Below are 230,686 nucleotides of genomic sequence, written 5' to 3' on the forward strand. Positions count from 1 at the left end.
GGGCCGCCCATACCGTCGGTGTGCCGACATCACAGGTGAATATTGCGTCATCAGTGGCATGGCGGCTAATCTGTTGTGCCAGATATTGCGGGTGGATGGGTTGATTATCATTGGCGGTTGCCAAACCATCCAGATCTTTACGGGTGGTACGGTAGTGCTCTAACGCTTTTTGCAAAAATGTGCTGTCACTTTTGACTTCTAGTTGTGGCAACAGCGCGCTAAGCGTGGTTTTGATATCGCCGACCAGCGCCATATTGACCGGGCAATGTGCACCAATACTGCCGGGGTTGATATCAATTTGGATGATATTGGCGTTGGTTGGATAGAATGCACGGTAGGGGAATTGTGTTCCCAGCAGAATCAGGGTATCGGCATTGAGCATGGCATGATAGCCGGAGGCAAAACCAATCAGCCCTGTCATGCCAACGCTGTAAGGGTTATCCCACTCAATATGTTCTTTCCCGCGCAGGGCATGTACTACCGGGGCTTGCAGCATTTCAGCTAACTTCACCACTTCATCGTGGGCGTCAGCACAGCCGCTACCACACATTAGCGTGATATTTTTCGCCTGATTAAGCGTTTGCGCCAAAATGTTCAACTCACTCATCAGCGGCTGAACTAGCGGTAATTTGGGGGTTTGCCACACGATGGCGGCATCTTCTGGTGCAGGTTGTAACGCCACGTCACCTGGCAATACGATCACTGAAACGCCGCGATTGAGGATGGCTTGACGCATGGCGATTTCCAGCACCCGTGGCAGCTGTTCCGGGTTAGAAACCAGCTCACAATAGTGGCTGCATTCGCGAAACAGTTCTTGCGGATGGGTTTCCTGGAAATAACCACTGCCAATCTCACTGGAGGGAATATGTGCGGCAATAGCCAATACGGGGACATGATTACGATGACAGTCAAACAGGCCATTAATCAAATGCAAATTACCCGGGCCACAGGAGCCGGCACAGACTGCTAACTGCCCGGTGAGTTGTGCCTCAGCCCCGGCGGCAAAGGCGGCCACCTCTTCATGGCGAGTACCCAGCCATTCGATAGTGCCCATCCGATGCAGACTATCACTCAGGCCATTGAGCGAGTCGCCGGTTACACCCCATATTCGCTTAACACCTGCTTGTTCCAACGTTTTTGCGACCAGTGTTGCCACAGTTTGCTTCATAGTTGTGTTCCCTCAAGGATTAATGGCGAGTCATTATTCTATGAGGTCAAAGTATGGCGCGTTTGGCAATAATTGCGCCATTAATGGGGGCTAATCGGCATTCAGGCCAGTTGGACATCACCTTGTAACTGGCAGCTACAAGCTAACACATAACCTTGAGCAATCTCTTCTGCTGTCAGCGTCATGGTGCTGCTGGTGGTATATTTGCCATGCAGAATACGGGTTTTACAAGAACCACAAACACCCGCGCGGCAGGCGGCCATCACTGGTACTTTGTGTTGTTCCAAGGCGAATAGCAGGGACGTACCCACCGGGACTTTAACACTGCGCAAAGGATGGCTGATGGTCATCGTCAATTCATTACCGCTATCGACAGCGTCATCACGGGTGCGGAACTGCTCTTTCTGGAAATGGTCTGCTGGAACTGATTGTTCGCGGCAATACTGCTCAACCCAATCCATATAGGGCGCGGGTCCACAAGTCATCACCCGGCGGTGGGCAATGTCAGGTGCTACCTGTTGCATTATTTGTGCATTGATTCTGCCTGCAACGAACCCATCGCTGGCCTCTGATTCAGCCATCAATGTGAGCTGTAATTGTTGTGGATAGCGCTGTAACAAGGCTTGCCAGCTAGCGGCAAAAATGACATCTGCTGGTGAGCGCACATTAAATATCACCCGGATATCTGCTTGTGCACGCCGTGCCAGTAAGTCACGACACATCGACATCACGGGAGTGACACCACAGCCAGCAGCTAGCATCAGGTAGTGGTCATCATCAGCGTGAGCACAAGTAAAATCGCCCTGAGCATCGGAAAGCCACAGGTAATCCCCCACCTTGACTTGCTGGGTCAACCAGCGTGATCCTTCCCCATCCGCTAAACAGCGCACGGTGAGCTGGATAAACGGACTTAAACCGGGTGTCGAGGAAAGCGTATATGCCCGCAGAGTTTCATCACTATTGCGAATGCTTACCAAGGCATATTGGCCCGGTAAATAAGGATAAAAATCGTGATTAATTAACCGCAGGCTCCAGACATCGGGTGTTTCTTGCCAGATGGAATGAACTTGCATGCGGTTAGGGCACAGGGCGGTAGGACAGTCGGTTGGGATAAAATCAGCGGTTGGGATAAAATCAGTCATCAAAACCTCACAACGAATCAGGTCATTTTCGGGCAAAAAAGCCATTAATAGTGCCCGACCAGTGGCAATAAACCACTCTGGCCGGGCAACGTGCCATTACTTAATGAGCCAAAATATCGACTTAATTCCCCAAAATCGCACTCATATCTTGCTCTACGGTGGTAATAGGACGCATACCAAATTTCTCGTAGAGGATGGCCATCAGGTTGTCAGTCAGGAAACCTGGCGCGGTCGGGCCGGTATAAATATTTTTGACACCCAATGACAACAGGGTCAGGAGAATGACAATAGCTTTCTGTTCAAACCATGACAGTACCAGACTGAGTGGCAGGTCATTGACGGTACAACCCAGTTTTTCTGATAATTTAACCGCCAGCATGATGGCGGAGTAAGCATCATTACACTGGCCGACATCCAGCAGGCGTGGCAAGCCTTCCAAGGTACCAAAATCCAGTTTGTTGAAGCGATATTTGCCGCAAGCCAGTGTCATGATGATGCAATCTTGTGGCACACTGCGGGCAAAATCAGTGAAATAGCTACGTTCTGTACGGCTACCGTCACATCCCCCGACCAGGAATACATGACGCAGCTTTTTAGTGGCGACCAAATCAATAACGGTATCTGCCGCATTCAGCAAGGTCTGGCGGCCAAAACCGACAGTAATCAGGTGTTCCAGCTCATTATACGGGAAGCCAGCCATCCCCAATGCCTGTTCAATGACGCGGGTGAAATCCTCCCCATCCAGGTGATTAACACCCGGCCAGCCAACAATACTGCGAGTCCAAATACGATCACCGTAATTGCCGACGTTCGGGTCAATGATACAGTTAGATGTCATTAGGATCGGACCGGGGAATTTGGCGAATTCGGTCTGCTGATTCTGCCAGCCACTGCCGTAGTTACCCACCAGATGTGGATAGCGTTTTAACTCAGGGTAGCCGTGAGCAGGCAGCATTTCACCGTGGGTATAAATATTAACGCCGGTTCCCTGAGTTTGCTCCAACAGCATTTGTAAGTCTTTGAGATCATGACCGGAGATCAAGATAGCCTTACCGGCAACCGGGCGCACATTCACCGATGTTGGCTGCGGATCGCCATAGGCTTGGGTTTCGCCGTGGTCCAAAATGGCCATCACATTGAAGTTCATTTTGCCAATACCCATTGCATTATTCAGTAGCGTGTCGACATCACGCGGTTGGGTACCCAACCAGGCCATATAAGCATGATAATCAGCATAAATCTGCTCATCGAACTGCCCCAGGACATGGGCATGTTCCATATAGGCCGCCGCCCCCTTCAGTCCATACAAACACAGCATGCGCAAGCCGTGGATATCGTCACCAACGTCAGCTTTATCGTTGTTCAGCGCAAATTGCAGCGATTGTTGTTGCAGGGTAGGGATATCGTCGGACAGTAGTTGTAGCTCAGCCAGTGGGTGATCAACCGTGATAGTACTATCAAGCAAGCGGCAACGAATGGCCAATGATTGGCGCAATAAGATGGCTTCTTTCGCGTAACCGACGATTCTGTCTGAGTCGAAATTCACATTGGTCAGGGTCGAGAAAAAAGCTCTGGGTGCAAAGCTATCAATCTGATGATCGATAATACCAAGTTCGCGGGCGGTCAATGCCCATGCGGAAAGCCCTTGCAGTACAGCAACTAATAGGTCTTGTAAATCAGAGGTTTCGGCGGTTTTCCCGCACATCCCCTGCGCGTAAGAGCAGCCGTTACCCGCAGGTGTTCGGATAGTTTGTTCACATTGCACACAGAACATAATTATTTTTCCTTTTAAAGTTGCATTTGTAATGCGTGTTTAAAAGCATAGAGGTGCATCCGAGGTTTAAAAAGGCTTTTTTAATGCAACTTTCACTTGTTTTGATTTGGCGCAACTTTTGCTGCGAATGAGAATTTATTCACTATTAGGCAGGAAGAGCGCGCAGTGAATCGGCTGATCCACTGCGCTGGGTAATAAAGTGATTAAGAAAAGAAAGCGATCAATACCGGGGCCAGTAAGCTTAGCAAGAAACCGTGGACGATAGCGGCAGGGACCATCTCCAGCCCACCACTGCGCTGCAATACCGGCAAGGTGAAGTCCATAGAAGTGGCGCCACATAAGCCAAGCGCCGTGGAGCGGCTACTGCGGACTAAGGTTGGAATCAGCATGATGGCCACTAATTCACGCGCCAAATCGTTAAAGAATGCGGCACTACCAATTACTGGGCCGAACGCATCAGTCAGCAAAATACCAGACAGTGAATACCAACCAAAGCCAGAGGCCATCGCCAGCCCGGTTTTAACCGGCAAACCGATCAGTAGTGCAGCAAGCATACCACCGAGTAAGGCACTGATTGCTACCACCAATGCCACCATGGTGCCACGGCGGTTCAACACTATCTGGCGCAGTGTCATACCACTGTTACGCAATTGAATCCCCACTAAGAACAGCAGGAAAATCAGTGCCAACTCGCTGCCTTTGGCGGCAAACTGCAACCACTCCCATTGGCTTAGACCCAACAGGAAGCCAACAATGACCACGCCGCACAGTTTTAATGACTCTAGTGCCATATGCAGCCGTGAGGGTAATGCTTCCTGCCGATGAGTATTCTTCCACGGTATTTTGCGTTCGAGCAAAAACAGTGCGAGCAAATTGGCACAAAAAATACACAGAAAAAAGATGCCGGTGTACTGGAAAATGAGCAGCAGGTTAGCGCTGAGGTTTTCCAAAAAGGCCAGGCTGATCCCCATAAAAAATAAAATAACGTAAACCATCCAGCTTAATAGACGGTTGATTAATTGAATTAATGGTTTGCGACTAAGTGGGATCAGATAACCAATAATTAACGGCAAAAGTATGATCAACAATCCTGAATACACGAGTTATACCGTCCTATACCCTTCTTCATTGACGTTACTGTGGTGTTAGCTGCACTTGCCCACCCGAATCACTTATCGATGTAAGCTCATCGGAATGAATGAACCTCCTTGAGACTCACCCTGTGAACGAGCATGAATGTTGTGCAAATCGGTTCGAGACCGATTAATCATTCGTTTGTGGACTTGTTGTAACGCCAATGACTTTGGTTATCATGAGCAGATGAATAATGAGCTGTGGCGCAATAAGCTATCTAAAATCAGAGACAGAGTAAAGCAGTACGCACGGGCCGCGGCACTTGACCCGTAAGGTTTTTTTGCGTCTGGCGTCAAGACAATCGACTATGATTGCTGAGTTAACAGTGTTATCTGTAGTATCAGTATGAATAAATTCGCACCGGAGGCGTAGCATGTATCTTGAACGTGTTGATATTGTCGGTTTTCGCGGTATTAATCGTATTTCATTGAGCCTTGACGATAATACTGTGCTGATCGGTGAGAACGCCTGGGGTAAATCCAGCTTATTAGATGCGCTCACGCTGCTGTTGTCTCCCGAACCTCAACTCTATCATTTTACCGTGCAGGATTTTTATTATCCGGCAGGGGACGAGACGGCTAAAGAGCGCCATTTACAGGTTATTTTTACCTTTTGTGAGAAAGACATTGGTCATTGGCACTCCCCACGTTACCGCCATTTAGCCCCATTATGGATAAAAAATGATGATGGTCTGCATCGTATTTATTATCGGGTCGAGGGGGAACTGGCTGATGATGGCACGGTGTGTACCTGGCGTACGTTCCTTGATTTAGAAGGCCAGCCACTGTCTTTGCACGATATTGAGAAGTTGGCACGTGGCGTTATTCGTATCCACCCGGTATTGCGATTGCGTGATGCGCGCTTTATGCGCCGGCTCCGTAGCAGCACTGAAAACAGCCATGCACCTGATAAAGTGGCGTTGAACCAGCAATTGGATCAATTAAGCCGTGAGTTGGTCCGTAACCCACAGAAACTGACTAATTCAGAATTACGCCAGGGCTTGGAGGCGATGCGCCAACTGCTGGAACACTACTTTGCCGAGTCTGGATCGCAGTCCGCCGGTTTGCGTAATCACCGTTATCGGCCACAACCGGAACGTGAAGCCTGGCTGGCCCTCGACAATATAAACCGGATGGTGGCTGAGCCGAACAGCCGCAGTATGCGGTTGATACTTTTAGGGATGTTTTCAACGTTATTACAGGCTAAAGGGCCATTGAGTCTCGATCCCCATTCTCGGCCATTGCTACTGGTAGAAGACCCTGAAACCCGCTTGCATCCGATAATGCTGTCCGTCGCCTGGGGGTTGCTCAGCCAGCTCCCTCTGCAACGGATTACCACGACAAATTCCGGTGAGTTAGTGTCATTAGTGCCGATAGAGAGCATTTGCCGATTGGTGCGCGAATCGGCAAAAGTCGCGACTTATCGTATTGGCTCTCGTGGCATGAGCCCTGAAGATAGCCGCCGTATCGCTTTCCATATTCGTTTCAATCGGCCCTCAGCCCTGTTTGCCCGTTGCTGGCTGCTGGTGGAAGGTGAAACAGAGATCTGGTTACTCAATGAGTTTGCTCGCCAGTGTGGTTACCACTTTGAAGCTGAAGGGGTAAAAGTGATTGAGTTCGCTCAGAGTGGTTTGCGCCCGCTGCTTAAGTTTGCCAACCGGATGGGCATTCAATGGCATGTTCTGACTGATGGCGATGATGCCGGTAAAAAGTATGCCGCCACGGTGCGTAATATGGCGGACAACGGGCGCGATCATGAACGGGATCGCCTGACTATATTGCCAGCACCAGATATGGAACACTTTTTATATCGCGCTGGTTTTGATGATGTCTATCATCGGATCTCAGCAATTCCTGCCAATGCCAAAATGCAGCCGCGTAGGGTGATTGAAAAGGCGATTCACCGTACCTCCAAGCCGGATCTGGCTATTGAGGTTGCCAGTCAGGCCAAAGAGAGGGGGGTAGAATCTGTCCCCCTATTACTGAAAAAAATGTTCTCTCGCGTAGTTTGGCTGGCGCGTGGTCGAGCCGATTAGCACCAGATCACTTCAACACGGATCACGCCACGTCGTGAGTAAAATGCGCGGCTAACGCACCCTCCAGTTGTGCAAGTAACTCATAGCGGCGGCGATATTCTGCCCGTTTTTTGCTAGCAATATCTTCAATCGGTTTACGCGCGATTTTGGTTGGTAAATTGAAATGGCCTTCTGTGCACGCTTCTCCGCCAACAGACAACCAAAAACTGTCATAGTCAGCATGCAATTTCTCTTTTTTCTTGGCCCGATAGCGCCAGTTTTGATAAATGTGCGTTTCATTCCCCACGGCTTTAATTTGTGTTATTCCCATTAACTCTGCCAGACAGCATGCGGCTTCCAATACCAAACGTTTAGGGAATAAACCATGACAAGCTTTAGTGCTGGTGTGAATTGCGCTGTGTGGTGTTCCATTATCGGCACCTTGTAACCCACCAATAAACAATGTTTTTTGCTGTTGATAGTAAAACAGGCTGAAAGTCAGCACCGCCAGCGTTTGCTGTTGCTCATTTGCCAGCATCAGCGTAATTTCTCCCTCCTTATTGAGTTTTGGAATAACACCCAAATAAAGAGAATACTTTTCCTCATTCTTGCCAATTAATTCAGCCAGTTTATAGGGCGAAGTATGCAAGTAGTTGCGACGTAATGCCGCAGGCATACATTGGTTTACCAAGAGGAAATGATCCTGTAGCACCCCCAGTTTTTGACGATTATTGAGCGTGTTAGTCAGATAAGGACGATGCAACTTACAAGGCAAATCGGGTTGTGCGCGCAGTATACTGTTTAGTAACGGTTGTTTTACCAGTACACCCAATAAACGAAAGGTCAGTTTTGGGCTGATAAGGGTCCGGGCGATAAATTTAAGCCGAAACTGCAACTTTTGCCATGAGCCGCCCAGAGCCTGACTACCTTTGAATAGCAATGTAATTAACCCCCAACGGTTAATATTGTTGGGGATTGATGCTGTGTTATTGATGTTATGCATGATTAAATCCGTAATATCGCTGTGTTTCTGGCGCTATTCAAACAAACGGGAACTAAACAGAGGCTCAATGCATCTTAGATTTCGCCTATAGCACGGTTGTATTGATATTTGGTTTAGTTAAATGAGAATTTCTGATGCTATTTTCAGCAGATTGAAAAATTGACGAATAAGGAAGGTAATTGATTTGATGCAGTTCAGTCGCAGTCAGCGCCGATGGCTTACCATAATTGCCGTGTTAATTATCGGGGGTTTTTTCCTCATCAGACATCTGACGGCCCCAGCCCCGGTGCAATACCAAACAGTAAAAGTTGCCAATCGTGACTTGCAACAGAATGTTCTGGCAACCGGCAAACTCGATGCGGTGCGTAAAGTTGATGTGGGTGCACAGGTCAGTGGCCAGTTGGAAAAACTGTATGTGGAGATTGGCGATCAAGTTAAGCAAGGGCAATTGCTGGCGATGATCGACCCGCAACAGGCACAGAACCAAATTAAAGAAGTAGAGGCGACATTACAGGATTTGAATGCTCAGTTGGCACAGGCGAAGGCTGAAATGCAACTGGCCGCGGTCACCCTGCGCCGTCAACAGGATCTGGCAAAATTACAGGTGGTATCGCGCCAAGACTTGGATCAGGCCAGTACCACGCTGGCAGTGAAAAAAGCGCAGGTAGAGACGATTAATGCGCAAATTAATAAGACTAAAGCCAGTTTGGATACAGCCAATATTAATCTCGATTACACCAAAATTTCTGCGCCAATGGATGGCGATGTGGTGCAAATCACCACCTTGCAGGGGCAAACAGTGATCGCCGCGCAACAAGCGCCTAATATTCTGACGTTGGCGGATATGAGCACTATGTTGGTGAATGCGCAGGTATCCGAAGCGGATGTCATTCATCTTAAACCGGGGATGAAAGCCTCATTTACCGTGCTGGGTGATCCTGGGAAACACTTTGATGGGGTGTTAAAAGACATTCAACCAACACCAGAAAAAGTAAATGATGCCATTTTCTACTCGGCACGTTTTGAGGTGCCGAATCCAGATCGCTTATTGCGCCTGCAAATGACTGCGCAGGTTTCAATTCAACTTGCCAACGTAAAACAGGCAATGGTTATTCCGTTATCGGCCTTGGGTGATGAGTTAGGGACTAACCGTTATCAGGTCGCGGTGCTGAAAGACGGTAAAGAAGAGAAACGTGAAGTGACGATTGGTATCCGTAATAACGTTGATGCCCAGGTGATTTCTGGTTTGAATATCGGTGATGAGGTCATCGTTAGCCGCGGTGGCACGGAGGAGACGTAATGACGGCATTGCTTGAGTTAAAAGGCATCCGTCGTAGCTATCAGTCCGGTGAAGAGACCGTGGATGTATTGCAGGATGTCTCACTGACAATTAATGCCGGTGAGTTAGTGGCAATTATCGGCGCCTCCGGTTCGGGTAAATCGACGCTGATGAACATTCTGGGCTGTCTGGATAAGCCTAGTGCTGGTGTTTACCGCGTCTCAGGGCAGGATGTGGCGGTATTGGATAATGATGCACTCGCGGCTCTGCGCCGTGAGCACTTTGGCTTTATTTTCCAGCGTTATCATTTGCTGCCGCATCTCAGTGCTGCCCACAATGTGGAAGTCCCGGCGGTCTATGCCGGTTTGGGTAAAAATGAACGCCGCGAGCGGGCCAATATGTTACTCACCCGCCTGGGGCTGGGCGACCGTGTCGGGTACCAACCCAACCAGCTATCTGGTGGGCAGCAGCAGCGTGTCAGTATCGCCCGCGCCCTGATGAATGGTGGGCAGGTGATTTTGGCTGATGAGCCAACCGGTGCACTGGATAGTCATTCCAGCGTTGAAGTTATGGCTATTCTGAAACAGCTACAGCAGCAGGGGCACACGGTTATTATTGTGACTCATGACCCTACTGTTGCGGCTCAAGCTGAGCGGGTTATCGAAATAAAAGATGGCCGCATTATGGCGGATTCAGGCTCGAAAACGGTGCAAGCAGTGGCCGCTTCTGAGGTAATTAGTCTGACGCCACCCGCTCCATCATGGCAGCAACTGGCGGGTCGTTTCCGCGAGGCTTTATTAATGGCCTGGCGTGCGATGTCGGCCAATAAAATGCGCACGGCCTTGACCATGTTGGGCATCATTATCGGTATTGCCTCTGTTGTCTCTATCTTGGTAGTTGGGGATGCGGCCAAACAACTCGTTCTTGCTGATATCCGGGCTATTGGCACTAATACTATTGATGTTTATCCCGGCAAAGATTTCGGCGATGACGACCCCAGTACCCGGCAGGCATTGGTTTATGACGACATGGCAGCACTGAAAGCACAGTCCTACGTCAGTGCTGTATCCCCGACCATCGCAGGCAGTATGCGGCTCCGCTATGGCAATATTGATGTTGCCGCCAGCGTATCGGGGGTCAGTGAACAGTATTTCCGTGTATATGGTATGAAACTCGAACAGGGAACGGCCATTACCCGTGAGCAGGTTGAACGCCAGTCGCAAGTTGCTGTTATTGACCGTAATACCCAGCGCCGCTTGTTCCCGCATATGAAAGACGTCGTAGGGCAGGTCATCTTGGTGGGGAATATGCCTGCCACCGTGGTTGGGGTGGTAGAAGAAAAGCAATCTATGTTTGGTAGCAGTAAAGCGCTGCGAATATGGGTACCTTACAGCACCATGGCGAGCCGTCTGATGGGGCGTGCCTACTTTGATTCGATAACTATCCGCATTAAAGAGGGGTATAGCAGCAAAGAAGCTGAGCAGCAGCTAGTGCGGTTGTTGACGATGCGCCACGGCAAGAAAGACATATTCACCTATAACATGGATAGTTTGTTGCAAACGGCGGAAAAAACTACCCGTACCATGCAATTGTTCCTGACACTGGTGGCAGTAATTTCATTAGTGGTAGGGGGAATTGGGGTGATGAATATTATGCTGGTTTCGGTGACAGAACGCACTCGAGAGATCGGTATTCGCATGGCTGTAGGGGCGAGATCCAGTGATGTTATGCAGCAATTCCTAATTGAAGCGATTCTGGTTTGCCTGGTCGGTGGAGCTCTGGGTATCACGCTATCCTTTGCCATCGGTCTGGTTGTAGAGATGTTTCTGCCTAACTGGCAGATAGCTTTCCCGCCGGTTGCATTGTTCAGCGCATTTTTGTGCTCTACAGTGATAGGTGTGGTGTTTGGTTATCTACCGGCCCGCAGTGCTGCTCGACTAAATCCGATTGATGCATTAGCTCGAGAATAAATTGGCTCGAGAATAAATTAGCTGGTGAATAGATCAGTCAAAGGATTGAACTTGGTTCATATGGCCGCATATTAGAAGTATGAGAAATAAAAATGCCAGTCATCGTTGGCTGGCATTTTGAAACGTAATCGATGTTAGTAGCAACACGCCGCCCGGGAAATACCGTTGGCACCAGACTGTTTCGCTGATGGGCAGGTGCAGGCGAGTGAATGCGTGGTGTCAGGCCATTGCAGCGAGCTCCTGCGGTATGGCTTCTTGCAATAGGACATCTAACCCGAGTGGAACTATTAGGCTGGCATGGTTTCCTTTTGGTCCCTGATGGACATCAAAGTTAACCATCTGACCGGCTTTTAATGTGCGGTAGCCATCCATCTGAATAGTTGAATAGTGAGCGAAGATATCTTCGCCGCCGCCCTCAGGGCAAATAAAGCCAAAACCTTTGGCATTGTTGAACCATTTAACAGTACCCGTCTCCATACTTCTACGTTCCTCGCAAGGCTATTCTAGTTTGAGATGAGGTAATAACTGGTTAAAGTGAGCGCGAATTGGTTAAAACTCCAACAGCTCACGAAAATACACTCTAGTGGAAATGGCCTTAACGTCAAGGGGAGGGCTTTTGTCTGACCAAGGCAGTTATTCAAAGTTTGATGTAGCTAACGCTATTGTGTTTATCTGGTTACAATTTAATCACTTTTAACGCAAAAAAACCGACTTCTTTCTCTGGCGGCGTTATGGCATAAGTGATGTTAAAATAATAATAGATATCTGCATGAAATGGTCTTATAACCGGAGTGAGGTATTGCTCCTGTATGGTTCTGTGAAACGATGGGCAGGCAATGGGTAACAACAACGATTGGCTGAATTTTGAACATTTAGTCAAAGATAAACAGAAAGAGGCGCTCAAACCGCCGTCTATGTATAAAGTTATACTTAACAACGACGATTACACACCGATGGAATTTGTGATTGACGTTCTGCAAAAGTTCTTTTCTTATGATATTGAACGTGCAACACAACTGATGCTCAATGTGCATTATCAAGGAAAGGCGATTTGCGGTGTTTTTACTGCTGAAGTTGCAGAGACGAAAGTCGCACATGTAAATCAATACGCCAGGGAGAACGAGCATCCATTGCTTTGTACGCTGGAAAAAGCCTGATTAAGGCAATTATTGGGAGGTGCCTATGCTCAATCAAGAACTTGAACTCAGTCTCAATATGGCTTTCGCCAGAGCGCGTGAGCACAGACACGAGTTTATGACCGTGGAGCACCTATTGCTGGCATTGCTAAGCAATCCGGCTGCGCGGGAAGCGCTGGAGGCGTGTACGGTTGATCTGGTAGCGTTACGCCAGGAGCTGGAAGCGTTTATCGAACAAACCACACCAACATTACCTGTTAGCGAAGAAGAGCGTGACACCCAGCCTACGCTCAGTTTCCAGCGCGTGTTACAACGTGCAGTTTTCCACGTCCAGTCCTCTGGGCGCAATGAAGTCTCGGGTGCCAACGTGTTGGTCGCCATCTTCAGTGAACAAGAGTCTCAGGCGGCCTACCTGCTGCGTAAGCATGATGTCAGCCGTCTGGATGTAGTGAACTTTATTTCCCACGGCGCTCGTAAGGACGAACCGGGTCAAGCACCGAATGCAGAAAACCCGGTAAATGAAGAGCAGGCAGGAGGGGAAGACCGTATGGAAAACTTCACCACCAATCTGAATCAACTGGCTCGCGTGGGGGGCATTGACCCACTTATCGGTCGCGACAAAGAGCTGGAACGGACTATTCAGGTATTGTGCCGTCGGCGTAAAAACAACCCGCTGTTGGTCGGAGAATCCGGTGTCGGTAAAACGGCTATCGCGGAAGGCCTGGCCTGGCGTATCGTGCAGGGCGATGTTCCTGAAGTGATGTCGGAATGCACTCTGTACTCACTGGATATCGGTTCACTGCTGGCCGGAACCAAATACCGTGGTGACTTTGAAAAGCGTTTCAAAGCGCTGCTGAAACAGTTAGAAAATGATAAAGACAGCATCCTGTTTATCGATGAAATTCATACCATTATCGGCGCAGGTGCTGCCTCCGGTGGGCAAGTGGATGCAGCTAACCTGATTAAACCACTGCTTTCTAGTGGCAAGATCCGGGTCATTGGCTCTACCACTTATCAGGAATTCAGCAATATCTTTGAAAAGGATCGCGCACTGGCACGGCGTTTCCAGAAAATTGATATTACTGAGCCGACACCGGAAGAGACCGTTCAGATTATTAACGGCCTGAAACCGAAATATGAAGCACATCATGATGTGCGTTATACCGCGAAAGCGATACGCGCAGCGGTGGAGTTGTCGGTTAAGTATATTAATGACCGCCATTTACCGGATAAAGCCATTGATGTGATTGACGAGGCTGGTGCTCGTAGCCGCCTGATGCCACTTAACAAACGTAAGAAAACTGTCAATGTGTCGGACATTGAATCCGTGGTGGCTCGTATCGCCCGTATTCCTGAGAAGACCGTCTCTGCCAGTGATCGCGATGTGCTGAGAAATCTGAGTGATCGGCTGAATATGTTGGTATTCGGTCAGGATAAAGCTATTGATGCGCTATCCGAGGCGATCAAAATGAGCCGCGCAGGATTAGGGCATGAGCATAAGCCGGTCGGATCGTTCCTGTTTGCTGGCCCAACAGGGGTAGGTAAGACGGAAGTTACGGTGCAATTGGCCAAAGCACTGGATATCGAACTGCTGCGTTTTGATATGTCTGAATATATGGAGCGCCATACTGTTAGCCGCCTGATTGGTGCGCCTCCGGGTTATGTAGGTTACGATCAAGGTGGTCTGTTGACCGATGCGGTTATCAAACATCCTCATGCAGTTCTGCTGCTGGATGAAATTGAAAAAGCCCATCCAGATGTGTTTAACCTGTTACTACAGGTGATGGATAACGGCACTCTGACGGATAACAATGGGCGTAAAGCTGATTTCCGTAACGTCATTCTGGTGATGACCACCAATGCTGGTGTGCGTGAAACGCAACGGACCTCAATTGGTTTTAAACAGCAAGATAACAGCACTGACGCACTGGAAGAGATCAAAAAAGTGTTTACCCCGGAATTCCGTAACCGGTTGGATAACATTATTTGGTTCAACCACTTATCACCTACCGTTATTCAGCAGGTGGTCGATAAATTTATCGTTGAGTTGCAGGCGCAGTTAGATGCTAAAGGCGTGTCACTGGAAGTCAGTGAAGAAGCCCGTAATTGGTTATCTGATAAAGGCTATGACAAAGCGATGGGTGCACGACCAATGGCGCGGGTGATTCAGGAGAATCTGAAGAAACCACTGGCAAACGAGCTGTTGTTTGGTTCTCTGGTTGATGGTGGCTCGGTCACTGTTGGGCTGGATAAAGAAAAACAACAACTGGCTTATGAGTTTCAGAGTGCGCAGAAACGCAAAACTGAAGGTGCTGTTCATTAAATGTAAGATGTCCGAAATAAGTGGCGTTGCAGTCGATGGCAAATGAAAGATTCCCGATGAGCGAGTATTGAGTGATTCGGGGGATATCGGCGTTACACGGCTACAGCGTCAAGTATACCGGGCAATAAAAAAGGGCGATAAGCTATAAACTTATCGCCCTTTTTGTTTTCCACGATTAGTGACTTTTGCATTTTGCTGTTGATTTCACGATGAATAAACCTACTCAATCGATAAAAAAAAGAAAACGCAAAACGCCCTTGCCATAAATGGGAAGGGCGCCGGAGGGGGACTACATCCTCAGAGCTCGCCAGTCTTAAACTGGCGACAGATTAGCCGATTAACGGCTACGGAAGACAATGCGGCCTTTGCTCAGGTCGTACGGGGTCAGCTCTACAGTGACTTTGTCACCCGTCAGGATGCGGATATAGTTTTTACGCATTTTACCGGAGATATGAGCGGTTACCACGTGCCCGTTTTCCAATTCAACGCGGAACATGGTGTTCGGCAGCGTATCAAGAACGGTGCCCTGCATTTCAATATTGTCTTCTTTGGCCATCGAATCCTCTAGGTGTTACTACCTTAGTTTTTAACCGGCAAGATAATGCCGAAAAACCCACATTATGTAAAGAAGTGTTGGCGGTCATCGCACCATTTCAGCAAAATTAGTCTGCCGGTAAGAGGGGATAAAGCCTAATGTGGGGTACTTTCTCAACGGTTGATCTTTACTGCATCGCGGATGAAAAATTCAACGATTGCGGTAACCAGCATTCAGCCGGTAGTGGACTAAACTGGAGTTGACTCAACTGCTGCATAAAAAAGTTTCGTGGGATCTCAATCGCACCCAGCGACGCAGTGTGAGCGTTGAGGACCTGACAGTCAATCAGTTCTCCACCTTGACGGGTAAAATGATGACAAAAAACCATTAATGCGCTTTTTGAAGCATTGTCAGCTCGGCTAAACATCGATTCTCCGCAAAACAGTTTACCCACTGCAATGCCATATAATCCGCCAACCAGTTCATTTTCCAACCAAACTTCAACTGAGTGCGCGTGCCCTAATGCATGTAATTGGCAATAAGCTTGCTGTACATCCTCGCCAATCCACGTCCCCTCATCACGTTGCGCAGCACAAGCGCTGACCACATCGGCAAAAGCATGGTTAAGTGTGAGGCGATAAGGACAACGGCGCAGAAAGCGGCGCATGCTGCGGCTAATATGCAAATCTTCCGGGAATAACACCGCGCGCGGGTCCGGCGACCACCATAGGATCATCTCTCCGGGGCTAAACCAAGGAAAAATTCCCTTCTGGTAAGCTGCCAGCAGGCGAGGAGCGGCTAAATCGCCCCCAAGAGCCAGCAAACCATTAGGTTCGCGCAGAGCCAGCTCAGGTGAGGGGAATGCAAATGACTGAGAAGATAGCTGTGTAATGCGCATAAATCCCCCTGATGATATCTTCAGGCTCATAGCCTTCGTACTTGAAGCCACAGCGTTGTTAGCTGCTACGCTAAGTTCGCTGGGTATAATAAATAACAATGAATACCACTTTTTCTTCAGTGGTTTTTATTCATATTAGCGCGAATTATGCTAATTACCTGCTCGCATCAGGTGACTCATTCACAATTCACGCAGCCCAGTGTTCAATGGCGTTGATGGAATTGGTAATAGCGCCCTTTGTGTTGCAATAAACTGTGGTGATTGCCTTGCTCGACTATCTTGCCACCATCCATCACGCAGATTCGATCCATATATTCCAGACCGTATAAACGATGAGTGACCATGATCAGGCTCTTGTGCTGACAGTGTTGGCGCAGCAGAGCCAGAATTTGTTGTTCTGTTTCAGCATCTAACCCTTCGGTAGGTTCATCAAGTAGCAAAAGAGGCGCAGGATGTAGCAAGGCACGGGCAATTCCTAAACGACGCTGTTCACCGCCAGAGAGTGGCCGGCCGCCATCCCCCATCCAGGCATTCAGTCCCTCACTGTTATCAAGTAAGTTGGCTAACCCGACGTGTTCCAAAACTGTTTTCAACTGTGCATCAGACGCCGTAGGGCAAGCCAGCAACAGATTTTCACGTAATGTACTGCTGAAGACATGTACCCGCTGGCTGACCACTGTCATCATCTGGCGCAAGGTATTTTCGTCATAATTGGCCAATGGTTCCCCATTAAGCGTGATACTGCCTTGGCTGGCATCCCAGGCCCGGGTTAATAATTGTAACAGTGTGGATTTTCCACAGCCTGTGCGCCCAAGTAGCGCAATATGCTCCCCTGCGGCCAGTGACAGCGATATATTCTGCAAAACGGGTAAGGGCTGCTGTGGGTAGGTAAAACTCAACCCTGTCACTTCTAGCGCCACCTGTGCGGCCACCTCTGGACCATTGGTCGGGAATGTCACTTCAGGCTGTTGTTCCATCAATTGCGCAACGCGGGTCGCAGAAGCGATAACTTGTCCCAAGTGTTGGAATGCACCAGCCACCGGCAGCAAGGCTTCAAATGCGGCTAAAGAGGTAAAAACAAAGAGCGCCAGTAATGCGCCTGGTTGATTATTCCCGCCAATACCTCCAGCGGCGAGCCATAAAATTAGCGTGACCGTTAGGCCAGTAGCCAGAATCATTAGCGCCTGCGCTAAACCAGCCAAGGATGCTTGCTGTTGTTGGCGTCTCATCCAGCGTTGTTCAATATCCTGCAACGAGGCACGGAATTGCTGTAACGCACCGAATACCAATAACTCTGCCTGCCCCTGTAACCAAGAGGTCAGTTGCGAACGATAGAGACCACGCAGGTCCGTCAGGTCACGACCAATGGGCTTACCGGCACGATAGAAGATCAATGGGACGAGTAGTAATAACCCCAGCAGAATTGCACCGAGTGTCAGGGCCAGATTGACATCCAGATAGCTCAAACCAAACGTCACGGCAGCAATAATTGCGATGGCGGCCACCAGCGGTGAGATGACGCGCAGATAGAGATGATCGAGGGTATCAACATCGGCGACCAACCGGTTCAGCAGTTCACTTTGGCGAAAACGGGCAATACCGGCAGGGGAGAGTGGTAGGATCTTCTGGAAAGCGAAGACCCGCAGATGTGCCAGTACACGGAATGTCGCGTCATGGCTGACAACTCGCTCTGCGTAGCGGCCCGCCGTACGGGTAATTGCGGCCCCTCGGACACCGGCAGCCGGTAGCAAGTAGTTAAACGTATATAATCCAGCAGGGCCAGCGATGGCGGTACCCGCAAGGAACCAACCTGATAATGTCAGCAAGCCGATACTGGCCAGCAGCGTGACAATTGCCAGCACGATACCCAGACAAATCAGGAACCAATGGCGGCGATACAACGCCAAAAAAGGAAGAAGTACGCGCATAATTAAAGCTCCTCACTGCGATGGGACAGCAGATTGGCAAATGAACCGTCAGACTGGCTGAGGGTGGAGTAATCACCTTGCTGAATCAGAAGGCCACTATCCATTACCCAGATTTGATCATAACCCAGCGTATCTTCTAACTGATGGGTAACCAGTAGCGTCGTCTGCCTGCGAGAGGCTTCCTCTAGTGCTTTCATCACCAATTGTTCACTGTGAGCATCAAGGCTGGCGGTGGGTTCATCCAGCAGCAATAAGCGGCACGGATTCAGTAAGGCGCGGGCAACGGCAACACGTTGCGCCTGCCCAACGGAGAGACGTGCAGAATGGTCGCCGACTTCAGTATTCAGCCCTTGTGGCAAATCAGCCAGGAATTCATTGATATAAGCACGCTCTACCGCCTGTTGCAATTGGCTGTGTGACGCATCTGGCTGGCCCAGCAAAATGTTGGCCGCCAGCGTCTGTTCCGGCAAATGTGGGTTTTGGCCAACCCAGCTTAATTGCCTACGCCACGCTGGTGCTTCCAGTTCGCGTAATTCAACCCCGTTCACTTTCAGTGAGCCGCGATAGGGTAAAAAGCCCAGCAGCAGGTTGAGTAATGAACTTTTACCTGCGCCACTCAGACCAACAATGGCAACGCGTTTGCCTGCGGGTAATAAGAACGTCAACGGTCCGGCCAACCGGGTGCCATTAGGGGCCAGAATTTCCAGTTGGTCGGCTTCTAGGGTGATAGCTTGGTTACCCGGCAGCACTTGGTCACCTTGGCCAATCGCTTCGCCTTCACTACTCAAAAATGTGACCAGCGATTCTGCTGCGCCAACTGCCTGAGCTTTTGCGTGATAAAACGTGCCTAAATCTCTCAGCGGTTGGAAGAATTCAGGGGCCAGGATCAATACCAAAAAACCCGCAAACAGGGTGACGCCAAAACCATAACTACCAAAATTCAGTTCACCCAAATAGGAAAAACCAAAGTAGACGGCAACCACGGCAATAGAGATGGCGGCGAAAAACTCTAATACGGCTGAAGATAAGAATGCCATACGCAGCACTTCCATGGTGCGGCGGCGGAAATCTTCTGAGGCATCACGAATTTGGTCGGTTTCTGCTTTAGCGCGGTTAAATAACCGTAACGTATCTAATCCGCGTAAGCGATCGAGGAAGTTGCCACTCAACCGTGCCAGTGCGACAAAGTTACGCCGATTGGCGTCGGCGGCACCCATCCCGACCAGTGCCATAAACAGCGGGATCAATGGCGCGGTGACAAACAAGATCAAACTTGCCGCCCAGTTGATAGGGAAGACGGCAATCAGGATAAGCAATGGAATGAATACGGCCAGATACATCTGTGGCAGATAGCGGGAGTAGTAGTCCTGCATATCTTCAATTTGTTCCAGAATGATGGTTGCCCAACTGCCCGCGGGCTTACCTTTCACCCACGCAGGGCCGAGCTGTTCTAATCGATCTAAAACGACATTACGGATCTGCTGGCGAACTTTCATTCCGCAGATAAATCCCACCCGTTCGCGCAACCAACTGATCACGGCGCGCAATGCAAAGGTTCCGGCCAGTAGCCAAAAATCAGCAGTCAATGCCGATCGGGGGAGTTGGTCGATAATCAGAGATTGCAGCAGGGTGGCCAGTAACCATGCCTGAGCGATGATCAATAACCCGCTGAGGAGGCCAAGTAACATGGACAGGCGGAGCCAACGTTGCGCGGGGGCGCTTTGTTTTTTCAGCCAACGAATCAACTCATACTGTCTTGTTTTATTCATCAGGCAATTTATCTGCGCAGGGAGCTAGAAAATATCAAAAAGTGTTTGTCACCGTTGACGGTGGCAAACTCGCGAAAGGCAATATTACCTTGTCATGACGAGAGGTGAAACCATTAGGTTGTGATAGTCGCCGCATTCCACAACAGGAGTAATTTACTGTTTTTAATTGGGATGCGGGCGAGTGAAAATAAAAAACGGGTGGTTCACTTATCGTAAACCACCCGCCACATAGCGCTTGGATCCCCATGCGGAATCGTTACTTATCGTTTACTAGCCCATCCAGATAGCGTTCTGCATCCAGTGCCGCCATACAGCCGGTACCGGCGGAGGTAATTGCCTGGCGGTAAATATGGTCCATAACATCGCCTGCAGCGAACACACCCGGAATGGAGGTTTGTGTGGCATTGCCTTGCAGACCTGACTGAACTTTGATGTAGCCGTTTTCCAGTGCCAGTTGACCATCAAAGATGGCGGTATTTGGGCTGTGACCAATCGCAATGAAGACGCCAGCAACAGCAATCTCTTCTGTCTCACTGTTTTTGGTGGATTTAAGGCGGACACCGGTGACACCCATGTCATCACCCAAAACTTCGTCCAAGGTGCGATCAGTGTGCAATACGATGTTGCCGTTTTTTACTTTTTCCATCAGGCGATCAATCAGGATTTTCTCTGAGCGGAAGCTATCACGACGATGAATTAAATGAACTTCAGCTGCGATATTCGCCAGATACAACGCCTCTTCAACCGCAGTATTACCGCCACCGACTACCGCCACTTTCTGATTCCGATAGAAGAAACCATCACAAGTCGCGCAGGCAGAGACCCCTTTGCCTTTGAAGGCTTCTTCTGACGCCATTCCCAGATAGCGGGCAGAAGCCCCTGTAGCAATAATCAGCGCGTCACAGGTGTACTCAGCACCATCACCAAACAGGCGGAATGGGCGGTTTTGCAAATCCACGCTATTGATATGATCGAATAGAATCTCTGTTTGGAATTTTTCTGCATGCTCATGCATCCGCTCCATCAGAGCAGGGCCAGTCAAGCCTTCAGGATCACCAGGCCAGTTCTCCACGTCGGTGGTGGTGGTTAACTGACCGCCTTTCTCCATTCCGGTAATCAATACAGGTTTCAGGTTGGCGCGTGCAGCATAAACCGCCGCAGTGTAACCCGCAGGGCCAGAACCCAGAATAATCAATTTGCTATGTTTAGCCGTGCTCATGAATACCTCTTTCCCACAATGGCGGACAATGTTAGCGATTGTAGGGAAAATTGGGCATTAAAAAAAGCAGACAAAAATGTTGTTAGCGATTTGTTTGATAGGTGATGCCTATTTAATGAACTAAATGTATTAAGAATCGGCAGTTAGCGGTGAAGCGACGTCAGGCTACGGGCAAATTGGACCCAAATTAATTTTTACGTTACGCGCCAACTCGCGCTGAAAAGCTTTAACCCTATAAAACATGTGGCTTGCAAGCCGATTGAGCAAAAAATAGCCATGACACTAAACCACCTTTTTGCACCATTTTATAGCAAATTTAGGGCGAAAAAATAGCTAAGGGAAACACTCTGGGATTTTAATTCTGGCACGTTCTACTGATTTAACTTCTTTTACTTTGACAATCGGCTGTGCATTTGCGAAAACATCAGTGGAAGAAGAAATTATCTGCGCGCCATAAATTTCAGATTTGGTATCAGTGATGCCAAGCGAAAACCCTGGAACGTTTTCGATTAATGCTGGATGGCGTGTGAAGTAAGTTCTCGAACAACTGTAGGGGGGAGTTTCTACGGCGGTTCGTGATGTGCTATCTCTTCCTCAACGCTAATAATCATCGAGTACCTCGCATACAGTTGGACAGACAGGGTGTGAGATAACAACGTGTTGATATATTTGCATAAAACAGGCTGCGGGTCGTTGTCTGTAGCAGGCTCGAAGTATAAGCACGATGAGAGCATGTCACAGACTCAAGGAAATTAAGAGAGACTATAAGATGATAGATAATAAAAAACGCCCGGGGAAAGAGCTTGATCGTATAGATCGTAACATCCTGAATGAATTACAAAAGGATGGGCGTATCTCTAACGTTGAGCTTTCAAAACGAGTAGGATTATCACCAACACCATGTTTGGAACGGGTTCGCCGCTTAGAGCGTCAGGGCTTCATCCATGGTTATACAGCACTGCTTAATCCACAGTATTTGGATGCGTCGCTGCTGGTTATCGTTGAGATTACTCTGAATCGTGGCGCTCCGGATGTGTTTGAGCAATTTAATGCCGCTGTTAAAAATCTTGAGGAAATTCAAGAGTGTCACCTGGTTTCCGGCGATTTCGACTATTTGTTGAAAACCCGCGTACCTGATATGTCTGCTTACCGTACATTACTCGGTGAGACCTTGCTTCGCCTGCCGGGCGTCAATGACACCCGTACCTATGTGGTCATGGAAGAAGTGAAGCAGAGTAACCGCCTAGTCATTAAAACGCGGTAAACAGGCAGGTGCAAAACCTGAGTAATTTGGTTACACTCCTGTTTATTCATACAGTTTCAACGCCGGGAGGGTTCTCGGCGTTGTCACTCATACCAGTTAACAGGAACCTGGAGAGCCTTTCTTGAGCCAGGAATATACAGAAGATAAAGAAGTTACCCTGAAAAAACTCAGCAGCGGGCGTCGTTTACTTGAGGCGGTTTTGATTGTGGTGACAATTTTGGCAGCCTACCTGATGGCGGCGCTGCTCAGTTTTAATCCTTCGGACCCAAGCTGGTCCCAGACTGCATGGCACGAGCCTATCCACAATCTTGGTGGGGGTATTGGTGCCTGGATGGCCGATACACTGTTCTTCACCTTTGGTGTTTTGGCTTACGCAATCCCTGTGATTATGGTGATGTTGTGCTGGGCGGCTTTCCGTCAGCGCGATGCCAATGAACACGTCGATTACTTTGCTCTTTCTTTACGCCTGATTGGCACATTAGCCCTGATTTTAACGTCATGTGGCCTGGCTGCATTGAATGTTGACGATCTTTATTACTTTGCCTCTGGTGGGGTAATTGGCAGCTTGTTCAGTAATGCCATGTTGCCGTGGTTCAATGGTGTCGGGGCAACACTGACATTGCTCTGTATCTGGGCTGTTGGCCTGACGCTGTTTACCGGCTGGTCATGGTTGGTCATTGCTGAGAAAATTGGCGGGGTGGTCTTAGGCTCACTGACATTTATGACTAATCGCTCACGTCGTGAAGAACGCTATGACGATGAAGATGACGATTATCAGGTTGAAGATTCCGACGTTGCTGAACAAGAGCAGGGGGCGGCTTCAAATAAAGCGCTAGCAGTAGGCGCGGCTAGCGCCGCACTTGCGGCATCTGCGGCTCATGCTGACGACGACGTGCTATTCTCCGCGCCATCAGCAACCGACGCCATCACCAATGTGCCTGAGCCGGCCTTATCCCCAGTGCCTGGGTCCAATGGCGACTATGATCCTCTATTAAGCAGCCTGCGGGCAACAGATGATGACTATCAACCTGCTCCTGGGGCGATAGCCGAGTCTGTTAGCAGCCATAGCACGGCACCGATGACGGCTAACTCGACAGCGACACCGCCGTTATATTCGTTTGAAATTCCGCAAGAGACGCCATCACCGGTTCAGACTCGTGTTGCCACGCCTGTTGAGCGGCCAGAGCCACAAATGGGGGCATGGGATGTACCACCTGCACCTGTCAGCCATTCGCCGTTCGATTTCTCAACAGCACAGCGCCATAGTGATCAGGTCGATAGCGTTCCTAATACGAACACTGGTTTTGGCCGTGCCCTTGATGGTTTGGCCGCAGTAAGTTCGGCCAGTGATCCACTGATTAGTGACCCATTGATCAATAGCAGCTTGTCAAATAACCCATTGTCTCATCACGGTTTGTCGGGAACAGCCATCGCCGCTGCGAGTGCAGCAGCGACGTTTATGCCAGCATTTACTGCTACTAGTGACACCGGTTCTCAGGTAAAACAGGGCATCGGTCCTGAGTTACCACGGCCTAACCCAGTGCGTATTCCAACGCGGCGTGAGTTGGCCTCTTACGGTATCAAGTTGCCTTCACAACGTATGGCGGAGCAGGAACAACGCGAACAAGAAGCGCAAAATCCTCAGGTTAATGCAGCGTCGTTCGACAGCGAGCCGCTATCAGAAGATGATGATGCGTTGCAGCAGGCTATATTGCGTAAAGCGTTTGCCGACCAGCAGTCCGAGCGTTACGAGCAATCATCAGACGCAGGCGGTAATACGTTCACCGCCCCTGAGCCAGAAGATGAGCAAGCTTTAGAAGAAGCCGCATTACGGCAGGCATTCGCAGCACAACAACAGCATCGTTATGGGGCGGTTCAGCACCAAGACGCTATTCATCACCAAGACTCTACTCATCACCAAGACGCTACTCATCACGAAGACGCTACTCATCACAAAAACAGTGCCGCAGAAGGAATGCAGCCTGTTGATATCCGCCGCGCCTATACATTCTCGCCGGTCGCAGATCTTGTTGATGATAGCCCTCGTGAGCCGCTGTTTACGCTTTCTCCCTATGTTGATGAAGGGGAATCCACCGCTTCTCCAGACGCTATTTCGCCTGAGCAACCAGCGCAATATCAGCAGCCATCAGTGCATCAAACGCATTCAGGGCAAGTCACATCGGTGCCAGCACCCTATACGCAGTCTGCGGCAACGCCTACTTATGCACCGACAACAGCACATGCTCCGGTAATAGCCCCGTCTGCTGTTGAGCCAACAATACCGGTACCACCTGTCGCCCCGGTGCAACCAACGCCAGCAATGGACAGCTTGATTCACCCGTTCCTGATGCGTAATGATCAGCCGTTGATTAAACCGACCACACCACTGCCTACGCTTGATTTACTTTCTTCTCCGCCAGCGGAGGAAGAACCCGTTGATATGTTTGCTTTAGAGCAAACGGCTCGTCTGGTTGAAGCACGTTTAGGTGATTATCGGGTAAAAGCGGAAGTTGTGGGTATTTTTCCAGGGCCAGTCATTACTCGCTTTGAGTTGGATTTGGCTCCAGGTGTTAAAGCGTCGCGCATTTCCAATCTTTCCCGCGATTTGGCCCGTTCTCTATCAGCTATCGCCGTGCGTGTAGTGGAAGTTATTCCGGGCAAACCTTATGTCGGACTTGAATTGCCGAATAAGCATCGTCAAACGGTCTACCTGAGGGAAGTGCTCGACTGTGCCAAATTCCGTGATAACCCTTCTCCGCTTGCTATTGTGCTTGGTAAAGATATTGCCGGGCAGCCGGTGGTGGCAGACTTAGCCAAAATGCCACACTTGCTGGTGGCTGGTACTACCGGTTCTGGTAAGTCGGTTGGGGTGAACGCGATGATCCTCAGTATCTTGTATAAAGCTACACCGGATGAGGTGCGCTTTATCATGATTGACCCGAAAATGCTGGAGTTATCGGTGTATGAAGGCATTCCTCATCTGCTAACCGAAGTGGTTACCGATATGAAGGATGCCGCGAATGCATTGCGCTGGTGTGTCGGCGAGATGGAACGGCGCTATAAATTGATGTCGGCACTGGGCGTGCGTAATCTCGCAGGCTATAACGAGCGCGTAGCTCAGGCTGAAGCTATGGGGCGGCCAATCCCTGACCCATTCTGGAAGCCATCCGATAGCATGGACATCTCACCGCCGATGCTGGTGAAACTGCCTTATATCGTGGTGATGGTGGATGAGTTTGCCGATTTAATGATGACAGTGGGCAAAAAAGTTGAAGAACTGATAGCACGTCTGGCACAAAAAGCCCGTGCTGCCGGTATCCATCTGGTGCTGGCTACCCAGCGCCCATCGGTAGATGTTATCACCGGTTTGATAAAAGCTAACATTCCAACCCGTATCGCATTTACGGTTTCCAGTAAAATCGACTCACGGACTATCCTCGATCAGGGCGGCGCGGAATCACTGCTGGGGATGGGGGACATGCTGTATATGGCTCCAAACTCTTCGATTCCGGTACGTGTACACGGTGCCTTTGTCCGTGACCAGGAAGTGCATGCCGTGGTTAATGATTGGAAAGCTCGAGGTCGTCCTCAATACATTGAGAGCATTCTTAGTGGTAGTGAAGAAGGGGAAGGCGGTAGTCTTGGATTGGACAGTGATGAAGAGCTGGACCCACTGTTTGATCAGGCCGTGAACTTTGTGTTAGAGAAGCGCCGGGCGTCAATTTCTGGCGTGCAGCGCCAATTCCGTATTGGGTATAACCGTGCTGCACGTATTATCGAACAGATGGAAGCCCAGCAGATTGTGAGTACGCCGGGCCATAATGGTAATCGTGAAGTGTTGGCCCCGCCGCCACATGAATAGTCATATTTTGCTCTGAGGAAGTTAACATATACCCAATAGATTTCGAGTTGCAGGTAGGCGGCAACGAAATGAACCCAAGGAGTTGAGATAACTCAATGAGTTGGGTGACAAATCTGTCAGGAGCAGATTTGAACGCTGCTTGCCGCGGCCTCGCAGAGGCGAGGTCCATGGACGGGCCGAGTAGTGATGGCAGCCAACACCCCTGCATCTTGAAAGATGACGAGTATAGACAGGGCCGCTTTGCGGCCCTTATGCAAAGAAGCATAACCCCGTATTTATCAGAGAATTTTATAAGGTATTTAGAATAATGAAAAAACTGCTTGTTGCTTGCTGTCTGTTATCGGGTTTAATTTCAGCTTCAGTTCTGGCGGATGTCAGTACCGATTTGCAAGGTCGTCTGAGTAAGGTGAACAGTTTCCATGCTAATTTCTCGCAAAAAGTGACCAGCGCTGATGGCGCGACGGTGCAGGAAGGTGAAGGGGAGCTGTGGGTGAAACGGCCAAATCTGTTTAACTGGCATATGACCTCACCGGATGAAAGCGTACTTATCTCAGACGGGGAAACCTTGTGGTTCTACAACCCTTTTGTTGAGCAGGCCACGGCAACCTGGTTGAAGAATGCAACCGGTAACACCCCGTTTATGCTGATTACCCGCAACAACCCGGATGACTGGAAACAGTACAATGTTAAGCAGAAAGGTGATGATTTTGAACTGACACCTAAAAGTGCCAGCGGTAATCTGAAGCAATTTGCCATTACAGTTACGCCAACGGGGACTATCAAGAGTTTTACTGCGGTTGAGCAAGATGGGCAGCGCAGTGCTTACACCCTGAAAGGCCAGCAAAATAGCTCGGCTGACGCCAGCAAATTTAAATTTACCCTACCAAAAGGGGTGACGCTGGACGACCAGCGGCAGTGAGGTTTGTGTGAGTAATATGTCCCTCGACTTTTCCCAAAATGAGTTTCAGCCACTGGCCGCGCGGATGCGGCCTTTGACGTTGGATCAATATATTGGTCAGCAACATTTGCTGGCACCGGGTAAACCGCTACCACGGGCAATCGTTGCGGGGCAGTTACACTCCATGATCCTCTGGGGGCCACCTGGAACGGGCAAAACCACATTGGCCGAAATTATTGGTCGTTACGGTCAAGCTGATGTGGAACGCATTTCTGCCGTGACCTCTGGTATTAAAGAGATTCGTGAGGCCATCGAACGCGCACGGCAAAACCGTGATGCTGGTCGGCGCACTATCTTGTTTGTTGACGAAGTCCATCGTTTCAATAAAAGCCAGCAGGATGCTTTTTTGCCGCATATTGAGGATGGCACTATTACCTTTATCGGTGCTACGACTGAAAACCCCTCGTTTGAACTGAATTCGGCATTGCTCTCCAGAGCGCGGGTTTATTTGCTTAAGGCATTAACCGCCGCAGATATCGAGAAAGTGATCGATCAAGCGATGTCAGACGGCAGCCGTGGCTACGGTGGGCAGAATATCAAACTGCCGGACGAGACCCGCCGCATGATGTCGGAGCTGGTTGGTGGTGATGCTCGTCGCGCGTTAAACAGCCTTGAGATGATGGCAGATATGGCAGAAATAGATGCCAACGGGGTGCGAGTATTAACCCCTGATTTGCTGAAAGAAGTGTCTGGCGAGCGGAGCGCCCGTTTTGATAACAAAGGTGATCGTTATTATGATCTGATCTCGGCGGTGCATAAATCCATTCGCGGCTCGGCCCCGGATGCGGCGCTATATTGGTATGCGCGTATTATCACCGCAGGGGGGGATCCCCTTTATGTCGCCCGCCGTTTATTGGCTATTGCCTCGGAAGATGTCGGTAATGCGGATCCACGCGCTATGCAAGTGGCTATATCAGCGTGGGACTGTTTTACTCGAGTCGGTCCGGCAGAAGGTGAAAGGGCGATTGCTCAGGCCATTGTTTATCTGGCTTGTGCACCAAAAAGTAATGCGGTTTATTCCGCGTTTAAAGCAGCGATGCAGGACGCGCGTGATAAGCCTGACTTTGATGTGCCAGAACACCTACGTAACGCACCGACCAAACTGATGAAAGAGATGGGGCTTGGGGCGGAATACCGATATGCCCATGATGAACAGCATGCTTATGCTGCGGGTGAGAACTATTTCCCGCCAGAAATGGCCGCGACTCGCTACTATTCACCCTCATCCCGTGGTCTGGAAGGTAAAATCGGTGAAAAGCTGGCATGGTTGGCTGAGCAGGATCAAAATAGCCCGATAAAACGCTACCGCTAGTCTTGCTGTTGCGGTAAGGTTAGCGCTATATGGTAAGTGGCTGTTTATACCGCTTATGTCATGAAATTCTCCTTTAATAACCATTATGCCCAAAATAGTTGAAGTGGCAGGTAGGCAGCAAGTAAGCGAGTCTCGATGAGTTTACTGAGGTAAGTGATTCGGGTGAGAGAACGCTGCTAATACCGCTGCAACTTCAAAGATGAAAGGCATTCTATAACTACAAGCACAGGACTAGCATGCTCGATCCCAATATGCTGCGCAATGAGCTAGACGCAGTCGCCGAAAAACTTGCTCGCAGAGGTTTTAAACTTGATGTTCAGATGTTGCGCCAACAAGAAGAGCGCCGCAAAGTTTTACAGGTTGAAACAGAAAGTCTGCAAGCAGAACGTAACTCCCGATCGAAATTGATTGGTGCGGCCAAGGCGCGTGGCGAAGATATCGAGCCATTACGTCTGGAAGTAAATGCGCTGGGTGAAAAGCTGGATGCGGCTAAGGCCGAGCTGGACAAACTGCAAAACGAAATCCGCTTACTGGCGTTATCTATTCCTAACCTGCCAGATGATTCTGTCCCTGTGGGTAGAGATGAGAAAGACAATCTTGAAGTCAGCCGTTGGGGTGAGCCGCGTAAGTATAATTTTGAAGTGAGAGATCACGTCTCGCTGGGCGAAATGGCCGGTGGCCTTGATTTTGCTGCCGCAGTGAAGCTGACCGGTGCGCGTTTTGTGGTAATGAAAGGGCAAATAGCCCGTATGCACCGTGCGTTATCCCAGTTTATGCTGGACCTGCATACCGAAAAACACGGTTATCAAGAAGCTTATGTTCCTTATCTGGTTAACCATGCCACTTTGTACGGTACTGGCCAGTTACCTAAGTTTGGTGAAGATTTATTCCACACCAAACCGCTGGAAGAAGAGTCAGATAGCAGTAACTATGCACTGATTCCGACCGCTGAAGTGCCGCTGACCAATCTGGTACGCGATGAGATTCTGGAAGAAGACACTCTGCCATTGAAAATGACGGCCCATACCCCATGCTTCCGTTCTGAAGCGGGTTCCTATGGTCGTGATACCCGTGGCTTGATTCGTATGCATCAGTTCGACAAAGTTGAGATGGTGCAGATTACTCGCCCGGAAGATTCGATGGAGGCACTGGAAGAGTTGACCGGTCATGCAGAGAAAGTTCTGCAATTACTGGACCTGCCATACCGCAAAGTGCTGCTGTGTACTGGTGATATGGGCTTTGGTTCCAGCAAGACTTACGATTTGGAAGTATGGCTGCCAGCGCAGGATACTTACCGTGAAATCTCTTCCTGTTCTAACATGTGGGATTTCCAGGCGCGCCGTATGCAAGCTCGTTGCCGCAATAAAACCGATAGAAAAACCCGTTTAGTTCATACCCTGAATGGTTCTGGTTTGGCGGTTGGCCGCACCCTGGTTGCAGTGCTGGAAAACTACCAGCAGGCAGATGGCCGAATTGAGGTTCCAGAAGTATTACGCCCATATATGGGTGGCCTGGACTTTATCGGTTAATAACATACGGATTAATCACTAATCCAATATGCAGAAAGCGCCTTAGGGCGCTTTTTCTTTTTGGCGTATAGCCAGAGTAAAGGCTGAAGATTGTCAGTAGGTGCTTCCAACATATTGTGCTATCCCCTCCCGCGCAGTAATTGACTTTTATATCGCCGGTGGCATGATGCGCTCACTTTTATCGTCCCGACGGCTCCTGTCTTATTATGTCCGCATATTCTCGCCCGGTTCTGCTTCTGCTCTGTGGGCTTTTGCTGTTTACGATTTCTATCGCGGTGTTAAATACATTGGTTCCCTTATGGTTATCTCATCAACAATTGCCAACCTGGCAGGTGGGGATGGTTAGCTCGTCTTATTTTAGTGGGAATCTGGTTGGGACATTGATTGCGGGGCGCTTGATCCAGCAATTTGGATTTAATCGCAGCTACCATTACGCCTGTTTTTTATTTGCGTTGGCGACTTGCGGATTAATGCTATCAGTGGATTTCTGGAGTTGGCTGGGATGGCGCTTTTTGGCGGGCGTCGCCTGCGCTCTGATTTGGGTCATTGTTGAGAGTGCGTTACTGCGTAGTGGCACATTAACCAACCGTGGGCAACTGCTGGCGGCTTATATGATGGTCTATTATCTGGGAACCGTCACCGGGCAATTATTATTAGGTGTCGTGTCAACGCAATTACTCAATGTTATCCCTTGGGTCAGTACATTGGTCATTACGGCCATGCTGCCGCTGTTGTTTGCCCACTTCTCGCATCAGGGTAGCAGTGAGTCCTCACACATTGCCATTTGGCCGATGCTTAAGCGCCGTAGCGCTCGCCTGGGCATTAATGGCTGCATTATCTCAGGGATACTGTTAGGTTCGCTCTATGGCCTGTTGCCGCTCTATCTATCACATCAGGGCATGAGTGATGCCAGCGTTGGATGGTGGATGGCTTTACTGGTTAGCTCAGGCATTATCGGTCAATGGCCGATAGGCAAAATGGCGGACCGTTATGGTCGTTTACTGGTGCTGCGCATTCAGGTGTTTGTCGTCATCCTCGGCAGTGTAGCCATTTTAGGTAATTATGCCCTGGCTCCGGCATTATTTATTCTGGGATGTGCCGGTTTTACCCTTTATCCGGTCGCCATGGCTTGGGCGTGTGAAAAGGCCAGTGCTGATGAGTTAGTGGCGATGAATCAGGCATTACTGATGAGTTATACCCTCGGCAGCCTGACCGGCCCAACCATGACTTCCCTGCTGATGCAGCGCTATTCCGATAATTTACTGTTTATCATGATAGCCGCTGTCGCCTTAGTGTATTTGATGATGTTGCTGCGTAAGCCAGGTAAACAACAGACCCCTTACGCTGCCATATAACAACAAAAAAAATACCGCCAGTGGCATAACCCAATTTGGCGGTATCTATGGGGATGCGTTAATTAACTGACTACGCCCCCCTTCTTGTTTGAAGTTGCCGCACCATTAGCTGCTTGCAACTGTAATGACTTAATATATTACTTTGTGACCATAGCTTTCGAGAATGCCTTTCACCCGATCCATGATCTCTGCGGTAGGGGGCTTCACCCCATCCAGTTTGTATTCTTCACCCATGGCGACCCATTTGTGCTTACCCAACTCATGGTAAGGCAGTAATTCGATTTTCTCGATATTGGTCATGTTCTGGGTAAACTCGCCTAACATGTGCGCCGATTTATCATCATCTGACCAACCCGGCACCACCACATAGCGGATCCAGGTTTTCTGGTTTCGTTTTGCCAAGTAACGGGCAAACTCCAGTGTTCGATGATTCGATACCCCCACCAGATTCTGATGCACACTGTCATCCATCTGTTTTAAATCCAGCATCACTAAATCTGTGGCATCAAGTAACTCATCGATGACCGGATCATAACGGCGTACAAAACCATTGGTATCCAGACACGTATGGATACCAACCTCATGACACGCACGAAACCAATCGCGCACAAACTCGGCCTGCAAAATAGCTTCGCCACCTGATGCAGTCACACCGCCGCCAGATGCATTCATAAAGTGGCGATAGGTGATGGCTTCTTTGACTAATTCTTCAACGGTAACTTCTTTACCGCCGTGGGTATCCCAAGTATCACGGTTATGGCAATACAGGCAACGCATCAAGCAGCCCTGGAAGAATACGATAAATCGGATACCCGGGCCGTCAACAGTGCCACAGGATTCGAATGAGTGAATACGACCAAGTACTGACATAGCAGGATTTCTCCAACGCTGGATGAATAAAGGCCCCACTAAAGTGGAGCCTTTAAGTTTATGCCATTTTACTGCGGCAGGGAATTATATCGACTGTGTAAAGGTACGAGTAATTACATCCTGCTGTTGTTCTTTGGTCAGCGAGTTGAAACGTACTGCGTAACCCGATACACGGATAGTCAACTGCGGATATTTTTCCGGGTTTTCCATCGCGTCTAACAGCATTTCACGGTTCATTACGTTCACGTTCAGGTGTTGACCACCTTCGATGGACGCTTCGTGATGGAAGTAACCATCCATCAGACCGGCCAGGTTAGCTTTACGTACTTCGTCGTCTTTGCCTAATGCGTTTGGCACGATAGAGAAGGTGTAAGAGATACCATCTTTCGCGTAAGCAAACGGCAGTTTAGCAACCGAAGTCAGAGAGGCAACAGCACCTTTCTGGTCACGGCCATGCATTGGGTTAGCACCTGGACCGAATGGCGCACCAGCACGGCGACCATCTGGGGTGTTACCGGTTTTCTTACCATAAACCACGTTAGAGGTGATGGTCAGCACGGACTGAGTTGCCACTGCACCACGGTAAGTACGCAGCTTCTGAATTTTCTTCATAAAGCGCTCAACCAGGTCACAAGCGATATCATCAACGCGTGAATCGTTGTTACCAAACTGTGGATATTCGCCTTCGATGTTGAAGTCGATAGCCAGGCCGTCAGCATCACGGATGGTGCTTACTTTGGCATACTTGATAGCAGACAGGGAGTCAGCAGCAACAGACAGACCTGCAATACCACATGCCATAGTACGGTAAACATCACGGTCATGCAGTGCCATTAGCGCAGCTTCATAGCTGTACTTGTCATGCATGTAATGGATGATGTTCAGCGCGGTAACATATTGTTTAGCCAGCCAATCCATAAAGTGGTCCATGCGTTCCATGACTTTGTCATAGTCCAGCACGTCATCCATCATTGGCGCTTCTTTCGGGCCAACCTGGATCTTCATTTTTTCATCAACGCCGCCGTTGATTGCGTACAACATGGTTTTCGCCAGGTTGGCACGGGCACCAAAGAACTGCATTTGTTTACCGACAATCATCGGGCTAACACAACAAGCGATAGCATAGTCATCGTTGTTGAAGTCAGGGCGCATCAGATCATCGTTTTCATATTGCACAGATGAAGTATCGATGGAGACTTTAGCCGCATACTTTTTAAAATTCAGTGGCAGCTTTTCAGACCACAGAATGGTCATGTTCGGCTCTGGAGACGGCCCCATGGTGTACAGGGTGTTCAGGAAGCGGAAGCTGGTTTTGGTCACCAGAGTACGGCCATCAACGCCCATACCGGCCAGAGACTCAGTTGCCCAGATTGGGTCACCAGAGAACAGTTCATCATACTCAGGGGTACGCAGGAAGCGAACCATACGCAGTTTCATAACCAAATGGTCAATCAATTCCTGCGCTTCAATTTCAGTCAGCTTACCTTCTTTCATGTCACGTTCGATGTACACGTCAAGGAAGGTAGATACACGACCGAAGGACATTGCCGCACCGTTTTGGGATTTAACTGCAGCTAAATAGCCGAAGTAGGTCCACTGTACTGCTTCACGGGCGTTAGTTGCCGGACCTGAGATATCACAGCCATATTTGGCCGCCATTTCTTTGATTTGAGCCAGAGCACGATGCTGTTCAGCAATTTCTTCGCGCAACTGGATAGTCATTTCCAGGTCTTTGCCGTTTTCCAAATCATCTTGCAATGAATTGAACTGAGCCAGTTTGTCTTTCATCAGGAAGTCGATACCGTAAACGGCTACACGACGATAGTCACCGATGATACGGCCACGGCCATAGGCATCTGGCAAACCAGTCAGTACACCAGATTTACGGCAGTTCAAGATGTCTTTGGTATAAACGTCGAACACACCTTGGTTGTGTGTTTTACGGTAATCGGTGAAGACTTTTTTCAGTTGTGGGTCAAGTTCACGACCATAAACTTTGCAAGAGCCTTCTACCATTTTAATGCCACCGAATGGGATCAGTGCACGTTTCAATGGTTTTTCAGTCTGCAAGCCAACGATGGTTTCCAGATCTTTATTAATATAGCCAGCATCATGAGATGTGATGGTTGCAGCTACGTCGGTATCGAAATCAACTGGCGCATGGGTGCGGTTTTCCAGTTTGATGCCTTCCATAACCTGCGCCCACAGTTTGTCGGTCGCATCGGTAGGGCCGGCAAGGAAGGACTCATCGCCTTCATAAGGGGTATAGTTCTTCTGGATGAAGTCACGAACGTTTACACCGTTCTGCCAGTCACCCTTGGTAAAACCTTGCCATGCTTTGGCCAATTTTTCATTAAGTTCGGTCATAATGCATCTACCTTTTAATGTTAATTTCTTCGAAAACCAGACGTAGCGGCCACATATTAATGTTGCTGGTCACCGCGCAGATAAATTACCCAATAAGTCAACCCAACCAATAATCCGCCACCAATGATGTTACCGATGGTGACTGGGATCAGGTTATCAATAATAAAGTTACTTACGGTTAAGTGAGCAAATTGCTCAGGTGTTGATCCTATGGATTGCCAAAACTCAGGCGAAGCGAAATTTTTAATCACAATGCCCATAGGAATCATAAACATATTTGCGATGCTATGCTCAAAGCCGCTGGCAACAAACATCCCCACCGGTAAGATCATCGCGAACATTTTATCCATTATGGTACGGCCGGAGTAACTCATCCATACCGCCAGACAGACCATCAGGTTAGCTAAAATACCCAAACACACTGCTTCAATAAAAGTATGGTGCAATTTATGGTCGGCTGTTTGCAAAACATTCAGACCCCATTGACCATTCGCCACAGTATGTTGGCCTGCGAACCAAATAAGACACACAAAGAACAGTGCACCGAACAGATTCCCAATATAGACATTAACCCAGTTACATGCCAATTGACGCCATGTGATACGGCCGCTGGCTTTAGCGACAGTTGTGAGTACGGTCGATGTGAAGAGATCACCCCCACACACCACCACTAACATTAGCCCCAGGGAGAAACAAATACCACCAACCAATTTGGCAAAGCCGAAAGGCACGCCAGCAGTACCGGTAGTCGCTGTAATATAAAAAACAAACGCAATTGAAATAAACACACCAGCAGTAATCGCTAAATAAAAGGTTTTTAGCGGATGCTTGGTGGCTTTATAGACACCGGCATCTTCGGCTACTTTAGCCATTGCCGCAGGTAATAATGCATCGAAGGGGTTGTCAGCTTTCACACTAACTCTCTCTTAAGGGTTAATAAAGCACAACGAGATACTAGCAAAGCAGTATAGCGTGAAAATTGATATGGATCATATTGCGCGAGTTTAGTTAGCTGTGAAACACCATAAAATATAGGGGTAATGCTATTAACTTATTGATTATTAATTGAAAAAAATATTTTAAGATTTACAAATAATTTTGATTGGACTGTTTTAAAGCCGTTGAGAAGGTTAACTAAAAGGAGTATTTGTAGTTATTTTTATTATTATCAGTCATTAAAAATTAACTATTCATTCACCTATTTATCTATTTTATCTGGTCGCTAAATAATGTTTGTCTAAAGGTGCTATTACGGCGTCAGAAAATAACGTTTTTTTATGACAAAAACAATTGTTGAGCGCGGCGATTTGTATTTATTTTCGTCAGGATTAATTGCAGTACTAAATTAAACGGCGCTGCCAAAAGACAACACCGTGGGTCGTTTTCTGCTGATTAGCATTTAGCTATTTGCTGGCAGAAAATGTTTACTCGCTTTTAGCCCAATAGCGGCGTTTGGCAGTTTGCAACTTCTCATAAGCACCTAGTAGTGCCTGATGAGCGGGTAAGGCTTTTAGATCCTCATCAACACTGAACAGGCCATTGAAGCGCGCCTCACCCACCAAGGCCGCTGAGGCTGCATCTACCGCCTCCTGACCATACATTTTCACAAAGGCAGTGTAATATTGTGCCGCTTCACGATCCGGCTCCTGAGTCAGTAACAATAGGGTTTGCAGGCAACGGTAATAGTTCGCCTGTTTTGCCGTAAAGACTGAAGAGTTAAAATCTTGCGTCCATTCAACCCAAATCAGTGCCTGCTCCAAATCACCCCCAGCCAATGCCAGCATGGATTTCAGTTCACCGACACGCAGGGTATACCAGCCGTTATCTTTACCCGAGGCGATACCCAGCAATTCACGCACGCGGGCGAAATCATCCAACCCTTCATCATCCAACTGCTGAATGAGCGCCAGATATTCCTCAGGCTGCGAGTCACTGCCGGGCAGGGCCAGCAACCTGTCTCGCAGATGAACACCCATGGTGTTGTTCGCCATCAGCAAATCTTCGGCAGGATAGATATCAGACCAGCCTGGTACCAAAATCCGGCAGGCATAGACACTTAAATGCTCATAATCAGCGATATACACTTCGGCGTTTTCTTGCTTGAAGATAGCCATCAGGGTAGCGAATTCTTCTTCTGTGCTGCCTTTAAAGCTCCAGTCCACAAATGGATAGTCGGCCTCGTCTTTGAACATATCCCAGCTGATCAAGCCACTTGAATCGATAAAATGGGTTTCCAGATTGGTGTGCTCTGCCACCTCTTCGTCATCGAAGGTCGGCGCGGTAAAGACGTCCAGGTCTTTCAGGCTACGGCCCTGCAATAGCTCAGTCACGGTACGTTCCAGCGCGACACCAAAATCAGGATGTGCACCGAATGAGGCAAAACAGGTGCCATTCGACGGGTTAAACAGCACTACGCAAATAACCGGATAAGCGCCACCTAGAGAGGCATCGTAAGAGAGAATTGGGAAACCTTCTTCTTCCAGCTTGGCAATGGCTTCTACCACACCTGGATAGCGGTTTAACACCGCCGCAGGGATCTCCGGCAAGCTGATAGATTCTGCGATAATACGGTTTTTAACTTTACGTTCAAAGACTTCGGACAGAGCTTGTACCCGAGCTTCATTGGCAGTATTGCCCGCAGACATGCCATTTGAGACATACAGATTGCCGATAATATTCATTGGAATATAGACGGTTTCTAAATCTGACTGGCGGGTAAATGGCAATGAACAGATCCCGCGTTTGGCGTTACCTGATTGCAAATCCACCAGATCACTGGCGACCAATTCCTGCTCTGGATCGTAAAACGCCAGCAGGCGCTCATCGAGAATGCCTTCTGGCAGCAAGTTATCTGCTGGGATCGGGAACCATTTCTCGTTGGGATAATGAACGAAATCACCTTCGGCAATGGCTTTGCCCAGATAGAAGTCAGCAAAGAAATAGTTGGTGGATAAGCGTTCGAAATATTCACCTAAGGCCGAAGCCAGTGCCGCTTTCTTGCTGGCACCTTTGCCGTTGGTAAAGCACAACGGGCAATCACGGTCGCGGATATGTACCGACCAAACGTGAGGAACCGGGTTAAGCCAAGAGGCTTCTTCAATATTAAAACCGAGGTCGCTCAGTTTTTGCTGAAAGCGAGATATTGAGTCTTCCAGCGCGGCGTCTTTGCCGGGAATAAAGGTTTGGGTCATTGTCGTCACTTTTTGGCGGTACTAAAAACGCGCAATCATACGGGGTTTTAGTTAATAGCTCCATGTATTCCTAAAGCGCAGCAAATGTCACAGTTTCAGTATGGATATTCCGCATAATTCACTAGCTTATAAATAACGGAGTCATAATGTGAAATCTATAAAGCTAACTGTCTTAGCCGGAATCTTAGCAGGGATCAGCGGTTCGGCCTTTGCTCTACCCAATATCACCCTATTGGCAACCGGGGGAACTATCGCCGGTGGCGGAGATTCAGCCACTAAATCTAACTATAAAGCCGGTAAATTGGGGGTTGATGCCCTGGTAAACGCGGTGCCGGAAATGAAAAAAATCGCCAATATTCAGGGCGAGCAAGTGGTTAATATCGGTTCTCAGGATATGAATGACGAGGTCTGGCTGAAGTTGGCGAAAAAAATTAATGCCGATTGTGCCAAAACAGACGGATTCGTGATTACACATGGCACTGACACTCTGGAAGAAACTGCCTATTTTCTTGATTTAACGGTGAATTGCGATAAACCGGTGGTGATGGTTGGGGCGATGCGCCCGGCAACTGCCCTGGGTGCAGATGGTCCGCTGAATCTCTATAATGCAGTGGTCGTCGCCAGTGATGCCAATTCAGCTAAACGTGGTGTGCTGGTAGCGATGAATGACCAAGTGCTAAGTGGCCGTGATGTGATGAAAACCAATACCACCTCGGTGCAGACATTCCAGTCACCGAATACCGGATCCTTGGGGTCTATTTATGACGGTAAAGTGAATTATCTGCACCAACCCGCGCCAAGACAACCCGCTTTCGATATCAGCAAACTGAGTGAATTACCAAAAGTGGGCATTATTTATAACTATGCCAATGCCTCTGATTTACCGGCTAAAGCGCTGATTGCTGATGGCTATAAAGGGATTGTCAGTGCCGGTGTTGGTAACGGTAACCTTTATCATTCTGTTTTTGATACGCTGGCAACGGCAGCACACAGTGGGGTTGCTGTTGTGCGTTCATCCCGTGTGCCTACTGGTTCTACCACGGAAGATGCAGAAGTTGATGACACCAAATATGGATTTGTTGCATCCGGCTCACTCAATCCACAAAAAGCACGTGTGTTGCTGCAATTGGCATTAACCCAAACGCAAAAACCGCAAGAGATCCAAAAGCTATTCCACGCATATTGATTCAATAAGTCTTTGACGGGGGCTTCGGCCTCCGTATCTGCTTTATTACCACTAATCTGAAATAAATCCGCCCATGCCGTCCGGCGACTATCTTTAATGAATCAAAAGTTATTGGGCAACTATAAATGCAAACATTTGATCTCAAACGAATGGCACTGGATAAATTCCCCATCGAATTCTTGGCCGAAGTGGGCATGCGCTGTTTATTCACCTTTGTCTTGGTTTTTTTATTCCTCAAACTGAGTGGTCGCCGTGGCGTGCGGCAGATGTCGCTATTCGAAGTCGTGATCATTTTGACATTGGGATCCGCTGCGGGTGATGTCACTTTTTATGAAGATGTGCCGATGTTGCCAGTAGTAATGGTCTTTATCTGCATTATGATTTTGTACCGCCTCTCTACTTTCTTGATGTCACGCAGCGAAAAAATACAGCAGTGGATGGAAGGGAAGCCGTTGATCATCATCAGTGATGGAATATTTGTTTGGGAAACCATGCAGCAGGAAAATATTACCCATGATGAGTTTTTTATGGAGTTGCGCCAACAAGGTGTCGAGCATCTTGGTCAGGTACGGCTGGCCATCCTGGAAGTCAATGGTGCAATCAGTGTGTTTTTCTTCGCGCAAGAACATGTCAAACCCGGTTTGCCGGTATTACCTAAATGCTGTGTTAACCCCTTGGTCACCATTGAAAAACCTGCGGAGTATGCCTGTAGCCAGTGCAGCCTGATAGTGGCGTTATCCAGCGGTGCAGAGAAAACCTGTCAACGTTGTGGTCACCACCACTGGGTTGAAGCTTTGGGCCATCAACGAGCAAAATGAGTCATCTATCGTGCGCTAACACCTTGGTTCGGTAGCTTTTGGTGAATAATTCCAAATTAATGACATGATAACGCACAGCCTGCTATCGCTGGGGTTGAGAGTTTCTCCCTTGCCAGTGAATAACCGTTGCAGCAGGCGGACTCGGATGATAAAACCGAGTAATGATAACGATGGCAATCTCAGTTGAGTGTGGTGAGGGGAAATGACACAAGTTTATAATTTTAGCGCAGGGCCTGCGATGTTACCGGTTGAAGTTTTACGTCGTGCGGAACAGGAATTACGTAACTGGCATGGCTTGGGGACATCGGTGATGGAGATCAGTCACCGGAGTAAGGAATTTATTCAGGTTGCTGAAGACGCAGAAGAAGATCTGCGTGATCTGTTACGAATTCCGGCCAATTATAAAGTGTTATTTTGCCATGGTGGCGCGCGCGCGCAGTTTGCCGCAGTGCCATTGAATTTACTCGGCGACAACAACAGTGCTGATTATATTGACGGTGGCTATTGGGCACACAGTGCAGTCAAAGAAGCACAAAAATACTGTGTCCCTAACGTTATCGATGTGACAACCCACGATAATGGTCTAACGGGTATTTTGCCGATGAAACAATGGCAGTTGAGTGATAATGCTGCTTATGTACATTATTGCCCAAATGAAACCATTGATGGGCTGGCTATCAAAGAAGATCCGGATTTTGGCGATAAAGTTGTCGTTGCCGATTACTCATCATCTATCCTTTCTCGCCCGATTGATGTCAGTCGCTATGGTGTCATTTATGCAGGAGCCCAGAAAAACATCGGTCCCGCTGGCCTGACAGTGGTTATCGTGCGCGACGACTTATTAGGTAAAGCTCGCACTGAATTGCCATCGATCCTTGATTATAAGGTGCTGGCCGATAACGATTCCATGTTCAACACGCCGCCAACTTTTGCCTGGTATCTCTCTGGCCTGGTGTTTAAATGGTTGAAGGAGCAGGGCGGTTTGGTTGAAATGGAAAAACGTAATCAGGCGAAAGCTGATCTATTGTATGGTGCGATCGATAAGACCGGTTTCTATCGCAACCAGGTGGCTCACGCCAACCGCTCTTTGATGAATGTGCCATTCCAAATGAAGGATGCCTCCTTGGATAAAGTGTTCCTTAGCGAGGCACAAGAGCAGGGTTTGCAAGCCTTAAAAGGCCATCGTGTTGCTGGTGGGATGCGGGCATCGATTTATAATGCGATGCCAATTGAAGGCGTTAAAGTCTTAACAGATTTTATGGCTGACTTTGAACGCCGCCATGGTTGATTCCTCCGGGCGGATGTTTGTCTACTCAGACTGAGTATCACCCTTATTTAAAATATATTTATTTGCACATAGAAGACTGGAGAGTGCTTTTCCCATGCTGGAATCCCTGACTTTACAACCCATTGCTCTGATCAATGGCACCGTTAACTTACCCGGTTCTAAAAGTGTTTCTAACCGTGCACTTCTTCTGGCAGCGCTGGCCGAAGGGACGACCCAGCTGAATAACTTGTTAGACAGTGACGACATTCGCCATATGCTCGATGCCTTGCAGGCATTGGGGGTGAATTTCCGCCTTTCGGCTGATCGCACTCAATGTGAAGTGGATGGTGTAGGTGGCAAATTGGTCGCAGACCAACCCTTGGAACTGTTCTTAGGCAATGCGGGTACGGCAATGCGCCCATTGGCTGCGGCACTTTGCTTGGGTAACAGCGACATCGTACTAACCGGCGAACCGCGGATGAAAGAGCGGCCAATTGGCCACTTGGTTGATGCCTTGCGTCAGGGCGGTGCGCAGATTGATTATCTGGAGCAAGAGAACTACCCGCCGGTGCGCTTACGTGGTGGTTTCCGTGGTGGAAAACTGACCGTCGATGGTAGTGTCTCCAGCCAATTTCTGACAGCATTGCTGATGACTGCCCCCTTGGCTGAGCAAGATACCGACATTCAGATTCAAGGCACTCTGGTCTCTAAGCCATACATCGATATTACCCTGCATCTGATGAAAGCCTTCGGTGTTGATGTGGTGCATGAGAACTATCAACTGTTCCATATAAAAAGCGGCCAGACATATCGCACTCCGGGCACTTATTTGGTTGAGGGCGATGCGTCTTCTGCGTCCTATTTCTTAGCCGCTGCGGCAATTAAAGGTGGCACCGTGCGTGTCACGGGTATCGGTAAAAAAAGCGTGCAAGGTGATACCAAATTTGCTGATGTGCTGGAAAAAATGGGCGCAAAAATTAGCTGGGGTGATGACTATATCGAATGTAGCCGTGGCGAATTACAGGGTATCGATATGGATATGAATCACATTCCTGATGCGGCCATGACCATTGCTACCACCGCACTGTTTGCCAATGGCCCGACGGTTATTCGTAATATCTATAACTGGCGGGTAAAAGAGACTGACCGCTTATCTGCGATGGCCACTGAGCTGAGAAAAGTGGGTGCGGAAGTTGAAGAAGGTGAAGACTATATTCGTGTGGTGCCACCCGTGCAATTAATTGCCGCTGAAATAGGGACTTACAATGACCACCGTATGGCGATGTGCTTCTCACTGGTGGCGTTATCTGATACACCGGTGACGATTCTTGACCCTCAATGCACCGCTAAAACCTTCCCTGACTACTTTGAACAATTGGCCAATCTGAGCCAGACAGCCTGACCTTTTTGCGCCGAATTTATTGACCTCTAATGGGTACCCGTCGGTACCCATTCCCTATTTTATAGACGGATAGCAATTTCTTTGTTGGCAAATAAGAATAAATGTTTTTTCTGGCTATCTTTCACATCTCTTCTACACTCCAGCCACGGCTTATGGTTTTATTTTCAGCAACTGAACCACGCGAGGGTAACAGTTCACATCGATGCGGCGTATAATGCTGCTCCTGTGTTTGCCCTGCTGGGTAGACAAGAGGTTTTGCCTACCGAAAGGAGAGAGAAATGACGGCGATAGCCCCGGTGATAACCGTTGATGGACCAAGTGGTGCAGGTAAAGGTACGCTTTGCAAAGCTTTGGCTGAATCGTTGAACTGGCGCTTGCTGGATTCGGGGGCGATTTACCGGGTTTTGGCGTTAGCGGCCCTGCATCATCAGGTTGATATCAGCACCGAAGAGGCATTGGTTCCACTTGCCGCACATCTCGATGTTCGTTTTGTCTCACAGAATGGGCAGTTAAAAGTGATTTTAGAAGGTGAGGATGTCAGCAATGAAATCCGCACCGAAACTGTAGGGAATACTGCATCTCAGGCCGCGGCTTTCCCGCGAGTCCGTGAGGCATTACTACGCCGCCAGCGAGCATTTCGTGAAGCACCGGGCCTGATTGCCGATGGTCGCGATATGGGGACAGTGGTCTTCCCTGATGCGCCGGTGAAAATATTTCTTGATGCAAGTTCGCAAGAACGCGCACACCGACGTATGCTACAGTTGCAGGAAAAGGGGTTTAATGTTAACTTTGAACGTCTTTTGGCCGAGATACAGGAGCGAGACTCTCGTGATCGTAACCGGTCTATTGCACCTTTAGTCCCTGCGGCGGATGCGTTGGTACTGGATTCAACCAGTATGTCCATCGAGCAGGTGATCGAACAGGCGCTGGCTTATGCCCAACGAATTTTAGCGTTGCCGTTGAAAAAATAACGACAATGCGGTCAGTTCTGAGCTCTCAACGATTTATTTTTTAATTAAAATTATTTTTGATGAGCACTTTAACCTTGCTGCAAGGATCTGTGGCGAGGCATGTGAAACAACCCCATCCGGCGGGATGCTAGATGGACGTTAAACTTAAGAATCCTGAAGATTATTAACATGACAGAATCTTTTGCTCAACTCTTTGAAGAATCCCTGAAAACAATTGAAACACGTCCGGGCTCTATTGTCCGTGGTGTTGTTGTTTCTATCGATAAAGATATCGTACTGGTTGACGCCGGTCTGAAATCTGAGTCAGCAATTCCAGCAGAACAGTTCAAGAACGCGCAAGGCGAACTGGAAATTCAAGTTGGTGACGAAGTTGACGTTGCTCTGGACGCTGTTGAAGACGGCTTCGGTGAAACTCTGCTGTCCCGTGAAAAAGCTAAGCGTCACGAAGCATGGCTGATGCTGGAAAAAGCTTACGAAGAAGCTGCAACCGTTACTGGTGTGATCAACGGCAAAGTGAAGGGCGGCTTTACAGTCGAACTGAACGGTATCCGTGCGTTCCTGCCTGGTTCACTGGTTGATGTGCGCCCAGTTCGCGATACTCTGCATCTGGAAGGCAAAGAGCTTGAGTTCAAAGTCATCAAGCTTGATCAGAAACGCAACAACGTAGTTGTTTCTCGTCGTGCAGTTATCGAATCTGAGAACAGCGCTGAGCGTGATCAATTGCTGGAAAACCTGCAAGAAGGCATGGAAGTTAAGGGTATCGTTAAGAACCTGACTGACTACGGTGCATTCGTTGATCTGGGTGGCGTTGATGGCTTGCTGCACATTACTGACATGGCTTGGAAACGTGTTAAACACCCAAGCGAAATCGTCAATGTGGGCGACGAAATCACTGTTAAAGTTCTGAAATTCGACCGCGAACGTACTCGTGTATCCCTGGGCTTGAAACAGCTTGGCGAAGATCCATGGGTTGCTATCGCTAAACGTTACCCAGAAAGCACCAAGCTGACTGGTCGTGTAACTAACCTGACTGATTACGGCTGCTTCGTAGAAATCGAAGAAGGCGTTGAAGGTTTGGTACACGTTTCAGAAATGGATTGGACCAACAAAAACATTCACCCGTCTAAAGTTGTTAACGTTGGCGACGTAGTGGAAGTTATGGTTCTGGACATCGATGAAGAACGTCGTCGTATTTCTCTGGGCCTGAAACAGTGCAAATCTAACCCATGGCAGCTGTTTGCAGAAACTCACAACAAAAACGACCGCGTTGAAGGTAAAATCAAGTCTATCACTGACTTCGGTATCTTCATCGGCCTGGACGGCGGCATCGACGGCCTGGTTCACCTGTCTGACATCTCCTGGAACGTTGCAGGCGAAGAAGCAGTTCGTGAATATAAGAAAGGCGACGAAATCGCAGCTGTGGTTCTGCAAGTTGACGCAGAACGTGAGCGCATCTCCCTGGGCGTGAAACAACTGGCAGAAGACCCGTTCAATAACTACCTGTCTGTTAACAAGAAAGGTGCTATTGTTACTGGTAAAGTAACTGCAGTTGACGCTAAAGGTGCTACAGTTGAATTGGCAGGCGGCGTAGAAGGTTATCTGCGTGCTTCCGAAGCAACTCGCGACCGCGTTGAAGATGCGACGCTGGTTCTGAACGTCGGTGATGAAGTTGAAGCCAAATATACTGGCGTTGACCGTAAAAATCGCGTAATCAGCCTGTCTGTTCGTGCTAAAGACGAAGCTGATGAGAAAGATGCTATTGCTACAGTTAACAACAAGCCAGAAGAAGGTAACTTCTCTAGCGCAATGGCAGAAGCGTTCAAAGCTGCAAAAGGCGAGTAATAACGGGGGGCGGTTTTTCCGCCCCTATACGGTAGTTTAGCTGCAAAGCTTGGAGGTAATATGACCAAGTCTGAACTTATTGAAAGACTTGCTGGCCAGCAATCTCATGTACCGGCTAAAGCCGTTGAGGATGCAGTGAAAGAAATGCTTGAACATATGGCTGGAACACTAGCTGAAGGTGAGCGCATTGAGATCCGAGGATTTGGCAGTTTTTCTCTTCACTACCGTGCTCCGCGTGTTGGCCGTAATCCAAAGACTGGTGCTAAAGTTGAATTGGAAGGTAAGTACGTTCCACACTTTAAGCCAGGTAAAGAATTGCGTGATCGCGCTAATATCTACGGCTAAGTTGTTTACAACTTACCGCGTTATTATCTATACCTAAAATCATTGGTGTCATAGCTAATACTGCTGTGACACTGATTATAAAAGGTATAAACGCTGATAAGAAACGGTGCCTAATGGCACCGTTTTTCTTTCTTTCTAATGTCCCGCGCTAAAATTAGCTGAATATATATTAAAACCTTATAACGAATAGATTAAATATTGTTTATTCACTTATTCAAATACCCTCATCTATCTCTATCTCTATCTCTATCTCTATCTCCCTTTTACCTGTAATAAGCTCAGCTTTATTTTCGATACATCCCGCATAGGTGTTGTTAGCTATGTAACAAGATAAAACTATTCGCGAAGCCGCTCTGAACTTCCACTTTTTGTACTGGCTGCATCATCCATCAACAGAGAAAATCAGCATATTCACGATAAGGCAAGCGGATGGCAATGAGGCTATCTGGCAGTAATACAAGGGATGGCTTCTTATCACTTTATCAATCGATCATGCTGCGGCCGCTATTGCCACTGGCTTCTTACCCCTTATTTTTCTACCTCAGTTGCCAGGAACTCTCATCACTGTGGGGCTGCTAGGGTTGGGGGGACTGGTATGGTTAAGTGGGCGTATCTACTGGCAATGTGTGGCATTAGTCATCATCAGCTTTGCGTGGGGAAGTTGGCACGGAAATAGGGTATTAATGCAAATTGAGGCGTTAACTCAAGGTGAGCAGCAAGTTATCGCCACTATAAAGAATGCCTATCTGACATGGGGAGAAGGGAATAAGGTCCTGTTGGGCATTCAGCAAGTTAATGGGCAAAGAGTATTTCCACCGATTGCAGTATCAGTAAAGTGGCCGGAGAAGCTTGAGCGCTATTGTGCTGGGCAGCAATGGGCGTTGAAGCTACGAATGCGGGCGGTGCATAGCTTACTCAATGAAGGGGGTTTTGATAGCCAACGCTGGGCTATAGCCAACCAGCGTCCATTGCAAGGGCGAGTGATTAAGGCTGAATTGCGTGATGCCCATTGTAATCTCCGCCAACGGGCCATCAGTGTTATTGAACAACAGCTACAGCAGTATGACCAGCGGCAGATACTGCTAGCTTTAGCTTTTGGTGAAAGAGAACAGTTGAACACACACCAGTGGGCGCTTTTTCGTAATACCGGAACGGCGCACCTGATGGCGATATCGGGTTTGCACATCGGGCTAGCGGCGCTGTTTGGCGGGATACTGGCTCGTGGGATCCAGTTATTTCTACCTGTTAGTTGGGTCGGTCCCGTGTTCCCGCTGCTGATTGGCTGGTTTGTGGCAATGGTTTATGTTTGGTTGGCGGGCGCGAATCCACCCGCGATGAGGGCGGCTATAGCATTAACCCTATGGTTACTGCTGAGGTTGTTCGGTATTTTATGCAGCGCCTGGCAAGTGTGGCTCTGGGTGTTGGCGCTAATATTACTCAGTGAACCACTGGCGGTACTATCAGACAGTTTTTGGCTCTCCTGTCTGGCGGTATTCAGTCTGATATGTTGGTTCTATTGGGTGCCAATTACTCAGCGTTTTAGGGGCGGATGGCTTGGGCTGACTATCCGCTGGTTCCATTTGCAATTTGGTATGATGCTACTATTGATGCCACTACAGATAGGCCTATTTCATGGCGTCAGCTTGTTTTCTATCGCTGCAAATTTGTGGGCAGTGCCTATCATATCCCTGCTTACTGTGCCTTGCGTATTGTTGGCCTTGGCCTGCATACCATTGCCTACCGTAGCTGGCCTGTTTTGGTTCTTGGCCGATATATCGCTTTGCGCGGTACTCTGGCCACTCAATTACCTAAAAACCGGTTGGTTGCATACTGGGTTAGCATCCGTTGCCGTAGCTTATGTGGGGTGGCTGGCAATACTTATTTGGCGTTTTCAGTGGTGGCGAAGCTATCCAATTGGGGTGATAGTCCTGTGTGTCAATTTGGTGTTATTCACTCAGCGGCGTGATGATTATCGCTGGCGCGTTGATATGTTGGATATTGGGCACGGTCTGGCAATAGTGATAGAACGCGCAGGGAAAGCAATTATCTTTGATACGGGCAATCGTTGGCACACCAGTAGCATGGCAGCCGCGGTTATTCTCCCTTATTTACGTTGGCGGGGCATTGTGGTTGAGCAAATTATCCTTAGCCATGATCATCTTGATCACACCGGAGGGCTAGCTGAGTTAAAGGCGGCATTCCCGCAGGCGAAAGTCCGTGCACCTTTCTCCTTAGCTGGCCCGATAGCGGGTTTGCCCTGTCAGAAAGGCGTGAAATGGCAATGGCAAAATTTAAATTTTGACGTTTTATGGCCGAGAACTCAGGTGATTAACGCCCAAAATGATGACTCATGTGTTATTCGCATTGATGATGGCAAACACAGTCTGTTATTGACGGGCGACCTTGAAACACGGGGAGAGCGACAGTTAGTTAAAAATTATCGTGCTAAGCTAGCCTCAACATTGCTGCAAGTTCCCCACCATGGCAGCAATACCTCTTCAACCGGCCCATTTTTGCGGGCAGTGAAGCCAGAATTGGCTTTTGCTTCCGCTGCACGCTATAACCAATGGCACCTGCCAGCTAAAAAAGTGATTAAACGCTATCAAAAAAATAGCATTATTTGGCGTGATACCTCGGTATCCGGGCAGCTAACTGTGTATTTTTACAGCGATAGTTGGCAAATTAGGGGCTATCGGGAACAAATAATGCCACGTTGGTATCACCAGCGGTTTGGCGTTGGAGGCCATAATGAGTAGAATGGGCCGCTATTTCTTCTGGTGCTGGTATTTGCATGATGAATGATAAAGATCTATCCACATGGCAGACGTTCCGTCGCCTCTGGCCAATGATCTCTCCTTATAAGACCGGTCTTGTTGTCGCGGCGATAGCATTAATCCTTAATGCCGCCAGTGACACGTTTATGCTGTCGTTACTAAAACCTTTGCTCGATGATGGTTTTGGTAAAGCGAATAGCTCAATTTTAAAATGGATGCCGTTGGCTGTTATCGGTTTGATGGTGGTTCGTGGAATAACCGGCTTTATTTCTAGCTATTGTATCTCATGGGTCTCTGGTCAAGTCGTGATGTTCATCCGCCGCCGCTTATTTAGCCATATGATGGGGATGCCGGTATCCTTCTTTGACCAGCAATCGACTGGCACGCTGTTGTCCCGTATTACCTATGATTCTGAGCAGGTAGCGGCATCGTCTTCTGGCGCATTGGTTACAGTGGTGCGTGAAGGGGCCTCTATTATCGGTTTGTTTATCATGATGTTTTATTACAGCTGGCAGCTGTCGCTGATTTTAATCGTCATTGCACCGATTGTTTCTGTTTCTATCCGGTTAGTCTCTAAGCGTTTTCGTAATATCAGTAAAAATATGCAAAGCACCATGGGAGAAGTGACCACCAGTGCAGAGCAAATGCTGAAAGGGCACAAAGAAGTGTTGATCTTTGGTGGACAGAAAGTTGAAACCGAGCGTTTTGATACCGTCAGTAATCGCATGCGTCAGCAGGGGATGAAGCTGGTTTCTGCTTCTTCCATTTCTGATCCCATCATTCAGTTGATTGCTTCATTTGCGTTGGCGTTTGTGCTGTATGCGGCAAGTTTCCCAAGTGTGATGGAAACCCTGACAGCGGGTACCATCACTGTGGTGTTCTCGGCAATGATTGCTCTGATGCGCCCGTTGAAGTCCCTTACCAATGTGAATGCACAGTTCCAGCGTGGGATGGCAGCTTGTCAGACGCTATTTGCTATTCTGGATATGGAACAGGAAAAAGACGAGGGGAAACTGGAAGTTGAGCGGGCTAAAGGTGAAATAGAATTCCGCCATGTCACGTTCTACTACCCAGGCAAAGACACTCCAGCACTGAATGATATCAATATGCACATTGAAGCGGGTAAGACCGTGGCATTGGTAGGGCGTTCAGGCTCAGGTAAGTCAACTATCGCCAATTTACTGACCCGGTTCTATGATGTCAGCGAAGGCAGTATCTTGATGGACGGGCACGATTTGCGAGATTATCGGCTTGGTGCCTTGCGAAATCAAGTCGCCTTGGTGTCGCAAAATGTTCATCTGTTCAATGATACGGTTGCCAATAATATCGCTTATGCCCGTGACGAGCACTATAGCCGCGCTGAAATCGAAGAAGCCGCCCGAATGGCATATGCCATGGACTTTATCAATAAAATGGAATTTGGCCTTGATACTGTTATTGGCGAGAACGGTGTGATGCTCTCAGGTGGGCAGCGTCAGCGTATCGCTATCGCTCGTGCGTTATTGCGCGATTGCCCGATACTGATTCTGGATGAAGCTACCTCAGCGCTGGATACTGAATCTGAACGGGCGATTCAGTCCGCATTGGATGAGTTGCAGAAAAACCGTACTTCACTGGTTATTGCCCATCGCTTATCTACGATTGAAAAAGCCGATGAAATTTTGGTCATTGAAGAGGGGCGCATTGTCGAGCGTGGTGTACATGCAGAGTTGTTGGCGCAACATGGTGCCTATGCCCAACTTAATCGTATGCAGTTTGGCCAATGATTGAGCGTATCTGGTCTGGGCGGTCTCGGCTGTATCTGTTACTGCTGCCACTATCTTGGTTATACGGTGCGGTCACAGCACTTATCCGGGCCAGTTACTCACTTGGCTGGCGTTCTGCCTGGCGCTCACCGGTCCCGGTGGTTATTGTCGGCAACCTTACTGCTGGCGGAAATGGTAAGACACCGGTCGTTATCTGGTTGGTGGAACAGCTACAACTACGGGGTTACCGTGTTGGGGTGGTGTCTCGTGGCTACGGGGGCAAATCTACGGTGTATCCGCTACTGCTATCCAATGAGACATCCACGGTGCAGGCAGGTGATGAGCCGGTTCTGATATATCAACGTACTCAGGCACCGGTCGCTGTCTCACCAACGCGCTCAGATGCCATCAAAGCGTTACTAAAAGCTCACACTTTGGACTTCATCATCACCGACGATGGATTGCAACATTATGCGCTACAGCGTGATTTTGAGCTGGTGGTGATCGATGGTGTGCGTCGTTTCGGTAATGGTTGGTGGTTACCGGCAGGCCCGATGCGTGAACGGGCGGGGCGTTTGCACTCAGTGGATGCGGTAATCACCAATGGTGGTATTGCCGCCAGCGGAGAAATACCGATGCAGTTGGTGGCGCGGCAGGCAGTCAATCTGGTTAGCGGTGAGCGGTTGCCCGCACAGCAACTCCAGCATGTCGTTGCAATGGCGGGTATTGGCCATCCTCCTCGGTTCTTTACCACCTTGAATTTACTGGGTATTGAGCCTAAGAGTAAGCATGCTTTTGCTGACCATCAGGATTATTCATTAGCACAACTTAGTCCGCTAACGAGTGGCCCGCAAATATTATTGATGACTGAAAAAGATGCAGTCAAGTGCCGGGCTTTTGCTCAGCCTAATTGGTGGTACCTGCCGGTAGATGCACAGTTACCGCCGGATCAGGCTGAACAATTACTGTTGAACATTCAGGCATTATCACGCCACGCCAGGTAGCCCACTTTATAGACTCAGCAGTGTTAGCTTGAGGGATGCCGCGCACGCCACAATTGAGCGCTGCTGGGTTTCTTCATATAGCTGTAGTTCATCAATTACCGTGGCTCCCAGCGCCCGCTGGAAATCCTGCTTGCTGGAGTGCCCCGCAAACTGGCTGTGACCACTATCCCCTAAATTTGATTGAAAAATACCTGCTGCGCTGACGGGGAGAAAATCCTCATAAACTAAAGGCTCATATTGGATAAATTCCCCGTCAATCAATTGGTCTAATGTCAGGTTTTGCATTGATTCAGTAAGGGTACTTAGCCCTCTCTCGGTAGGGAAATAGCGAAAGAAAGCGAGCTGTTCAGCGCGCATTGTCGGGTAGTCATCTGGGAACTGGCTAAATTTCTCTTTGAGAATCGCCATGTATTGCAGGGCATTTTTTTCATTCACGGGAACCTGTAGTTGATCTTGTGCCGCCTGTAGCAGGCAGTCATAGAGATTACGCCCCTTCGCTGTCAGCGCTGCCCCCCGTTGTTCTATTTCACCAAAACGGGCGGTGTGATGGCCTCGAATGAGTCGACCATCTGTTGCGACAAACGAAACCTGTTCCTCAAGGGCTTTAAAGCTGGTTTGCCGTAATAATATTGGGCAGCGGCGCGGAGGTGGCCCTTCGATCACCGCTTTAGGGGTAATCTGATGTTCTGGCATCGCAATTTGTACGGCATCGATATGCAACGTTCGTGGCGTTAGGTGGTTAATATGGGGTCCTTTGAAAGCCACCACATCGGCAATTAAACGATGCTGATCGTGCAGTTGTTGGTAAACATCAGCACTTACTGTCGCTTGATTATGCCAGCGGAATGTCTCTAATGACTGAGCAATAAAGTCATCGGCTTCATTGCTGGTCAGCCCGCCAGAAATTTCATGCTGAGTAATTAGTTCGATAGCCCGTGGGGTAAATATCACTCTTTTTGCCAGAATATCGGCAGCTTGTTGCCGCAGCTCTGGTTGTTCAATTAATTCAAGGCGCAATAATGAGGTGAAAATTCTAAATGGGCAGGTTTGCAGCGAAGCTTCATGGACAGCGCGGAATGCCGTCGAGTGAACCGGAACCCCAGCCGGGGCCAGGTCATAATAACCAACAGGCAGCATACCCATCACCGCAAACAGGCGGCGCAGGGTCGCAAGTTCAGCGGCGGTTCCCACTCGGATAGCACCGTGTCGCTCCATGTTCAGGCGCTCAATCTCTCCGGTCTGGCGTAAATGGCGGGTAAGTTCCGGTTGCTGACCCATAGTTTGGTTGTTGATATCAGCAACCAGTTGTAACAAGGCTCCGTATAGCGGTACTTCATCCTGATACATATCCGACATGGCACTGGAGAATCTGGCGCGAATCTCATCGGGGTGGACAAACGGTGGGTGAGTCATAATCGGATAGCTCCTTCATGCTTATTCAGTTTTTAGTCTAGATTGATATCGATAAATAATGGGGTAAGCAGTGGAGAATATTGGTTTTTTATGCGTGGCATCCCATTGATGCTACTTACTGACCGACCTTCCCAGATAAAATAGTTGCGCGGCATGGTATTTTATGAGTTAATAGCCGCTGGCCTGTGCTACAGACCTATTTATGTGTAAGAGTGTTCGAGACTAAAGTAAAGCAGTTCCTCCCAGACGTTATCTTGTTGATGCCGCTCCAAAGACGAACCTTCCAGTATCTCTGATAGTAACTCCCATAAGTAATGTTCTGATGCAGGCCCGCTATTACTCATAGCGCGAGTGCCTTATGGCAGATTTAATGTTATTTGAAAGTAGAAGTTGAAGGTGAAGTTTATGTCTAAGAAGACAGGTCAGGTTAAGTGGTTCAACGAAAGCAAAGGTTTTGGTTTTATTGAACAGCATGATGGCGGTAAAGATGTGTTTGTTCATTTCTCCGCGATCGCAACTGATGGTTTCAAAACCTTGGCTGAAGGCCAGCGTGTTGAGTATACCATCCAAGACAGCCCGCGCGGGCCGGCTGCTACAAACGTTGTTGCTCTATAATTTAAGAGAAATAATGTTTAGATTATCTTAGAAAGTGATGATGCCGATGTGCTAATCATCGATCTGGATAGCAAAATTCTAAAGCCCGCACTTATGCGGGTTTTTTCATAAAATCAAGCTCATAGAGGTTTAATCAGAAAACTTTAGGATGGGCAACTGCATCTAAACAATAAATAAAAATGAGTTGTTAGGATGCCCAGTAAAAGGAAATTTATTATGACGTTAAAAATGGGTCGCGTGAAATGGTTCAACCAATCAGAAGGTTACGGTTTCATCTCGCCACACGATGGTAGTTTGGATGTGTATGTCAGCAAGACGGCTATCGCCAACACCAAAAATAAATCACTCAGTGAAGGGCAGGACGTTGAATTCTCTACTTATCGTAGTATTCACGGGCCGTCAGCAGCAGATGTGATCGCTTTCTAAGTATACGACGACGATCAACTCGTTTTCTAAGCAAACGGCTACCTTTTGGTAGCCGTTTGTATTTATACCCTTGGGTATTTTTGGCCTCTATTCGACAGGTTGTTTTGTCGCCGGGCAGCTTTTGCAGGTGCTTCTATTTGTTTTTATGCGGCTTAGTTGCTGAAGTTAGCAAACAGCGCAATAATTTTATGGAATACTTTCATCTCTTACTCGATATGCCTATTTATGTGATGTGAGTCACAAAATTCTACTCCTCGCTATTCAACATATCAATAACAAAACCAGCATTTATCCCACGAGATAGCTATCTATATTTACTTATGTAGTTGCTAATTAACATAACTCCTTGTTATTAATCGCTGATAGCGCAGGCAGCATCGGTACAGTTAACCTGCTTCAGCAGATATGGTATCCTCGAGCACTTTCCTGCTGGCTAAACTCCATTCTGGAGGATGTATGGACCACCGTTTACTCGAAATCGTTGCCTGTCCGGTTTGCAACGGCAAGTTGTATTTCAATAAAGAAAACCTTGAATTGGTATGTAAAGCCGACAATCTGGCTTATCCGGTGCGCGATGGCATTCCGGTATTGTTGGAGAATGAAGCCCGCCCACTGTCAATTGATGAGAAGCACGCATGAGTTTCATCGCTATAATTCCCGCTCGATATGCTTCAACCCGGTTACCCGGCAAGCCATTGGCTGATATTGCGGGCAAACCGATGGTAGTTCATGTGATGGAACGAGCAAAGGCGTCGGGCGCGTCACGGGTGATTGTGGCAACAGATCATCCTGAGGTGGTGAGAGCCGTTGAGGCCGCCGGTGGTGAGGTATGTATGACCCGTGCCGATCATCAATCTGGCACCGAGCGCTTAGCCGAAGTCATTGAACTCTATGGTTTTTCCGATGATGATATTATCGTAAATGTCCAAGGGGATGAACCTCTGATACCCCCGGTAATTATCCGTCAGGTGGCTGATAATCTGGCCGCTTGTCGTGCTGGCATGGCAACATTAGCGGTGCCGATTGAAAGTAGCGAAGAAGCATTTAACCCTAATGCGGTTAAAGTGGTGATGGATGAGCAAGGCTACGCGCTCTATTTCTCCCGCGCGGCGATCCCATGGGAAAGAGAGCGTTTTGCTCAGTCAAAAGAGACTATCGGTGATTGTTTCTTACGCCATATTGGTATTTATGCTTATCGTGCCGGTTTTATCCGCCGTTATGTTAATTGGGCACCGAGCAAACTCGAACAAATCGAGCTATTAGAGCAACTTCGAGTACTGTGGTATGGCGAAAAGATCCACGTCGCGGTAGCAAAAGCGATACCCACGGTTGGGGTTGATACTCAGGCTGATCTGGATCGGGTGCGCGCTATCATGCTTCATCAGTAACCATTACGGGCACCGAACTGTTTGCGCCAGGTCCAATTGGGCCTGGCGTTTTTACTTTGTATCCGATAGTTTGATTTTTATTATCAATAATAGTTGATCTGCATTCTGGAAATCTCCCGCCCGTCATCCCATTATGAACCATCAATTTCGCCAGATAATTGGACTGAGCATAATGGAACAACTGAAAGCTGAATTAAGTGTGGTGCTCGGGGAATCTATCACCCGCCTCGAACGTATCAGCGAGCAGCCCTATGCCCACCTGTACGCGATGTATAACCAGCAGGGGCAGGCAATCCCATTACTGGCGAAGAGCTATGTTTGTCAGGGGATAGCACAGCAAGAGGCGTATAAACTTTCCATGCTGGCTCGGGAAGGCGATATCCGGTTACCCACCGTGTACGGACTGGTGATGACCCACCAATCCCCGTATAAAGAAATTCTGTTGATGGAGCGTTTACGTGGTGTTTCGGTGGAGGCACCGACTCGGACGGGGGAACGCTGGGATGCTTTGATGGATCAGATAGTTGAAGGTGTACTGGCATGGCATCGCATTGATAGCCACGGTTGTGTGGGTAATGTTGATAGCACCCAGGAAAATGATTGGTTCAGTTGGTATCAGCAACGAGTTGAAGTGTTGTGGGCGACCTTGTCTAATATGAATTCACCGGTTATGACATTGGAAGAGCGTGCGATACTTTACCGTGCGAAGGCGTCATTAACGGCACTTTTTGCCGGTTTTGATGACAGCTCAGTGCTGGTGCACGGCAATCTGACTCTCCGCAGTATGTTAAAAGATGCGCGCAGCGATCAGTTGCTAGCGATGCTTAATCCAGGCCCGATGTTGTGGGCTCCACGAGAGTATGACTTGTTCCGTCTCAGCGAAGAGGGCATGCCTAGTCAGCTATTCTATCGTTATCTCAATAAAGCACCGGTCTCTGAATCCTTTGTTGCCCGCCGATGGCTCTATACCCTTTGGGAACTGGTGGCTCGCTTTATCCATACCGGGAATCTGGATCGTGCTGTATTTGATAATGCCGCCCGGCAACTCATCCCTTGGTTAAACTAATTTATTCACCCTTGCTATCCCCGCTTAATTTTTGCCACAACAGCCCCAATGTTTCATACCAGGCACGTTCGGTGTGGCCTAAATAAGCCGCTGCTGGAATAGCACGCTCCCAGCTATGCAACGGTGTAGTGATGGCTAACTGATTTGCAGGCGCGGGGATTGGATGTAACCCAATGGCGGTAAAGAATTTAATCGCTCGGGGCAGATGATTTGCCGAGGTGACCAGTAGAAATGGTTTATCACCTACCAGAGTGGCCACCGCCGCGGCTTCTTCAACGGTATCTTTCGGTTGCTCTAACGCAATAATATTCGCCACCGGAACACCTAAGCTTTCTGCCACCTGAGCTGCTGTTGTTGCACTGCTTTGGTTGTTCGGACCCGCACTGCCAGTAAAAACCATTTTTGCGTTAGGATGTGCACGATACAACCTGACACCCTCAGTGACTCTTGGCAGGCTATTTGCGAATAAATTGGCGCTTGGTGCCCAATTCGGATTAAACGTGTAGCCGCCACCGAGCACAACAATGTAATCTACCGGGTCGTTTCCCTGATAAGTCGCGTATGACTTTTCCAGTGGCAATAGCAGGCGGTCAGCGACAGGTTGCAGGCTAATAAGCAATAATACCAGCCAACTCAACGCAAAAAGTGTTTTGCCACTTTTCTGCCAGCGGGTAAACCACAATAAAATGAGTGCCAGCCCCATGATGATGAGTAACAAGGGCAGGGGCATTAATAAGCCGCCAACAAACTTTTTTAAGGTGAAAAGCATAAAAATAGGGCCCTTTTGGCTGAAAAACCGGCATTTGGCGCTGATTACAGGCCAAGAGGATTTATTCTAAGTCAGGCTGTGCCAAAATAGCAGGTTGGTAGGCATTCTTTTTACTGTGGCTATTGATTTGCGAGGTTCTATCAAGCAAGGGCGGCAAATCAATAGTGATAGCGGAGCAGTTGTTCATGCAGGATCGCAATTTCGATGACATTGCTGAGAAGTTTTCCCGCAATATCTATGGTACGACGAAGGGAATGATTCGTCAGGCGGTGGTTTGGCAAGATATCAGCGGGCTGTTAGCGCAGCTGCCACCACGCCCGTTGCGGATTTTAGATGCGGGCGGTGGCGAAGGGCATATGGCTTGCCAACTGGCGGCATTAGGCCATCAGGTCCTATTATGTGACCTGTCAGCGGAGATGATCCAGCGCGCGAAAGCCGCTGCCTTGGAAAAAGGTGTGAGCCACAACATGCAATTTGTACAAAGTGCGGCTCAGGACATCACCCAACATTTAGAACAGCCGGTTGATCTGATATTGTTCCATGCGGTTTTAGAATGGATTGCAGAGCCTCAACACGTTCTGCAAATACTCTTTAATGCGTTGACTCCCGGCGGCGCGCTCTCATTGATGTTTTTCAATGCCAATGGATTGGTGATGCGTAATGCGGTATTGGGTAACTTTCAGTTGGCGTTACCGGGTGTAAAAAGGCGTAGGCAGCGTTCGCTATCGCCGCAATACCCTTTAGATCCACCAACGGTATATGGTTGGCTTGAGCAAATGGGTTTATCCATTAGCGGTAAGACGGGAGTACGGGTGTTTCACGATTACATGAAAAATAAACAGCAACAAGTTGATGAGTTTGCTGAATTATTGGCGTTGGAACAGCGCTATTGCCGGCAGGAGCCCTTTATCAGCCTGGGGCGCTACGTGCATGTCTCGGCGTTTAAGCCAAATCTGAAGGACCCATTATGAGTGACTTTTCCCAGACAGTACCCGAACTGGTCGCCTGGGCGCGGAAAAATGACTTTTCGATTACTCTGCCCACAGATCGTTTGGCCTTTCTTTTGGCTATTGCCACGTTAAACGGTGAGCGGCTGGATGGCGAAATGAGTGAAGGGGAGTTAGTTGATGCATTTCGCCACGTCTGTAAAGGTTTTGAGCAGACCCATGAAACCGTGGCCGTGCGCGCGAATAATGCTATCAATGACATGGTGCGCCAGCGGTTACTCAACCGTTTTACCAGTGAAATTGCCGATGGTAATGCCATTTACCGCCTGACGCCGTTAGGCATTGGTATCACTGACTACTATATCCGGCAGCGCGAATTCTCCACCCTGCGCCTGTCAATGCAGTTATCGATTGTCGCACAAGAGCTACAACGGGCGGCCGAAGCGGCCGAAGAGGGGGGCGATGAATTCCACTGGCATCGTAATGTTTTTGCCCCGCTAAAATATTCAGTTGCTGAAATTTTCGACAGCATTGATATGACGCAACGCTTGATGGACGAGCAGCAACATAGTGTGAAGGAAGATATCGCCGCGTTGCTGAATCAGGATTGGCGGGCGGCTATTGCCAGTTGTGAAATGCTGTTGTCAGAAACCTCCGGCACACTGCGTGAATTACAAGATACGCTGGAAGCGGCAGGTGATAAACTTCAGGCTAACCTGTTACGTATTCAAGAAGCCACTATCGGCAATGCGGGTCTGGATCTGGTGGATAAGTTGGTCTTTGATTTACAAAGTAAACTTGACCGCATTATCAGTTGGGGCCAACAAGCGATTGATCTGTGGATCGGCTATGACCGCCACGTGCATAAGTTTATCCGTACTGCGATTGATATGGATAAAAACCGTGTCTTTGCCCAACGCTTGCGCCAGTCAGTGCAGAATTATTTTGATAGCCCATGGACTCTCACCTATGCCAACGCTGATCGCTTGCTGGATATGCGCGATGAAGAACTGGCGTTGCGCAGTGAGGAAGTTACCGGGGAGCTGCCACCGGATCTGGAATTTGAAGAATTTAATGAGATCCGTGAGCAATTAGCCGCCCTGATTGAGCAGGCGTTGTTGGTATACCAGCAACAAAAGATGCCACTTAATCTGGGGGAAGTGATGCGCGACTACCTCGCGCAATATCCGCGTGCTCGTCATTTCGACGTGGCTCGTATCCTGGTCGACCAGGCAGTTCGCCTTGGTGTGGCCGAAGCCGATTTCTCAGGGTTACCAGCAGAATGGTTGGCAATCAATGATTACGGAGCCAAGGTGCAGGCACATGTCATCAACAAATATTGAAGTAGTAATGCCCGTTAAACTGGCTCAGGCATTGGCCAACTCACTGTTTCCAGCACTTGACAGCCAGTTACGTGCCGGTCGTCATATCGGGATTGATGAACTGGATAATCATGCTTTCCTGATGGATTTTCAGGAGCAACTGGAAGAGTTTTATACCCGTTATAACGTGGAGTTAATCCGTGCACCGGAAGGTTTCTTCTATCTGCGCCCCCGTTCTACCACGCTGATTCCACGCTCGGTGCTATCTGAGCTGGATATGATGGTTGGCAAGATCCTTTGTTATCTGTATCTCAGCCCTGAACGTTTGGCCCATGAAGGCATTTTCGCGCAGCACGAATTATACGAAGAGCTGCTAAGTCTGGCTGATGAGAGCAAATTGCTGAAGTTTGTTAACCAGCGCTCAACCGGGTCGGATTTGGATAAGCAGAAGTTGCAGGAAAAAGTAAGAACGTCACTTAACCGGCTGCGTCGGTTGGGTATGATCTACTTTATGGGCAATGACAGCAGCAAGTTTCGTATCACTGAAGCGGTATTCCGCTTTGGTGCTGATGTGCGTAGCGGCGATGACCCACGGGAAGCCCAGTTACGCATGATCCGTGATGGCGAGGCCATGGCGGTGGAAAACAGTCTGTCACTCCATGATGAAAGCGATGAAACTGACATCACCATGGGTAATGCAGCGGACAGTGCAGAGGATGAACAGGAATGATTGAACGCGGTAAATTTCGCTCGCTGACCTTGGTTAACTGGAATGGTTTTTTTGCCCGGACATTCGATCTTGATGAGCTGGTAACCACCTTATCTGGCGGCAATGGTGCGGGTAAATCCACCACTATGGCCGCTTTTGTTACAGCACTGATTCCTGACCTGACACTGCTGCACTTTCGTAACACCACCGAAGCCGGTGCTACCAGTGGTTCCCGTGATAAAGGTCTGCACGGCAAATTGCGGGCCGGGGTCTGTTATTCAACGCTGGATGTCGTCAACTCCCGCCACCAACGTGTGGTTGTCGGGGTGCGGTTGCAACAAGTGGCAGGGCGTGACCGCAAGGTTGATATTAAGCCTTTCACCATTCAGGGGCTGCCGACGGCTATCCAACCTACCCAGATTCTTACCGAGGTGGTGGGTGAGCGTCAGGCGCGCGTCCTGTCATTACAAGAGCTGAAAGAGCGCGTCGAAGCGATGGAAGGGGTGCAGTTCAAGCAATTTAACTCCATCACTGACTACCACTCGCTGATGTTTGATTTGGGTGTGATTCCAAAGCGTTTACGCTCTTCTGCCGATCGCAGCAAATTTTACCGTTTGATAGAAGCATCGTTGTACGGTGGTATTTCCAGCGCGATTACCCGCTCACTGCGTGATTACTTATTGCCAGAAAACAGCGGTGTGCGCAAAGCCTTCCAGGATATGGAAGCGGCATTGCGTGAAAACCGTATGACCCTTGAGGCTATTCGTGTCACTCAATCTGATCGTGATTTGTTTAAGCATCTGATTTCAGAGGCAACGTCCTACGTTGCTGCTGACTATATGCGTCATGCCAATGAGCGGCGGATCCATCTTGATGGCGCATTGGTATTGCGCCGTGACTTGCTGACCAGCCGCAAGCAATTGGTGACTGAGCAGTATCGTCATGTGGAAATGTCGCGAGAATTAGCCGAGCAAAGCAGTGCGGAATCGGATCTGGAAACAGATTATCAGGCGGCCAGTGACCACCTGAGTCTGGTGCAGACCGCGATGCGCCAGCAGGAAAAGATCGAGCGCTACCAGAGTGATTTGGAAGAGTTGACTTACCGGCTGGAAGAGCAAAATGAAGTTGTCGCCGAGGCCAGCGAGCAGCAGGCCGATAACGAAGCCCGCGCTGAAGCTGCTGAGTTGGAGGTGGACGAACTGAAAAGTCAGTTGGCCGATTACCAGCAAGCGCTGGACGTTCAACAGACCCGTGCTATCCAATATCAGCAAGCCTTACAGGCTTTGGAACGTGCGCGCGCACTGTGCCAGTTGCCAGAATTAACTGCCGATAATGCCGAAGAGTGGCTAGAAACCTTCCATGCCAAAGAGCAGGAAGCGACTGAATCGTTATTACAACTTGAGCAAAAACTGAGTGTTGCTGATGCTGCGCACAGCCAATTTGAGCAAGCTTATCAGTTAGTGGTGGCTATCGCCGGCGAGGTCAGTCGCAGTGAAGCCTGGCAAACTGCGCGGGAATTGTTGCGTGACTGGCCGTCGCAACAACATTTGGCTGAACGTGTGCAACCATTGCGGATGCGTCTGTCAGAGCTGGAACAGCGTTTACGTGCTCAGCAAGACGCAGAACGCTTGCTGCAAGAGTTCTGTAAACGCCAGGGGCAAGTATACCAGCCCGAGGAGTTGGAAGAGTTGCAGCGTGAACTGGAGTCACAGGTTGAAGAGCTCTCTCTCAACGTCAGTGATGCTGGTGAACGGCGCATGGAAATGCGTCAGGAACTCGAGCAAATTAAGCTCAAAATTCAGGAGCTAACGGCGCGTGCGCCAGTCTGGTTGGCGGCACAAGATGCGCTGAGTCAACTCAGCGAACAGAGCGGTGAGGCGCTGGAGGATAGCCGTCAGGTTACCGAACACATGCAGCAATTGCTGGAGCGTGAACGCGAAACCACGGTGGAGCGCGATGAAGTCGCCGCAAGCAAACGTGCTGTTGATGCGCAGATTGAGCGGTTAAGTCAGCCAAGTGGTGCTGAAGATGCGCGGATGATTGCTTTGGCCGAACGCTTCGGTGGTGTGTTGCTCTCCGAGATTTATGACGATGTCACCATCGATGATGCGCCATACTTCTCCGCGCTGTATGGCCCATCGCGCCACGGTATCGTGGTACCGGACTTGTCACTGGTGCGGGATCAACTACAAGGGTTAGAAGACTGCCCGGAAGACCTCTATCTTATCGAGGGTGACCCGCAATCATTTGATGACAGTGTATTTGCCGTTGAAGAGCATGAAAAAGCGGTAGTGGTTAAAATTGCGGATCGCCAGTGGCGTTACTCCCGTTATCCAGAACTGCCGCTGTTTGGCCGTGCTGCCCGTGAGAACCGGCTGGAAGCTCTGTATCAAGAGCGTGACAGCCTGGCTGAACGTTATGCCACGCTGTCATTTGATGTGCAAAAAACGCAACGCTTGCATCAAGCATTCAGCCGTTTTATCGGTTCTCATCTGGCCGTGGCATTTGATGCAGATCCTGAAGCTGAAATTCGTTTACTCAATACCCGTCGTGGTGAAATAGAGCGTGCGCTGAGTGCACACGAAGAAAGCAACCAGCAGCAGCGCCAGCAATTCGAACAGGCTAAAGAGGGGATTTCAGCCCTTAACCGCTTGATCCCACTGATTTCATTGCTACTTGATGATACGTTGACTGACCGTGTCGAAGAGATAACTGAAGAATCGGCGCAAGCGCAAGAGGCGGCTCGCCATATTCAGAAGCATGGCGCTTCCCTGACTAAACTTGAACCGCTGTTAGCGGTATTACAAAGTGACCCGCAACAACACGAACAGTTGCAGGAAAACTATGTATTGGCGCAAAACAGCCAGCGTCAGGCTAAACAGCAAGCTTTCGCACTGACTGAAGTGGTTCAACGTCGTGCGCACTTTAGCTATACCGATTCTGCGGGCATGTTGACGGAGAACTCTGATCTCAACGACAAACTGCGCCAGCGCTTGGAGCAGGCGGAAGCAGAACGCACTCGCGCTCGTGAGCAGTTACGTCAGTATCAAGCGCAATTTACCCAGTATAATCAGGTGCTAGCGTCGTTAAAAAGTTCTTATGACGCCAAGCGTGACATGCTGAAAGAGTTAAGTCAGGAACTGGTGGATATCGGTGTTCAGGCTGATGCTAATGCAGAAGCCCGTGCTCGTACCCGCCGTGACGAGTTGCATGCGGCATTAAGTACTAACCGTTCACGCCGTAATCAGTTGGAAAAACAGCTAACCTTCTGTGAAGCTGAGATGGATAGCCTCCAGAAGAAACTGCGCAAGCTGGAACGAGATTATCATCAGATCCGTGAACAAGTCGTCAATGCCAAAGCAGGTTGGTGTGCGGTGATGCGGATGGTGAAAGATAATGGCGTTGAGCGTCGTTTGCATCGCCGTGAACTGGCCTATATGGACGGTGACGAGCTGCGTTCTATGTCGGATAAAGCCTTGGGTGCTCTGCGTCTGGCGGTGGCTGATAATGAACATCTGCGCGATGTGCTGCGTTTGTCTGAAGATCCGAAACGGCCTGAGCGTAAGATTCAGTTCTATATCGCGGTCTACCAACATCTGCGTGAACGTATTCGTCAGGATATTATTCGCACTGATGATCCGGTTGAAGCCATTGAACAGATGGAGATTGAACTGGGCCGTTTGACCGAAGAATTAACCGCTCGCGAACAGAAGCTGGCAATCAGTTCCAAAAGTGTATCGAATATTATCCGTAAAACTATTCAGCGCGAACAGAACCGCATCCGTATGCTGAATCAGGGCTTGCAAGCGGTGTCATTTGGTCAGGTCAAGAGCGTGCGACTGAATGTGAATGTACGTGAAGCTCACGCGACGTTACTCGATGTGCTATCCGAGCAACAAGAGCAGCATCAGGATCTGTTTAATAGTAATCGTCTGACCTTCTCCGAAGCATTGGCGAAACTCTACCAGCGGTTGAACCCACAAATGGATATGGGGCAGCGCTTGCCGCAGACCATCGGTGAAGAACTGCTTGATTACCGTAACTATCTGGAACTGGAAGTCGAAGTTTATCGCGGTTCAGATGGCTGGCTGCGGGCAGAAAGCGGCGCATTGTCAACCGGTGAGGCTATTGGTACCGGTATGTCAATACTGGTCATGGTGGTACAGAGTTGGGAAGAAGAGTCGCGTCGTCTGCGCGGCAAAGATATTTCCCCTTGCCGTTTGTTGTTCCTTGATGAAGCGGCGCGTTTGGATGCCAAATCTATCGCGACATTATTTGAACTGTGCGAGCGGCTGGAAATGCAATTAATAATTGCAGCACCAGAAAATATCAGCCCGGAAAAAGGGACAACCTATAAGTTGGTACGAAAAGTCTTCCAAAATCATGAGCATGTACATGTGGTTGGCTTACGAGGTTTTGCCAATGAAATACCAACATTGCCGCCGATACCTGCCGAGATACAACCTGGCGGTTAATTATTGTTCAGAAAGAAGGCAGCAATAATTAATCCGATTAAATGGTCGCTAACTAGCGGCCATTTTTATTTCTTCCACACCTTAGGGTTATATTTTATAACCACCGGAAATCTGTTAGCGTAACGTGAATGGTTAAATTTATATCGTTAACCACGCAAGGGGCAGTTCTGTTTGTATAATAATGATGAAAACCCGAAACTATTGAAGTGGTAGCCAACGAACAAATCTCGTTGAACTGATCGACGCTCAGGGATTCGGGTGCCAGAGCAGCAACAATGCTGCGACTTCAAGGAAGAAGGGTAACGACAGACTATGACGTACTTAGATAAGCATACCGGGGGCATAGAATGTCGATAGGGAAACGAAATCCGCAACGCGCATTAGCATTATACTGCGCTTTAATTTATAGCTTGATGCCGATATTTACAGCATCAGCCACGGCACCTGTCATGCCGTTAGACTCATCCTCAGCGCTGCCTATGAGTGGTACGACAATGTCGGTCGCACAAAGCCGCTCACAGTTATTATCAGTGCTGCCTAAAACGGTGACACCTTTCTATGCTTCTGAGTTGGCATTGCTTTATGCCGCCAACCGTATGCAGCCGATGTGGCAGGATAGAACTGCGGTGCAGCATTTTCAGCAGCAATTAGCCGAAGTGGCACTCTCCGGTCTCCAGCCGCAATTTATGCAGTGGGTAAAATGGCTGAGTGACCCTGACATTACCGGTCAAGCTCGCGATGTTATTTTGTCAGATGCCATGCTGGGATACTTGCACTTTATCTCAGGTGTTGGCGCTAACGGTAGTGTCTGGTTATACAGCAATGTGCCATACAAAATGGCGATGCCGCCGGTTACTATTTTAAATCGTTGGCAGCAAGCGGTGCATGAAGGTACCACCGCACCCTATCTGGCGTCGCTGGCCCCCCAACATCCTCAATACGACAAAATGCATCAGGCATTGAAACTGATGCTGGCAGACCGCCAGCCATGGCCACAGATGTCTAATGGCCCCAGCCTGCGCCCAGGCCAGTTAAGTGACGATATTCCAGCGCTACGAGAAATCCTGGACAGAACGGGCATGCTACACCCCATTGCATCAGAACCGGCCAAAGCCCCAGAGGTTATCCCGGTGGATAATCCAGCAGTAGCCGTGGTCAATGATGATCTCTCGGTTGATGAAGAAAAGAGCCGTGCTCAGGCTCACAGTTTAGTGGTTAGCCCTTCAGCGGCACCCGTGGCCGACGTTCCTGTTACCGGTGGGGTTGTAGCGTCGCCATCAGCGCCGCTCACCACAACTATAACCGACAATGTTTATACGCCAGAGTTGGTGGAAGCCGTTAAACGTTTTCAACAGTGGCATGGGCTAAGTGATGATGGTGTTATTGGTGTCCGAACTCGTGAATGGTTGAATGTCTCACCACAAACGCGGGCAACATTATTGGCATTGAATATTCAGCGTTTGCGTATTTTACCGGGACACGTCGATAACGGCATTATGGTTAACATCCCAAACTATTCGCTTAATTATTATAAGAATGGTGCTGAGGTCCTCTCATCTCGGGTGATTGTTGGCCGTCCAAGCCGCAAGACACCGTTGATGAGCAGTGCGTTAAATAATGTGGTGGTCAATCCGCCGTGGAATGTACCAACGTCTCTGGTGCGCCAGGATATCGTACCCAAAGCACGCTATGATGCTGGCTATTTCCAGCGTCATGGTTATACCGTTTTGTCTGGTTGGAGTAATGAGGCTGAAGTTGTTGATCCATCGATGATCGATTGGAGCATGATTTCGCCTAATAACTTCCCGTACCGTCTGCGTCAGGCACCAGGTGCCAGCAATTCATTAGGGCGCTTCAAATTCAATATGCCAAGCTCTGATGCTATCTACTTACATGACACGCCGAACCATGGTCTGTTCCAGAAAGATATCCGTGCATTAAGTTCCGGCTGTGTCCGCGTCAATAAAGCCTCGGATCTGGCAAATATGTTATTGCAAGATGCTGGCTGGAATGATGCGCGGGTTTCCTCAACGTTAAAACAAGGCGATACCACCTACGTGAATATTCGCCAACGTGTCCCGGTGCAATTGTATTACCTGACAGCATGGGTGGCGGATGACGGTAGGCCACAATTTAGAACAGATATTTACAATTATGATAAGACGGTGAGATCCGGTGCACAAATCTCACCTCAGGCTGAACTTTTAATGCAATAAATGCAGTAAAACTCAATAACTAATGGTCTTAATATCGGGTTGTCGTAGGGGGCCCCAAATTGGGGTTCTCTATAACCGAACTTAAACGCACAGCGAGTGCGGGCCGAATGCGGGTTGACTGGTTTTCCGTAGGCGGTTATGGTTCGGGACGGCACATTTGGTTAGTGCTTTCTTTTGACATTCTTGCCGGGTATTAACAGAGATCATGGATAAAATTGATAATTATCGCCGTAAATGGCTAACGTTAGGCGGGGCAGCGCTGGGTATATCGCTGCTTCCAGGGCAGGCATTCGCCACCCTTTCTACTCCTCGCCCACGGATCTTGACCCTGAATAACCTCAATACAGGCGAGTCCATAAAAGCCGAATTTTTTGATGGTCGGGGCTATAACAAAGATGAACTTTCCCGCTTAAACCATCTCTTTCGCGATTATCGGGCCAATAAGGTAAAAACTATCGACCCACGCTTGTTTGATCAACTATACCGCCTGCAAGGGCTTCTTGGCACAACTAAACCGGTGCAGCTTATTTCCGGTTACCGCTCACTTGATACCAATAATGAACTGCGCGAACGCAGCCGTGGTGTGGCCAAACACAGTTTCCACACGCAAGGGCGGGCAATGGATTTTCATATTGAAGGTATTCAATTGAGTAATATCCGCAAAGCAGCATTAAAAATGCGTGCAGGTGGTGTAGGATATTACCCTCGCAGTAACTTTGTACATATTGATACTGGGCCGACAAGAACCTGGTAGCAGACATTTTTATGCCAATGCATTGAATCATACCTAACAGATTTCAAATTGTAGGGCGGTGGCAAGCAAGTGCCAAATCGGTCAGAGTGGGTTTGAACAGCACTTATACCAGCCACAGGGCGAGCCTCAAGATTCAGGTTCGCTAATCTCGATAAACTGATGCTATCAGTGATTCGGGTAAACGACCGCAGCCCATACAGATGTATGGTTGAAAGATGATAGGTATATTGCCAGTTGCATTTGGGGTGGAGTTTTATGAAATATCAAATTATTCCGGTGACGGCCTTTAGCCAGAACTGCACCTTAATCTGGTGTGAAGCCACAAAGCAGGCCGCATTGGTGGACCCTGGTGGTGACGCAGCCAAGATCATTGCTGAAGTTGCACGTCAGGGGGTAACGGTCAGCCAGATTTTGTTGACTCACGGCCATCTGGATCATGTGGGTGCTGCTGCTGAGTTAGCCGCTCATTTTGATATCCCGATTTATGGCCCTGAAAAAGAAGATACGTTCTGGTTAGAAGGGCTACCGGCACAGAGCAGAATGTTTGGTTTGAGCGAATGTGAAGCTTTTACCCCAACCCGTTGGTTGACCGAGGGTGACAAAATCACTGTTGGTGAAGTGGAGTTATCGGTATTGCATTGCCCTGGGCATACGCCAGGTCACATTGTCTTCATTGACCAACAGGGGCGTCTGGCACTGGTCGGTGATGTTATCTTTAACGGTGGTGTTGGACGTAGTGATTTCCCACGCGGTGATCACCAACAACTGATTAACTCCATTCGGACTAAATTGTTGCCTTTAGGTGATGACATCACGTTTATTCCCGGTCATGGTCCAATGTCTACGTTAGGCCATGAACGGCAGACTAACCCGTTTATACGTGAAGAACCGGCTATTTGGTGATGTCGACATCATAAACAGCTAGAATTTCAAAGAAGGCACCGTCAGGTGTCTTTTTACGTTATATTGAATAAGTGATTTACATATTTTGTGAAGCAATAGTTATTTATCTATTGGTGCTGTGATCATAATGATGATAGCGGTCGGTGCTTATATTATCTTTGCGAGGTGGATAAAGCCTGACCAACAAACAGTCGTCACGTTAATTGACCCGGCACTGTTTCTGCTGCCGTTTTGAGTTCGTAATATTACGAGCGCCTTTCAATGGAAGCCACTATGCCGTTTCGTCGTTTCAGACTGAATAAATTCCTGTCCCGGCTAAGTTTTTCTTGCATGGTATTATTCTTATTTCTGTTGTTAGGGGCGGCAGTGATTTATGCGCAAACCAAAGCCAATATGCATCAGGATGCTGAAGCTAAGTTATTACAAGGTAGGGCTCGATTCGAGCAGATATTTAATAATTTGCAGCATGCGGCGCTTCAGGTAGAAACCGGATTAGGTAAACCTTGCATGCAAGTTGTTCAAAACCTGCGGGATCAAGTTGTCATTATACCGGATGTGCGTTCAGTCTCTTTAGCTAAGGGGACGACCATCTATTGTTCCTCGATATATGGCCCACTTTCCACGCCGTTTGATCTAGATGTGTTCGTTGATGGTCAACTGGAGCTAATGCAGGGTAATGATGTCACTCCAGATCGTGCTTTGATGGTGTATCGGCTGGCGCGAGGTGATTACAGCATACTGGTCGCGGTCGATGGCTATTATCTGCGCAGCATCCTTAACTTATTAAGTGGTGATATACAGTTGTATCTGAGGGTGGGTGATAAATGGATGGATGCGGTGGGTATGGTACATCCAGGCCACCCCCCCGAGGGAAGCGAACCGTTATCTCTGGCCTCAGACAAGTTTGCTTATTCATTAAATACGACGCTATCTAACCAGCAATATTTGGCCTATGCCTGGCAATATAATCAAGGTAGCCTGATATTTTTCATCTTAATGAGCATCGGTTCAGCCGCGCTGGTTTTCTGGTTATCGGGTAGGGCGGCATCACCCACGCAGGTATTAAAACAGGCGTTAGAAAACAACGAGTTTGTTGCTTATATGCAGCCGATAGTATCAGGCAAAGAGCAATGCTGGGTGGGTTGTGAAGTTCTAATGCGTTGGCAGCATCCTGTTAATGGTTTAATTCAGCCAAATAAATTTATTCCGATGGCCGAGGACAGTGAACTTATTGTTCCGATGACTCGCGCTATCATGCAGCAAGTTAGTACCACTTTTGCACCTTACGTAAATCAGTTACCGGAAGGTTTTCACTTTGGTTTTAATATCAGTGCTAACCATTGCCGTGATCTGAGTCTGGTAGATGATTGCCGCCGTTTTATTCAGGCTTTTGGTGGTAATAAAATCAATATCACGTTGGAATTAACCGAACGGAAATTAATCGTTGCCGATGAGATTACCGACCGATTATTTGCCGAGTTGCATGCTTTGGGGGTATTTATTGCTATCGACGATTTTGGTACCGGACATTCAAGTCTGACTTATTTGCAGAACTTTAAAGTGGATTTTTTGAAAATTGACCAAAGTTTTGTTGGCATGATTGGTTCCGATGCATTGTCGAGCCACATTGTCGGGAATGTTATCGATCTCGCTACCCGACTAGGGTTGCAGACCATTGCAGAGGGAGTCGAAAACGACACTCAAATGCGCTATTTACAGGCCCATAACGTCGACTATCTGCAAGGCTATATGTATGGGCGTCCTATGCCGATGAGCGAATTTGCCAAATATATGTTCCATTAAGACTCATATTCTGACATTTGAAACAAAATAAAAAGGGTGCATATGCACCCTTTTTACGGTAAGTCATTGATGCTTAATCACAGCACAGCAACGATAGCTTCACACAGCGGAGCCATGTTATCAGGTGTCATACCTGCAACGTTTACCCGGCCAGAGTTGACAGCATAAACAGCAAACTCATTGCGCAGGCGCAGAACCTGTTCTTTGGTCAGGCCACTGAATGAAAACATCCCATTCTGGTTAATGATAAAGCTGAAGTCCTGCTTCGCACCTTTTTCCTGCAATGTATTCACAAACAACTGACGCATACGATGAATGCGCTGGCGCATATCGGTCAGTTCTTGTTCCCAAATGGCGCGTAATGTCGCGTTGCTCAGGATGGTGGCAACCACTGACGCACCATGGGCTGGTGGGTTGGAATAGTTAGCACGGATAACGGCTTTAACCTGGCTGAAGGCGATATCGGCCACGTCGCTGCTAGCGGCAACAATGGTGCAAGCCCCGACACGCTCATTATACAAACCAAAGTTTTTCGAATAAGAGCTACAAACGATCAGTTCCTGATGTTTGGCAGCGAAAATACGCAGCCCCTGAGCATCTTCTTCCAAACCTTTGGCAAAACCTTGGTAGGCGAAGTCAAACAGTGGTAGCCAACCTTTGGCGACTGACAGCTCAGCTAATTGGCTCCATTGGGCTTCGGTTGGGTCGATACCGGTAGGGTTATGGCAGCAGCCATGGAATAGCACTACGTCGCCAGCCTGAGCTTCTGAGAGGCTTTTTAATAGCCCATCGAAGTCCAGTGAATGGTTCGCAGCGTCATAATAGGCATACTCAACCACTTCAAGCCCTGCAGCGGCGAAGATATTTTTATGGTTCGGCCAGCTAGGGTTACTGACCCAGACACGTTTAGCGCTGGTCTGATGGGCGATAAAATCAGCAGCAATACGTAACCCGCCGGTACCACCTGGGGTTTGAGCGGTACGCGCACGCTTATCGGCAATAATAGCGCTGTCGGCACCGAACAACAGTTCTTGTGTACAACTGGCGAAAACCGGCAGGCCATCAATACCCAGATAGTTTTTAGTAACTTCGTTTTCCAGCAAATACTGCTCAGCTTTCTTCACGCTGGTCAGCACCGGCGTTTTACCGGTTTCGTCTTTGTAGACACCAATCCCCAGATTGATTTTATGAGGGCGGTCATCCGCGCGGAAAATATCGGTCAGGCCCAGAATCGGGTCAGCAGGTGCAGCAGTGATTTTTTCAAACATGTCAGAGGCTTCCATGGCTTAGCGTTAAGCAAACAGAACTATCAGGGTAGCGCCAGTTGCAGTCTTTGCCAACCGTTTGCGATAAAAAGAAATGAATGTTGTGAGGCGGGGGAATTCAGGGTGAAAAATCGGCAAAATAGCGTATTCGACAGCGTAATATCCCTCTATTGGCTAAGGATAAAAACAAAAAGACAGAGCCGAAGCCCTGTCTTTTTTAACTTATGTCAGCAGATAAACTGCGTGATTAAGTTTAACTTAGAACTGGTATACCAAGCCAACACCAACAACGTCATCAGTGTTCAGCTTGTTAGTACGAGTGAACTCGTTTTCGTCCAACAGGTTGATTTTGTAATCAACATAGGTAGACATGTTTTTGTTGAAGTAGTAGTAAGAACCTACAGAAACATATTTCAACAGATCTTGGTTATCGCCATTCGCGTTAAGATCTTTCCCTTTAGACTGAACGTAGCCTAAAGATGGACGCAGACCGAAGTCGAACTGGTATTGTGCAGTGATTTCAATATCACGAGTTTTGTTAGCAATAGTGTTGCTAAAATCACCGTATGGAGTCAGGTTCTGAGTTTCAGCATACATTACAGCCAAGTATACGTTGTTAGCGTCGTATTTAGCACCAACGTTCCATGCCTGAGCTTTATCGCCTTCAGCAGTACTGAATGCTTTTTGCTCGTTAGTGCGGTTTGCAGAAGAGAAACCAGCACCAAAGTTCACACCGTAACCGATATCATAAGTTGAAGAGATACCGAAACCGTCGCCATTCTGATCTTTCAGGTTAGCACCAGTGTAAACACCGGTAACTGGGTCAATAGAACCAGCACGGTCATTCTGGTTTTTGCCTTGATATTGCAGAGCAAAATTCAGGCCATCAACCAGACCGAAGAAGTTGGTGTTACGATAAGTAGCCAGACCAGTAGAACGACCAGTCATGTAGTTATCAGAGTTAGAGATAGAGTCGCCACCGAACACTGGCAGCATGTCAGTCCATGCGTTAACGTCATAGATTACGCCGTAGTTACGGCCGTAGTCCAATGAACCGAACTGATCAAATTTCAGACCAGCAAAGCCCAGACGGGTTTTGTTGCCTTTGTCGCCTTGAGATTCAGCGTGGTTAGCCTGAACGTTGTATTCCCACTGGCCGTAACCGGTCAGTTGGTTAGTAATTTGGGTTTCACCTTTGAAGCCGAAACGAACATAAGTTTCGTCGCCGTCTTGGCCAGCGTTGTCAGAGAACTGGTGACGCGCGTCAACTTTACCGTACAGATCAAGTTTGTTGCCGTCTTTGTTGTAGATTTCTGCTGCATTAGCTGCGCCAGCTACTAACAATGCTGGGATTACTACTGCAAGAATATTGCGCTTCATCATTATTATTACCCTCATTGGTGTTATTCGGACACCTGCCACTGCCGCCAATAATTTTTTTGGAACTATTGTTGAGAGTTTGGTGTCGTCTGTGTCTGAACGCAGTGTTCCATTCACAGACCTGATAATCCACACCGAAAATGCTACCAATTGCCTGAATGTGTTTCATTGAGATACTATGTGTTGCTAAATGTAAATATCAGGGAACTTTGTGACTTAGATCGAACTTTAAAAAATGACAAAAGCCAGCAGAGCTGGCTTTTATTTATACAAATAAACATTTTTTTCGAAATGACGAACTTAGAAGCTGGCATTTCTCGGTGTGCGTGGGAATGGGATGACATCCCGAACGTTTTGGACCCCTGTTACATAGGAGATCAATCGCTCAAATCCAAGGCCAAATCCTGAATGCGGTACCGTACCGTAGCGACGCAGATCACGATACCACCAATAATCTTCTTTATTGAGGCCCATCTCTTCCAGACGTGCGTCCAACACATCTAAGCGCTCTTCACGTTGTGAACCCCCGATGATTTCACCAATTCCCGGCGCTAATACATCCATCGCTGCAACGGTTTTGCCATCTTCGTTCATCCGCATATAGAAAGCTTTAATGTCTTTCGGGTAGTTTTTAACCACTACCGGTGCCTTAAAGTGTTTCTCAGCCAAATAACGCTCATGTTCAGAAGACAAATCTATGCCCCATGACACGTCATTTTCAAATTTCTGGCCCGATGCCAGCAAAATCTCGATAGCGTCGGTGTAATCAACCTGAGCAAAATCAGAGGTGACAAAACGTTGTAGGCGATCTACCGCATCTTTATCTACCCGCTCAGCAAAGAACTTCATGTCATCAGCACGTTCATTGAGCACCGCCTGGAAAACATATTTCAGCATTTTCTCGGCCAATGCGGCGACGTCATCTAAAGAAGCAAATGCGACTTCAGGTTCAACCATCCAGAATTCCGCCAAATGACGGCTGGTGTTGGAGTTTTCTGCCCGGAAAGTGGGGCCGAAAGTGTAAACTTTGGACAATGCACTGGCGTAGGTTTCTCCATTCAACTGACCGGATACCGTCAGGAATGCTTCTTTACCGAAGAAATCCTCGCTGAAATCGACAGCTCCAGTATCTGTGCGTGGCAAGTTTTCCAGATCCAGCGTCGACACGCGGAACATTTCACCAGCACCTTCGGTATCTGAAGCGGTGATCAGTGGGGTAGAAACCCAGAAGTAACCATTTTCATCGAAGAAACGGTGAATTGCCTGCGCTAAGGTATGGCGGACACGGGCAACAGCACCAATCAGGTTTGTACGTGGGCGTAAGTGAGCCACTTCGCGCAAGTATTCGATGCTGTGACGTTTTGCCGCCATCGGATAGGTATCGGGATCATCAACCCAGCCGACCACTTTGATAGCAGTTGCCTGAATTTCAAAGCTCTGGCCTTCACCTGGTGATGCCACCACTGTTCCAGTGACTTCTACTGAGCAGCCGGTAGTCAGATGCAGTACTTCATCCTGATAATTAGGCAAAGCATTATTCACGACGGCCTGTAACGGGTCAAAGCAGGAACCGTCATAAACGGCAACGAAGGAGATACCCGCTTTAGAATCTCTCCGGGTACGCACCCAACCGCGTACGGTGACTTCACTGTCAACCGCAGCACGGCCTTGCAGTACGTCGACTACAGGCACTACGCTCATAGATTTCTCTCTTTAATAGTTTTGATATAGAAATAGTTAACAACCCAACCAAATGGGGATGTTGCTATGTTACTTGCGGCAGTGCAGGACACAAGTAGAAATCACCAGATCAGTGCAACATTTCTGTCGTTATCCTTAATAAAGGCGGCACAAATCAGAGCTGGGTTTAATTGGGAAGTGGTTGTGAGGGGAAAACGGCTAAGTGAAGTGGCTCGCCGGGCTATATTAACGCCCCGACGAACCCTCATTATGCAGGCCGATACTAACTGGCCTTTTTGACTAACGGCAGGGCGAATGCTTCGCGTAACTCATCAACAAAAGCCGGGTCCTGACAGATAGTTTTACCCGGACTATCCGAGAGTTTTGCGACCGGCTTGTTGTTGCATTCAACCAGTTTAATGACAATATTGAGCGGTTTAACGCCGGGAATATCACAAGTTAAACGGGTACCGATACCGAACACTAATTTAATTCGTTGATAGAAATGGCGATAGAGTGACAACGCTTTTTCCAGATCTAAATTATCTGAAAACACCAATGTTTTACTCATTGGGTCAATACCCAGTTTTTCATAATGGGCGATAGCTTTTTCACCCCATTCTACCGGGTCACCTGAGTCATGGCGCAATCCTTGATAGCGATTGGCGAATGTCTCATCAAAATCGCGCAAGAAGGCATCCATGGTAATACAGTCAGTCAGTGCGACACCAAGTTGATTTGGGTACTCATCTAACCAGACTTGTAGTGCCACGCGCTGACTATTGGCCAGTATCGGACTTATCTGCTGATGAGCCTGGAACCATTCATGGGCTTGAGTACCGACCGGAGCTAATGCCAGGTTGCGGGCTAAATCATAGTTGCTGGTACCTACAATATAGGGGAACTCATCTTTTAAGCTGCTGACAATAGCATGCTGTATATCGCGTGAGAAACGGCGACGGGAGCCAAAATCCATTAGCTTGAAATGACTAATATCGATATCAGCGCTGAGAATCTTAAACTGCTGAAGTTTGTTGCGCAGTTGTGTGACGGCCTCGGCTGTTGTGACACCGACTGACCGGCGCCGATGAACGATTTCACTGATCACTGCCAGCAAAGGGACTTCCCATAAAATCGTTTCGCACCATAAACCGGCAATCCGAATATCTAATTTACCGTCATTATTGGATACGGTGACCTGCTCAGGGTTAAAACGAAAATCCCGCAACCAATTGAGGTAATCATCTTGAAAGAAGGGTAACCCCGAGAGGTAGGTAAACTCATCATCGGTTAACGCTAATTGTTTCATTAGCGCTATCTGATGGCGGATTTCATCGGCATATTCGCCCAGCAACTCATCACCACGGCAGCGGAATTCAGCGGCAACGGTAATATGGCGATAGCGATGGAACACGGCTTGTTGCATATGGAGCTTATAAGCATCCGTATCAAGCAGTGAAGTCAAAATCGGTGAGGCGTCTTGGGTCATGGCGCTATACAGCATCCTCGTAGGAGCATTTTCCGCAGTCAGCATATACCCTTGGTACTTGAAGTTGTCAGGGCTGCTTCGTTCACTCACCCGAATTACCTACTTATGTAAGCTCATCGTGATGCGTTCACTGGCCGCCGACCGGCAACACCAATTACTTTGGACATAATCTATAAAGTCGCAGGAGTATACCGGTATTATCCTGTTATTGAAGCCTCATCACACCATAAATGCTAATCACAGGTCTAGGATTAAACGTGCCATTATCAGTGAAACGGCTATTTTCTTTAGTGGTGTTGGCCCTTAAGGTCAGATTTTTAGCTGTTTAAGCTAATAAAGGATAAATTAACTTATAAAATATAGGGTTATTAAATTGCACTACTGAGCAACAAAAGGTAAATCTTTGTTTCCTGTTGGTTATCAGAGGTCACCTTGGCGGCCTGGTGCGGGTATTTCCCCATCATTGAGATATCACAATCAACGCAGAGCAATGTGGGGAAATAGCAAACATCATATTATATGTTTAGACATCGACTTAGATAGTGCAATCAGGGAAGATGGCCGTAGGGTAGCCCCGATCCCGCTTGATTGCGGATATGGTCGATGAATTCTTGGCTAAGCGCTACAACATCATAGGCATAGGGTGGGATCCTGCCGATATCAGCGTCAAACCCACAATTGTTGAGTTCAGCAAGGCTATGGTTAAAAGTCGAGCCGTCATCATTAACTTTATCGCCGCCATTAAACGCCTTCATTACCCGACATTCAGCCGTAAGGTCATTAACCAAAAATATATTTTTCTCTGATAAAATACTGGACTGATAACCCAAGCCATAGCTGTATTCGTAGGGATATATAGGATCTGATTTATCTTGCTCAAATAAATTATTATAGAGATGTATGCTGGCGAAACGAACTCGCGGAGTGCGCTGGATTATCCGCGTAAAGTAATTATTAAAGAATGTAACGTGCATGGTTCCTGCATCTTGCTCAGCATTACTATCGCTATGACCAATCAAAATAGTTTTGTCATGTAATTCAAAACGGCAGTGAGAAACCGTGACATAGTCAGAGCCGCGTTTAATATCTAACGCGCCATCATGCTGAACAAACTTCCAGCCATCCTTCTCGGTGTATTGATCAATCGTAAAACGGCCATCACTAAACGTGACATGGTCTACCCAGACATGGTGTGAATTAATGATATTTAAACCATCCCATTCAGCATTCCACCCATCACCTTCTTCAAACTGGGGATCGACATCTACTGGGTTCTCAATAAAGGTCTGAATCTATGTTCAATCTTATTAATGTATGAAGAGCAATGTGCATGATGTCGGGTTCCGTGCTGATGGTATTGGCATATTCTGCTGTCAGAAATGACGATGCCGAGCAAATCAACGGGTATTTTGCTCACCAAATGCAAGCAGGAAAATGAGCTGCGAGGCGGCTCGAAAAAAGCACATTCAATGCGTTATTTGCCGTAATAGCACTCGCTCTCACCTAGGTTTTTTTTACAATTGTGATACATTGAAAAGCTATCTGAGTCTGAGGCCAATGGGCTGACAGCAATGTTCTGGTCGCCGTGATACTGGCCTTATACGACTATTAATACAGACCTGATAATCATATTCACTGATGACGTCAAAAGGGTTCCTATGACACAACAGCCGCAAGCTAAATACCGTCACGATTATAAATCGCCGGATTACACCATTACCGATATCGATTTGGACTTCGCACTGGATGCGCAAAAAACGACGGTAACGGCGGTCAGTAAAGTAAAACGTCAGGTAGCAGATGTGACGCCGTTGATTCTAAATGGTGAGGATCTCACGCTCGTCAGTATCAGTGTTGATGGGCAAGTTTGGCCTCATTATCAGCTACAGGATAACTCGCTGGTCATTGAGCAATTACCAGCACATTTCACACTGACAATCGTCAATGATATTCATCCTGCGACCAACAGTGCACTTGAGGGATTATATCTTTCCGGTGACGCGCTGTGCACCCAGTGTGAAGCCGAAGGTTTCCGCCATATTACTTACTATTTAGACCGTCCTGATGTTTTGGCCCGTTTTACGACCCGCATCGTGGCTGACAAATCTCGTTATCCTTATTTGCTTTCCAATGGTAACCCTGTGGGGCAGGGTACACTGGAAGATGGTCGTCATTGGGTAAAATGGCAAGATCCATTCCCTAAGCCTTGTTATCTGTTTGCTCTGGTTGCCGGTGATTTTGATGTTTTGCGCGATAAGTTCATTACCCGCTCCGGGCGTGAAGTCGCATTGGAGCTTTTTGTTGACCGCGGTAATTTAGATCGCGCCGACTGGGCGATGACGTCGTTGAAGAACTCCATGAAATGGGATGAGACTCGTTTTGGTCTGGAATACGATCTCGACATCTATATGATTGTCGCGGTTGATTTCTTCAATATGGGTGCGATGGAAAATAAAGGCCTGAATGTATTCAACTCTAAATATGTTCTGGCAAAAGCTGAAACAGCAACAGATAAAGATTATCTGAACATTGAAGCGGTTATCGGACATGAATATTTTCATAATTGGACAGGTAATCGAGTCACGTGCCGTGATTGGTTCCAGTTAAGCCTGAAAGAGGGCTTGACGGTATTCCGTGATCAAGAGTTCAGCTCTGATTTAGGTTCACGTTCAGTTAATCGAATTGAGAACGTACGCGTAATGCGTGCCGCACAGTTTGCCGAAGATGCCAGCCCAATGGCCCATGCCATTCGACCAGACAAAGTTATCGAGATGAACAACTTTTACACCCTTACCGTGTATGAGAAGGGTTCAGAAGTTATCCGCATGATGCATACCCTACTGGGTGAACAACAATTCCAGGCCGGTATGCAGCTCTATTTTGAACGCCATGATGGTAGTGCCGCAACGTGCGATGATTTTGTACAAGCAATGGAAGATGCATCGAATGTCGATCTCTCTTTATTCCGTCGCTGGTATAGCCAGTCCGGCACTCCGATTCTGACCATCCGTGATGACTATGATGCTGAGAAGCAGCAGTACCATCTGCACGTCAGCCAGAAAACCTTACCAACCGCTGACCAGCCGGAAAAACTGCCACTGCATATTCCATTAGATATTGAACTATATGACAGTAACGGAAATGTGATTGCGCTACAGAAAAACGGCTTGCCGGTCCATCATGTCCTGAATGTGACCGAGTCTGAGCAGACATTTACCTTTGATAATGTTGAACATACGCCGATCCCCTCTTTGCTGCGCGAATTCTCCGCTCCAGTCAAACTGGATTATACCTACAGTGATCAGCAGCTCACTTTCCTGATGCAGCATGCGCGTAATGAATTCTCTCGTTGGGATGCTGCCCAGAGCTTGCTGGCAACCTATATCAAACTTAATGTTGCCAAGTATCAGCAGAAACAGCCGCTGAGTTTACCCACTCACGTTGCGGATGCTTTCCGGGCAGTATTACTCGATGAAAATCTTGATCCGGCTCTGGCAGCGCAGATCTTGACCTTACCGTCAGAAAATGAAATAGCAGAGCTGTTTACTACCATTGATCCGCTGGCGATCAGTGCGGTTCATGAGGCTATTACTCGTTGTTTGGCTCAGGCATTGTCTGATGAACTGTTAGCCGTATATGTTGCGAATATGACACCTGTGTATCGTATTGAACACAGTGATATTGCCAAGCGTGCATTGCGTAATACCTGCCTGAATTATCTGGCTTTTGCTGATGAAGACTTTGCTAACAAGTTGGTCTCGTCACAATACCACCAGGCGGATAATATGACTGATTCGCTGGCCGCATTGGCGGCGGCAGTCGCTGCACAATTACCTTGCCGTGATGAGTTGCTTACAGCCTTCGATATGCGTTGGAATCATGATGGTTTGGTTATGGATAAATGGTTTGCACTGCAAGCGACGAGTCCGGCGGCTGATGTTTTGACACAGGTGCGGGCTTTGCTTAAGCATCCGGCATTCAGTTTGAGCAATCCAAACCGCACTCGTGCGTTAGTCGGTAGTTTTGCTTCGGGTAATCCGGCGGCATTCCATGCCAGCGATGGCAGTGGTTATCAATTCCTGGTCGAAATTCTCAGTGATTTGAATACCCGTAACCCGCAGGTGGCTGCACGGCTGATTGAGCCGTTGATTCGCTTGAAACGTTATGATGCTGGCCGTCAGGCTCTGATGCGCCAGGCGCTGGAGCAACTTAAAACGCTAGATAATCTGTCCGGTGATTTATACGAGAAGATAACTAAAGCACTGGCCGCATAATGGCTAAATCAGCCAATAGCGCTGCCCACTAACGTTACCTTCACAGCACAGAGGGCAGCAATGCCCTCTTTTTTATGGTTCTTGACCTACAAATAGTTAACACCTTGTTATCAATATAGTTAAACAAAGAAATTCTTTGCGTGGCTTTACTGAGCAATCGTTTACTTTCCTGATAGATAAATTTACCATTCCCGCGTCTATCCATAGGTTGAAAGCCGGTCAGGAGATCACATGTACTACCCACTCGTCAAAAAAGCACTATTTCAGCTTGATCCAGAACGTGCCCATGAATTCACTTTCCGGCAGTTAAAACGTGTTACTGGCACACCACTCGAATTCCTGGTTCGCCAGTCGGTACCAACCAAACCAGTGAGCTGTATGGGATTGTCATTCAAAAATCCATTAGGTTTGGCGGCGGGGCTGGATAAAGACGGTGAATGTATTGATGCTCTGGGCGCGATGGGGTTCGGTTTTATCGAAGTGGGTACGGTGACACCCCGGCCACAGTCAGGTAATGATAAGCCAAGGTTGTTTAGGATCGTTGAGGCTGAAGGCTTGATCAACCGGATGGGATTTAATAATCACGGAGTTGATAACTTAATTGAAAATGTCAAAAAATCACATTTTGGCGGAATATTAGGTATTAATATCGGGAAAAATAAAGATACCCCGGTAGAGCAAGGTAAAGAAGATTACTTGATTTGTATGGATAAAATTTATCCTTACGCGGGATATATTGCGATTAATATCTCCTCACCTAATACCCCAGGGTTACGATCTTTGCAGTATGGTGAAGCGTTAGATGATTTGTTGGCAGCAATTAAAAATAAACAAACTGAATTACATCAGCGCCATCATAAATATGTTCCTGTGGCAGTAAAGATCGCGCCGGATCTTACCGAGGAAGAGTTGATCCAAATAGCTGACAGTTTAGTTCGCCATAATATAGATGGCGTTATTGCCACTAATACAACGTTAGATCGCTCTCTCATTCAGGGATTAAATTATTGCGAACAAGCCGGTGGTTTAAGTGGCCGACCATTACAATTACGTAGCACGGAAGTCATTCGTCGCTTATCGCAAGAACTGCAAGGGCGTCTGCCAATTATCGGGGTAGGTGGAATTGATTCGGTTACTGCCGCTCGCGAAAAAATGGCGGCAGGTGCTTCATTGATTCAAATTTATTCCGGCTTTATCTTCCGTGGGCCTGGTTTGATTAAGAATATCATCACTCATATCTAATTATTTAACTTCATTACTGGCCGGGGGGTTTATTTCTTCCTCCGGCTCGTCTATATTTTACTCCGGTAGATTAAATATACAGCGAAAGCCCTATACCTAAATAATGTGAGTTGCAGGTAAGCGGTAATCGAATAACAAAGTGGTCGTGAACTGATTTGAACGCGGCTTATAGTGTTCTCGTAGCGGCGAACTTCATGGATGGGCTGAGTAACGAGAGCCGCCAACGCACATGCTGTTTGAAGTATGATGCGGTTATATGAAATTAATCCCATTTGATGGGCGAAGAACTCAGTTATTGAGTCAATGATGTTAGCAGCATGGCGGGAAGGAAAAATATGCGAATTAAACCAGATGATAAATGGCGTTGGTATTTTGATACCGAACACGACCGACTGATGTTGGATTTAGCTAATGGTATGATATTTCGCTCGCGTTTCCCGTCTAAAATGCTAACCCCAGATGCTTTCGATGAATCCGCATTCTGTGTCGACGATGCCGCACTCTATTTTGAATTCGAAGATCAATGTCGCCAAATTAAATTGAGCCATGAACAACGTTCAGAATTGGTGTTAAATGCATTGGTCGCATTTCGTTTCCTAAAACCACTAATGCCCAAAAGTTGGTATTTTGTACAATATCCTAAAGCGCTGATGCCAAAAAATGGTGAGTTGGCGTTAGTTAAAGTATTGGATAGTGGTGAAGATGTTCGCTTGTTAGTGGTTGAGTCGGGTGATTCGGCAAGTTTGTGTTTATTAGCACAATCACAAGTGGTATTAGCTGGACGGCAGATGGTATTAGGTGATGCCATTAAGATAATGAATGACCGTTTGTTGCCACTTATCATTGCAGAGGTTTATACCGCCCCAGCTTTCGACCGAGCGGTATAATTCCCCTTCATACCGCAGTATAGTGGTTAGCTGCGTGCAGAGAGTAAGTTTATCGGGATTATCTTATTTACCGCTGAGGGTAATATCCCCTGTGGGAATACAGCTACAACAAAGAATAGTTCCGTCGTTGCCAATGGCACTCTGTTTTAAAGGCGCAACATCGCCATTCACTAATGTAATTCTACAACTACCACATATCCCAGCCCGGCATGAATAAGGAATGCGGATATTTTGCTGTTCCAATTGTTCCAGCAATACCTGCTGATTATTGCCATTAAAGCGAATGCCGTTATATTCAATCGATACCGCTTTGGATTGCTCAAGTGGTGCCGCCAGGCTTTCAACTATGGCACCTGCACTGTATGGCCGTGGTGGTTTGGTTGACAGAATTTCTACTTCATCGCCTATCCGAATAATACCGCTGTTCCTGGCCACCATATTCTGGCCAAAATCGATATCGCCATTTTCCGCAGTTCGGAATGTCTGTAGTGTTCGTAATGGCTCACCGGCGGGGTGTTTCCGCCCGCGTTCTACGCTGACGGTGGTTAATACACAACGGCTGCATGGCTTAACCAAATCAAAGGTGATATCTCCAACGCGAATCACCTGCCAACTGTCTTCGGCAAATGCACTGGCACCGGTTACGACTAAATTCGGGCGAAACTGTTCTAATTTAATACTGCCAGGGCAGCGTTGCTGTAGTTCTTTAAATGATGCTTCGTTAATGAGCAGATAAGGGAAGCCATCAGCAAAAGACAGTGGAATCTCTGGCATCGGCTTCACCCTGCGGGTTAACTGGGCACCGAGCCAGCGTAATTGCACTTCACGCTGAAAATAGCCACTGAGCCAGTTATTGATGGTCTCAGGGGCAATTAGCGCCGTAAAATGATTTCCCCAGACTTCCGTTGGTTCAGCATTGGCTAAAAAATCATTAAAGCGGATACTGGCACTCTCGCCATCGGGCGCCGTGAGATATAAACCGTCCGGCATTAATGCCGGGGTGAACAACACCATCTGCGGATTTTGGCGCGCAGTAATAAAAGTGCCATCCGGTTCGGTAATCATAAATACGCGGTCAAAGGCCAGCCCACTGCTGCTGACTTGAGCATGAGAAAGCTGCAAGCCGCGCATGGATTTCACCGGATGAACGTAGAGTCGGGAGAGGGTAATCACCATTGCCTCCGTGCGAGTATTAAATAAGAAGGAGCAACTTTATGACAAGCTGCTGGGATTAGCTATAATGCGCAACAATTTTCTTTTTGGTGATAGTGCGATATGAACTCTCTGTTTGCCAGCACGGCGCGTGGACTGGAAGAACTGTTAAAAAGCGAACTCGAAGCGCTGGGCGCTCACGACTGTAAAATAGTACAGGGTGGGGTACATTTTCAGGGTGACGATCGACTCATGTACCAAAGCCTGCTGTGGAGCCGCCTGGCTTCGCGCATCTTGTTACCGCTTAACGAATTTAAAGTTTACAGCGATTTGGACTTGTACCTCGGGGTGCAGGCGATCGACTGGCCGTCAATTTTTGGTGTGGATAAAACCTTTGCTGTGCACTTTAGCGGCGTGAATGATGAAATCCGCAACAGCCAGTACGGTGCATTGAAAGTAAAAGATGCCATTGTTGACAGCTTTACCCGTAAGTTGGAGCAGCGCCCAACGGTTGCCAAGCAGCAACCGGATATTCGGGTGAATGTTTTCCTACAACGGGATATGGCCAGTGTGGCATTGGATCTCAGTGGTGAAGGGCTGCATCAGCGCGGCTACCGTGATTTGACCGGTCAGGCTCCCCTGAAAGAAAACCTGGCAGCGGCAATTATCCAGCGTTCTGGCTGGCAGTCAGGTACACCGATGGTCGATCCGATGTGTGGTTCCGGTACATTGCTGATTGAAGCGGCAATGATAGCCTCTGATCGCGCCCCAGGTTTGCATCGCGCCCATTGGGGCTTTACCGCCTGGAGTGCCTTCAACGAAGTGCTATGGCGTGAATTGACCACCGAGGCGCAAGTGCGTGCCCGCAATGGTTTGCAGGAAACCACTTCTCGCTTCTTCGGTTCAGACATCGACAGACGAGTTATCGAAATGGCGCGTGCTAATGCCCGCCGTGCTGGGGTATCGGAGCTGATTAGCTTCAATGCCAATGATGTCAGTAAGTTAGTGAACCCATTGCCGGAAGGGCCGGTAGGCACGGTTATCAGTAACCCGCCTTACGGTGAGCGGTTGGAAAGCGAGCCGGCATTGATTGCATTGCATAATATGCTCGGTCGCATCATGAAATCGGCATTTGGTGGCTGGCGTTTATCGCTGTTCAGTGCATCACCGGAATTGCTGAGTTGCCTGCAACTGCGGGCGGAACGTGAATTTAAAGCGAAAAATGGCCCGCTGGATTGCGTGCAGAAAAATTATCAGTTAGCGGCGAATCCACAGGGTGCTGCGGGTGTTCAGGTGGCAGAAGATTATGCCAACCGTCTACGTAAAAACGTGAAAAAGCTGGATAAGTGGGCCAAACAGCAGGGTATCGAATGCTACCGTCTGTATGATGCCGATTTGCCTGATTATAATGTGGCCGTCGATCGTTACGGCAGCAAAGTGGTGGTACAGGAATATGCGCCGCCGAAAACGATTGATGCGCAAAAGGCCCGCCAGCGCTTATTTGATGTGATTAATGCCACCCTTGCGGTACTGGATCTCCCATCCAATCAATTGGTATTGAAAACCCGTGAGCGCCAGAAGGGCAAAAACCAATACGAAAAGCTGGCACAAAAAGGTGAATTCCTGCTGGTGAGTGAATATAACGCCAAGCTATGGGTTAACCTGACCGATTACCTCGATACCGGTCTGTTCCTTGATCACCGTATCGCTCGCCAGATGCTAGGTAAAATGAGCCAGGGTAAAGACTTCCTTAACCTGTTTGCCTATACCGGTACGGCCAGTGTTCATGCCGGCTTAGGTGGTGCGCGCAGTACCACGACGGTTGATATGTCGCGTACCTATCTGGAGTGGGCCGAGAAGAATTTGCGGGTGAATGGCTTAACTGGCCAACAACACCGCTTGATTCAGGCTGATTGCCTTTCATGGCTCAGTAACACTGATGAGCAGTTCGATGTGATCTTCATTGATCCACCGACTTTCTCCAACTCCAAGCGTATGGAGACCACCTTTGATGTTCAGCGCGATCACTTAGTGCTGATGAAAGAACTTAAACGGTTACTGCGCCGTAAGGGAACAATCATGTTCTCGAACAATAAGCGCGGTTTCCAGATGGATTTGGACGGGATAAAGGCGTTAGGGCTGGAAGCGAAAGAGATAACAGCTCAGACACAATCAGAAGACTTTGCCCGTAATCGTCAAATCCACAACTGTTGGCTGGTCACCCACAGCCACGAGGAAAAGTAGAAACTATGTCGTTAATTAGCATGTCCGGTGCCTGGCTGTCGTTCAGCGATGCACCTTTATTGGATAATACTGAATTGCATATTGAGGCAAACGAGCGCGTTTGTCTGGTGGGCCGTAATGGCGCAGGTAAATCCACCTTATTGAAAATTTTGAGCAAAGAAGTAGCACTGGATGATGGCCGCATCATTTATGAGCAAGATTTGATTGTGGCGCGTCTGCAACAAGACCCACCACGCAATGTGGCCGGTACCGTGTTTGACTTTGTGGCTGAAGGCGTGCAGGAACAGGCTGAACATTTAAAAGCCTACCACGCCAGCTTGCATCAGGTTGAGTTAGACCCAAGTGAGAAGAACCTCAATCGTCTGGCGGCATTGCAGGAGATTCTGGACCATCAAGGTTTGTGGCAATTAGATAGCCGCATTCAGGAAGTGCTGGTTCAACTTGGTTTATCTGCTGATGCCGAACTTTCATCACTGTCAGGTGGTTGGTTGCGTAAAGCAGCACTAGGCCGTGCGCTGGTAAGCTCGCCGAAAGTGCTGCTGCTGGATGAACCGACCAACCATTTGGACATCGAAACCATTAATTGGCTGGAAGGCTTCCTGAAAGAATTCCAGGGCAGCATCGTGTTTATCTCTCATGACCGCTCCTTTATCCGCGCGATGGCGACCCGTATTGTCGACCTTGATCGTGGCAAATTGGTGTCATGGCCAGGGAATTACGAACTGTATCTTGCCAGCAAAGAAGAAGCACTGCGGGTTGAAGAGCTGCAAAACGCTGAATTTGACCGCAAACTGGCGCAGGAAGAAGTGTGGATACGCCAAGGTATCAAAGCGCGCCGCACCCGTAACGAAGGCCGTGTGCGCGCGCTGAAAGCGCTGCGCATGGAGCGTTCAGAACGCCGTGAAGTGATGGGCACAGCCAAGATGCAAGTCGAAGAGACCGTGCGTTCAGGCAAAATTGTCTTTGATCTGGAGAATGTTAACTATCAGATTGATGGCAAAGTATTAGTGAAAGATTTTACCGCACAAGTACAGCGTGGCGATAAAATCGCGCTGGTGGGCCCAAATGGTTGCGGTAAAACGACATTACTGAAACTGATGCTCGGTCAGCTTAAAGCGGACAGCGGCAAAGTACATTGTGGCACCAAGTTGGAAGTGGCTTATTTTGACCAGCATCGGGCAGAACTTGATCCCGAACGTACGGTGATGGATAACCTGGCAGAAGGTAAGCAAGAAGTGATGGTAAATGGCCGCTCGCGTCATGTACTAGGTTACCTGCAAGACTTCTTGTTCCACCCTAAACGCGCAATGACACCGGTGAAAGCGCTGTCTGGTGGTGAGCGTAATCGCCTGTTATTGGCTAAATTATTCCTTAAGCCTAGCAACTTGTTGATCCTCGATGAACCGACCAACGATCTGGATGTGGAAACACTGGAGTTGTTGGAAGAGATGGTTGATAGCTATCAGGGCACAGTGTTGTTGGTAAGCCATGACCGTCAATTCGTTGATAACTCAGTGACTGAATGTTGGATCTTTGAAGGTAATGGCCAGATCAATAGTTTTGTTGGCGGCTATTATGATGCGCATCAGCAACGTGCTGAGGCAAAACCTATCCGTCAGGTAGCGGCTAAAGTTGAAGAAACCAAAGCTGCGGCACCGGTTAAGAGTAATGCACCCGCCGCTAAACGCCCGGGTAAGTTGAGCTATAACTTACAGCGTGAGTTGGATCAGTTACCGCAACAGCTAGAAAAACTGGAAAATGAAATCAGTGAGTTACAGGCTGAAGTTGGTCACGCAGATTTCTTCTCCCGCCCGCATGAAGAGACACAACAGGTCTTGAAAGCATTAGCTGATACTGAACAGGCGTTAGAAGTAGCATTTGGTCGTTGGGAAGAGCTGGAAGCTCAGAAAAACGGTTAAAAATGTGTAACCGCCGTTCTACCAGATGACGTGCAATACGATATTATGTCTATTGTTATAGTAAGTCTCTTGATAGAACGGTGTTCAACAATACCCAATAGATTTCAACGTGCAGGAAGGTAGCTTGCAGCGGCCTGGTAGAGGCGAGAACCACGGATGGCGGAGTAACGGAACAGCCAACCATCTGCATGTTGAAAGATGAAGGGATATACAGGCCAGCCGTAAGGACATAGATATTGTATTCTGTTATTGAGCCTAAACACGGCGGGCAGTCAGGGAATGTCATCCTGTGCCGGCAGTGCGACATGTCGGTGGCCTTACCCACGCTGCCTTATGGCACCAAAGCGGTATGTCCGCGTTGCAAAACCACACTGACTGCCAGGTGGGATGAGCCACGCAAGCGCCCTGTGGGGTACGCGGTTAGCGCACTATTTATGCTATTGCTGGCTAATATGTTCCCGTTCGTCAACATGCGTGTGGCCGGGATCACCAGCGAAATTACCTTACTCCAAATACCCAGAGTCATGGTGTCAGATAACTATGCCAGCATGGCAACGTTATTTATGGTACTGGTTCAGTTGATACCGGCATTCTGTATGGTAGCCATCATCCTGCTTTGCCTGCGGGTGCGGATGCCAGCCCACTTGAAAGCCGCAATCGCGAAAGCGTTATTCCAATTTAAAAGCTGGTGCATGGTTGAGATCTTCCTCGCCGGTGTGCTGGTGAGCTTTGTCAAACTGATGGCGTATGGCGACATCGGTATTGGCAGCAGTTTTATCCCCTATTGCCTATTTTGTCTGTTACAAGTCCGCGCCTTCCAATGTGTCGATCGTCATTGGATGTGGCAGGATATTGCTCCGGCTCCTGAACTGAAGCTCCCGTTGGTTGCGGGCCGTACTGGTTTGCGTCAGGGGTTGCGATCCTGTTCTTGTTGTACCGCAATTTTGCCGCAATCCCAGGTGCAATGCCCGCGCTGCCATACTCATGGCTATGTTCGTCGTCGCCATAGCTTGCAGTGGACGATGGCCCTATTGATCACCTCGATTCTGCTCTATATTCCGGCTAATTTGATGCCGATTATGATTACCGAAAGTCTGGGGAGTCAAATGGGTTCTACCATTATGGCGGGGGTCATTTTCTTGTGGAGCGAAGGTTCTTATCCGGTGGCGATGGTGATTTTTATCGCCAGTATCATGGTGCCATCGTTAAAAATGTTAGCGATTGCCTGGCTGTGTTGGGATGCAAAAGGTAAAGGTAATAGCGATACTGAACGGATGCATTTCATCTATGAAATCGTGGAGTTTGTTGGCCGTTGGTCAATGATCGATGTCTTTGTTATTGCTGTGCTCTCTTCATTAGTCCGTATTGGGCAACTGATGAGTATTTATCCAGCGATTGGTGCACTGTTATTTGCCATGGTAGTGGTTCTGACAATGTTTGCTGCATTAACCTTTGATCCCCGTTTAACCTGGGATCGAATCAGTGAATCAACCCAAAAGGAGCCGCAAGGTGACGGACAATAATCCCAGCCAGAATGTGGCGGAAATTGAAAAAATCAAGCGATGGTCGCCGGTGTGGATCATCCCGATTGTCACTGTGCTGATTGGCGCATGGATTTTGTTTTATCATTTCAGCCACCAGGGGCCACAGGTGGTATTGACCACACTGAATGCCGAAGGTATTGAAGCAGGTAAAACAAAAATAAAAAGTCGTAGTGTGGATGTCGGTATCGTAGAGCAGGTCACGCTGAGTGAGGATCTGAACCATGTTATCGTGCAGGCACGGCTCAGCTCAGGCATGAATACCCTGTTACATAGCGATACCGTCTTCTGGGTGGTGAAGCCGCAGATTGGCCGTGAGGGTGTATCTGGTCTGGGAACACTACTTTCCGGTGCTTACATTGAGCTGCAACCGGGTAGCAAAGGTAAATCATTAAGTGAATTCACCTTATTGGATTCCCCACCGCTGGCCTCACCTGATGCTAAAGGGGTGCGTATCATTCTGGACAGCGAACAGGCTGGGCAGTTGAATGCTGGCGACCCGGTATTGTTCCGTGGCTACCGGGTCGGATCGGTAGAAACCAGCACCTTCGATGCTAAGTCACGCTTAATGCGTTATCAGTTATTTATTGGTGCGCCTTATGACAGTCTGGTCACCAGCAATGTCCGTTTCTGGAAGGACAGTGGTGTAGCGGTCGATCTATCATCACAAGGAATGCGAGTTGAAATGGCATCGCTGGCAACCCTTTTCAGTGGTGGCGTAAGTTTCGATGTGCCTGATGGTTTGGATCTGGGCAAGCCGGTCACGGCAGATAAAGCTGAATTCAAACTGTTTGATAATCGCAGCAGCATTCAAAATTCTCTGTTCACGGAACATGAAGATTTCTTGTTGTTCTTCTCCGACTCTGTACGTGGTTTGCAGTCTGGTGCGCCGGTAGAGTTCCGTGGTATTCGTGTGGGTACTGTAGCCGATGTGCCGTTCTTCACCGAAGGTATGCGGCAGCGGGTTGATAATGATTTCCGTATTCCGGTGCTTATTCGCATTGAGCCAGGCCGTTTCCGCGATGATTTAGGCTCGGATACCAACTTTGCGCAAATATTGAAAACAGCCAAAGAACGCGGGCTACGTGCCTCATTGAAATCAGGGAACTTGCTGACGGGTGCGCTGTTTATTGATCTGGATTTCTACCCAGATGCCAAACCGTGGAAAGGGCCGTTGGAAGTGGCGGGCTATCCATTGCTGCCCACCGTCAGTGGTGGCTTAGCGCAAATTCAGCAGAAATTGATGCAAACACTGGATAAGATTAATAGTCTACCGCTGGATCCAATGGTGAATGAAGTCACGAAGACACTGGCTGAAAGTCAGAAAACGATGCGTGAAACTCAGAAAACCTTGGCGGCATTGACCGCAATCACCTCAAGCCCGGCGATGCAGGATCTCCCCAAAGATCTGCAAAAAACCCTGAATGAGTTGAATCGTAGCATGAAAGGCTTCCAGCCAGGTTCACCGGCCTACAACAAGATGGTGGGTGATATGCAACGGTTAGATCAGGTCTTGCGTGAATTACAGCCAGTATTGCGTACGCTGAATGAGAAGAGTAACGCGCTGGTATTTGAAGCGGCAGGAAGTCAGGATCCTCAGCCTAAGAAGGCCAAAAAATGATGAAATGGATGGCAGTTCTCGCAGCGCTGTTACTTAGCGCTTGCAGTAGCGAACCCGGCAAAACCTACTATCAGTTACCGGCACTCAGCGCGCCTGCTACGGTCAGTAGTAGTGTTGCTTCAAGGCAATTATGGATTGAACATGTTGGTGTCGCTGATTATCTGGCTGCGACGGGAGTGGTATACCAAACCAATGATGTACAGTATGTCATTGCCAGCAACAACCTGTGGGCCAGTCCACTGGATCAACAGTTGCAGCAAACCTTGGTAACCAATCTGAGTAATGCGCTGCCGGGTTGGTTGGTCTCTTCACAACCACTGGATAGCGATCAGGATGTCCTCAATGTGACTGTAACCGGCTTCCATGGCCGCTATGATGGTCGCGCCGTTATTCGTGGTGTGTGGATACTGAAACATCAGGGACAGTTGATTAAGCAGCCATTCGATCTCGAACTTAAACAGAGTGAAGACGGCTACGATGCTCTGATCCGAACCTTGGCGCAGGGCTGGCAGCAGGAAGCCAAGGTTATTGCTGCTCAGTTACAAAACGTTAAGTAATATTTTGTTCTAATTTAGTCTAATATCAGTCAAACCCTCTTTCGTTGCTAATGAAAAATTACTGCGAAAGAGGGTTTTTTGTTTAATATCAATATTTTACCTTCATTCACCCCAAATCAATCACTTAGCAAATTCAGCGGGCATAGCTCACAAATATGACATTGGCGTGAATTTTGCGCATTGCTTTTCTGTTTCCTAAGGTCTATCACTTAATTGTGACTGCACATAAAGTGGTCACTGTTTTCTTTCCACCAGACCGAAAGATGAGGGAAACGAGGCATGAAGAGACAGAAAAGAGATCGCCTGGAAAGGGCGTTGTCACGCGGGTATCAAGCAGGTATTTCAGGGCGTTCAAGGGAAATTTGTCCCTATCAAGCTTTAGACGCCAGATCGCATTGGTTAGGAGGTTGGCGACAAGCCATGGAGGACAGGGCTGTGACCGCTTAAGCGGCTCTCTGTCAGACTGAGGGATCACCTCCGCTTTATGCGCATATTGCGGAGGTTTTCATTTTTACTCTTCGTTCTTGTCGCCGCAGCGTTGTTGGCTGCATTCGCTCATCCGAATCATTGACTGGTGTCAACTCATCGGAATTCACTCATTTGCCGCCTAGCTGCAACACCAATTACTTTGAGTAATACAGGTGGTACTTGTCGCCGCAACGTTGTTGGCTGCGTTCGCTCACCCGAATCATTGACTGGCGTCAACTCATCGGAATTCACTCATTTGCCGCCTGGCTGCAACACCAATTACTTTGAGTAATACAGGTGGTACTTGTCGCCGCAACGTTGTTGGTTGCGTTCGCTCACCCGAATCATTGACTGGCGTCAACTCATCGGAATTCACTCATTTGCCGCCTGGCTGCAACACCAATTACTTTGAGTAATACAGGTGGTACTTGTCGCCGCAACGTTGTTGGCTGCATTCGCTCACCCGAATCATTGACTGGTGTCAACTCTTCGAGGTCTGACCAACTATTCAGCCCAGCGTTTTAGCAAGATACTCGCGTTAACCCCACCAAAACCGAAGCCATTTGACAGCGCATAGGTTATCTCATGGGGGAGAGCTTTACCTGCCACAATATTCAACCCCTTGGCCGCAGCATCCAGATTCTCCAAATTCAGAGTGGCAGGCACGATTTGATCACGCAGTGCCAGTACCGTGAAGATGGTTTCCAATCCGCCAGCCGCCCCCAGCAAATGCCCGGTGGCTGACTTGGTTGAGGTAATGGCTAAGGTATTACCTTCACCAAATAAGTGTTTAATCGCATTGATTTCGCCAAGATCCCCCACCGGAGTTGAGGTTACATGCGCATTAAGATGCTGAACTTGTTCTGGCTTAATTTTGGCCTGACGCAAAGCGATCTTCATGGCGCGATATGCGCCATCACCATCTTCAGCTCCAGAGGTCATATGGTAGGCATCGGCACTGGTACCGTAGCCGACAATCTCAGCTAACGGTTGTGCACCACGGGCGAGAGCATGTTCTAATTCTTCAATAATCAGTAAACCGGCACCTTCCCCCATCACAAAACCATCGCGAGCACTGTCGAAGGGACGGGAGGCTTTCTCAGGTGTGCTATTAAAACCGGTTGATAGAGCACGAGCTGCAGCAAAACCAGCCAAACTGACCTTATCAATCGCGGCTTCAGCACCACCACATAAGGCAACATCCGCTTCATCGTTGCGGATCATCCGCACCGCATCACCAATAGCTTGCACTCCCGCCGCACATGCGGTGACGGGCGCGCCAATTGGCCCTTTAAAATGATGTTTAATAGAAACATGACCCGCAGCCAAATTCACCAAAAATGAAGGTATGGTGAAAGGGGAGAGGCGTTTTGGCCCGCGAGTGTCGGTGGTGCGTACGGCATGAGCAATCGCAGGGAAACCGCCAATACCAGAACCAATCACGGTAGCGGTACGCTCCTGTTTTTCTACATCGTCAGCATGCCAGTCGGCTTGGGTAATAGCTTCATCTGCCGCCGCCATCGCAAACGCAATGAAACGATCCATTTTCTTCTGATCTTTTGGCGCAACAGCTTTATCAGGATCAAAGCCTGCTTCTGAGTCTGCGTCAAGTGTAGGCACTTGCCCACCAATCTTAGCTGACAAATCACCGACAATCTCATCCGGCAGAATACGGATGCCGGATTGTCCTGCCAGCAAACGTTGCCAAACAGTTTCTCTACCACAGCCTAACGGGGAAACCACACCCATTCCTGTAATTACTACACGGCGCGTATTCATTGTTTTTCCTTTTGAGACTTAATTGAGTGAGACTGTTGCCTGGTATCTATTGACTGTTTGCCATGCATCAGTGCCAACCGTTTATTAATTATATCGCTCTTGACGGAGCCTGCCGCAAGAGTGACATCTTGTGCACAAATAGGTTGCCCGGTATTTCTGTCCAGTAAGATAGTTTCTACCGGATTACCCGTACGGCGATCTGCGAGTACCACCGCAGGACCAAGTGGTGCAAAATGCTGATTACCCCACTGGAATAGTGCCGCCATCACTGGGAAAAAATCATTGCCACGCTCAGTCAGTAAATACTCATAGCGGGCAGGACGCGGATTATAGAGCCGCTTTTCAAGGATCCCACTTTCCACCAGATACTTTAGGCGGCGGGTGAGGATAGTGGGTGATAGCTGCAAACTTTGCTGAAATTCATCAAACCGCGTTAACCCCTGAAAGGCATCGCGGATGATTAATATGCTCCACCATTCGCCGACGCGTTCAAGAGAGCGGGCAACCGGGCAAGGCATGTCTTCAAGGCGGGTTCTTTGCATTCCATTCCTCACATCATTATTGTGGCTTTGGCTGAGCGTGGGCTGAAAATTAACATTCAACAAGTGACTACATTTATTGTAGTTACTTAGGTTAAAAAAAATGCCTCGTGGCATCATTATTATGGTGCAGGGGAGTAACTGCCCCTGCACAGGGATAACAAATATTAGAAAGTATTGGTGTCTTTAAACAGACCGACTTTCAAGTCGGTGGCAGTGTAAATCACGTTGCCATCAACCAAAACTTCACCGTCCGCGACACCCATAATTAATTTACGCATAATGACGCGTTTAAAATTAATACGATATGTTACTTTCTTGGCTTCAGGCAGTACCTGTCCGGTGAATTTAACTTCACCGACACCCAGCGCGCGACCTTTGCCTTCGCCACCTAGCCAGCCAAGATAGAACCCAACCAATTGCCACATAGCATCAAGGCCCAGGCAGCCTGGCATTACAGGATCACCGATAAAGTGGCAACCGAAGAACCATAGATCTGGATTGATATCCAGTTCCGCTTCCACATAACCTTTACCATAGGTACCGCCGTTTTCTGTCATCTTGACGACACGGTCCATCATTAACATATTGCCTGCTGGCAATGGTGGCCCGCCAGCGCCAAACAGTTCGCCACGGCCTGATGCTTCAAGGTCTTCTTTTGTATAGGATTCGCGTTTATCTACCATGTTCTCAGTAAGCCTTATTTTAGTGAAGTGCGCAGAATAGCGTACACCTGTACGCTGAGCAAGTCCGATCAGCCCTGGTTGAACCAGTTTAGCCAGCGTAATGGCCATGGCCAACGGTGTCTGTCCTGCGGATTAACCTGTGAGATTCGCTCTTGAATTATACCTAACAGGCTTGGTTGCTGCTCGTCGGCATACACCATGCCTGTCAATAACGGCAGTGCTTCAGCGGCGCTATCAACCGCCCAGAGATGGAACTGACCATTTTGTACCGCCTCAATCACTGCCTGATTCAGGCATAAATGACGGACATTGGTGGTCGGTAGAATCACCCCTTGAGTACCGGTCAACCCGCGACGCTGACAGGCTTCGAAGAAGCCTTCGATCTTTTCATTCACGCCGCCAATAGGCTGCACATTACCAAACTGATCAACAGAGCCTGTGACCGCAATTTGCTGGTTGATCGGTTGCTGCGAAAGGGCACTGATCAAGGCGCAAAGCTCGGCCAGTGATGCGCTATCACCATCGACCTCACCATAGGATTGCTCAAAAACAATCGAAGCCGAGAAGGGTAGCGGCTGATCAAGTTCCAATTCTGAGATCAAGAATGCTTGCATAATCATCATGCCTTTAGCATGTAGATTACCGCCCAGTTCCGCTTTACGTTCAACGTCAACAAACTCGCCATCACCCAAGTGAACCACACAACTGATACGTGCAGGTTCGCCAAAAGCATAAGGGTGACCTGGGTATTCCAGTACCGACAAACCATTAATCTGACCGACGACTAACCCTTCGGTATCAACCAAAATCTGCCCTAGTTCAATCTCATCTTGCATCCGCTCAGCAAGATAACTATTGCGCCAATCACGGGCATTCAAGGCAATGTCCAGCGCATTGGCTGTAATTGACTCTTCTTCAGCATACAGCGCTGCTTCTGCCAACTGGCCAGTTAGCCATACAGGGCACAGCGGCAGACTGCCCTGATCACCGCTGTAGCGCACTGCCTGACGAAACAGAACTGGCCAGGCATCGGCAGATAAAGATGGCAACTGTTTTTTCTGCAATAACGCATTGATATAGCCACACCATAGGGTCATGCCATCGATATCGACCAGCGGCAGCTCGACCTCGAACTCGCCATAGATAGCCAATTCGCCTAACTCGGGTTCCATATCGTGGAAATCGCCAAGGCCCAGACGGTCGCCAACGAGAATCAGGCGCAGATCCAGTGGCATCGAGGGAATGTGTACTGGCAGAGGGCGGGTTTCATCAGGTGACAACCAATCGAAGCGCTGCTGGACAATCATCTGTTTCAGACGCAGCCACATCAGTGGTTGAGCTTGTAATGCCCGTACTGACAGGATCAATATGCCGCCATTAGCCTGATGAACCAAGCCGGGTTGCAGACTGATTTGATCTTTATGCCATCTAACACAACCAAACAGTTGTTCTGGTTCTACCCATTCCTGATAGAGACAGCGTGAATGTGCCGCAAAAGGCTCGTTACCACGTTGTGCCGGCTGCCAGGTCACTAGATTGCCATCAATCTGATAATCGCCACCAAACACGGCAGAGGCTTCAGGTTGCAGCTCTTTAACTGCCTGCGCGATCAATGCCAGATACTCAGTACTCTCCTGTGCTTTAATCAGCATAAAACGCGGTTGAGATTGTGGATGACAAAATAGCGTCATGCCATTCTCTAACCGGGGCTGAATCGCCGAGAAAGAAACCGGCTCCAACTGGGAGGCAGTAGTAAATAACGCTTCATAGGGCGTTGCGTTCGGCAGCATTGACTGCCATTCAAGTCGGTTATTGGTCAAAGTAATAGATGCAATCGTCAAAAAGGGAAAGGGCGATTATACAAGAATAAAGCAGGCTGCATATACGTAGAGTGGCAGTTGGTAGCAAGGAGTAAGACATCGGCAGTATTCCGTACAAAAAACAAACTAATCATAGGCTTTTTGTAGGGTGAAATTCTGCATAAAACTGTTATGCTTGACTTAAGTTACACGGTCACTAAAGAGCTCACGATGAAATATCAACAACTGGAAAATCTGGAAAGTGGTTGGAAATGGGCGTATTTGGTAAAAAAACACCGTGAAGGTGAAGCCATTACCCGCCACATTGAAAACAGTGCAGCGACAGACGCAGTAGAGCAATTGATGAAACTGGAAAGTGAACCAGTAAAGGTGCTGGAGTGGATTGACACTCATATGAACGTACAACTGGCGACGCGGATGAAGCAGACTATCCGCGCCAGACGTAAGCGCCATTTCAATGCTGAGCATCAGCATACGCGCAAAAAGTCGATCGATCTGGAATTTCTGGTTTGGCAGCGTTTGGCAGCTCTAGCCCGGCGCCGTGGCAATACTCTGTCAGATACAGTGGTGCAGTTAATTGAAGATGCTGAGCGTAAAGAGAAATATGCCAACCAGATGTCATCTTTGAAACAGGACTTACAGGATATTCTTGGTAAAGAGATTTAACCTGTCTTGGTATGAATTAGATAAAAGATGATATTGATATAGAGCCATTAAGAAAAGAGATGTGGCCTGGTTTGTTATCATTGATGACAAAAAAAACCCCGCAATGCGGGGTTTTTTACGAAAGGAGTAAACTTAAGCCTGTGGCTGAGTTACAACTTCTTTGTAGCCTTTAACTTCGATCTCTACGCGACGATCTGGTGCCAGGCAATTGATCAGAGCAGCACGTGGTTTCACGTTGTCACAGGTGTTACCAGTAACTGGGTTTGCTTGACCTTCACCGCGAGCGGTGATTTTGTCAGCAGGGATACCCTTAGAAACCAGGTAATCACGCACGCTGTCAGCACGACGCTGAGACAGAACTAAGTTCGGTGCTGGTTGACCGATACGGTCAGCGAAGCCCAGAACAACTACAGAACCGTCTTTAGGATCGATAGAGCTCAGTTGTGCATACAGTTGGTCCAGAGCTTGCTGGCCTTCTGGTTTCAGAGTTGCTTTGTTGAAAGCGAACAGCACGTCAGATTTCAGTGTGAAACGCTTAGTGTCAACAACTGGAGCTGGAGCTGGTGCTGGAGCAACTACTGGCGCTACGGCATCTTCCTGACCGAAACGGTAAGAAACACCCAGGCTCAGCATACCATTGTCTGGACGAGCACCAACGGTAGCTTTATCACCGATGTTGCTAACCCATTGGTATTCCATACGGGTTGCCCAGTTTTTGGTCCATGCGTATTCTGCACCCAGCGCTACCAGTGGAGAAACACCGGTGTCATGGTTGCTAGCACGGCTATCAGTAGGAGCATCGTAAGCGCTAGAATCTACGCGCCAAACCAGACCACCCAGACGGGTGTACAGGTCCAAGTCCTGAGCAATTGGGTAGCTCAGTTTAGCAGCCAGCTGTACGCCTTGTGCTTTGAATGCGCCGTTATTTACGTCGCCTTTGTAAGGCATACGGCCAAGCCAGTCGTATCCCATTTCAAAGCCCAGGTATTGGTTTGCTTGGTAACCCAAGAACGCACCAGCACCCAGTTGGTCTTTATGGGTAGGACCGTCGTTGCCAACGTTGCCATAGATACCGCCAGTGCCAGTATCTTGATACTGGGACCAACCCAGTTTACCACCGGTGTACCAGGTGTTATCTTTCGGTGCGGCTTGCGCTACTGTAGCGAAACCAGCCAGTGCCACTGCTAATGCGATAGCTGTCTTTTTCATTTTACGCCTCGTTATCATCCAAATAGGCAATGAGCTTTAAAAAGCTAAGCCCTTGGTTAAAATTCTTCGCCAAGGTTTTAACGCTCCCGTTAATCACGCTGCCAGTATAATTTGGCGTTTTAGAGCAACCTTGGCGATGTAAAGTCTACAACGTGGCGAGAAAGTTACAAGTGTGATGTGATAAACCGCCTGAAAAAAAAGCGAAATAGTGCATTATCTTTAACGATTTAGCGGTAAAAACCCGCGTTTTCTAGACGTTATTTTCTGCTACAAGCCGCATTCCGACTCGCTTTATGCCGGTTTTACAGGAGTAAGCGCTAAATATTGTAATAATTCATGGGATAAATCCTAAATTTACTTAATGATACAAAGAAGAATGAATTTTTAACGTTGCGCACTGTCCTTGGTTCAGTTTTATGTCATTCAACGGACGCATAACAAACCCATAAGCATTCCCTAACTTTGCTGCCAAACGTAATCTGATTCGATCATTTTCTGACAACTCCGGTAGCCAACCAAGAACGACACTGTAATTTCCCGTCAATAATGCCTTCTCCATTGCATCAACAGTCGACAATGGATTGATTTGCCGTAACTGAACGACTTTATCTATTGGTAAGCCTGAATGCTGTAACCATAAACGACTTAATTTCTGTTGTGGGGCCAGCCATAAAAGCCACCGAGACTGCTTACCAAGTTGTTGCAATAAAGGAAGCAATAACTGAGTTACCGCAGGCTGGTTTTCACTGTACACAAGTTCACTGATAAGGCCACTATCTGTTGGAGCATCAACTCTTTCCGGTGTTTCACGGCTAATAAGAGAATGATAATTAGCATTATAAGGTTTTAGTGATTGAGTACGCATTATGAACCTCGCCTGTAGTGTGCTGTATGCATATACAGTAGTCACTGTTTGTTCGAAGATCAACTAAATTTTTACAAGACGCTTCGCATAATTGTGATGTAAATCCGTGCAAATTCATTTTGTGTTTGGCTAGGTAATCCATATTGCGTATTTTTTAATTGGTTGTTCCTCTTACACTTATTGCAACTGAATAGGGACGTTGGATCGGATTTTTACTAAAGGAGTAGTTATGGAAAACGCATCAGAAAACAAAATCATGCAAGCACAGGATCGTTTCGATTTTTTAGGCAAGATCACAGTTCGTTCGCAATTTGGTGGCTATGGCCTATTGGCGAACGGCATTATGTTTGCGGTGGTTTCGGACGGCGAACTGTATTTACGCGCCAATAATAAGATAGAAACGCTATTCCGCAGTCGGGGGATGAGTAACTTTGTTTACGCTAAACGTGGGTTACCGGTATTGCTGCGTTATTATTGGGTAGACTCTGCATTATGGAGTGATGAGTGCACACTGAGTCATTTTGCTACACGCGCTTATCAAGGGGCTAAAGCTGAGTTTTTAAGCAAAAAAGGGCCAACAGTTCGTCTGAAAGATTTGCCGAATCTCAGTGCCAGCCTTGAACGACTATTGTGGAAAGCCGGCATCAAGAATGCGGCGGAGCTGCGGCGTGAAGGGGCCAAATGCTGTTATCTGAAGTTACGTGCATTAAGGCGCTCACTCGGGGTTAATGTATTATTGGCGCTTGCTGGGGCGATAAGTGGCCACCATTATGCTGTGCTGCCTTTATTGATGCGTAGTGAACTTATTGAATGGTTTGAGATACACATCCGTTCGCCCAAAATTACGCAGTTTGAAACAGCATAGCAGGGCCATCGGGAATGGCCCCAATCTTAATTAGCCTGGCTGATGTGCCTATTCAGTTCACTGAGTTCAGGTAACAGTTCAAGCAATAAACCTATTTGTTGTAAAACCAATTGGTCTTTGCTCTCCGGCTCAGGATTACAGTTCTGTAGCCGGGTAGATAAGCTGGCTAGCACCTGGGCCATTTTCGCGCAGTCAGGCTGCTCTTGCTCAAGTGTCCCCTCGACATAACAAATCGCGTCATTAAGCAGATTCAGGGTGGCGGTGTTGCTCAGTTTCTCTCGATGAGCACCCAGCGCGGATATATAGCTCAGCATCGTGTGGTTCAGACAGAGCAATCGGAATGCTGCCTCCTGGGTTTCTTTGTCATTTTTGGGTTCGGCAGACATATTTGAGATCACTGAGGCTAATTCCGCGTCGCAATTATGTGCATCACGGCGGGCTATACGGTAGGGCAGGCTATTATCTTTGCCTTGATAGTATTGCACCAGAATTGCATCCAAATAGCGGCAGTTGGCATTCAGCGTTTTATGAACCACCGCTGGGAGGTGGCGGAACTTCCAATCCGGCCAGATAAAACTCACCGCTACCCAGGCGATGGCACAGCCTAGCAGGGTATCAAATACCCGAGGTGCGGCAACCTCAAATCCTTCCCCTAATAGGTTAAAACAGAGCAAAACCAGCAGGGTAATAAACATCGTTGCATGAGCATACTGAACATTACGGAAAGCAAAAAATAGCACCCCGGTAATGACAATAAGGATGAGTTGCCCCTCAATGGAAGGCACAAAATACAGGATAGGCAAACCAATAAGAATACCCGCCAGTGTGCCGATTATGCGCAATGCAAGGCGGCGGCGCGTCGCATTATAGTTAGGTTGGCAGACAAAAAGACTGGTCAGTAAGATCCAATAGCCGTGGCGCATGCCTGTTAGTTGAATAAACGCATAACCGAGACATAACACCACTGACATGCGAACTGCGTGGCGAAATAGTGCAGATTGTGGGGTGAGATGGCGGCTGATACGCAGCTTGATATCACTCCATCCGGTAATGTGGTCGTCAGACAAACGGCTCTCGGGCTGAGGGCCTTCGGCTAATACTTGTTCGGATTCAATCCCCGCCAATTGGGCATCAATAGCCCGTAAATTTCTCAGTAAGTGGGAAAGGGCTTTAACTTGTGGGATATTCTCGTTTTGCGCGAGTTCTCTGGCCAGTGCCGCATCTAAAAACGTAAAGGCTCGCTCGAAGCGAGGATCATGTTGATACTTTTGTCTCATCAGAATGGATTGCGAAAGTTGCAGGCAGGCTCTGGCTTGCATACTCAGTAAGCGCTGAAAGCGGAATAGCACGTCGCTGTAACGGAATTTCTCTCGTAGAACCTGATATTGGACATGTGACGAGCTGGCGCGTTCATGAATATCTTGCGCGACAAAATAGTAGTGAAGTGTCCGTCTGGTTCCACGCTGGCCCCGATCACCTTTCAAGCGAGTCACCAGTGAGGCTTTGGCCTGATTTAAGGTTGATACCAGTGTGCCGTTGGCCATCGCCACATCAATAAGCGGCTGGTCGACATCAGATTCGATGTCAGGATCGAAGAGATTAGCTTTTGCTTCCAAATAGTGAGCAAGCTGCTGGTAGCAACGAGCTAGATTATCCTGCAAGGGGCGGATAGGGAAAATAAGGTGTCCGCACAAGGTCAGTACGTTATACCAAACAGCTCCGAGCAGCAGCAGTAGCGGCTGTTGGTACCAGATATGGTACATCGAGGTACCCAACATGGTGTAGATAGCAATTAGCAATGCGCCAAAGGCAATTGTTGCATAGCGTTGTCCCAAAGCCCCCAACAGAATAAAACCACAGGTTGAAAAGGTCAGACCGAGGGCAAAAAACCAGGGATAAGGAAATAACAACTCTATCGATGCGGAGGCGACAAAAAAACAGATCAGCGTAATGAATAAATTGCGTAACCGCCCTGTCAGGCGGTCATCAAGATCAGTAAGTGCTGCCGCGACGACACCGAGTGTTAACGGAATTGTCAGTTTGGGCTGACCAATCCACCACGGAACCGCCGTTACTCCCGCCAACGCGATAAAAATACGGGCATGATAAAGCAGGCTACTATTGTAGACATAACGGCGTAAACCAGTGACGAAAGTGAGCACAAAAAACCTCTAAAACTGAAAATTCAGCGTTGCTGATATTGGCGTTGAGCGTTAGCCATTCTCGCTTGCTGTGCCATTTCGACTGAAACGACACGGCGGCCCACGGGCCACAAAGCAATAGCAGCAATTTTAAAATTGGCAATACCGACCGGGATCCCAATGATGGTTATGCATTGCACAATCCCTGTGGCGATATGGGATAAACACAGCCACCAACCAAATAAAATGAACCAGACAATATTCAGTAACGAGCCGCCGGCAGTTATCAGAGCATTACTTTTTTCTGGGTATAATTCATTGACATGGATCGCCTCATTGCCATAAGGAAGAAATGATAATTTGGTAATTTCCCAGCAAGAGCGCGTTAATGGTAAGGTAAAAATCAGAACGACACTGACGACTGTGGCGAATAGCCAGCCCAGTGTGGTGAAGAAACCACCTAAAACAAAATTAAGAATATTCAGTACAGTACGCATAGTGATTTATCTGCCTAGCTGAATAAAAAAACCGCAACGCGGATGAGTGATAACAAACGCTAACCATTCTATATGAATAGGGCGGGTTAGTTTCCGTTGTCAACTATCGGATACCTGTTGTTTAAACTCAATTATTTTATTTACACTCCATTGTGTTATTTCAATTCACTTAATACGAGTAATGGCGCGCAGATATGGAACTTAAAGCGACATCTTTTGGCAAGCATTTGGCTCAGCACCCTTACAATCGGGTGCGCTTGCTCAATGCTGGCATCGAAGTATGCGGTGATAAACATCAGTACCTGATTCCTTTTAACCAGTTGGTTAACATTGAATGTAAGCGCGGTATTGTCTGGGGCGAACTGGAATTTGAATTGCCAGACCAACAAGTTGTCCGTTTACATGGCACCGAATGGCAGGAAACTCAACGTTTCTATCAACATTTACTGGGCATCTGGCAGCAATGGAGTGAAGAGATGAGCTTGGTTTGTGTTGAGGTTTTACATAAACAAGTGGAATCAATCAAGCGGATTGAGCAACAGGATAAATGGTTTAAACGCAGTGAGTTAGGACAGGTGCAGCACTCTATTCGCGAGGCTTTCGCCTCATTGCCGATACCGGTGCCGCGGTTGAACGAATTTGAGACCTGTCGTGCAGATTATGAAATCTGTTTGCGCTGGTTGCAGCAAGGTAGTCGCAGTGTAGAACGCCGGAATCAGCAATGGACCAACCGAATGTTGGAAGAGCATCAAGATTTCTTCCAAAGTGTAGAAACCTCCCCCCTGAATGAATCGCAAAGCCGGGCGGTGGTTAATGGCGAAGACTCGGTATTAGTTCTGGCAGGTGCCGGCAGTGGTAAAACATCAGTGCTGGTAGCCCGTGCCGGTTGGTTGTTACGCCGTAATGAAGCATTGCCGGAGCAGATTTTACTGCTCGCATTTGGCCGTCAGGCGGCTGACGAGATGAATCATCGCATTAAGCAACGGTTAGCTGTGGATGATATTCAGGCAAAAACCTTCCATGCACTGGCATTGCAGATTATCCAGCAAGGCAGCCGTAAAACACCACTAATCAGTAAATTAGAATCAGACAGCCAGGCCAGAAGGTCGTTACTGGTTAAGAATTGGCAACAGCAGTGTAGTGAGAAAAAAGCGCAGGCAAAAGGGTGGCGTGAATGGCTAACTGATGAGCTTGAGTGGGAGGTTGATGAGGGTGAGTTTTGGCAAGATAAACGTTTAGCAGCCAGATTGGCGGGGCGGCTGGAGCGTTGGGTAGGGCTGATGCGAATGCACGGTGGTAGTCAAGCCGAAATGATTGAGCAGGCTGATGAAGAAGTGCGTGATCTCTTCCAGAAACGTATACGGTTAATGGCACCGTTATTGAAAGCGTGGAAAACGGCGTTGAAAGAAGAAGGTGCGGTTGATTTCTCCGGCTTGATTCATCAGGCAGTTAACTTACTGGAGAAAGGGCGTTTTGTTAGTCCGTGGAAGCATATTTTGGTGGATGAGTTTCAGGATATCTCACCGCAACGCGCTATGCTGCTGGCAGCACTGCGCAAACAAAATAAGCAAACCTGCTTATTTGCGGTGGGTGATGATTGGCAGGCGATTTATCGGTTTAGTGGCGCGCAGCTCTCGCTCACTACAGCTTTTAGCCAGTACTTCGGTGAAGGGGCTGAATGTGCATTGGATACCACTTACCGCTTTAATGATAGGATCGGTGAAATTGCGAACCGGTTTATTCAGCAAAACCCACATCAATTGAAAAAGCCACTTAACAGTTTGAGTAAAGGTAACAAAAAGTCAGTCATCATTTTGCCGGACCAACAGCTTGACACCTTACTGGATAAATTAAGCGGTTTTGTTAAGGATGATGAGCGTATTTTGATTTTGGCCCGCTATCACCATTTACGGCCTGAGATTTTGCAAAAAGCGGCAACTCGCTGGCCAAAACTGACGATTGATTTTATGACTATTCATGCCAGCAAAGGGCAGCAAGCCGACTATGTGATTATTGCAGGGCTACATGAAGGTAATGATGGTTTTCCGGCAGTAGCGCGGGAATCAATTGTGGAAGATGTGCTGTTACCGGCACCGGAAGATTTCCCAGATGCAGAGGAGCGGCGTTTATTATATGTCGCAATGACTCGTGCGAAGCACCAAGTCTGGTTACTGCAAGATACAGCAAAACCCTCTATTTTTGTTAAGCAACTTAGCGAGTTAGGTGTTCCAGTTCAGCGTAAACCTTAACTGAGCTATCGCATACATTCCGCCCGGTGGTTGTGGCACCGGGCATAATGCTTATTGCAGTCGCTGTTTTAAGTAATGATCATAATCAGGGATTGCGATGGTAACTTCGCTGCTAAACAAGTTAGAACCAATTAAGAAGTCTGCGGTCGAGCGGTTGGTGGCGACAGGTATATTCCAGACTGTTGCCAGACGTAGTAGGGCTTTCACATCGGGATCATGCGGCACAGCATTCAACGGGTCCCAGAAGAAAATCAAAATATCGATTTTTTTCTCCGATATCAGCGCACCCACTTCTTGATCTCCCCCCATCGGACCACTTAGTAAACAGTTAACGTCAATGCCGGTGGCTTTTTGTACCAGGTTTCCGGTGGTACCTGTGGCATAAAGTTCGTGCTGGGACAGCAGTTGTTTGTTTTCCATAACCCATTCGAGCAGCGATTTTTTGCAATGATCGTGGGAAACAAGGGCAATATGCTTGCGTACCGCAATAGTGCGGGTAGTCAGTTCCATCAAGATATCCTTCAATAAATGCTAGCGGTTTGCTAACAGATTACTGAAACGGAGATTTTGTGCATAGCGGTAACGCAAAGAAATGCGAGGAAACAAGCATAACCTGATGTTTAAGAACCGCCTTATCGTAAACGGATCATTTGCCCGGTTGCTTTTTAGCCCAGAGTAGGAAGCGTTGTTGAGTTTCGGCGTTGGCTTGCAGGAACCAATATTGCAGCATCTGTTCGGCAACATTTTCCCCTTGCAGGCTGGTGGTATTCTGCGCGGTATTTGTCCCTGCCACGGCAATAGTGGTCCCCGGCACCGCACTCACAGTTGAAGGTGGAATGGTGGCAAAAGAGGGAACTGAAGCACTAAATTGGCCAACATTATAACTGGCCATTGCAGTTTCAAGTGTGCTGGCAGTGTTGAGATTGTCCTGATGTAATACATCGTGACGCACAGATAATGGGCGGCCATTATCCCCAATAAGCTGATATACCGGGTTTTTAGAAAACTTATGCCCATCTCGTTCGGTATCAATGGCCGGTAATTTTATGGCGACTGAACGAACATTGCGGGTATTAAACACCACCACTAATGGCGGAGAGGCATACAACACTTTCGGATCGGCTGGCAGTGGTTTAGCCACTTTGAACAGAATTTGATGCTGACCGCTGTTTAATTCCAAGCTATCGGCTCCTTTTAGCAAGGATCCTGACATATTTTTCCCATCGACCACCAACAGGTCAATTTCCGGCGCGAGTTTTAAGGTCGTGGCGATAGCTGAAGCACTACAGCAAACGGCCAAAATCCCTACGACCACCAGACCAAATTTCATGTGCTGCTCCTGAGGGTGATATCCGCGTACATTGTCAGACAGGCTAGATTATGTGTCAAAGTCTTTCCGTTCGCCCACATTTATTTACTTTTTGAAATGTTCAGTATAAATATGACGTTTTTATCCTGATGAATTATAAGGATAAAGCCGGCACTCTAACAGTAATTACTGCGACATCTCTAAAACCAAATCAATCTGACCGCATTTATGATCCATTTTCCCCATGATGTACACTTAGAGGATCGCCTAATATTGGTAGTATCCCTCCGGGTGCACATGGATTGGGATATTCTTTTAGCGCATCAGAGGAACTGAAAAATGCACGATAAAGACATTGCTGACATTCTCCAACAGGTAAAAGCAATTGCATTAGTCGGGGCCAGTGATAACCCATCGCGGCCAAGTTATGGTGTTATGGCTTATCTGCTACAGCAGGGGTATCAAGTCACGCCTGTTAGCCCTAAATTGGCGGGGAAATCATTATTGGGCCAGCAGGCATATGCAGAACTGGCGGATATTCCTCATGCTATCGATATGGTGGATGTTTTCCGTAATGCCGAGGCTGCATACGGCGTTGCGCAAGATGCTATTGCTATCGGCGCCAAGGTTCTGTGGTTACAAATTGGTGTTATTAATGAGTTGGCGGCTACCTTGGCGGCAGATGCGGGAATAAAGGTGGTGATGGATCGTTGTCCGAAGATTGAAATACCGCGCCTGGGATTAGAAAAACAGTGATACGCGGCGTTGCTAATTTTGGCGATAAAAAACCCGGTACTAAGCGCCGGGTTTTATCGATAAATCTCAAGATTTAGTTGCGTAGACGCGGAGCCTGTAGCTGATGGCGGATGGACGCCGCCAGTTCATCCAATGAAGGTTGCTCTGGGTGAGCATCCATATCTTCATAGGTTAGTTGCGCTTCAGCTAGATAGGTATGTATCGGTTGCCCCTCATCATCCTCAATAACCACGTGATACCAAGGTGACGAACGCAGCATAGCGTTGTTTGCAACCTCATCAGGTTCCGGTGGCTCGAGAGAATATTCAGGATCGATATCAATCACTACACCCAAATAGCCGTGTAGGCTGTGGCGGACCTGCTGCCCAATACCAAATTTGCTGGCAATCATGATAACCTCCTGAGAAACATTACTCTGTCTTCTATATGAGGGCAGTGTAGGGCATTTCAAGTCATACTATCCGGCACGCGAACCCTTTCAGGTACAGACCTTCTGGATATGTCGCGATAACCGGGTGATCCGCTGCCTGACGGAACTGTTCTATAAATTGTATATCATGCCCTGCATCTAACGCAGCATCGGCCAAAATTTTCTGGAATAAATCTGTTGGCATCAAACCAGAGCAGGAGAAACTTAACAAGATCCCGCCTGGGCGCAATAATTGTATCGCTAACATATTAGTATCTTTGTAGCCACGACACGCACTTGCCAACTGACTTTTGTTCTCCACAAACTTCGGTGGGTCCATAATGATCATGTCAAACTTTTCCCCTTGCGTGCGGTAGTTACGCAGCAATTGGAACACATCATCCCGAATGAATTCGGTTTTGCTCAAATCCAACTGGTTGAGTTCAATGTTTTGTTTGGCTATATCCAGTACAGCTTGTGAGGTATCAACGCTGATAACTTGCTTACAATTTCCCATCAGCGCTGCGACAGCAAAGGCACCGGTATAAGAGAAACAGTTCAGAACACGGCGACCATCGGCGTAGTTACGCGCCGCCAGGCGGCTATCGCGCTGATCTAAATAAAATCCTGTTTTATGGCCGTGCTGAATATCAACCAACAGTTGCATGCCGTTTTCGGTTATTGGCAGCAGGTCAGGCGGCATTTCACCGCTGATTGTCCCTTGCGTCAGAGGTAAGCCTTCTTTTTTACGCACGGAAACATCGGAGCGGTCATAAATAGAGCATTCTGGGTAACAATGTTGTAAGGCACTAACCAGTGTTTCCCGCTGATATTCAGCGCCGGCCGACAGTAACTGCAATACCAGAAAGTTCTGGAAGCGGTCTATGGTGATACCCGGCAGGCCATCAGACTCACCGGCGATCAGGCGATAGCCGTTCAAACCATCACGCTTTGCCAGCCAATCACGCCAGCTCTGCGCTTGCTGTAGACGGCGGATGAAGAACTCGCGGTCAATAACTTCATCTTGTTGGAACGTCCAGACTCGTGCCAAAATTTGTGATTCAGGAGAGTAGGCGGCACGGGCCAGCCATTTACCCTGGCTATCAAGGATATCGAGGGTTTCACCGGGCAGGGCACTCCCCTCAAGGCGTTGAACGGCCCCAGAGAAGATCCACGGATGGCGACGAAGTAAGGACTTTTCACGTCCTTTGGCAAGAATCAGGCTTACGGTCATAATTAGGTTGCTGCCAGCTAGGTAAAAAAGAGCGGTATTGTCGGAGTATGAGCCGGAAAATGCAAATTATCACGTAGATGAGGAGTCTATATGCCAAAAGTATGCACTGCCGCCTATGTTTACGGCGTTGTTCAGGGCGTGGGTTTCCGCTATAGCACGCAACGTCAGGCACAAGCGCTGGGTGTAACGGGTTACGCTAAAAATTGTGATGATGGCAGTGTGGAAGTGGTGGCTTACGGCGAGCAAAATGCGGTTGAACACCTGCTTGAGTGGATTAAGCAGGGGGGGCCACGCGGTGCGCGGGTGGATCGACTGCTGACAGAACCTTATCCGAGCACCGCGTTTGAAAAATTTAAAATCCGCTATTAACTCACGAGCGGTGCCAGAGCACAGCTATCCATTATTAAATACTGCTATCTGCCGTTAAATACACTTAACGGGTTTGGGTAATCCTGCAATTTTGGTTGCTTGCTTTGCTGGCCCTTTGGGGAATAAACGATACAGATATCGGCTATTACCTTTCTCTTCACCATACTTTTGTGCCATGGCCTTTACCAGCATGCGGATTGCAGGTGATGTATTGAATTCTTGATAAAATGCACGCACAAAGCGCACCACTTCCCAATGCGGTTCAGTGAGTATAATCTCTTCCTGTTCAGCCAGTATGGGCGCTAAAGCCTCGCTCCAGTCCGCGCTATTTTTCAGATAACCCTGTGCATCGGTATCAATAACCCGGCCTTCAAACTCCAACATACAACCTCGGTAATTCAATCAATGAAACGGCCGCTAATTTAGCAAATATTTGCCACTACCCCAAAGCAGTCTCTGCTGTTATTTGGTGAGGTGCCATCTGTGCGAGAGTAAATAAACCGGCTGCTGTACGCCTAATGGCCAGTTAGCATAAGGGATGACGATAAATTCAGCACTCGACAATCAGCTAGCGGATTTTTTGGTCAATTAAGCACAAACAGGCTTTACAAGCGGCAGAGCTCTGTTTATAGTTCGGCTCGTTGCGGAGGGGTGGCCGAGTGGCTGAAGGCAACGGTCTTGAAAACCGTCGACGGGTAACCGTTCGAGAGTTCGAATCTCTCCTCCTCCGCCAACTCAACTTCTACTAACCTCTTCCAAAGTCTACTCAAAGCAGTAATTACGCACTTCACAGCCAATTTCAATTATCCTAACGTCTACCAAAATCAACCTAAAGCTACATACACATGTGCATAGTTTTGTGTATAGTTTCGGCGCTAATCGTGGCTCTACACATCAGCAGGGAAAACTATACACATGCCACCACTTTCCGACCTTCAAATTAAGCGCTCAAAGCCCGAGGCTAAACCCTATAGCGTAACGGATGGCTTTGGGTTATCTCTCATTGTTGAACCCAATGGCTCAAAAGCCTGGCGCTTTCGTTATCGATTTGCTGGTAAGCCAAAAATGATATCTCTCGGCACATACCCATTAGTCACCTTGGCTGAGGCCAGAGAAAAACGTGATGAGATGCGAAAGCTGGTTGCCGCCGGTAAAAACCCAAGTGAAGTCCGCAAGGATAATAAACGTTCACTACTGTTGGAGCAGGCCAATACATTTGAGGCAATAGCCAGAGAATGGTACGGGCGAAATGTCGAACGCTGGTCTGAGGGATACAGCAAAGACATGATGAGCGCATTTGAGAAAGATATTTTCCCCTATATTGGGCATCGACCCATTAGAGATATAAAACCCCTCGAGCTATTAGAAGCACTATCCAGAATGGAACGCCGTGGGGCTACTGAGAAAGTTCGTAAGGTCAGGCAGCGGTGTGCCGAAGTCTGGAAATACGCCATTGTTACTGGTAGAGCAGAATATAACCCCGCACCAGACTTAGCCAGTGCGCTTAAACCACACAAAAGAGATAACTATGCTCATCTCACCGCAGAGGAGTTGCCAGCATTTCTGCATGGCGTAAATGGTTATCGTGGAAGTGAAGTGGTAAAGAATGCTTTAAGGCTACTGATTATTACCGGGCTTAGACCCGGTGAGCTTCGTGGTGCCGTATGGCGTGAGATTGATATGGATAAAGCCCTTTGGGAGATCCCTCCAGAAAGAATGAAAATGAGGCGTAATCATGCAGTCCCACTATCGAAGCAAGCGCTGGAGTTACTGAGACGAGTTCAGCTTATCAGTGGCGGATATGAGTTTGTATTTCCTGGGCGAGGGATTGGTGATAAGCCAATCAGTGAGATGACAATGAATCTTCTCATTCGACGCATTGGTTACAGTGGTAGAGCGACTGGACACGGCTTCCGACATACCATGAGCACCATTTTGCATGAGCAGGGGTTTAATACTGCATGGATAGAAACACAGTTGGCACACGTGGATAAAAACAGCATTCGTGGTACCTACAATCACGCCCAGTATCTGGATGGTCGTCGAGAAATGCTTCAGTGGTATGCCGACTATATGGATAGCCTGGAACGTTAGTCAAAAGCTTAGTGATTAGGTAAAATTCTTCCGTGAGGAATAAAAAAGGGTCGGTTCAGTAGGTTCAGTCGGTTCAATATTTTAGTTTGTTGATTTATAGGTTAATTAATTCATTTTTTGAACCGACCCTGAACCGACTTTAGGCCATTTGAACCGACCCTAATCGCGTTATCTCCCGAAAACCTGGCTTTTTCTCAGCTAAATCACCCTAAATCTGTAATCGATAAGCTGAAATTGCTCACCGCAGTTTGATGAGAAAATGTGAAGTGATGTCATGCATTGGTGGAGTAGGTGCTGGACGAGTATACAGTGGTGATTTATAGTAGACCTCAAGAGAATAAGGCTATGCCTAGGCTGATCCCCGAAAACCAGTACACCTCTACTGGCTGGCATAGCCCCTAAAATTTAGAGGATGCGAGGTGGCGTATATGGCTAATCCAGCGTCAGAGTTAAAATCCAAGAAGCAGCAATTCATAAGCATCAGGGAGCTAATCGTAAGAATTGAAGCGTTGCACCCTGACATGACCAGAGAACAAATAGCTAATTGGATAATCATCAGATTAGATGAAGAACAACAGTATGCTCCCAGCCTGTTAATTCAAGATGCGAGAGGTATTACTCGTAGCCCTGCTTACACTGATCCTGATTTTAACCCATACGATTTATTAAGTCGGATTATGGTTAGTCCTGAAATGGATGAACCGCTTTATGAGGGATGGGCTCCATCTATGACTAAGAAAAATGAAGTTCAAAGCTCCACCGCGCTCGATTTTGATAGTGATATTCCATTCTAGGGGGGATTATGAATTCATTTGATTTCTTAGGTTTTAATCGGTCAGAGATTGAAAAGACTCTCGGTCTAAATCTTCATGATAATTTATTAGAATATAATATTGGGCTAAAAAAGAACTTACCAAGTTGGCTTGTTCCTTACCTTTCTCGAGATAGTATTACGCTGAGTGATGCTGCCTATTTAATTATCGGAGCTAATCCTCGAGTTAATTTAGGAAGGGAACAGTCCAGTGAACTTGAGGCATATAAAGAATCTATTTGGGATGCTGTCGATAACGGTAAGCTAAAAGCAAAGGAAATTTTACATTACGATAATATGGACAACGATCGTCGAGATTGTATTCTTGTTCGTGCAGAGGTTGAAAAATGGGTCACTGAGCATGAATTTAATTGGCCTCTACCGTTACAGCAATCGAAGCCAATAGAAAAGAAAACCAACAATCAATTGTATCTTGACCAGTGGGGCGAATTTCCAGGTAAGAATACTGCACTAATGTTAATCGCTGGTATGGCCATCGCCCTCGAAAGATCCAGTAGAACATTTCGAAACGGTGAAAAATTAAACAAGCTGGCTATAGCTAGAGCCGTCGCTCAGAATCTTGCAGTCTCAGGATATCAGGGAATGGTTGTTACAGAGAAACAAATGACCAACCTTATCAAAGAGTCTTTAGAAATCACACTTCCTGACTCTGATGAGTAATCATTTCCAAACAGTGTTACAGCGCGGGACGTCATTTCTAAAGTCCCGTTTTTGTAGTTTATCCATTTCCAATGTATCTATTAAAGTGACATCTACAGGTTTAGCTTTTAAATTATACCTTCCATCTTTATTTACTCAATTTCTACACTGACTAGCTTAAATTTGGTGAAATTCATCTCGTAAACCGCAATAGATATTACGAGGTAAATATGTCGCAATCACTTATTCGCTTATCCGAAGTTCAACGCCGCACTGGTTACAGTAAGGCTTGGCTTTACCGCCTCATCAGCCAGAATCGCTTCCCTTCCTCCATTAAAATCGGTACCCGCTCTATTGCCTTCGTTGAAAGCGAGATTGACGAGTGGATCAACCAGCGTATTGCTGAATCCCGCAAGGAGGTCGCCTAATTATGTATATAGGGTGTGCATTACTTGCGTGTACTTGCATTCGGTTTAATCCAACATTTGATTTCCGTCGCTACAGCTACCAAATGATTTAACGAAGGATAATTCAACATGAAAAAATTAAATGCCTTAATTGGCAGCGGCCAAACTCACTCTGAATTTAGCACTACTTCTAATTCCATTGTGCTGAAGTTTAAAGATCAAACTGTAATTCCTTTTGATCATGGTGATGGGAAGATTTGGGTAACAGCTAAAGAGTCGGCTAAGTTGCTAGGCTATGCCAATGCGAAATCAGTTACCAACTTATACAACAGCAACTCAGATGAGTTTACCGCCAGTATGACCGAGGTCATTACAACAGTGACCTCGGGAAAAACAATGGGTTGCAATAATCTTAAGACGAAAATACGTATTTTCTCTCTTCGGGGTTTGCACTTACTTGGATTGCTGGCTGAAACTCCTGTTGCCAAGGATTTGAGGCGTTGGGCTTTGGATTTAATGGACAAAGAGTCAGGGGGATTGGTCGCTGATACTCGCCTGACGCTCCAGCAGATGCAGAACATTGTTGCTACGGCTTGGAAATCGTCCAATGAAGACTCTTCTGATGCTGGTAGGCGCTTACGCAAGCGCCAAGATGATTTACCTGTACTTCAGAAAGCCCAGAAATTGGTTGATGAGATAGGGCAAATCCCTTTTGAGTTTATTGGCGGTGGCAAGCTGGGGATACAGTAATTATGTCTCAGATTATAGCTATCTCGGTGATTTCGGGTCAGTTGAAAGTAAGTAATACTGACGCTCAAAATTTAAACTACGAAACTTCCGTAGTACCTGGTGCAAGCAATCTATACCAATCTCCAGAATATAGTGGAGATCACCACTCAGCCAAATATTTAGCTCAGCAGTCATTACCCAAATACTCTGATTTATCGAGTTTAACGGAACTGCAATTCGGTTCAGGCAAAGAAAAGGGTAGCACTGTGAATGCTACCCTTTGGGATTACTCAGATGGTTCTGACTTGGCCTTCTTGCGTTGGCGGCGTTTGATCTCACTCTGCGCTACGTCAACGATGGCCTTGATATTTTCCCCTGCCTTCGTACCGATCTCTTCGATACGAGCTAGTGCTTCTAGTGCGCCATTGAGGTTGGACAGCAACTTATTTTCGTCGCTTTCTTTGAGTTGGCGGCGGGCTATCTCATCTTGCATAGCTGTAACGATAAAACCGGCATTACTTTCACCGTCCATTTTTACCGCTTCCATACCATCCATTACATCGTGTGGAATGCGAATGGATATTTGTTTTGATTTGTCGTTAACCGTATTTGTTGCCATGTTCAGCACCTTAAATAAAACGTGTGATTCAGTATACATGAAATCAAATCACACAAAACACTTGATGTGTGATTCATTTAATTGTAATTTAAATCACACCTTATCCACAGATAAGGCACAGGCAGTACACAAAATAACGAAGCCCAGCAGTGCGCTAACACTAACCGGGCCTCTTACCACCAACGATAGATTGAGTATCGAGGTAGCTATGTTAAATCATACCCAAACTCGCCCTAAATTTCAGTATCTCTTTCTCGCAGTGTGCCGTTCTGACCTGAATGCCAAGCCGCACCGCGAATCAGTCACTGCCCATTCTGAACAAGATGCTCGCCGCTCTCTGGCTGGTCAGTTCGTACTTTCCTTTGCTGGTCGTATTCCTGCACAGGGGGTATGCAATGCTTAAAAAATACCGTGTTGAATTTAGCGCATTAGACGCTGCTGGTGGTGCTCTCAAACTGTCATGGCGTGGTGAAGCTGAAAGCCTTGATAAAGCATCAGCTACTGTTCTCTTGGGGGCTACAGAGCGCCGCTTAAGCAACGTTCAGATCACCAGCATCATGCAGCTCCTTGATGAGGATGATATCTACCCACCTTCATACAAAGAAACTCAAGCCCTGATTGCTGAACTGATGGGCAGCCGTGGTAAGCCAATCCCTGACACCAGCGAGAATGTATCCCGCACTCGTTTATTACGCGTCAAAGCAGGTCTGCTTCATTTGTTGACGGTTGTTATTCCTCTGATTGAGAACGAGCAGCAACGATTGCAGGTGTATTGGTGGGCTGAGGCGGTACATAACATCGTACGGTTTGAAGAGCATGATGCGAAAAATGAGCAGGGGGTGTGCAATGTCTAAAAAAACTGAACTGGCTCCGCTAGCGGCCAAAGATTTGCAGGTTATTGAGTATCGCGGTCAGCGTGTGGCAACCACCGAGCAGCTTGCGGCTGGGTATGGCACCGATGTGAATAACATTAATGTTAACTATCACCGAAACCAAGACCGTTTTATCGAAGGTAAGCACTATTTTGATGTTCAAGGTGATGAGCTTCGTGAAATGAAGAACTGGGTATCTTTAAGTAATGCAGTTGGGAAACGCGCTCGTAACTTGCGTCTCTGGACGGAACGCGGCGCGGCCAATCACGCGAAGATGTTAGAAACGGATCAGGCGTGGGACTACTTCAATGACCTCACTGAGTTTTACTTCTCCCGACGTGATGCATTGCCAGCACCTGCAACTACTCCCGACCTCAGTCGTTTGGAGATTCTTCAACTTGCTATCGACTCCGAGCAAGGTCGCTTAGCTGAAAAGCAACGCGCCGACAAAGCTGTTCGTACCAAAGGTCAGATTAGCCGTAAACGTGAAGCCAGCGCTCTCGGCAAACTAAGTGCCGCGACTCGCAAATGTCGTGTACTGGAAGAACGGCTGGGGGAAAGTACAAAGCATGCCACGGTGAAAGCTGTAGAAAATGTGACTCATCAGAAGTTTGCGTGGCATCCGTTGCGGAAATGGTGTCTTGAGAATGGCTTTAAACCAGAGATTGTGCCTGACCCACAGTATGGCTCTGTAAAATCATGGCCTCGCGAAGCATGGCTGGCAGTACATAGTATCAATCTGTCTGATGTTATGGGGGTGACTTATGGATAAGTTAGCGCCCTGCGAAGTTTCCGATCTTCTCAGTGAAATTGCTTCAATTTTAAAAGTCAGTTCAATGCTGATTGCTAGTGAGGATGGTAACGACACGGGTTATGAACTTCTTTGGATCGCTCAGGAACGCGCTGAAAAAGCGGCGAGAAATATTAAGGGGGTGAATTATGGGCCAGCCACAGCCAAATGATCGTTACAAAGACAGTCATGGCTCATTGGTCACTGTCGATTCCGTTGCCTTTAATCGCGTTACTTTTAGCCGTGACGGATATTCATCGCCCTGCATTATGCCACTGGCACGGTTCGTCGCTGAATTTACCTTTATCGGGAGAGCATAACCATGAAAGCCAATGAATCAGTACCTCTGGATATTGCCACGCATAAGGCTGGTCAATTAAATGCTCTCTTGCTGTTGATGTTTGAATCCAATGTTGAATTAGATACTACTGACGAAAAGGAATTACTAGGTCTAGCACTAGATCTCGCCGGGCCAGTTGCGGTTCATTTGCTTGAGCGGGAGGCCGGACAAAATGGAGCGCCTTGATATAGCCAGTAGCTAAATGCCCTGTATTTAATTAGTTAGCATTCCAACATCTAAAAAATAACAGCCGTCAGGCTGGGGACTCGCTCGGCCTGATGAAAGGAAAGGATATATTTATGACGAACCTGAATCATTCAATCGAATTAAATCGTAAACATATTGCAGTGGCATTTATCGCTTATTGTCAGAAACGAAATAGAGGCGAATCCATTGCCAATGTCATTATTAATTCTAGAAAGGTTGTTGTTCTGGAAAATTTAACTGAGGCAGCAATTTGTAATTGCCTTATTCATTCTTTGGAAGTGCTTTGTTTTCAGGAATTCGGGCGTGATGACGGCTCGCGGATTCTTGTGGAAACCTACACTCAGATGCTGAGTAAAGATAACAGTAAATTGACACCGCACGGCGTCGAGACAATGACGGAAGTCATGAAGGCTACAGTCGTAGAGACTTTGGCTAATCCTCACGATAACCGGCATGGGCTGGTATTCAGTGGGGGAAACGCAGCATGACTAAATATATGGTAGGACAAACAATTCCTCTTTATGGAATTCCTAGTATCACGATTCATGTGTTGCGAAGCGATGTGTGGTTACCTTTGATTGAGGTCCCTGTAACTGAAGTTTATCAACGGATTGATGCCGGTGAATTTGATAATTCAGCAATAACAGGTTGCTTACATGCTGCTCTGGCAAGATACATCGATAGCTTAAAGGTCGCCGCTTACGAGGAGGGAGTCGATGAAACAGCCCATTGATTTGATCCGTGAAGTTACGGCTCAGGCCACCAACCGTTGGCGCGATATTCTTGGTTATCTCGGTATTGATGTACCGGAAAGACCTCGCGACCATTCTGCTTGTCCTGCTTGTGGTGGCAAAGACAGATTCCGATTTGATGATCAGGATGGACGTGGGACTCATTTCTGTAATCAGTGTGGTGCCGGTGATGGGCTTGAGCTGGTACAGAAAGTTAAGCAATGCACATCCACTGAGGCGGCGGTCATGGTAGCAGACGCATTGGGAATGGACCCAGATTCACGAGTGTCTGCGCCGGTGCCTGCTAAATATGTAAAACAGCCGGTACAACCCGGTATCCCAATAGCGGATAAGGTTGCGGAGCTGGTGGCGAAAACGGTATCTGGCGAATCTCAGTACCTACTTAATAAGGGGCTTTCAAGCCCCTCTAAAGCCCTATTGAGTGACGGTTCTTTGTTACTGGTGCTGCAAACAATGGAGGGTGAGGTAACGGGTGCGCAGGTGATTAAGCCTGATGGCACCAAGCGACTGATATCCGGCACCATCAAGAAAGGTTCATTCATTCCAGTGAGACTTCCAACTGCACTGAATGATGAGCTGGTTGTAACGGTGTTAATTGCTGAGGGTAACGCAACCGGCGTTACAGTTTCGTTACTGAGTGATGGGGTTGTGCTGGCTGCTATTGATGAAGGGAACCTGATCCATATAGCGAAAGCCAGTCGGGAACGTTGGCCTGATGCGAAAATTATCATTGCTGCTGATAACGACCTTAAACCCGGTGAAAAGAATATCGGGAAAGAATCTGCTGAGAAAGCGGCTACCGCGGTGAATGGCTGGGTTGCCTTACCACCGACAGACCATAAAGCCGACTGGGATGATTATCGTCAGCAGTATGGACTGGATACGAGTATTACCGCGTTTGCTGATTCTCTATATCAACCACATATTTTGGCAGAAGAGGTGCCTCCGGTAGCGGAGCCTCAGGATGTCAGACGTCCATATGTCGATGAGCGTAAAGGTGGCATGTATTGGGTTGAACCCAAACTGGATAAAAGTAACGGCAATATTACGGAAAGAGAAAGCTGGCTGAGTGACCCGATATCCGTTGCGGGGATAGGTGAAGACGATAACGAGCGGTATCTGATCCTCTCCTGGACGCCGGAGGGTAACAGTACCGAACGTTCAGAAGCTTTACCCATGCGTGACATTGGCGAGCGGGAAGGCTGGTCGCGGCTGCGAGCTGGTGGTTTATCTATCACAGCAAAAAGTGGATTACGGGCAATACTGGCTGACTACCTGCAACGCAGTGGAGAGCGGCAGCTTTGGACAGTAGCCAATGCTACTGGCTGGCAGTGCGGTGCATACATCATGCCTGATGGTTCGGTGATTGGCGCACCTGCAACCCCGGTACTCTTTAATGGTCGCTCATCGGCGGCAAAAGGCTACACCACTAAAGGGACCCCAGAGAGCTGGCGCAACAATGTGGCCAAACTTGCTCGAGGTAATCCCTCCATGATGTTGGGTATTGCCTGTGCCTTTTCTGCTCCGCTGATTGGTTTGGCTGGTGCGGATGGTTTTGGTGTTCATTTATTCGGTGGCTCCTCCGCGGGTAAAACCACGACGGGTAACGCGGCTACCACTGTTTATGGTGAACCCGAAGCGCTGAAACTGACGTGGTACTCAACAGCATTGGGCTTGGTAAATGAGGCTGCGGCGCACAATGACGGTTTTATGCCGCTGGATGAGATAGGGCAAGGCAGCAATAAACGCGCAGTTGCTGATGCTGCTTACGCTTTGTTTAACGGCGTCGGCAAAATTCAGGGGGCCAAGGAGGGCGGTAACCGGGATGTGAAACGCTGGCGAGCAATGGCATTCAGTACCGGTGAAATCGATCTTGAGAGTTATATCCGAGCTGATGGAGGCAAGGTAAACGCTGGTCAACTGGTGCGGTTATTAAATGTGCCCATCACCAAAGCAACTGAATACCATGGTTTCAAGGACGGTAAAGCCCATGCAGATGCTATGCGAGATGCCTGTAAAGACCACTACGGTGCGGTAGGGCGGGCATGGATAAAATGTCTAGCCAGTCAGAAAGAGGCGGCAGCGCAAGCTGTCAGGGATGCGGAACGTCGGTGGATAGCATTATTACCCGATGAAGCCAGTGAACAGGTACGCCGTGTTGCATCGAGGTTCGCCATACTGGAAGCCGCTTTGCTGCTTTCCAAACACCTTACCAGTTGGAGTGAGCAAGAGTGCCGGGATGCTTTACAACATGGCTTTAATGCATGGGTTAATGATTTTGGTATGGGTAATCGTGAATCAAAAGCATGGGCGGAACAGGCTGAGTCTTTCTTGCAACGCTTCGGTTATAGCCGTTATTTACCACACCCTGAAACGGATCCGCGAGATTTACCAATAAAGGATTTGGCGGGATATCGAGAGAAAAAGCCGGGGCTCGATACATTGGTATTTCATACTTTTCCCTCAGTCTTTCGAAACGAGATTGCCGTAGGTGCCAATGCGGTGGCTTTTGCTCAGGCTCTCGTGGATGCCGGTATGTTGGATAAACCGAGCAAGGGGATCACTAAGAAAACGCTCAGAATTGACGGTAAGCAGCCTCACTTCGTGGTGCTCATGATGCCTGATGATTTGGAGGAATAAGCGGATCGCCTCCATTTGAACTGACCTGAATCGGATAAATCATTCTCTCTGGTGGGGTATTACACCAATGCCCTGACAGAGAGTAAAAGAATACAGGGTATGCATATCATGAGAATGACAAAAGAATTACGTGCTGAGGTATTTCGGCTTAAACAATCAGGCATCGGTTATAAACGGATAGCCGATATGACTAATTTGAATTTGAGCACGGTCAAAAGCGCCTGTAAGCGGTCGGGGTTATTTGCTGATAATCCCGAGCATGTCGCGATGTTTGAGATACCAGAGAAGCAATACAGCACCGCACTTATCGTGCCCAAGCCCTTACCAGTGCAGAGGCGCATTACGGGAGATAAGCAGACCGACGCCTATTTGTGGGTGTTGGAGGTTATCAATACCGGCGAACCGGGACATATTGCGGCGGCAGAGGAAGCTTTGCACAAACTGACTATCTCCCCCAAAGATGCTCGTGATAATTACACTCGTTATTTAGAAGCGAATGGCGCCGGGTGGACTGCTGGCTTTTCCACACTAATGATGGGGGACCCACAGCATTATATAGACCGAGCCAGAACACAATATTCCCGCGCAGCAGAGGTCAGGGGTACATTCGGCAGTTATGAGGCAGCTCTGGAGCCTACTAGAGCAGAACAACTAATGGAGGTGGCCTATGGCGATATCTATGATGATGATTTTGGCTGGACACCTGAGGAAAAAAAGAAGGGATGTGTTGAGGGTAAGCGAGTTACTGAGGTATGGGACCTGCGAGCGCAAGCGTCAAAGGGTTTCGCTGGGGTTTTACCAGAGCCTCATACACTGTCTGATGTTGTAAGAGAATTTCAGTATTGGCAATGGTTATATACGGTGCGTAATGCTGCTTGCAAAGAAATGGACCCTGGTGGATATGGTTATGATTGCGACGGCCCTATATCAGACCGTGAAACCTATCTTGATAAGAAGCTTGAAATCATCCGTCCTCGCCATCAACGAGAGGCACTGGATGTATTGAAATGGTATTTGCAAAGTGAGCGACATCAGGATTTTATTGGCTCAAATAGTGATGCGGTATATCTGAATTTGATAGGAGTGCATGAGTGCGTATAGGGGATGCGTTGATGGATAATTAAATAATAGCATTAACATCGTCTAATACGTTGCTATTGTGGTCGATATTGACGCTATTATCTTAGTTATCGTTACGAGTTATGGTAATATATCTACATAGCTAATCAATATAAATAGTGAGTCGTATATTAAATACGGCTCGCTTTTTTATTGGGTAACGTTCAGAGATTCAGAGGGGTATCCATAAATATGCGTGATATTCAATTGGTATTAGAACGCTGGGGCGGTTGGGCAGCAAATGAAGATAGTGGTGTTGGTTACTCCCCCATTGCCGCAGGGTTTAAAGGCCTGCTACCCAGTACCACAAAATCACGATTGTCGTGCTGTGATAATGATGGTCTGCTTGTGGATTCAGCTGTTGGGAGGCTTAAGAAAGCAGGGCGAGACGAAGACTATGAGCTGATTGAGCAGCACTACAAAAAAGGGATATCAAAATCAGCAATAGCAAGGAAACAGAGATGCTCTGAGGGGAAAATCAGACTCAAGCTTATGATGGCAGAAACCTTTGTTGACGCTTGTCTGATTATGGCGGGTGCCAGGTTAGAAATGGATGAGTGGACCTATAAAACTGATATCGAAAAAATTGCATAAAAAGGCTATTCGTTACGAGTTTTACCTATTACTCTGCTAAGAGTGGTTACTTTGTCACGTAGCTTACACAATTAAAAAGACCTCGCTTCGGCGGGGCTTTGTCGTTTATAGGGCTTACATTAGTAGGGTGAATGTTCTGAAAAGTAACCTTGCTGATGGTGTGTTTATAAATTGATGCGTAGAATCTACTCCAACCGCCACTAGCTCAGCTGGATAGAGCCGATAACCATTATTGTTGTAGGTGCGAGGTGCGAGACCTCGGTGGCGGGCCAATTTCAGCCCTTGAGTTAATCGCTCTGGTTTTTGTCATTTTGTGATGCATGACAACTATAAGCATGGTTATGTTTACTCTTTGTTTATAATTACAATGTTAATTATATGGTGCTGTGATAGTTACCTTGGTGCATGGATTGCATTATCGTTGGTACGGTTACAGGGTTAGCTATCACAGCACCAAATTCAAAGCCTCGGTTAATCGCCGGGCTTTTCTACATGTGTGATTATCCCGTATGTAGAATCTGCCAACAAAGAGTAAGCCTGCATTCACATGGGTACTGGATTGGTTAATCCGATCGTTGTGAAACAGTATCCAGCCGAATGTTGATTATTGGGTGCAAAAAAAACCCTTACCACCGTTTATCTTGGTAAGGGGTGCAAATAGGCGAACACCAGGGAAATCTTTACTGCCAGATATCATATGATTGTTTTATTTAATTAATGTGACTTAAGTCAAATTGAATAGATAAGCTAATAAAATTCATAAAGATATACTTAATAATACGCATTCGTAATAGTGACTTTTATAAACTATCCAATCGCATTAATGGTTTCATAAGCTAGAGTTAATGTATAACCAACTAGCCAGTACCACGGGCAGGCCCCCGTAACGATACTCCTTTTATTAAGCCCTGACTCTAACCGGTCAGGGCTTTTTGCATTCTACATTCGCATGGGTACTTGAAAGAGCCTGAATCTTTCCATCCTCCGAGGCTTGGACGAGGCAGTATCCAGCCGAATGTGGTGAATGCGCATGCTAAAGCGCCGCAATACTGGAGATGAAGTGACCGTGCAGGCTGGCAAAACTCCAGCAGACGGTCTGCAAGGGAGAGTGTAAACCCACTCCCTAATAAACGGAGTAGCGCAGTGAGAATCTGACATAGCCGAGATCAGCGCCGGCCACCACAGAAGTACATTGAAAGGTATGCGGTCAGCACATTGGTAGATGTTGACGCCGGAACTGCAACCGGCTTCAAATTATAGTTAACGGCATGAAAACGTTAAGGTACGTTAACGCTCACTTTGGTGGGCCTTTTGTATTTTGAGGGTATACGGCCAGCAGATTGCTTTGTATTGATCCTGAAATGTAACCATAACTGTAATAATTTGAGCAACCTAAGCACATTCAGTGGTTTATTGGTAAGAAAGATAATCTGTACAAGAAATAACCTACACTGAATGGGGAATTTTAACTTTGAGGTTTTTATGATCCCTAAGGGATATAGCTTAAATGCTACATGCGATTACGTAAGTAGGTTAATCGGCGAAGCTGTTATTAAATTTCGCGTAAGTGGAGAAAATATCGACTTGAATAATTTAGTACAACATTTCAAGTCTGAATTTTTACAAGAGCAAAATGAAGAACGTAAATTTTATTTGAGTTTAGCTATTGGAATGCTTTCTGTAGATTAGTTATCAATAGAAATCAGATTTTTCGGTAAGCATCTTTGGTTTTTTCATGTCAAATATCCTGTTAATTTAAAGTTAATTAGAGTTATCTTCATTGAATTGCACGATTTTCATAATATTGTCCGAGATTCTCATTGCTTCCTACTCATTTAGGCGTAGGGTTGAACTCACAACGATTTACCCCTGTTGTATGTGACTTTAGAGGATTTGGCCCGCTTCGTAGGGGCATTTTTTTGTTTATATATTAAAATATTACGCCATTAGCTCATCAGGATAGAGCGCCAGCTTTCTAAGCTGACGGTGCGTGGTTCAAGTCCGCGATGGCGTACCAAATTTTAGCCCTAGCTTAACCGCTGGGGCTTTTTCGTTTTAGCCCATCAGTCACCCAATCAACTCCACACACACTATTAACAGATGAGTGGCTGCACTGATGGGCTAAATTCCTTAACTACACGCCCAGCCCGTCCGGGAGGGGGAGATATGAAAATGCATAACAACCCTGACCTTATGGACATCATTACCCGATGGATAGCCGCACATCGTCCCGAGTTGGGCTATGGCGGGATCGCTGGGATTATCGCCTGGTTACGTGGCCGGTATAACGAGAAGCCATGGCGTAGATGTTTTTTGGATGCACTGATGTGTGCTGCGATAGCTTTTGCGGTGCGTGACCTACTTAATTTCTTCGGGTTATCGACCGACCTCGCATACCTTTCAAGCGTAATTATTGGTTATCTCGGCACGGATTATTTATCCAGCTTGTTCAAGTGGAAGGTAACGGGCCGGCCGATTGAAGAAGGGAAGAGTAATGACAAGTAATTTCAGATTCAGCCAGCGGAGTGAGGGTAATCTCAAAGGCGTTAATGCTGACTTGGTGAGAGTGGTTCGCCGCGCTCTGGAGCTATCGACGGTTGATTTCGGTGTTATCGAAGGGGTGCGCACTGTAGCGCGGCAAGAGCAGCTATACGCTCAGGGAAGAACAGTGGACGGTAAGATTGTCACTTGGACAATGAAATCCAAGCATATTGATGGCAATGCTGTTGATTTATTGCCGGTAACGGGCTGGGACAACTTGTCTTCTTTTAAAGCCGTGTCCAAAGCGATGTTTCAAGCTGCCAGTGAGCTGGGTGTGAAAATTACTTGGGGTGCCGATTGGAACGGAAACGGCATTCAAGAGAAGGGAGAAACGGATAGTCCTCACTTCGAGATATCCGCATGAAAGAAACCCTATTGAGATTGATAGCCGTCGCACTGACGATTTCAGTTTTAGTCGGCGGCGGGTACTGGTGGGGTAGCGATAGTAAAAATTCGGAATGGTCTCTCAGATGGACTGAACGCGATAAATCAGACGTGACGGCAGAGCTGGTCGCCAGAAAGAGCGCCACCGAAAAAGAGGCTCAACTTCAGGCTGCCCAGTCAGCCGGATTAAAGGCATATCAACAAGGGGTAGTCGATGCTGAGAACAAAGCAAAAGGCACTATTGCTGCTTACCGTGCTGGCAATCTCAAGCTGCAAAAGCGTTTCGAATGTCTCGCCGCTTCAGTTGGGGATATGCCCGTTACTCCCGCCAGTGGACAGCTCACTGATGCAGCCAGAGACTGCGGATTTTCAGACGCAGATGTCGGGTTTCTTATTTCAATCGCTGAACGAGCCGACAAGCTAGTCGAGAAACTTACTGCGCTACAAAAGGTTGTCACTGACGACCGACGAATAATTAACGATGCCCGATCACAGTAGGGATTCAAAATTGAAATCTAAGATAGTTATTAATTTAATCGACACTGTTTTCCTGTTGCTGCTGGGTTACGGACTATGGCAACCAGAAAGCGCCTTATTAAATATTGCTCAAGCTTATTCATGGTTGTTAATACTACTCTCGCTGATCTTAATGGCTATTGCCATTGGGATTATTATTGCCATATATGCTGTCACCGGCGAACAGAAACAAACGCTGGTAGATTATTTGGGCAAGATATTTAAGCCATCAGATAAATCAAAATTTAAAAAGGTAATGGGCTGGATGCGGTTCATTGCTGTTATTTCGTGCATGGCATACATCGGGTGGATCGTTACTTCAATTTTCTTCGCTGCTTCCTCTCTACTTTTTAGAGCGACAAGGTATATGGCGAGAGAAGTGATAAAGCTTCAAAACGCATAAACACCCATTGAGGGGGGGGGTAATGATGGATAGTCCGGGTTTGATTGCAGAACAACTGGCGGGTGATAGGCTGAGTTTCCAGATATTACAGGTAGAAGCTCAGCCAAGCGAAACCATCACAATCGACAAAGAATTATTTAAACAGCTTCTTCAGTTTGCTCTCAATAGCCCCGATTTTGCGAGTCAGATCACTAACATCGACGTTGATTTGACTACCGCACCGGCAAGTGAAGTGACGATGAGACTTAAGCCAAGCGTATTTCTTCTTCGTCTTGATGCCGCACTTAGGGCATGCGGGTAACTCAATTTCCTGATTATCGAGCATCGACATAGATATTCCCTTTTTGGTTGTGTGAGAACTCCCAAGATACCACCGCCGCCTGAGGTGGAGAAGTAACCAGGCACACAATCGCATGAGCATTACAGGTGGCATTCATTGAGTGCCATCGATAATGCGCAAACCAAAGTCACCTCGTTACCTCCGGCTCGCTGTGGGGGTAAATGCTGGTGGTTTTTCTATTTAGGGATAGATCATGGCAACTCTTAAGGATTTATCCAATCAGCTCCAGCAGATTAAAAAGCAAATTCCTTTTGCAGCAGCCCAGGCATTAACCAGTGTTGCTCGCCAGATTGCTGCTGCTCAAAAGGTGGGTATGCAGCGCAATCTGGATAATCCGACCCCTTTCACCGTGAGTTCTGTTGGCTCGTTTGGTGCTCGTAAAGACCGATTACAGGCCAAAGTATTTGTGCGTGATATTGCTGCCAGTTATCTCGAACCGTTCGAGTTTGGCGGTCAGCACAAGCTCAATGGTCAGGCGTTGCTCAACCCCAAAAACATAAAGCTGAATAAGTTCGGCAACTTAGCCCGTAATAAAACTCAGCAACTCAAAGCTAAAGAAAATGTCTTTGTAGGTGAGGTGAATGGCGTTAGTGGTTTCTTCCAGCGCAAGAAAGGCAAGAAGAGCAAAAAGGTTAAGAAGCGTCAGAAACGCTCTCCTAATGGCGTGCATCGCGCCAGAGAGAAGCAAAGAGCACCTAAGCTGCTGATACAGTTTGGTGACGCATTGGCAGTTAAACCCACGCTGGGATACTTCGACCGGGCGAATGCAATGGCACAGGCTTTGATGCCTGGTGCGTTAAGCCTGGCAATCGAGCAGGCACTTAAAACGGCTAAATAATTGAGTAAAGCTCCGATTATTATCGGAGCCAAATAGAGCTTTAACTTATTTGTTCAAACTTTGAATAGTTACAGCTCGAGCATATATAAACATCTCTTTGCACGCCCAACTCGCCAAACGTTGGATCTACCTCGGTTCGCTCTAATGCAAAAGTCATTTTTCCACACTTCGGGCATTTTCCTCCTGCAGTGGTATTTATTACAGCCTCAAGTGCTGCGACTCTAAGTTTCAAAGCTTCAACTTCGCTGGGAACTGACTGTAACTTTACCCACAGCGGTATTTTCTCAAGAAGAGTGTTTAACTCGGAGAGTATCCCCATGACTGACCTCATTAATAAAACTTTGGTTACAGAAACCGGTATTGCTCTGTGCAAGCCGGACATTTATTCCCTTAATGTGTTAACAAACGATTTGGGGAATAAATCATTATGCCTTCTTCATATGGGAACAAATATTGTTCAATTCGATGTTGATGATGATGTGCGAAAGAAGTTGATAGAAATGCTTTCTACATCTAGCGAATGTGGAGAGTTACTTGAACAGCGTGAGCGCGAAGTCGATGCGTGAAAAAAATGGGTCCCTCTCTCGGGATCTTATTACACGGGACATTGCGCGCCCCGTTCTGCGTCTAGCTTTCAACTTTTGAAATTTGGGTAACAGGTAACAACTGAGGTAACACATGAACCAGTCAGATTTTGCCAAACTTCACAATGTCAGTCGAAAGACGGTTACGGCGTGGAAGGCGCGTGGGTGGCTGGTTTTAGCGGGTGATGACATTGATGTCGAGGCATCAAATGCCAACATTGAGCGCTTTCGGAAAACTGTTACCCGACCAGAGAAAAAAGTTGCAGGTAACACGCAGGGTAACAAAGCAGGTAACAAGACGGGTAACAGAGCCAAAGGTAACAGATCAGGTAACAGACCTGATAAAGATCCGGTGGATTCTCCCGCAGACGTTGTGAAGAAAATGATTGCTGAAAGCGGCGTCGAGATGACAATCGATGAAGCCAGAGAAATGAAAGAAAACTTTCTGGCGCTGCTCACTCGGTTGGAATATGACATTAAATCAGGTCAGGTACTTCCTTACAAAGAGATGATTGAGGCGGTAGGAAGCGAATATTCACGTATGCGTACCCGCCTGATTGCCATCGCTCCCGAACATGGTCCCCGCTTGCGGGTGCTGGCCTCAACCACTAACGATGCGGAGTTTGTTGAAGCACTGCAAGAAGTGGTTTACGAGGCAATGGAGGAGCTAAGCCTTGATAACAATAACAACGGAGAGAGCAGTTGACCCAGTCGCTTGGCAAAACTTCTCTACGGAACTGCATCAACGACGCAAGAACGTAAAGCCACCCGAACCTCTATCATTGAGTGAGTGGGCCAATAAGCATGCGGTATTGTCAAAAGAGACCAGTGCACAGACTGGACGATTTCGCTCTTTTGCTTATCAGGATGGCATTATGGATGCAGTAACTGACCCACTGGTTACTCAGGTGTCCGTCATGAAATCTGCCCGAGTGGGTTACACCAAGATTTTGGATCATGTTATCGGCTATTACCTGGTACATGACCCTTCACCCATTTTAGTTGTGCAACCCCGTGTTGAAGATGCGGAGGATTACAGTAAGACTGAAATTTCTCCCATGCTCAGGGATACCCCTGTTCTCGCTGAGATATCCGGTGATCCGAAAGCCAAGAGCAGTAACCAGACCATCCTTAAAAAGCAGTTTCTCAACGGTTCTAATTTAACGCTGGTAGGGGCAAACAGTCCTGGTGGCTTCCGTCGTATAACTTGTCGAATCATTGCTTTTGATGAAGTTGATGGGTATCCGATAGCGGGGGCCGGTGTTGATGGTGATCAGATAGCCTTGGGTACCAAGCGTTCAGAGACATTCTGGAATAGAAAAATAATATTAGGATCAACCCCGACGGTTAAAGGAATTAGCCGCATTGAGAAGGCTTATGCTGAAAGTGATCAGCGTAAATATTATGTTCCATGCCCTCACTGTGGTGAGTTTCAAACGCTGGAATGGGGTGGGCCAACAACGCCATACGGAATTAAGTGGGATAAAGACTCTGACGGTAATGGATTACCCGATACCGCCTATTATGTTTGCTGCCATAACGGTTGTGTGATCCATCACAACGATAAAGCCGGAATGGTGAAAGCGGGAAGGTGGCAGGCAACTATGCCCTTTAAAGGGCATGCGGGTTTTCATATTTGGGCGGGATACAGTCTCTTCCCTAACGCGGCATGGAAGTATCTGGTTGCCGAGTGGTTGCGGGTAAAAGATGACCCTTTGATGCGCCAGACATTTATTAACCTTGTCTTGGGTGAACCCTATGAAGATCGCGGTGAAAAGGCGCTCAGTGAAAAAAGTCTGGCAGAACGTTGTGAGGTTTATTCCGCTGAAGTCCCTGATGGTGTTGCCGTCGTCACCGCCGGTATCGATACACAAGACGGACGACTTGAGATTGAGGTGGTGGGCTGGGGCCGGAATGAAGAAAGCTGGTCTATCGCTTATGACGTTATTGAGGGGGATTTAGAAACTGACGAACCCTGGCGTCGGCTTGATGCTTACCTGAAGCAGACATGGCGGAGAGCGGACGGGCGAGGTTTTACGATTATGGCTGCCTGTCACGACTCCGGCGGGCATCATACACAGAAAGTGTATGAGTTTTCCAAAGAGCGTATTGGACGGCGGATATGGGCGATAAAAGGCGAGTCGGCAAGAGGCGGTAAGCGTTCACCCATCTGGCCAACAAAGCGACCATCTTCTCGGTCAAAGTCTCAATTCAAGCCCATTATACTGGGTGTTAATGCTGCAAAAGACGCCATTCGTTCCCGTCTTCACATGGAGCAACCGGCGGCGGGAATCCCTTCTGCTGGGTATATGCACTACCCAGTTGAGCGTGATTTACACTATTTTAGCCAATTACTTGCAGAGCGCTCCGTTGTTAAAACGGCGGGCGGGCAACGTTATCGCGTTTGGGAATTATTGCCCGGGCGCGCAAATGAGGCATTAGATTGCCGGGTATACAGCTATGCAGCATTGAAAGGGTTGCTGCATTTTGGATTAAGTCTTAACCAATATGCTGACAGCCTTTTAAGTCATCCTGAAAAATTACTGCCTCCTTCTGACGTTACAGAAGACAAGCCCAACTTGCGTTTTCCGGGCGTCATTATTCCAGAGTCACAACCCACTACACCCAAAAGTAGAGCCAGAAGGCTGGCGTAAGGATATCCATGTTCAATGCAAACACTAGCCTACTGGCCGGTGCGATGAGTCGCGCCCAATTAGAAGAGGCATTAAACCGAGCGCAGCAAGCCTATATCGAATTATCGTCCGGCGCGAAGGGCGTTTCGTTCTCCTATGCGCAAGGGGATGGCACCCGATCGGTTACCTATCAGCAAACAGATATTGGGACACTCATGGGGTTCATTCAGCTTCTTCAGGCTCAGCTAGGCATCGTTAAGCGTCCACGCAGGGCGATAAGGTTTCGTTACTGATGAAAAACCCAGTAAGGATTTTAGGTCCTGACGGTAGCCCCTTGCCGCCATCCAAATCAAGGGCATCAATGTTGAGTGGTTCCCGAGGGGTTCCGTATGACGCTGCTGATTCATTCAGTGATTCTATGGCCAATTGGCAGCCGTCCTTGTGGTCACCGGATAACGAAATCAATACCTCCCGCGATCAGGTTGTTGCCCGCGTTCGCGACATGGTACGTAACGATGGTTGGGCATCGGGCAGCGTTACCCGCATTTTGGATAATGCCGTGGGTGCGTCTTTCCGGCCGCTTGCCAAGGTTGATTACCGGACTTTGGCACTGATGACCGGGAATCCTAAATTTGACGCAAAATGGGCTGATGAATATGGACGGGCCATTGAATCAGGCTGGCGAACGTGGGCGAATGATCCGAACCGGTATTGTGATGTGGAAAGGAAGAAAACAGTCGCCCAACTACTACGGCTTGGTTTTCGCCACAAACTGACTGACGGTGATGCGCTCTGTGTGATGCAATATCGACCTGACCGTCTGGGCTATGGGCGTGCGCAGTATGCCACGACCATGCAGATAATTGACCCGGATAGGTTAAGCAACCCTCAGCAAAATTTCGACATGCCGAATATTCGTGGTGGGGTAGAGATTGATGAGGATGGGGTGCCTATTGCTTATCACATCCGAAAAGCTCACATGGGCGACTGGTGGAGCGGTAAAGAAACCATGACCTGGGAGCGTATCCCGCGTGAAACTGACTGGGGTCGCCCAATCGTCATCCATGATTTTGATAGTGACCGGGCCTCCCAGCATCGGGGTATCAGTATTTTCACTCCCATCGTTCAGCGTCTTAAAATGCTGATTAAGTACGATGAGGTTGAGTTGCAGTCGTCAATCCTGAACTCCATTTTTGCCGCCTTTATCACATCACCTTATGACCCAAGTTTGGTAGCGGACGCCCTTGATACGGGTGAGGAAGTTAACCGATATCAAGACATGCGCCGCGAGTATCACGACGAAAAACGGCTGTCACTACAGGGTGGCGCACGTATTCCGATACTTGCACCCGGTGAGGAGATGACCACCCTTAACGCGGTTCGACCAACCAGTAACTTTGTTGCCTTTGAAAGCGCAGCGTTGCGGAACATCGCCGCGTCATTGGGGATTTCTACCCAACAACTGACACAGGACTGGTCAGATGTTAACTACAGCTCAGCCCGATCAGCAATGCTGGAAGCTTGGAAAACCCTGACCCGCCGTCGCGATGATTTTGCAACAGGCTTTGCCCAGCCAATATTGTCGTGTTTTATCGAAGAATTGCATGATTTAGGTGAGGTTCCCTTGCCTGATGGCGCACCTGATTTTCTCACAGCGAAAGCGGCATATTGCCGTGCTCAGTGGATGGGTCCCGGTCGTGGTTGGGTTGATCCGGTGGCTGAGAAGAAAGGGGCCATTCTTGGGATGGAGGCGGGGCTATCTACTCTCGAAATGGAAGCCGCTGAAAACGTGGGTGAAGACTGGGAGGAATTGCTGGATCAGCGTCAGCGAGAACGTGAGGCTTACATTGAGCGTGGATTGCCGATCCCTACATGGTTGCAAGCTGAAACCTTTGCACCCGATCAGCCTACAGCCAACCAACAACATAAACCGGAGGCACCTTGAATCTTCCACATTTAGCCCAGCGGCTATTTAACACCCCGCTGGCCCTTCATCCGCACAAGGCTGAAGTGGTTATGGCGGCATTGACTGACCGGTTCGGCCTGACGCGCATTCAGTCTAATGCCGATTGGGCCGATGAAGAGGATGATTTCTTTTCACGCAAGGGTCGTGATTGCGGTTATGACGTTATCGAGGGCGTGGCGGTCATTCCGATTCAGGGCACGTTGGTGCAAAAGTTAGGCACCTTGCGACCCTACAGCGGCATGACCGGCTATGACGGTATTCGCGCCAGCTTTCTGACTGCAATCAATGATGATGCGGTCAAGGGTATTTGCTTTGATATCGATTCACCGGGCGGTGAAGTCGCCGGTTGTTTTGATTTGGTCGATGAAATTTATGCCGCCCGAGGCGCTAAACCCATTTGGTCAATCCTGTCCGAAAATGCCTATTCAGCCGCTTATGCACTGGCCAGTGCCGCAGATCGGATTATCGTCCCGCGCACCGGGGGGGTTGGCTCTATCGGCGTCATCGTGATGCATGTTGACTGGTCGCAGCGCATAAAAAGCGATGGCGTACAGGTCACGATAATCACTTTTGGCAGCAGAAAAGCCGAATCAAATCCCTATGAAGCATTAAGCGAAGAGGCAAAGAAGGCCATTCAATCTGATGTTGACGAGATGGGCCGCTTGTTCGTGAGTACCGTTTCCCGCAATCGCGGGATAGCAGAGAGAACCATCAGAGACACCGAGGCGGCATGTTTCTTAGCGGCTGATGGTGTGCAGTTGGGGCTGGCTGATCAAGTCGCCCCGCCTGATGTCGCATTCCGCGATTTATTAACATTGGTTGGAGAAAAGTAATGACGAAAATTAAAGGTTTTACACACCTGTTTGGCCGGGGTGCCAAAGCAACAGAAGAGACCGAAGACGATAAGGACAAGGCCAAAAAAGCCAAAGGTCGTGAGGCTGAGGATGATAAAAAAGATCCTGATGCCGAAGAGAACGATGACGACCAAAACGATAACTCTGATGATCAGGACAATAAAGACCCTGATGCTGAAGACGACAGCGATGATGCTGACGCGGATGAAGGGAGTGACGATGACGGTGATGATGACACCGAAGACCGTAACGTTAAAAAGGGGCGTCGTGCTGAGCGTAACCGCTGTGCGCGTATTTTCGGTAGTAAGCATGCTACCGGGCGCGGTGATTTAGCGGTCTCCCTAGCACTCAATTCTGGCATGAGTTCCGCCGCCGTGATCCGGGTGCTTGCCTCCACTACCGCTACAGCACCGGCATCTGCCAGCGCTCCGCGCAAACGCTCGTTGGATGAACGGATGCAGGCAGTAGGTAATGCTCAACCCGGTCAGGACGCCGTTGCAGCATCAAAAGGTGCATCAATGGTCACTAGAATGACCAGTCTCTATGACTCAGCAAAAGGTAAAAAATAATGGATAACTTCGGCCAAAATGCGTTTCAGCCGGGAATGCGATCATCTTTGTTTGTTCCAGACCAACTGGTTGCCGGGCCATTGCAGTTGGTGACAGATACCGGCGTTATTGCTCAGGTAGATTTCATACACTTACGCGGTACCGTGATGGGTAAAATCAAGGCATCAAGCGAGTACGTCAAGTCTGTTAAGAGCGCCACCGATGGCAGTGAGGTACCTGTAGCCATCCTGGTGGATAACGTAGATACCACAACTGCCGCCCAGCGCGGTGGCGTTTACCTGATGGGGCAGTTTAATCAGAACAGTGTTATTCACGATGATTCGTGGACGCTTGCTGAATTAAAAACGGCACTGCGTTCGTATTCAATCTTCCTCGAAGACAGTATTCAAGCACCCGTTTAAAACCTCATTTTCTTAATTTGCACCCAATGCTATTCATCTGGCAGGGGTTTGCTCGTCTTCAATCTTTGTCTGGCGGCTCTGGCTGCCAGCAAATTAAAAGAGATATTACATGAATATTTACGATACCAATGTGCTGGTGAGTCTGGTTCCCAACCTGAAAACAAGCCAGAACTGGTTACTCGATCGCTTCTTTCCCAATGTGGTGACCTATGAAACCGAAGAGGTTTCCATTGATGTTGATATTGGTAAACGTCGTATGTCTCCTTTCGTTTCCCCGTTAGTTGAAGGGAAGCTGGTGGAGAGCCGCAAGTATCAAACCAATACCTTCAAACCCGCTTATATCAAAGACAAGCGCGCGCCTGACTTGCGTAAACCGATCCGCCGCCAGATGGGGGAGCGCATTGGTGGGGAATACACCGCCGCAGAGCGCGAAATGTTAAACATCCAGTTTGAAATGGAAGACCAGATCGACATGCTTAACCGTCGTCTGGAATGGATGGCCGCCAGTGCGCTGACTAAATCTCAGATTACCGTGGTGGGGGATGGGTTCCCGACCACGGTCATTGATTTTGGTCGTTCCAGTAACCTGACCATTACATTGAGTGGGTCAGATAAATGGCCATTATCTGTGGCTGCCGGTGCAACAAATACTCAGCCCTCCGATGATATTGAAGACTGGCAAACGCTTATGTTGAAAGAGTCAGGATCGGTGGCCACTGACCTGGTATTTACTACCTCCTCATGGAAAGCGTTCCGTCTGGATACCACTATTAAAGACAATGCCATCGTATTCCCGGCATTAAGTCCCTTTGGTAATCAGGTTGATGCGGGGCCGCGCGTCAATAAAGGCGCGGTTTATAAAGGTCGCTGGGGTAACTTTGATCTGTGGCTGTATAACGACTGGTTTATTGACCCGCTGGACGGCATTGAAAAGCCGATGATCCCAGATGGCGCAGTATTAATGTCAGGTGCTGACCTGATGGGGACTCGCGCCTTTGGTCTCATTCTAGACCCTGCGTTTAATTACGGTCCAATGGCTTTCGCACCAAAGTCATGGATTATGCCCGACCCGGCACAGCGTTACCTGTTGATGCAATCTGCTCCACTGGTAATTCCAAGCCGAGTAAATGCCTCACTCTGTGCGACGGTGGTGTGATATGACAAAACCAGCAAAGCAACAACCGACTATCAATGAACTGGGCGGAAATCCGCCCGAGTTCGCGGATGATGATTCGACGGACGACGCTGACGAGTTGGAGGTTGTTGTCGTAAAAGGCCAGACTCTGCGCCATAGCGGGGAAACTCATGTGGAGAATAGCCGTTTATTCCTGCTGCATGATGATGCTGAACGGCTGATTAGCCTGGGCGTGGTTGCTGATGTGAAAGCATTATGGCAGCAGGCGGCTAGCACTATTGGCCCCTCAATCACTGTCGATGATGGTGTGAAGATAAATCGAGGTGGCTGATGGGTGTCAACTGGGATCAGCATCTTCTTGCCCCCCTACAAGCGGTATTTGGTGACCCGGTTGATTACCGGCCTGCTGGTGGTAAGCCAACTTATACCATCAGCGGCATCTTTGATCGGGCCTATACCACCATTGACCCGCTGGATGATGGCAGCACCATTAATACCACCAATCCCGTTTTAGGGGTTAGGGACAGTGAGTTTCGTTCACCACCTAAACAGGGGGACCGGGTATTTATTGGCATCGTTGCTAATGAACCGGTCAATACCTTGTTTGCTGTAGCAGATGTTCAGCCAGACAGTCACGGCGGCAGTAAACTCATTCTTAATCGGGTGAAACCATGAATACAGCGCAAGTCAGGAAATTGGTTGTTGATGCCATCATCGGAAATACTGACGCGGGAAACCGCGTCTACTCCCCGCGTGACTGGCCAACCACTGAGGAGATGTATCCGGTTATCTTGGTGCAAACCCTTATCGAGGAAAAACAGTCATTAGGCCGCAACGCCCCGCAGTTCAACACCATTACCACCGTGCGTATCACTGGCCGGTTGCAGGAGCTTGACGGCGAAAATGAGAATGATGGGGCGAATAAGGCAGAGCTGGCGCTCGAACGGTTGCGAGAACAAATTGAGCGGGCGGTGATAAACAGTTATGACCTCACTCGCCAGATACAGCAATTTGCCAAAGTGCGTTCAACCATTGATCTGGGCTCGGGTGGTGAAGGCCATCTGGCTCAATTATTGATGGAACTGGATATCGAGTATTACCAGGGGCCGGAAGATTTCTACCCCATCGTGGGTGACCCGCTGCTGGGTATCGATATCACTATAGCCATGCCAGACGGCACCACCGAACCTGTGGTTTCAATAGACCTTTCGGAGTAAATCCCATGCATGTTAAACCCGTAGCCGGTCGCGCTGTACGTGACCCGGTTAAGGGCACCTTTTTGCCTGAATCCGGCTCTGAGGTTCCCGATAATTCATTTTGGCGTCGTCGCTTAAACGACGGTGATGTGGTGCGCGAACAGCCTAAAGAGGCTAAACCTGCGCCAGAAGCAACCAAAGCGGAGAAAACCAAATAATGACTATTCCCTTTACTAATATTCCGAGCAATCTTCGGACACCGCTTTTCTTCGCTGAATTTGATAACTCTCAGGCGAACACGGCAACAACGACCCAGCGCACGCTAATCATCGGTCAGATGCTGGATTCCAGTACGCTGCCTGCTGATGTACCGGTGCTGGTCTCCTCAGCGGCCACCGTGGCGGGGCAGTGTGGTGCAGGCTCCATGCTGCATGGTCAGATGGCAGCATATCTGGCGAATGATACCGCCGGAGAGATCTACATTTTGCCGTTGAGTGATGCCACCGCAATGGTTGCTGCAACAGGTAAAATCACAGTTACCACTCAGGCATCCGCGACTGGAGTTATCTCTTTGTATATCGCCGGTATTCGCGTACAGGTTGCAGTCGTGGCAACGGATGAAGTTGCTGCGGTTGCCACTGCTTTAACGGCCGCAATCAATACGACTGCATCTCTACCGGTCACGGCAGCGGCTGTAGATGCAGTGATCACACTCACCGCCAAAAACAAAGGCGCACACGGTAACACCCTTGATTTACGGCTGAACTATTTGGGTAGCGCCGGTGGCGAAACAACGCCAGATAGCCTGGTACTGACATTTACACCCATGGCGGGCGGCGCGGGCGCACCTGAACTGGATGATGCCCTGGCTAATTTGCAGGATCGGACCTTTGATTTCATTATCAATCCGTACACGGATACGGCTTCGTTGAATAAAATCAAAGAGTTTCTGTCAGACAGTACCGGTCGCTGGAGCTATGCAGAGCAGTTGTACGGTCACAGCTTTGCTGCTCAATCGGGGACTTATGGCCAACTGACAGCCGCAGGCGAATTGCGTAATGATCAGCATGCTTCTCTGTTGGGAGTAAATGGCTCGCCAACACCGAGTTATATCTGGTCAGCGGCTTATGTTGGCGCTATTGCGCAAAGTCTGCGTAACGACCCCGGACGCCCGTTACAAACTTTGGCAATCAGTGGTGTACTGGCTCCCCCGCTGGCCAGCCGCTTTACCCTGACCGAGCGTAATAACCTGCTGCACAGTGGGATCTCTACCGTGACAGTTACCGACGATGGCACAGTACAGGTAGAAAACATCATCACCACCTATCAAAAGAACAAGTATGGCTCGGAAGATGACAGCTATTTGCAGATTGAGACTTTGTTCTTATTGATGTTTGTCACTCGCTACCTACGAACTCAGGTGACCTCGAAGTTTGCTCGCATGAAGTTGGCTGCCGATGGTACCCGCTTTGCCCCAGGCTCGGCCATCATCACGCCGAATATTATTCGTGCCGAGCTGATTGCTCAGTATCAGACACTGGAATTTAATGGCTATGTGCAGGATGCCAAAGGGTTTGCCAAGGGATTGATTGTCAAAAAGAGCGCCAGCAACCCTAATCGAGTTGATGTGCTGTGGACGGGAGTCCTGATCAATCAGTTGCGTATCTTCGCCGTTCTTAACCAATTCCGCCTTCAGGCATCCGCATAAGGACTCATTATCATGGGTGATACATCCAATCGCCTCGCGGGGACAGCGTATGTCACCGTTGACGGCCTGACTATCATGGTTGCGGGGCAATTCAAATACAGCCCCTCAAAATACAAGCGTGAAACCCTGACGGGAATGGATGGGGTGCACGGTTACAAAGAAACCTTTAATGCCCCGTTTATTTCCTGCCAAATCCGTGACAGTGGCGGCACGTCGATCAGCGATTTTAACGATCAGACCAATGTCAATATTGTCTGTGAGCTGGCCAATGGTAAAACGATTATCGGCAGTGGTATGTGGTCGGTAAATACCCAAGAAGTGGATAGCACTGAAGCGACTGCTGATATTCGCTGGGAAGGGGGTTCTGTATCGGTGACGGAGAACTAAGATGTCTGAATTAGAACGCACTAAAACAATTACGTTGGTTAAGCCTATTTCTCATGAAGCCACTAAAACCACTTATGAGGCTATCGAACTCAGTGAACCGATATTGATTCAGGTTCAGCAGTTTTATGACGAGCAAGCCAAATCAGGGGCACTCAGTGCGATGGGGTTACTCATTTCTTTGGTGTCTAATGTACCGCGTGAAGCCATCAAAAAAATGGCTTTCACCGACTACAAAGCCTGTGAGGTCTACATGATGAGTTTTTTAGCCTACTCCCCCCAGGCGGAGAATGGGGTAACGAACTAGCGGATGTGACTTATTACTATGGGTGGGGGCCAGCAGATGCCTGGTCCCTGACCTATAGCCGATTACAGTGGTGGTATCAGCAGGCGGTCAGAATTAACAATGTGAAGGCGGGGAAAAATGGGTAATGCATTTGATTTTGAACTGACCGCGACAGATCAGGCGTCGGCCTCCATTCAGCGTATCGAAGAGGCCGTTAAAAATCTCATTCCTGATCTGGATAAAACCCGTGATGGACTTAAATTAGGGGGGCAAGAATCGGTTGAAGGTATTGATGACCTCAATGCTCGCCTAAAGGGAATGGGGCAGTTTGCGCGTGAAGGTGTGCAGTTTGTCGGTGATATGGTGCCCCCGCTAAAAATGGTTGGTGAGATTGGCAGCAAGGTCCTCAGGTTTGGTGCGCTTGGCGCTGTTGGCTATATTGGCGTCAAAGCCGCCCAGGGGTTAAGTGCGGCTGCTGATTCAGCCTATTCGCTTGATGTGGCGGCCAAAAATGCCGGTATGTCAGTTGAAAATTTTAGCCGTGTTAGCGGTGCTATGCAGATATTAGGGGTAGATAGCGACTCCGCCCGTCAATCTGTTGAGGGTCTGTACAAGACGTTTAATGACCCTTTATGGGCACGCAATGACACGACACAAGCGTTGCTTGCTCAAAATGGGATTGTCATTGAGCGCCTCAAAGATGGCACGGCAGATGTTTATAAAACACTGGATAATGTTGCCAAGATATTCCCTAAACTTTCCCCACAAACTCAAAAGACTTTGGCTGATGCTTTAGGGTTTGATGCTCCTATGTTGGTCTTAATGCGGGAAGGTGTCAGGTACAAAGAATTACTGGCTAAATCGGATAGTTTTGGCTTAACGGTTGACCCCAAGATTAATGCGCAACTGGTTGAATTGAATGCTCAGTTAAAGGAGGCCAGCGCCGCGCTTGATGGGTTGATGACCAAAGGAAAAATATGGGCAGCCCAAAAACTTTTACCTGATGAAAATATGGTCAAGGGAAGTGCTGCAACTCAGCTTCATGATATGAAGATGCGCGAGAACGATGATGAAAACTCGTTTGCACATGGTGATAAACAGAAAGACATTCTTCATCGGGCGCGAGTAGACGATAAATTCAAAGAGACATTATCGTTTAAAGAGAAAGCCTATTTAACGTTTGGATATCCAGATAAGGATTTTACCCAAAAATTAAATGATCAGTACGGTGCGGATTGGGAAGCGCAGGAAAAGAAACGGCTTGAGATAGAAAAGCAAAAAAACGTCGCTCCCGTTAAATCACCCTACCTACTCCCCGGCGAAGATCAGCAGCAAGTGAGACTAAAACAGTTAGAGTCACAGTATAACCTCCCTTCAACCTTGCTTGATCGGGTCTACCTGAATGAATCTAACCGAGGTAAAAATCTACTATCACCCAAAGGTGCTGAGGGGCCATTCCAATTTATGCCAGCGACAGGCAGAGACTACGGATTAAATACGCGGGAAGACCGCATGGACTTTAATAAGTCCAGTGAGGCTGCGGCTAAGTATTTGGCCGACCTACTCAAAGATTTTGATGGTAATGTGAATCAAGCCGTTGCGTCCTATAACTGGGGGCAGGGGAATGTCAAAAAGCATGGGTTGGGAAAAGCCCCTGCTGAAACGCGTAACTATCTCCAGAAGATTATGCCGGGGTTACCCGCTATTCATCCCCAACCAGGCGAGTTAAATACCGGCACCTCTGATATCAACGCGCTACCGCCAACATCCATAAATGCATCCCAGCAAAGTGGGCGAGACAATAATGATATCACCCAAGGTATTGGTGGAGATAAGTCAGAAATTGAAATTACGCTGATCACTGATAAAACAGGGGAGCGTCAGAAAATAATTGCGCCAAAGGGGGCAAAAATATCAACATCAATGAGTTACCCGGCGTAATAAAGTACAACCATCAACCTCGCTTCTGGCGGGGTTTTTTATTTTCAGGGGGCGTAAATGTCACTGATCAGCAATGCACTTTCTGATTTATTAGGTACTGGTGGTGATAGTTGGCAATGGTCTGAACACCTGCATCCCGCCTCTTTCCGTGGTGTTCCTTTTGCTGTATTAACTGCTGAGGGTGTTTTTGGCCGGCGCCAGGCCATTCATGAATATCCTTATCGAGATACTGCATGGATTGAAGACTTGGGACGAGCAACTCGCCGCCTGACTATCCGTGGTTTTCTTATTCAGAGTAGTGGCCTTTATAACGCGCCTGACGTCATGACCCAGCGTGATTCACTGATTGCTGCCTGTGAAATGCCGGATGCGGGAACATTAGTACACCCAACGCTGGGTGAAATGACGGTCAGTATTCCTGAAAGTGGTCTTCGTCTGAATGAAGGGGCTGAGTCAGGGCGCGTTTTTGAATTTACGCTGACCATCATTGAATCAGGCTTGCGGGTATTTTCTGTTACCAGTTCAGCAGATGCCGTTTCGTCTATTCAGTCGTCATGGTTTGGGCTGGCCTCCAAATCTGTTGCGACATTTATCGCCACAGTAAAAGGTGAGATCCGTTCTGTCACTCAAACCATCAGAACGCTGAAAAGTACGGCGGCATTCTGGGTCAATATGGTGAATTCAACGACTAGCGAAGCAACAAATCTTGGCAATGTGCTCCGCTCAACGCTAGGTCGGGATCGCTATGGTCGTTTTAATCACGGTACTGTTGGGGGGAGCGTATCAGGGGCCACGGCATCCGTAAGCACGCAGAGTGACACGACGAACCTGTCCGCGCTGGTGGCTCAACGAATGGCTGTTTCAGTCGAGGGGCGGGCCTCACTTGTTGCTGCTAGCGATGCATTGAAAGAGGCTGCGACGGTAGAGGAACATGCCAACGCTGTTCTTGCTGTCGTGAATGCCATCTTGGCCAGCGGAGCCAGCACCCTTGATTTAATCCGCATGATGCAAGAATTAACGGAAGTTGATGACAACACTTTTCGACCTAACCCCAGTGACAGCAATACCGCAGCCGCCAGCTACCAACTCATTATTGTGTTGTGCGCCGGTGCGATGGTGTTTGCTGCTTCGCAATATCAACCTGAAAGCTACGACGATGCGGTCGATATATTGACGCGGGTCTGTGATGTTGTAGACCGCGCGGCGCTTTCTGCGGCTGACAGGGGTAATGACGAGGTATACCAGGCACTAAACGACCTACGCGGTTCAATCGTCACGCTGTTACAGCAGACCGGCGCGAACCTGTCTCGTGTTGAGACCGTCAATTTTAACCGATCATTACCCGCGCTTAATCTTGCTAATCGGCTATATCAGGATGCACGACGGGGTGACGCGCTGGTGAAAATGGCTAATCCCATTCACCCGGCATTTATGCCAGTCCGATTTAAGGCGCTGAACTCATGAGTGATGATCTGACGCTACGCATTGGCAATAAGCTGATTTCCGGTTGGGATAATATACGGGTCACTCGCAGCATAGAAAGGTTACCCAGCGATTTCAGTCTGTCATTGATGGACCTTTATCCGGGGAGTAACAATCAACGGTGGGTTAACCCTGGAGACGCTTGTGTCGTTAATTTGGGTGATGATGTTGTTCTGACAGGCTACATAGACCGTTGGGCACCGATGATCAGTCGTAATCGCCGCGAAGTGAGGGCAACGGGACGGAGTAAGTGCCAGGACTTGGTTGATTGCTCCGCAGAGTGGCCAAACAATGTGATCAGCCAATCGACAGCGCTACAGATAGCCCAACGGTTAGCGATGCCCTACGACATTACAGTGTCCAGTGATGTTACCGACCTCGATATTGTTCCCCAATTTACATTGAACTGGGGGGAGTCCTCTCAGGAAATTATTGACCGCATTACTCGCTGGGCGGCATTGCTGTATTACGATCTACCCGATGGCAGCTTATATCTAACTCGGGTGGGGACGCGAAAAGCAGCCAGCGGGGTAGCACAGGGCATCAATATCGAAGACGCTGCCTATAACTCAGGAATGGACCAACGCTTTTCTGACTATATCGGCGTTTCGATGTCTGTTAGCCAACTTCAAGAGCAGGTTCAGGATGCGGGATACGGTTCAGTTACGTTAGCTCGCAGTCGCGATCCCGAAGCAGCCCAAATGCGCTATCGAAACCGCATTATCATTGTTGAAAGTACCATGAAAGCACTAAAACTGGCTCAGCAATGTATTGATTGGGAAATGAACCGCCGTTATGGCCGATCTAAAGAGCTGTTGGTGACGGTCGATAGCTGGCGGGATAAAGACGGAAAACTGTGGGAACCTAACACTCTGATCCCCATTGATTTACCTATTTTTGGTCTAAAAGATGAACTTTGGTTGTTATCTGAGGTGACCTACCTCAAAGACGATCACGGCACTGCTGCGCAAATGGTCCTGATGCCTCCCGAAGCCTTTACCGTCCAACCTTATCAGTTTTATTCAAATCTTATGGAGTTAAACCAACGATGAGTGAATCAGGGCAATTCGCCAAATTATACCGCCAAATAAAAATGATGATCGGGGTAGGGCGCGTCACGGGCAGCAATGATGGTGGCACAGTTCAAACAGTCCAATATCAAACACCGCTTGAAGTGCGTGATGATACGCCGAGATTGGCTGAATTTGGTTTTTCATCGGGGCTTCCCGCCAATACTGATGTGGTTATTGGTTTTCTGGGAGGTGACCGATCAAGCGCAGTCATTATTGGCTCAAATCATCAGTCTTTTCGCCACACCGGACTCAATACGGGTGAAACGGTGATTTATTCGCAATGGGGGCAATACGTCAAGTTAACTGAAACAGGGATTATTATTGAAGCCAATGGCCAGCCGATCACGGTCAATAATGCCACGGAGGTGACGATTAATGCTTCGGAAAAAGTGAGGCTAAATACCCCACTACTGGAAGTCAGCGGCGATATTGTCGATAACGCGGACAGCAATAGCACCACACTGAAAACCCTGCGCGAAGCCTATAACACCCACAATCACCAACTTAAAAATGTTCAGGGTGGCAGCTCGACATTAACCAGTGAAGTGACGGGCAAGGTGGTTGAATGACAACAGATATTAAAACAGTCTGGGAGCCGGACACGCTACTGGGCGACTGGCAAACCGGCGGCGGTGGGTTGCTGGATGGTGATGATTTAGAAACCGCTATTTTAATTAGCCTGTTCACGGACCGGTTGGCCCGTAGTGATGATGCTATCGATGGCGATGATCGCCGAGGGTGGTGGGGTGATACCGGATCAGAGTATCCGATAGGTTCCCGTTTGTGGTTGCTTCGCCGCGAAAAACTCACGACTAAAGTCGCATTAAAGGCTGAGGACTATGCTAATGAAGCTTTGGCCTGGTTGGTTGATGATGGTGTGGTGACCGTAATCAGTACCAATGCTCAGATAGTGTTTCCCAACCGAATCAATCTCATTATCAACTATCAACAACCGGCTAAAGCACAGGCTTCAGTTAAATTCTCATGGGTATGGGAGACTTAATACATGCCATTTAATCGCCCCACATTAAGCGAACTGCGCCAGCGCAACCTGTCTTATATTCAATCAGAACTCAAGACGGGCGGTAATTTATTGCGCTTCTCCAATATCGGTGTGATCAGTGATGCTGATGCCGGAATGGCGCATTTACATTATGGTTATCTGGATTATATCGCGCTGCAATCCACGCCTTATAATGCCACCGATGAATATCTCGCTGCATGGGCCGCATTGAAAGATGTGTTTCGCAAACCCGCTAACCCCGCCACCTGTCCTACCGTCGAGTTCAGTGGCACCGCAGGTCGTGTGATTCCCGCTGGTAGCCTGTTAAATCGGGCCGATGGTTACCAGTATCGTCTCGACCATGAGTTAACACTGGGGGCTGGTGGTACCGCCACCGGTTCAATCACTGCTGTACTCCCCAGTGTATTGGATGACACTACTGGCGGCGGTATCACGGGGAATGCGGATGCCGGAACGTCTCTTACACTCGACGTTGCAATTGATGGTGTCCTGTCTGTGTCCACCGCAACAGTTAAGATATCTGGCGGTGCTGATATTGAATCAGAAGATGCTTTTCGTTCTCGTATGTTGCTGGCCTATCAAAATACCCCTCAAGGTGGCAACGATACCGATTATCGAAATTGGGCGTTGGCCGTGCCTGGTGTGACACGTTGTTGGGTGAAGCGTCGATTACAGGGGGTAGGTACGGTTGGCATTTATATCATGTGCGATGGCAATGATTCAGGTGGTTTTCCGGTCGGGACTGACGGCGTGTCTCAGTTTGAGGAATGGGGTGCGGTAAAAGCGACCGGCGATCAGGGGCGGGTTGCAGATCATATCTATCCCTTACAGCCTATTATCGCCATCATTTATGTCTGTGCGCCGGTAGCAGCGCCCGTGAATTTTGTTATCAGTGGCATTCCTACGGCATCCAGTGAAACTACCGTAGCAATAAATACGGCTATTGATGAGGTGTTTTTTACTGAGGGTCAGCCAGGTGGGAAAATTCTTCTGTCGTCACTGCTGCTTGCCATCGGTGATATTGATGGAACCAGTGGTTTTATTCTTGATTCTCCAACGACAAATATTCAGCTTGAAACCGGCAAATTACCTGTCCGGGGCACGGTGACCTACTTATGAGTCGTTATTCTGTGAATGAATATACCGCAGCTCTTCAAGCGCTGATGCCGGGCGGTCTAGTTTGGCCCCGACAACTTAATGGGGTTCAAACCAGTACCTTGCGGGCACTGGCAAGATCCTATCAGCGCAGTGATGAAGATGCCCGCGATCTGCTTGATGCGGCTTTTCCATCTACAGCCACTGCAATGCTTCCTGAATGGGAAGCGACGCTCGGATTACCTGATTTATGCGCGATAGGTGAGATTGACAGCATGATTCAGCGCCAGCGGGCCGTGATATCTAAGCTGTTCGGCATTGGCGGCCAGTCAATGGCTTATTTTATTCGGGTTGCTGAGGCGCTAGGTTACACCATCTCAATAACCCAATATAGGCAGGCATGTGCGGGGATGTCCGTTTGTGGGGATGCTTTAAACGGTGACGAATGGCCTTTCACCTGGCTGATCACTGCGCCAGAAACCACGATTAATTATGCCCAATGCGGTTTAACTTATTGCAGTGATCCTCTGCGGTCGTGGGGAAACAAACAGCTTGAATGCCGATTAACCGTATTAAACCCTTCTCACACTATTCTTAAATTTGGCTACGTTAGCTAACTAATCAAAATCTATTCATTTAAAGCGCCTTATCTGGCGAGGATTATCTATGCAAAAAATTGGTGATATACCGAATACGCGCGCGGACAGTAACGGCGAATTTACCGACGGCAATGTTGCTGGTGGTGTTCCTCCTACAATATTACCGGCAGCATGGTTTAATACCATTCAGCGTGAGTTGATGAGTGTTCTTTCTGCTGCAGAGATTGATGCCGACAGCACTCAGTTTAATCAAGTTCTTTTATCTATACAGAAGCTGATTGGCGAGGAAATTCCTGATATTAAAGACGCCTCATTAACTCAAAAAGGCGTTGTTCAATTAAGTAATGCAACCAACAGCAACAGTCAGATACTGGCAGCCACGCCAAAAGCAGTCAGTGATTTGGGAAGTTCGTTATTAAAGATCAGCAATAACCTTTCTGAAATTAAAGACGCTGGCCCGGCTGCGGTTGAACAGACCCTCACTAATATTGGTTTGACGGGTATTGGCATTGGGTTGCCAAGCATGACTGGGATAGATAATTTTGATTTTCAAACATTTGTATTTACATCCGGTGCGAATTACATAGCCTCTTCTACAAATTGGCTAAATGTTCCAACTGAAATTAGTTACCCTGCAGGATTAGCTATTAGCATAAAAGTTGATTATGTAACTGGAACCCAGATTGGGCTTGAGATAAAACCTAGCACTGTAAGCAGCTCAAACTTTAGGGCTTGGTATGTACGGTTGGGCGGTTACCCCGGCTCTCGGACATATACAGCAAGAGAGATCAGAACATCAGCAAACAAAATCCCAGCATCGGGAACTGATGTTGCTACAAATGCGGAAATGCAGGTGGGAACAGCGGATAAGTTGGTTTCGCTAGTTGGGTTAATGAGTATTTTCGGTAAGAGAACTTTCTCTGAAAATGACTATATTCGCATACCTGATGTGCCAGGCGGACTAATAATCCAATGGATGAAAATCAATAATTTTCCGGCGAACGCATTTCAAACGGTCACACTGCCAACCGCCATGCCACATCAATTGCTTAATGTGGTTTCCACTATGTACTACGGTTCGCTTTCTGCAAGCGCTGAAGCTAACGCGCGCGTTACAGACTTTACATTAACGAGCTTCAGAGCAGCGGCCGGACTATCGTACACAACATCCCAAACCTTTATAGCGATAGGATATTAAGATGAATAATGTTTATTTTAGCGCCGCAACAGCGGGCTTTTACAGTGAGCATTTAATAACTGATGGCTCGTATGATGACTCGCTACCCTCTGATGTCGTCGCGCTGACAGTGGAAGAAACCGAAACTTATAAGGCTGTAAATCCACCTGATGGGAAACTGCTTGGTGCCATTGATGGCCGACCTGCTTGGGTAGATTTACCACTACTGACAGATGAGCAACTTACAGAGATAAAGGCGATCAATGTAGCGCAAATTCAAAAAACTAAAACAAAATTGATTAGCGAAGTCAGCGATAAGATTGAAACGCTGAAAGACCGGATAGAGATGGGGCAGGATAAAGCCGCTGAGTTGAAGCTGTGGAAACTCTATCGTATTGCGCTTGATGATATTGATGTGAGTACAGCACCAGATATAGAGTGGCCAGTTGAACCTAATGCTGTTTTAACTGAAGCATAAATACAAAACCGGGCTTAATGGCTCGGTCTATATCAATCATACAACCAGCGGCCCGCTTTGGCAGATTCTGCAAACATTCTTATTGTCAGTGGTTTTTTATTTTGGATAGGTTCTTTACGAGAAAAGAGTCCTTTTTCTTTCCAGGGAAAATAATTACTCCAATAGAAGTTATCATAAGTAACGTTAAATGCTTTGAAATAGGCGTCTGTGGCATCACTTATGTCTTCAAATCCAAAATTATTTTGCAGCACAGAATCGACTTCAACAGGGATTTTTTTGAAGGTAATTGTTGTTACCAAGGGAAGCTCTTTTTTAAAAAACTCGATAACCTGCTGTTCAATATTCGGGGGAGTTACCATAAATTTTTCTAACTCAAACTGATAGACCATGAGGGTTATCCCTTCTGCGAGCATACACCGAATCGCTATAGCATTTTGGGTTAATTTTGGTTATTATAAATATAATTCAGGATTTTCTAATTAATGGAACTAATAATGAATATTAATAAATTTCTTTTTTACACAATGATGTCATTATCATTTTGTTTGTTTTGTTTTATTGCCTTTGTTGTGTTCAGCTTTTTTACAACCATCATTGATATATATAATGACGGTGGGCTGTCTCCCTTTAACTATAGTTATGTTGTTGGTCACTTGCTTATTCTTATGTTTGGATTAGGTTGTTTCTACTTTTCAACAAAAACAACCTTAAAATTAAAGGGTAAAATTTAATTATTGTTTGTCAAGGCCAATAATTATCTTCATGATAATCTCGTCCCACGCGGCGGGATTTTTATCTTTTACTATCATGGCTTCAATAAATGGGCTAGCATAGCTATCCACCAAAAAATAAAACAAATCCAAATCACCAGAACCTCTTAACTTATTATATATATCAGGTGTTTTCTCTCTTAACGCATCAGAGCCATAAATTGCTCTTGACCTAGCTCCGCCTATTGAATAAATTGTTGAAAACAATGAACCAACAAGAAACTTGCTCACGAGTCTTTTGGAAAAAATAGTAGATAAATCATTAAGAATGGCTGTGCTGATGACAAATTTACCCGTTGCTTTTCCTAAGCTATCAGCGAGTGATTTTATTTTGTCCTTTCTGACTTTGCTGACGAATTCATTTGTGATTATATTTAATATTTTGGTTAAATCTTCATTGGTAACGCCTTTTTTTATTCTCTCCAAGAGTCGTATGGTGGCTATTTCGTTTCTTGATCTGTTTTCCGTGTCAATAAAATCAACAAATATAAATGACATATCTTTTGAAAAGTCAATGACAACTTCACCAGCCTGTTTAAAATATATTTTATAGGCGGGTTTATTATTCGATTTTAAAATTTCTATTATTTGATTTGCTATTAAATCTTGTTTAGACATTTTACGTTCCTTATAGAGTGTCCTATGTTTATTTTGTCTCGTTCACAATTCACACTTCTCTTTACATAACCTCCATGCGAGAAATAGCTTATCATAGGTTAATGTTTTAATCGTACGAAAGGCTGTCGCAAGGTTGGGTTTATTACGATAAAACTTTTCTCTGTTATTACCATATAAATTCCCATCCAAGCATATTGGATTTGGATGATTACTCCAAACAATTAGGGTGAGCAAAATTCTGAAAATAGGATGGCACTATAAAGGCAGCTAGAAAGGGGCAGCGCGGGTAGGGTGGTGAGGTTGTCAGATTACAGGCATAAAAAAAGCCCCGCAATATGAGGGGCAACTGGAAAAATTCGGGAGCAATTTTTTATTACCAATCTAGTATGGTAACAATTTTGTAACTTATCAAGCTACGAGCACAAAAAAGCCGACAGCGACGTCGGCAATAGAACAGATACTTATCTTATAGTTTTGTTTGGTAAACTCGGCAGCGGGCCGGGTTAGTGGGATAAAATTAGTTAACAAATGCCCGCAGCATGATTTCTACTGGTTTAAACTCACCATCTTTAGGGTTTAGATTAGATGTCACTGTTATGTCGCCCCTAAATGCCATTTTTCCTGCTAAAGCTGCTGCATCTAATGATGGGTCAAGGACAAGTTTAACCCTTCTGTCAATAATCCCCGGTACCACTGCGGCCCAACCTTTTGATGGATTATCAAGGTCTAGAGCCCTGATTTGAATATCAACATCCTTGTAGTCCACTGTTTTTGATGATTGATCAAAAATTACTGTGGATGGAGCCATTCGAATAGTTTCTTGAGAAATAACAACTTGGCTACTGCCTTGCCCTATTGTCAATGATGCATTATCGTCATTGCGAGCTGGTGAAATCACTTTTAAAGCACCTTCGGCAAGAGCTTTTTTATTTGTCACTGAGCTCTCAATAACAGATTTTAAACCCTCTGGCGTTAGGTTTGCCTCTCCAGCGCCAATGTTTATTATAACGTTGTTATTTGCTTCAAAATGTGGGGTTGTTTCAGGGCTCATTGCCGCGCTGGCTATATAAAGACCATAACCAACTAGTCCAGCAACCACAGCAAAAACAATAGTGTTTCTCACTGCCCCCTCCCCAACAATCACATGGCATTTAGCCACAAAATCGTCCATCTTTTCCTGAGAACCAAAGAGCAACTTGATTACTACATCTTCATATAGACTGCCAGTGCGAAGTAACTCTACCTGTAATTCAATCCCGTCTATATCACACTCAGTTAGGTTAACTAAGACGTCTTTTGACTGTTTTACTATTGTATCCCAACCTTGAAGGGATTTTATTATTTCTTTTACGCTAACTGGTTCATGTGTGGAATAGAAAAAATTCTCTTTAAACGATAATTCTAAAACGTCAGACATAAGATATCCCTTTACTGCCCTAGTAATTGTTTGTGCGCTCCGGTCTTTGCCAGATTCGCTGTATTTGTTTACCCACCCCTCGATGGGCTAGCAGTGAGTTACCTAGCAAGCATCTCAGATGCTATGTACCCAGCCACAAAAGCAGCAAGTACGAGGACGATAACAACTACTGTGCTGTTTATTTTCATACATCCTCCAGTCGGTTAGCTTACGCAAAACCAAAACGCAGCGTACTAGCTGAGATAGTAAGTTATCCCACCAATTTTTACTCCATCGCCTAGTAAGGCTATTGTTATCGCTGCAACTGCGCAAATAGCGATAACAGTAGCCAAGACTAAAATTGCAGGTATTACATACTCTTTCATCTCTCCTCCTTGAGCTATGGGCTGGCAGTGGGTTAGTTGAAAGTATTCTTTGGCAACCGGTAGAGCCGAGTGGCTTTCAAATAGCGAGGATTCCAACCAGCCGGGTGACTGAGCACCTAGAAACTAGAGCATCAAGGTTCTTTATCATCATGGTTATTCGATGCCTGACCTGACAGCTTGGCCAGCGCATAGATACTAGTGATAACGAAAACTATGACGAGAATAAAAACAATCCAGTAGACAGTGCCCATTTGTTAGAACCTTGATTAACAATAACCATCTTCAATCGAATGAGACTTTTGGTTTAAAATAACCGAAACATCATAGATCGAAAAAGCTGCAATACAAATACTGGGGATTTATCAGGGGAGGGGATAATGGCCGATGGGTCACCGGCCTGATACAGAGAGATTAAGCCTTAAACGGTCGCCCGATTTACCCATATTTTAACTATTTCACACGTTCAATGCTGGTTGTGCGTCAATTCTATACTCAGCAACTTACCTATCTAAGTGGGCTTTCTCTCACGACGTATTGCTTTTGGCATTTTTTGTATCCATTCATCAACCAATTCACGGTTGTAGAAGCAAGCAGCTGTTTCGTGAGGGATTCCATTCCCTGAAACGTGTTTGTACTCGCGCCCCTCCATCCACGAAGTATCTCTAGCATATTTAATGGTATTTTTCTTTAAGCCAGTTATAGCCATCAATACTGATTCCGAAACCCAACGTGACGGTACTAACTGAATAATGTTATCCATAACTATGTTGCCTCTTAATTTTCTCTGACAAACGATTTTTGTGAACATCTTTTATAGTTTACACATAGAGGAGATTAATAAAGTTGGTATTGGGTTTTTTTAGTCAATCAGATGAGTGATAAATAGTAACATATTGAAGATTAATAGTTATTTTTGGTTATCGTCAGGTTGAAGGAAGTTCAATAAGCTATTGAACCGACTTTATAGAGAGATGAACCTACCGTGGGTCGGTTCAAAATAAAATAAATATTTCATGTAAATCAGTCGGATAGGCAAGTGAACCGACTGAACCTACCGAACCGACCACTTTCTGGTTATATATAGCGAAATTTTATTTGCGATTATGAATCCATAATCAACTGTTAAATTGAAGGTCAATAAATACTCAGATTGATTGTTGCGAATATTGTGTATGTATGCAAAATAGTGAACTAACCCTCGTTACTGACCATGATACGCAAGAGTATTACTCAATTTAGGAGAATATTACGTGTATAGATATGTGTATAGTTATATAGATATAACTCAATAATTATATTAAATATCATCATGTTACCTGTTTGATTCGAATCTCTCCTCCTCCGCCATCATTTCTCTTTATCCTCTTGTTTTTTCCCCAGTTACTTATCCCAAACAAAGGGTATTTTGCCCCACAGACCCTATCGATAATGCTTTCTCCGGCAGCGTTGCTCCACCGTGGAAACGAACTAACACGCCTTTTTCTCCCATTGCATTTGTTTTATTTGTGATCGATAGCAAATAAAATGTCAATTCGAAATAAATCGAAAGTTATGGTGCAAGTGATACTCGCTTGCCTGATGGTGTTGTGGTTGCTGGCTACCTATATCTTGGCGGTTGAAGTGAGTTGTGAAACTGATAGCCCTTATATTTACGTAGCAAGGAGGTCTAATGGTCTTGGTATACCTATAAAGAGGTATATGATTGACTTTTATGTAAAAATTGATCGATGAGATGCTTTTTTTTTGAGCTGGTTCATAAAAGCGAATACCCACACAAAAATTGTTTGATCTAAAACAAGCATTCTTACTACTACAAATCATTTGCTGCAAATCCTCCTTACTATCTGCCTAACCCACAGGTTGATATCAGTCATGCTTCGCCTCCTGGCTCGCTATTTCTCACCTGATTGCGGGTTTAAAAATAAAAAAACCATCTGGTGCGGGCACTGATAGCGTCCGGTATGGAAAAACACACTGGAGTAAATATTGTGAGCAAATTTATAAGACAGGTGTTGGTAGGGATAATGGTTCTTTTGGCAATAGGCGCGGTATTTTCTTTGTCGGCGGCACCTACGCCGCCGATTGAGGCCCGCAACGATAAATTCGCCGAACAGCATGTTGACCAATTTACCTCATGGTTGAAAACCAAAGAGAGTGGGCCACGAGAAGATGCGCTGGCGGATGACCCCAATTTGGTGATCCTTTGGGCCGGATATCCGTTTGCCAAAGATTATAACAAACCTCGTGGGCACTATTATGCTGTCACTGATGTGCGGGAAACCTTACGTACCGCAGCACCGAAAACCGCAGAGGATGGCCCCTTGCCGATGGCCTGCTGGAGCTGTAAAAGCCCGGATGTTGCCCGCTTGATCAATGAACAAGGTGAAGAGGGGTATTTCAAAGGGACTTGGGCCAGAGGTGGCCCGGAAGTCGTCAATCAGTTGGGGTGTGCCGATTGCCATAATACCGCTTCTGCTGATTTTGCTGCCGGGAAGCCAGCTTTAGTCCTCTCCCGGCCCTATGCTGAGCGTGCTTTGCAATCTATCAATAAACCTTTCGAACATGCCAGCCGCCTGGATCAACAATCCATGGTGTGCAGCCAGTGCCATGTTGAGTACCACTTCGCCGGTAAAGATAAAGCGGTGAAATTCCCATGGGATCAAGGCACGGATGTGGTGTCAATGGAGAAGTATTACGATGAAATCGCTTTCTCTGATTGGGTTCATCCGCTGTCAAAAACCCCGATGTTGAAAGCCCAGCATCCTGAGTATGAAACCTGGCGTGCGGGGATCCACGGTAAAAATAATGTCAGTTGTATCGATTGCCATATGCCGAAAATCCAAAATGCGGCAGGTAAGGTGTATACCGACCACCAGATCCGCAACCCGTTTGATAGCTTTGAAACTACCTGTGTTAACTGCCATACCCAGGATAAAAAAACCTTGCAAGATATTGTTGCTGAACGCAAAGCCAGCATTCAGGAGTTAAAACTGAATGTTGAGAAACAACTGGTTCACGCACATTACGAGGCAAAAGCTGCTTGGGATGCCGGGGCAACCGAACAAGAAATGAAACCTATTCTGCAAGATATCCGCCATGCCCAATGGCGCTGGGATTATGCCATTGCTTCCCACGGTATTCATATGCATGCACCGGATGTTGGTCTGCGTGTATTGGGGGGCGCGTTGAATAAAGCTGCCGATGCCCGTACCAAACTTGCACGTCTGCTGGCGACAAAAGGGATTAGCCACGAAATTCCGCTGCCGGATATTTCGACCAAACTCAATGCCCAGAAAGCGCTGGGAATGGATATGGATAAGCTGAACCGCGAGAAGCAGGAGTTTCTGCAACAAGTGGTGCCAGCCTGGGATGATCAAGCCAGAAAAGCGGGCCGGTTGAGCCAGTAAGAGGCGTTCCGGTGTGACAATACGCTCACCGGATCTATTCCAGAGACAAACGGCCCCAGGTTGGGGCCATAGCAAAGGTGGAATAATTATGCGCGTTTTACGTTCATTCGGTTCAGCCGCGCTGCTGGTAGTGTTGATTCTGTGCACGCTGCCCACTCTCGCCACAACACCGAACACGACGGCGAAAATGCCCGCGTCGCGCCATATTGTTGAGCCGCAGCGCAACCCGGATGCTGCTTGCATCCAATGTCATAAAGAACAAAAAGATGAGTTGCATGGCAAACATGCTGGCGCGGTAAATCCGAATACACAGTTGGCCTTAACCTGTACCAACTGCCATGGGCAGGCATCGGTGCTGCACCGTAATGGTATTAAAGATGTGATGCGTTTTAACCGCGATATGTTTAATGCCGATAAAGCGATGTACAGCGTCTCACAACAAAACAGTGTCTGTATGAGTTGCCATCTGCCGGAGAAATTACGCGAGGCGTTCTGGCCCCATGATGTGCACATGTTGAAGCTTTCTTGTGTCAGTTGTCATCAGTTGCATCCTAAAACCGACCCGATGCATGGCCTTGACGATAAAGGGCGGGTCAAACTCTGTGTTGACTGTCATCGCCGTCAGCAGGAGCTGATATCGAGGGAAACGCCATGAATACGAACCGTCGTCACTTTATCGCCAGTATGGGGGCGCTGATTTTCCTGACCGGTTCTGCTGGACGTTCACTGGCACTCAGCGGCACTGTTGATGGCATTCGTTACGGGATGCTACATGATGAAACCCGTTGTATTGGCTGCACGGCCTGTATGGATGCTTGCCGTGAGGTTAATCATGTACCCGCTGGGGTCTCACGGTTAAACATCATCCGTAGCCAACCGATCGGTGAGTTTCCTGCCGTAAAATATCAGTTCTATCGTCACTCCTGCCAGCATTGCGATAAGGCGCCCTGTGTCGATGTTTGCCCAACCGGAGCCTCATATCGCGATAGCGGGACTGGGATTGTTGATGTCGATCCCGACCTCTGCGTAGGGTGCCAGTACTGTATCGCCGCCTGTCCGTACCGGGTGCGCTTTATCCATCCGGTGACGAAAACTGCCGATAAATGCGATTTTTGTCGGAAAACTAATCTAAAGCAGGGTAAACAGCCCGCCTGTGTCTTGTCGTGCCCAACCAAGGCACTCATCTTTGGCAATTTGGACGACCCTAACAGTGAACTGGTGAAATTATTGCATCAGCGCACTGTGTATCGCGCCAAGTTACATCTTGGGACACAACCGAAATTGTATCGTGTTCCCTTTCAGTATGGGGAGATAACCGGATGAATCCTGAACTGAATACCCCGTTTCATTTTGCCTCGTTAGTGTGGGATTGGCCGATAGCCATCTATCTGTTTTTGATAGGAGTATCGGCGGGCATGGTGGTAGTTAGCCTATTGGTTAAGCAACGGGTTCTGGGCGGTGAGGCGGCGCGCAGTGGGTTAGTTAAATCGACCGCTATGATTGCGCCCTTAGCGGTGATTATGGGGTTGTTTATTTTGATACTGCACCTTACCCGGCCGTGGACTTTCTGGAAGCTGATGTTTTTCTACAGTACCAGCTCGGTTATGTCATTGGGTGTCATGCTGTTTCAGATTTATATGGTGGTGCTGTTGGTCTGGCTGGCGGTGATATTTCGCCATGGGCTGACGGCATTATTACAGCCTTACCGCAAATTGAATTGGGTTGGCACGGTGCTGCATAAACTGGCACCGATTGAACGCAAGTTGGAACCATTGATGATGTTTCTGGCTGTGGCGTTGGGGGCATATACCGGCTTCCTGTTATCGGCCCTGAAGAGTTACCCCTTGTTGAATAATCCGGTATTGCCGGTGTTATTTCTGTTCTCCGGTGTTTCTTCGGGTATTGCTGCCATGGTGTTGTGCGCGGTGACCTTTTTTAAAGAACCCATAGATAGCCCGGCACTGGCATTTGTTCATCGGTTGGAAAAACCGGTGGTGTGGTTGGAGCTATTTCTGCTGCTGGCATTCTTCACCGGGCTGTGGTTCGGCGGTGGTCAGAAAGAAGTCGCGGTCGCTGTCGCGTTGGGCGGTGGTTTTTGGGCCGCGATGTTTTGGTTCTGGGTTATCGGTTGCGGCATGGTGCTGCCATTAGTTTTAAACCGTTTTTGTAGCCATGGAATGCGCCATCGGGTCTCATTTCTAGTGACGGTATCCGGCTTGAGTCTGTTTGGCGTATTGGTTTTACGTTTCTTTATTCTTTATGCCGGTCAGATGACGGTTGTGTGAGGAGGCGAACCGGTGATGGGTGAAAATGTATGGTAGGTGAGTTGGGGCTGTTGTCACTGTTGGTGGCTGCGTCATTGGCGCTGCTGCTCACTGTTGTGCCTGTTATTGCTCTCCATCGGCGGCGATTGGCTTTGTTGTATTGGTTACCGTCGTTCAGTTACGCCGTGACCTTATTCATTACACTGGCACTGTTGTTACTGGGTTGGTGCTTTGTTAGCGATGATTTTTCTCTGCTTTATGTGGCACAACACGGTAATAGCCAGCTTCCTCTATTTTATAAGGTTGCGGCAATCTGGGGCGGGCATGAAGGCTCCTTGTTGTTTATGCTGTTTGCTCTGAGCCTGTGGAGCACCGCGTTGACGCTTTTTCGCCGTCATTTTCCGCTGCGTTTTTTTGCTCGCGCGTTGGCAGTGATGGGGGGGCTACTGCTTATCCTGAGTGTTTTTATCCTCTTTTTCTCCAATCCTTTTGAGCGATTGTTCCCGACGTTGGCGCAGGGGCGTGATTTAAATCCAATGTTGCAGGATCTGGCGCTGATATTTCATCCACCCTTGCTGTATCTGGGGTATAGCGGTTTTGCCGTTAGTTTTGCTTTCGCCGTTTCGGCGTTGCTTGCAAGTCGCAATGGCAATAATAGTGTGCACTACTGCCGTCCCTGGGTATTGGCTGCCTGGAGTTTTCTCACGTTTGGCATTTTGTTGGGGGCATGGTGGGCATACAGCGAGTTGGGGTGGGGCGGCTGGTGGTTCTGGGACCCGGTTGAAAATGCGTCATTATTGCCATGGCTCACCGCAACTGCACTGTTACATGTTCTGGCTGTTATTGAGAAACGGGGCTTATATCATCATTGGGGCATTTTGCTGTCGCTGGTGACATTTCAACTCTGCTTGTTAGGCACTTTTATCGTGCGCTCTGGGGTGTTGACCTCAGTTCACGCTTTTGCTGTTGATACGGCGCGCGGTGAGGCTTTACTGGCGCTGTTTGGCATAGTGACGTTGAGTTCATTGACGCTATTTGCCCTGCGGGTGCGGGGCAACAATCGCCCTGCTGCTTTCAACCTCTTCTCACTGGAGTCATTACTGCTGGCGGCAATGGTGCTGCTCAGCATTGCTGCGGTAACCGTATTGATTGGCACATTGTATCCATTAATTTTCAGTGTGCTGGGGTTAGGATCACTGTCTGTTGGTGCGCCCTACTTTAATCAAACCCTGACACCTTTTGTGCTGTTGTTGCTATTGCTGATGGGCATAACGCCGTTTGCCGATTGGCGGCAAAGCCACAAAATCAATGGCTGGCGTCTTGTCGTACCTGCTGTATTAGCTATCTGCGGTGGGTTGCTCAGTTTAGGTCTATTCGAGTCACCGTGGCAGGTGGGGATGCTGATAGGTGTCACTCTGGCCCTCTGGACGTTGTTCGCGCCATTATTTGCGCCAAAGATACGTGGCAATTTATGGTTGATACACGGTGGCGTTGCGGTCAGCCTGCTGGGAATGCTGTTTGCTTCATATTACACCGTCGAGCAGGGGCGACGTATGGCGCCAGGCAGTCAGGTCACACTGGCCGGTTATCAGTTTACCTATCGTCAAACTGAATTGGTGGTCGGCCCAAACTATACCAGTGAGCAGGCGCATATTGTGGTCAGCCAGAATGGGCAAGCGTTAACCACATTGTTACCGGAGCGGCGGCACTATACGGCGCGGGGAATGTTGATGATAGAGCCGGCGATAGCCAGTAGCCCCCTGGCGGACTTTTATGTGGTTCTGGGGGATAGTTTGGGCGCGGGGGAGTATAGCGTACGTTTGTCCCATAAACCGATGGTCAGTTGGATTTGGGGGGGCGCACTGATGATGGTAGTTGGTGGTTTATTGGCGCTATGGCGCAGAATCCACCCTGTTAGCGACCTCGCGGGGGATAAATGAAACAACGTTGGCCTTGGTTGATTGTCCCTCTGGTTGCCTTACTGCTGGGCTGCTTGCTTTATAGCGGCTTAACGCGGGATCCGCATCGTATCGAGTTGGCCGAGCAAGACCTGCCGTTTCCCGCGTTTTCTTTATCCGAATTGCAACAGCCCGGGCAGAACATAACGCGAGAGCAACTGTTGGGTAAGGTGACGGTGATTAATGTATGGGCCAGTTGGTGTGCCAGTTGTAAGCAAGAGCTCGCCCTACTGGGGCAGATAGCCGGGACGTTGCATGGTGTGCAGTTCTATGGTCTGAATTACCGCGATGACCGTCAGGCGGCGTTAAATACTCTGCGGCGCTACAGCAATCCTTATCAGAAGAACCTTTATGACCCGCATGGCACATTAGCACTGGCGATGGGGGTATATGGTACACCTGAGACCTGGCTAATTGATGCAAATGGCATTATTCGCCAGCGCTATGCTGGTGAAATGACGACAGAGATATGGCAACAACAGTTTATGCCGCTACTGGCGCAATGGACGCGGGTGGGAACCCCATGAAAGTTTTATTCCTGATGTTATCACTGGTTTTTTCATCTGGTGTTGCGGCTGATCTGGTGGATACCTATCATTTTAGTTCGCCGCAACATCAGCAACAAGCATTGGCATTGGCGCAGGAGTTGCGTTGTCCTCAATGCCAAAATCAGAACTTGCTGGAGTCGACCTCGCCGATAGCGCAAGACTTGCGATTAGAGGTCTATCAGTTGGTAGAAGCAGGACACAGCTCTCAGGAGATAATGGCCGTAATGACCCAGCGCTATGGGGACTTTGTTCGGTATCGTCCTCCGTTGCGCAGTGCCACACTGGTGCTATGGTTTGGGCCTGGGGTGTTACTGGCCTGCGTGTTAGGTGGGTTGATTTTTAAGATACGCCGGCAATCTGTCTCAGGTGTGAGAGGGCCGCGATAATGGTGCTATCGATAGGGCTGGCGATACTGGTGCTGTTGGTGGTAGTGAGTTTGTGGTGGCCGTGGCTGGTGCAATATGGTCGCTTGAGCTGGCGCTGGCCACTGGGCTTCAGCCTGGTGGTGCTGATGCTAATTATGTTGGGATACCGGCAATTGGGCCATTATACCGCCGTGCAGCAAGAGGCTTTGCGGCTACAGGAAGCCCAGCGGTTGAATAATATGCTCGATAAGCAGAGCAGTGATCCCACGCTATCTCGGTTACAACAACGTATTCGTCTGGCTCCCGATAAGGGGGATGGATGGTACAGTTTAGCTCAACATTATTTATATCGTAACGAATTTGAGGATGCATTGATCGCCTTGCAGCAGGCTGAACGTTTGCAGGGGGCCAGTGCCCGCTTTGATGCTGCACGAGCGACGGTGTTCTATTACCGGTCAGGGCAAAAAATGACGGGTGATGTGACGTACTGGTTACAGCAGGCTTTGACTAAAGATCCCATGCAATATACTGCGCTAATGCTGCAAGCCGCTGATAACTTTACCCATGATAGATACGCGCAGGCCATCGCTATTTGGCAGCAGTTATTGGAAAGTGATAACCCACAGGTTGATCGTGCGGTGATTATCCGTGCTATTACATTAGCTCGGGTGATGCAGCAGGCTGAATGATAGACAAAAAAAACCCTTACCAATCTCATTTGGTAAGGGATGCCAATTCGGCCAACACCAGGGAAAACATTATAACCGTTTATTAATCATACAATTAATTTGGGTTAGTGATATGACTTAAGTCAAGTTTATCAAAATTATATAAATAAGGTTAATGTTTATATGTGTCAGGAATCATTTATTAATCGCAAGGAGCATGGATTTACTGCACACATTGATTATTTGTATGATTTTTAAACGATGAGAAGGGGGCGGGGCGATATTATGGCCATCTGAATGTAAATGCATCCAGATGGCTAGGCAGAACAGGTATTGTGGGACTAAAAGTCCCCTGGTGTTGGCGAAAATATATTCTTTTTTGACTAACTTTCTTAGCGTCTGTGCGCTAATATATTAGTTTTATAATATCTAAAACTAATTATTTAAAGCAAAAACAGTCTAATAAACATAGGGCTATAATAATAGCTAGCCTTAAGTCTAGTTTGGAAAACTATCCTTTAGTCTAGGTTGTTTGTTCATATAATGTTAGCCGGGCGTCTGTGAGGAAACTCTGTAAGTCTATTTTATACACTGATTTCTATTGAAAACAATGTCATAAAATTGTATCGTTGCTCAACATATATAGTAAACTTGGTCTGTTATGATAATTGATTATTTTGATAATGAAAGTATTAATGAAGATATAAAGAACTATATTCAAAGAAGAATAAAAGCTTATGGTGATCTGCGTTATTCCTATTTGGTAATGAATAAGAGAACACCCTTACACCCGACTATTATTTCAAACTACCCAATGGATTGGATACAAACATATAAAAAAAATAACTACCACCTTATCGATCCTGTTATTCTGACGGCAAAAGACAAAGTTGCTCCCTTTGCTTGGGACGATAATTCGGTGATTAATATAAAGTCAACCGACTCAGCTGTGTTTAACCTTGCCAGAGAATATAATATTATTAATGGTTATACATTTGTTCTTCATGATAATAATCATAATATGGCAACGCTGAATATTTCTAATGGAAGTGATGATAGCATTTCTTTTGATGAGAGCATTGAGACCAATAAAGAGAAAATTCAAATGCTGCTCATTTTGACTCATGATAAAATGTTGGGTCTCTACCACAAAAATAACAGTAAAAACAACAAGTTGAATGGTGCTAGTGACGAAAGGGAAATTTTCTCTCCTAGAGAGAACGAAATTTTATATTGGGCTAGTGTCGGCAAAACATACTCGGAAATTTCCATAATATTGGGAATAAAAAGAAGTACAGTTAAGTTTCATATTGGTAATGTTGTTAGAAAACTTGGTGTTTTAAATGCCAAGCATGCGATAAGACTTGGCATAGAGTTAAAGTTAATTAAACCTATTTAACTATATCTGGCACCGCTAATGGCCAGGTTTCAAGTATATGAGGTTCAACGTGATGCGTTCTGCGTATCTTCTTTATTAATTGTTGTTGGCTATCAATGTCGACACCCAGATGTAAAAGATAAATAACCTCATTTTTCTCTGACTCACCTTGGTTTAAAACTGTAATATTCCAGCCGGAACGCTTCAGTAATACATACATCCCTCGGCTGACAACAGTCAGTATACCTTTATAATTGCGGCTTCTGGCATAATTAACCATTGCTAAAAAAAGTAATACGCTGAGTGCACTATTATGGCCTACCATATCTCTTGCTAGTTTTTTTTCAACAAAGAAACGGCTGGATTCTATAAAACCATCGACCGGAAGGTCAATGTCGGAAAAATAAGGTGCGAATGGCCCTGCCACCATTGTCGGATACTTCATTTCAATAAATCTGACACTGCAAACAATAGTATCTTCTATTATTCCTAATATATAGTTTGTATTCTCATCATCATATTGGTCGCTTTCTCTGCCATCAGTACAGGTTACTTTCCAATCTAAGCGATCTTTAAATGTTATTTTTCTAAGTGTGAAGATCTCGTCTAACTTTCTTTCAGGCATACTGTTAAAGTTTACGTTAAATAGTTTTAACATGATGAAAACCAAAGTTATTTAATTAAACCAGCATCGTACACGATCTCTGTCCGTTAGTGCAAACATTGAACGAGGTAGACAACGCCATGAATAACTAATGAATGTCAGCATCTTCGTTCAATTATTCTACAAATAGCAAAAAGACAGACAATCTATTTTTGATGGCCACGTACTATAGGTGCGGTACTCGGAGAGTTGATGGATATTTTTAAGAGAAAAGTGACATCAGACGGGACTTTTCAACAGGAAATAGTTATAACGAAACATCATTTCATTTTTTGATTGAAAAGGATGTTCACGTGGACCGCAGTCCTGCGCTTTTTACCAATAAAAAATTTGTTTTCCTCGTGGCAACCTTCTGTTGCCTTCTTTGGGGCAGTGCCTACCCTGCGATTAAAAATGGTTATGCACTGTTTCATATCGCCCCAGATGACATTCCGAGCAAGATGGTGTTTGCGGGTTATCGCTTTTTATTGGCCGGGTTAGTGCTACTCATTTTTGCTGTTGCCAGTGGTAAAGCTATTGGCCGACTTAACAAGGGCCAATATAGGCAGATTGCCATTTTAGGGCTAACACAGACCACGTTACAGTATGTCTTTTTCTATATTGGGCTGGCATATACTACCGGGGTGAAAGGCTCCATCATGAATGCAACGGGGACATTTTTCAGTGTCTTGTTGGCGCATTATATTTATAAAAATGATCGATTATCATTTAATAAAATCATTGGCTGCGCACTGGGTTTTGCTGGCGTGATGGTGGTGAATTTTGGTGCCGATTTGATGGATTTTAATTTTTCACTGTTAGGTGAGGGAAGTGTGGTACTGGCTGCTTTCATCCTTTCTGCCGCCAGTATTTACGGCAAACGTATTTCACAAACCATGGATACCACGGTGATGACAGGTTACCAGCTTGCCATCGGAGGGTTGGTGTTGACACTTGGCGGTTATCTCTTTGGTGGCCATTTGAGTGACATTGGCTGGCGGGCTTTATTGTTATTGGCCTACCTGGTGCTGTTGTCATCGGCCGCTTTTGCACTCTGGAGCTTGCTACTCAAATATAATCGGGTAGGGATGGTTGCACCGTTCAATTTTCTCATCCCGGTTTCAGGTGCGGTTCTGTCCGCCATTTTCCTCAATGAAAGCATTTTAGAATGGAAGAATGCCCTTGCACTGGTGTTGGTTTGTGCGGGGATCATTTTGGTTAATCGAATAAAACAGAATAAAACAGAATAACGAGTAAAGAATAAATAGTTCAGAGTTATTAATGTGGGGGATGTATTAGCCTTAATTGAATTTGAGATATTAGGGCTAATACCAGCAGTTAAATGTCTTTTAACAATTTTAGCGTGTAACGATTTTTTCGATGTCGATAGAAAGCAAAGTGGCATTGGTTGGCTATAATAAACATGCGCTTGATAAAGATATAAGTATCGTGTCCATTATTTCTTGAAGGTGACCTATGCTACATGTTGACATTCCAAGTCGTGAAGAATTTCTTAGTCTTTCTGATGTACGCTCCGATGCCTGCGTTTCCATCTATCTTGAAACATCACCGTTACATCAACAGTTAGCTGGCAGTAAAATCCAGTTGGGGAACTTAATAAAAGAGGCATTACAACAGCTTGAGGCGGTAAACTTTGATAAACGGCGTCTGGCTTTATTGGAAGAAGAGTTATATTCCGTATTAGAGGATGAGTCATTCTGGGATCTGCATGCTTACAGCCTCGCAATACTTGCGACGCCTGATACTTTGCGAACCTACCGTTTGGCTAATAAACTGCAAGACCAAGTAGAGATCAGTGAGCGTTTCCACCTCAAACCGTTATTACGCGCACTGACATTTCCACACTCCGCTTATATTCTGGCATTATCAGAAAATGAAGTGCGTTTGATTGAGTTTTTTGCCGATGCACCACCCGCTATCGTTTCTGTTCCCAACCTACCTGACAATGTGTTAAATGCAGTAGGTAAAGCTTCATTAAATGCACGTAAGTATGATGGCGTACATGAAAAAGTAAGGCTCGCACAATATACCCGGCAAATAGATAATGCCCTGCGGCCATTATTTGCCCGTCATAACTACCCGCTTATTTTAGTCAGTACTGAACCTTTGACGTCAATTTATCGGGCGACAAATTCATTATCAAATCTGGTGGATGAAACGTTATCTACCAATGCAGAACATCTTAATATTTCGGAACTTGCCACATTAGCGCGCCCGGTATTGGACAATTTCTATCGGGCGCAAATAGAGGGGCTGAAGCCGTTATTTGAACAGCGCGCAGGAGAACGTCGAGTCACTCATGATTTGTCGGATGCCGCACGGGCGGCAACGTTCGGTGCTATTGATTTATTACTGGTTGATATTGAAAGCCAAGTCCCAGGGACTATCAATGATCAGGGTATTATTACTTTTGCGTCAGAAGATGATGCTCTGACATATGGGGTTATCGATGAGATTGCCAGACGTGCATTGGCAACCGGAGCACGAGTTTTGGCGGTGCGGGAAAGCGATTTAGCCGGTAAGCAGTTGAGCGCTATATTGCGTTATCCACTTTAAATTGTCTTAATTAATCAACAGGGTCGCATAGGCCCTGTTGCACTTAGCGCTTATTCAGCCAGATATTGGCGCAGTGTATTGAGTAAATGATCGAATACCACGCGGACTCGCTGGGTATTGCGTAGATCTTCATGCATCACCAGCCAAAACTCCAGTGGATACGAGAATTCTTGTGCTAACACCCGCACTAACCCAGATTGACGAGCTATGGGTTCATGGCAGGCACCAATGCCCAAACCGCTGCGTATTGCCGCCAATTGTGCCAAATGGCTATCAGTACGTAGGCGGTATTGGTGCGGTTCAAAATCGACTCCCTGCTCACGCAGAACCTGGACATCATGGGTGTTACGATCCGGGCCGATTAACGCGTGAAACGCTAATGCCCCGAGACTCTGCGGCATACCATGGCGCTCAATGTAATCTTCAGTAGCAAACAGCCCAACTTCGCAATAACCCGCCCGTTGCGCAATAACTGGCGACGCTTTGGGGCGTAAGGTTCTTACTGCAATATCGGCTTCCTGGCGGGTTAACCCCTCTATCTTGCTACCCAGACTTAATTCCAGCACCAGCTCAGGATAGTGTAAGCGCAGAGGTTCTAAGCGTTGCGGCAGGATTTCAACGCCAAGTAATTCACTGGTGGCAATGCGCACGGTATCTTTAGCTGACCCAATATCGGCGCAGGCGGCTCGTACAAAAGCGTCGGCAGCGGTGGCCATTTCCAAGGCATGGGGTAACAGTGCCCGCGCTGTTTCCGTTGGGATTAATCCAGTGGACGTGCGGTTAAACAATTTTTGCCCAAGGCATTGTTCCAGCGACTCAATATGCCGGCGGGCTGTCGGTTGCGAAACATTCAGACTCCGTGCGGCGGCAGATAAACTGCCTTCACGCATAATGGCCAGAAATGTACGCTGGTTATCCCAATCAGCAGGAGGTAGATTCATAAAATTGATACTGTCAGATGGTCATAAATAGACAATTTCATTGCGTTCCCCTGTACGGTATCCCTATCACTTATTCATCATAACATCAGGCTTTATCGGTAACGATTTTCACCCCGACCCGACTTACCCGATCCGATTCCATTTCGGCAATCGTCCAGGTCAAGCCATCCCACTCAATCTGATCGCCAATAACCGGCTCTCCACCAAATAAATAGAGGACGAATTGGCCCAATGTTTGCTGTTTATCGATTCCGGGTTCCAGATTAAGGCCATAAATCTGAGAGATATCGTGGAGCTTGGCATCGGCATCAAGAATAAAGTCACCAAAGAAGCGTTCATCCAGTTGGATATTGGGTGACTGACTAAACAGTTTTCCCAATGCTGGTAGGTCGTGTTCCTGACCGATAACACACAAGATGTCACCTTCTTTCAGACGGGTACTGCCGGTGGGGTGCAATAAGTCTTTACCACGAAACAGCGCCGCAATACGTGTCCCTTTAGGCATTTTCAAATCGCGCAGCGCAGCACCGATACACCACTTGTCACAACTCAACTGGTAAATAAACTGTTCCCATTGGTTATTCATATCAATATCTAACCCAATGCGCGAGACCGGTGCTAGTGCTGGAGGCACCACCAATTTAGTTTTACGTGCGGCAAATGACAGGCTGGTGCCCTGTAGCAGCAGTGATACCAGCACGACAAAAAAGGCCACATTGAAAAATAAATTCGCGTTGGGAATACCGGCCATCATCGGGAATACGGCTAGAATAACCGGCACTGCGCCGCGTAAACCCACCCAGGAAATAAAGATCCGTTCACGCAGATTAAAGCTTGGGAACGGCAGTAAACCAATGAACACCGACAGTGGTCGGGCGAACAAAATCATCCACAATGAGAGGAGCAGCGCTGGGATCGCTATCGGCAATAGGTCACTTGGATTAAGCAACAGCCCCAATACCAGGAACATCCCGATTTGACTCAGCCATGCCAGCCCATCGAAAGTTTGTAATATACCGGAGCGGTTGCGGATAGGGCGGTTACCCAGTAATAGCCCGCAGAGATATACTGCCAGAATACCACTGCCGTTCATGGCCGTTGCCAATGAGAAAACCAGAATCCCACCACTGACTGCCAGCAGGGGATATAAACCATTCGCTAGCTCTATTCGGTTTATAAAGAGCAGCAGTAAACCGCCACCGCCTAACCCGATGATAATTCCCAGACCAAACTGTTGGATTAAGTGCACCAGGAACATCCAACTGAGGCTGGTTTCACCTGCGGAGATCATGGCAATCAAGGTAACGGTTAAAAACACCGCCATGGGATCATTGCTGCCTGATTCGATCTCTAAAGTGGCACTGACGCGCTCGTTGAGACCTTTACCCCCAAGCAGTGAGAATACCGCAGCGGCATCGGTCGAGCCAATAATCGCACCAATGAGCAGCCCTTGAATAATATCTAAATCGAACAGCCAGGCCGCAGCCAGGCCCGTCAGGCCAGCAGTAATCACCACCCCGACGGTTGCTAAAGAGAGCGCAGGCCACAGAGCAACACGGAATGATGAAGCTCGAGTGCGCATCCCGCCATCTAGCAGGATAACCGCCAACGCCAGGTTACTGACCAGATACGCCACTGGGTAGTTATCGAAAGCAATCCCGCCAATACCGTCACCACCTGCCAGCATACCGATGGCCAGAAAGATAACCAGAATCGGAATACCCAGCCGGGAAGAGAGTGAACTCAGTAAAATACTGGCTCCCACCAGCACTGCGCCGATCAAAAAGAGGCTATTAATTGCGATGGCGTCCAAGGTGGGAGTTCTCCTGATTTAAGGCGAAAATAAATGAATAACAGGCCAAAGTTATAAAAAATTATTATACACAGATTTATCTCATCTAATGCGAAGAGATGACCTAATTCAATGTGTTAAATCAGCATTTTTTTAGTTCATAGCGTTGTGGCACTTACTCACTTGAACCACTGATTTTGTCAGTTCTTTGGAATGGAGTCATTTGCAGCTTTGCTGAAATGTCAAAGATATTAAGTCTATATAATGATTAAAATTATGAGGATAAAAGAGGGGTCGCTCACCTTTAATTGCCCAGCGGGGAATCAAGGGTGAGCGTTGGATAGTAGAACTAGTCGCGTTTGAGTGTTACCAGCGCTCTTCTCAGTGCTTCTGCTGTCGGTGCTTTTTCCTGTTCAGGAAGATTATCGACAGAAAGCTGTGACAGTTCGTTAACTAATACGCTGCGATCTTTTCCGGTGATTGCGCTGTCCAGCGCTCCGCTAAGGCGGCTAACCAAGGCAAACAGGGTAGCGAACTCGGTGACTGCAACAGCATCAGACTTGGGATTATTCTCAGTAGATTCTTGCTTTTTCATCACAATTCCTCTTTTTGTTGTCACTGCAAGTGAAACAAATCCTGATAAGGAATCAACAGGATAGTTGCTCTGAAAGCAGAGCAAGCAGTGAGGCATTAGCCATCCCGCCATCTACATGATGGTTTCACAGTGTAGCCGTTTTATCGCTTAAGCGGTATGCCGATATTCATATCGCTTAGCAATAACATTATTCGTTTGAATAATAATTTGATTACACCGTTTGCTGCTGCGGCTTGCCAGAAAATAAGAATTTCAGCAATGGAATACGGCGATGAATCTCATATAACATGAATGAAATCAGGCAAACAAAGGCCATGCCCACTACAAAGCCAAGGCCATTATTGTCAATTTGCGGCGTAATAAAGGCACCATAAATCAAGGTTAGCGGATGATGCACCAGGTAGATGAAAAGTGAGGCATTAACCAGATAGGTGATACGTGGTGAGGGGTAGTTTAATAACCGGTACCCAATAGAGTAGACCACATTGGTCATGGTCACGCCCATCAATGCCTTGATGATAAGATCCAGCTCAAAGGCAAAAAACTCAGCAGTATTAATATGTTGGTTTATCGAATAGGCGATGAATAACAACACAGAGGCCAAAAATGCACCAGGTGAAAAGGTAAGAAATACCCGTTTGAGTGGCGGATAGATAAAGCTGTAAGCACCCAATAGAAAGAAAGGTAGATAAAACAAAGTCTCCATAACAAAGAAATTGAAGACACTATTAAAGAGTATTTCCGGGTTAAGAAGAAATATTATTCTACGAATGACCGCGTAGATTAATACAAAGCCAAACAATGATAGTGAGATTTTTCCTATATTATTCATTTCCTTTATCAACACTGGAACTGACTGTTGGTTATTCTTGATTTTTTTGAACAGATAAAAACAGATTGTCGTCAGCAATGCGAGGGTTAACAAAAACCATAAGTGTGAAACCATTTCCCAAATAGCAATATTTATTTTTTGATAAATTGTAAATGAATTCCAATCTTGTAATTTGGTGGTGTAAGTTTTAAGGAGGTAAAATTGTGGCAATGTTATTAGTGGGATGGCGGTGAGTAACGGAATAACCACCCGCTCCAGGCGGACCTTAAGCCAGCGCTGGCGCTCATAGCGTTGATATAACATGAACGAAAAATAGCCGGAAATAACAAAGAATACCTGCATGCGAAAGGCGTGAATGAAATCATTTAGTAAGGTAAATAGATGTGAAGGATGCGTACTATTCACTGCCCAATGATGGTTGGAGTATATAAGAGAAAGATGAAAAGGAATGCCGAGTAACATCAAATAGGCGCGGATAGCGTCTAGAAAGTACTCCCGTTGGTTAGTATTTTTTTTCATACTTATTCACTATTTGTTATCGGAATTAGAATAACGCGCCGGTTTTACCCACGGAGTTGTTTTTATAGTAAACGTTTATTGATAACAATATACGTTATTCAATGGATCAGTAAGGCGAGAAACACTACTATAAGGGCTAATAATTTTCCATAGCGTATTTTAGCTGGGCAAGATAGTCTTGTGGCTTAGCCACGGGTTTAAACAATCAACCGTCAGCATAACTCAGGCATTTACGCTAACCTGAATTTATCTGTGCGGTATGTGGGATAAACCGTCAATAATTTGGCTGTGATGATTTAAGCACCCGAACAGGGGGAGATGTGCGAGTTAATATTTTTTCAAACGTTAATAGAATGTCTAAAGGGTCACGCGCGAACAGCGTCAGATGGCTGGGGGTAACTCTCTTGCTGTCATTATTCACTTCTCAGGCAATGGCTTTCTCGTTAGATGATGTGGCTAAACAGGCACAGACATTGGCGGGTAAAAGCTTCGAGGCACCAAAAAGTAACCTTCCATCGCAATTTCGCGAAATGAAATTTGCCGACTATCAGCAGATTCAGTTTAACCATGACAAATCCTATTGGACCAAACTGGATACGCCATTTAAGTTAGAGTTCTATCATCAGGGCATGTACTTCGACACGCCAGTGCAGATAAACGAAGTTACTGCGACCAGTGTTAAACCCATCAATTATAGCCCGGACTATTTTAACTTTGGTTCGGTCAAGCATGATGCCGAGTCAGTGAAGAACTTAGGTTTTGCTGGTTTTAAAGTGCTTTATCCGATCAATAAAGCGGATAAGAAAGATGAAATCGTAAGTATGCTTGGTGCCAGCTATTTTCGTGTGATTGGTAAAGGTCAGGTTTATGGCCTTTCTGCGCGCGGGCTGGCCATTGATACGGCATTGGCCTCTGGCGAGGAGTTCCCACGTTTTCGTGAGTTCTGGATTGAGCGGCCTAAACCAAATGACAAACATCTGGTTATCTATGCTCTGCTGGACTCACCTCGTGCCACCGGTGCTTACCGTTTCGTCATTTATCCGGGGCGCGACACCACTATTGATGTACAGGCCAAAGTCTTCCTGCGCGACAAGGTTGAGAAGCTGGGTATTGCACCATTAACCAGCATGTTCCTGTTTGGGCCAAGCCAGCCGTCAGCAGTGTTGAACTATCGTCCGGCATTACATGATTCCAATGGTCTTTCTATTCATGCGGGTAATGGTGAATGGATTTGGCGACCACTGAATAATCCAAAACACCTGTCGGTCAGCACCTATACGGTAGAAAATCCAAAAGGGTTTGGTTTGCTACAACGGGGTCGTGAATTCTCGCAGTATGAAGATTTAGACGACCGCTACGATTTGCGTCCGAGTGCCTGGGTTGAACCGCGTGGTGATTGGGGCAAAGGTAAAGTTGAGCTGGTGGAAATTCCAACGGCGGATGAAACCAACGACAATATCGTGGCCTTCTGGTCACCAGACGTGTTGCCGGATGCAAAAACATCACTTGATCTGAATTACCGCCTGCACTTCACGCGCGATGAAGAGAAATTGCATTCGCCGGACGTGGCCTATGTCAAACAGACCTTACGTTCAACCGGTGATGTGAAACAGTCGAATCTGATTCGTCAGCCTGATGGCAGTGTGGCATTCCTGGTTGATTTTGTCGGTCCAGTGTTGAAATCACTTGATGAAAATACACCGCTAGCTTCACAGGTCAGTATCGACGACAACGGTGAATTGATCGAGAACAGTGTGCGCTACAACCCGGTTACTAAGGGCTGGCGTTTAACATTGCGGCTAAAAGTTAAGGACGCAAAAAAACCGATAGAAATGCGTGCTGCGCTGGTTAATGGTGATAAAACCCTGACTGAAACCTGGAGCTATCAGCTACCTGCCGATGAATAAGTCAAATCAATCTCCTGTACAGGATTATATTGCGGACTTGCCCCTGACTGCTCAGCAGCTAGGGGCGCTGCGTGATGCTCTACCTGAAGATGTATTACTCGATAGCACCCCTGAAGCGATGCAGCATTTGCATCAGCAACTGGCGGCCAGTGCGCCACCAGCGGGAGTTTTTAGCCAGGAAGACAGTGCGTTAGCATCAGTCAATGCCCGTCTGCGTGCGGCGTGGCCGGAGGCCTTGGCGCAAGGGAAACAACTGGAGTCAGATTGCGAAGGGCGCACGGTCATTAATGCGATGCCGCCCATCAAACGCACCAGTATGGCACCGCAGGCATGGCGGACCAATCCGGTGGGGCGTTTTTGGGATTCATTATTGGGTCGCAACCCGGTATCACGGGCACAAACCCATGAGCAGGCCATCGCCGAGAAGAAATGGCGTAGCGTAGGCTCTCTGCGCCGCTATATTTTGCTGATACTCATTGTGTTGCAAACCACCATTGCGACCAGTTATATGAAGACCATTCTGCCCTACCAGGGGTGGGCGTTAATCGATCCTTTCGAGATCTGGCAACAAAACTGGCAGGTTTCGGTAATGCAATTGCTGCCTTACCTGCTACAAACCGGCATCCTGATTCTGTTTGCCGTGCTGTTTTGTTGGGTCTCTGCCGGATTCTGGACCGCGCTGATGGGCTTCCTGCAATTGCTGATTGGCAAAGATAAATACAGCATATCCTCTACTATCAAAGGGGATGAGGCGCTAAATCCAGCTCACCGGACTGCGCTGATTATGCCAATTTGTAATGAGGACGTGGAGCGGGTATTTGCGGGGCTACGTGCCACTTATGAGTCAGTCGCCGCCACGGGTCAGCTTGAGCACTTCGATATTTATGTGCTCAGTGACAGTTATGACCCCGATATCTGTGTGGCAGAACAGAAAGCCTGGCTGGAGCTGTGTCGTGATGTCGATGGGCATGGGCGCATTTTCTACCGCCGCCGCCGCCGCCGGGTTAAACGCAAAAGCGGTAATATCGATGACTTCTGCCGCCGTTGGGGCAGTCAGTACAGCTATATGGTGATTCTGGATGCCGATAGCGTGATGAGCGGTGAGTGTTTGACCGGGTTGGTGCGGTTGATGGAAGCCAATCCAAATGCCGGGATTATCCAATCTGCGCCGAAAGCCTCAGGTATGGACACGCTGTATGCCCGTATCCAGCAATTTGCCACGCGGGTCTATGGTCCGCTGTTTACGGCTGGTTTACATTACTGGCAGTTAGGCGAGTCCCATTACTGGGGCCACAATGCCATTATTCGGGTTAAGCCTTTTATCGAGCATTGTGCACTGGCACCATTGCCGGGTGAAGGTTCGTTCGCAGGTTCCATTCTGTCGCATGACTTTGTGGAAGCGGCATTAATGCGCCGTGCCGGTTGGGGAGTATGGATTGCTTATGATTTGCCGGGTAGCTATGAAGAACTGCCACCTAATTTGCTTGATGAACTAAAACGAGACCGCCGTTGGTGCCACGGTAATCTGATGAATTTCAGGTTGTTCCTGGTTAAGGGCATGCATCCGGTTCACCGGGCTGTGTTCCTCACTGGTGTGATGTCATATCTGTCTGCGCCGTTGTGGTTTATGTTCCTGGTGCTGTGTACTGCTTTGCAAGCGGTGCATACCTTGATGGAACCGCAGTATTTCCTGCAACCGCGTCAACTGTTCCCAGTCTGGCCCCAGTGGCGGCCCGAGCTGGCAATTGGCTTGTTCTCCACCACTTTGGTATTACTGTTCTTGCCAAAATTACTCAGCATCATTTTGATCTGGGCAAAAGGGGCGAAAGAGTACGGTGGGGCGCTGCGTCTATTGCTGTCGATGCTGGCTGAAATGTTGTTCTCCGTGTTACTGGCCCCTGTGCGCATGCTGTTCCATACCGTGTTTGTGGTCAGCGCCTTCCTCGGTTGGTCAGTGCAATGGAACTCACCACAACGTGATGATGATGCCACGCCGTGGAGTGAAGCTATGGTTCGTCACGGCTCGCAATTGTTACTGGGTTTGGTTTGGGCCGGTGGCGTGGCCTGGCTGGATCTGCGCTTCTTGTGGTGGTTATCGCCGATTGTATTTTCGTTGATTCTGTCACCGCTAGTCTCTGTGGTTTCCAGCCGTCGGACATTGGGGATGGCCAGTAAACGGGCTAAATTATTTTTGATCCCGGAAGAGTATAATCCACCACGAGAATTGCTGGCGACGGAAGAGTACCTGAAGCTTAATCATCAGCGGGCGCTTAGTAATGGTTTCTTGCATGCGGTGATGAACCCATCGTATAACGCGCTGGCCAGTGCGATGGCGACAGCTCGCCACCATACCCGTGCGATTATCGAGCAGGTGCGTGCCGAGCGGCTGACACTCGCGCTGGAGGCTGGGCCGGATAAATTGGCTAAATTACAGCGTCTGGAATTACTCAGCGACCCGGTATTGATTTCGCGTTTGCACCAGCAAGTCTGGCAGCAGCCGGAGCAGTATCAGATTTGGAACGGGTATTATCGCCAACTCGCGCATAATATAAAGGCGTTTCCAGCAGCGAAATAACGCTGATATGAAGTAACGGTAATATTGAGTAACAACGGGCGTACATTATGTATAGCCCGTTTTTTTATTAGTGATAGTTCGGTCTGAGCGGTGATAGCGTATTAGTGAATACGGACTAACGCTTTAACACCTTCTATGTTTTACATTAGCCAGATTGAGTCTTAACCGTTGTTTACATGGCGCTATGATAAGCTGTGTATCGCGCTAAACCTGAAGAGTAACTGTGTGAATCCCATCGTTAAACTGACCCATTGCCCTACCAGCATGGCCCGCATTGTTATGCTGGCGATCGGTATTATGTTGTTGTCCGGCTGTGGCAGCATTATCAGCCGCACGGTGCCGGGGCAGGGCCATGGGCATCAATACTATCCTGGCGTGCAATGGGATATGCGTGAGGGACCATGGAAGTATGTCACGGTGATAGACGTTCCGCTGTCAATGATAGTTGATACTTTTATGCTGCCAATCGATGCTCGTCACGGCCCTTATGAGTAACATCATTCGTTGGTAGCAAAAATCAGCAGTTGGTAGTGTTGTTGCTGACAAACGAATTCACTGATCGGTGTCATATGTAACCCTTTGACATGGGCTGCCAATGAGTGTGGATTATTGTTGTTAACAAACGCGGCCCCTACATCAAATTGATTACAGGTATGGGTTTTAACGGCGCTAAACAGCTGTTTAAGCACCCCTTTGCCGCGCCAGTGGCTATCGATACACACCGGCCCGTAAAGAAATACCCGCAATTGTGCTAATGGTTGGCCTTGATACTGTTGATGGCTTATGGCTTCCAGCATGGCATCAACCACCGGTGGCCGTGGTTGTTTATCCGTGTGGGCCAGACAGACAAAACCCGCGACTTGCCCATCATCAACTGCAACCAGAATTCCCAAATCTTGGTTAATTGAATCCAGTTGCTTTTCATCCATTTGTGACACAATAAAACCCTGTTTACGCTGCTCCGGGCTTAAATTTTCTGGGGTATTTTGTCGCTGCAATTGTAAGATGGCCGGGTAGTCTGAAGGTTGCGCAGGTCTTATTTTCATGTTTAATCTCTAGGTTCGAATGTGTTATCAGGAGAGAGCCGATGCCATCAAAAGCAGTGAGATTATCCGATACCCACTTAAGTAAGCCGCCGTCAGTGTTACCGAAAACCGCGATAATGCGTGTTGCCAGACCCACCGATAATCTTAAATTAATCAGCGAGATGTACTGTCATGGCTTAGGATTTAGTCAACTGGGTCATTTTGTCGATCATCAGGGGTTTGACGGTATTATTCTCGGACATCCACACCACACTTACCATTTAGAGTTTACGCATCATCGCGGCGTCCGGGTAGGGGTGGCACCGACGCAGGACAACTTATTAGTATTTTATATACCGGATGAAGCGCAATGGAGTCTTCAGTGCCAGCAGATGGTGACGGCAGGTTTTCGTAAGGTCACTGCTTATAATCCTTATTGGGATGTCAGTGGCAAAACGTTCGAAGATAGCGATGGTTATCGTGTGGTATTACAGCAACAGGAATGGCTGTTGTAGAACAAAACCCGCCACCAGGGCGGGTTTGTGTGAACAGAGGTTGCCGTGCATGCATCAGGCGGCTTGTTGGCCCTGAGTATTATTCATCAGCCGACGAATCGGTACGATAAGCAATATTAACACTGCCGCACAGATAACCAATGCAATTGAGCAACGGGCGAACAGTGTCGGCAGCATATCAAGCTGGTCAGCTTTAACATGTCCGCCAATCAGGCCCGCAGCCAGATTACCCAGAGAACTGGCGCAGAACCACAAGCCCATCACCTGGCCGCGCATTCTGTCTGGTGCCAGTAGGGTCATGGTGGCCAAACCGATCGGGCTAAGGCACAACTCACCCAGTGTCAGCAGCAGTATACTCATCACCAGCCACAGAGGTGAAACACCGGCACCACCACTGCTAAGCACATGCTGAGCGGCATACATCATCACAGCGAAACCGGCCGCCGCGCATAAAATACCGATGACAAATTTAGTGATACTGCTGGGTTGAATTTTCTTCTTCGCCAGGGCAGGCCAAGCCCAACTGAATACCGGTGCCAACAGAATAATAAACAGCGCATTTATTGATTGGAACCAGACTGTTGGGATCTCAAAGCCCATAACCATACGGTTGGTATAGTCATTAGCAAACAGGTTGAATGAAGTCGGTTTCTGTTCAAACGCTGACCAGAAGAACGCCGCAGAAACTAACAGAATAAAGCACACCAACAGGCGAGCACGATCTTTACGGCTCATATTGGCAAAGGCAAATAGATAGACGAAATAGAGTGTCACTGAGGCCGCAATAACATAGGCCAATAAGCTGGCAATCAAGACCGGATTAATCGGGATAATCCCTTGTGCTATAAGGGTAATCAGTACCACTACCAGCAGCAGGATGCCTGTCACCCACTTACCAACTCCTTGGCGCTGATTTGTTGGTTTGTTCCAGCTTGAGTCTAGCCCGACTTCTGCGTCATAGCGTTTCATCGCTGGGATAGCAAAGCCACGGAAGATAACCAGTGCCACTAGCATACCAATACCGCCGATACCAAAACCCCAGTGCCAGCCGTGGGATCGCAGCAACCAACCGGACAGTAGCGGCGCGATAAATGACCCCATATTGATACCCATATAGAACAGTGAGAAACCACCGTCGCGGCGGGCATCACCTGGCTTATATAGGGTGCCGACCATGACTGAGATACAGGTCTTGAACAAGCCGGTACCCAGTACGATAAACACTAAACCGATAAAGAACATGTCGTTGCCGAAGAATGCTGATAGCGCAATCGACAGATGACCCAGTGCAATCAGGATAGAACCATACCAGACTGCACGTTGCTGGCCGAGCCAGTTATCAGCCAGCCAGCCGCCGGGTAATGCTGCCAGATACATGCTACCGGCAAAAATCCCGACGATAGCGGAGGCTTGCTCACGAGGCAGGCCCATACCACCGTCAAATACAGTGGCAGCCATAAACAGAATTAACAGTGGGCGGATGCCGTAGAACGAGAAACGCTCCCACATTTCAGAAAGAAACAGGCCGCTGAGCGGATAAGGATGGCCAAAGAACGTGCGGCCGCCTTCGGAGTTAACAGAGGTTTGCATAAAGTCTTCCCATAGAATCGCCGTTAAAGTCGGGCGAATAAGCCATCATCGAATGTTCACCCCTTTGGCACTACGGCCAGTTATCAGGGTTAACACTCGTTACAGTAGAATTTAACGCAATAATAACGTCATTTTTTGCTGCCTATCGGGGTTATATCGTATTTTTAGATGAAAAGTCGATACACATCGCATTTATCAGGGTTATCTTTCTGACTTTGAGTGCATTTCACTACAAAAGATAGGGACTAAGTTTCATTATTTAATCTTATTATTAATATTATTTATCAATAAGTTAAATCAATATGCTATGGCTATTTTGACATGAGAGAGTGCTGGAATAAAAAATTTTCGCATAAAAACACAATAAACAGCAACTTGGCGAGGGATTAACGTTTGATGGGGCTTTTGTCAGTGCATCTCAGGAGGATTCGGGCAGAAAAGAGCAGGAATATACGTGCTTTTGTTTAGGGATTTAGGATGGTTTATGCGGGTACCCGCCGGGTGGGTTACCCCTCTAATCTTTAGCTATCTTGCTGTTGTTGAACCTCACGTTGCCGTGCTTTTAAGGGCTGGCGCTGTAAACACCAGTAAGAATAGATCGCGTTAAATAGTACCACCAAGGCAGTTACACAGAATACAGCGCGGAAACCATAGCTGGCAGAGACCGCAGCCCCGAGTAGCGGGCCGCTGACATTACCGACATCACGAAACGATTGGTTATAACTGAAAATCCGGCCAGCCACTTGATTGGTGCAGTTATAAATTAGTAACGTCTGCACCGCAGGGAGCAATGCACCATCCGTTGCCCCCAGCAAGAAGCGCAAAATACCCAATTGCAATGGAGTCTGCACGAAAGCCATCGGGATCAAGATAAGCACTGACAGAGCCAGCATGGCAATCAGAATGCGTTCCGGGCCGATTCTATCACCCAGTTTTCCTAATCTCGGCGCGCTCATCAATGCAGCAACCCCTGGGACTGACGCAATCATGCCGCTGACGAAAGCCAAATTATGAATATCACCAGCCAGTTCGCGCACATACAGCGTCAAGATCGGCGCAATTGAGCCAGTAGCAATCTGGATTATCATGGTGGTGACAAACAGGCTCAGGATTAACTTCGGGTTCTTCAGGGAGTTAAATACTTGCCGCCCGTTAAGCATGTCTTTTTTCAGTACCGGTGCAAACTGCTCCCTGACATACAGCCAGGTTAGGGCAAAACAGAGCAACAACACCGCCGCGGTAATAAAGAATACCGGTCTCAGGCCATAGTTATCCGCTAACAACCCGCCGATCAGTGGCCCGATTAATGCACCGCTCACCCCACCGGTTGAGAGCGTCCCCAAAGCCCAGCCACTCTTATTGCGCGGTACTTGAGTGGCGATCAGTGCATTGGCATTTGGAATAAAACCACCCAGTAGTCCCAGCAGTGCACGTAATGCCAGAAACTGCCAGATATTTTGCGCCATACCCATTAAAACCATCACGATCCCCATGCCTAACGCTGAGCGTAATAGCATGATTTTCCGCCCTTTACGATCAGCGAGGCTCCCCCAGAAGGGGGCGGCAATGGCAGAAAACAGAAAAGTAATGCTGAATACCAGACCGGACCACATATTCAATGACTGGTGACCGCTCACGCCTAACTCCTCCACATACAATGGCAAGAATGGCATGATCAAACTAAATGCAGCACCGGTTAGAAAACAGCCTAACCAGGTGACAAATAGGTTTCTTTTCCAGTTAACAGGTTGTGGCGCCGAGGTCATAAATTACCGATTAAGCAAGTGATTGCTTTGCGTCTCTTTATTCGTCAGCAGGGCGTTTGAAGGGGCGGCAAAGCACGAGAAGCAGATACTTAGCCTGATAAGTATGCGCTCATAGTGCAGCGACATCAATGAGATAAATATTAGTTTTTATAAAATGGAAAGGTGGTTTGACATGGATGGATATGCTTATTCTATTTGGTAATAACACAGGAGTTGTGGCATTAGCATGATGTTACAGCTGGCAGAGAAAATAGGAAAAACCACCCCGCCAAAGGCGCAGTGGTTAGTATGATATTCGTTATTTAGCGCCAGTGATTAGCGGTAAGCTTCATTTTTAGTCACGGAATAACGGCCACTACCCAGTAGCATGATAGCGACACCACCGAGGAAATACATAGCTTCGTTTTCCAAACCCCAGGCACCGACTTGGGTCAGGGTAAAGAATTTCCCCGTACCGACCATTAATACTGCAACCAACAGGTTAACGGCGTAAACGAACGCCGCAGGGCGGGTAAACAGACCAAGAATAATCAGGATCGGGGTGACAATTTCGCCGATGTAAACGCCATAGGCGACAAAACTGGGGATGCCTTGCGCCTGTAAAGACGCGGCTATCCAGCTGGTGCCATGCTGAATTTTGGCTACACCATGAAATAACATCAAGACACCGAACGTTAGGCGTAATAGTAGTTTGCCGCCGTTAGGATGGTCTGTTAATCGAGTGAACCAGAGATTAAGTGTTGCGAGCATATATATCCTTATTAAAAAAGAAAATAACCGGATAATAACTAGGATTAATTACTCTCAGTATCGTCAGATAAATCTTATTTGCCTAGCGGATAAATCTGACGAAGTGTATCAAAAAAATTGATATAAACTAATTCTCATTACCATTAGCAATATTCTATTTCTGAATAAGTCATGCTATTCATACAATGAAGGCGCGCCTTCTGGCCGGGTCTTAAAACGCCGGTGTAGCCACATATATTGGTCGGTGGCTTGGGCAATCTCTTTTTCGACCACTTTATTCATAAACGCGGCCGCCGCCACTTCATTATCTACCGGGAAGTTCTCTACCGCGGGTTGCAACAGCAGTTGATAACCTTTGCCATTAGGTAAACGACGCGGCGTGAAAGGAATAATTGCCGGTTTACCCATACGTACCAGCAGGTAAGTCCCAGTGGTGGTTGCCGCTTGATCGACAGCGAACAAGGGCACAAATACGCTGCTGCGCGGACCGTAATCGTGATCCGGCGCATACCAGATAATTTCGCCTTGTTTTAGGCTGCGGATCATTCCTTTCAGATCTTTGCGGTCTAACATGGCTTTATTTGAACGCATCCGGCCCCAAGTCTGCATCCAGTCCATGGCTTTATTATCATGCGGGCGATAGACACCGATGCCCGGATTGTAGATTCCGAAGATGCGGGCACCCAGTTCCAGCGTAAGAAAATGCAAGCCGATCAATAAAATCCCTTTGCCTTCCTCTCGCGCTTGTTGAATGTGCTCTAGACCACTAACGCTACACCAGCGCTCAATGCGCCAGTTCGGCCAAAACCAAGCCATGCCCGTTTCAAATAACCCCATCCCCACCGATTCAAAGTTCTTAACCAGCAGTTCATCGCGTTCAGCCTGTGGCATATCAGGAAAGCACAACTCGAGATTACGCTGTGTTATCCGTTTACGCCGTTTGAGAAAACGCATAGAAAAGCGGCCAAGGGAGGTACCCAGGACATAGATAACCGGGTAGGGGAGCAACACCAATAGATAGAGGATACCAAGGCCAAGCCAGGTCAGCCAATAACGAGGGTGTAGCAGTGAGCGTTCAAAAGAAGGAACTTGCATATCTGTTCTCTGCGTTATTGTAATTCAGTCGGACAGTTAACTATTTACTCTTGATAGCGGACATGTGGTTCTTTAACGAACCTCAATAGGCAGTTGCCGGTCATCCATACCAACGTATTCATCTGTCATTTAAGGTAGACTATTGTGACATTTTTAGTGGCTTACAGGAAAACAGACCGCACCAAAAAGCCATTTTTATGCCTTTTGGTTGAAGTTTCCGCCGATTAAATCACCTATCTGATGGTTAAATAACCATGATTGAATTTGGCTATTTGAACGGATTCAGTAAGCTGACTAACTCAGCCAGACTGCTAACCGCCATCTTTTCCATTACTTTAGCCCGATGCACTTCTACGGTTCTGACAGACACACAAGCTTTGTCGGCGATATCCCGATTAATCAAACCCTGCATAACCCATTGCGCAATCATCTGTTCCCGTGGCGTCAGCGAGGCATAACGCAGTTGTACCTGTCGGCGGGCCGTCAACTGCTCTGTGTGCTGCAAGCCCTGCTGTAAGGCGGTAATCAGCGGCGCTGTCGCGACTGGTTTTTGTAAGAAATCAACCGCCCCCAGTTTCATCTGCTCAACCGCCTGCGGCACTTCTCCATGGGCGGTAAGGAATATGACGGCCAGCGTGCTGTCTCGCTGGCGCATCTGGTTATAGACTTGCGTACCATCTAGCAGCGGCATACGAATATCGAGCAGTAATACACCAGATTGATATAAATCAGCCTGGGCCAGGAAACACTCACCGTCATGCCATACCTTCACTTTGTAACCCAGGCTTTCCAGCAAAAAACGGCAAGCGTCGGTGACGGCAATATCGTCATCAAGTAGATGAATCAGTGACAAGAGTAAGCTCCTTGCTTGGGTTAAGTGGCAGTGTCAGGGTAACGCGTAGTCCAATCTTATCATTGGCGGCCAGGTGGTTAAGTAGTGCCAGATTTCCGCCCTGGCGACAGATCAATCGCTGGCAAATGACCAGACCGAGACCGAGGCCATCACTTTTGGTGGAACGGAATGGGGTAAAAGGTTGGTTGAGCTGTTCGGCCGTCAGGCCACCGGCATCATCTTGCAAAATTAATATTGCCACATCGGCTTGCTGATAAGCACTGAACCATAACTGGTGGGCACCGGCCTGCAAACTGTTAGTGATCAGATTACACAAGACCTGATCGAGCAGCGTGGGCGGTAAATGCAGCGCTAATGATGCTTCGATATCAGTGTGCAACGTGCAACACGGCGCGGGATTGGTGGCTGCCAGTAACTGCCAGAGGTGATTAACCAGGGCAGGCAATGGCTGGCAGGTGGCAGAGCTGTTCGTGGCAGGCTGTTTTCCTGCCCACAGCCGTAAGTTAGCAATGGTATCAGCCCCGCGTTGGGCCTGATGGCTGATTTGATTCAAAATGGGCAGTAATGAGTGATCAGCCTGTTCCCGTTGCAGGCGAATAGCGCAGCCATCGGCGTAATGCTGAATAGCGCTGAGCGGCTGATTTAGTTCATGAGCAAATCCCGCGGCCATCTCACCGAGAATACTCAGGCGCTGAGCTTGTTCCAACGCACTTTCCCTAGCCCTAAGTTGCTGGTGAAGTTGCTCCAATTGCTGGCTGCGACGGCGCACCAGAAACGCCACCCAGATATGATTGGCCGCGAGCAATAACAGAATCACCGCGATGGCGACGATCAACAGCCGATGCTGTTGCGCCCAATCAAGAGTTTGTTGCCAGAATTGCGGCTGTTGGGGATGTTGATTAATTGAACGTAATAAACTTTCGACCTGACTGGTGGAGGAGGGCGCACCCCATTGTGGTGTTTTGTCACCATCGGGGCTGAGCAAAATCCGCGTAACATTATCGGCTAATTCATCCGGTACCTGTGATAACGCGGCAAACGACCAATTCGGGTATAACTCGCTGCTGCTCAGGCATGGAATGGCGGTTTTCTTCGCCAATAGCGGCTTAAAGTCAGCAGTATGCGCTAATCCTTCTGCCTGCATATCTTCCAGCAGGCAGGTAGGCACAATAGCCGCGGAGATAGCGCGATCACGCAGCAGATAAATTAACGCATCCACCGGGAAGCCAGAAAAATGCAATTGAAAATCCCGTTCTGGTTGCAGCCCCGCATCGCGTAGCACTTTGTATCCTAATAAGTAACCGCCAAAGGCATCGGGAGAGACGGCACCAACGCGTTTGCCAATCAACCCTTGGGGATTATGGATATCACTGTCCGCGCGTACCAGAATAACACTACCGATCACATTGCGGCTGGTGCTGTCTGGCTCATGACTGGAACGCAAAGAGACCAACCAACGCAGAGGATAGTGGTTATCAATTTGCACATATTGTGCCGGATTGGTCAGCAGAAAATTAACTCGGTTCTGCTGCACCGCACTTTTCATCGCATTTAAATCCAAGGGTAATAACTGAAAGTGCTGCCCAGGCAAGTGCTGATTAAGGCGATCGGCCAACGGTTGCCAATGTGCTAGCGCCTGAGCATCACCGCGTAATGCCAGCACGCCAATGGTCCAATCATTGGCATGGGCGGTTGAAAACCACCAAAACAGCACTATCACCAGCCCTCTGAAACTCATGCATGTTCCTTTTTATGATCCCCGTCGCAGTGCGCAATTGTCCTGGATCAAGTCCTTAAAGGGAATGTGGAAAACCACAATAGGGCTTCTGCTCGTCGATTTCTACAATCCTTGAATTAAGAGCATTGTTATTAAGCAGATGAGAAGAAAAATGGATCAAGGAAAAAGAGCATTTCTACAGCGGCTCGGGGTGTTAACTGCTGGCGCAGCATTGGTGCCATTGGCGGATGCGGGCTGGCGGATGGAACCGGCACGCAAACAAGGTGATATCAAACGGCGCTACGCCATGTTGATTGATTTGCGCCGCTGTATTGGTTGCCAGGCATGTACTGTCAGTTGCGCGATTGAAAACCAACTGCCACAAGGCCAGTTCCGTACCACAGTTAATCAGTATCAAATTGCCCTGTCTGGGGCAGAAAGTGTCACCAATGTATTGCTACCCCGCCTGTGTAACCACTGCGATAACCCGCCTTGCGTGCCAGTCTGCCCGGTACAGGCCACTTATCAACGCCAGGATGGCATTGTGGTTGTCGATAATACCCGTTGTGTTGGTTGTGCATACTGTGTTCAGGCTTGCCCGTATGAAGCTCGTTTTATCAATCACAGTACCCAAACTGCGGACAAGTGTACTTTTTGTGTTCATCGTCTGGATGTTGGATTGCTGCCTGCTTGTGTGGAGTCTTGTGTCGGCGGGGCGCGGATTATCGGTGATTTACGCGATGGCAACAGTATATTGCGCCAAATGCTGCTGCAACATGCCGCTGACATCAAAGTGCTGAAACCGGAGCAAGGCACTCACCCTCAAGTGTTTTACCTCGGGCTAAATGACATTTTTACCCGACCATTGCAGGGCCAACCCGCGCTCTGGCAGGAGGTACACCCATGATCCGTGAAATTTTAGCCCGCCCACAAGATATCGCCTGGTTGCCTTGGGCGGTGCAGTATTTCTTTTTCATCGGACTGGCTTGTAGTGGCGTGTTGTTTGCCTGCTGGCAACGGATGTTCTCTCGCCATCAGCAGAATCCATTGGAGTTTGCTGCACTGATGTTAGCGGCGACTGCGGTGGTGGTTGCGCCATTGGCGCTCAATGCGGACCTACATCAACCGGCCCGCGTCTGGCACTTCTATGCCCACTTTACGCCGTGGTCGTGGATGTCATGGGGATCTCTTTTCTTACCCTTGTTTACCCTGCTGGTGTTGTCCTATTTTCTGGCGCTGACCTACAGCCGATTGCGGGCAAAACCATTAGCGCGATTATTGACAGGATTAGCCGGACTCTGTGCGTTTTCTGCTATCACTATTTTGCTCTATACCGGCCGCGAGGTGTCAATCCTGCGCGCCCAACCCCTGTGGTTTAGTTTATGGTTGCCACTGTTTATCTTCCTGACGGCCTGGCAGGCGATCCCGCCTTTACTGGCTACCTGGCTATGGCGTGAGCCGCACTATCAGGTGTCATTGGTGCGCTGGCAACTCATCAATTTAATGATGCTGGCGTTGGTTACTGTGCTGTGGGCCAGTGGTGATAATGCCTCGGCACAAGCTCTGCGCTACTGGGCTATGCATGCCCAGACTCTGGCAGCATTTCCTGTGGTGCTGTGGCTATTGCTTTTGGCAATGGCGCTGTTCAACAGGAAAAAAACCTTATCAAGCGGGATGGTAGTGGCTCAGGCACTGGCAGCCCTGACGTTGTGTTGGTCGGTACGTTGGCTATTGCTGATGCACACTCAAACGTTGCCTAAATACAATGTGTTAACCAATCCCTATTCGTTGCCGCTGGGGAGTGAAGGATTGCTGGCCGTGGTGGGTACATGCGGATTATGGATAGCGGTGATTATTGCTAGCCGTGAAGGTGTCAGATGGCTTGAACAACAATTCTCAAGTGAAAAAATAGTCTCAAGTGAAAAAACAGTTTCAGGCGAGAAAACAGTGGAAGGAGAAATGCATCATGGCTAAGTCTACACGGCGTCAATGGTTAAAAGGCAGTTTAGCCTTGGGCGGAGTAGTTGCATTTGCTGCCAGTTATCATGCTGTGGCACGCAAAACATTGGCTGGCCTGATTGATGGTAGTGCCGGAAAGCTTACACTCGATCCTGTTAGTGCCAACGCATTAGCACCAGAAGGACGTATTGGGCAGCAGTGGCAGGCCAATCCGCAACAAGCGGTTTCAATGACACAATGTTTTGGTTGTTGGACCTTGTGTGGCTTACGGGTGCGAGTCGATACCCAGCACAATAAAATCCTGCGCATCGCCGGTAACCCTTATCATCCGTTGTCTCATGACCACCATTTTCCGTATCAGTTACCACTAAGTGAAGCGCTGCAACGTTTAGGTGGAGAGTCAGGCATGGCCGGGCGTTCAACGGCCTGCGCGCGCGGCGCGACGCTATTAGAGGGGGTCGATAGCCCTTATCGTATTACCGAGCCAATGAAGCGCGCCGGGCCACGGGGCAGTGGCAAATGGCAGCGTATCAGCTTTGAGCAATTGGTGGCGGAAGTGACCGAAGGCGGTGATCTCTTTGGCGAGGGGCCGGTTGAAGGGTTGCGGGCTATCCGTGACCTGATTACCCCCATTGATACTCAGCAGCCCTCATTGGGGCCGAAAGCCAATCAGTTACTGGTGACTAATGCCGGTGATGATGGGCGCGATGCTTTTATCCGACGCTTTGCTCATCAAGCGTTCGGCACTAAAAATCTCGGTAGCCACGGGGCATATTGTGGTTTGGCGTATCGTGCCGGTTCAGGTGCGTTGATGGGGGATTTAGATAAAAATGCCCATGTTAAGCCAGATTGGGATCACGTCCGTTTTGCCCTATTTTTGGGGACGTCGCCCGCGCAATCTGGCAACCCATTTAAGCGGCAAGGGCGTCAGCTAGCCAATGCTCGCCAGCGTGATGATTTCAATTATGTGGTGGTCTCCCCCGCGTTGCCACTGACAACCACATTGGCTAATCAGCATAACCGCTGGGTTCCCGTGTTGCCGGGGACGGATGCGGCACTGGCAATGGGGATGATTGGTTGGATTATCGAACAGAATCGTTTTAACCACACTTATTTGTCCGTTCCCGGTGAGGTCGCCATGCAAGCGGCGGGTGAGCGCAGCTGGACCAATGCCAGCCATCTGGTGATAACCACTGAAACCCATCCCTTGGCAGGCCAGTTCCTACGTGCCAGCCAGCTAAGTGGTGAGTCAGTGGCCGAAGCTGAAGAGAGTCCGGTATTAGTGCAAGTGGCTGACGGTACATTGCAGCCTGCTGCACTAGCATTACACGCTCAATTGTTCGTCATGCGCGAAGTCACCTTACATGATGGTCAAATTGTGCAGGTGCAATCAGGTATGGCGTGTTTGCGGCAAGCGGCAGAGCGTTTTACTCTGACAGAATACAGTCAGCAATGCGGCGTCCCAGCAGAAACGATGGTTGGTTTGGCGAAAGAGTTTACTGCTTACCAGCGTCAGGCGGCGGTTATCTCCCATGGTGGCATGATGGGGGGTAACGGTTTTTATACCACCTGGGCGGTCATGATGCTCAATGCCCTGATTGGTAACTTGAATCTTAAGGGTGGGGTTTCGGTTGGGGGTGGCAAGTTTGATGGTTTTGCTGATGGTCCTCGCTATCAGTTAGCCACTTTTGCTGGAATGATAAAACCAAAAGGCTTACCGCTATCGCGCAGCAAGCAGTCCTATGAACAATCGCAAGAGTATCAGCAAAAGATTCAGCAGGGTCAGCCTGGCTATCCGGCCCGTGGCCCATGGTATCCCTTTGTCGGTGGGCAATTGACCGAACAATTGGCACCGGCATTGGCAGGTTATCCCTATCCGCTTAAGGCATGGATTAGCCATATGACTAATCCGCTGTACGGGGTCGCGGGGCTGCGTAACTTGATTGAGGCGAAACTACAAGATCCACGTCAATTGCCGCTGTTTATTGCCATTGATGCTTTTATGAATGAAACCACCGCATTGGCTGATTATATCGTACCGGATACCCATAATTTTGAGAGTTGGGGATTCAGTGCGCCCTGGGCCGGGGTACTGGTAAAAGCCAGCACGGCCCGCTGGCCTGTGGTGACATCACGTACTGCCCGCACGGCTCAAGGCGAGCCGGTGGCCATGGAGAGCTTCCTGATTGCAGTGGCCAAGGCATTGCAATTACCGGGGTTCGGTGCCAATGCGATGCAGGACAACCAGGGAAACAATTTGCCGCTGGAGCGGGCCGAGGATTACTATTTACGGGCCGCGGCCAATATTGCTTATGGCGGTGAAAAACCACTGCCACCAGCCTCTGATGAAGAACTGAAATTAACCGGCGTCGATCGCTTATGGCCCGACTTACAACGCAGTCTGCATATTGATGAGCAGCGCCGAGTGGCTTACCTGTTGGCGCGTGGTGGGCGTTTTGCGCCTTATGAGAAAAGTTGGAATGGCGATGCCACCGGGCCGCAGTGGAAAAAACCACTGCAAATCTGGAACGAAAATGTCGCGCAACATCACCATGCGATTACCGGCGAGCGTTATAGCGGCTGTCCGACTTGGTATCCACCTCGTCTGGCAGACGGTTCCGATGTCTTTACCCATTATCCGGCAACTGACTGGCCTTTGCGCTTGATGTCCTTCAAGTCTCATCTCATGAGCAGTTCTACTGCGATGATTGAGCGTTTACGCGCGGTCAAACCCACCAATTTGGTGGCGATTAATCCAACCGATGCTCAGCGCTACGGGATACAGCACGGTGACAGTGTGCGCCTGATGACCCCCGGTGGTCAGATGGAGGTACAGGTAAGTTTATTGGATGGTGTTATGCCTGGTGTGGTTGCTATTGAACATGGTTATGGACATCGCGAGATGGGTGCCAGAACACATTCGTTGGATGGTGTTACCATGGCGTCAGACCCGCGTATCGGTCAGGGGAGCAATCTGAATGACTTGGGGTTTACTGATCCAACGCGAGAAGTCCCCAATACCTGGCTGGATTGGGTCAGTGGTGCCGCGGTCCGGCAAGGGCTACCAGCCAAATTGGAAGTGATTAGCTAGCAGGCTATCAATTTTGACTTAAATCCCTCTCAATTGAAGAGGGATTTTTATTTCTGCGTTATGATATTTCCGATGTATAAATGAGTTTCATTCATTCTTATCGGAGAGCCGTCGATGGCAGTAGCAAGACTCAGTGCGGGTTTATTGGTCGTCGGTGGCATATTGGGTTATATGGGGGCTTACTGGCAAACCCTCTCTTTGCTGATTGCTGCCGGAGTTGCCTTACTCACTGGGATCGTTCTTTCCGCTTTTACTGATAGTGATTACCGCTAAAGATGTTACGCAGTAATGTTTCAGGTATTATATGCGCCGCACGGGCTGCCCGTGGTGAAACATCAATTCTATTGTGCAATGAATTAACGTGATTAGCCGTCTAATGAATTACCTAACCCATTGAGCAGAAATTAAATTTTTATCAGTAACCTCTTCGAAAGACAGGAACGTACACCATGCCAGTGTTACATAACCGAATTTCTAATGAGGAACTTAAAGCGCGCATGTTGGCTGAAACCGAACCGCGCACCACAGTTTCTTTTTATAAATATTTCACTCTGGAAGATGCCAAAACCTTCCGTGACGACCTCTATAGTCAATTTGTTAAACTCGGCGTGTTTGGTCGGGTTTATGTGGCTAAAGAGGGGATCAATGCACAAATCAGTGTGCCCGCTAATCGTTATGATGAGTTCAAAACCGCGTTGTTTGCCGCACATCCTGCGCTGGATCAGGTGCGGCTGAATGTGGCTCATGAAGATGATGGGAAGTCATTCTGGGTGCTGCGCATGAAAGTTCGCGAACGCATTGTGGCGGACGGTATTGATGACGAGAGTTTCGATCCCAGTAATATAGGACATTATCTGAAGGCCGATCAGGTCAATCAGATGATTGATGATCCCGATACTTTGTTTGTTGATATGCGCAATCACTATGAGTACGAAGTGGGCCATTTCGAAAATGCTATTGAAGTCCCTTCTGATACTTTCCGTGAGCAATTGCCAATGGCGGTTGATATGCTGCAACATGACAAAGAGAAAAATATTGTTATGTATTGCACTGGCGGGATTCGCTGTGAGAAAGCCAGCGCCTATATGCTGCACAATGGCTTCAAAAATGTTTATCACGTTGAGGGCGGTATTATCGAATATGCCCGTAAAGCAAAAGAACAGGGGTTGCCGCTGAAATTTATCGGTAAAAACTTTGTTTTTGATGAGCGGATGGGGGAGCGGATCTCTGATGATGTGATAGCCCACTGCCATCAGTGCGGTACACCTTGCGACACGCATACCAACTGTAAGAATGATGGCTGCCACTTACTATTTATTCAGTGTCCGACCTGTGCGGCAAAGTTTGCTGGTTGCTGTAGTGATATCTGTCAGGAAGAGCTGAAGTTGCCGCAGGAAGAGCAACGGTCCCGCCGTGCTGGGCGCGAAAACGGCATCAAGATTTTTAATAAATCGAAGGGATTGTTGCAAACTACCATGCACATTCCGATGCCAGAAAAGAGCACAGATAAAAAATAGTCGTAGGGTTAACCTACTGGATGTACTATTAAAGTTAGACGTTGTCGGTTATTTTATTCGATAGCGTCTTTTTTATGCCATTTTTAGAGCAATGGCGATTCCAATACAAGGATTGATAATGACAATACCTGGAGTGAGTAGCCAAGGGCTACGGTTAGTCACGATGCTGGCTATGCTGGTGGTGATTATGGCGGGAATTAAAGCGGCATCGCCGATCGTGGTTCCATTCTTGTTGGCTATATTTCTTGCTATCGTATTAAACCCTTTAGTGAAACTGTTGGAGAAAATAAGAATTCCCCGCACCTTAGCTATTGTCTTATTGGTTAGCATTATTATTTTACTCATGGCATTGCTCTTTAGCCGCCTGGGTTCTTCATTAAATGAGTTTGCCCGCTCGTTGCCGCAATATCGTGGCATGATGCTGGAAAAAATGCGCGACCTGCAAGAGTTTGCAATGCGCTTTAATATTGAGTTCTCGGTGGATGACATTATGAAGCATGTTGATCCTAGCACCGCGATGAACTTTGTGACCCGTCTCCTGAGCCACCTTTCTGGTGCCATGGCTAGTATGTTCTTGCTGCTGATGACGGTGGTCTTTATGTTGTTTGAAGTGGAACGACTGCCTTATAAAATGCAGTTGATGTTTGATAACCCAGAGCAAGGGAATGCGATTCTCAAGCGTGCACTAAATGGTGTCACTCATTATCTGGTGATCAAGACGGTTATTAGCATTGCGACGGGGATTGTTATTTGGTTATTCCTGGCAGCGATGGGGGTCAGATTCGCTTTCCTTTGGGGGCTACTGGCTTTCGTCCTCAATTACATTCCTAATATCGGCTCCGTATTGGCGGCTATCCCACCCATCGTTCAGGCACTGTTGTTTAATGGTTTTGCTGATGCTTTTGCCGTTACCTGCGGGTATATTTTGATTAACCTGATTGGTGGCAATATTATTGATCCACGGATGATGGGGCGTGGTTTGGGTCTATCAACCTTGGTGGTGTTCTTATCCTTGATTTTTTGGGGGTGGCTACTCGGGCCGATTGGTATGCTGCTTTCCGTTCCATTAACCATTATTGCCAAAATAGTATTAGAGTTAACACCAGCCGGTTATAAAATCGCCGTGTTATTGAGTGATGGCAAACCGGCCAAGGTAGAGTAGTGCAAACTGCGGATATCGTATTTATTGCTGGGCCACAGGTGGGAAGCTATCTGGTGGCCCGGCCAGAAGAGGTAGAGAAAACGCGTTAATAGAAAAAGAAATAAATATCCAGAGCTAACAGAATCAGCCACAAGCAGATATAGAGCAGTAGATGTTCCCGTACATTATTGATAACCATCGATAGCAATTTATTTAACATGCAGGGTGCCTGAGGCTAGAATCATCGTCCATTATAAGGATTTTTACTTTTATAAACAATAAGCTGGCAGGCTAAATTCCTGAGTTACAGCATGATAAAATAAATCATTTCTTGGGATAATATGGGCATTGTGGTGCGAATGGAAAAGATTGATATGTATTGGTGATATTAAGTGAAATGTAACCGATTCTTTAACTGTAAGCGATAACTCACTATATTAATCCGGTTACATTATTTGTTAAGAACAAAAATCATATATACAGAAAATTTACTGAAAGGGAATGATCCCTTTATTGGGCCTCTCTATACACCAACGCCTTAGTATAAATATTTAAACACATTGTAAATAAAGCATAATTCCAAACGGTTTCTGACTTTTATTTTTTCGGTAATATGCCGTTTATGCGAATAAACTGTACTGTCACTGATATTTAACTTCCTGGCAATGCGGTAATTGGGCATCTCCATCATCCAGTAGCACATGACTTTATGCTCTTGTGGACTGAATAGGGATGCTGGACAGGGGGGATGTGGCTTACCGATACCCTCACTTGAAAAGTCCGATAGTCTTTGTAACAACGCCGGTAAGCGTCTTTTAGCCAAAATAGAGACAGAATCTGTCAGGGGTATCGGCGTTTCACTAAACGGATATGACGCATCCAGATAAATATAAACTTTAGCCCGCAGACAACAACTCAAAAATTGTGCTAATAATGGGCAATGTCCACCATAGCGACAATATTGGGTAAGGTTAACAATAATGACCTCAGGATCAAACTCATGAACAGCTAATGTAGCCTGTTCCACCGTAGGAACATCCATTAAATCGAGATATGAAGCGTTATTTAAATAAGTATTTACCCCTGATCGGGTATAAAAACATTCATCGATAATTAATATTTTCATGTGGCATACATCCTTGTCTAACAGCAACCATACCTGGCCGCATACAAGGATAAAGTAATCCCCTGATGCCTAAAACGTCAATTCGGGATTCACGATTGTTTTTAGCGGCTTTTACGAATATAAGACTCTGCTAATTATTAAATTTGCGGCGTTTTATATTAATAATGAAGTGAAAATGAGAGCGAGATATACCGATGACTGAAATAAAAAGAAACAGTCATCGGTAACAATCAAGTGCTGAACTCGCAGGTTACCGCATTACGGTTTGGCGAAGCGGGATAGCGAAAAGGCTGAAATATCAATAGGTGAGGGTTTATCTTGTGCGAAGAGCGCAGCGACTTCCCCCAATGCAGTTGCAAACTTAAATCCATGGCCACTTAAGCCTGTTACCACCATGATATTTTTGTTATCGGGTAATGTATCGATGATAAAATCTTCATCAGGGCTCATGTCATAACTGCATGCCGCGCCGTGCAGACAGACACCCACTCCCGGTAGGAAGTTACGTAAAAAGCCAAATACTTCGGTTCCATCCTCGGCATAACTGCCAAAGGGCTTACGTTGTGCCGCCGTTTCAATAGGCTGACCACCATTATGTTTGCCTAGTTTTAACTCGTCATTTTGCGAGGGGAAGCCGTAATAATGGATATTATCCGGTGTCTCGACGGTGAATGCCGGGAAATGATTCCCTTCGCTATAGCGGCCATCGGCATGGTGCCATGAAAACACTTTACGTATGGCGGTCACCGGTAATTTGGGTAACAGCTCTTTGATCCAGGTTCCGGCGGTGACAATCACTTTCTTAGCACTGTAGGTACCGTCTATAGTCACGACATCTACACCACCATCCAGCGGTTCGATAGCAGTAACCGGACAATTGAATAAAATACCGCAGCCTGCTTCTGTGACGGCTTTAATCAGCGTTTTAATCGCCAATTCAGAACGTAGATAACCTGATTGCGGTTCGAACACTCCAATATAATTATCCGGTACGGTAAATACCGGCCACTTTTCACGGATCTGGACCGCGTTTAAGGTTTCAACCGGCAAGTTATATTGTTGAGCGCTGTGCTGCGCATTTTGCAGGAAAATAGAGTCATCTGGCCCAAGATTAAGCACGCCACTGGCCTGAAATAATGATTCACCTGTTTGAGCTGATAACTGGTCCCACAATGTTTGGGCACGCAAAACTAAGGGAACATATTTCTCACCTTCGCCATAGGCATGGCGAATGATCCGTGTATCACCATGGTGACTGCCTGCTTGATGAGGCGGCATGGCACTGTCAATCATCAGTACGTTTAAACCGGCTTGTGACGCATAGTAACCTGCGGCAGAGCCGACCGAACCGCTACCAATGACAATTAGATCATAATCCATATTTTGCATCCCGGGGAATATCGCCACCTGGCTTTTTCAATAGGGTTTGTGCTAGCAATGTGTATTTATCGCGGCAATAACCCGAACGATTTAAATTAAAGGTAGCAACAGTGCTGATAAAAATTAAAACGATAGTAATAGCACGGGACCGAGAGGAGAAAAAGCGCTGTTAGCCATAGGGGGGTGGGAATGGTTAATAAAAAGGCACTAAGTGATATTCACTCGTGCCTTTTTTGTCGAACATTAAACTCGTTTTCTGGTGGAAAAAATTAATGTTTACGGTGATCGAGATCTTGATATTCCGATGACTCAATTTTAGCAATGCCTGCTTCTAAGATATTTATTAATTGGCGTGCAACATCGGTGGTTAACCAGAGCGTTCTATCAACCAGCGCATCTTCTGGCGGTTGATCCATGGAAGACAGGTAATGAAGACGTATCATCATAGCGTCGTATACATCTACAGTGCTGATATCCCAGCCTACAAGCGGGTGAGTCTGAATAACTTCATCATTTCTGTCCATAAAGACCCCTTATATAGTAGTTACTGACTGGAGTGACTAATGAGGATCAATGCGGCTCATTATCAAGTGAGCTTTTTCAGTATACGCAACCGCCGATAAATTTGGAGATTATCGCAAGATCTTTACAAATTATTTATTTTATGATGATTTGTTAATCAACAATAAATGGGTTAAAAGAAGTGGGTGAGTAAAGGAAGTTTAGACGCTTATATAAAAAAGCCGAGGAGCGACTCCCCGGCAAAACAGCATTACATTGGGTTACTCCGCGTCGAACCAGTCGTCAGCGCTTTCCCATATTTCTTGTAATATTTCAGAGATCAAATCTTTATCTGTTTTGGCACCACCTAAAACGGAAAGATTATTTGCTCCGGCATAACGTACTTGTACTGCGGTGGTGGTGTCCGGGAATTTGGTGTTGAGTCTTTTACTCAATTCATGGGTTAGTGCTTCGATAGCACCTGCGGGTAACGGGTTTTTTTTATCAATACTCACTTCAACACGCATATTTGGCCCTCCGAATATTTATACTGGTTATTTATACAGTACAAATATTCAGGTTGCAAGTGACTGATATAAAAATCGTCGCTGTAAAGGGTTAGCCCCTACAGCGGCGGTTATCAGCTTTTAACTGACCAATTGATAGTCTGACCGGCCAGGAAAGGAATCACCGATTCATCCCCTAATGGGATCTCTTCTGGTTGTTGGAAAGGGGCCTTAACCAATTCAACAATGTCTTCGTTAATCGGCAAACCATAGAAGCGTGGACCATTTAATGAACAGAATGCTTCAAGATGCTGTAGCGCATTCATCTCTTCAAACACAGTAGCATAAGCTGGCAGCGCTGATGGTGCGTTGAACACGCCAGCACAGCCACAGGATGACTCCTTACGATGTTTGGTATGGGGAGCGGAATCGGTTCCGAGGAAGAAACGGTCTGAACCACTGGCAACGGCCTGGCGCAATGCTTCTTGATGCGTGCTGCGTTTCAATATTGGCAGACAGAACAAGTGGGGGCGAATACCACCGACCAGCATGTGATTGCGGTTAAACATCAGATGCTGCGGGGTGATAGTTGCACCAAGGAAACGATTGCCTGCCAGCACGTAATCGGCCGCATCTTTGGTGGTTATGTGCTCGAAGACAATCTTCAATTCAGGGAATTGACGACGTATCGGTTCCAGAATCTGTTCAATAAAGAGTGCTTCGCGATCAAAAATATCAACGGCAGCTTCTGTTACTTCACCGTGGATCAGCAGCGGCATACCTATCTTTTGCATTTGCTCAAACAACGGGTATATCGCCGGGATATCGGATACACCATGATTTGAGTTGGTCGTAGCATTCGCTGGATACAGTTTTGCCGCAGTAAATACGCCTTGCTCAAAGCCGGTGGTCAGTTCTTTGACATCAAGTGTATTGGTCAGATAACAGGTCATCAATGGCGTGAAGTTATGCCCGGCAGGTACTGCGGCTAAAATTCGTTCCCGATAAGCGATAGCACTGGCAACAGTCGTAATTGGTGGAGCCAGATTGGGCATGACAATGGCCCGGGCGAACACCTCGGAGGTATAGGGCAGCACGGTACTGAGCATTTCGTCATCACGTAAGTGAATATGCCAGTCATCCGGGCGGCGAATTTTCAGGGTTTGGGGTTGTGCAGTCATTCAACTAGCTCCGCAGTCATGATGAGATATTGGGGTTTTTATACTGTTTCCGGCGGGGTCTAAGGATAAGCGGAAAGTGCGCAGGATGCATCTGATTGTTAGGGTTAAGTTGAAAACAAGGCAAAAAGGGCATCTTATAGAGGGGCTCGGGATAAAATTGCCCGTTAGGGTGAGCTATTGATTAGCAGTAAAATACGCTAATTGAATGTACAGCATGGGAGAATAACTATGGAAGTCCGTGTCATCGCCAGTTTAGTGGCAAAACCTGAATTTATTGATGCAGTAAAAGAAGCGGTTCATTTGGTAATAGAACCGAGTCGTGAGGAGAAGGGGAATCTGCAATATGATCTCCATGCCGAAAGCGACCAGAAAGGTTCTTTTGTGTTTTTCGAACGCTGGGCATCTGATGATGCATTGGAAAAACATAATAAAACCGAGCACTTCAAAGCGTTTGTCAAAGCTGTTGAAGGCAAACTGGAAAACCTCGAAATAAAGAAACTGAAACAGATAGCCTGAGAGTGATCTCTGGTTAAAGATATCACCAATATAAAAAAACCCGCCTGATGGCGGGTTTTGTCTTTGCAATGTCTGGTCGGAATAATATTACATTTATTCGACAGATTGCGGTTTTGTTGCCGGCGCGGTTGCCTGAGTTGCCGCCGCATGGCCACCAGCAGAACCTTTACCTGCAAAATCAAAGACTGGACGTTCCCACTGACCTTTAGTCGGTGACTCTGGCGCGTAATCCGGTGCCGGTGCTTTGGTCATCGGTGCTGAAGCGTAATGTTTGAACACCACACCTTCAGGATGAGCGATAGCCGACTGTTGTGGCACAACAGCAACAGGAGCCTCAACCACAACCGTGTCACTTACACTAGCTTCGACAGCGATTTCTTCAATCAGCGGTTCTTCAATTGTCGATGTTTCAACAACGACTTCGGTCACTGCCTGTGTTTCAGCTACAACCGCGTCTTCCGCCAGTGTTTCAACAATAGTTGTTTCAACAGCAGCAGTTTCAGCAACAATGGTTTCTTCCACCACCGCTTCTTCAGCAGTTGTATCCTCAATTACCGTTTCCTGAACCACAGGTTGAGCGGTAGTTTCCGCAACGTCAGTTTCTTCAACGTCGGATACTGCTTCAACCGCTGCGGTAGTTTCAGCTTGCACCACCTCAGCGACAGCTTCAACGGTTGGTTCTACAGCAGTTGGCTCAACGGCAACAGGTTCTACAACCACTGGCACGACAACAGGAGCACGGCCAGGAACGGCTGCGGCTGAAGATGAAGAACCACCTGGTTTATGTTGCGCAGCAGGTGTCGGAGTGACAGTTTCAGTCACGGCGACGACGACAGGTGCGGCAACAACTGGGGCTGCTACAATCACGGCCGGAATATTAACCGGAGTCTCTACTGCGGCAACTGCTATTGGCAATTGTTGTTCAACCGGGTTTTCTACAAAAGCAGGTTCAACTGTTTGAGCTACCGGATAACGGACCCACACTTTGCCTGAAGCCATTTCTGGTGAGGCGAAAGCGCCGGCCAGTGGCATAGCAGATTGTGTCGGGTAACGCTCATCACGATAGCGACGGCGACGCTGACCACTGACGCGCAGATGACGAGGTGAACGGCGTGAACGACGTGGCATACCATTTTCATTATTGGCATTGCTAACGTGAGTAGCTTCATCATCCGCTTGAACAGTAGTTTGTGGCAGTAATTTCACTTCTTCCTGCACAACTGGCGCTGCAATGCTTGCTACCGGTGCACTAACAGGATTTTCCTGGGCTGCATTTTCCAGCACATTCAGCTCATCATTGGCAGATTGAATACGGACTTTCTGATTCAATTGGCGGCGTTGACGACGCTGCATAACCTGTTGGCGTTCTTCTTGCTCAGGTTGCACATCTTCGACCACAACACTGACGGCGGCGATTTCTGCTTTGACTTCCTGTGGTGCCTGACGTTTATCATCCTGGCGACGGCGCTGACGATCACCGCGACGCTGTGGTTGCTGCTCGTCACGTGGCGCTTTATCCGTTTCAACAACGTCAGTTTGTGCTTGCGGCGCAGCAGTTTGCGCAACTGGACGCTTGTTGCGACGCTGATCTTCACGACCTTCGCGGTTCGCATTGTCACGACCACTGTTGTCACGGCTATTGCTATCACGGCCACTGTTGTCACGTGTGCTGTTATCACGGCCTTCACGTGGTGTACGGTCGCCTCTCTCTTTGCGGCCATTGTTCTGGCGACGAGGATTACGACGATCATTACGGCGGTTTTCGGTGGTTTCGGTTTTCTCGACCTCTACCGGTTTAACTTCTTCTTCCGATGTGCCGAATATACCTTTTAGGCCACTGAACAAACGGCTAAAGAAGCCAGGCTGTTCTGACGTAGCAGCAGATGCGGTTACTTGCGGCGCAACGCTTGGTTTAGCACTGACGCTAGCAGGTGCGGCTTCCGGTGGTACTTCGGTTGGCAGAGAGAAAGTCGCCAACGCTGGTTGTTCTGGGCGTTTACGCTCAATCGTTGCTTCTTCTAACGGCTGCGCCATTTCTGCTTCATGCAGTTGTGGTAGCAGGTAGCTGAGAGAAGGAACCTCTTCGCCTTTACGTACCCGAAGAACAGAATAGTGCGGTGTTTGCATCTGATCGTTTGGCACGATCACCGCACGTACACCACCTTGACGTTTTTCAATGGCGTTGACTGATTCACGTTTTTCGTTGAGCAGATACGACGCAATCTGTACCGGTACAATGGCGTGAACTTCATGGGTATTTTCTTTCAGCGCTTCTTCTTCAATCAGACGCAGAATAGAAAGTGACAGTGATTCGTTGTCACGAACGGTACCGGTACCGCTACAGCGTGGGCACACGTGGTGGCTTGACTCACCCAGTGACGGGCTAAGACGCTGACGGGACATTTCCAGCAAGCCGAAGCGAGAGATTCGGCCAATCTGGATACGGGCACGGTCTTGGCGAACAGCATCACGCAGGCGGTTTTCAACTTCACGCTGATGGCGCACTGGTGTCATATCGATGAAGTCGATAACAATCAGACCACCGAGGTCACGCAAACGTAACTGGCGGGCAATCTCATCAGCGGCTTCAAGGTTGGTGTTAAACGCGGTTTCTTCGATATCGCCACCACGTGTTGCACGCGCGGAGTTGATATCAATTGCCGTCAGGGCTTCGGTGGTATCAATAACGATAGAACCGCCGGAAGGCAGACGCACTTCACGCTGGAACGCTGACTCAATCTGAGACTCAATTTGGTAGTGGCTGAATAAGGGGATTTCACCACTATACAATTTGATTTTGCTACTGAAATCCGGGCGACCCAGAGCGGCGATATGCTCTTTTGCCAGTTCGAGAACTTTAGGGTTATCGATCAGGATCTCGCCGATATCCGGGCGCAAATAATCACGGAAAGCGCGGACAATTACGTTACTTTCCTGATGGATTAAGAATGGCGCAGGGCGACCTTCAGCGGCTTTTTTAATCGCATCCCAATGCTTGAGGCGGAATGACAAGTCCCATTGCAGTGCATCAGCAGATTTGCCAACACCAGCAGTACGGACAATCAGACCCATGCCATCAGGCAATTGCAGGGAGGATAGGGCTTCTTTCAGTTCGGTGCGGTCATCACCCTCAATGCGACGGGAGATACCACCGGCACGTGGGTTGTTCGGCATCAGAACCAAATAACTGCCTGCCAGGCTGATGAAAGTTGTTAGTGCGGCACCTTTATTGCCACGTTCTTCTTTATCAACCTGAACGATAACTTCTTGGCCTTCGCGCAGCACATCTTTGATGTTTGGGCGGCCATGAGAGGAATAATTACTAGGGAAATATTCGCGAGAAATTTCTTTTAGTGGGAGGAAACCATGACGTTCAGCGCCGTAATCAACAAAAGCGGCTTCCAGACTGGGTTCGATTCGGGTGATTTTGCCTTTGTAAATATTCGCTTTTTTCTGTTCATGACCTGGGCTTTCAATATCCAAATCATACAGCCGCTGTCCATCTACAAGGGCAACACGCAACTCTTCTTGCTGAGTTGCGTTAATCAACATTCTTTTCATCTTTAACTTACTCGTTATTTTTACATTGGCGTTAGAACTGCGGGCAAAATAACCTCTATGGCCGGGTAAACCGATGACCCCGAGTCTTCTAGCAAAGCCGTCAACCTCACGGTTGTCGCCTGCATAGGGGCGCATTATTTCGGTAAGCCTGTGTTTCTTTCTGAAAAACAGCGCTTTTATATAAAGGGGCGCTTCTGAATATAAGACAACAGAGCAGACCCACTTGCCGGCCAAGCTGCAACCCGCAGCCCGCTAATTGCTTGATTTCACATTACGTCTTACGCCATTGCTGCGTTTTTGTGTGATCAGGCAAAGTTTATTATTCCACAAGTCTCTTGGTCTAACGAGAATCAACGCAGAATTAGTGACATTATTCCATTGCTGACACTGATATAGCAAGATGACTTTACCTGTCTACGTAAAGATTCTTTTACTGTTTTCACAGCGTTGGCGGCTATCGTTGTCTTATTAAACAATAAATGCGCGCAAACGTTATCTTTAAATAGTCAGACTGACAGTTAAGCACAGAAAAAGGGGTGGCGCTAATTCCTCGGTGTATTTAGAATCGCGCACCATGAAAACGAATAATCCAGTAGTACAATTAATCACCATTTCTGCCGACGAAGCCGGTCAGCGGATCGATAACTTTTTGCTCACTAAATTGAAAGGTGTGCCAAAGAGTATGATCTACCGCATCGTGCGCAAAGGTGAGGTTCGCGTTAATAAAGGGCGCATTAAGCCAGAATATAAACTGGTTGACGGGGATGTGGTCCGGGTACCGCCAGTGCGCGTCGCTGAGCGCGAAGAGGTTCAGGTCTCTGCCAAACTTGATAAAGTTGCGGCGTTGGCCGACTGTATTTTATTTGAAGATGACTATTTGTTGGTGTTGAACAAGCCTTCTGGCACGGCGGTTCATGGTGGCAGTGGTTTGAGTTTTGGTGTTATTGAAGCCTTACGTGCATTGCGCCCCGAAGCCCGCTTCCTTGAATTGGTTCATCGCCTTGACCGTGATACCTCTGGTGTCTTATTGGTAGCGAAAAAACGCTCTGCGCTGCGTTCTTTGCATGAGCAACTGCGGTTAAAAGGGATGCAGAAAGACTATTTGGCATTGGTTCGTGGTCAATGGCAATCTCACTGTAAAGCGGTGCAGGCACCTTTGTTGAAGAATATTATACAAAGTGGCGAGCGAGTGGTGAAAGTCAGCAGCGAGGGCAAACCGTCAGAAACGCGTTTTAAAGTTGAAGAGCGCTTTGAGCATGCAACGCTGGTCAAGGCCAGCCCGATTACTGGTCGTACTCACCAGATCCGCGTACATGCGCTCCATGCGGGTCACCCGATTGCTTTTGATGATCGCTATGGCGACCGTGAATTTGATCAACAATTGCAAGGAACCGGGCTGCATCGTTTATTCCTGCACGCGGCGGCATTACGTTTTGAGCATCCCAATAGCGGTGAAACTATGCGTATTGAAGCGCCACTGGATAATCAGCTACGCCACTGTTTGTTGATATTACGAAAGAAAGCAGCAGAAAAATAAATTGCCGCAATAAATAATTGAAGTAACAGGGCGCAAGTATCGATTGCGCCCTGTTTTGTTATTCAGTATTTACAGGAGTGGATTTACTCCCTGCTCAATCAGCATCTCGGTGAGGGCGATTAACGGCAGACCGATGAGTGTATTCGGGTCGCGCCCTGATAATCTATCAAATAGGGTAATACCCAATCCCTCACTTTTAAAACTGCCGGCACAATCCCATGGTTGCTCTCGTGTCAAATAACCGTCTATTTCTGCTTCACTTAGCGTTCGGAAATAAACGTCAAAAGTTTCGCACAGGCAGTTAATGCTGTTGGTTGCTGTATTCAATAGGGCCAGACCGGTATAAAAAGTGACACATTGTCCACTGGCCTGCTGCAATTGCTTCATTGCGTTTGCATAATTGTGGGGTTTCCCGACGATTAATCCGTCAATGACACAGACCTGATCAGAGCCGATTATCAGATGTTGTGGAAAATCTCCCGCCAGTGCCTGCGCTTTTGCACTCGCCAACCGCTGCACTAGCGCGCTGGCTTCTTCACCTGTCAGTGGGCTTTCATCGGTTTGTGGTGCCGCAGTAACAAAAGGTAATTGCAGCTTTTCCAGCAAAGTCCGACGATATGATGAGGTTGAAGCAAGAACCAGTTGCAGCATAATATTTTCCATAAACCGTAGCGTAATTTAATCAGGCATTTTAAACTGTCTGCCGCTTCGGAAGCGAATATTGGTGAAAGGTGCAGTAAAAAGGCCTTTTTCTTTGACTCTATGTCGTTACAAAGTTAATATGCGCGCCCTATGCAAAAGGTAAAATTACCCCTGACCATTGATGCGGTTCGTACCGCTCAGAAACGTTTAGATTACGCAGGTATCTATTCTCCTGAGCAGGTTACACGTGTAGCCGATTCAGTGGTAAGTGTGGACAGCGATGTCGTGGCCTCATTATCGTTTAATATCGATAATCAGCGCCTGGCGGTTATTACAGGTCACGCGGACGTCGATGTAACATTGATGTGTCAGCGCTGTAGTAACACGTTTGCACAACATGTTCATACAACGTATTGTTTTAGCCCGGTCGTCAATGATGAGCAGGCTGAAGCATTACCGGAAGCGTACGAGCCGATCGAAGTCGATGAATTTGGCGAAGTTGATCTGCTGGCTATGATTGAAGACGAAATTATTCTTTCACTGCCTGTCGTTCCGGTACATGATTCTGAACACTGTGAAGTGTCCGAGGCGGACATGGTATTTGGTAAACTGCCTGAAGAGGTGGAGAAACCGAATCCATTTGCCGTATTAGCCAGTTTAAAGAAAGTAATTAAGGAGTAAGGTCAATGGCCGTACAACAGAACAAACCAACTCGTTCCAAACGTGGCATGCGCCGTTCACACGATGCGCTGACCACTGCCACTCTGTCTGTGGACAAAACTTCCGGTGAAACTCACCTGCGTCACCACATCACAGCCGACGGTTTCTACCGTGGCCGCAAGGTTATCGGCTGAGTAGTACTTGCTAATCTTTAGCAAGGCGATACCTTGACTTGTCTAACCCTAGCGTTAGATGCAATGGGTGGGGATTTCGGTCCCCACGTCACAGTGCCTGCTTCATTGCAGGCACTGGCCTCTAATCCACGGCTTAAACTCCTGCTGGTCGGGAATCCCGACACCATCACTCCGTTACTTGTTAATGCCGATCCTTTGTTGCTGGCGAGGTTACAGGTCATCCCTGCTGAGCATGTTATTGCCAGCGATGCTAAACCCTCACAAGCTATTCGTGCCAGTCGTGGTACCTCGATGCGCATAGCGCTGGAGTTGGTCAAAAACGGTGACGCGGCAGCCTGTGTGAGTGCAGGGAATACAGGAGCATTGATGGGGCTGGCGAAGATGATGATTAAGCCACTAGATGGAATAGAGCGCCCGGCGTTAATGACTGTCATCCCAAACCAGCAACGCAGCAAGACGGTGGTGCTGGATTTAGGGGCTAACGTTGAATGTGATAGTACAATGTTGGTGCAGTTTGCTGTCATGGGGTCGGTGATGGCAGAAGAAGTTGTCGGTATTACCAACCCGCGTGTTGCTTTGCTCAATATTGGCGAAGAGGAAACCAAGGGGTTAGATAATATCCGCGAAGCCGCCGCAGTATTAAGAAATACACCGGCGATCAACTATATTGGTTATCTGGAAGGCAATGATTTGCTTACGGGTAAGACCGATGTGATGGTTTGTGACGGCTTCGTGGGTAACGTCACTCTAAAGACCATGGAAGGTGTGATAAGAATGTTCTTGTCACTGCTCAAATCATCGGGCGAAGGCAGTAAACAGTCCTGGTGGCTTAAACTCATTGGGCGCTGGCTGCAAAAACGTGTGGCAAAACGGTTCGGTCATTTGAACCCCGACCAGTATAATGGTGCATGTCTGTTAGGATTGCGGGGCATTGTAATCAAGAGTCATGGCGCGGCGAATCAACGTGCATTCGCAGTCGCAATCGAACAGGCGGTGCAGGCGGTGCAGCGGCAAGTCCCTCAACGGATAGCCGCGCGCCTTGAAGCGGTATTACCCAAGAGTGACTGATCGTACATGTATACTAAGATTCTCGGTACGGGGAGTTATCTGCCCGTACAAGTGCGCAGCAATGCTGATTTAGAAAAAATGGTGGATACGTCGGACGAGTGGATTGTCACCCGTACAGGTATTCGTGAGCGGCGTATTGCCGGCCTGGATGAAACAGTCGCGACCATGGGTTTCCATGCGGCTGAAAAAGCACTGGAGATGTCTGGGGTTAGTAAGGACCAGATTGGGCTGATTATTGTTGCTACCACCTCTTCAAGCCATGCTTTCCCAAGCTCGGCCTGTCAGGTACAGCAAATGCTGGGTATTAAAGATGCAGCCTCTTTCGATTTGGCAGCAGCCTGTGCGGGCTTTACCTATGCGCTGAGTGTGGCTGACCAATATGTGAAAAGTGGTGCGGTTAAGCATGCCATCGTGATTGGCTCCGATATGTTATCGCGCGCGCTGGACCCAGAAGACCGCGGTACGATTATTCTGTTTGGTGATGGTGCAGGTGCTGTGGTATTAGGCGCATCTGAACAGCCTGGCATACTGTCTACCCATTTGCATGCCGACGGCAGCTATGGGCAGTTGCTGGCACTGCCGTACCAAGACCGCCAAAAACAAGAGCAACCAGCCTATGTCACCATGGCCGGTAATGAAGTATTTAAAGTTGCGGTGACTGAGCTTGCCCACATTGTGGACGAGACATTGCAGGCCAACAATCTGGAGCGCAGTGCGCTGGATTGGTTAGTGCCGCATCAGGCTAACCTGCGTATTATTACCGCAACGGCGAAGAAGTTAGGCATGGGGATGGATAGAGTGGTGATAACTCTTGATCGTCATGGCAACACCTCTGCGGCATCTGTCCCTGCGGCGCTGGATGAAGCGGTGCGTGATGGGCGTATTCAACGTGGGCAGTTAGTGCTGCTGGAAGCGTTTGGCGGTGGCTTTACCTGGGGCTCTGCGCTGGTTCGCTTTTGATTTAACAGTACCTTTTTTGGTTTAACAGGACTTTTTTGATTCAACAGGAAAGAAAATGTCGAAATTTGCAATGGTATTTCCAGGCCAGGGTTCTCAATCCCTTGGCATGCTGGCCGATTTGGCCGCACAATTTCCGATAGTTGAAGCGACTTTCAGTGAAGCGTCGTCGGTACTGGGTTACTCCCTTTGGCAGCTAGTGCAGCAAGGCCCGGCAGATGAATTGAATAAAACGTGGCAGACACAACCGGCATTGCTGGCGGCATCTGTTGCAATTTGGCGTGTCTGGCAACATCAAGGCGGCAAGCTGCCGACAATGATGGCAGGTCATAGCTTGGGTGAATACTCAGCGCTGGTTTGCGCGGGTGTGATTGATTTCAAACAGGCGATCACTCTGGTTGAATTGCGCGGCAAACTGATGCAAGAAGCGGTACCAGCAGGCACCGGCGCAATGTACGCCATCATAGGTCTGGATAATGAATCCATTGCTAAAGCCTGTGAAGAATCAGCACAAGGTCAGGTTGTTTCGCCTGTCAATTTTAACTCGCCAGGCCAGGTGGTGATTGCCGGCAACAAAGAAGCGGTAGAACGCGCAGGGGTTGCTTGTAAAGCGGCCGGAGCCAAGCGCGCCTTGCCTTTACCGGTCAGTGTGCCATCTCATTGTGCGTTAATGAAGCCGGCGGCTGATAAGTTAGCCGCAGCACTGGAAAACATTGAATTCCAGGCGCCATTGTTCCCGGTTATCAATAATGTTGATGTGAAAACGGAAGTGTCACCAGAGGCTATCCGTAGTGCGCTGGTGCGCCAACTCTACAACCCGGTACGTTGGACTGAGAGTGTTGAATTTATGGCAGCAGAAGGTATTGAGCTGCTGTTAGAAGTTGGGCCAGGTAAAGTCTTGACTGGCTTGACCAAGCGTATCGTGGATACTTTAACCGCAGCACCGGTAAACGATGTTGCTACATTGACCAGCGCGCTTGAAAACTAAGAAAGAGGATAACATGAGCTTCGAAGGAAAAATTGCGCTGGTAACCGGCGCGAGCCGTGGGATTGGCCGTGCGATTGCAGAATTATTGGTCGAACGTGGTGCCCGGGTTATTGGCACTGCGACCAGTGAGAAGGGTGCAGAAGCGATTAGTGCCTATCTGGGTAGCAATGGCAAAGGCTATATGTTGAACGTCGTGGAACCCGCGTCAATCGATGCTGTTTTGACAGCGATTCGTGCGGAATTTGGCGAAGTTGATATTTTAGTGAATAATGCAGGTATTACGCGTGATAACCTGCTGATGCGTATGAAGGATGAAGAGTGGCAAGATATTATTGACACCGATCTGACTTCTGTATTCCGCCTGTCAAAAGCGGTAATGCGCGCTATGATGAAAAAGCGGTTTGGGCGTATCATCACCATCGGGTCTGTGGTTGGGACAATGGGCAATGCGGGGCAGGTTAACTACGCGGCAGCTAAAGCGGGTCTGATCGGTTTTAGCAAGTCTTTGGCGCGTGAGGTTGCTTCACGTGGCATTACTGTCAACGTTGTGGCACCTGGCTTTATTGAGACGGACATGACGACGGCGTTGACAGATGAACAACGCGCAGGCATTTTAGCCCAAGTACCAGCTAACCGGCTTGGGCAAGCTAAAGAAATCGCCAGCGCTGTTGCATTTTTAGCCTCTGACGAGGCCAGCTACATCTCTGGTGAAACGTTACATGTCAATGGCGGCATGTATATGATTTAAAAATCACGAAAGTATTTGCATTATTTGAGGTGAAAACCGCAAAATAGCGTAAAATCGTGGTTTGACCAGCCGAGATTTAGTTGCATCTTTTTCAACATTTTATACACTACGAAAACCATCGCGAAAGCGAGTTTTGATAGGAAATTTAAGAGTATGAGCACTATCGAAGAACGCGTTAAGAAAATCATCGTTGAACAACTGGGTGTTAAAGAAGACGAAGTGAAGAACAGTGCTTCTTTCGTTGAAGATCTTGGCGCGGATTCTCTGGACACCGTTGAGCTGGTAATGGCTCTGGAAGAAGAATTTGATACTGAGATTCCAGACGAAGAAGCAGAGAAAATCACTACTGTTCAGGCAGCTATTGATTTCATCAACGCTAACCAGCAGTAAGCGAACATGCTTTAAGTTTAGATAGTTAGGCGGTCACTCGACCGCCTAAGTTTTTTTTGTCCTAAGTGTTATTTTCCCTCCTTGGAGGACAACCGTGTCTAAGCGTCGAGTTGTTGTGACTGGACTGGGCATGTTGTCTCCTGTCGGTAATACAGTAGAATCCACATGGAACGCTGTTCTTGCCGGGCAGAGTGGCATCAGCCTGATCGACCATTTCGATACTAGTGCCTATGCAACGAAATTTGCTGGCTTAGTAAAAGATTTTAATTGTGAAGAGTTCATTTCGCGTAAAGATGCACGCAAAATGGATGCATTCATACAGTACGGCATTGTTGCTGGCATGCAAGCCATGCAAGACTCAGGGCTTGAAATAACCGAAGCCAATGCTCCTCGTATCGGTGCCGCTATTGGTTCTGGTATTGGTGGGTTGGGTCTGATTGAAGAGAACCACACTGCGCTGGTGAATGGCGGGCCACGTAAAATTAGCCCGTTCTTCGTGCCATCAACCATTGTTAACATGATTGCCGGCCATCTGACCATTATGTGTGGTATGCGTGGGCCAAGCATCTCTATCGCGACTGCCTGTACTTCTGGTGTGCATAACATCGGTCAAGCGGCACGTATCATTGCTTACAATGATGCGGATGTCATGCTGGCAGGTGGCGCTGAAAAAGCCAGTACCCCACTGGGTGTCGGTGGTTTTGGTGCTGCTCGTGCATTGTCTACTCGTAACGATAATCCGCAAGCCGCAAGCCGCCCGTGGGATAAAGACCGTGATGGTTTCGTTCTGGGTGACGGCGCAGGCATGATGGTGCTGGAAGAGTACGAACACGCGAAGAAACGTGGTGCAAAAATCTATGCTGAAGTTGTTGGGTTTGGGATGAGCAGCGATGCCTATCACATGACATCTCCACCGGAAGACGGTTCAGGAGCAGCACTGGCAATGGTGAATGCATTACGTGATGCGGGTGTGACCCCATCTCAAATCGGCTATATCAATGCCCATGGCACATCGACTCCTGCTGGCGACAAAGCCGAAACGCAGGCAGTTAAGTCTGTATTTGGTGAAGATGCCCGTAAAGTGATGGTCAGTTCCACCAAATCCATGACTGGGCACTTGTTAGGTGCAGCCGGTGCGGTTGAGTCTATCTTCACTGTGCTGGCGTTGCGCTCTCAAGCTATTCCGCCAACCATTAATCTGGATAACCCGGATGAAGGTTGTGATTTGGATTTTGTTCCGCATGAAGCCCGTCAGGTAAAAGATATGGAGTACACCTTGTGTAACTCCTTCGGCTTCGGTGGCACTAATGGTTCTTTAGTTTTCCGCAAGGTCTAACTTCGGCTGTTAAGCTTCTGCTGCTAAAAAGGCCCGGTTTTCCGGGTCTTTTATTAGGTTAACCCCGCATCACTTAATGGCTCAACGTGAGTGTTGTCACTGCTAACGTCGCGCCACAGCGCCAAGTAAGAAAGAGATAACATCCCGCCATAATCACTGTCTTAATAAGAGATAAATCTGAAAACAGCCATTGACTAAATCTGCTACTGTCGCCACGTACAATTTTTATTTATGTACAGTATATATTTACTGGCAAGGTATATTTAGCAACTGAATGTATGGCAAACAATACCCCTCCCATTTAAAGAGAGTCTGAATGTTCTGGATTAATGGTATAGAGCAAAATTTGATTTCAGCGTCAGACCGCTCAGTGCAGTTTGGTGATGGCTGCTTTACGACGGCAAGGGTATCTCATGGTCGGGTAGTGTGGCTTGATAAACATATACTGCGTTTGCAACAGGCAACTGAACGCTTGTTGATGCCGACAGTAAACTGGAATGCCTTGACTAAAGAAATGGTAGAGGCGGCAAACCATACTGAAGATGGGGTACTGAAAGTGATTATTAGCCGGGGTAGCGGTGGGCGCGGCTACAGCGGTACTGCTTGTCAGCACCCTACGCGCATTATTTCGCTTAGTGATTATCCGGCGCATTATCAAAGTTGGCGTGAGCGGGGTATTTCATTGGCATTAAGCCCGGTGACATTAGCTCGCAGCCCATTGCTGGCGGGTGTTAAGCATCTAAATCGCCTTGAACAAGTGTTGATTCGTGCGCATCTTGAGCAGACAGAGGCTGATGAGGCACTGGTGCTTGACACTGCGGGCCTGCTGGTGGAATGCTGTGCGGCTAATTTATTCTGGCGTAAAGGTGGCGCAATATTTACCCCGGATTTAAGCCTGTCGGGTGTTGATGGCATCATGCGCCAGATGATTATTACTTGTCTGGCCGGGCATGGGCAGCAGGTAGCGATTGTGGCGCAACCACTGGAGGCACTGGCTGATGCGGATGAAATTATCGTGTGCAACGCGCTGATGCCGCTACTGCCTGTGAACCGCGCCGATAAATGGCTTTATCACTCGCGTCAGTTGTTTGATTTCCTGAATCAGCATTGTTGCGATGCATAACTGATGGTCTCAGCAGCATGTTGGTTTTAATGTATAGCGTTGATGACTACCTTTAATTTGAAGATGGCCACCCGATGAAAATAAAAAGCACCCGAGTTGTAATCCTTTTTGCCGCTATCTGTTTGGGATTAGTGCTGTTGGGTTATCAGAAAATACAACACTTTGCGGACCAGCCGCTGGCTATCCAGCAAGAAACCATCTTTAAACTCCCCGCCGGTACGGGGCGGGTCGCATTGGAGAATTTACTGCAACGTGACCACGTGATTAAAAACACCCGTTTGTTCCCCTGGCTGTTGCGTATAGAGCCTGAGTTGGCAAAATTTAAGGCGGGGACTTATCGTTTTACCCCTGGCATGACGGTGCGCGGCATGCTGGAATTACTCGCCAGTGGTAAAGAAGCACAATTTACCGTGCGCTTTATTGAGGGCAAGCGGCTACGTGACTGGCTGGATGAGTTGCAGCAGTCGAAGTACGTAAAACATGTTTTGGCCGGCAAAAGTGATAGTGAGATTGCGGTGTTACTGGGGTTAAAAGACAGTGATCACCCTGAGGGTTGGCTCTATCCTGATACCTACTCCTATACCGCCGGGACGACCGATCTGGCCTTACTCAAACGTGCCCATGCGAAGATGGAAAAGACGGTTGATGAAATTTGGCAAGGGCGAGAGGAATCTTTACCCTATAAGACACCGGGTGAGCTGGTCACCATGGCATCTATCATCGAAAAAGAAACCGCAGTAAATGAAGAACGCACTAAAGTCGCATCGGTGTTTATTAACCGTCTGCGGATTGGTATGCGCCTGCAAACTGACCCTACAGTCATTTATGGTATGGGTGACAAGTATAATGGCAACATTAGTCGTAAAGACTTAGATACACCAACACCTTATAATACCTATGTGATTTCTGGTTTGCCGCCTACCCCAATAGCCATGCCGGGGCTGGCATCACTGACGGCTGCCGCGCATCCGGCCAAAACCGCCTATCTCTACTTTGTGGCAGATGGTAAGGGCGGGCATACATTCACCACCAATTTAGCCAGTCATAACCAAGCGGTACGGGTCTATCGTCAATCGCTTAAGGATAAGAATGAACAGTAAATTTATCGTTATTGAAGGGCTGGAAGGGGCAGGGAAAACCACCGCCAGAGACACCGTGGTTGCCACGCTGCGCGCCCAAGGGATTAACGATATTGTTTTCACCCGGGAGCCGGGTGGAACACCATTGGCAGAAAAACTGCGTGATTTGATTAAACAAGGTATTGATGGTGAAGTCCTGACAGATAAAGCCGAAGTGCTGATGCTGTATGCCGCGCGAGTACAATTAGTTGAGAATGTAATTAAACCGGCGTTGGCTCGAGGCAGTTGGGTGGTGGGTGATCGCCATGATCTCTCATCTCAGGCGTATCAGGGAGGAGGGCGTGGCATTGATAGCCAACTGATGACGTCACTGCGTGATACCGTATTGGGTGAATTCCGCCCTGATCTAACGCTGTATCTTGATCTGCCGCCTGTGGTCGGTTTAGCACGCGCTCGTGCCCGTGGCGAGTTGGATCGTATTGAACAAGAGTCGCTGGCCTTTTTTGAACGCACGCGGGCACGCTATCTCGAACTGGCCGCCGCTGATAGCAGCATAAAAACCATCGATGCCTCCCAATCTCTTGAGCAAGTGAGCACATCAATCAGCCGGGTACTGACTCAATGGCTGGCCAGCCGGGAAACCGCATAATGAAATGGTATCCGTGGCTTACGGCCCCTTATCGCCAGTTGATAGGGCAGCATACTGCCGGGCGCGGGCACCACGCGTTATTACTCCACTCCTTGCCCGGTAATGGTGAAGAGGCGTTGATTTATGGCCTCAGTCGCTGGCTGATGTGCCAGCAGCGGCAAGGTGAGAAAAGTTGTGGTGAATGCCATAGCTGCCGTTTAATGCTGGCGGGCAACCACCCGGACTGGTATGTACTGGCACCGGAAAAAGGTAAAAGCAGCATTGGGGTCGAATTAGTGCGTCAGCAGATAGATAAGCTCTATTCCCATGCACAACAAGGTGGGGCTAAGGTGGTGTGGTTGCCACACGCCGAACTGTTGACCGATGCGGCGGCAAATGCCTTATTGAAAACCTTGGAAGAGCCACCGGAGAAAACCTATTTCCTGCTGGACTGCCATCAACCCGCCAGTTTGTTAGCTACGCTGCGTAGCCGCTGTTTTTACTGGTATTTGGCCTGTCCAGATACTGCACTCAGTTTGCAATGGCTGCAACGCCAGGTTCAGGCAGAACCGGTGACGGCGCTGGCTGCGCTTAAATTGAGTGAGGGCGCACCCTTGGCAGCCGAGCGGTTGTTGCAACCGGAGCGCTGGACTCTACGAAATGCGCTGTGTAACGCGCTCAGTAGTGCATTGAACAGTTCGGATCTACTGTCATTGTTAGTGCAGTTGAACCATGATGATGCGGCTGAACGCCTCCAATGGCTCTCTTCGCTGCTGCTGGATGCTTTGAAATGGCAACAAGGTGCTGGCGAGTTTGCTGTGAATCAGGATCAATTGTCGCTGGTACAACAGTTGGCGCTCGTAGCCACCACACCGGTGTTGCTTCAGTCAACGCAACAACTGGCAAAATGCCGTCATCAATTATTATCTGTCGTCGGTGTCAACCGTGAATTGTTACTCACTGAGTTGTTACTTAACTGGGAAACCGCGTTATCCACCGGCACCTATTCCACCTCACCTTGATTGTACACTCAACGTAATTGGCGTTGCAGCGGCTGGCCGAAGGATGGGCCGAGTAGCGAATATAGCTAACACCCCTGCGGCTACCATTATGAAAAGTATGGAAGAGTTTAATATTATGTTGTTAGTAGATTCACACTGCCATCTTGATAGCCTTGATTACCAGACGCTGCACAGCAGCGTCGATGATGTATTAGCCAAAGCAAATGCGCGGGATGTCGGTTTCGTCCTGGCGGTAGCCACTACGTTACCGGGCTTTTCTGCCATGACATCCCTTATTGGCGAACGCCAAAATGTGGCATTTTCATGTGGTGTTCATCCGCTGAATCTCGATGGTGGCTATGATTTCCAGCAACTCAGAAGTCTTGCCGCGGCAGATAATGTGGTGGCGATGGGCGAGACCGGGCTGGATTATTTTTATCAGCAAGATAATATCCCGCTGCAACAAGCCTCTTTCCGTGAACATATTCGTATTGGTCGTGAATTAAACAAACCGGTGATTGTGCATACCCGCGATGCGCGTGAAGATACACTCGCAATTTTGCAGGAAGAGCAGGCGCAGGAGTGTGGTGGTGTTTTACATTGCTTTACAGAAGACAAAGCCACGGCAGCAACGCTGTTAGACCTCGGTTTTTATATCTCATTCTCGGGGATTCTCACTTTTCGTAATGCGGAACAACTGCGTGATGTGGCCCGTTATGTTCCGCTGGATCGGATATTAGTAGAAACCGATTCACCTTATCTGGCTCCGGTTCCCCATCGTGGCAAAGAGAATCAACCAGCCTATGTCCTTGATGTTGCAGAGTATATGGCAGTGCTGAAAGGCGTGAGTCTTGAATCACTGGCGCAGGCGACGACTGACAACTTCTGCCGGTTATTTCATCTGGACCCTTCCCGGCTCGCCAGTGAAAATAGCTAGCATCCTTAATAATACTTTTTTTTAAGCTCGTAATTAATCCCCGGAACGAGTAATGTTCTCACCCAATTTATTGGGTGAGGGCAGGTCTTGTTGACGTTTTTTTACAAAAAATGCGTGATTTGATGCAAGTTAAGCGCTTTCTTGAAAGAAACGTGACTGCCATCAAACATTAAGCAGGCTATTTATTTTACTCTTCGTAAAAATTAAAAGGGTGCTTTAGACACCCTTATTCGCAAAGGCTTACTCCCCCCTTTGTAATGCCAATAAACGCGAGAAACAGCAGAAAAGCACTATTACTCAGGAGCACACTCAACTATGTTTAAGAACGCATTTGCAAACCTGCAAAAGGTAGGTAAATCGCTAATGCTACCGGTATCCGTCTTACCCATCGCAGGTATTCTGCTGGGTGTCGGTTCCGCGAATTTTAGCTGGCTACCAACAGTAGTCTCTCACGTAATGGCAGAAGCGGGCGGTTCCGTCTTTGCTAACATGGCATTAATCTTTGCTATTGGCGTTGCACTCGGCTTTACCAATAACGACGGTGTATCCGCGTTGGCGGCAGTTGTTGCTTACGGCATCATGGTGAAAACCATGGCTGTGGTAGCGCCTCTGGTCTTGCATCTGCCAGCAGAAGAAATTGCGGCCAAGCATTTAGCCGATACTGGGGTACTGGGCGGGATTATTGCAGGTGCTATAGCCGCCTACATGTTCAACCGCTTCTACCGTATTCAGTTACCTGAATATCTCGGTTTCTTTGCGGGCAAACGCTTTGTTCCGATTATTTCTGGTTTCACCGCTATCTTCGTTGGTGTGATCCTGTCCTTCGTATGGCCACCTATCGGTACTGCGATCCAGACCTTCTCCCAATGGGCGGCTTACCAGAACTCAGTCGTTGCTTTTGGTATCTACGGCGTAGTTGAACGTGCGCTGGTACCATTCGGTCTGCACCATATCTGGAACGTACCATTCCAAATGCAAATTGGTGAATACACCAACGCAGCAGGTCAGGTATTCCACGGTGACATTCCACGTTACATGGCGGGTGACCCAACTGCCGGTAAACTGTCTGGTGGCTTCCTGTTCAAAATGTACGGTCTGCCAGCCGCTGCGATTGCGATTTGGCATTCAGCCAAACCGGAAAACCGCGCTAAAGTGGGCGGGATCATGATCTCCGCAGCACTGACCTCATTCCTGACGGGTATCACCGAACCAATTGAATTCTCCTTCATGTTCGTGGCACCAATTTTGTATGTTATCCATGCAATTTTGGCCGGTCTGGCGTTCCCAATCTGTATTCTGCTTGGGATGCGTGACGGTACCAGCTTCTCCCATGGTTTGATTGACTTCATTGTTCTCAGTGGTAACAGTAGCCGTATCTGGCTGTTCCCTCTGGTGGGTATTTGCTACGGTCTGGTGTACTACACCATCTTCCGTGTGCTGATTACCAAACTGGACCTGAAAACACCGGGTCGTGAAGAGACAACCACTGAGCAAACTGTCCAGGGCGGCACAGAAATGTCAGCGGCACTGGTAAATGCGTTTGGTGGTAAAGAGAACATCACTAACCTGGATGCTTGTATTACCCGTCTGCGTGTCAGCGTGGCGGATGTTTCCAAGGTTGACCAACCTGGTCTGAAGAGACTGGGTGCTGCGGGTGTAGTGGTCGCAGGTTCTGGTGTTCAGGCTATCTTCGGGACTAAATCAGATAACCTGAAAACAGATATGGACGAATATATTCGTAACCATTAATTCAGGTTTGGGGAGTGCAAAGGGGAGGCGAAAGCCTCCCTTTTTTTATCTTTTTCACATTGATTTTATTGAATTATTTATTTTAACTGTCCACATCATGACCTCCACTCAAAGATTGACTGCATTCAGATACAAAAAAGCCCGCACGCGGCAGGCTGATTGAAAACGTTGGAGTATCAAAAAACCAAATCAAATTGGTCGTCACCCAGATGCCCCGGCAGAAACAGATCGCGGGGTAGGGTTGCGGTGTTATTACGGCTGGGGCGGGACAGGATTTTATCGACTGATTGCAGTGTGGTGAACGTACAACTGCAAAGCAGGTTCTGGCACTGGTGATAATTCTCTTTGGTATTGCCGGTTAGCGTGCTGGGTATTGGCGGTTTTAATCGGAGTCGAGGCGCTTTTTTGATACAGGGCCGCAATGATCACACCGGCGGATAACTCGCCGCCAGCAGCCAGAATAATGACCTGTTCCCCTTCGGTCGGCGGCCACCATGTGCGGGCCTTTCCGGCGCGACGGACAGACCACGGCAACCAGTCGGTCAGTAATTCACCGCAGCGCACGCGGGCTTTGGGCGGATCAAGGGCCAAATTCACCTGCACCACGATACCGAAACGGATCAGATTCATTATCAGGCGATAGATTTCGGCGTTGGTCATGGCGGTCAATACTCGTTATTCAGCGTAACGGTATTGTTTACGCGCACGGGTGCAACACGCGGCAGTGGTAGGGGGACTGTGACAACTTTTAGCGGGAAATATCGGGGTGGTTTAACTAATACAGCGAGCGAATAACGCAGTCATGCGTTGATAACGGCAATGGTAGCCATCAATATTGGCCTGAATCCATTCATCGGGGTTGATGCCAGCAAAGGAGATTTGAAAGCCGCAATTGATAATAATGTGTTCGAACAGCAACCGCTGCGCCCGGCCATTACCTTCACGGAAAGGGTGGATAACATTAAGATCAGAATAGTACTCAGCCAGTTTTACAATCAGCGAGTCATAGGGCAGACCAACCAGATAATTTTCTTGTGCCAGTTGGTTAAACAGTCGGTTAGCTTCAGGTGTAATGCGATTGATATTGCAAAATCGGGTAGTGCCTTTGGATATATCAATGGTTCTCAGCTCTCCGGCCCAATGATAAATATCGCCAAACAAGGCTTGATGCAGCGCGCACCAATAGCGCAAATCATAGGGTGGCGGGCTAAATTCGATCTCCATAATCGCCAGCTCGGAAAAATCTTTTTCCATCTCAATAAATTGGTCATCATCAGTAATGCCGAATTTATTGATTAACACCTGACTGTTCGGATAGGTATAAGGAGCTGGGCCGTCACCGTATTTATCGCTGTTCACCGCGAACTCGGCTGGCTTTTGGTGGCGTATTTATTCATCAGGCTTTGCTTCAGTTTAGCCCTTTCGTTCTTTGAGGTTGGCAACGTTTGATTGGTACTGTTCAAGCCTTCCAAACGCATACTTTGGCGATAGTTTTCTAACTTCACACGGTCGAAGTATTGTTTTTTCTCAGCCAGACTCGTCATTACATTAGCCATTACGATCTCCGGTAGTGCATATAGAAATGCAGATAAAACAAATATACGCGATCCAGCGGAGTTTTTCATCCCAGCGTAATGTTAGCCACGGGCGATAAAGTCAAACACTTGGCCGAGCACATTATCACTGTCTTTTTTGGTGATGCCGAGCAATTGACGGGCGGGGTAAGGGGGCATTCAAGAACGTATTTGTGTACGCGGCAGGCGGGAAGAAAGACGGCCTGCAAATTATGCCGTTTAGTGAAATAACCGCCAAAGATGAGTTTAACGGTATCAAGAACGTGACCCGCGATGACTTGCTGGCCGCACACCGGGTACCGCCGCAACTGATGGGGATCATGCCGACCAATACCAGCGGCTTTGGGGATGTTGAGAAGGCGGCGAAGGTGTTCGCCATCAACGAGCTGTATCCCATCATGGAAGATCTAAAAGCCCTGAATGACTGGCTGGGCGTGGAGGTATTCCGGTTTAACCCCTACGCACTGGCCGAAATTTAAGTTTGACCCACGGATTCATTCAATAATTTTCATTCATACCCACACCGGCGCGCCCTGCGCCGCGTGCACTTCCCCCATTGCGCTATAACGCGCTGTGCGGCCCATAGAGAGGTGCACGCCTCACGCATCCGATCACGCACACATCACACGAATGCACATCACCATGACCCACAAGCAGCGCATCAGCCGGAGGTGCCAGACCTCCCTTAGACCCTTCAGCGCGCGATTGTCTCCCCTCCACGCCTGCACGCAAAAAGGTCGCTTTTTGTGCATTTGTGCAAGTGGCGGCAGGCCGCGCCAGTTCTGGGCTGAAAGGGGCGAAATAGCATCAAAAATATTGTGCAAATTTGTGCAATACTTCATACCACAATTCAGTCTCACTACCAGATAAATGTTAATTAATTGTCAATGGTTATCTCTTCTATTTGAGCGACTTCAATGTTGTCTATGGCTGGGACTTGAGGGATTAATGTCCTGCAATAATCGATCAACTCACCAACTTTTATCCTGTCTTGCTCATAATTTACTTTCTGCGTTGTCCATAGTCTAAGTGTATCTATAGGAATGGCAACATTAGGGTTAGTTAACTTAATATTTTGCTTTTGTATTTTATCATCCAAGAGAATAGCTCTTTCTGATAAGGATTGTAGTTTGATTTGCGGATTTAGTTGTATTTCAAACTTTCTGATACAATCAAATATTTCTTGAATTTCCGCACTGGTCTTAGAATGTGTAATATTATAATTATGCTCACTGAAAGCATGATGCTCTTGGTTTTGTAGACTCCAGTTTATTAAGTTCCTTCTAATTAAATTTACATTTTCTAAATTGTTACCAAGATTTTCATTTAGAGCGTTATACATACTTTCCAAGCTAACTTTAATATAATTTGGTTTTTGATATTCTCTTGATGAAAATGAACCTGTTATTGTTAGTGCGGCATTGACGCAATAATGTGAAGCTAAGCTTTCGAACCAGATTCTACAATAGATTAATGCCTGTCTCAAATCATAACAAGCCAAGCTTTCCTTTATTTTATCTTCAAAAGATATTTTCTTTTCTACGATATAAATCCCATGCGGATAACTGTTTAAAATAAAACTTGAAAATTCACCGTTACCCATTTCCTTAGATTTATTACTATACATTTCCCAGAATAGTTTGTCGTGAGTAGTAATGATTTTTTGAGTGTTTTTTAAAAAATCATCCGTTAAGAATGTATTTATTATGTTGGCTCGGTGTTCAGTGTCAATAGCATTTACGACATCATCAAAGACAATAAATTGAGACTTTTTCTTCTTGGAAAGAGCTAAAAGTATAGCCAGTCCTAGTGATTTCAAATGTCCTTCTGATAAAAAAACAAAAGCATCAACACTTTCATTATTAATTTCCATTTGAATTCTATATGATTTAGAAATTTCATCATATGAGAAGTAAAGGCGATTTAGTTTCTCACTGTTATCATCATGCTTATTTATATTGTTATAGTATGTAATTATGGAGGCTTCTATTCCAGAAAGTATTTCTCCTTCCTTTCTTCTTTTGAATTCGTATGCTGCGATATAAAAATTTTGATATTCAAGTGTTAATTCATCTATAAAATTATTAAACTCAGCATCAATCTTAACAAGTGGTTTTTTCTCATTTATTGACTTAATCAGTAAAGCTATTTTCTGAGATTGTAGTTTTTTACTTCTAGATGTATCTATTTTTTCTTGTGATTTTTCATCAATGTAATTAATTAAGTGTGAGTTTTTTTCTATGATTCCATCAATTCTCTTGATTGTTTTCTCCACATCTAAAATACTTCTGTTATGAATAACTGCTTTCTCATTAAATATTTTTATGTCAGGGTTTTTTTCTAAATTTAAAAGTATTTCCTCTAACTGTTTATTTAAGTTGACTATATTTTCAAGTTGTAATTCATTTACAATTCCTATTATTTTACTTGCATCAAAATACGTATTTACTGGCGATGCTAATAGCTTGTTTAACCATGCTCTTAAATTAATTAATATACTTTCTATTCTATTGGTGGTTTTATTTTTTCTTAATTGAATACATGATAGAGTTTTTAATTCATCAATTCCATTCTGACTGTTTTTCAATGGATCTATTTTCGTATTTTTAATGTTTGTAAGGCATAAAGGGCATTTGTCATAACTGATTTTACTAAGAACATTTTTAGCTGATTGATAAAGGCTTAAATAATCCACTTTGCTGCTTAATGATAATAATTTACTATCTAAAATTATTTTATTCTCTATTAAAAATTTTATGTGTTTTATTAACTTGTAAGAATGGTCCGTATCTATAATGATAGATACTACTCCTTTTTTATATTTCTCTTTTGCTAAAGTCATATGTGCTATTGTTTTTTTTGCTCTAAAGTAAATATATCGAATAGCATTGTTCTGATTTCTCTCAGGAGTATTTATGATTTTTGCATGAGAAATTATATTCTTTGTTACATTGTCTATTTTGGTTATTGATTGTTTATGATCTTTTTTAAATATATTAAATTCATCCACATATTGCGAGTGTTTCGTAATGTTTTCATTTTTCTTTATTGCATTTAAATTAAAACTTTTTGGTTGAACAAGTGTACTTATTGCTAAATCGAATCCCTCTAGACCAACAAGTGCAGCTAAGACATCTCTTTCATTAAATTTAGTATCATTTGAGCCAAGAAGGGAGAATTCTTGTAGTCTGTTCCTATCAATAAAATTAAATATATTTACCGGATCGGTTGAAATTACCAGTTTCTTATTGTTCAAAATCTTGACTAAAGGTTTACCATTACGCGTTATATAATTTTTTATAGAGGTTTTTCTTCTTCCAGCCTCTTTAATATTTCCAGTTGTATAATATTCTATTGCCTCACATAAGCTTGTTTTCCCTCCACCATTAGGAGCGAAAAAAATATTATTCTTGGCATTGAAATTTATTGTTACTCCTAAATCTTCTCCATTGAGTTGACCAAAACCTCTAAAATTAGCTATTTGTAATGAATAAATACTTTTTTTTATCACCGCCGCCGTGTTTCTTTTTCCTTGTCTATCATAAACATCTTTATAACGCTTAATATGACTATTATAGATCGGATTTGTTATGTCTTTACCTTTATCTATTTCCCTGAATAATTTTTGATTGATTCTACCTGAATCATTTCTTTTATTTATTAATAGCCAGAGAAGTAAATCTCTATGAGGGTTATCATCCACATAATATTTTGCGCAAAACTCTGAAACATACTCGTCCATAGCTAATACCTTGTTTTATAATTAATTACAAACTGCACATATAGTTGTTTATTTATTGTTTAATTAAAAATTTAGGCTTAAAAAAATTATTGTCAACACCATTTCAAGTAAAGATATGTATTCTTAAGAGATAAAATTAATATAAATCATATAGATAAGTGGCTTGCGCTAATCCGCAATAGATGTATGGGTTATTTTTGTGCTGCAGTGGTAAATTGTCCTCCACTAATCTGAAACTTCAGATTTTGCCCAAAATCCACCTTCCCCCCCATCACCAGCGCCCGCAATTCCCACGGCTCCGGCTCTATGCCGATTTTTCGCAGGAAACTCAGCGCCTGATCTGCTAACTCACCGATAGGCTGATACTGAGCCGCTATCTCTGCTTTTTTCACCTCGTGATTATCAGAGACTTTCTTACCTTTATCCCCATCATTGCGGATACGTTCGGCCAGTTCTCGCCGTTCCTTGCGCCCCATATCTTCAAAAAGCTGGCTGGTTTGCTGGTGATAACGTTTTATCTGCTTGGCTGTGGCGTTCTTGGGCAGTTTTGGATAACTAAATTCTGCGGCTGGCGGGGTGCTTTCAACCGATTTTACCGGTTGAGGGCAGCTACCGCGTACAGTTATTGACAGAACTCCAAGGGGCGGCGGGCCGCCCTGAACGTCAACAGAAAAATCCGCGTCAGCTTTGATTTTAAGAACAATTTTGTAAGTGGTGGTGCGGGTATAGATAATTGAATTAGCACCCGATTCAGGGGCAAAGACGCCAGTGATCCGGCTGACGTTATCCCCGTAATCGTTGCCATTCTCGGTGATGTCGTAATTGAGCCTAACGCGCAAATCTTTGCGGGCGACTAATGGGCCGCCTTGTGCGAGGGTATAACCCGCCCAGTTACCCTCGTCAGCAGCAACCTGCGCCGGTGATATCTCTGGGAATAAACGCAGCTCCTTATCTCGCAGACGGCGTAATTCACGGTATACCGTGACCGGCGCACCACCTATTTATCTTCTCCCTGTAGCGCAATGGTCGCGTTGAAATCGCCTGAATCCAATAACTGTTCCGCTTTTTCAATCAATAGTTGATGAGTGTTCCGCAATAGTTGTAAGTGTGAACGGCGACCACGGCCAGCTTCTGACTGCCATAAAACCCGCCAGCCTGTTGCATTTTAACCAGCAATGTCCGCATATGGCGCTTAGTGCAGCTAAGCTTGTCGGCTAATTCTTGCAGTGTAATCGTAACCTGTTGCACCCCAACCACGCCCAGTAAGCGTAAATATTGTTGCTCAAGACGTCGACTGACCATAAAAGAGGATCTCTATTGAATGAATCTCAGCAGTTTTTAATATCACCTTTTTAGCTGATAATTTTAGTACAGCAAGGGCTTATCGCCCACCGTCCTTAGGCATGAAAAGCTTGTGCGGGCAGGGCGTAATGACTATTTAAGGTGAGAAGATGACCCGGTATTTAAATAAAGACACCCAAGTGTGTATTTCTCTGGCGGCCAGACCCAGTAACTTTGGTACCCGTTTTCACAACTTTTTGTACGATGCCTTAGACCTCGATTATCTGTATAAGGCTTTTACTACCACTGATCTTGTTGCCGCCATCGGTGGTGTGCGGGCGCTGGGATTTCGTGGTTGTGCCATCTCAATGCCCTTTAAAGAGGCGGTGATTCCGCTGGTGGATGAGATGGACCCATCAGCTAAAGCTATTAACTCAGTAAATACTCTGGTCAATACCGCAGGCTACCTTAAGGCGTACAACACCGACTATATCGCCATCGCCATGTTGCTTGCGACATATCAGGTGTCATCAAAGCAGGTTTTTGCTTTACGTGGCAGTGGTGGCATGGCAAAAGCAGTGGCTTTTGCATTAAAAAACGCAGGTTTTAAGCAGGGTTATATCATTGCGACAAATGAAGTGACAGGTAAGCAGTTAGCGGATCAATCAGGTTATATTTATCGCCCTGATATGCAGGACGTTCGGGCTAATGTGTTGATTAATGCTACCCCGGTGGGGATGTTGGGGGGGAAGGATGCCGATGCTCTGGCATTTACTCAGGGTGAAATAGATAGTGCGGATATCATTTTTGATGTGGTGGCACTGCCGGCAGTCACCCCACTTATCCGTTACGCTAAAGCACAGCAGAAAACCGTTATTACTGGCGCAGAAGTATTTGCTATTCAGGCGGTTGAGCAATTTGTGCTGTATACGGGGATTCGCCCAGAGCCCGCATTGTTTGAAAAAGCGGCGGCTTATGCCAGAGGCTGATTATTGAGGTTGAAATCAATAGAATTTGTCGCTCATACTACGCATTCTCCGTTTTATAATGATAAAGGAAATGCGTAATGGCCGAAGAAACGATTTTCAGCAAAATTATCCGCCGTGAAATTCCTGCCGACGTGGTCTACCAGGATGAGCTGGTGACGGCGTTTCGTGATATTGCCCCACAGGCACCCACCCATATCTTAATCATTCCCAACATTCTTATTCCAACTGTGAATGATGTCACCGCAGAACATGAAGCCACACTGGGTCGTATGATTACCGTGGCGGCTAAACTTGCACAACAAGAAGGCATTGCCGAAGAGGGCTATCGTCTGATCATCAACTGTAACCAACATGCCGGGCAAGTGGTCTATCATATTCATATGCACCTGGTTGGTGGTCGTGATCTGGGTTCATTGTTGTCACATAAATAATGATGCTGCATCAATAGCGACATAATGATTGAGTCTAAATGAGGTAAGCCTATGCGCCGTGTTAAGGCGTTTTTATTACCGGTGATGGTGTCGGCGTGTATCGCGACATTATTGGGGTGCAGCAACCCGAAAGGGATTGCAGTAAATAAACAGCAAACCGTGGTAATGGATTCGTCGGTTCTGACGGCAGGTATTTTGGCTTCTCAACCCACAGTATCACTCTCTTCTGGCAATAATGTTGCGCGTTCAGTTATCACGAATAGCCAGAATAAGCCGGTAAGAATCAACTACCGTTTTTATTGGTATGATACCCAGGGCTTAGATGTGCCGCCGCTGGAAGCGCCGCGTTTTGTGATGATAGCACCAGGGGACGATGTCACTATTCAGTCAGTTAATAATAATTTTAATGCGCGCAGTGCACGCCTTCATTTATTTTTATAACCGATTGATTTTCACAATTGGAGTAGGGCAATGAAAAGGTATTTATTTGTGGTTTTGGCAGCGTTAGTGCTGACCGGTTGTCCGTCCCGGACGCCTGTTGCACCAACGACACCGCCCGTCACCATTGAACCGGTAACACCCCCTGTCGTTGAGACACCTCCGCCGGTAGACACCGTGCCGCAGCCACCGAAAGTGCAATCTATCGATTGGGCTATCAGTGTCGAGCCGTTGGTGGCGAAAATGGTGAATAACAACGAAGTGGCGAATGGCAGCATTCTGCTATTGGATAGCGTTAAAAACAACACCAATGGTGCATTGCAAACGGCGAAAGCCACCGCCGCATTACATCAAGTGCTAGCGGCGAATAAAAAGTTTGTTTTGATCTCGCCGCAGCAATTAGCCGTTGCTAAGCAAACGCTGGGACTTTCGGAAGAAGATAGCCTGGGGTCGCGCAGCAAAGCGATTGGTTTGGCCCGCTATGTCGGCGCTCAATATGTGCTGTACAGCGATGTGAGTGGTGATGTGAAGTCGCCAACCATTGAAATGCAATTGATGCAGGCACAATCAGGCGAAATCATTTGGTCAGGTAATGGCCCGGTTCAGCGCTGATCTCTCTCTGTATGCATTCATTGACAGCATAAATCCGGCGATGAAAATCGCCGATTATCACTTTAGTCCGGTCGCGGGGCTAACCGGTGAAAGCTGGCGTATTACAGCACCCAATATTGACTGGTTGGCACGTCAACAATCACTAGCCAAACGTCAGTTGGGGGTGAATCGGCGGCGGGAACGAAAACTGTTACGACACGTGGCAAATCAGCATTTCTCACCGGCCATTATTGCCGCCGATCAGCACTGGTTAGTGGTTAATTGGCTTGAAGGTGACGTTGTCACTAATGAGCAATTTATTGAATTATCAGATAATGGGCAGTTGCCACAGTTATTGGCCCGTCTGCATCATCTGCCCATCAGCGGCTACCGTCTCGACTTGCGCCGTCAGTTAACCCGCTATGGGCAATTGATTGACTCAACGCGCCGCTCACCTGCCTGGTTGCGCCGCCAACATGACTTTCTGCGCCGCCCGCTACCGCAGCCTATTAAGTTGGCGCCGTTGCATATGGATGTCCATCCCGGCAATGTGTTAATGACCCCAACCGGGCTGAAACTGATTGATTGGGAATATGCTGCCGATGGGGATATCGCATTGGATATTGCGGCGCTGTTTCGCAGCAATAACTGGTTATTGCCACAACAACATGCCTTTTTACAGCACTACTGCGCGAGTGAGCAGGGATACCCTGACATCAAACGCTTATCACAGCAGATACAGCGCTGGTTACCGTGGATTGATTACCTGATGCTGATGTGGTTTGAGGTGCGCTGGCAGCAAACGGGTGATGAGACATTTTTACAATGGGCGTCGCCACTGCGCCAGCGGTTTAATTTATCGTTTTAATTCGTAACGTTACCCAAAGAAATTGGCGTAGCAGCCAGGCAAATCGACCCCCTGTGGCGACCCCGTCCGAGGGGTATTTTATTGAATGAAGTGAGGTTGTTGTGGGACCAGTAATGTTAGACGTCGCCAGCTATGAGCTGGATGCTGAAGAGCGTGAGATTTTAAAACACCCACTGGTGGGCGGTCTGATTTTGTTCAGCCGTAACTTTCATGATGCGGAACAGTTGCGTGAGCTGGTTCGTCAAATCAGGGCGGCCTCTCGTGAGCGTCTGGTGGTGGCCGTTGACCAGGAAGGGGGCCGGGTGCAGCGTTTTCGTGATGGCTTTACTCGCCTGCCTGCGGCCCAGTCGTTTGCCGCTATTAATGATGCAACTACGGCAGCTAAGCTGGCGCAAGAGGCCGGTTGGCTGATGGCGGCAGAGATGATAGCGATGGATATCGATATCAGTTTTGCGCCGGTACTGGATATCGGCCATGTTAGCGCCGCTATTGGTGAGCGCTCTTTCCACAGCGAGCCACAACAGGCTCTGGCAATGGCGGAATGCTTTATCCGAGGCATGACTAGTGCCGGGATGAAGACCACCGGTAAGCATTTCCCCGGTCATGGTGCGGTCACCGCCGACTCCCATAAGGAGACGCCACATGATAATCGACCACTGGCAGAAATCCGCACTCATGATATGGTTATATTTCGCGAGTTGATCGAGCGGCGACTGCTGGATGCCATCATGCCTGCTCACGTGATTTATACTGAAGCTGATGCGCGCCCGGCCAGCGGCTCGGCGTATTGGCTCCAGCAGATATTGCGTCAGGAATTAGGTTTTGATGGCATTATCTTCTCAGATGATTTATCGATGGAAGGTGCTGCGATAATGGGCAGTTACGCCGAGCGCGGGCAGGCTTCGCTGGATGCCGGTTGCGATATGATTTTGGTGTGTAATAACCGCCAGGGTGCCATCAGCGTGCTAGATAACCTGTCTCCGGTCAAAGCGGATCAGGTTGCGCGCTTGTATCATTCTGGGCAGTTTGAGCGTCAATCATTGATGGGGTCATCACGCTGGCAACAGGCGAATAAGGCATTAACTGCACTCAGCGAACGTTGGGATGCACATAAGAGCCAATTGAAATAAGTTATATACTCTAAATAATTCGAGTTGCAGCGGCCTCAACGAGGTGAGGCTCACGGATGGGCCGAGTAGTGAGTGTAGCCAACGCACATGCAGCTTGACGTATGACAAGTATAAGTCGCGAGGATAAATATGATCGTCTATTTACATGGTTTTGATTCCAATAGCCCTGGTAATCACGAGAAAGTCCTGCAACTGCAATTTATCGATCCAGATGTGCGTTTTATCAGTTACAGCACCTTGCATCCTCGACATGATATGCAGCATTTACTGAAAGAAGTGGATAAAGCCATTCAGCAGGGTGGTGATGTCAAACCACTGATTTGTGGTGTTGGTTTAGGCGGGTTTTGGGCCGAGCGCATTGGTTTCCTGTGCGGTATCCGCCAGGTTGCTTTCAACCCGAATCTGTATCCGCAGGACAATATGGGCGGTAAAATCGACCGCCCAGAAGAGTATGTTGATATCGCCAGCAAGTGTATTAATGACTTTCGCGAGAAAAATCGCGATCGTTGCCTGGTGGTGTTGTCTCGTCATGATGAAATGCTTGATAGCCAGCGAACTGCGGGTGACCTACATCCTTATTATGAAATTGTTTGGGACGAGAAACAAAACCACAAGTTTAAGGATCTTTCACCCCATCTTCAGCGCATTAAAGCCTTTAAAACTCTTGGCTAGCGTAAAGTGACTGCTGAGCTTAAAACAGTCGGTTTGTTAAAGATTGGTTAATTGTAAAGCCTATAACGTTCTGCTAACCGGTTTGGGAAAGGGAGTTTAAATCCTTTATCCAGGCCGTTTTGTTGCTTAAAAACGGCAAAATAAGATTTTTCCTCGCTGCAAATAGAAAAATTCTAAACTGTGACTAAACGCTAACTATTTGAATCCTATTCCAGAAAGATTCTCTATGCTGTCACTTTAATCAAAAAAAGTTGATATATATCAATTTTGGTATGACCAAATAACCCTGCATGATATTCTGGCTACAGATTATTGATTTAGCATCAGCGAACCCTATGTTATCTAAGGATATTATTCTTTTACCCTTAGCTAACAATTGGTTCACATTTAGGGGGTCATTTTGACAACGCCGAAGAAGAAAATCGTTATTATTGGTGGTGGTGCCGGCGGTCTTGAGCTGGCGACGAGTCTGGGCCATAAGCTGGGCCGCAGCAAGAAAGCGGATATCGTTCTGGTTGATCGCAACCACAGCCATCTGTGGAAACCGCTGTTACACGAAGTAGCCACGGGTTCTCTTGATGATGGCGTCGATGCGTTGAGCTATCTGGCTCATGCGCGTAACCACCACTTTAACTTCCAGTTAGGTTCCTTAACTGACATTAACCGTGAAACCAAAACCCTCAGTTTGGCTGAGATTTGCGATGAACACGGTGATGTGCTGGTGACCCAACGTGAATTGACCTATGACATTCTGGTCATGGCCTTAGGCAGTACCTCTAACGATTTTGGTACGCCAGGCGTAAAAGAGAACTGCATTTTCCTTGATAACCCGCATCAGGCACACCGTTTCCATAATGAAATGCTGAACCTGTTCCTGAAATATTCAGCGCAACCGGGTGAAAAAGGGAAAGTTAACATTGCGATCGTTGGTGGGGGGGCTACCGGTGTGGAACTCTCCGCAGAACTGCACAATGCGGTGAAACAACTGCATAGCTACGGTTTTGAGGGCTTGGACAATCAAGCACTGAATGTGACGCTGGTGGAAGCTGGCGAGCGGATTCTACCCGCATTACCCCCGCGCATTTCAGCGGCCGCGCATCAGGAATTGATTAAACTCGGCGTGCGCGTGCTGACCAAAACCATGGTGACCAGTGCGGACGAAAAAGGTCTGAACACCAAAGAGGGTGAGTTTATTAACGCTGACCTGATGGTGTGGGCGGCGGGGATCAAAGCACCGGACTTTATGAAAGATATCGCTGGGCTGGAAACCAACCGTATTAATCAGTTGGTGGTGGAACCAACACTGCAAACGACGCGTGATGCGAATATCTTTGCTATTGGTGACTGTGCTTCTTGCCCGCAGGCAAGTGGCGGTTTTGTTCCCCCGCGCGCGCAGTCGGCTCACCAGATGGCCAGCCGTTGCTACAGCAATATTCTGGCGTTGCTTAATGAGCAGCCGTTGAAGCCGTATATCTATAAAGACCACGGTTCACTGGTTTCTCTGTCGAAGTTCAGCACTGTGGGTAGCCTAATGGGCAACCTGATGCGCGGTTCAATGATGGTCGAAGGGCGTGTTGCTCGTGTGGTGTATATCTCACTGTATCGTATGCACCAGGTGGCATTACATGGTTATACCAAGACTGGCCTGATGATGCTGGTGGGTGGGATTAATCGGGTTATTCGCCCGCGCTTGAAGTTACACTAATCGCCTTCTCACTTAAACAAACCGCTGCCGTTAATAAAAGGTGGCGGTTTTTGTTTGCTCAATCTCAGGCACTTAACGCTAAAAGTGTTCGCCCGTAATGTAAAATTTGCAGCATAAAATTTCGCAGTCGCAAATACCCACAGTCGGATTCCTCCTAAACATATTCATTTACACCTATTATCTGGGTTTTTAGTCCATTTGTCTTATTGCTAGCTCAAACGACTTTGTGCAGACTCCATGGTGTTTACAGACGGCGAGTCACGCACGCCGTATTCCGCTAATCAGAGACAGCCTTTGGTGTCGGAAACTGTCAGATTTTCTGTTTTTACGCTGGAATTCTGGGGCAGAAGATGCGTGGTAACACTTTCAGGAGGATTTCCTGTGAACAAATCAATGTTAGCAGGCGTGGGTATCGGTATTGCGGCCGCTCTGGGAATTGCCGCAGTTGCGAGTATGAATGTTTTCTCTGGCGCGCCGCAATATGCACAAGTTATTGCGGCGACACCGATTAAAGAGACGGTCAAAACGCCTCGACAGGAATGTCGTAATGTAACGGTCACTCACCGTAAACCAGTGCAAGATGAGAATCAGATTGCAGGATCAGTGTTAGGTGCTGTAGCGGGTGGGGTTCTGGGACATCAGGTTGGGGGCGGGCGAGGTAAGGATATCGCTACTGTTGCCGGTGCATTGGCTGGCGGATATGCCGGTAACCGTGTGCAAAGTAATATGCAAGAAAGTGATACCTATACCACCACTCAACAGCGTTGCCAGACTGTCTATGACAAGTCACAAAAAATGCTGGGATATGACGTAACCTACAAAATTGGTGATCAGCAGGGAAAAATTCGTATGGATCGTGATCCAGGTACGCAGATCCCGATCGATAAAAATGGTCAACTAATACTGAACGACCGAGCATAATACAAAATCTGTTGTCCAAGACCTGGTACCAAGAACCCGCGATTTAGTGCTAATTCTGATCGTTTAAACAGAACATGTTTTTGCCGCAAACCCGGCAAAAATTTAAGCGAGTGGCATTAGCATTAACGCGGGTCTCTCATTGCTGAGAAACCCGCATTAACTCGCTGATTAACCTACCCGATGCTGTGCAAAGGCGGCCAACAACTCACTGATAAATTTCAGTCGCTGTGAACGATCAGTTAAATCCTGCATAAACTTCAACTTGGTTGGCCCTTCCAGGCGGTATATCTGTGGCTGGCGCTGTAATAGCCCAATCAGATAGACAGGATCGACTTTGTTCTTATCACTAAATTCAATAAAGCCACCGCGCTCATTACCTTCAATTCGTTTGATGCCCAATTTTTGTGCCTGCTGGCGTAACTCTGCGGTGTGCAACAGATAACGTGCTGGATCGGGCAGTTTGCCAAAACGATCGATTAACTCCACTTTTAGCTCATCAAGTTCCGTCTCATTGCGGGCACTGGCGATACGCTTATAGAATGAAAGCCGAACATTCACATCTGGAATGAAATCTTCTGGCAGCAGCACCGGCATGCGCAATTCAATTTCAGTTTGATTGCTGGTCAAATCTTCCAGAGATGGCTCTCTGCCTTCTTTCAAAGCATCAACCGCGCTTTCCAGCAGCTCCATATAGAGTGAGAAGCCAATGGTGGTCATCTGGCCGCTTTGGTCTTCACCTAACAGTTCACCCGCGCCGCGAATCTCCAGATCATGGGTTGCCAGCGCAAAGCCGGCACCAAGATCTTCCAGTGAGGCAATCGCTTCCAGCCGCTTTTTAGCGTCCGTGGTCATCGCTTTCGGATTCGGCGTCAGTAGGTAAGCATAAGCTTGATGATGTGAACGCCCAACCCGGCCGCGCAATTGGTGTAGCTGCGCCAGGCCAAAGTGATCAGCGCGCTCGATGATAATAGTATTGGCGCTAGGAATATCAATACCTGTTTCGATAATGGTGGTACAGACCAAAACGTTGAAACGCTGATGATGGAAATCATTCATCACCCGCTCCAGATCCCGTTCACGCATCTGGCCGTGACCGATAGCAATGCGTGCCTCAGGAACCAGCTCCGCCAGACGTTGTGTGGCCTTCTCAATATTTTCCACATCGTTGTACAGGTAATAAACCTGCCCACCGCGCAGAACCTCACGCAGGATGGCTTCGCGAATAACCAGGCTGTCGTACTCCCGTACAAAGGTTTTCACTGCCAGGCGCCGCGCCGGTGGGGTGGCAATAATCGACAAGTCGCGCATGCCGCTCATCGCCATATTCAAGGTACGCGGAATCGGTGTGGCTGTTAGGGTCAGAATATCCACATCGGCACGCATCGCTTTGATCCGCTCTTTATGACGAACACCGAAACGATGCTCTTCATCGACAATCAGCAGGCCGAGATCTTGCCAGCGCAGGTCACTTTGCAGCAACTTATGGGTGCCGATAATGATATCGACTTTACCTTCAGCGGCTTGCTCCAGAATCACTTGCTGCTCTTTGGCACTGCGGAAGCGGGACATCATTTCTATCCTGACCGGCCAAGTGGCGAAGCGATCACGGAAGTTATCGAAATGCTGTTGGGCAAGTAGTGTAGTGGGGACCAATACGGCTACTTGCTTATTATTGGCAACCGCGAGGAACGCAGCACGCATTGCCACTTCGGTTTTACCGAAACCAACATCGCCACATACCAGGCGATCCATCGCCAGCGGCCGACACATATCGCTGAGAACCGCATTAATGGCCTGTTCCTGATCTGGCGTGGTTTCAAACGGGAAGCTTTGGCAAAATAACTGGTATTGCTCGTGGTCATGTT

Annotated in this window: 212 protein-coding genes, 2 tRNA genes and 3 pseudogenes (2 of these 217 running past the window's edge); 146 read left to right on the top strand and 71 right to left on the bottom strand. The window is 47.6% G+C overall.

Going from position 1 to position 230,686, the window contains the following annotated elements; all coding sequences use genetic code 11:
• The 4 genes from poxB to V1956_RS10435 form a co-directional block, all read right to left on the bottom strand.
• Window positions 1-1,168, bottom strand: the 5' portion of a protein-coding gene (gene poxB, locus V1956_RS10420; RefSeq protein WP_372559352.1) for a ubiquinone-dependent pyruvate dehydrogenase. The gene continues 554 nt to the left of window position 1, outside the view; 1,168 of the gene's 1,722 nt are visible here — the first part of the coding sequence; its start codon is at window positions 1,166-1,168; its stop codon lies off the left edge, out of view.
• Window positions 1,169-1,269: 101 nt separating this feature from the next.
• On the bottom strand, window positions 1,270-2,241 hold the full coding sequence (gene hcr / locus V1956_RS10425) for an NADH oxidoreductase (RefSeq protein WP_372559922.1): 972 nt from the start codon (window positions 2,239-2,241) through the stop codon (window positions 1,270-1,272).
• Between the two features lie 190 nt (window positions 2,242-2,431).
• The gene (gene hcp / locus V1956_RS10430) at window positions 2,432-4,084 is read right to left on the bottom strand and encodes a hydroxylamine reductase (protein WP_372559351.1); all 1,653 of its coding nucleotides are present in this window, start codon (window positions 4,082-4,084) and stop codon (window positions 2,432-2,434) included.
• Between the two features lie 203 nt (window positions 4,085-4,287).
• Window positions 4,288-5,184, bottom strand: coding sequence for a lysine exporter LysO family protein (locus V1956_RS10435; RefSeq protein WP_372559350.1), 897 nt, complete (start codon window positions 5,182-5,184; stop codon window positions 4,288-4,290).
• Between the two features lie 407 nt (window positions 5,185-5,591).
• On the opposite strand from V1956_RS10435, the gene V1956_RS10440 reads away from it, so the two are divergent.
• Window positions 5,592-7,253, top strand: coding sequence for an ATP-dependent endonuclease (locus tag V1956_RS10440; RefSeq protein WP_372559349.1), 1,662 nt, complete (start codon window positions 5,592-5,594; stop codon window positions 7,251-7,253).
• A 22-nt stretch (window positions 7,254-7,275) separates the two neighbouring features.
• Here V1956_RS10440 and V1956_RS10445 read toward each other — a convergent pair whose 3' ends face one another.
• Window positions 7,276-8,235, bottom strand: coding sequence for a VirK/YbjX family protein (locus tag V1956_RS10445; protein ID WP_372559348.1), 960 nt, complete (start codon window positions 8,233-8,235; stop codon window positions 7,276-7,278).
• 187 nt (window positions 8,236-8,422) lie between these two features.
• Here V1956_RS10445 and macA point away from each other — a divergent pair, with 187 nt between their 5' ends.
• Window positions 8,423-9,535: a macrolide transporter subunit MacA gene (gene macA, locus V1956_RS10450; protein ID WP_193784808.1), complete on the top strand. Its 1,113-nt coding sequence runs from the start codon at window positions 8,423-8,425 to the stop codon at window positions 9,533-9,535.
• The gene (gene macB / locus V1956_RS10455; protein ID WP_442825077.1) at window positions 9,535-11,484 is read left to right on the top strand and encodes a macrolide ABC transporter ATP-binding protein/permease MacB; all 1,950 of its coding nucleotides are present in this window, start codon (window positions 9,535-9,537) and stop codon (window positions 11,482-11,484) included. The genes macA and macB overlap by 1 nt, the downstream gene beginning before the upstream one ends.
• A 219-nt stretch (window positions 11,485-11,703) precedes the next feature.
• On the opposite strand, the gene cspD is transcribed toward macB, so the two are convergent.
• The gene (gene cspD / locus V1956_RS10460; protein WP_372559347.1) at window positions 11,704-11,961 is read right to left on the bottom strand and encodes a cold shock-like protein CspD; all 258 of its coding nucleotides are present in this window, start codon (window positions 11,959-11,961) and stop codon (window positions 11,704-11,706) included.
• Window positions 11,962-12,320: 359 nt separating this feature from the next.
• On the opposite strand from cspD, the gene clpS reads away from it, so the two are divergent.
• A complete protein-coding gene (gene clpS, locus V1956_RS10465; protein WP_005184739.1) occupies window positions 12,321-12,641 on the top strand; it encodes an ATP-dependent Clp protease adapter ClpS in 321 nt (106 codons plus the stop codon).
• A 25-nt stretch (window positions 12,642-12,666) separates the two neighbouring features.
• On the top strand, window positions 12,667-14,943 hold the full coding sequence (clpA, locus tag V1956_RS10470) for an ATP-dependent Clp protease ATP-binding subunit ClpA (RefSeq protein WP_050084965.1): 2,277 nt from the start codon (window positions 12,667-12,669) through the stop codon (window positions 14,941-14,943).
• A gap of 337 nt (window positions 14,944-15,280) precedes the next feature.
• Here clpA and infA read toward each other — a convergent pair whose 3' ends face one another.
• The 5 genes from infA to trxB form a co-directional block, all read right to left on the bottom strand.
• Window positions 15,281-15,499, bottom strand: a complete 219-nt coding sequence (infA, locus tag V1956_RS10475; protein WP_002211347.1) for a translation initiation factor IF-1 — start codon at window positions 15,497-15,499, stop codon at window positions 15,281-15,283.
• A 166-nt stretch (window positions 15,500-15,665) separates the two neighbouring features.
• On the bottom strand, window positions 15,666-16,376 hold the full coding sequence (aat, locus tag V1956_RS10480; RefSeq protein WP_083158424.1) for a leucyl/phenylalanyl-tRNA--protein transferase: 711 nt from the start codon (window positions 16,374-16,376) through the stop codon (window positions 15,666-15,668).
• A gap of 203 nt (window positions 16,377-16,579) precedes the next feature.
• Window positions 16,580-18,304 carry a heme ABC transporter ATP-binding protein/permease CydC gene (gene cydC / locus V1956_RS10485; RefSeq protein WP_420070958.1) on the bottom strand — a complete coding sequence of 575 codons (1,725 nt, stop codon included), beginning with the start codon at window positions 18,302-18,304 and terminating at the stop codon, window positions 16,580-16,582.
• Window positions 18,305-18,306: 2 nt separating this feature from the next.
• A complete protein-coding gene (gene cydD / locus V1956_RS10490; RefSeq protein WP_442825078.1) occupies window positions 18,307-20,073 on the bottom strand; it encodes a heme ABC transporter permease/ATP-binding protein CydD in 1,767 nt (588 codons plus the stop codon).
• Between the two features lie 256 nt (window positions 20,074-20,329).
• A complete protein-coding gene (gene trxB / locus V1956_RS10495; RefSeq protein ID WP_372559344.1) occupies window positions 20,330-21,292 on the bottom strand; it encodes a thioredoxin-disulfide reductase in 963 nt (320 codons plus the stop codon).
• Window positions 21,293-22,061: 769 nt separating this feature from the next.
• Here trxB and lrp point away from each other — a divergent pair.
• From lrp to V1956_RS10525, 6 genes are all read left to right on the top strand, one after another.
• On the top strand, window positions 22,062-22,556 hold the full coding sequence (lrp, locus tag V1956_RS10500; protein WP_002211340.1) for a leucine-responsive transcriptional regulator Lrp: 495 nt from the start codon (window positions 22,062-22,064) through the stop codon (window positions 22,554-22,556).
• 121 nt (window positions 22,557-22,677) lie between these two features.
• Window positions 22,678-26,418 (top strand): DNA translocase FtsK 4TM domain-containing protein, encoded by a 3,741-nt coding sequence (locus V1956_RS10505; protein ID WP_442825079.1) that lies wholly within the window; start codon window positions 22,678-22,680, stop codon window positions 26,416-26,418.
• Between the two features lie 307 nt (window positions 26,419-26,725).
• Window positions 26,726-27,337: an outer membrane lipoprotein chaperone LolA gene (lolA, locus tag V1956_RS10510; protein WP_083158429.1), complete on the top strand. Its 612-nt coding sequence runs from the start codon at window positions 26,726-26,728 to the stop codon at window positions 27,335-27,337.
• Between the two features lie 7 nt (window positions 27,338-27,344).
• On the top strand, window positions 27,345-28,688 hold the full coding sequence (locus V1956_RS10515; protein WP_372569320.1) for a replication-associated recombination protein A: 1,344 nt from the start codon (window positions 27,345-27,347) through the stop codon (window positions 28,686-28,688).
• Window positions 28,689-28,924: 236 nt separating this feature from the next.
• Window positions 28,925-30,217 (top strand): serine--tRNA ligase, encoded by a 1,293-nt coding sequence (gene serS, locus V1956_RS10520; RefSeq protein ID WP_442825080.1) that lies wholly within the window; start codon window positions 28,925-28,927, stop codon window positions 30,215-30,217.
• 206 nt (window positions 30,218-30,423) lie between these two features.
• Window positions 30,424-31,572: an MFS transporter gene (locus tag V1956_RS10525; RefSeq protein ID WP_372559340.1), complete on the top strand. Its 1,149-nt coding sequence runs from the start codon at window positions 30,424-30,426 to the stop codon at window positions 31,570-31,572.
• 129 nt (window positions 31,573-31,701) lie between these two features.
• Here the strand turns inward: V1956_RS10525 and pflA are convergent, their stop codons facing one another.
• The 4 genes from pflA to ycaO form a co-directional block, all read right to left on the bottom strand.
• Entirely contained in the window at window positions 31,702-32,442 is a 741-nt protein-coding gene (gene pflA, locus V1956_RS10530) for a pyruvate formate lyase 1-activating protein (protein ID WP_372559339.1), read from the bottom strand.
• Window positions 32,443-32,526: 84 nt separating this feature from the next.
• Window positions 32,527-34,809 carry a formate C-acetyltransferase gene (gene pflB / locus V1956_RS10535; RefSeq protein ID WP_083158433.1) on the bottom strand — a complete coding sequence of 761 codons (2,283 nt, stop codon included), beginning with the start codon at window positions 34,807-34,809 and terminating at the stop codon, window positions 32,527-32,529.
• A gap of 56 nt (window positions 34,810-34,865) precedes the next feature.
• Window positions 34,866-35,723, bottom strand: a complete 858-nt coding sequence (focA, locus tag V1956_RS10540) for a formate transporter FocA (protein WP_050084953.1) — start codon at window positions 35,721-35,723, stop codon at window positions 34,866-34,868.
• A 510-nt stretch (window positions 35,724-36,233) separates the two neighbouring features.
• A complete protein-coding gene (gene ycaO, locus V1956_RS10545) occupies window positions 36,234-38,000 on the bottom strand; it encodes a 30S ribosomal protein S12 methylthiotransferase accessory factor YcaO (RefSeq protein WP_372559338.1) in 1,767 nt (588 codons plus the stop codon).
• 148 nt (window positions 38,001-38,148) lie between these two features.
• On the opposite strand from ycaO, the gene ansB reads away from it, so the two are divergent.
• The 10 genes from ansB (at window position 38,149) to lpxK (ending at window position 51,354) form a co-directional block, all read left to right on the top strand.
• Entirely contained in the window at window positions 38,149-39,186 is a 1,038-nt protein-coding gene (gene ansB / locus V1956_RS10550; RefSeq protein WP_083158435.1) for an L-asparaginase 2, read from the top strand.
• Between the two features lie 125 nt (window positions 39,187-39,311).
• Entirely contained in the window at window positions 39,312-40,004 is a 693-nt protein-coding gene (locus V1956_RS10555) for a DUF421 domain-containing protein (RefSeq protein ID WP_372559337.1), read from the top strand.
• Window positions 40,005-40,206: 202 nt separating this feature from the next.
• Window positions 40,207-41,292 (top strand): 3-phosphoserine/phosphohydroxythreonine transaminase, encoded by a 1,086-nt coding sequence (gene serC / locus V1956_RS10560; RefSeq protein WP_372559336.1) that lies wholly within the window; start codon window positions 40,207-40,209, stop codon window positions 41,290-41,292.
• Between the two features lie 94 nt (window positions 41,293-41,386).
• Complete coding sequence (gene aroA / locus V1956_RS10565) at window positions 41,387-42,673, top strand: 3-phosphoshikimate 1-carboxyvinyltransferase (RefSeq protein WP_372559335.1); 1,287 nt, start codon at window positions 41,387-41,389, stop codon at window positions 42,671-42,673.
• Window positions 42,674-42,951: 278 nt separating this feature from the next.
• Complete coding sequence (gene cmk / locus V1956_RS10570; protein WP_050084945.1) at window positions 42,952-43,644, top strand: (d)CMP kinase; 693 nt, start codon at window positions 42,952-42,954, stop codon at window positions 43,642-43,644.
• Between the two features lie 168 nt (window positions 43,645-43,812).
• The gene (gene rpsA / locus V1956_RS10575; RefSeq protein ID WP_004391091.1) at window positions 43,813-45,486 is read left to right on the top strand and encodes a 30S ribosomal protein S1; all 1,674 of its coding nucleotides are present in this window, start codon (window positions 43,813-43,815) and stop codon (window positions 45,484-45,486) included.
• A 60-nt stretch (window positions 45,487-45,546) separates the two neighbouring features.
• Window positions 45,547-45,831 carry an integration host factor subunit beta gene (gene ihfB / locus V1956_RS10580; RefSeq protein ID WP_005184672.1) on the top strand — a complete coding sequence of 95 codons (285 nt, stop codon included), beginning with the start codon at window positions 45,547-45,549 and terminating at the stop codon, window positions 45,829-45,831.
• Window positions 45,832-46,304: 473 nt separating this feature from the next.
• Complete coding sequence (locus V1956_RS10585) at window positions 46,305-48,587, top strand: ComEC family protein (RefSeq protein WP_420075283.1); 2,283 nt, start codon at window positions 46,305-46,307, stop codon at window positions 48,585-48,587.
• A 35-nt stretch (window positions 48,588-48,622) separates the two neighbouring features.
• The gene (gene msbA / locus V1956_RS10590) at window positions 48,623-50,371 is read left to right on the top strand and encodes a lipid A ABC transporter ATP-binding protein/permease MsbA (protein ID WP_083158440.1); all 1,749 of its coding nucleotides are present in this window, start codon (window positions 48,623-48,625) and stop codon (window positions 50,369-50,371) included.
• Window positions 50,368-51,354, top strand: coding sequence for a tetraacyldisaccharide 4'-kinase (lpxK, locus tag V1956_RS10595; protein WP_420071875.1), 987 nt, complete (start codon window positions 50,368-50,370; stop codon window positions 51,352-51,354). Before msbA ends, lpxK begins: the two co-directional genes overlap by 4 nt.
• Window positions 51,355-51,360: 6 nt before the next feature.
• Here the strand turns inward: lpxK and hglS are convergent, their stop codons facing one another.
• Window positions 51,361-52,767: a 2-oxoadipate dioxygenase/decarboxylase HglS gene (gene hglS, locus V1956_RS10600; protein ID WP_372559333.1), complete on the bottom strand. Its 1,407-nt coding sequence runs from the start codon at window positions 52,765-52,767 to the stop codon at window positions 51,361-51,363.
• A gap of 405 nt (window positions 52,768-53,172) precedes the next feature.
• Here hglS and cspE point away from each other — a divergent pair, with 405 nt between their 5' ends.
• From cspE to V1956_RS10625, 5 genes are all read left to right on the top strand, one after another.
• The gene (gene cspE, locus V1956_RS10605; protein ID WP_372559332.1) at window positions 53,173-53,382 is read left to right on the top strand and encodes a transcription antiterminator/RNA stability regulator CspE; all 210 of its coding nucleotides are present in this window, start codon (window positions 53,173-53,175) and stop codon (window positions 53,380-53,382) included.
• Between the two features lie 216 nt (window positions 53,383-53,598).
• Entirely contained in the window at window positions 53,599-53,808 is a 210-nt protein-coding gene (locus V1956_RS10610; protein ID WP_005159937.1) for a cold-shock protein, read from the top strand.
• 456 nt (window positions 53,809-54,264) lie between these two features.
• The gene (locus V1956_RS10615) at window positions 54,265-54,447 is read left to right on the top strand and encodes a Trm112 family protein (RefSeq protein ID WP_004700032.1); all 183 of its coding nucleotides are present in this window, start codon (window positions 54,265-54,267) and stop codon (window positions 54,445-54,447) included.
• On the top strand, window positions 54,444-55,196 hold the full coding sequence (gene kdsB, locus V1956_RS10620; protein ID WP_420075276.1) for a 3-deoxy-manno-octulosonate cytidylyltransferase: 753 nt from the start codon (window positions 54,444-54,446) through the stop codon (window positions 55,194-55,196). Before V1956_RS10615 ends, kdsB begins: the two co-directional genes overlap by 4 nt.
• A gap of 172 nt (window positions 55,197-55,368) precedes the next feature.
• A complete protein-coding gene (locus tag V1956_RS10625) occupies window positions 55,369-56,262 on the top strand; it encodes a YcbJ family phosphotransferase (RefSeq protein ID WP_420075275.1) in 894 nt (297 codons plus the stop codon).
• 1 nt (window position 56,263) lies between these two features.
• Here V1956_RS10625 and elyC read toward each other — a convergent pair whose 3' ends face one another.
• Complete coding sequence (gene elyC / locus V1956_RS10630) at window positions 56,264-57,031, bottom strand: envelope biogenesis factor ElyC (protein ID WP_372559329.1); 768 nt, start codon at window positions 57,029-57,031, stop codon at window positions 56,264-56,266.
• Between the two features lie 185 nt (window positions 57,032-57,216).
• On the opposite strand from elyC, the gene cmoM reads away from it, so the two are divergent.
• From cmoM to V1956_RS10670, 8 genes are all read left to right on the top strand, one after another.
• Window positions 57,217-58,002, top strand: coding sequence for a tRNA uridine 5-oxyacetic acid(34) methyltransferase CmoM (gene cmoM, locus V1956_RS10635; RefSeq protein WP_372559328.1), 786 nt, complete (start codon window positions 57,217-57,219; stop codon window positions 58,000-58,002).
• Window positions 57,999-59,321, top strand: a complete 1,323-nt coding sequence (gene mukF / locus V1956_RS10640; RefSeq protein ID WP_102970391.1) for a chromosome partition protein MukF — start codon at window positions 57,999-58,001, stop codon at window positions 59,319-59,321. Before cmoM ends, mukF begins: the two co-directional genes overlap by 4 nt.
• Window positions 59,302-60,030, top strand: coding sequence for a chromosome partition protein MukE (mukE, locus tag V1956_RS10645; RefSeq protein ID WP_042568220.1), 729 nt, complete (start codon window positions 59,302-59,304; stop codon window positions 60,028-60,030). Before mukF ends, mukE begins: the two co-directional genes overlap by 20 nt.
• Window positions 60,027-64,484: a chromosome partition protein MukB gene (mukB, locus tag V1956_RS10650; RefSeq protein ID WP_442825081.1), complete on the top strand. Its 4,458-nt coding sequence runs from the start codon at window positions 60,027-60,029 to the stop codon at window positions 64,482-64,484. Before mukE ends, mukB begins: the two co-directional genes overlap by 4 nt.
• A gap of 347 nt (window positions 64,485-64,831) precedes the next feature.
• Window positions 64,832-66,700 (top strand): L,D-transpeptidase, encoded by a 1,869-nt coding sequence (gene ldtD, locus V1956_RS10655; protein WP_372569313.1) that lies wholly within the window; start codon window positions 64,832-64,834, stop codon window positions 66,698-66,700.
• 205 nt (window positions 66,701-66,905) lie between these two features.
• On the top strand, window positions 66,906-67,454 hold the full coding sequence (locus V1956_RS10660; RefSeq protein ID WP_083158449.1) for a YcbK family protein: 549 nt from the start codon (window positions 66,906-66,908) through the stop codon (window positions 67,452-67,454).
• Between the two features lie 255 nt (window positions 67,455-67,709).
• On the top strand, window positions 67,710-68,357 hold the full coding sequence (locus tag V1956_RS10665; RefSeq protein ID WP_372559325.1) for an MBL fold metallo-hydrolase: 648 nt from the start codon (window positions 67,710-67,712) through the stop codon (window positions 68,355-68,357).
• 273 nt (window positions 68,358-68,630) lie between these two features.
• The gene (locus V1956_RS10670; RefSeq protein ID WP_442825082.1) at window positions 68,631-70,160 is read left to right on the top strand and encodes an EAL domain-containing protein; all 1,530 of its coding nucleotides are present in this window, start codon (window positions 68,631-68,633) and stop codon (window positions 70,158-70,160) included.
• Window positions 70,161-70,237: 77 nt separating this feature from the next.
• On the opposite strand, the gene V1956_RS10675 is transcribed toward V1956_RS10670, so the two are convergent.
• The 5 genes from V1956_RS10675 to V1956_RS10695 form a co-directional block, all read right to left on the bottom strand.
• Complete coding sequence (locus V1956_RS10675) at window positions 70,238-71,428, bottom strand: amino acid aminotransferase (protein ID WP_420071297.1); 1,191 nt, start codon at window positions 71,426-71,428, stop codon at window positions 70,238-70,240.
• Window positions 71,429-71,683: 255 nt separating this feature from the next.
• Window positions 71,684-72,805, bottom strand: coding sequence for a porin OmpF (gene ompF / locus V1956_RS10680; RefSeq protein ID WP_372559920.1), 1,122 nt, complete (start codon window positions 72,803-72,805; stop codon window positions 71,684-71,686).
• A gap of 300 nt (window positions 72,806-73,105) precedes the next feature.
• A complete protein-coding gene (gene asnS / locus V1956_RS10685; RefSeq protein WP_083158454.1) occupies window positions 73,106-74,506 on the bottom strand; it encodes an asparagine--tRNA ligase in 1,401 nt (466 codons plus the stop codon).
• A gap of 262 nt (window positions 74,507-74,768) precedes the next feature.
• Window positions 74,769-75,974, bottom strand: a complete 1,206-nt coding sequence (gene pncB / locus V1956_RS10690; RefSeq protein ID WP_372559919.1) for a nicotinate phosphoribosyltransferase — start codon at window positions 75,972-75,974, stop codon at window positions 74,769-74,771.
• A 548-nt stretch (window positions 75,975-76,522) separates the two neighbouring features.
• Complete coding sequence (locus V1956_RS10695; RefSeq protein WP_442825801.1) at window positions 76,523-77,266, bottom strand: pectate lyase family protein; 744 nt, start codon at window positions 77,264-77,266, stop codon at window positions 76,523-76,525.
• A 366-nt stretch (window positions 77,267-77,632) separates the two neighbouring features.
• Here V1956_RS10695 and pepN point away from each other — a divergent pair, with 366 nt between their 5' ends.
• The 3 genes from pepN (at window position 77,633) to V1956_RS10710 (ending at window position 82,377) form a co-directional block, all read left to right on the top strand.
• Window positions 77,633-80,248 (top strand): aminopeptidase N, encoded by a 2,616-nt coding sequence (pepN, locus tag V1956_RS10700; RefSeq protein ID WP_372559322.1) that lies wholly within the window; start codon window positions 77,633-77,635, stop codon window positions 80,246-80,248.
• 231 nt (window positions 80,249-80,479) lie between these two features.
• Window positions 80,480-81,490: a quinone-dependent dihydroorotate dehydrogenase gene (gene pyrD, locus V1956_RS10705; RefSeq protein WP_005184626.1), complete on the top strand. Its 1,011-nt coding sequence runs from the start codon at window positions 80,480-80,482 to the stop codon at window positions 81,488-81,490.
• A 335-nt stretch (window positions 81,491-81,825) separates the two neighbouring features.
• Window positions 81,826-82,377, top strand: coding sequence for a cell division protein ZapC (locus V1956_RS10710; protein WP_083158459.1), 552 nt, complete (start codon window positions 81,826-81,828; stop codon window positions 82,375-82,377).
• Between the two features lie 63 nt (window positions 82,378-82,440).
• On the opposite strand, the gene V1956_RS10715 is transcribed toward V1956_RS10710, so the two are convergent.
• Window positions 82,441-83,553: a YcbX family protein gene (locus tag V1956_RS10715; RefSeq protein ID WP_372559321.1), complete on the bottom strand. Its 1,113-nt coding sequence runs from the start codon at window positions 83,551-83,553 to the stop codon at window positions 82,441-82,443.
• Between the two features lie 99 nt (window positions 83,554-83,652).
• Here V1956_RS10715 and rlmKL point away from each other — a divergent pair, with 99 nt between their 5' ends.
• From rlmKL to rmf, 6 genes are all read left to right on the top strand, one after another.
• Window positions 83,653-85,773, top strand: coding sequence for a bifunctional 23S rRNA (guanine(2069)-N(7))-methyltransferase RlmK/23S rRNA (guanine(2445)-N(2))-methyltransferase RlmL (rlmKL, locus tag V1956_RS10720; protein WP_083158461.1), 2,121 nt, complete (start codon window positions 83,653-83,655; stop codon window positions 85,771-85,773).
• A gap of 5 nt (window positions 85,774-85,778) precedes the next feature.
• Window positions 85,779-87,692 (top strand): ABC transporter ATP-binding protein, encoded by a 1,914-nt coding sequence (locus tag V1956_RS10725; protein ID WP_420071299.1) that lies wholly within the window; start codon window positions 85,779-85,781, stop codon window positions 87,690-87,692.
• 236 nt (window positions 87,693-87,928) lie between these two features.
• Window positions 87,929-89,215, top strand: coding sequence for a membrane integrity-associated transporter subunit PqiA (gene pqiA / locus V1956_RS10730; RefSeq protein ID WP_442825083.1), 1,287 nt, complete (start codon window positions 87,929-87,931; stop codon window positions 89,213-89,215).
• Window positions 89,202-90,854: an intermembrane transport protein PqiB gene (gene pqiB, locus V1956_RS10735; RefSeq protein WP_442825084.1), complete on the top strand. Its 1,653-nt coding sequence runs from the start codon at window positions 89,202-89,204 to the stop codon at window positions 90,852-90,854. Before pqiA ends, pqiB begins: the two co-directional genes overlap by 14 nt.
• On the top strand, window positions 90,851-91,411 hold the full coding sequence (pqiC, locus tag V1956_RS10740; RefSeq protein WP_083158464.1) for a membrane integrity-associated transporter subunit PqiC: 561 nt from the start codon (window positions 90,851-90,853) through the stop codon (window positions 91,409-91,411). Before pqiB ends, pqiC begins: the two co-directional genes overlap by 4 nt.
• Window positions 91,412-91,690: 279 nt before the next feature.
• Window positions 91,691-91,858 carry a ribosome modulation factor gene (gene rmf, locus V1956_RS10745; protein WP_005170911.1) on the top strand — a complete coding sequence of 56 codons (168 nt, stop codon included), beginning with the start codon at window positions 91,691-91,693 and terminating at the stop codon, window positions 91,856-91,858.
• 525 nt (window positions 91,859-92,383) lie between these two features.
• Here the strand turns inward: rmf and fabF (V1956_RS10750) are convergent.
• From fabF (V1956_RS10750) to V1956_RS10765, 4 genes are all read right to left on the bottom strand, one after another.
• Window positions 92,384-93,658 (bottom strand): beta-ketoacyl-ACP synthase II, encoded by a 1,275-nt coding sequence (gene fabF / locus V1956_RS10750; RefSeq protein WP_442825085.1) that lies wholly within the window; start codon window positions 93,656-93,658, stop codon window positions 92,384-92,386.
• Window positions 93,655-94,200: a winged helix-turn-helix transcriptional regulator gene (locus V1956_RS10755; RefSeq protein ID WP_372569307.1), complete on the bottom strand. Its 546-nt coding sequence runs from the start codon at window positions 94,198-94,200 to the stop codon at window positions 93,655-93,657. Before V1956_RS10755 ends, fabF (V1956_RS10750) begins: the two co-directional genes overlap by 4 nt.
• 164 nt (window positions 94,201-94,364) lie before the next feature.
• A complete protein-coding gene (fabA, locus tag V1956_RS10760) occupies window positions 94,365-94,883 on the bottom strand; it encodes a bifunctional 3-hydroxydecanoyl-ACP dehydratase/trans-2-decenoyl-ACP isomerase (protein WP_442825086.1) in 519 nt (172 codons plus the stop codon).
• A 68-nt stretch (window positions 94,884-94,951) separates the two neighbouring features.
• Complete coding sequence (locus V1956_RS10765) at window positions 94,952-96,703, bottom strand: AAA family ATPase (RefSeq protein WP_372559314.1); 1,752 nt, start codon at window positions 96,701-96,703, stop codon at window positions 94,952-94,954.
• 210 nt (window positions 96,704-96,913) lie between these two features.
• Between V1956_RS10765 and matP the strand changes: the two genes are divergently transcribed.
• Window positions 96,914-97,369 (top strand): macrodomain Ter protein MatP, encoded by a 456-nt coding sequence (matP, locus tag V1956_RS10770; RefSeq protein WP_083158469.1) that lies wholly within the window; start codon window positions 96,914-96,916, stop codon window positions 97,367-97,369.
• A gap of 132 nt (window positions 97,370-97,501) precedes the next feature.
• On the opposite strand, the gene ompA is transcribed toward matP, so the two are convergent.
• Together ompA and sulA are read right to left on the bottom strand one after the other, a co-directional pair.
• Entirely contained in the window at window positions 97,502-98,578 is a 1,077-nt protein-coding gene (gene ompA, locus V1956_RS10775; protein WP_083158470.1) for a porin OmpA, read from the bottom strand.
• 358 nt (window positions 98,579-98,936) lie between these two features.
• Window positions 98,937-99,443, bottom strand: a complete 507-nt coding sequence (sulA, locus tag V1956_RS10780) for an SOS-induced cell division inhibitor SulA (RefSeq protein WP_372559313.1) — start codon at window positions 99,441-99,443, stop codon at window positions 98,937-98,939.
• A 229-nt stretch (window positions 99,444-99,672) separates the two neighbouring features.
• Here sulA and V1956_RS10785 point away from each other — a divergent pair, with 229 nt between their 5' ends.
• Window positions 99,673-100,308: a TfoX/Sxy family DNA transformation protein gene (locus V1956_RS10785; RefSeq protein ID WP_372559312.1), complete on the top strand. Its 636-nt coding sequence runs from the start codon at window positions 99,673-99,675 to the stop codon at window positions 100,306-100,308.
• A gap of 26 nt (window positions 100,309-100,334) precedes the next feature.
• Here the strand turns inward: V1956_RS10785 and yccS are convergent, their stop codons facing one another.
• Both yccS and V1956_RS10795 read right to left on the bottom strand, forming a co-directional pair.
• Complete coding sequence (yccS, locus tag V1956_RS10790) at window positions 100,335-102,470, bottom strand: YccS family putative transporter (RefSeq protein ID WP_372559311.1); 2,136 nt, start codon at window positions 102,468-102,470, stop codon at window positions 100,335-100,337.
• A gap of 23 nt (window positions 102,471-102,493) precedes the next feature.
• Window positions 102,494-102,946 (bottom strand): YccF domain-containing protein, encoded by a 453-nt coding sequence (locus V1956_RS10795; protein WP_083158474.1) that lies wholly within the window; start codon window positions 102,944-102,946, stop codon window positions 102,494-102,496.
• A 194-nt stretch (window positions 102,947-103,140) separates the two neighbouring features.
• Here V1956_RS10795 and helD point away from each other — a divergent pair, with 194 nt between their 5' ends.
• Window positions 103,141-105,195 (top strand): DNA helicase IV, encoded by a 2,055-nt coding sequence (gene helD, locus V1956_RS10800; protein WP_420074744.1) that lies wholly within the window; start codon window positions 103,141-103,143, stop codon window positions 105,193-105,195.
• Window positions 105,196-105,246: 51 nt separating this feature from the next.
• On the opposite strand, the gene V1956_RS10805 is transcribed toward helD, so the two are convergent.
• Entirely contained in the window at window positions 105,247-105,705 is a 459-nt protein-coding gene (locus V1956_RS10805) for a methylglyoxal synthase (protein ID WP_083158476.1), read from the bottom strand.
• A gap of 136 nt (window positions 105,706-105,841) precedes the next feature.
• Entirely contained in the window at window positions 105,842-106,525 is a 684-nt protein-coding gene (locus V1956_RS10810) for a DUF2057 family protein (RefSeq protein ID WP_372559309.1), read from the bottom strand.
• Window positions 106,526-106,843: 318 nt separating this feature from the next.
• Between V1956_RS10810 and V1956_RS10815 the strand changes: the two genes are divergently transcribed.
• A complete protein-coding gene (locus V1956_RS10815) occupies window positions 106,844-107,260 on the top strand; it encodes a CoA-binding protein (RefSeq protein ID WP_420074743.1) in 417 nt (138 codons plus the stop codon).
• A gap of 73 nt (window positions 107,261-107,333) precedes the next feature.
• On the opposite strand, the gene hspQ is transcribed toward V1956_RS10815, so the two are convergent.
• Entirely contained in the window at window positions 107,334-107,651 is a 318-nt protein-coding gene (gene hspQ, locus V1956_RS10820; RefSeq protein WP_083158478.1) for a heat shock protein HspQ, read from the bottom strand.
• 61 nt (window positions 107,652-107,712) lie between these two features.
• Entirely contained in the window at window positions 107,713-108,903 is a 1,191-nt protein-coding gene (gene rlmI / locus V1956_RS10825; protein ID WP_442825087.1) for a 23S rRNA (cytosine(1962)-C(5))-methyltransferase RlmI, read from the bottom strand.
• Window positions 108,904-108,993: 90 nt separating this feature from the next.
• On the opposite strand from rlmI, the gene yccX reads away from it, so the two are divergent.
• Window positions 108,994-109,272: an acylphosphatase gene (gene yccX / locus V1956_RS10830; protein WP_372559308.1), complete on the top strand. Its 279-nt coding sequence runs from the start codon at window positions 108,994-108,996 to the stop codon at window positions 109,270-109,272.
• A gap of 54 nt (window positions 109,273-109,326) precedes the next feature.
• Here the strand turns inward: yccX and tusE are convergent, their stop codons facing one another.
• Window positions 109,327-109,656, bottom strand: a complete 330-nt coding sequence (gene tusE, locus V1956_RS10835) for a sulfurtransferase TusE (protein ID WP_005184582.1) — start codon at window positions 109,654-109,656, stop codon at window positions 109,327-109,329.
• Between the two features lie 261 nt (window positions 109,657-109,917).
• Between tusE and V1956_RS10840 the strand changes: the two genes are divergently transcribed.
• The 6 genes from V1956_RS10840 (at window position 109,918) to V1956_RS10865 (ending at window position 113,994) form a co-directional block, all read left to right on the top strand.
• A tRNA-Ser gene (locus V1956_RS10840) sits at window positions 109,918-110,005 on the top strand.
• Window positions 110,006-110,187: 182 nt separating this feature from the next.
• Window positions 110,188-111,366, top strand: coding sequence for a tyrosine-type recombinase/integrase (locus tag V1956_RS10845; protein ID WP_442825088.1), 1,179 nt, complete (start codon window positions 110,188-110,190; stop codon window positions 111,364-111,366).
• A gap of 428 nt (window positions 111,367-111,794) precedes the next feature.
• Complete coding sequence (locus V1956_RS10850) at window positions 111,795-112,160, top strand: hypothetical protein (protein ID WP_050288458.1); 366 nt, start codon at window positions 111,795-111,797, stop codon at window positions 112,158-112,160.
• Window positions 112,161-112,168: 8 nt separating this feature from the next.
• Window positions 112,169-112,858, top strand: a complete 690-nt coding sequence (locus tag V1956_RS10855) for a hypothetical protein (RefSeq protein ID WP_442825089.1) — start codon at window positions 112,169-112,171, stop codon at window positions 112,856-112,858.
• Between the two features lie 209 nt (window positions 112,859-113,067).
• Window positions 113,068-113,265 (top strand): helix-turn-helix transcriptional regulator, encoded by a 198-nt coding sequence (locus V1956_RS10860; RefSeq protein ID WP_050288460.1) that lies wholly within the window; start codon window positions 113,068-113,070, stop codon window positions 113,263-113,265.
• 108 nt (window positions 113,266-113,373) lie between these two features.
• Window positions 113,374-113,994 carry a BRO family protein gene (locus V1956_RS10865; protein WP_083159899.1) on the top strand — a complete coding sequence of 207 codons (621 nt, stop codon included), beginning with the start codon at window positions 113,374-113,376 and terminating at the stop codon, window positions 113,992-113,994.
• Window positions 113,995-114,259: 265 nt separating this feature from the next.
• Here the strand turns inward: V1956_RS10865 and V1956_RS10870 are convergent, their stop codons facing one another.
• On the bottom strand, window positions 114,260-114,592 hold the full coding sequence (locus V1956_RS10870) for a YlcI/YnfO family protein (protein WP_442825090.1): 333 nt from the start codon (window positions 114,590-114,592) through the stop codon (window positions 114,260-114,262).
• A gap of 208 nt (window positions 114,593-114,800) precedes the next feature.
• On the opposite strand from V1956_RS10870, the gene V1956_RS10875 reads away from it, so the two are divergent.
• From V1956_RS10875 to V1956_RS10965, 19 genes are all read left to right on the top strand, one after another.
• A complete protein-coding gene (locus V1956_RS10875; protein ID WP_053011706.1) occupies window positions 114,801-114,995 on the top strand; it encodes a host cell division inhibitor Icd-like protein in 195 nt (64 codons plus the stop codon).
• Window positions 114,988-115,446, top strand: coding sequence for a hypothetical protein (locus V1956_RS10880; protein WP_289822767.1), 459 nt, complete (start codon window positions 114,988-114,990; stop codon window positions 115,444-115,446). Before V1956_RS10875 ends, V1956_RS10880 begins: the two co-directional genes overlap by 8 nt.
• Window positions 115,439-116,236: an ORF6N domain-containing protein gene (locus V1956_RS10885; RefSeq protein ID WP_442825091.1), complete on the top strand. Its 798-nt coding sequence runs from the start codon at window positions 115,439-115,441 to the stop codon at window positions 116,234-116,236. Before V1956_RS10880 ends, V1956_RS10885 begins: the two co-directional genes overlap by 8 nt.
• On the top strand, window positions 116,229-116,426 hold the full coding sequence (locus V1956_RS10890; RefSeq protein ID WP_442825092.1) for a hypothetical protein: 198 nt from the start codon (window positions 116,229-116,231) through the stop codon (window positions 116,424-116,426). Before V1956_RS10885 ends, V1956_RS10890 begins: the two co-directional genes overlap by 8 nt.
• Window positions 116,404-116,574 (top strand): DUF4222 domain-containing protein, encoded by a 171-nt coding sequence (locus tag V1956_RS10895; RefSeq protein WP_032905636.1) that lies wholly within the window; start codon window positions 116,404-116,406, stop codon window positions 116,572-116,574. The genes V1956_RS10890 and V1956_RS10895 overlap by 23 nt, the downstream gene beginning before the upstream one ends.
• A 2-nt stretch (window positions 116,575-116,576) precedes the next feature.
• Complete coding sequence (locus tag V1956_RS10900) at window positions 116,577-116,780, top strand: hypothetical protein (RefSeq protein WP_032905637.1); 204 nt, start codon at window positions 116,577-116,579, stop codon at window positions 116,778-116,780.
• Between the two features lie 113 nt (window positions 116,781-116,893).
• The gene (locus tag V1956_RS10905) at window positions 116,894-117,289 is read left to right on the top strand and encodes a hypothetical protein (protein WP_049602773.1); all 396 of its coding nucleotides are present in this window, start codon (window positions 116,894-116,896) and stop codon (window positions 117,287-117,289) included.
• Window positions 117,286-117,534: a hypothetical protein gene (locus V1956_RS10910; RefSeq protein WP_049602774.1), complete on the top strand. Its 249-nt coding sequence runs from the start codon at window positions 117,286-117,288 to the stop codon at window positions 117,532-117,534. The genes V1956_RS10905 and V1956_RS10910 overlap by 4 nt, the downstream gene beginning before the upstream one ends.
• Window positions 117,518-120,193, top strand: a complete 2,676-nt coding sequence (locus tag V1956_RS10915) for a DUF927 domain-containing protein (protein ID WP_442825093.1) — start codon at window positions 117,518-117,520, stop codon at window positions 120,191-120,193. Before V1956_RS10910 ends, V1956_RS10915 begins: the two co-directional genes overlap by 17 nt.
• A 108-nt stretch (window positions 120,194-120,301) precedes the next feature.
• The gene (locus V1956_RS10920; RefSeq protein ID WP_442825094.1) at window positions 120,302-121,294 is read left to right on the top strand and encodes a hypothetical protein; all 993 of its coding nucleotides are present in this window, start codon (window positions 120,302-120,304) and stop codon (window positions 121,292-121,294) included.
• A gap of 210 nt (window positions 121,295-121,504) precedes the next feature.
• Window positions 121,505-121,906, top strand: a complete 402-nt coding sequence (locus V1956_RS10925; protein WP_442825095.1) for an antiterminator Q family protein — start codon at window positions 121,505-121,507, stop codon at window positions 121,904-121,906.
• Between the two features lie 1,482 nt (window positions 121,907-123,388).
• The gene (locus V1956_RS10930) at window positions 123,389-123,595 is read left to right on the top strand and encodes a hypothetical protein (protein ID WP_420072123.1); all 207 of its coding nucleotides are present in this window, start codon (window positions 123,389-123,391) and stop codon (window positions 123,593-123,595) included.
• 251 nt (window positions 123,596-123,846) lie between these two features.
• Window positions 123,847-123,923, top strand: a tRNA-Arg gene (locus tag V1956_RS10935).
• A 149-nt stretch (window positions 123,924-124,072) separates the two neighbouring features.
• Window positions 124,073-124,411 carry a phage holin, lambda family gene (locus V1956_RS10940; RefSeq protein WP_442825096.1) on the top strand — a complete coding sequence of 113 codons (339 nt, stop codon included), beginning with the start codon at window positions 124,073-124,075 and terminating at the stop codon, window positions 124,409-124,411.
• Window positions 124,401-124,811, top strand: coding sequence for a M15 family metallopeptidase (locus V1956_RS10945; protein WP_442825097.1), 411 nt, complete (start codon window positions 124,401-124,403; stop codon window positions 124,809-124,811). Before V1956_RS10940 ends, V1956_RS10945 begins: the two co-directional genes overlap by 11 nt.
• Window positions 124,808-125,329, top strand: a complete 522-nt coding sequence (locus tag V1956_RS10950) for a DUF2514 family protein (RefSeq protein ID WP_442825098.1) — start codon at window positions 124,808-124,810, stop codon at window positions 125,327-125,329. The genes V1956_RS10945 and V1956_RS10950 overlap by 4 nt, the downstream gene beginning before the upstream one ends.
• Before the next feature lie 10 nt (window positions 125,330-125,339).
• On the top strand, window positions 125,340-125,750 hold the full coding sequence (locus V1956_RS10955) for a hypothetical protein (RefSeq protein WP_442825099.1): 411 nt from the start codon (window positions 125,340-125,342) through the stop codon (window positions 125,748-125,750).
• A gap of 22 nt (window positions 125,751-125,772) precedes the next feature.
• Window positions 125,773-126,051, top strand: coding sequence for a hypothetical protein (locus V1956_RS10960; RefSeq protein ID WP_442825100.1), 279 nt, complete (start codon window positions 125,773-125,775; stop codon window positions 126,049-126,051).
• Between the two features lie 232 nt (window positions 126,052-126,283).
• Entirely contained in the window at window positions 126,284-126,928 is a 645-nt protein-coding gene (locus V1956_RS10965) for a hypothetical protein (RefSeq protein ID WP_442825101.1), read from the top strand.
• A 40-nt stretch (window positions 126,929-126,968) separates the two neighbouring features.
• On the opposite strand, the gene V1956_RS10970 is transcribed toward V1956_RS10965, so the two are convergent.
• Window positions 126,969-127,247 carry a hypothetical protein gene (locus tag V1956_RS10970; RefSeq protein WP_442825102.1) on the bottom strand — a complete coding sequence of 93 codons (279 nt, stop codon included), beginning with the start codon at window positions 127,245-127,247 and terminating at the stop codon, window positions 126,969-126,971.
• Between V1956_RS10970 and V1956_RS10975 the strand changes: the two genes are divergently transcribed.
• The 26 genes and pseudogenes from V1956_RS10975 (at window position 127,246) to V1956_RS11100 (ending at window position 147,513) form a co-directional block, all read left to right on the top strand.
• Window positions 127,246-127,494, top strand: a complete 249-nt coding sequence (locus tag V1956_RS10975) for a hypothetical protein (RefSeq protein WP_442825103.1) — start codon at window positions 127,246-127,248, stop codon at window positions 127,492-127,494. The two genes, V1956_RS10970 and V1956_RS10975, sit on opposite strands and share 2 nt — an antisense overlap.
• 112 nt (window positions 127,495-127,606) lie before the next feature.
• Complete coding sequence (locus tag V1956_RS10980; RefSeq protein ID WP_005278871.1) at window positions 127,607-128,218, top strand: hypothetical protein; 612 nt, start codon at window positions 127,607-127,609, stop codon at window positions 128,216-128,218.
• The gene (locus V1956_RS10985) at window positions 128,190-130,166 is read left to right on the top strand and encodes a phage terminase large subunit family protein (RefSeq protein WP_442825802.1); all 1,977 of its coding nucleotides are present in this window, start codon (window positions 128,190-128,192) and stop codon (window positions 130,164-130,166) included. Before V1956_RS10980 ends, V1956_RS10985 begins: the two co-directional genes overlap by 29 nt.
• 8 nt (window positions 130,167-130,174) lie before the next feature.
• On the top strand, window positions 130,175-130,438 hold the full coding sequence (gene gpW / locus V1956_RS10990) for a gpW family head-tail joining protein (RefSeq protein WP_442825104.1): 264 nt from the start codon (window positions 130,175-130,177) through the stop codon (window positions 130,436-130,438).
• On the top strand, window positions 130,438-132,090 hold the full coding sequence (locus tag V1956_RS10995) for a phage portal protein (RefSeq protein WP_442825105.1): 1,653 nt from the start codon (window positions 130,438-130,440) through the stop codon (window positions 132,088-132,090). Before gpW ends, V1956_RS10995 begins: the two co-directional genes overlap by 1 nt.
• Window positions 132,087-132,944: a S49 family peptidase gene (locus V1956_RS11000; RefSeq protein WP_408576661.1), complete on the top strand. Its 858-nt coding sequence runs from the start codon at window positions 132,087-132,089 to the stop codon at window positions 132,942-132,944. The genes V1956_RS10995 and V1956_RS11000 overlap by 4 nt, the downstream gene beginning before the upstream one ends.
• Entirely contained in the window at window positions 132,944-133,534 is a 591-nt protein-coding gene (locus V1956_RS11005) for a DNA primase (protein WP_442825106.1), read from the top strand. The genes V1956_RS11000 and V1956_RS11005 overlap by 1 nt, the downstream gene beginning before the upstream one ends.
• Window positions 133,534-133,935: a head decoration protein gene (locus tag V1956_RS11010; protein ID WP_442825107.1), complete on the top strand. Its 402-nt coding sequence runs from the start codon at window positions 133,534-133,536 to the stop codon at window positions 133,933-133,935. The genes V1956_RS11005 and V1956_RS11010 overlap by 1 nt, the downstream gene beginning before the upstream one ends.
• A 109-nt stretch (window positions 133,936-134,044) precedes the next feature.
• Window positions 134,045-135,091, top strand: coding sequence for a major capsid protein (locus tag V1956_RS11015; RefSeq protein WP_442825108.1), 1,047 nt, complete (start codon window positions 134,045-134,047; stop codon window positions 135,089-135,091).
• Window position 135,092: 1 nt separating this feature from the next.
• Window positions 135,093-135,401, top strand: a complete 309-nt coding sequence (locus tag V1956_RS11020; RefSeq protein ID WP_442825109.1) for a hypothetical protein — start codon at window positions 135,093-135,095, stop codon at window positions 135,399-135,401.
• Window positions 135,401-135,745 carry a head-tail joining protein gene (locus tag V1956_RS11025; protein ID WP_049678638.1) on the top strand — a complete coding sequence of 115 codons (345 nt, stop codon included), beginning with the start codon at window positions 135,401-135,403 and terminating at the stop codon, window positions 135,743-135,745. The genes V1956_RS11020 and V1956_RS11025 overlap by 1 nt, the downstream gene beginning before the upstream one ends.
• Window positions 135,742-136,287: an ATP-binding protein gene (locus V1956_RS11030; RefSeq protein ID WP_442825110.1), complete on the top strand. Its 546-nt coding sequence runs from the start codon at window positions 135,742-135,744 to the stop codon at window positions 136,285-136,287. The genes V1956_RS11025 and V1956_RS11030 overlap by 4 nt, the downstream gene beginning before the upstream one ends.
• Before the next feature lie 5 nt (window positions 136,288-136,292).
• On the top strand, window positions 136,293-136,484 hold the full coding sequence (locus V1956_RS11035; protein WP_049525600.1) for a DUF2635 domain-containing protein: 192 nt from the start codon (window positions 136,293-136,295) through the stop codon (window positions 136,482-136,484).
• Window positions 136,484-137,974 carry a phage tail sheath subtilisin-like domain-containing protein gene (locus tag V1956_RS11040; protein ID WP_442825111.1) on the top strand — a complete coding sequence of 497 codons (1,491 nt, stop codon included), beginning with the start codon at window positions 136,484-136,486 and terminating at the stop codon, window positions 137,972-137,974. Before V1956_RS11035 ends, V1956_RS11040 begins: the two co-directional genes overlap by 1 nt.
• Before the next feature lie 12 nt (window positions 137,975-137,986).
• The gene (locus tag V1956_RS11045; RefSeq protein WP_050319427.1) at window positions 137,987-138,361 is read left to right on the top strand and encodes a phage tail tube protein; all 375 of its coding nucleotides are present in this window, start codon (window positions 137,987-137,989) and stop codon (window positions 138,359-138,361) included.
• A 1-nt stretch (window position 138,362) separates the two neighbouring features.
• Complete coding sequence (locus V1956_RS11050; protein WP_442825112.1) at window positions 138,363-138,665, top strand: phage tail assembly protein; 303 nt, start codon at window positions 138,363-138,365, stop codon at window positions 138,663-138,665.
• 117 nt (window positions 138,666-138,782) lie between these two features.
• Window positions 138,783-140,585, top strand: coding sequence for a lytic transglycosylase domain-containing protein (locus V1956_RS11055; protein ID WP_442825113.1), 1,803 nt, complete (start codon window positions 138,783-138,785; stop codon window positions 140,583-140,585).
• 57 nt (window positions 140,586-140,642) lie between these two features.
• Entirely contained in the window at window positions 140,643-142,049 is a 1,407-nt protein-coding gene (locus V1956_RS11060) for a DNA circularization protein (protein WP_442825114.1), read from the top strand.
• A complete protein-coding gene (locus V1956_RS11065) occupies window positions 142,046-143,119 on the top strand; it encodes a phage baseplate assembly protein (RefSeq protein WP_442825115.1) in 1,074 nt (357 codons plus the stop codon). The genes V1956_RS11060 and V1956_RS11065 overlap by 4 nt, the downstream gene beginning before the upstream one ends.
• Entirely contained in the window at window positions 143,116-143,709 is a 594-nt protein-coding gene (locus V1956_RS11070) for a phage baseplate assembly protein domain-containing protein (protein WP_442825116.1), read from the top strand. Before V1956_RS11065 ends, V1956_RS11070 begins: the two co-directional genes overlap by 4 nt.
• Window positions 143,706-144,143: a phage GP46 family protein gene (locus V1956_RS11075; RefSeq protein ID WP_442825117.1), complete on the top strand. Its 438-nt coding sequence runs from the start codon at window positions 143,706-143,708 to the stop codon at window positions 144,141-144,143. Before V1956_RS11070 ends, V1956_RS11075 begins: the two co-directional genes overlap by 4 nt.
• Before the next feature lie 3 nt (window positions 144,144-144,146).
• Window positions 144,147-145,283, top strand: a complete 1,137-nt coding sequence (locus V1956_RS11080; RefSeq protein ID WP_442825118.1) for a baseplate J/gp47 family protein — start codon at window positions 144,147-144,149, stop codon at window positions 145,281-145,283.
• Entirely contained in the window at window positions 145,280-145,876 is a 597-nt protein-coding gene (locus V1956_RS11085; RefSeq protein ID WP_408576673.1) for a YmfQ family protein, read from the top strand. Before V1956_RS11080 ends, V1956_RS11085 begins: the two co-directional genes overlap by 4 nt.
• A 49-nt stretch (window positions 145,877-145,925) precedes the next feature.
• Window positions 145,926-146,177 (top strand): annotated as a pseudogene (locus V1956_RS11090) (phage tail protein); the annotation flags it as partial.
• The gene (locus V1956_RS11095; RefSeq protein ID WP_442825803.1) at window positions 146,157-147,056 is read left to right on the top strand and encodes a phage tail protein; all 900 of its coding nucleotides are present in this window, start codon (window positions 146,157-146,159) and stop codon (window positions 147,054-147,056) included. The pseudogene V1956_RS11090 and the gene V1956_RS11095, both read left to right, overlap by 21 nt.
• A gap of 1 nt (window position 147,057) precedes the next feature.
• Window positions 147,058-147,513 carry a tail fiber assembly protein gene (locus V1956_RS11100; protein ID WP_442825119.1) on the top strand — a complete coding sequence of 152 codons (456 nt, stop codon included), beginning with the start codon at window positions 147,058-147,060 and terminating at the stop codon, window positions 147,511-147,513.
• A 32-nt stretch (window positions 147,514-147,545) separates the two neighbouring features.
• Here V1956_RS11100 and V1956_RS11105 read toward each other — a convergent pair whose 3' ends face one another.
• From V1956_RS11105 to xisR, 5 genes are all read right to left on the bottom strand, one after another.
• A complete protein-coding gene (locus V1956_RS11105; protein WP_050288793.1) occupies window positions 147,546-147,872 on the bottom strand; it encodes a DUF1493 family protein in 327 nt (108 codons plus the stop codon).
• Between the two features lie 372 nt (window positions 147,873-148,244).
• Window positions 148,245-148,901 (bottom strand): hypothetical protein, encoded by a 657-nt coding sequence (locus V1956_RS11110; RefSeq protein ID WP_072088875.1) that lies wholly within the window; start codon window positions 148,899-148,901, stop codon window positions 148,245-148,247.
• A 517-nt stretch (window positions 148,902-149,418) separates the two neighbouring features.
• A complete protein-coding gene (locus tag V1956_RS11115; protein WP_050288787.1) occupies window positions 149,419-150,318 on the bottom strand; it encodes a hypothetical protein in 900 nt (299 codons plus the stop codon).
• A 233-nt stretch (window positions 150,319-150,551) separates the two neighbouring features.
• Window positions 150,552-150,683, bottom strand: a complete 132-nt coding sequence (locus tag V1956_RS11120; protein ID WP_442825120.1) for a hypothetical protein — start codon at window positions 150,681-150,683, stop codon at window positions 150,552-150,554.
• Between the two features lie 508 nt (window positions 150,684-151,191).
• Window positions 151,192-151,443, bottom strand: a complete 252-nt coding sequence (gene xisR / locus V1956_RS11125; RefSeq protein ID WP_167312756.1) for an excisionase family protein — start codon at window positions 151,441-151,443, stop codon at window positions 151,192-151,194.
• Window positions 151,444-152,707: 1,264 nt separating this feature from the next.
• Here xisR and nrfA point away from each other — a divergent pair.
• The 9 genes from nrfA (at window position 152,708) to V1956_RS11170 (ending at window position 161,292) form a co-directional block, all read left to right on the top strand.
• The gene (gene nrfA, locus V1956_RS11130) at window positions 152,708-154,090 is read left to right on the top strand and encodes an ammonia-forming nitrite reductase cytochrome c552 subunit (protein ID WP_372559917.1); all 1,383 of its coding nucleotides are present in this window, start codon (window positions 152,708-152,710) and stop codon (window positions 154,088-154,090) included.
• An 88-nt stretch (window positions 154,091-154,178) separates the two neighbouring features.
• The gene (gene nrfB / locus V1956_RS11135; protein WP_442825121.1) at window positions 154,179-154,745 is read left to right on the top strand and encodes a cytochrome c nitrite reductase pentaheme subunit; all 567 of its coding nucleotides are present in this window, start codon (window positions 154,179-154,181) and stop codon (window positions 154,743-154,745) included.
• Entirely contained in the window at window positions 154,742-155,413 is a 672-nt protein-coding gene (gene nrfC / locus V1956_RS11140; protein WP_372559305.1) for a cytochrome c nitrite reductase Fe-S protein, read from the top strand. The genes nrfB and nrfC overlap by 4 nt, the downstream gene beginning before the upstream one ends.
• Window positions 155,410-156,375, top strand: a complete 966-nt coding sequence (gene nrfD, locus V1956_RS11145; protein ID WP_372559304.1) for a cytochrome c nitrite reductase subunit NrfD — start codon at window positions 155,410-155,412, stop codon at window positions 156,373-156,375. The genes nrfC and nrfD overlap by 4 nt, the downstream gene beginning before the upstream one ends.
• 29 nt (window positions 156,376-156,404) lie before the next feature.
• Window positions 156,405-158,294 (top strand): heme lyase CcmF/NrfE family subunit, encoded by a 1,890-nt coding sequence (locus tag V1956_RS11150; RefSeq protein ID WP_442825122.1) that lies wholly within the window; start codon window positions 156,405-156,407, stop codon window positions 158,292-158,294.
• Window positions 158,291-158,839 (top strand): DsbE family thiol:disulfide interchange protein, encoded by a 549-nt coding sequence (locus tag V1956_RS11155; RefSeq protein ID WP_372559302.1) that lies wholly within the window; start codon window positions 158,291-158,293, stop codon window positions 158,837-158,839. Before V1956_RS11150 ends, V1956_RS11155 begins: the two co-directional genes overlap by 4 nt.
• Window positions 158,836-159,246, top strand: coding sequence for a heme lyase NrfEFG subunit NrfF (gene nrfF, locus V1956_RS11160; protein WP_372559301.1), 411 nt, complete (start codon window positions 158,836-158,838; stop codon window positions 159,244-159,246). The genes V1956_RS11155 and nrfF overlap by 4 nt, the downstream gene beginning before the upstream one ends.
• Window positions 159,246-159,914 (top strand): TPR domain-containing protein, encoded by a 669-nt coding sequence (locus tag V1956_RS11165; RefSeq protein ID WP_372559300.1) that lies wholly within the window; start codon window positions 159,246-159,248, stop codon window positions 159,912-159,914. Before nrfF ends, V1956_RS11165 begins: the two co-directional genes overlap by 1 nt.
• 640 nt (window positions 159,915-160,554) lie before the next feature.
• A complete protein-coding gene (locus V1956_RS11170) occupies window positions 160,555-161,292 on the top strand; it encodes a helix-turn-helix transcriptional regulator (RefSeq protein ID WP_442825123.1) in 738 nt (245 codons plus the stop codon).
• On the opposite strand, the gene V1956_RS11175 is transcribed toward V1956_RS11170, so the two are convergent.
• Window positions 161,285-161,929, bottom strand: coding sequence for an acyl-homoserine-lactone synthase (locus tag V1956_RS11175; RefSeq protein ID WP_372559298.1), 645 nt, complete (start codon window positions 161,927-161,929; stop codon window positions 161,285-161,287). The genes V1956_RS11170 and V1956_RS11175 overlap by 8 nt on opposite strands.
• A 299-nt stretch (window positions 161,930-162,228) precedes the next feature.
• Here V1956_RS11175 and V1956_RS11180 point away from each other — a divergent pair, with 299 nt between their 5' ends.
• The gene (locus tag V1956_RS11180; RefSeq protein ID WP_372559297.1) at window positions 162,229-163,164 is read left to right on the top strand and encodes a DMT family transporter; all 936 of its coding nucleotides are present in this window, start codon (window positions 162,229-162,231) and stop codon (window positions 163,162-163,164) included.
• 226 nt (window positions 163,165-163,390) lie between these two features.
• The gene (locus tag V1956_RS11185; protein WP_372559296.1) at window positions 163,391-164,491 is read left to right on the top strand and encodes a baeRF11 domain-containing protein; all 1,101 of its coding nucleotides are present in this window, start codon (window positions 163,391-163,393) and stop codon (window positions 164,489-164,491) included.
• A gap of 50 nt (window positions 164,492-164,541) precedes the next feature.
• Here the strand turns inward: V1956_RS11185 and V1956_RS11190 are convergent, their stop codons facing one another.
• From V1956_RS11190 to mdoC, 4 genes are all read right to left on the bottom strand, one after another.
• Complete coding sequence (locus tag V1956_RS11190; protein ID WP_442825124.1) at window positions 164,542-165,432, bottom strand: LysR family transcriptional regulator; 891 nt, start codon at window positions 165,430-165,432, stop codon at window positions 164,542-164,544.
• A gap of 85 nt (window positions 165,433-165,517) precedes the next feature.
• Window positions 165,518-167,245: a potassium/proton antiporter gene (locus tag V1956_RS11195; protein WP_083158494.1), complete on the bottom strand. Its 1,728-nt coding sequence runs from the start codon at window positions 167,243-167,245 to the stop codon at window positions 165,518-165,520.
• A gap of 328 nt (window positions 167,246-167,573) precedes the next feature.
• A complete protein-coding gene (locus V1956_RS11200) occupies window positions 167,574-167,819 on the bottom strand; it encodes a hypothetical protein (protein ID WP_193784638.1) in 246 nt (81 codons plus the stop codon).
• A gap of 211 nt (window positions 167,820-168,030) precedes the next feature.
• Window positions 168,031-169,170, bottom strand: a complete 1,140-nt coding sequence (mdoC, locus tag V1956_RS11205; RefSeq protein WP_442825125.1) for a glucans biosynthesis protein MdoC — start codon at window positions 169,168-169,170, stop codon at window positions 168,031-168,033.
• 353 nt (window positions 169,171-169,523) lie between these two features.
• Here mdoC and V1956_RS11210 point away from each other — a divergent pair, with 353 nt between their 5' ends.
• The 3 genes from V1956_RS11210 (at window position 169,524) to V1956_RS11220 (ending at window position 174,147) form a co-directional block, all read left to right on the top strand.
• The gene (locus V1956_RS11210) at window positions 169,524-171,077 is read left to right on the top strand and encodes a glucan biosynthesis protein G (protein WP_083158497.1); all 1,554 of its coding nucleotides are present in this window, start codon (window positions 169,524-169,526) and stop codon (window positions 171,075-171,077) included.
• A complete protein-coding gene (gene mdoH, locus V1956_RS11215; protein WP_420075230.1) occupies window positions 171,070-173,652 on the top strand; it encodes a glucans biosynthesis glucosyltransferase MdoH in 2,583 nt (860 codons plus the stop codon). Before V1956_RS11210 ends, mdoH begins: the two co-directional genes overlap by 8 nt.
• 264 nt (window positions 173,653-173,916) lie before the next feature.
• Complete coding sequence (locus V1956_RS11220) at window positions 173,917-174,147, top strand: YceK/YidQ family lipoprotein (RefSeq protein ID WP_442825804.1); 231 nt, start codon at window positions 173,917-173,919, stop codon at window positions 174,145-174,147.
• 2 nt (window positions 174,148-174,149) lie between these two features.
• Here V1956_RS11220 and V1956_RS11225 read toward each other — a convergent pair whose 3' ends face one another.
• Window positions 174,150-174,698 (bottom strand): GNAT family N-acetyltransferase, encoded by a 549-nt coding sequence (locus V1956_RS11225; protein WP_372559292.1) that lies wholly within the window; start codon window positions 174,696-174,698, stop codon window positions 174,150-174,152.
• A gap of 116 nt (window positions 174,699-174,814) precedes the next feature.
• On the opposite strand from V1956_RS11225, the gene V1956_RS11230 reads away from it, so the two are divergent.
• Complete coding sequence (locus tag V1956_RS11230) at window positions 174,815-175,192, top strand: VOC family protein (protein WP_442825805.1); 378 nt, start codon at window positions 174,815-174,817, stop codon at window positions 175,190-175,192.
• A gap of 54 nt (window positions 175,193-175,246) precedes the next feature.
• Here V1956_RS11230 and V1956_RS11235 read toward each other — a convergent pair whose 3' ends face one another.
• The 6 genes from V1956_RS11235 to ttrS form a co-directional block, all read right to left on the bottom strand.
• Window positions 175,247-176,782 carry a peptide MFS transporter gene (locus tag V1956_RS11235; protein WP_420071777.1) on the bottom strand — a complete coding sequence of 512 codons (1,536 nt, stop codon included), beginning with the start codon at window positions 176,780-176,782 and terminating at the stop codon, window positions 175,247-175,249.
• A gap of 521 nt (window positions 176,783-177,303) precedes the next feature.
• The gene (gene mdtG, locus V1956_RS11240) at window positions 177,304-178,548 is read right to left on the bottom strand and encodes a multidrug efflux MFS transporter MdtG (RefSeq protein WP_083158502.1); all 1,245 of its coding nucleotides are present in this window, start codon (window positions 178,546-178,548) and stop codon (window positions 177,304-177,306) included.
• Window positions 178,549-178,863: 315 nt separating this feature from the next.
• Window positions 178,864-179,298 carry a DoxX family protein gene (locus V1956_RS11245; protein ID WP_083158503.1) on the bottom strand — a complete coding sequence of 145 codons (435 nt, stop codon included), beginning with the start codon at window positions 179,296-179,298 and terminating at the stop codon, window positions 178,864-178,866.
• Between the two features lie 174 nt (window positions 179,299-179,472).
• Window positions 179,473-180,393 carry a Kdo(2)-lipid IV(A) acyltransferase gene (locus tag V1956_RS11250; RefSeq protein WP_420074961.1) on the bottom strand — a complete coding sequence of 307 codons (921 nt, stop codon included), beginning with the start codon at window positions 180,391-180,393 and terminating at the stop codon, window positions 179,473-179,475.
• A gap of 268 nt (window positions 180,394-180,661) precedes the next feature.
• Entirely contained in the window at window positions 180,662-181,246 is a 585-nt protein-coding gene (gene ttrR / locus V1956_RS11255; RefSeq protein ID WP_420071096.1) for a tetrathionate respiration response regulator TtrR, read from the bottom strand.
• Window positions 181,224-182,984 carry a tetrathionate respiration histidine kinase TtrS gene (gene ttrS, locus V1956_RS11260; protein WP_372559288.1) on the bottom strand — a complete coding sequence of 587 codons (1,761 nt, stop codon included), beginning with the start codon at window positions 182,982-182,984 and terminating at the stop codon, window positions 181,224-181,226. Before ttrS ends, ttrR begins: the two co-directional genes overlap by 23 nt.
• A gap of 151 nt (window positions 182,985-183,135) precedes the next feature.
• Here ttrS and ttrB point away from each other — a divergent pair, with 151 nt between their 5' ends.
• From ttrB to V1956_RS11290, 6 genes are all read left to right on the top strand, one after another.
• Complete coding sequence (gene ttrB, locus V1956_RS11265) at window positions 183,136-183,870, top strand: tetrathionate reductase subunit TtrB (protein WP_372559287.1); 735 nt, start codon at window positions 183,136-183,138, stop codon at window positions 183,868-183,870.
• Window positions 183,867-184,937, top strand: a complete 1,071-nt coding sequence (gene ttrC / locus V1956_RS11270; RefSeq protein WP_420071094.1) for a tetrathionate reductase subunit TtrC — start codon at window positions 183,867-183,869, stop codon at window positions 184,935-184,937. Before ttrB ends, ttrC begins: the two co-directional genes overlap by 4 nt.
• Window positions 184,930-188,013: a tetrathionate reductase subunit TtrA gene (gene ttrA / locus V1956_RS11275; RefSeq protein WP_442825126.1), complete on the top strand. Its 3,084-nt coding sequence runs from the start codon at window positions 184,930-184,932 to the stop codon at window positions 188,011-188,013. The genes ttrC and ttrA overlap by 8 nt, the downstream gene beginning before the upstream one ends.
• Before the next feature lie 114 nt (window positions 188,014-188,127).
• Window positions 188,128-188,286, top strand: coding sequence for a hypothetical protein (locus V1956_RS11280; protein WP_372559284.1), 159 nt, complete (start codon window positions 188,128-188,130; stop codon window positions 188,284-188,286).
• A 176-nt stretch (window positions 188,287-188,462) separates the two neighbouring features.
• Window positions 188,463-189,530 (top strand): oxygen-dependent tRNA uridine(34) hydroxylase TrhO, encoded by a 1,068-nt coding sequence (trhO, locus tag V1956_RS11285; protein ID WP_372559283.1) that lies wholly within the window; start codon window positions 188,463-188,465, stop codon window positions 189,528-189,530.
• A gap of 118 nt (window positions 189,531-189,648) precedes the next feature.
• Window positions 189,649-190,692 carry an AI-2E family transporter gene (locus tag V1956_RS11290; RefSeq protein WP_372559282.1) on the top strand — a complete coding sequence of 348 codons (1,044 nt, stop codon included), beginning with the start codon at window positions 189,649-189,651 and terminating at the stop codon, window positions 190,690-190,692.
• A gap of 85 nt (window positions 190,693-190,777) precedes the next feature.
• On the opposite strand, the gene V1956_RS11295 is transcribed toward V1956_RS11290, so the two are convergent.
• From V1956_RS11295 to pyrC, 6 genes are all read right to left on the bottom strand, one after another.
• Window positions 190,778-190,891 (bottom strand): DUF2770 family protein, encoded by a 114-nt coding sequence (locus tag V1956_RS11295; protein WP_005183270.1) that lies wholly within the window; start codon window positions 190,889-190,891, stop codon window positions 190,778-190,780.
• Window positions 190,892-191,209: 318 nt separating this feature from the next.
• Complete coding sequence (locus V1956_RS11300; protein ID WP_372559281.1) at window positions 191,210-191,797, bottom strand: response regulator transcription factor; 588 nt, start codon at window positions 191,795-191,797, stop codon at window positions 191,210-191,212.
• A 258-nt stretch (window positions 191,798-192,055) separates the two neighbouring features.
• Complete coding sequence (gene solA, locus V1956_RS11305) at window positions 192,056-193,177, bottom strand: N-methyl-L-tryptophan oxidase (protein WP_442825127.1); 1,122 nt, start codon at window positions 193,175-193,177, stop codon at window positions 192,056-192,058.
• Window positions 193,178-193,446: 269 nt separating this feature from the next.
• On the bottom strand, window positions 193,447-193,701 hold the full coding sequence (gene bssS / locus V1956_RS11310) for a biofilm formation regulator BssS (protein ID WP_032813201.1): 255 nt from the start codon (window positions 193,699-193,701) through the stop codon (window positions 193,447-193,449).
• 258 nt (window positions 193,702-193,959) lie between these two features.
• Complete coding sequence (gene dinI, locus V1956_RS11315) at window positions 193,960-194,205, bottom strand: DNA damage-inducible protein I (RefSeq protein ID WP_145557180.1); 246 nt, start codon at window positions 194,203-194,205, stop codon at window positions 193,960-193,962.
• Window positions 194,206-194,318: 113 nt separating this feature from the next.
• A complete protein-coding gene (gene pyrC, locus V1956_RS11320; RefSeq protein ID WP_420071091.1) occupies window positions 194,319-195,365 on the bottom strand; it encodes a dihydroorotase in 1,047 nt (348 codons plus the stop codon).
• A gap of 228 nt (window positions 195,366-195,593) precedes the next feature.
• Between pyrC and V1956_RS11325 the strand changes: the two genes are divergently transcribed.
• A complete protein-coding gene (locus V1956_RS11325) occupies window positions 195,594-195,881 on the top strand; it encodes a putative quinol monooxygenase (RefSeq protein WP_372559278.1) in 288 nt (95 codons plus the stop codon).
• A gap of 93 nt (window positions 195,882-195,974) precedes the next feature.
• On the opposite strand, the gene rne is transcribed toward V1956_RS11325, so the two are convergent.
• Window positions 195,975-199,442, bottom strand: a complete 3,468-nt coding sequence (gene rne / locus V1956_RS11330; RefSeq protein ID WP_442825128.1) for a ribonuclease E — start codon at window positions 199,440-199,442, stop codon at window positions 195,975-195,977.
• A 574-nt stretch (window positions 199,443-200,016) separates the two neighbouring features.
• Between rne and rluC the strand changes: the two genes are divergently transcribed.
• Window positions 200,017-200,979, top strand: coding sequence for a 23S rRNA pseudouridine(955/2504/2580) synthase RluC (gene rluC, locus V1956_RS11335; protein WP_372559277.1), 963 nt, complete (start codon window positions 200,017-200,019; stop codon window positions 200,977-200,979).
• Between the two features lie 69 nt (window positions 200,980-201,048).
• Here rluC and V1956_RS11340 read toward each other — a convergent pair whose 3' ends face one another.
• On the bottom strand, window positions 201,049-201,630 hold the full coding sequence (locus V1956_RS11340) for a Maf family protein (RefSeq protein WP_442825129.1): 582 nt from the start codon (window positions 201,628-201,630) through the stop codon (window positions 201,049-201,051).
• A 141-nt stretch (window positions 201,631-201,771) separates the two neighbouring features.
• On the opposite strand from V1956_RS11340, the gene yceD reads away from it, so the two are divergent.
• The 14 genes from yceD to ptsG all read left to right on the top strand — a co-directional run bounded on the left by yceD (window position 201,772) and on the right by ptsG (window position 214,479).
• Entirely contained in the window at window positions 201,772-202,302 is a 531-nt protein-coding gene (gene yceD / locus V1956_RS11345) for a 23S rRNA accumulation protein YceD (protein ID WP_083158518.1), read from the top strand.
• 5 nt (window positions 202,303-202,307) lie between these two features.
• Window positions 202,308-202,475 carry a 50S ribosomal protein L32 gene (rpmF, locus tag V1956_RS11350; RefSeq protein WP_002210931.1) on the top strand — a complete coding sequence of 56 codons (168 nt, stop codon included), beginning with the start codon at window positions 202,308-202,310 and terminating at the stop codon, window positions 202,473-202,475.
• A gap of 33 nt (window positions 202,476-202,508) precedes the next feature.
• Window positions 202,509-203,543 carry a phosphate acyltransferase PlsX gene (gene plsX / locus V1956_RS11355; RefSeq protein WP_372559275.1) on the top strand — a complete coding sequence of 345 codons (1,035 nt, stop codon included), beginning with the start codon at window positions 202,509-202,511 and terminating at the stop codon, window positions 203,541-203,543.
• Between the two features lie 6 nt (window positions 203,544-203,549).
• Complete coding sequence (locus tag V1956_RS11360; RefSeq protein WP_083158520.1) at window positions 203,550-204,503, top strand: beta-ketoacyl-ACP synthase III; 954 nt, start codon at window positions 203,550-203,552, stop codon at window positions 204,501-204,503.
• Between the two features lie 55 nt (window positions 204,504-204,558).
• Window positions 204,559-205,488 carry an ACP S-malonyltransferase gene (fabD, locus tag V1956_RS11365; protein WP_372559274.1) on the top strand — a complete coding sequence of 310 codons (930 nt, stop codon included), beginning with the start codon at window positions 204,559-204,561 and terminating at the stop codon, window positions 205,486-205,488.
• A 13-nt stretch (window positions 205,489-205,501) separates the two neighbouring features.
• Window positions 205,502-206,236: a 3-oxoacyl-ACP reductase FabG gene (fabG, locus tag V1956_RS11370; protein WP_083158522.1), complete on the top strand. Its 735-nt coding sequence runs from the start codon at window positions 205,502-205,504 to the stop codon at window positions 206,234-206,236.
• A 153-nt stretch (window positions 206,237-206,389) separates the two neighbouring features.
• A complete protein-coding gene (gene acpP, locus V1956_RS11375; RefSeq protein WP_002220787.1) occupies window positions 206,390-206,626 on the top strand; it encodes an acyl carrier protein in 237 nt (78 codons plus the stop codon).
• Window positions 206,627-206,720: 94 nt separating this feature from the next.
• Window positions 206,721-207,962, top strand: a complete 1,242-nt coding sequence (fabF, locus tag V1956_RS11380; protein ID WP_372559273.1) for a beta-ketoacyl-ACP synthase II — start codon at window positions 206,721-206,723, stop codon at window positions 207,960-207,962.
• A gap of 316 nt (window positions 207,963-208,278) precedes the next feature.
• Window positions 208,279-209,085 carry an aminodeoxychorismate lyase gene (pabC, locus tag V1956_RS11385; RefSeq protein WP_442825130.1) on the top strand — a complete coding sequence of 269 codons (807 nt, stop codon included), beginning with the start codon at window positions 208,279-208,281 and terminating at the stop codon, window positions 209,083-209,085.
• 74 nt (window positions 209,086-209,159) lie between these two features.
• On the top strand, window positions 209,160-210,185 hold the full coding sequence (gene mltG / locus V1956_RS11390; protein ID WP_083158525.1) for an endolytic transglycosylase MltG: 1,026 nt from the start codon (window positions 209,160-209,162) through the stop codon (window positions 210,183-210,185).
• Window positions 210,175-210,813 carry a dTMP kinase gene (tmk, locus tag V1956_RS11395; RefSeq protein ID WP_083158526.1) on the top strand — a complete coding sequence of 213 codons (639 nt, stop codon included), beginning with the start codon at window positions 210,175-210,177 and terminating at the stop codon, window positions 210,811-210,813. Before mltG ends, tmk begins: the two co-directional genes overlap by 11 nt.
• Window positions 210,813-211,814, top strand: coding sequence for a DNA polymerase III subunit delta' (holB, locus tag V1956_RS11400; protein ID WP_442825131.1), 1,002 nt, complete (start codon window positions 210,813-210,815; stop codon window positions 211,812-211,814). Before tmk ends, holB begins: the two co-directional genes overlap by 1 nt.
• Before the next feature lie 115 nt (window positions 211,815-211,929).
• Window positions 211,930-212,730, top strand: a complete 801-nt coding sequence (locus V1956_RS11405) for a metal-dependent hydrolase (protein WP_442825806.1) — start codon at window positions 211,930-211,932, stop codon at window positions 212,728-212,730.
• 315 nt (window positions 212,731-213,045) lie between these two features.
• Entirely contained in the window at window positions 213,046-214,479 is a 1,434-nt protein-coding gene (gene ptsG / locus V1956_RS11410) for a PTS glucose transporter subunit IIBC (protein ID WP_083158528.1), read from the top strand.
• A gap of 176 nt (window positions 214,480-214,655) precedes the next feature.
• On the opposite strand, the gene V1956_RS11415 is transcribed toward ptsG, so the two are convergent.
• The 4 genes from V1956_RS11415 to V1956_RS11430 all read right to left on the bottom strand — a co-directional run bounded on the left by V1956_RS11415 (window position 214,656) and on the right by V1956_RS11430 (window position 216,035).
• Complete coding sequence (locus V1956_RS11415; protein ID WP_442825807.1) at window positions 214,656-214,799, bottom strand: ogr/Delta-like zinc finger family protein; 144 nt, start codon at window positions 214,797-214,799, stop codon at window positions 214,656-214,658.
• The gene (locus tag V1956_RS11420) at window positions 214,756-215,139 is read right to left on the bottom strand and encodes a phage baseplate assembly protein V (protein ID WP_442825132.1); all 384 of its coding nucleotides are present in this window, start codon (window positions 215,137-215,139) and stop codon (window positions 214,756-214,758) included. Before V1956_RS11420 ends, V1956_RS11415 begins: the two co-directional genes overlap by 44 nt.
• 111 nt (window positions 215,140-215,250) lie before the next feature.
• Complete coding sequence (locus V1956_RS11425) at window positions 215,251-215,838, bottom strand: Fic/DOC family protein (RefSeq protein ID WP_442825133.1); 588 nt, start codon at window positions 215,836-215,838, stop codon at window positions 215,251-215,253.
• The gene (locus tag V1956_RS11430) at window positions 215,835-216,035 is read right to left on the bottom strand and encodes a YhfG family protein (protein WP_229714857.1); all 201 of its coding nucleotides are present in this window, start codon (window positions 216,033-216,035) and stop codon (window positions 215,835-215,837) included. The genes V1956_RS11425 and V1956_RS11430 overlap by 4 nt, the downstream gene beginning before the upstream one ends.
• 155 nt (window positions 216,036-216,190) lie before the next feature.
• Between V1956_RS11430 and V1956_RS11435 the strand changes: the two are divergent.
• A pseudogene (locus V1956_RS11435) lies at window positions 216,191-216,532 on the top strand (phage portal protein); the annotation flags it as partial.
• Between the two features lie 398 nt (window positions 216,533-216,930).
• Here V1956_RS11435 and V1956_RS11440 read toward each other — a convergent pair.
• From V1956_RS11440 to V1956_RS11450, 3 genes and pseudogenes are all read right to left on the bottom strand, one after another.
• Complete coding sequence (locus V1956_RS11440; protein WP_442825134.1) at window positions 216,931-219,795, bottom strand: hypothetical protein; 2,865 nt, start codon at window positions 219,793-219,795, stop codon at window positions 216,931-216,933.
• Between the two features lie 191 nt (window positions 219,796-219,986).
• A complete protein-coding gene (locus V1956_RS11445) occupies window positions 219,987-220,634 on the bottom strand; it encodes a hypothetical protein (RefSeq protein WP_442825135.1) in 648 nt (215 codons plus the stop codon).
• A gap of 161 nt (window positions 220,635-220,795) precedes the next feature.
• A pseudogene (locus V1956_RS11450) lies at window positions 220,796-221,097 on the bottom strand (SgrR family transcriptional regulator); the annotation flags it as partial.
• 149 nt (window positions 221,098-221,246) lie between these two features.
• Between V1956_RS11450 and V1956_RS11455 the strand changes: the two are divergent.
• The 9 genes from V1956_RS11455 (at window position 221,247) to V1956_RS11495 (ending at window position 228,821) form a co-directional block, all read left to right on the top strand.
• On the top strand, window positions 221,247-222,065 hold the full coding sequence (locus tag V1956_RS11455; protein WP_372559263.1) for a shikimate 5-dehydrogenase: 819 nt from the start codon (window positions 221,247-221,249) through the stop codon (window positions 222,063-222,065).
• Window positions 222,066-222,142: 77 nt separating this feature from the next.
• Entirely contained in the window at window positions 222,143-222,496 is a 354-nt protein-coding gene (gene hinT / locus V1956_RS11460) for a purine nucleoside phosphoramidase (RefSeq protein ID WP_372559262.1), read from the top strand.
• A 51-nt stretch (window positions 222,497-222,547) separates the two neighbouring features.
• Window positions 222,548-222,937, top strand: a complete 390-nt coding sequence (locus V1956_RS11465; RefSeq protein WP_372559261.1) for a YcfL family protein — start codon at window positions 222,548-222,550, stop codon at window positions 222,935-222,937.
• A gap of 30 nt (window positions 222,938-222,967) precedes the next feature.
• On the top strand, window positions 222,968-223,546 hold the full coding sequence (gene lpoB, locus V1956_RS11470; protein ID WP_372559260.1) for a penicillin-binding protein activator LpoB: 579 nt from the start codon (window positions 222,968-222,970) through the stop codon (window positions 223,544-223,546).
• A gap of 40 nt (window positions 223,547-223,586) precedes the next feature.
• Complete coding sequence (gene thiK / locus V1956_RS11475) at window positions 223,587-224,393, top strand: thiamine kinase (RefSeq protein WP_420071271.1); 807 nt, start codon at window positions 223,587-223,589, stop codon at window positions 224,391-224,393.
• Between the two features lie 113 nt (window positions 224,394-224,506).
• Window positions 224,507-225,523, top strand: a complete 1,017-nt coding sequence (nagZ, locus tag V1956_RS11480; protein WP_372559259.1) for a beta-N-acetylhexosaminidase — start codon at window positions 224,507-224,509, stop codon at window positions 225,521-225,523.
• Window positions 225,524-225,652: 129 nt separating this feature from the next.
• Window positions 225,653-226,195: an alpha/beta hydrolase YcfP gene (gene ycfP / locus V1956_RS11485; RefSeq protein ID WP_083158536.1), complete on the top strand. Its 543-nt coding sequence runs from the start codon at window positions 225,653-225,655 to the stop codon at window positions 226,193-226,195.
• Window positions 226,196-226,595: 400 nt separating this feature from the next.
• Window positions 226,596-227,900 carry an NAD(P)/FAD-dependent oxidoreductase gene (locus V1956_RS11490; protein WP_083158537.1) on the top strand — a complete coding sequence of 435 codons (1,305 nt, stop codon included), beginning with the start codon at window positions 226,596-226,598 and terminating at the stop codon, window positions 227,898-227,900.
• A gap of 381 nt (window positions 227,901-228,281) precedes the next feature.
• Window positions 228,282-228,821, top strand: coding sequence for a glycine zipper 2TM domain-containing protein (locus tag V1956_RS11495; RefSeq protein WP_372559258.1), 540 nt, complete (start codon window positions 228,282-228,284; stop codon window positions 228,819-228,821).
• 168 nt (window positions 228,822-228,989) lie between these two features.
• Here V1956_RS11495 and mfd read toward each other — a convergent pair whose 3' ends face one another.
• A protein-coding gene (mfd, locus tag V1956_RS11500) for a transcription-repair coupling factor (protein ID WP_442825136.1) crosses the window boundary here: on the bottom strand, window positions 228,990-230,686 show its 3' portion. 1,750 nt of this gene lie beyond the right edge of the window; the window shows 1,697 of its 3,447 coding nt (coding positions 1,751-3,447); its start codon lies off the right edge, out of view; it ends in the stop codon at window positions 228,990-228,992.

The organism is Yersinia sp. 2540 StPb PI, from assembly GCF_052217165.1.
GTDB lineage: Bacteria > Pseudomonadota > Gammaproteobacteria > Enterobacterales > Enterobacteriaceae > Yersinia > Yersinia enterocolitica_E.

Excerpts from the sequence above, each read along its gene's own strand:
- hcr (WP_372559922.1), bottom strand. The coding sequence starts at position 2,241 with ATGCAAGTTCATTCCATCTGGCAAGAAACACCCGATGTCTGGAGCCTG.
- hcp (WP_372559351.1), bottom strand. The coding sequence starts at position 4,084 with ATGTTCTGTGTGCAATGTGAACAAACTATCCGAACACCTGCGGGTAAC.
- V1956_RS10440 (WP_372559349.1), top strand. The coding sequence starts at position 5,592 with ATGTATCTTGAACGTGTTGATATTGTCGGTTTTCGCGGTATTAATCGT.
- V1956_RS10445 (WP_372559348.1), bottom strand. The coding sequence starts at position 8,235 with ATGCATAACATCAATAACACAGCATCAATCCCCAACAATATTAACCGT.
- macA (WP_193784808.1), top strand. The coding sequence starts at position 8,423 with ATGCAGTTCAGTCGCAGTCAGCGCCGATGGCTTACCATAATTGCCGTG.
- macB (WP_442825077.1), top strand. The coding sequence starts at position 9,535 with ATGACGGCATTGCTTGAGTTAAAAGGCATCCGTCGTAGCTATCAGTCC.
- cspD (WP_372559347.1), bottom strand. The coding sequence starts at position 11,961 with ATGGAGACGGGTACTGTTAAATGGTTCAACAATGCCAAAGGTTTTGGC.
- clpS (WP_005184739.1), top strand. The coding sequence starts at position 12,321 with ATGGGTAACAACAACGATTGGCTGAATTTTGAACATTTAGTCAAAGAT.
- clpA (WP_050084965.1), top strand. The coding sequence starts at position 12,667 with ATGCTCAATCAAGAACTTGAACTCAGTCTCAATATGGCTTTCGCCAGA.
- infA (WP_002211347.1), bottom strand. The coding sequence starts at position 15,499 with ATGGCCAAAGAAGACAATATTGAAATGCAGGGCACCGTTCTTGATACG.
- aat (WP_083158424.1), bottom strand. The coding sequence starts at position 16,376 with ATGCGCATTACACAGCTATCTTCTCAGTCATTTGCATTCCCCTCACCT.
- cydC (WP_420070958.1), bottom strand. The coding sequence starts at position 18,304 with ATGCGCGTACTTCTTCCTTTTTTGGCGTTGTATCGCCGCCATTGGTTC.
- cydD (WP_442825078.1), bottom strand. The coding sequence starts at position 20,073 with ATGAATAAAACAAGACAGTATGAGTTGATTCGTTGGCTGAAAAAACAA.
- trxB (WP_372559344.1), bottom strand. The coding sequence starts at position 21,292 with ATGAGCACGGCTAAACATAGCAAATTGATTATTCTGGGTTCTGGCCCT.
- lrp (WP_002211340.1), top strand. The coding sequence starts at position 22,062 with ATGATAGATAATAAAAAACGCCCGGGGAAAGAGCTTGATCGTATAGAT.
- lolA (WP_083158429.1), top strand. The coding sequence starts at position 26,726 with ATGAAAAAACTGCTTGTTGCTTGCTGTCTGTTATCGGGTTTAATTTCA.
- serS (WP_442825080.1), top strand. The coding sequence starts at position 28,925 with ATGCTCGATCCCAATATGCTGCGCAATGAGCTAGACGCAGTCGCCGAA.
- V1956_RS10525 (WP_372559340.1), top strand. The coding sequence starts at position 30,424 with ATGTCCGCATATTCTCGCCCGGTTCTGCTTCTGCTCTGTGGGCTTTTG.
- pflA (WP_372559339.1), bottom strand. The coding sequence starts at position 32,442 with ATGTCAGTACTTGGTCGTATTCACTCATTCGAATCCTGTGGCACTGTT.
- pflB (WP_083158433.1), bottom strand. The coding sequence starts at position 34,809 with ATGACCGAACTTAATGAAAAATTGGCCAAAGCATGGCAAGGTTTTACC.
- ycaO (WP_372559338.1), bottom strand. The coding sequence starts at position 38,000 with ATGACCCAAACCTTTATTCCCGGCAAAGACGCCGCGCTGGAAGACTCA.
- V1956_RS10555 (WP_372559337.1), top strand. The coding sequence starts at position 39,312 with ATGCAAACATTTGATCTCAAACGAATGGCACTGGATAAATTCCCCATC.
- serC (WP_372559336.1), top strand. The coding sequence starts at position 40,207 with ATGACACAAGTTTATAATTTTAGCGCAGGGCCTGCGATGTTACCGGTT.
- aroA (WP_372559335.1), top strand. The coding sequence starts at position 41,387 with ATGCTGGAATCCCTGACTTTACAACCCATTGCTCTGATCAATGGCACC.
- cmk (WP_050084945.1), top strand. The coding sequence starts at position 42,952 with ATGACGGCGATAGCCCCGGTGATAACCGTTGATGGACCAAGTGGTGCA.
- rpsA (WP_004391091.1), top strand. The coding sequence starts at position 43,813 with ATGACAGAATCTTTTGCTCAACTCTTTGAAGAATCCCTGAAAACAATT.
- ihfB (WP_005184672.1), top strand. The coding sequence starts at position 45,547 with ATGACCAAGTCTGAACTTATTGAAAGACTTGCTGGCCAGCAATCTCAT.
- msbA (WP_083158440.1), top strand. The coding sequence starts at position 48,623 with ATGATGAATGATAAAGATCTATCCACATGGCAGACGTTCCGTCGCCTC.
- lpxK (WP_420071875.1), top strand. The coding sequence starts at position 50,368 with ATGATTGAGCGTATCTGGTCTGGGCGGTCTCGGCTGTATCTGTTACTG.
- hglS (WP_372559333.1), bottom strand. The coding sequence starts at position 52,767 with ATGACTCACCCACCGTTTGTCCACCCCGATGAGATTCGCGCCAGATTC.
- cspE (WP_372559332.1), top strand. The coding sequence starts at position 53,173 with ATGTCTAAGAAGACAGGTCAGGTTAAGTGGTTCAACGAAAGCAAAGGT.
- V1956_RS10610 (WP_005159937.1), top strand. The coding sequence starts at position 53,599 with ATGACGTTAAAAATGGGTCGCGTGAAATGGTTCAACCAATCAGAAGGT.
- V1956_RS10615 (WP_004700032.1), top strand. The coding sequence starts at position 54,265 with ATGGACCACCGTTTACTCGAAATCGTTGCCTGTCCGGTTTGCAACGGC.
- kdsB (WP_420075276.1), top strand. The coding sequence starts at position 54,444 with ATGAGTTTCATCGCTATAATTCCCGCTCGATATGCTTCAACCCGGTTA.
- V1956_RS10625 (WP_420075275.1), top strand. The coding sequence starts at position 55,369 with ATGGAACAACTGAAAGCTGAATTAAGTGTGGTGCTCGGGGAATCTATC.
- elyC (WP_372559329.1), bottom strand. The coding sequence starts at position 57,031 with ATGCTTTTCACCTTAAAAAAGTTTGTTGGCGGCTTATTAATGCCCCTG.
- cmoM (WP_372559328.1), top strand. The coding sequence starts at position 57,217 with ATGCAGGATCGCAATTTCGATGACATTGCTGAGAAGTTTTCCCGCAAT.
- mukF (WP_102970391.1), top strand. The coding sequence starts at position 57,999 with ATGAGTGACTTTTCCCAGACAGTACCCGAACTGGTCGCCTGGGCGCGG.
- mukE (WP_042568220.1), top strand. The coding sequence starts at position 59,302 with ATGTCATCAACAAATATTGAAGTAGTAATGCCCGTTAAACTGGCTCAG.
- mukB (WP_442825081.1), top strand. The coding sequence starts at position 60,027 with ATGATTGAACGCGGTAAATTTCGCTCGCTGACCTTGGTTAACTGGAAT.
- ldtD (WP_372569313.1), top strand. The coding sequence starts at position 64,832 with ATGTCGATAGGGAAACGAAATCCGCAACGCGCATTAGCATTATACTGC.
- V1956_RS10660 (WP_083158449.1), top strand. The coding sequence starts at position 66,906 with ATGGATAAAATTGATAATTATCGCCGTAAATGGCTAACGTTAGGCGGG.
- V1956_RS10665 (WP_372559325.1), top strand. The coding sequence starts at position 67,710 with ATGAAATATCAAATTATTCCGGTGACGGCCTTTAGCCAGAACTGCACC.
- V1956_RS10670 (WP_442825082.1), top strand. The coding sequence starts at position 68,631 with ATGCCGTTTCGTCGTTTCAGACTGAATAAATTCCTGTCCCGGCTAAGT.
- V1956_RS10675 (WP_420071297.1), bottom strand. The coding sequence starts at position 71,428 with ATGTTTGAAAAAATCACTGCTGCACCTGCTGACCCGATTCTGGGCCTG.
- ompF (WP_372559920.1), bottom strand. The coding sequence starts at position 72,805 with ATGAAGCGCAATATTCTTGCAGTAGTAATCCCAGCATTGTTAGTAGCT.
- asnS (WP_083158454.1), bottom strand. The coding sequence starts at position 74,506 with ATGAGCGTAGTGCCTGTAGTCGACGTACTGCAAGGCCGTGCTGCGGTT.
- pncB (WP_372559919.1), bottom strand. The coding sequence starts at position 75,974 with ATGACCCAAGACGCCTCACCGATTTTGACTTCACTGCTTGATACGGAT.
- pepN (WP_372559322.1), top strand. The coding sequence starts at position 77,633 with ATGACACAACAGCCGCAAGCTAAATACCGTCACGATTATAAATCGCCG.
- pyrD (WP_005184626.1), top strand. The coding sequence starts at position 80,480 with ATGTACTACCCACTCGTCAAAAAAGCACTATTTCAGCTTGATCCAGAA.
- V1956_RS10710 (WP_083158459.1), top strand. The coding sequence starts at position 81,826 with ATGCGAATTAAACCAGATGATAAATGGCGTTGGTATTTTGATACCGAA.
- V1956_RS10715 (WP_372559321.1), bottom strand. The coding sequence starts at position 83,553 with ATGGTGATTACCCTCTCCCGACTCTACGTTCATCCGGTGAAATCCATG.
- rlmKL (WP_083158461.1), top strand. The coding sequence starts at position 83,653 with ATGAACTCTCTGTTTGCCAGCACGGCGCGTGGACTGGAAGAACTGTTA.
- V1956_RS10725 (WP_420071299.1), top strand. The coding sequence starts at position 85,779 with ATGTCGTTAATTAGCATGTCCGGTGCCTGGCTGTCGTTCAGCGATGCA.
- pqiC (WP_083158464.1), top strand. The coding sequence starts at position 90,851 with ATGATGAAATGGATGGCAGTTCTCGCAGCGCTGTTACTTAGCGCTTGC.
- rmf (WP_005170911.1), top strand. The coding sequence starts at position 91,691 with ATGAAGAGACAGAAAAGAGATCGCCTGGAAAGGGCGTTGTCACGCGGG.
- fabF (WP_442825085.1), bottom strand. The coding sequence starts at position 93,658 with ATGAATACGCGCCGTGTAGTAATTACAGGAATGGGTGTGGTTTCCCCG.
- V1956_RS10755 (WP_372569307.1), bottom strand. The coding sequence starts at position 94,200 with ATGCAAAGAACCCGCCTTGAAGACATGCCTTGCCCGGTTGCCCGCTCT.
- fabA (WP_442825086.1), bottom strand. The coding sequence starts at position 94,883 with ATGGTAGATAAACGCGAATCCTATACAAAAGAAGACCTTGAAGCATCA.
- matP (WP_083158469.1), top strand. The coding sequence starts at position 96,914 with ATGAAATATCAACAACTGGAAAATCTGGAAAGTGGTTGGAAATGGGCG.
- ompA (WP_083158470.1), bottom strand. The coding sequence starts at position 98,578 with ATGAAAAAGACAGCTATCGCATTAGCAGTGGCACTGGCTGGTTTCGCT.
- sulA (WP_372559313.1), bottom strand. The coding sequence starts at position 99,443 with ATGCGTACTCAATCACTAAAACCTTATAATGCTAATTATCATTCTCTT.
- V1956_RS10785 (WP_372559312.1), top strand. The coding sequence starts at position 99,673 with ATGGAAAACGCATCAGAAAACAAAATCATGCAAGCACAGGATCGTTTC.
- V1956_RS10795 (WP_083158474.1), bottom strand. The coding sequence starts at position 102,946 with ATGCGTACTGTACTGAATATTCTTAATTTTGTTTTAGGTGGTTTCTTC.
- helD (WP_420074744.1), top strand. The coding sequence starts at position 103,141 with ATGGAACTTAAAGCGACATCTTTTGGCAAGCATTTGGCTCAGCACCCT.
- V1956_RS10805 (WP_083158476.1), bottom strand. The coding sequence starts at position 105,705 with ATGGAACTGACTACCCGCACTATTGCGGTACGCAAGCATATTGCCCTT.
- V1956_RS10810 (WP_372559309.1), bottom strand. The coding sequence starts at position 106,525 with ATGAAATTTGGTCTGGTGGTCGTAGGGATTTTGGCCGTTTGCTGTAGT.
- V1956_RS10815 (WP_420074743.1), top strand. The coding sequence starts at position 106,844 with ATGCACGATAAAGACATTGCTGACATTCTCCAACAGGTAAAAGCAATT.
- hspQ (WP_083158478.1), bottom strand. The coding sequence starts at position 107,651 with ATGATTGCCAGCAAATTTGGTATTGGGCAGCAGGTCCGCCACAGCCTA.
- rlmI (WP_442825087.1), bottom strand. The coding sequence starts at position 108,903 with ATGACCGTAAGCCTGATTCTTGCCAAAGGACGTGAAAAGTCCTTACTT.
- yccX (WP_372559308.1), top strand. The coding sequence starts at position 108,994 with ATGCCAAAAGTATGCACTGCCGCCTATGTTTACGGCGTTGTTCAGGGC.
- tusE (WP_005184582.1), bottom strand. The coding sequence starts at position 109,656 with ATGTTGGAGTTTGAAGGCCGGGTTATTGATACCGATGCACAGGGTTAT.
- V1956_RS10845 (WP_442825088.1), top strand. The coding sequence starts at position 110,188 with ATGCCACCACTTTCCGACCTTCAAATTAAGCGCTCAAAGCCCGAGGCT.
- V1956_RS10850 (WP_050288458.1), top strand. The coding sequence starts at position 111,795 with ATGGCTAATCCAGCGTCAGAGTTAAAATCCAAGAAGCAGCAATTCATA.
- V1956_RS10855 (WP_442825089.1), top strand. The coding sequence starts at position 112,169 with ATGAATTCATTTGATTTCTTAGGTTTTAATCGGTCAGAGATTGAAAAG.
- V1956_RS10860 (WP_050288460.1), top strand. The coding sequence starts at position 113,068 with ATGTCGCAATCACTTATTCGCTTATCCGAAGTTCAACGCCGCACTGGT.
- V1956_RS10865 (WP_083159899.1), top strand. The coding sequence starts at position 113,374 with ATGAAAAAATTAAATGCCTTAATTGGCAGCGGCCAAACTCACTCTGAA.
- V1956_RS10870 (WP_442825090.1), bottom strand. The coding sequence starts at position 114,592 with ATGGCAACAAATACGGTTAACGACAAATCAAAACAAATATCCATTCGC.
- V1956_RS10875 (WP_053011706.1), top strand. The coding sequence starts at position 114,801 with ATGTTAAATCATACCCAAACTCGCCCTAAATTTCAGTATCTCTTTCTC.
- V1956_RS10880 (WP_289822767.1), top strand. The coding sequence starts at position 114,988 with ATGCTTAAAAAATACCGTGTTGAATTTAGCGCATTAGACGCTGCTGGT.
- V1956_RS10885 (WP_442825091.1), top strand. The coding sequence starts at position 115,439 with ATGTCTAAAAAAACTGAACTGGCTCCGCTAGCGGCCAAAGATTTGCAG.
- V1956_RS10890 (WP_442825092.1), top strand. The coding sequence starts at position 116,229 with ATGGATAAGTTAGCGCCCTGCGAAGTTTCCGATCTTCTCAGTGAAATT.
- V1956_RS10895 (WP_032905636.1), top strand. The coding sequence starts at position 116,404 with ATGGGCCAGCCACAGCCAAATGATCGTTACAAAGACAGTCATGGCTCA.
- V1956_RS10900 (WP_032905637.1), top strand. The coding sequence starts at position 116,577 with ATGAAAGCCAATGAATCAGTACCTCTGGATATTGCCACGCATAAGGCT.
- V1956_RS10905 (WP_049602773.1), top strand. The coding sequence starts at position 116,894 with ATGACGAACCTGAATCATTCAATCGAATTAAATCGTAAACATATTGCA.
- V1956_RS10910 (WP_049602774.1), top strand. The coding sequence starts at position 117,286 with ATGACTAAATATATGGTAGGACAAACAATTCCTCTTTATGGAATTCCT.
- V1956_RS10915 (WP_442825093.1), top strand. The coding sequence starts at position 117,518 with ATGAAACAGCCCATTGATTTGATCCGTGAAGTTACGGCTCAGGCCACC.
- V1956_RS10920 (WP_442825094.1), top strand. The coding sequence starts at position 120,302 with ATGAGAATGACAAAAGAATTACGTGCTGAGGTATTTCGGCTTAAACAA.
- V1956_RS10925 (WP_442825095.1), top strand. The coding sequence starts at position 121,505 with ATGCGTGATATTCAATTGGTATTAGAACGCTGGGGCGGTTGGGCAGCA.
- V1956_RS10930 (WP_420072123.1), top strand. The coding sequence starts at position 123,389 with ATGATCCCTAAGGGATATAGCTTAAATGCTACATGCGATTACGTAAGT.
- V1956_RS10940 (WP_442825096.1), top strand. The coding sequence starts at position 124,073 with ATGAAAATGCATAACAACCCTGACCTTATGGACATCATTACCCGATGG.
- V1956_RS10945 (WP_442825097.1), top strand. The coding sequence starts at position 124,401 with ATGACAAGTAATTTCAGATTCAGCCAGCGGAGTGAGGGTAATCTCAAA.
- V1956_RS10950 (WP_442825098.1), top strand. The coding sequence starts at position 124,808 with ATGAAAGAAACCCTATTGAGATTGATAGCCGTCGCACTGACGATTTCA.
- V1956_RS10960 (WP_442825100.1), top strand. The coding sequence starts at position 125,773 with ATGATGGATAGTCCGGGTTTGATTGCAGAACAACTGGCGGGTGATAGG.
- V1956_RS10965 (WP_442825101.1), top strand. The coding sequence starts at position 126,284 with ATGGCAACTCTTAAGGATTTATCCAATCAGCTCCAGCAGATTAAAAAG.
- V1956_RS10975 (WP_442825103.1), top strand. The coding sequence starts at position 127,246 with ATGACTGACCTCATTAATAAAACTTTGGTTACAGAAACCGGTATTGCT.
- V1956_RS10970 (WP_442825102.1), bottom strand. The coding sequence starts at position 127,247 with ATGGGGATACTCTCCGAGTTAAACACTCTTCTTGAGAAAATACCGCTG.
- V1956_RS10980 (WP_005278871.1), top strand. The coding sequence starts at position 127,607 with ATGAACCAGTCAGATTTTGCCAAACTTCACAATGTCAGTCGAAAGACG.
- gpW (WP_442825104.1), top strand. The coding sequence starts at position 130,175 with ATGTTCAATGCAAACACTAGCCTACTGGCCGGTGCGATGAGTCGCGCC.
- V1956_RS10995 (WP_442825105.1), top strand. The coding sequence starts at position 130,438 with ATGAAAAACCCAGTAAGGATTTTAGGTCCTGACGGTAGCCCCTTGCCG.
- V1956_RS11005 (WP_442825106.1), top strand. The coding sequence starts at position 132,944 with ATGACGAAAATTAAAGGTTTTACACACCTGTTTGGCCGGGGTGCCAAA.
- V1956_RS11010 (WP_442825107.1), top strand. The coding sequence starts at position 133,534 with ATGGATAACTTCGGCCAAAATGCGTTTCAGCCGGGAATGCGATCATCT.
- V1956_RS11015 (WP_442825108.1), top strand. The coding sequence starts at position 134,045 with ATGAATATTTACGATACCAATGTGCTGGTGAGTCTGGTTCCCAACCTG.
- V1956_RS11020 (WP_442825109.1), top strand. The coding sequence starts at position 135,093 with ATGACAAAACCAGCAAAGCAACAACCGACTATCAATGAACTGGGCGGA.
- V1956_RS11025 (WP_049678638.1), top strand. The coding sequence starts at position 135,401 with ATGGGTGTCAACTGGGATCAGCATCTTCTTGCCCCCCTACAAGCGGTA.
- V1956_RS11030 (WP_442825110.1), top strand. The coding sequence starts at position 135,742 with ATGAATACAGCGCAAGTCAGGAAATTGGTTGTTGATGCCATCATCGGA.
- V1956_RS11035 (WP_049525600.1), top strand. The coding sequence starts at position 136,293 with ATGCATGTTAAACCCGTAGCCGGTCGCGCTGTACGTGACCCGGTTAAG.
- V1956_RS11040 (WP_442825111.1), top strand. The coding sequence starts at position 136,484 with ATGACTATTCCCTTTACTAATATTCCGAGCAATCTTCGGACACCGCTT.
- V1956_RS11045 (WP_050319427.1), top strand. The coding sequence starts at position 137,987 with ATGGGTGATACATCCAATCGCCTCGCGGGGACAGCGTATGTCACCGTT.
- V1956_RS11050 (WP_442825112.1), top strand. The coding sequence starts at position 138,363 with ATGTCTGAATTAGAACGCACTAAAACAATTACGTTGGTTAAGCCTATT.
- V1956_RS11055 (WP_442825113.1), top strand. The coding sequence starts at position 138,783 with ATGGGTAATGCATTTGATTTTGAACTGACCGCGACAGATCAGGCGTCG.
- V1956_RS11060 (WP_442825114.1), top strand. The coding sequence starts at position 140,643 with ATGTCACTGATCAGCAATGCACTTTCTGATTTATTAGGTACTGGTGGT.
- V1956_RS11065 (WP_442825115.1), top strand. The coding sequence starts at position 142,046 with ATGAGTGATGATCTGACGCTACGCATTGGCAATAAGCTGATTTCCGGT.
- V1956_RS11070 (WP_442825116.1), top strand. The coding sequence starts at position 143,116 with ATGAGTGAATCAGGGCAATTCGCCAAATTATACCGCCAAATAAAAATG.
- V1956_RS11075 (WP_442825117.1), top strand. The coding sequence starts at position 143,706 with ATGACAACAGATATTAAAACAGTCTGGGAGCCGGACACGCTACTGGGC.
- V1956_RS11080 (WP_442825118.1), top strand. The coding sequence starts at position 144,147 with ATGCCATTTAATCGCCCCACATTAAGCGAACTGCGCCAGCGCAACCTG.
- V1956_RS11085 (WP_408576673.1), top strand. The coding sequence starts at position 145,280 with ATGAGTCGTTATTCTGTGAATGAATATACCGCAGCTCTTCAAGCGCTG.
- V1956_RS11100 (WP_442825119.1), top strand. The coding sequence starts at position 147,058 with ATGAATAATGTTTATTTTAGCGCCGCAACAGCGGGCTTTTACAGTGAG.
- V1956_RS11105 (WP_050288793.1), bottom strand. The coding sequence starts at position 147,872 with ATGGTAACTCCCCCGAATATTGAACAGCAGGTTATCGAGTTTTTTAAA.
- V1956_RS11110 (WP_072088875.1), bottom strand. The coding sequence starts at position 148,901 with ATGTCTAAACAAGATTTAATAGCAAATCAAATAATAGAAATTTTAAAA.
- V1956_RS11115 (WP_050288787.1), bottom strand. The coding sequence starts at position 150,318 with ATGTCTGACGTTTTAGAATTATCGTTTAAAGAGAATTTTTTCTATTCC.
- V1956_RS11120 (WP_442825120.1), bottom strand. The coding sequence starts at position 150,683 with ATGAAAGAGTATGTAATACCTGCAATTTTAGTCTTGGCTACTGTTATC.
- xisR (WP_167312756.1), bottom strand. The coding sequence starts at position 151,443 with ATGGATAACATTATTCAGTTAGTACCGTCACGTTGGGTTTCGGAATCA.
- nrfA (WP_372559917.1), top strand. The coding sequence starts at position 152,708 with ATGGTTCTTTTGGCAATAGGCGCGGTATTTTCTTTGTCGGCGGCACCT.
- nrfB (WP_442825121.1), top strand. The coding sequence starts at position 154,179 with ATGCGCGTTTTACGTTCATTCGGTTCAGCCGCGCTGCTGGTAGTGTTG.
- nrfC (WP_372559305.1), top strand. The coding sequence starts at position 154,742 with ATGAATACGAACCGTCGTCACTTTATCGCCAGTATGGGGGCGCTGATT.
- nrfD (WP_372559304.1), top strand. The coding sequence starts at position 155,410 with ATGAATCCTGAACTGAATACCCCGTTTCATTTTGCCTCGTTAGTGTGG.
- V1956_RS11150 (WP_442825122.1), top strand. The coding sequence starts at position 156,405 with ATGGTAGGTGAGTTGGGGCTGTTGTCACTGTTGGTGGCTGCGTCATTG.
- V1956_RS11155 (WP_372559302.1), top strand. The coding sequence starts at position 158,291 with ATGAAACAACGTTGGCCTTGGTTGATTGTCCCTCTGGTTGCCTTACTG.
- nrfF (WP_372559301.1), top strand. The coding sequence starts at position 158,836 with ATGAAAGTTTTATTCCTGATGTTATCACTGGTTTTTTCATCTGGTGTT.
- V1956_RS11165 (WP_372559300.1), top strand. The coding sequence starts at position 159,246 with ATGGTGCTATCGATAGGGCTGGCGATACTGGTGCTGTTGGTGGTAGTG.
- V1956_RS11170 (WP_442825123.1), top strand. The coding sequence starts at position 160,555 with ATGATAATTGATTATTTTGATAATGAAAGTATTAATGAAGATATAAAG.
- V1956_RS11175 (WP_372559298.1), bottom strand. The coding sequence starts at position 161,929 with ATGTTAAAACTATTTAACGTAAACTTTAACAGTATGCCTGAAAGAAAG.
- V1956_RS11185 (WP_372559296.1), top strand. The coding sequence starts at position 163,391 with ATGCTACATGTTGACATTCCAAGTCGTGAAGAATTTCTTAGTCTTTCT.
- V1956_RS11190 (WP_442825124.1), bottom strand. The coding sequence starts at position 165,432 with ATGAATCTACCTCCTGCTGATTGGGATAACCAGCGTACATTTCTGGCC.
- V1956_RS11200 (WP_193784638.1), bottom strand. The coding sequence starts at position 167,819 with ATGAAAAAGCAAGAATCTACTGAGAATAATCCCAAGTCTGATGCTGTT.
- mdoC (WP_442825125.1), bottom strand. The coding sequence starts at position 169,170 with ATGAAAAAAAATACTAACCAACGGGAGTACTTTCTAGACGCTATCCGC.
- V1956_RS11210 (WP_083158497.1), top strand. The coding sequence starts at position 169,524 with ATGTCTAAAGGGTCACGCGCGAACAGCGTCAGATGGCTGGGGGTAACT.
- mdoH (WP_420075230.1), top strand. The coding sequence starts at position 171,070 with ATGAATAAGTCAAATCAATCTCCTGTACAGGATTATATTGCGGACTTG.
- V1956_RS11220 (WP_442825804.1), top strand. The coding sequence starts at position 173,917 with ATGGCCCGCATTGTTATGCTGGCGATCGGTATTATGTTGTTGTCCGGC.
- V1956_RS11225 (WP_372559292.1), bottom strand. The coding sequence starts at position 174,698 with ATGAAAATAAGACCTGCGCAACCTTCAGACTACCCGGCCATCTTACAA.
- V1956_RS11230 (WP_442825805.1), top strand. The coding sequence starts at position 174,815 with ATGCGTGTTGCCAGACCCACCGATAATCTTAAATTAATCAGCGAGATG.
- V1956_RS11235 (WP_420071777.1), bottom strand. The coding sequence starts at position 176,782 with ATGCAAACCTCTGTTAACTCCGAAGGCGGCCGCACGTTCTTTGGCCAT.
- mdtG (WP_083158502.1), bottom strand. The coding sequence starts at position 178,548 with ATGACCTCGGCGCCACAACCTGTTAACTGGAAAAGAAACCTATTTGTC.
- V1956_RS11245 (WP_083158503.1), bottom strand. The coding sequence starts at position 179,298 with ATGCTCGCAACACTTAATCTCTGGTTCACTCGATTAACAGACCATCCT.
- V1956_RS11250 (WP_420074961.1), bottom strand. The coding sequence starts at position 180,393 with ATGCAAGTTCCTTCTTTTGAACGCTCACTGCTACACCCTCGTTATTGG.
- ttrS (WP_372559288.1), bottom strand. The coding sequence starts at position 182,984 with ATGAGTTTCAGAGGGCTGGTGATAGTGCTGTTTTGGTGGTTTTCAACC.
- ttrB (WP_372559287.1), top strand. The coding sequence starts at position 183,136 with ATGGATCAAGGAAAAAGAGCATTTCTACAGCGGCTCGGGGTGTTAACT.
- ttrC (WP_420071094.1), top strand. The coding sequence starts at position 183,867 with ATGATCCGTGAAATTTTAGCCCGCCCACAAGATATCGCCTGGTTGCCT.
- ttrA (WP_442825126.1), top strand. The coding sequence starts at position 184,930 with ATGGCTAAGTCTACACGGCGTCAATGGTTAAAAGGCAGTTTAGCCTTG.
- V1956_RS11280 (WP_372559284.1), top strand. The coding sequence starts at position 188,128 with ATGGCAGTAGCAAGACTCAGTGCGGGTTTATTGGTCGTCGGTGGCATA.
- trhO (WP_372559283.1), top strand. The coding sequence starts at position 188,463 with ATGCCAGTGTTACATAACCGAATTTCTAATGAGGAACTTAAAGCGCGC.
- V1956_RS11290 (WP_372559282.1), top strand. The coding sequence starts at position 189,649 with ATGACAATACCTGGAGTGAGTAGCCAAGGGCTACGGTTAGTCACGATG.
- V1956_RS11295 (WP_005183270.1), bottom strand. The coding sequence starts at position 190,891 with ATGTTAAATAAATTGCTATCGATGGTTATCAATAATGTACGGGAACAT.
- V1956_RS11300 (WP_372559281.1), bottom strand. The coding sequence starts at position 191,797 with ATGAAAATATTAATTATCGATGAATGTTTTTATACCCGATCAGGGGTA.
- solA (WP_442825127.1), bottom strand. The coding sequence starts at position 193,177 with ATGGATTATGATCTAATTGTCATTGGTAGCGGTTCGGTCGGCTCTGCC.
- bssS (WP_032813201.1), bottom strand. The coding sequence starts at position 193,701 with ATGGACAGAAATGATGAAGTTATTCAGACTCACCCGCTTGTAGGCTGG.
- dinI (WP_145557180.1), bottom strand. The coding sequence starts at position 194,205 with ATGCGTGTTGAAGTGAGTATTGATAAAAAAAACCCGTTACCCGCAGGT.
- pyrC (WP_420071091.1), bottom strand. The coding sequence starts at position 195,365 with ATGACTGCACAACCCCAAACCCTGAAAATTCGCCGCCCGGATGACTGG.
- V1956_RS11325 (WP_372559278.1), top strand. The coding sequence starts at position 195,594 with ATGGAAGTCCGTGTCATCGCCAGTTTAGTGGCAAAACCTGAATTTATT.
- rne (WP_442825128.1), bottom strand. The coding sequence starts at position 199,442 with ATGAAAAGAATGTTGATTAACGCAACTCAGCAAGAAGAGTTGCGTGTT.
- rluC (WP_372559277.1), top strand. The coding sequence starts at position 200,017 with ATGAAAACGAATAATCCAGTAGTACAATTAATCACCATTTCTGCCGAC.
- V1956_RS11340 (WP_442825129.1), bottom strand. The coding sequence starts at position 201,630 with ATGCTGCAACTGGTTCTTGCTTCAACCTCATCATATCGTCGGACTTTG.
- yceD (WP_083158518.1), top strand. The coding sequence starts at position 201,772 with ATGCAAAAGGTAAAATTACCCCTGACCATTGATGCGGTTCGTACCGCT.
- rpmF (WP_002210931.1), top strand. The coding sequence starts at position 202,308 with ATGGCCGTACAACAGAACAAACCAACTCGTTCCAAACGTGGCATGCGC.
- V1956_RS11360 (WP_083158520.1), top strand. The coding sequence starts at position 203,550 with ATGTATACTAAGATTCTCGGTACGGGGAGTTATCTGCCCGTACAAGTG.
- fabD (WP_372559274.1), top strand. The coding sequence starts at position 204,559 with ATGTCGAAATTTGCAATGGTATTTCCAGGCCAGGGTTCTCAATCCCTT.
- fabG (WP_083158522.1), top strand. The coding sequence starts at position 205,502 with ATGAGCTTCGAAGGAAAAATTGCGCTGGTAACCGGCGCGAGCCGTGGG.
- acpP (WP_002220787.1), top strand. The coding sequence starts at position 206,390 with ATGAGCACTATCGAAGAACGCGTTAAGAAAATCATCGTTGAACAACTG.
- pabC (WP_442825130.1), top strand. The coding sequence starts at position 208,279 with ATGTTCTGGATTAATGGTATAGAGCAAAATTTGATTTCAGCGTCAGAC.
- mltG (WP_083158525.1), top strand. The coding sequence starts at position 209,160 with ATGAAAATAAAAAGCACCCGAGTTGTAATCCTTTTTGCCGCTATCTGT.
- tmk (WP_083158526.1), top strand. The coding sequence starts at position 210,175 with ATGAACAGTAAATTTATCGTTATTGAAGGGCTGGAAGGGGCAGGGAAA.
- holB (WP_442825131.1), top strand. The coding sequence starts at position 210,813 with ATGAAATGGTATCCGTGGCTTACGGCCCCTTATCGCCAGTTGATAGGG.
- V1956_RS11405 (WP_442825806.1), top strand. The coding sequence starts at position 211,930 with ATGTTGTTAGTAGATTCACACTGCCATCTTGATAGCCTTGATTACCAG.
- ptsG (WP_083158528.1), top strand. The coding sequence starts at position 213,046 with ATGTTTAAGAACGCATTTGCAAACCTGCAAAAGGTAGGTAAATCGCTA.
- V1956_RS11420 (WP_442825132.1), bottom strand. The coding sequence starts at position 215,139 with ATGACCAACGCCGAAATCTATCGCCTGATAATGAATCTGATCCGTTTC.
- V1956_RS11430 (WP_229714857.1), bottom strand. The coding sequence starts at position 216,035 with ATGGCTAATGTAATGACGAGTCTGGCTGAGAAAAAACAATACTTCGAC.
- V1956_RS11440 (WP_442825134.1), bottom strand. The coding sequence starts at position 219,795 with ATGGACGAGTATGTTTCAGAGTTTTGCGCAAAATATTATGTGGATGAT.
- V1956_RS11455 (WP_372559263.1), top strand. The coding sequence starts at position 221,247 with ATGACCCGGTATTTAAATAAAGACACCCAAGTGTGTATTTCTCTGGCG.
- hinT (WP_372559262.1), top strand. The coding sequence starts at position 222,143 with ATGGCCGAAGAAACGATTTTCAGCAAAATTATCCGCCGTGAAATTCCT.
- V1956_RS11465 (WP_372559261.1), top strand. The coding sequence starts at position 222,548 with ATGCGCCGTGTTAAGGCGTTTTTATTACCGGTGATGGTGTCGGCGTGT.
- lpoB (WP_372559260.1), top strand. The coding sequence starts at position 222,968 with ATGAAAAGGTATTTATTTGTGGTTTTGGCAGCGTTAGTGCTGACCGGT.
- thiK (WP_420071271.1), top strand. The coding sequence starts at position 223,587 with ATGAAAATCGCCGATTATCACTTTAGTCCGGTCGCGGGGCTAACCGGT.
- nagZ (WP_372559259.1), top strand. The coding sequence starts at position 224,507 with ATGTTAGACGTCGCCAGCTATGAGCTGGATGCTGAAGAGCGTGAGATT.
- ycfP (WP_083158536.1), top strand. The coding sequence starts at position 225,653 with ATGATCGTCTATTTACATGGTTTTGATTCCAATAGCCCTGGTAATCAC.